At 62.9% G+C, this 224,824-nt stretch carries 222 protein-coding genes, 1 tRNA gene and 6 pseudogenes (2 of these 229 only partly in view); 111 read left to right on the top strand and 118 right to left on the bottom strand.

Features of this window, described 5'->3' with window-relative positions; genetic code table 11:
- The 5 genes from HGP13_RS13830 to HGP13_RS13810 all read left to right on the top strand — a co-directional run.
- On the top strand, nt 1-529 hold the 3' portion of the coding sequence (locus tag HGP13_RS13830; RefSeq protein WP_172226076.1) for a LacI family DNA-binding transcriptional regulator. 527 nt of this gene lie to the left of the window's left edge; the window shows 529 of its 1,056 coding nt (coding positions 528-1,056); its start codon lies off the left edge, out of view; it ends in the stop codon at nt 527-529.
- 64 nt (nt 530-593) lie between these two features.
- Complete coding sequence (locus HGP13_RS13825) at nt 594-1,841, top strand: sugar ABC transporter substrate-binding protein (RefSeq protein WP_172226074.1); 1,248 nt, start codon at nt 594-596, stop codon at nt 1,839-1,841.
- A gap of 314 nt (nt 1,842-2,155) precedes the next feature.
- On the top strand, nt 2,156-3,082 hold the full coding sequence (locus tag HGP13_RS13820; protein ID WP_172226072.1) for a sugar ABC transporter permease: 927 nt from the start codon (nt 2,156-2,158) through the stop codon (nt 3,080-3,082).
- Nucleotides 3,082-3,939 carry a carbohydrate ABC transporter permease gene (locus HGP13_RS13815; protein ID WP_172226070.1) on the top strand — a complete coding sequence of 286 codons (858 nt, stop codon included), beginning with the start codon at nt 3,082-3,084 and terminating at the stop codon, nt 3,937-3,939. The genes HGP13_RS13820 and HGP13_RS13815 overlap by 1 nt, the downstream gene beginning before the upstream one ends.
- A gap of 21 nt (nt 3,940-3,960) precedes the next feature.
- A complete protein-coding gene (locus HGP13_RS13810) occupies nt 3,961-5,934 on the top strand; it encodes a glycoside hydrolase family 127 protein (protein ID WP_172226068.1) in 1,974 nt (657 codons plus the stop codon).
- A 25-nt stretch (nt 5,935-5,959) separates the two neighbouring features.
- On the opposite strand, the gene HGP13_RS13805 is transcribed toward HGP13_RS13810, so the two are convergent.
- The 12 genes from HGP13_RS13805 to HGP13_RS13750 all read right to left on the bottom strand — a co-directional run bounded on the left by HGP13_RS13805 (nt 5,960) and on the right by HGP13_RS13750 (nt 13,072).
- Nucleotides 5,960-7,051, bottom strand: coding sequence for an acyltransferase family protein (locus tag HGP13_RS13805; protein ID WP_172226066.1), 1,092 nt, complete (start codon nt 7,049-7,051; stop codon nt 5,960-5,962).
- Between the two features lie 102 nt (nt 7,052-7,153).
- A complete protein-coding gene (locus HGP13_RS13800) occupies nt 7,154-7,546 on the bottom strand; it encodes a DUF1801 domain-containing protein (RefSeq protein ID WP_172226064.1) in 393 nt (130 codons plus the stop codon).
- The gene (locus tag HGP13_RS13795; protein WP_172226062.1) at nt 7,543-7,749 is read right to left on the bottom strand and encodes a hypothetical protein; all 207 of its coding nucleotides are present in this window, start codon (nt 7,747-7,749) and stop codon (nt 7,543-7,545) included. The genes HGP13_RS13800 and HGP13_RS13795 overlap by 4 nt, the downstream gene beginning before the upstream one ends.
- Nucleotides 7,750-7,787: 38 nt before the next feature.
- Nucleotides 7,788-8,180: a VOC family protein gene (locus HGP13_RS13790; protein ID WP_172226060.1), complete on the bottom strand. Its 393-nt coding sequence runs from the start codon at nt 8,178-8,180 to the stop codon at nt 7,788-7,790.
- A 76-nt stretch (nt 8,181-8,256) separates the two neighbouring features.
- Entirely contained in the window at nt 8,257-8,688 is a 432-nt protein-coding gene (locus HGP13_RS13785) for an SRPBCC domain-containing protein (RefSeq protein ID WP_172226058.1), read from the bottom strand.
- Nucleotides 8,685-9,008, bottom strand: coding sequence for a metalloregulator ArsR/SmtB family transcription factor (locus tag HGP13_RS13780; protein WP_172226056.1), 324 nt, complete (start codon nt 9,006-9,008; stop codon nt 8,685-8,687). The genes HGP13_RS13785 and HGP13_RS13780 overlap by 4 nt, the downstream gene beginning before the upstream one ends.
- A 99-nt stretch (nt 9,009-9,107) precedes the next feature.
- The gene (locus HGP13_RS13775) at nt 9,108-9,833 is read right to left on the bottom strand and encodes a gamma-glutamylcyclotransferase (RefSeq protein ID WP_172226055.1); all 726 of its coding nucleotides are present in this window, start codon (nt 9,831-9,833) and stop codon (nt 9,108-9,110) included.
- Between the two features lie 122 nt (nt 9,834-9,955).
- Entirely contained in the window at nt 9,956-10,990 is a 1,035-nt protein-coding gene (locus tag HGP13_RS13770; protein WP_172226053.1) for a hypothetical protein, read from the bottom strand.
- Nucleotides 10,990-11,958, bottom strand: a complete 969-nt coding sequence (locus HGP13_RS13765) for a hypothetical protein (protein ID WP_172226052.1) — start codon at nt 11,956-11,958, stop codon at nt 10,990-10,992. The genes HGP13_RS13770 and HGP13_RS13765 overlap by 1 nt, the downstream gene beginning before the upstream one ends.
- A 168-nt stretch (nt 11,959-12,126) precedes the next feature.
- Nucleotides 12,127-12,279 carry a hypothetical protein gene (locus HGP13_RS13760; RefSeq protein ID WP_172226050.1) on the bottom strand — a complete coding sequence of 51 codons (153 nt, stop codon included), beginning with the start codon at nt 12,277-12,279 and terminating at the stop codon, nt 12,127-12,129.
- 361 nt (nt 12,280-12,640) lie between these two features.
- A complete protein-coding gene (locus HGP13_RS13755) occupies nt 12,641-12,832 on the bottom strand; it encodes a hypothetical protein (RefSeq protein ID WP_246707362.1) in 192 nt (63 codons plus the stop codon).
- Between the two features lie 96 nt (nt 12,833-12,928).
- Complete coding sequence (locus HGP13_RS13750; protein ID WP_172226048.1) at nt 12,929-13,072, bottom strand: hypothetical protein; 144 nt, start codon at nt 13,070-13,072, stop codon at nt 12,929-12,931.
- A 400-nt stretch (nt 13,073-13,472) separates the two neighbouring features.
- Here HGP13_RS13750 and HGP13_RS13745 point away from each other — a divergent pair, with 400 nt between their 5' ends.
- Nucleotides 13,473-15,731 (top strand): PAS domain S-box protein, encoded by a 2,259-nt coding sequence (locus tag HGP13_RS13745; RefSeq protein WP_172226046.1) that lies wholly within the window; start codon nt 13,473-13,475, stop codon nt 15,729-15,731.
- 16 nt (nt 15,732-15,747) lie between these two features.
- The gene (locus tag HGP13_RS13740) at nt 15,748-16,116 is read left to right on the top strand and encodes a response regulator (RefSeq protein ID WP_172226044.1); all 369 of its coding nucleotides are present in this window, start codon (nt 15,748-15,750) and stop codon (nt 16,114-16,116) included.
- A gap of 81 nt (nt 16,117-16,197) precedes the next feature.
- Here HGP13_RS13740 and HGP13_RS13735 read toward each other — a convergent pair whose 3' ends face one another.
- From HGP13_RS13735 to HGP13_RS13720, 4 genes are all read right to left on the bottom strand, one after another.
- The gene (locus HGP13_RS13735) at nt 16,198-16,938 is read right to left on the bottom strand and encodes a sigma-70 family RNA polymerase sigma factor (protein WP_246707361.1); all 741 of its coding nucleotides are present in this window, start codon (nt 16,936-16,938) and stop codon (nt 16,198-16,200) included.
- Nucleotides 16,826-17,626 (bottom strand): SDR family oxidoreductase, encoded by an 801-nt coding sequence (locus HGP13_RS13730; protein WP_246707360.1) that lies wholly within the window; start codon nt 17,624-17,626, stop codon nt 16,826-16,828. Before HGP13_RS13730 ends, HGP13_RS13735 begins: the two co-directional genes overlap by 113 nt.
- A 190-nt stretch (nt 17,627-17,816) precedes the next feature.
- Nucleotides 17,817-18,092: a hypothetical protein gene (locus HGP13_RS37865; RefSeq protein WP_246707359.1), complete on the bottom strand. Its 276-nt coding sequence runs from the start codon at nt 18,090-18,092 to the stop codon at nt 17,817-17,819.
- An 84-nt stretch (nt 18,093-18,176) separates the two neighbouring features.
- Nucleotides 18,177-18,590, bottom strand: a complete 414-nt coding sequence (locus HGP13_RS13720; protein WP_172226038.1) for a DOPA 4,5-dioxygenase family protein — start codon at nt 18,588-18,590, stop codon at nt 18,177-18,179.
- A gap of 391 nt (nt 18,591-18,981) precedes the next feature.
- Here HGP13_RS13720 and HGP13_RS13715 point away from each other — a divergent pair, with 391 nt between their 5' ends.
- From HGP13_RS13715 to HGP13_RS13655, 13 genes are all read left to right on the top strand, one after another.
- Entirely contained in the window at nt 18,982-19,443 is a 462-nt protein-coding gene (locus tag HGP13_RS13715) for a hypothetical protein (RefSeq protein WP_172226035.1), read from the top strand.
- An 86-nt stretch (nt 19,444-19,529) separates the two neighbouring features.
- Nucleotides 19,530-20,363 carry an SPFH domain-containing protein gene (locus HGP13_RS13710; RefSeq protein ID WP_027059738.1) on the top strand — a complete coding sequence of 278 codons (834 nt, stop codon included), beginning with the start codon at nt 19,530-19,532 and terminating at the stop codon, nt 20,361-20,363.
- Nucleotides 20,364-20,447: 84 nt separating this feature from the next.
- On the top strand, nt 20,448-21,149 hold the full coding sequence (locus HGP13_RS13705) for a hypothetical protein (RefSeq protein ID WP_172226032.1): 702 nt from the start codon (nt 20,448-20,450) through the stop codon (nt 21,147-21,149).
- Nucleotides 21,150-21,250: 101 nt separating this feature from the next.
- Nucleotides 21,251-21,787: a hypothetical protein gene (locus HGP13_RS13700; RefSeq protein ID WP_172226029.1), complete on the top strand. Its 537-nt coding sequence runs from the start codon at nt 21,251-21,253 to the stop codon at nt 21,785-21,787.
- A 171-nt stretch (nt 21,788-21,958) separates the two neighbouring features.
- Nucleotides 21,959-22,186, top strand: coding sequence for a hypothetical protein (locus tag HGP13_RS13695; RefSeq protein ID WP_246707358.1), 228 nt, complete (start codon nt 21,959-21,961; stop codon nt 22,184-22,186).
- Between the two features lie 367 nt (nt 22,187-22,553).
- Entirely contained in the window at nt 22,554-23,378 is an 825-nt protein-coding gene (locus HGP13_RS13690; RefSeq protein ID WP_246707357.1) for a hypothetical protein, read from the top strand.
- 7 nt (nt 23,379-23,385) lie between these two features.
- Nucleotides 23,386-26,451 (top strand): OmpA family protein, encoded by a 3,066-nt coding sequence (locus HGP13_RS13685; protein ID WP_172226026.1) that lies wholly within the window; start codon nt 23,386-23,388, stop codon nt 26,449-26,451.
- A 13-nt stretch (nt 26,452-26,464) separates the two neighbouring features.
- Entirely contained in the window at nt 26,465-26,959 is a 495-nt protein-coding gene (locus tag HGP13_RS13680) for a Rab family GTPase (RefSeq protein WP_172226023.1), read from the top strand.
- A gap of 3 nt (nt 26,960-26,962) precedes the next feature.
- Nucleotides 26,963-28,033, top strand: coding sequence for an adenylate/guanylate cyclase domain-containing protein (locus HGP13_RS13675; protein WP_172226020.1), 1,071 nt, complete (start codon nt 26,963-26,965; stop codon nt 28,031-28,033).
- Between the two features lie 217 nt (nt 28,034-28,250).
- A complete protein-coding gene (locus tag HGP13_RS13670; protein ID WP_172223789.1) occupies nt 28,251-28,604 on the top strand; it encodes a transposase in 354 nt (117 codons plus the stop codon).
- Nucleotides 28,601-28,948, top strand: coding sequence for an IS66 family insertion sequence element accessory protein TnpB (gene tnpB / locus HGP13_RS13665; protein ID WP_006201720.1), 348 nt, complete (start codon nt 28,601-28,603; stop codon nt 28,946-28,948). The genes HGP13_RS13670 and tnpB overlap by 4 nt, the downstream gene beginning before the upstream one ends.
- A 66-nt stretch (nt 28,949-29,014) precedes the next feature.
- Nucleotides 29,015-30,691, top strand: a complete 1,677-nt coding sequence (locus HGP13_RS13660) for an IS66 family transposase (protein WP_172223785.1) — start codon at nt 29,015-29,017, stop codon at nt 30,689-30,691.
- Nucleotides 30,643-30,927: a hypothetical protein gene (locus HGP13_RS13655; RefSeq protein WP_348647072.1), complete on the top strand. Its 285-nt coding sequence runs from the start codon at nt 30,643-30,645 to the stop codon at nt 30,925-30,927. Before HGP13_RS13660 ends, HGP13_RS13655 begins: the two co-directional genes overlap by 49 nt.
- 184 nt (nt 30,928-31,111) lie before the next feature.
- On the opposite strand, the gene HGP13_RS13650 is transcribed toward HGP13_RS13655, so the two are convergent.
- Complete coding sequence (locus HGP13_RS13650) at nt 31,112-32,509, bottom strand: YcaO-like family protein (protein ID WP_172226017.1); 1,398 nt, start codon at nt 32,507-32,509, stop codon at nt 31,112-31,114.
- Between the two features lie 88 nt (nt 32,510-32,597).
- Here HGP13_RS13650 and HGP13_RS13645 point away from each other — a divergent pair, with 88 nt between their 5' ends.
- Nucleotides 32,598-34,586 (top strand): hypothetical protein, encoded by a 1,989-nt coding sequence (locus HGP13_RS13645; protein WP_172226014.1) that lies wholly within the window; start codon nt 32,598-32,600, stop codon nt 34,584-34,586.
- Nucleotides 34,587-34,618: 32 nt separating this feature from the next.
- Here HGP13_RS13645 and HGP13_RS13640 read toward each other — a convergent pair whose 3' ends face one another.
- The 4 genes from HGP13_RS13640 to HGP13_RS13625 all read right to left on the bottom strand — a co-directional run bounded on the left by HGP13_RS13640 (nt 34,619) and on the right by HGP13_RS13625 (nt 38,330).
- Nucleotides 34,619-35,002: a hypothetical protein gene (locus HGP13_RS13640; RefSeq protein WP_172226011.1), complete on the bottom strand. Its 384-nt coding sequence runs from the start codon at nt 35,000-35,002 to the stop codon at nt 34,619-34,621.
- A gap of 67 nt (nt 35,003-35,069) precedes the next feature.
- Nucleotides 35,070-36,734, bottom strand: coding sequence for a peroxidase family protein (locus tag HGP13_RS13635; protein WP_172226008.1), 1,665 nt, complete (start codon nt 36,732-36,734; stop codon nt 35,070-35,072).
- A gap of 134 nt (nt 36,735-36,868) precedes the next feature.
- Nucleotides 36,869-37,744 (bottom strand): DMT family transporter, encoded by an 876-nt coding sequence (locus HGP13_RS13630; protein WP_246707356.1) that lies wholly within the window; start codon nt 37,742-37,744, stop codon nt 36,869-36,871.
- Nucleotides 37,745-37,889: 145 nt separating this feature from the next.
- Complete coding sequence (locus HGP13_RS13625) at nt 37,890-38,330, bottom strand: hypothetical protein (protein ID WP_172226005.1); 441 nt, start codon at nt 38,328-38,330, stop codon at nt 37,890-37,892.
- Between the two features lie 81 nt (nt 38,331-38,411).
- On the opposite strand from HGP13_RS13625, the gene HGP13_RS13620 reads away from it, so the two are divergent.
- From HGP13_RS13620 to HGP13_RS13595, 6 genes are all read left to right on the top strand, one after another.
- Nucleotides 38,412-39,068, top strand: coding sequence for a hypothetical protein (locus tag HGP13_RS13620; RefSeq protein ID WP_172226002.1), 657 nt, complete (start codon nt 38,412-38,414; stop codon nt 39,066-39,068).
- A gap of 93 nt (nt 39,069-39,161) precedes the next feature.
- Nucleotides 39,162-39,605, top strand: coding sequence for a hypothetical protein (locus HGP13_RS13615; RefSeq protein ID WP_172225998.1), 444 nt, complete (start codon nt 39,162-39,164; stop codon nt 39,603-39,605).
- A 146-nt stretch (nt 39,606-39,751) separates the two neighbouring features.
- Complete coding sequence (locus tag HGP13_RS13610; RefSeq protein ID WP_172225994.1) at nt 39,752-40,717, top strand: ornithine cyclodeaminase family protein; 966 nt, start codon at nt 39,752-39,754, stop codon at nt 40,715-40,717.
- A 572-nt stretch (nt 40,718-41,289) separates the two neighbouring features.
- Nucleotides 41,290-41,853, top strand: a complete 564-nt coding sequence (locus HGP13_RS13605; RefSeq protein WP_172225991.1) for a 7-cyano-7-deazaguanine synthase — start codon at nt 41,290-41,292, stop codon at nt 41,851-41,853.
- Entirely contained in the window at nt 41,847-42,746 is a 900-nt protein-coding gene (locus HGP13_RS13600; protein ID WP_210266360.1) for a hypothetical protein, read from the top strand. The genes HGP13_RS13605 and HGP13_RS13600 overlap by 7 nt, the downstream gene beginning before the upstream one ends.
- A gap of 59 nt (nt 42,747-42,805) precedes the next feature.
- Nucleotides 42,806-44,122 (top strand): IS701 family transposase, encoded by a 1,317-nt coding sequence (locus HGP13_RS13595; protein WP_172221580.1) that lies wholly within the window; start codon nt 42,806-42,808, stop codon nt 44,120-44,122.
- Between the two features lie 31 nt (nt 44,123-44,153).
- Here HGP13_RS13595 and HGP13_RS13590 read toward each other — a convergent pair.
- A protein-coding gene (locus tag HGP13_RS13590) for an IS5 family transposase (protein WP_172225988.1) occupies nt 44,154-44,914 on the bottom strand; the annotation gives its coding sequence in 2 pieces (ribosomal slippage) (nt 44,154-44,581 and nt 44,581-44,914; 762 coding nt in all).
- A gap of 187 nt (nt 44,915-45,101) precedes the next feature.
- On the opposite strand from HGP13_RS13590, the gene HGP13_RS13585 reads away from it, so the two are divergent.
- Both HGP13_RS13585 and HGP13_RS13580 read left to right on the top strand, forming a co-directional pair.
- Nucleotides 45,102-46,043 carry a CBASS oligonucleotide cyclase gene (locus HGP13_RS13585; protein WP_172225983.1) on the top strand — a complete coding sequence of 314 codons (942 nt, stop codon included), beginning with the start codon at nt 45,102-45,104 and terminating at the stop codon, nt 46,041-46,043.
- The gene (locus HGP13_RS13580) at nt 46,040-46,618 is read left to right on the top strand and encodes a hypothetical protein (protein WP_172225980.1); all 579 of its coding nucleotides are present in this window, start codon (nt 46,040-46,042) and stop codon (nt 46,616-46,618) included. Before HGP13_RS13585 ends, HGP13_RS13580 begins: the two co-directional genes overlap by 4 nt.
- A 742-nt stretch (nt 46,619-47,360) precedes the next feature.
- Here the strand turns inward: HGP13_RS13580 and HGP13_RS13575 are convergent.
- The 4 genes from HGP13_RS13575 to HGP13_RS13560 are packed head-to-tail and all read right to left on the bottom strand — an operon-like array spanning nt 47,361 to nt 51,225.
- Nucleotides 47,361-47,606, bottom strand: coding sequence for a MoaD/ThiS family protein (locus HGP13_RS13575; RefSeq protein ID WP_172225977.1), 246 nt, complete (start codon nt 47,604-47,606; stop codon nt 47,361-47,363).
- 18 nt (nt 47,607-47,624) lie between these two features.
- Nucleotides 47,625-49,886 carry a xanthine dehydrogenase family protein molybdopterin-binding subunit gene (locus HGP13_RS13570; RefSeq protein ID WP_172225975.1) on the bottom strand — a complete coding sequence of 754 codons (2,262 nt, stop codon included), beginning with the start codon at nt 49,884-49,886 and terminating at the stop codon, nt 47,625-47,627.
- A 2-nt stretch (nt 49,887-49,888) separates the two neighbouring features.
- Entirely contained in the window at nt 49,889-50,365 is a 477-nt protein-coding gene (locus tag HGP13_RS13565; RefSeq protein ID WP_172225972.1) for a (2Fe-2S)-binding protein, read from the bottom strand.
- Nucleotides 50,365-51,225, bottom strand: coding sequence for a xanthine dehydrogenase family protein subunit M (locus HGP13_RS13560; RefSeq protein WP_172225969.1), 861 nt, complete (start codon nt 51,223-51,225; stop codon nt 50,365-50,367). Before HGP13_RS13560 ends, HGP13_RS13565 begins: the two co-directional genes overlap by 1 nt.
- Before the next feature lie 299 nt (nt 51,226-51,524).
- On the opposite strand from HGP13_RS13560, the gene HGP13_RS13555 reads away from it, so the two are divergent.
- On the top strand, nt 51,525-51,968 hold the full coding sequence (locus tag HGP13_RS13555; protein ID WP_172225966.1) for an SRPBCC family protein: 444 nt from the start codon (nt 51,525-51,527) through the stop codon (nt 51,966-51,968).
- Nucleotides 51,969-52,150: 182 nt separating this feature from the next.
- Nucleotides 52,151-53,299: an amidohydrolase gene (locus HGP13_RS13550; RefSeq protein WP_172225963.1), complete on the top strand. Its 1,149-nt coding sequence runs from the start codon at nt 52,151-52,153 to the stop codon at nt 53,297-53,299.
- Between the two features lie 42 nt (nt 53,300-53,341).
- Here HGP13_RS13550 and HGP13_RS13545 read toward each other — a convergent pair whose 3' ends face one another.
- On the bottom strand, nt 53,342-55,309 hold the full coding sequence (locus HGP13_RS13545) for an EAL domain-containing protein (RefSeq protein WP_246707451.1): 1,968 nt from the start codon (nt 55,307-55,309) through the stop codon (nt 53,342-53,344).
- A gap of 364 nt (nt 55,310-55,673) precedes the next feature.
- Between HGP13_RS13545 and HGP13_RS13540 the strand changes: the two genes are divergently transcribed.
- A complete protein-coding gene (locus HGP13_RS13540; protein WP_246707450.1) occupies nt 55,674-56,663 on the top strand; it encodes a class I SAM-dependent methyltransferase in 990 nt (329 codons plus the stop codon).
- A gap of 245 nt (nt 56,664-56,908) precedes the next feature.
- Here the strand turns inward: HGP13_RS13540 and HGP13_RS13535 are convergent, their stop codons facing one another.
- A complete protein-coding gene (locus tag HGP13_RS13535) occupies nt 56,909-60,112 on the bottom strand; it encodes a multidrug efflux RND transporter permease subunit (RefSeq protein ID WP_172225957.1) in 3,204 nt (1,067 codons plus the stop codon).
- Nucleotides 60,109-61,215, bottom strand: a complete 1,107-nt coding sequence (locus HGP13_RS13530; RefSeq protein ID WP_172234693.1) for an efflux RND transporter periplasmic adaptor subunit — start codon at nt 61,213-61,215, stop codon at nt 60,109-60,111. Before HGP13_RS13530 ends, HGP13_RS13535 begins: the two co-directional genes overlap by 4 nt.
- Before the next feature lie 807 nt (nt 61,216-62,022).
- Here HGP13_RS13530 and HGP13_RS13525 point away from each other — a divergent pair.
- The 3 genes from HGP13_RS13525 (at nt 62,023) to HGP13_RS13515 (ending at nt 63,638) form a co-directional block, all read left to right on the top strand.
- Nucleotides 62,023-62,253 carry a hypothetical protein gene (locus tag HGP13_RS13525; protein ID WP_172225954.1) on the top strand — a complete coding sequence of 77 codons (231 nt, stop codon included), beginning with the start codon at nt 62,023-62,025 and terminating at the stop codon, nt 62,251-62,253.
- Nucleotides 62,254-62,413: 160 nt separating this feature from the next.
- Nucleotides 62,414-62,668, top strand: a complete 255-nt coding sequence (locus HGP13_RS13520; protein ID WP_348647136.1) for a GMC oxidoreductase — start codon at nt 62,414-62,416, stop codon at nt 62,666-62,668.
- Between the two features lie 16 nt (nt 62,669-62,684).
- Nucleotides 62,685-63,638, top strand: coding sequence for a PfkB family carbohydrate kinase (locus HGP13_RS13515; protein WP_246707355.1), 954 nt, complete (start codon nt 62,685-62,687; stop codon nt 63,636-63,638).
- 127 nt (nt 63,639-63,765) lie between these two features.
- Here the strand turns inward: HGP13_RS13515 and HGP13_RS13510 are convergent, their stop codons facing one another.
- On the bottom strand, nt 63,766-63,960 hold the full coding sequence (locus HGP13_RS13510) for a hypothetical protein (RefSeq protein ID WP_172225951.1): 195 nt from the start codon (nt 63,958-63,960) through the stop codon (nt 63,766-63,768).
- On the opposite strand from HGP13_RS13510, the gene HGP13_RS13505 reads away from it, so the two are divergent.
- Nucleotides 63,959-65,185 (top strand): alpha-D-ribose 1-methylphosphonate 5-triphosphate diphosphatase, encoded by a 1,227-nt coding sequence (locus HGP13_RS13505; protein WP_172225948.1) that lies wholly within the window; start codon nt 63,959-63,961, stop codon nt 65,183-65,185. The genes HGP13_RS13510 and HGP13_RS13505 overlap by 2 nt on opposite strands.
- A 73-nt stretch (nt 65,186-65,258) precedes the next feature.
- Here HGP13_RS13505 and HGP13_RS13500 read toward each other — a convergent pair whose 3' ends face one another.
- Both HGP13_RS13500 and HGP13_RS13495 read right to left on the bottom strand, forming a co-directional pair.
- On the bottom strand, nt 65,259-65,459 hold the full coding sequence (locus tag HGP13_RS13500) for a hypothetical protein (protein WP_172225945.1): 201 nt from the start codon (nt 65,457-65,459) through the stop codon (nt 65,259-65,261).
- A 79-nt stretch (nt 65,460-65,538) separates the two neighbouring features.
- Nucleotides 65,539-65,778, bottom strand: coding sequence for a hypothetical protein (locus HGP13_RS13495; RefSeq protein WP_172225943.1), 240 nt, complete (start codon nt 65,776-65,778; stop codon nt 65,539-65,541).
- Between the two features lie 386 nt (nt 65,779-66,164).
- On the opposite strand from HGP13_RS13495, the gene HGP13_RS13490 reads away from it, so the two are divergent.
- A complete protein-coding gene (locus HGP13_RS13490; RefSeq protein ID WP_172225940.1) occupies nt 66,165-68,189 on the top strand; it encodes an amidase in 2,025 nt (674 codons plus the stop codon).
- A 152-nt stretch (nt 68,190-68,341) separates the two neighbouring features.
- Here HGP13_RS13490 and HGP13_RS13485 read toward each other — a convergent pair whose 3' ends face one another.
- Together HGP13_RS13485 and HGP13_RS13480 are read right to left on the bottom strand one after the other, a co-directional pair.
- Nucleotides 68,342-68,989 carry a ThuA domain-containing protein gene (locus HGP13_RS13485; protein ID WP_172225937.1) on the bottom strand — a complete coding sequence of 216 codons (648 nt, stop codon included), beginning with the start codon at nt 68,987-68,989 and terminating at the stop codon, nt 68,342-68,344.
- Nucleotides 68,990-69,042: 53 nt separating this feature from the next.
- Nucleotides 69,043-70,065, bottom strand: a complete 1,023-nt coding sequence (locus HGP13_RS13480) for an LLM class flavin-dependent oxidoreductase (protein WP_172225934.1) — start codon at nt 70,063-70,065, stop codon at nt 69,043-69,045.
- Between the two features lie 104 nt (nt 70,066-70,169).
- On the opposite strand from HGP13_RS13480, the gene HGP13_RS13475 reads away from it, so the two are divergent.
- On the top strand, nt 70,170-71,267 hold the full coding sequence (locus HGP13_RS13475; protein WP_172225931.1) for a CaiB/BaiF CoA-transferase family protein: 1,098 nt from the start codon (nt 70,170-70,172) through the stop codon (nt 71,265-71,267).
- Between the two features lie 124 nt (nt 71,268-71,391).
- Here the strand turns inward: HGP13_RS13475 and HGP13_RS37860 are convergent.
- The 5 genes and pseudogenes from HGP13_RS37860 to HGP13_RS13455 all read right to left on the bottom strand — a co-directional run bounded on the left by HGP13_RS37860 (nt 71,392) and on the right by HGP13_RS13455 (nt 75,494).
- Nucleotides 71,392-71,599 (bottom strand): annotated as a pseudogene (locus HGP13_RS37860) (hypothetical protein).
- Nucleotides 71,562-73,058, bottom strand: a complete 1,497-nt coding sequence (locus HGP13_RS13470) for an aldehyde dehydrogenase family protein (protein ID WP_172225928.1) — start codon at nt 73,056-73,058, stop codon at nt 71,562-71,564. The pseudogene HGP13_RS37860 and the gene HGP13_RS13470 overlap by 38 nt, the downstream one beginning before the upstream one ends.
- A gap of 10 nt (nt 73,059-73,068) precedes the next feature.
- The gene (locus tag HGP13_RS13465) at nt 73,069-73,995 is read right to left on the bottom strand and encodes an intradiol ring-cleavage dioxygenase (protein ID WP_246707354.1); all 927 of its coding nucleotides are present in this window, start codon (nt 73,993-73,995) and stop codon (nt 73,069-73,071) included.
- Nucleotides 73,996-74,024: 29 nt separating this feature from the next.
- The gene (locus tag HGP13_RS13460; protein ID WP_172225925.1) at nt 74,025-75,086 is read right to left on the bottom strand and encodes a maleylacetate reductase; all 1,062 of its coding nucleotides are present in this window, start codon (nt 75,084-75,086) and stop codon (nt 74,025-74,027) included.
- A gap of 117 nt (nt 75,087-75,203) precedes the next feature.
- Complete coding sequence (locus HGP13_RS13455) at nt 75,204-75,494, bottom strand: YciI family protein (RefSeq protein WP_210266359.1); 291 nt, start codon at nt 75,492-75,494, stop codon at nt 75,204-75,206.
- A gap of 254 nt (nt 75,495-75,748) precedes the next feature.
- Between HGP13_RS13455 and HGP13_RS13450 the strand changes: the two genes are divergently transcribed.
- Complete coding sequence (locus HGP13_RS13450) at nt 75,749-77,851, top strand: FAD-dependent oxidoreductase (protein WP_172225922.1); 2,103 nt, start codon at nt 75,749-75,751, stop codon at nt 77,849-77,851.
- A gap of 8 nt (nt 77,852-77,859) precedes the next feature.
- Complete coding sequence (locus HGP13_RS13445) at nt 77,860-79,398, top strand: trimethylamine methyltransferase family protein (RefSeq protein WP_172225919.1); 1,539 nt, start codon at nt 77,860-77,862, stop codon at nt 79,396-79,398.
- 2 nt (nt 79,399-79,400) lie between these two features.
- Here HGP13_RS13445 and HGP13_RS13440 read toward each other — a convergent pair whose 3' ends face one another.
- The 9 genes from HGP13_RS13440 to HGP13_RS13400 all read right to left on the bottom strand — a co-directional run bounded on the left by HGP13_RS13440 (nt 79,401) and on the right by HGP13_RS13400 (nt 90,036).
- A complete protein-coding gene (locus HGP13_RS13440; RefSeq protein ID WP_172225916.1) occupies nt 79,401-80,081 on the bottom strand; it encodes a TetR family transcriptional regulator C-terminal domain-containing protein in 681 nt (226 codons plus the stop codon).
- 46 nt (nt 80,082-80,127) lie between these two features.
- The gene (locus tag HGP13_RS13435; RefSeq protein WP_172225913.1) at nt 80,128-81,690 is read right to left on the bottom strand and encodes an ABC transporter substrate-binding protein; all 1,563 of its coding nucleotides are present in this window, start codon (nt 81,688-81,690) and stop codon (nt 80,128-80,130) included.
- A 1-nt stretch (nt 81,691) separates the two neighbouring features.
- A complete protein-coding gene (locus tag HGP13_RS13430) occupies nt 81,692-82,720 on the bottom strand; it encodes an ABC transporter ATP-binding protein (protein WP_172225911.1) in 1,029 nt (342 codons plus the stop codon).
- On the bottom strand, nt 82,717-83,682 hold the full coding sequence (locus HGP13_RS13425) for an ABC transporter ATP-binding protein (RefSeq protein WP_172225908.1): 966 nt from the start codon (nt 83,680-83,682) through the stop codon (nt 82,717-82,719). Before HGP13_RS13425 ends, HGP13_RS13430 begins: the two co-directional genes overlap by 4 nt.
- The gene (locus HGP13_RS13420; protein ID WP_172225905.1) at nt 83,679-84,566 is read right to left on the bottom strand and encodes an ABC transporter permease; all 888 of its coding nucleotides are present in this window, start codon (nt 84,564-84,566) and stop codon (nt 83,679-83,681) included. Before HGP13_RS13420 ends, HGP13_RS13425 begins: the two co-directional genes overlap by 4 nt.
- Nucleotides 84,550-85,500: an ABC transporter permease gene (locus HGP13_RS13415; protein WP_172225902.1), complete on the bottom strand. Its 951-nt coding sequence runs from the start codon at nt 85,498-85,500 to the stop codon at nt 84,550-84,552. Before HGP13_RS13415 ends, HGP13_RS13420 begins: the two co-directional genes overlap by 17 nt.
- Nucleotides 85,501-85,516: 16 nt before the next feature.
- Nucleotides 85,517-87,526: a CocE/NonD family hydrolase gene (locus HGP13_RS13410; protein ID WP_172225899.1), complete on the bottom strand. Its 2,010-nt coding sequence runs from the start codon at nt 87,524-87,526 to the stop codon at nt 85,517-85,519.
- Between the two features lie 255 nt (nt 87,527-87,781).
- Nucleotides 87,782-89,059, bottom strand: a complete 1,278-nt coding sequence (locus tag HGP13_RS13405) for a D-tagatose-bisphosphate aldolase, class II, non-catalytic subunit (protein ID WP_172225896.1) — start codon at nt 89,057-89,059, stop codon at nt 87,782-87,784.
- Nucleotides 89,056-90,036 carry a sugar kinase gene (locus HGP13_RS13400; RefSeq protein WP_172225893.1) on the bottom strand — a complete coding sequence of 327 codons (981 nt, stop codon included), beginning with the start codon at nt 90,034-90,036 and terminating at the stop codon, nt 89,056-89,058. Before HGP13_RS13400 ends, HGP13_RS13405 begins: the two co-directional genes overlap by 4 nt.
- Nucleotides 90,037-90,337: 301 nt before the next feature.
- On the opposite strand from HGP13_RS13400, the gene HGP13_RS13395 reads away from it, so the two are divergent.
- From HGP13_RS13395 to HGP13_RS13380, 4 genes are all read left to right on the top strand, one after another.
- Complete coding sequence (locus HGP13_RS13395; RefSeq protein ID WP_172225891.1) at nt 90,338-91,657, top strand: sugar ABC transporter substrate-binding protein; 1,320 nt, start codon at nt 90,338-90,340, stop codon at nt 91,655-91,657.
- Between the two features lie 328 nt (nt 91,658-91,985).
- Nucleotides 91,986-92,756 carry an L-iditol 2-dehydrogenase gene (locus HGP13_RS13390; protein ID WP_172225888.1) on the top strand — a complete coding sequence of 257 codons (771 nt, stop codon included), beginning with the start codon at nt 91,986-91,988 and terminating at the stop codon, nt 92,754-92,756.
- Nucleotides 92,757-92,796: 40 nt separating this feature from the next.
- A complete protein-coding gene (locus HGP13_RS13385) occupies nt 92,797-93,810 on the top strand; it encodes a zinc-dependent alcohol dehydrogenase family protein (protein ID WP_172225885.1) in 1,014 nt (337 codons plus the stop codon).
- Between the two features lie 148 nt (nt 93,811-93,958).
- Nucleotides 93,959-94,963, top strand: a complete 1,005-nt coding sequence (locus HGP13_RS13380; protein WP_246707449.1) for a LacI family DNA-binding transcriptional regulator — start codon at nt 93,959-93,961, stop codon at nt 94,961-94,963.
- Between the two features lie 189 nt (nt 94,964-95,152).
- Here HGP13_RS13380 and HGP13_RS13375 read toward each other — a convergent pair whose 3' ends face one another.
- The 5 genes from HGP13_RS13375 to HGP13_RS13350 all read right to left on the bottom strand — a co-directional run bounded on the left by HGP13_RS13375 (nt 95,153) and on the right by HGP13_RS13350 (nt 99,038).
- A complete protein-coding gene (locus tag HGP13_RS13375; protein ID WP_172225878.1) occupies nt 95,153-96,220 on the bottom strand; it encodes an alkene reductase in 1,068 nt (355 codons plus the stop codon).
- 42 nt (nt 96,221-96,262) lie between these two features.
- Entirely contained in the window at nt 96,263-96,739 is a 477-nt protein-coding gene (locus HGP13_RS13370; protein WP_172225875.1) for an AtaL-like protein, read from the bottom strand.
- Nucleotides 96,740-96,776: 37 nt separating this feature from the next.
- Nucleotides 96,777-97,640 (bottom strand): NmrA/HSCARG family protein, encoded by an 864-nt coding sequence (locus HGP13_RS13365; protein WP_172225872.1) that lies wholly within the window; start codon nt 97,638-97,640, stop codon nt 96,777-96,779.
- 40 nt (nt 97,641-97,680) lie between these two features.
- Nucleotides 97,681-98,001, bottom strand: a complete 321-nt coding sequence (locus HGP13_RS38740) for a hypothetical protein (protein ID WP_172225870.1) — start codon at nt 97,999-98,001, stop codon at nt 97,681-97,683.
- A gap of 368 nt (nt 98,002-98,369) precedes the next feature.
- Nucleotides 98,370-99,038, bottom strand: coding sequence for an SDR family oxidoreductase (locus HGP13_RS13350; protein ID WP_172225866.1), 669 nt, complete (start codon nt 99,036-99,038; stop codon nt 98,370-98,372).
- Between the two features lie 121 nt (nt 99,039-99,159).
- Here HGP13_RS13350 and HGP13_RS13345 point away from each other — a divergent pair, with 121 nt between their 5' ends.
- The 11 genes from HGP13_RS13345 to HGP13_RS13295 all read left to right on the top strand — a co-directional run bounded on the left by HGP13_RS13345 (nt 99,160) and on the right by HGP13_RS13295 (nt 113,585).
- The gene (locus HGP13_RS13345; RefSeq protein ID WP_172225864.1) at nt 99,160-100,050 is read left to right on the top strand and encodes a LysR substrate-binding domain-containing protein; all 891 of its coding nucleotides are present in this window, start codon (nt 99,160-99,162) and stop codon (nt 100,048-100,050) included.
- A gap of 529 nt (nt 100,051-100,579) precedes the next feature.
- Complete coding sequence (locus tag HGP13_RS13340) at nt 100,580-101,602, top strand: ABC transporter substrate-binding protein (protein ID WP_172225862.1); 1,023 nt, start codon at nt 100,580-100,582, stop codon at nt 101,600-101,602.
- A 74-nt stretch (nt 101,603-101,676) separates the two neighbouring features.
- The gene (locus tag HGP13_RS13335) at nt 101,677-104,160 is read left to right on the top strand and encodes an ATP-binding cassette domain-containing protein (RefSeq protein ID WP_172225860.1); all 2,484 of its coding nucleotides are present in this window, start codon (nt 101,677-101,679) and stop codon (nt 104,158-104,160) included.
- Nucleotides 104,157-105,182, top strand: coding sequence for an ABC transporter permease (locus HGP13_RS13330; protein ID WP_172225858.1), 1,026 nt, complete (start codon nt 104,157-104,159; stop codon nt 105,180-105,182). Before HGP13_RS13335 ends, HGP13_RS13330 begins: the two co-directional genes overlap by 4 nt.
- 110 nt (nt 105,183-105,292) lie before the next feature.
- Complete coding sequence (locus tag HGP13_RS13325) at nt 105,293-106,120, top strand: phosphogluconate dehydrogenase C-terminal domain-containing protein (RefSeq protein WP_172225856.1); 828 nt, start codon at nt 105,293-105,295, stop codon at nt 106,118-106,120.
- 319 nt (nt 106,121-106,439) lie between these two features.
- Complete coding sequence (locus HGP13_RS13320) at nt 106,440-107,381, top strand: D-ribose ABC transporter substrate-binding protein (RefSeq protein WP_172225854.1); 942 nt, start codon at nt 106,440-106,442, stop codon at nt 107,379-107,381.
- 77 nt (nt 107,382-107,458) lie between these two features.
- Complete coding sequence (locus tag HGP13_RS13315) at nt 107,459-108,103, top strand: DUF2291 family protein (RefSeq protein WP_172225851.1); 645 nt, start codon at nt 107,459-107,461, stop codon at nt 108,101-108,103.
- Complete coding sequence (locus tag HGP13_RS13310) at nt 108,100-109,620, top strand: sugar ABC transporter ATP-binding protein (RefSeq protein ID WP_172225848.1); 1,521 nt, start codon at nt 108,100-108,102, stop codon at nt 109,618-109,620. The genes HGP13_RS13315 and HGP13_RS13310 overlap by 4 nt, the downstream gene beginning before the upstream one ends.
- Nucleotides 109,621-109,648: 28 nt before the next feature.
- The gene (locus HGP13_RS13305) at nt 109,649-110,713 is read left to right on the top strand and encodes an ABC transporter permease (protein ID WP_172225845.1); all 1,065 of its coding nucleotides are present in this window, start codon (nt 109,649-109,651) and stop codon (nt 110,711-110,713) included.
- A 2-nt stretch (nt 110,714-110,715) separates the two neighbouring features.
- Nucleotides 110,716-111,750, top strand: a complete 1,035-nt coding sequence (locus HGP13_RS13300) for a Gfo/Idh/MocA family oxidoreductase (RefSeq protein WP_172225842.1) — start codon at nt 110,716-110,718, stop codon at nt 111,748-111,750.
- The gene (locus HGP13_RS13295; protein ID WP_172225840.1) at nt 111,747-113,585 is read left to right on the top strand and encodes a hypothetical protein; all 1,839 of its coding nucleotides are present in this window, start codon (nt 111,747-111,749) and stop codon (nt 113,583-113,585) included. Before HGP13_RS13300 ends, HGP13_RS13295 begins: the two co-directional genes overlap by 4 nt.
- Nucleotides 113,586-113,588: 3 nt before the next feature.
- Here HGP13_RS13295 and HGP13_RS13290 read toward each other — a convergent pair whose 3' ends face one another.
- Nucleotides 113,589-114,302 carry a transcriptional regulator NanR gene (locus HGP13_RS13290; RefSeq protein ID WP_091585189.1) on the bottom strand — a complete coding sequence of 238 codons (714 nt, stop codon included), beginning with the start codon at nt 114,300-114,302 and terminating at the stop codon, nt 113,589-113,591.
- 185 nt (nt 114,303-114,487) lie between these two features.
- On the opposite strand from HGP13_RS13290, the gene oiaX reads away from it, so the two are divergent.
- A complete protein-coding gene (oiaX, locus tag HGP13_RS13285; RefSeq protein WP_172225837.1) occupies nt 114,488-115,738 on the top strand; it encodes a 3-oxo-isoapionate-4-phosphate decarboxylase OiaX in 1,251 nt (416 codons plus the stop codon).
- 4 nt (nt 115,739-115,742) lie between these two features.
- Nucleotides 115,743-117,077 carry a four-carbon acid sugar kinase family protein gene (locus HGP13_RS13280; protein ID WP_172225834.1) on the top strand — a complete coding sequence of 445 codons (1,335 nt, stop codon included), beginning with the start codon at nt 115,743-115,745 and terminating at the stop codon, nt 117,075-117,077.
- Nucleotides 117,078-117,139: 62 nt separating this feature from the next.
- On the opposite strand, the gene HGP13_RS13275 is transcribed toward HGP13_RS13280, so the two are convergent.
- The 4 genes and pseudogenes from HGP13_RS13275 to HGP13_RS13260 form a co-directional block, all read right to left on the bottom strand.
- Nucleotides 117,140-117,685, bottom strand: coding sequence for a S26 family signal peptidase (locus HGP13_RS13275; RefSeq protein ID WP_172225831.1), 546 nt, complete (start codon nt 117,683-117,685; stop codon nt 117,140-117,142).
- Complete coding sequence (locus HGP13_RS13270; RefSeq protein ID WP_172225828.1) at nt 117,682-118,173, bottom strand: DUF2840 domain-containing protein; 492 nt, start codon at nt 118,171-118,173, stop codon at nt 117,682-117,684. The genes HGP13_RS13275 and HGP13_RS13270 overlap by 4 nt, the downstream gene beginning before the upstream one ends.
- Nucleotides 118,170-118,751 (bottom strand): annotated as a pseudogene (locus tag HGP13_RS13265) (replication initiator protein A); the annotation flags it as partial. The gene HGP13_RS13270 and the pseudogene HGP13_RS13265, both read right to left, overlap by 4 nt.
- 292 nt (nt 118,752-119,043) lie before the next feature.
- Complete coding sequence (locus HGP13_RS13260; protein ID WP_172225825.1) at nt 119,044-120,006, bottom strand: ArdC family protein; 963 nt, start codon at nt 120,004-120,006, stop codon at nt 119,044-119,046.
- 512 nt (nt 120,007-120,518) lie between these two features.
- On the opposite strand from HGP13_RS13260, the gene HGP13_RS13255 reads away from it, so the two are divergent.
- Both HGP13_RS13255 and HGP13_RS38735 read left to right on the top strand, forming a co-directional pair.
- On the top strand, nt 120,519-120,767 hold the full coding sequence (locus HGP13_RS13255) for a hypothetical protein (protein ID WP_023767076.1): 249 nt from the start codon (nt 120,519-120,521) through the stop codon (nt 120,765-120,767).
- A 12-nt stretch (nt 120,768-120,779) separates the two neighbouring features.
- A pseudogene (locus HGP13_RS38735) lies at nt 120,780-121,772 on the top strand (tyrosine-type recombinase/integrase); the annotation flags it as partial.
- Between the two features lie 191 nt (nt 121,773-121,963).
- Here HGP13_RS38735 and HGP13_RS13245 read toward each other — a convergent pair.
- Nucleotides 121,964-122,039 (bottom strand) — tRNA-Ile (locus tag HGP13_RS13245).
- 134 nt (nt 122,040-122,173) lie between these two features.
- Between HGP13_RS13245 and HGP13_RS13240 the strand changes: the two genes are divergently transcribed.
- Nucleotides 122,174-122,887: an SIMPL domain-containing protein gene (locus tag HGP13_RS13240; RefSeq protein ID WP_172225821.1), complete on the top strand. Its 714-nt coding sequence runs from the start codon at nt 122,174-122,176 to the stop codon at nt 122,885-122,887.
- A 238-nt stretch (nt 122,888-123,125) separates the two neighbouring features.
- Here the strand turns inward: HGP13_RS13240 and HGP13_RS13235 are convergent, their stop codons facing one another.
- The 3 genes from HGP13_RS13235 to HGP13_RS37850 form a co-directional block, all read right to left on the bottom strand.
- Nucleotides 123,126-123,506, bottom strand: a complete 381-nt coding sequence (locus HGP13_RS13235) for a hypothetical protein (RefSeq protein ID WP_172225818.1) — start codon at nt 123,504-123,506, stop codon at nt 123,126-123,128.
- A gap of 141 nt (nt 123,507-123,647) precedes the next feature.
- Nucleotides 123,648-124,094 (bottom strand): YcgN family cysteine cluster protein, encoded by a 447-nt coding sequence (locus HGP13_RS13230; protein WP_172225815.1) that lies wholly within the window; start codon nt 124,092-124,094, stop codon nt 123,648-123,650.
- A 314-nt stretch (nt 124,095-124,408) separates the two neighbouring features.
- Nucleotides 124,409-125,638, bottom strand: coding sequence for a hypothetical protein (locus HGP13_RS37850; protein WP_246707353.1), 1,230 nt, complete (start codon nt 125,636-125,638; stop codon nt 124,409-124,411).
- Between the two features lie 24 nt (nt 125,639-125,662).
- Between HGP13_RS37850 and HGP13_RS37845 the strand changes: the two genes are divergently transcribed.
- Together HGP13_RS37845 and HGP13_RS13220 are read left to right on the top strand one after the other, a co-directional pair.
- Nucleotides 125,663-126,595, top strand: a complete 933-nt coding sequence (locus tag HGP13_RS37845) for an OmpA family protein (protein WP_246707352.1) — start codon at nt 125,663-125,665, stop codon at nt 126,593-126,595.
- 329 nt (nt 126,596-126,924) lie between these two features.
- Nucleotides 126,925-127,443, top strand: a complete 519-nt coding sequence (locus tag HGP13_RS13220) for a TIGR00645 family protein (protein ID WP_172225809.1) — start codon at nt 126,925-126,927, stop codon at nt 127,441-127,443.
- Between the two features lie 166 nt (nt 127,444-127,609).
- Here HGP13_RS13220 and HGP13_RS13215 read toward each other — a convergent pair whose 3' ends face one another.
- The 3 genes from HGP13_RS13215 to HGP13_RS13205 all read right to left on the bottom strand — a co-directional run bounded on the left by HGP13_RS13215 (nt 127,610) and on the right by HGP13_RS13205 (nt 130,179).
- Complete coding sequence (locus tag HGP13_RS13215) at nt 127,610-128,476, bottom strand: NAD(P)-dependent oxidoreductase (protein WP_172225807.1); 867 nt, start codon at nt 128,474-128,476, stop codon at nt 127,610-127,612.
- Between the two features lie 102 nt (nt 128,477-128,578).
- Nucleotides 128,579-129,298 (bottom strand): helix-turn-helix transcriptional regulator, encoded by a 720-nt coding sequence (locus HGP13_RS13210; RefSeq protein WP_172225804.1) that lies wholly within the window; start codon nt 129,296-129,298, stop codon nt 128,579-128,581.
- Between the two features lie 8 nt (nt 129,299-129,306).
- Entirely contained in the window at nt 129,307-130,179 is an 873-nt protein-coding gene (locus tag HGP13_RS13205; RefSeq protein WP_172225801.1) for a S1C family serine protease, read from the bottom strand.
- Between the two features lie 168 nt (nt 130,180-130,347).
- Here HGP13_RS13205 and HGP13_RS13200 point away from each other — a divergent pair, with 168 nt between their 5' ends.
- On the top strand, nt 130,348-131,298 hold the full coding sequence (locus HGP13_RS13200) for a trypsin-like peptidase domain-containing protein (RefSeq protein WP_172225798.1): 951 nt from the start codon (nt 130,348-130,350) through the stop codon (nt 131,296-131,298).
- A 9-nt stretch (nt 131,299-131,307) separates the two neighbouring features.
- Here HGP13_RS13200 and HGP13_RS13195 read toward each other — a convergent pair whose 3' ends face one another.
- Complete coding sequence (locus tag HGP13_RS13195) at nt 131,308-131,733, bottom strand: VOC family protein (protein ID WP_172225795.1); 426 nt, start codon at nt 131,731-131,733, stop codon at nt 131,308-131,310.
- Nucleotides 131,734-131,799: 66 nt separating this feature from the next.
- Here HGP13_RS13195 and HGP13_RS13190 point away from each other — a divergent pair, with 66 nt between their 5' ends.
- Nucleotides 131,800-132,426, top strand: a complete 627-nt coding sequence (locus HGP13_RS13190; protein WP_172225792.1) for a TetR/AcrR family transcriptional regulator — start codon at nt 131,800-131,802, stop codon at nt 132,424-132,426.
- Here the strand turns inward: HGP13_RS13190 and HGP13_RS13185 are convergent.
- Nucleotides 132,359-133,318: a LysR family transcriptional regulator gene (locus HGP13_RS13185; RefSeq protein ID WP_172225789.1), complete on the bottom strand. Its 960-nt coding sequence runs from the start codon at nt 133,316-133,318 to the stop codon at nt 132,359-132,361. The two genes, HGP13_RS13190 and HGP13_RS13185, sit on opposite strands and share 68 nt — an antisense overlap.
- Before the next feature lie 110 nt (nt 133,319-133,428).
- Between HGP13_RS13185 and HGP13_RS13180 the strand changes: the two genes are divergently transcribed.
- Entirely contained in the window at nt 133,429-134,061 is a 633-nt protein-coding gene (locus tag HGP13_RS13180; protein ID WP_172225786.1) for an FMN-dependent NADH-azoreductase, read from the top strand.
- A gap of 54 nt (nt 134,062-134,115) precedes the next feature.
- Here HGP13_RS13180 and HGP13_RS13175 read toward each other — a convergent pair whose 3' ends face one another.
- A complete protein-coding gene (locus tag HGP13_RS13175; RefSeq protein ID WP_172225783.1) occupies nt 134,116-134,415 on the bottom strand; it encodes an AzlD family protein in 300 nt (99 codons plus the stop codon).
- Nucleotides 134,412-135,152: an AzlC family ABC transporter permease gene (locus HGP13_RS13170; RefSeq protein WP_172225780.1), complete on the bottom strand. Its 741-nt coding sequence runs from the start codon at nt 135,150-135,152 to the stop codon at nt 134,412-134,414. The genes HGP13_RS13175 and HGP13_RS13170 overlap by 4 nt, the downstream gene beginning before the upstream one ends.
- A gap of 172 nt (nt 135,153-135,324) precedes the next feature.
- On the opposite strand from HGP13_RS13170, the gene HGP13_RS13165 reads away from it, so the two are divergent.
- Nucleotides 135,325-135,783: an Lrp/AsnC family transcriptional regulator gene (locus HGP13_RS13165; RefSeq protein WP_172225777.1), complete on the top strand. Its 459-nt coding sequence runs from the start codon at nt 135,325-135,327 to the stop codon at nt 135,781-135,783.
- 60 nt (nt 135,784-135,843) lie between these two features.
- Here the strand turns inward: HGP13_RS13165 and HGP13_RS13160 are convergent, their stop codons facing one another.
- Complete coding sequence (locus HGP13_RS13160; protein ID WP_172225774.1) at nt 135,844-137,313, bottom strand: PLP-dependent aminotransferase family protein; 1,470 nt, start codon at nt 137,311-137,313, stop codon at nt 135,844-135,846.
- A 97-nt stretch (nt 137,314-137,410) separates the two neighbouring features.
- Here HGP13_RS13160 and HGP13_RS13155 point away from each other — a divergent pair, with 97 nt between their 5' ends.
- The 5 genes from HGP13_RS13155 to HGP13_RS13135 all read left to right on the top strand — a co-directional run bounded on the left by HGP13_RS13155 (nt 137,411) and on the right by HGP13_RS13135 (nt 142,548).
- Entirely contained in the window at nt 137,411-138,523 is a 1,113-nt protein-coding gene (locus tag HGP13_RS13155) for a Gfo/Idh/MocA family oxidoreductase (protein ID WP_172225771.1), read from the top strand.
- A complete protein-coding gene (gene iolE, locus HGP13_RS13150; RefSeq protein ID WP_172225768.1) occupies nt 138,520-139,419 on the top strand; it encodes a myo-inosose-2 dehydratase in 900 nt (299 codons plus the stop codon). The genes HGP13_RS13155 and iolE overlap by 4 nt, the downstream gene beginning before the upstream one ends.
- 113 nt (nt 139,420-139,532) lie before the next feature.
- Entirely contained in the window at nt 139,533-140,489 is a 957-nt protein-coding gene (locus tag HGP13_RS13145) for a sugar ABC transporter substrate-binding protein (RefSeq protein WP_172225765.1), read from the top strand.
- Between the two features lie 155 nt (nt 140,490-140,644).
- Nucleotides 140,645-141,742 carry an ABC transporter permease gene (locus HGP13_RS13140; protein WP_172225762.1) on the top strand — a complete coding sequence of 366 codons (1,098 nt, stop codon included), beginning with the start codon at nt 140,645-140,647 and terminating at the stop codon, nt 141,740-141,742.
- The gene (locus HGP13_RS13135) at nt 141,742-142,548 is read left to right on the top strand and encodes an ATP-binding cassette domain-containing protein (protein ID WP_172225759.1); all 807 of its coding nucleotides are present in this window, start codon (nt 141,742-141,744) and stop codon (nt 142,546-142,548) included. Before HGP13_RS13140 ends, HGP13_RS13135 begins: the two co-directional genes overlap by 1 nt.
- Before the next feature lie 119 nt (nt 142,549-142,667).
- On the opposite strand, the gene HGP13_RS13130 is transcribed toward HGP13_RS13135, so the two are convergent.
- A complete protein-coding gene (locus HGP13_RS13130) occupies nt 142,668-143,207 on the bottom strand; it encodes a sigma-70 family RNA polymerase sigma factor (RefSeq protein ID WP_172234689.1) in 540 nt (179 codons plus the stop codon).
- 50 nt (nt 143,208-143,257) lie between these two features.
- A complete protein-coding gene (locus HGP13_RS13125) occupies nt 143,258-144,127 on the bottom strand; it encodes a hypothetical protein (protein WP_210266358.1) in 870 nt (289 codons plus the stop codon).
- A 322-nt stretch (nt 144,128-144,449) separates the two neighbouring features.
- Between HGP13_RS13125 and HGP13_RS13120 the strand changes: the two genes are divergently transcribed.
- Both HGP13_RS13120 and HGP13_RS13115 read left to right on the top strand, forming a co-directional pair.
- The gene (locus HGP13_RS13120) at nt 144,450-145,001 is read left to right on the top strand and encodes a sigma-70 family RNA polymerase sigma factor (protein WP_246707351.1); all 552 of its coding nucleotides are present in this window, start codon (nt 144,450-144,452) and stop codon (nt 144,999-145,001) included.
- On the top strand, nt 144,998-145,618 hold the full coding sequence (locus HGP13_RS13115) for a ChrR family anti-sigma-E factor (protein WP_172225756.1): 621 nt from the start codon (nt 144,998-145,000) through the stop codon (nt 145,616-145,618). The genes HGP13_RS13120 and HGP13_RS13115 overlap by 4 nt, the downstream gene beginning before the upstream one ends.
- Nucleotides 145,619-145,703: 85 nt before the next feature.
- On the opposite strand, the gene HGP13_RS38730 is transcribed toward HGP13_RS13115, so the two are convergent.
- From HGP13_RS38730 to HGP13_RS13095, 5 genes are all read right to left on the bottom strand, one after another.
- Nucleotides 145,704-146,255 carry an FAD-binding domain-containing protein gene (locus HGP13_RS38730; protein WP_348647144.1) on the bottom strand — a complete coding sequence of 184 codons (552 nt, stop codon included), beginning with the start codon at nt 146,253-146,255 and terminating at the stop codon, nt 145,704-145,706.
- Nucleotides 146,159-147,133: a deoxyribodipyrimidine photo-lyase gene (locus HGP13_RS13110; protein ID WP_348647135.1), complete on the bottom strand. Its 975-nt coding sequence runs from the start codon at nt 147,131-147,133 to the stop codon at nt 146,159-146,161. The genes HGP13_RS38730 and HGP13_RS13110 overlap by 97 nt, the downstream gene beginning before the upstream one ends.
- A 184-nt stretch (nt 147,134-147,317) precedes the next feature.
- Nucleotides 147,318-149,756, bottom strand: coding sequence for an FAD-dependent oxidoreductase (locus HGP13_RS13105; RefSeq protein WP_172225753.1), 2,439 nt, complete (start codon nt 149,754-149,756; stop codon nt 147,318-147,320).
- A 131-nt stretch (nt 149,757-149,887) separates the two neighbouring features.
- Nucleotides 149,888-150,184, bottom strand: a complete 297-nt coding sequence (locus tag HGP13_RS13100; protein WP_172225750.1) for an HlyU family transcriptional regulator — start codon at nt 150,182-150,184, stop codon at nt 149,888-149,890.
- Nucleotides 150,185-150,231: 47 nt separating this feature from the next.
- On the bottom strand, nt 150,232-150,873 hold the full coding sequence (locus tag HGP13_RS13095; protein WP_172225748.1) for a TetR/AcrR family transcriptional regulator: 642 nt from the start codon (nt 150,871-150,873) through the stop codon (nt 150,232-150,234).
- A gap of 207 nt (nt 150,874-151,080) precedes the next feature.
- Here HGP13_RS13095 and HGP13_RS37840 point away from each other — a divergent pair, with 207 nt between their 5' ends.
- From HGP13_RS37840 to HGP13_RS13085, 3 genes are read left to right on the top strand one after another with little or no spacing between them, the layout of a single operon-like run.
- Nucleotides 151,081-151,467 carry a PspA/IM30 family protein gene (locus HGP13_RS37840; RefSeq protein WP_246707350.1) on the top strand — a complete coding sequence of 129 codons (387 nt, stop codon included), beginning with the start codon at nt 151,081-151,083 and terminating at the stop codon, nt 151,465-151,467.
- Entirely contained in the window at nt 151,410-151,736 is a 327-nt protein-coding gene (locus HGP13_RS37835; protein ID WP_246707349.1) for a hypothetical protein, read from the top strand. The genes HGP13_RS37840 and HGP13_RS37835 overlap by 58 nt, the downstream gene beginning before the upstream one ends.
- Before the next feature lie 60 nt (nt 151,737-151,796).
- Nucleotides 151,797-152,057 carry a YiaA/YiaB family inner membrane protein gene (locus HGP13_RS13085; protein WP_027030482.1) on the top strand — a complete coding sequence of 87 codons (261 nt, stop codon included), beginning with the start codon at nt 151,797-151,799 and terminating at the stop codon, nt 152,055-152,057.
- 76 nt (nt 152,058-152,133) lie between these two features.
- On the opposite strand, the gene HGP13_RS13080 is transcribed toward HGP13_RS13085, so the two are convergent.
- The 5 genes and pseudogenes from HGP13_RS13080 to HGP13_RS13060 all read right to left on the bottom strand — a co-directional run bounded on the left by HGP13_RS13080 (nt 152,134) and on the right by HGP13_RS13060 (nt 155,128).
- On the bottom strand, nt 152,134-152,826 hold the full coding sequence (locus HGP13_RS13080; protein ID WP_172225746.1) for a PadR family transcriptional regulator: 693 nt from the start codon (nt 152,824-152,826) through the stop codon (nt 152,134-152,136).
- A 146-nt stretch (nt 152,827-152,972) separates the two neighbouring features.
- The gene (locus HGP13_RS13075; RefSeq protein WP_172225744.1) at nt 152,973-153,359 is read right to left on the bottom strand and encodes a DCC1-like thiol-disulfide oxidoreductase family protein; all 387 of its coding nucleotides are present in this window, start codon (nt 153,357-153,359) and stop codon (nt 152,973-152,975) included.
- 13 nt (nt 153,360-153,372) lie between these two features.
- Nucleotides 153,373-154,437 (bottom strand): DMT family transporter, encoded by a 1,065-nt coding sequence (locus HGP13_RS13070; RefSeq protein WP_172225742.1) that lies wholly within the window; start codon nt 154,435-154,437, stop codon nt 153,373-153,375.
- A 26-nt stretch (nt 154,438-154,463) separates the two neighbouring features.
- Nucleotides 154,464-154,727 carry a DUF333 domain-containing protein gene (locus HGP13_RS13065; protein ID WP_172225740.1) on the bottom strand — a complete coding sequence of 88 codons (264 nt, stop codon included), beginning with the start codon at nt 154,725-154,727 and terminating at the stop codon, nt 154,464-154,466.
- 108 nt (nt 154,728-154,835) lie between these two features.
- Nucleotides 154,836-155,128: pseudogene (locus tag HGP13_RS13060) on the bottom strand (GYD domain-containing protein).
- Nucleotides 155,129-155,408: 280 nt separating this feature from the next.
- On the opposite strand from HGP13_RS13060, the gene HGP13_RS13055 reads away from it, so the two are divergent.
- The gene (locus HGP13_RS13055; RefSeq protein ID WP_172225738.1) at nt 155,409-156,464 is read left to right on the top strand and encodes a TauD/TfdA family dioxygenase; all 1,056 of its coding nucleotides are present in this window, start codon (nt 155,409-155,411) and stop codon (nt 156,462-156,464) included.
- Nucleotides 156,465-156,539: 75 nt separating this feature from the next.
- On the opposite strand, the gene rpoD is transcribed toward HGP13_RS13055, so the two are convergent.
- From rpoD to HGP13_RS13040, 3 genes are all read right to left on the bottom strand, one after another.
- Nucleotides 156,540-158,564 (bottom strand): RNA polymerase sigma factor RpoD, encoded by a 2,025-nt coding sequence (gene rpoD, locus HGP13_RS13050; protein WP_172225736.1) that lies wholly within the window; start codon nt 158,562-158,564, stop codon nt 156,540-156,542.
- Between the two features lie 438 nt (nt 158,565-159,002).
- Nucleotides 159,003-160,940, bottom strand: coding sequence for a DNA primase (dnaG, locus tag HGP13_RS13045; protein ID WP_172225734.1), 1,938 nt, complete (start codon nt 160,938-160,940; stop codon nt 159,003-159,005).
- 141 nt (nt 160,941-161,081) lie between these two features.
- A complete protein-coding gene (locus HGP13_RS13040) occupies nt 161,082-161,459 on the bottom strand; it encodes an RcnB family protein (protein ID WP_172225731.1) in 378 nt (125 codons plus the stop codon).
- Nucleotides 161,460-161,644: 185 nt separating this feature from the next.
- On the opposite strand from HGP13_RS13040, the gene HGP13_RS13035 reads away from it, so the two are divergent.
- The 4 genes from HGP13_RS13035 to HGP13_RS13020 all read left to right on the top strand — a co-directional run bounded on the left by HGP13_RS13035 (nt 161,645) and on the right by HGP13_RS13020 (nt 165,102).
- Entirely contained in the window at nt 161,645-161,851 is a 207-nt protein-coding gene (locus HGP13_RS13035; protein WP_172225728.1) for a hypothetical protein, read from the top strand.
- The gene (locus HGP13_RS13030) at nt 161,848-163,512 is read left to right on the top strand and encodes a Na/Pi cotransporter family protein (protein ID WP_172225725.1); all 1,665 of its coding nucleotides are present in this window, start codon (nt 161,848-161,850) and stop codon (nt 163,510-163,512) included. Before HGP13_RS13035 ends, HGP13_RS13030 begins: the two co-directional genes overlap by 4 nt.
- A gap of 98 nt (nt 163,513-163,610) precedes the next feature.
- Nucleotides 163,611-163,820 carry a DUF2061 domain-containing protein gene (locus tag HGP13_RS13025; RefSeq protein WP_096449072.1) on the top strand — a complete coding sequence of 70 codons (210 nt, stop codon included), beginning with the start codon at nt 163,611-163,613 and terminating at the stop codon, nt 163,818-163,820.
- 97 nt (nt 163,821-163,917) lie between these two features.
- Nucleotides 163,918-165,102 carry an MFS transporter gene (locus HGP13_RS13020; protein ID WP_172225722.1) on the top strand — a complete coding sequence of 395 codons (1,185 nt, stop codon included), beginning with the start codon at nt 163,918-163,920 and terminating at the stop codon, nt 165,100-165,102.
- 4 nt (nt 165,103-165,106) lie between these two features.
- Here HGP13_RS13020 and HGP13_RS13015 read toward each other — a convergent pair whose 3' ends face one another.
- Nucleotides 165,107-166,003, bottom strand: a complete 897-nt coding sequence (locus HGP13_RS13015; RefSeq protein WP_172225719.1) for a LysR family transcriptional regulator — start codon at nt 166,001-166,003, stop codon at nt 165,107-165,109.
- Between the two features lie 94 nt (nt 166,004-166,097).
- Between HGP13_RS13015 and HGP13_RS13010 the strand changes: the two genes are divergently transcribed.
- Nucleotides 166,098-166,928 (top strand): SDR family oxidoreductase, encoded by an 831-nt coding sequence (locus tag HGP13_RS13010; RefSeq protein WP_172225716.1) that lies wholly within the window; start codon nt 166,098-166,100, stop codon nt 166,926-166,928.
- Between the two features lie 32 nt (nt 166,929-166,960).
- On the opposite strand, the gene HGP13_RS13005 is transcribed toward HGP13_RS13010, so the two are convergent.
- Entirely contained in the window at nt 166,961-169,195 is a 2,235-nt protein-coding gene (locus HGP13_RS13005; protein ID WP_172225713.1) for a heavy metal translocating P-type ATPase, read from the bottom strand.
- 113 nt (nt 169,196-169,308) lie between these two features.
- Between HGP13_RS13005 and HGP13_RS13000 the strand changes: the two genes are divergently transcribed.
- Entirely contained in the window at nt 169,309-169,725 is a 417-nt protein-coding gene (locus HGP13_RS13000; protein ID WP_172225710.1) for a helix-turn-helix domain-containing protein, read from the top strand.
- A 15-nt stretch (nt 169,726-169,740) separates the two neighbouring features.
- Here the strand turns inward: HGP13_RS13000 and HGP13_RS12995 are convergent, their stop codons facing one another.
- Nucleotides 169,741-170,298, bottom strand: a complete 558-nt coding sequence (locus HGP13_RS12995; protein ID WP_172225707.1) for a GNAT family N-acetyltransferase — start codon at nt 170,296-170,298, stop codon at nt 169,741-169,743.
- 180 nt (nt 170,299-170,478) lie between these two features.
- Between HGP13_RS12995 and HGP13_RS12990 the strand changes: the two genes are divergently transcribed.
- Nucleotides 170,479-171,477 (top strand): hypothetical protein, encoded by a 999-nt coding sequence (locus HGP13_RS12990; protein ID WP_172225702.1) that lies wholly within the window; start codon nt 170,479-170,481, stop codon nt 171,475-171,477.
- An 8-nt stretch (nt 171,478-171,485) separates the two neighbouring features.
- Here the strand turns inward: HGP13_RS12990 and HGP13_RS12985 are convergent, their stop codons facing one another.
- The gene (locus HGP13_RS12985; protein ID WP_172225699.1) at nt 171,486-171,935 is read right to left on the bottom strand and encodes a GatB/YqeY domain-containing protein; all 450 of its coding nucleotides are present in this window, start codon (nt 171,933-171,935) and stop codon (nt 171,486-171,488) included.
- Nucleotides 171,936-172,202: 267 nt separating this feature from the next.
- Here HGP13_RS12985 and carA point away from each other — a divergent pair, with 267 nt between their 5' ends.
- The 3 genes from carA to HGP13_RS12970 all read left to right on the top strand — a co-directional run bounded on the left by carA (nt 172,203) and on the right by HGP13_RS12970 (nt 174,124).
- Nucleotides 172,203-173,408: a glutamine-hydrolyzing carbamoyl-phosphate synthase small subunit gene (gene carA, locus HGP13_RS12980; protein WP_172225696.1), complete on the top strand. Its 1,206-nt coding sequence runs from the start codon at nt 172,203-172,205 to the stop codon at nt 173,406-173,408.
- 69 nt (nt 173,409-173,477) lie between these two features.
- Nucleotides 173,478-173,729, top strand: a complete 252-nt coding sequence (locus tag HGP13_RS12975) for a type II toxin-antitoxin system RelE/ParE family toxin (protein ID WP_172225693.1) — start codon at nt 173,478-173,480, stop codon at nt 173,727-173,729.
- Nucleotides 173,730-173,740: 11 nt separating this feature from the next.
- A complete protein-coding gene (locus tag HGP13_RS12970) occupies nt 173,741-174,124 on the top strand; it encodes a helix-turn-helix transcriptional regulator (protein ID WP_172225690.1) in 384 nt (127 codons plus the stop codon).
- 9 nt (nt 174,125-174,133) lie between these two features.
- Here the strand turns inward: HGP13_RS12970 and HGP13_RS12965 are convergent, their stop codons facing one another.
- The 3 genes from HGP13_RS12965 to HGP13_RS12955 form a co-directional block, all read right to left on the bottom strand.
- On the bottom strand, nt 174,134-175,054 hold the full coding sequence (locus HGP13_RS12965; protein WP_172225687.1) for an aldo/keto reductase: 921 nt from the start codon (nt 175,052-175,054) through the stop codon (nt 174,134-174,136).
- An 8-nt stretch (nt 175,055-175,062) separates the two neighbouring features.
- The gene (locus HGP13_RS12960; protein ID WP_172225684.1) at nt 175,063-176,328 is read right to left on the bottom strand and encodes a TCR/Tet family MFS transporter; all 1,266 of its coding nucleotides are present in this window, start codon (nt 176,326-176,328) and stop codon (nt 175,063-175,065) included.
- A gap of 157 nt (nt 176,329-176,485) precedes the next feature.
- Entirely contained in the window at nt 176,486-177,412 is a 927-nt protein-coding gene (locus HGP13_RS12955; RefSeq protein WP_172225681.1) for a neutral zinc metallopeptidase, read from the bottom strand.
- A gap of 185 nt (nt 177,413-177,597) precedes the next feature.
- Between HGP13_RS12955 and HGP13_RS12950 the strand changes: the two genes are divergently transcribed.
- A complete protein-coding gene (locus HGP13_RS12950; protein WP_172225678.1) occupies nt 177,598-179,673 on the top strand; it encodes a hypothetical protein in 2,076 nt (691 codons plus the stop codon).
- Between the two features lie 75 nt (nt 179,674-179,748).
- Here the strand turns inward: HGP13_RS12950 and HGP13_RS12945 are convergent, their stop codons facing one another.
- Complete coding sequence (locus HGP13_RS12945; RefSeq protein WP_019860505.1) at nt 179,749-179,937, bottom strand: hypothetical protein; 189 nt, start codon at nt 179,935-179,937, stop codon at nt 179,749-179,751.
- Between the two features lie 91 nt (nt 179,938-180,028).
- Nucleotides 180,029-180,481 (bottom strand): manganese-binding transcriptional regulator MntR, encoded by a 453-nt coding sequence (mntR, locus tag HGP13_RS12940; RefSeq protein ID WP_172225675.1) that lies wholly within the window; start codon nt 180,479-180,481, stop codon nt 180,029-180,031.
- Nucleotides 180,482-180,715: 234 nt separating this feature from the next.
- On the opposite strand from mntR, the gene HGP13_RS12935 reads away from it, so the two are divergent.
- The 6 genes and pseudogenes from HGP13_RS12935 to HGP13_RS12910 form a co-directional block, all read left to right on the top strand.
- A complete protein-coding gene (locus HGP13_RS12935) occupies nt 180,716-182,080 on the top strand; it encodes an Nramp family divalent metal transporter (RefSeq protein WP_172225672.1) in 1,365 nt (454 codons plus the stop codon).
- Between the two features lie 53 nt (nt 182,081-182,133).
- Nucleotides 182,134-182,978: pseudogene (locus HGP13_RS12930) on the top strand (protein-L-isoaspartate O-methyltransferase).
- Between the two features lie 118 nt (nt 182,979-183,096).
- Nucleotides 183,097-183,747, top strand: a complete 651-nt coding sequence (locus HGP13_RS12925) for a dihydrofolate reductase family protein (RefSeq protein WP_172225669.1) — start codon at nt 183,097-183,099, stop codon at nt 183,745-183,747.
- 306 nt (nt 183,748-184,053) lie between these two features.
- A complete protein-coding gene (locus HGP13_RS12920) occupies nt 184,054-184,404 on the top strand; it encodes a transposase (protein WP_172225012.1) in 351 nt (116 codons plus the stop codon).
- On the top strand, nt 184,353-185,201 hold the full coding sequence (locus HGP13_RS12915; RefSeq protein ID WP_172234687.1) for an IS3 family transposase: 849 nt from the start codon (nt 184,353-184,355) through the stop codon (nt 185,199-185,201). The genes HGP13_RS12920 and HGP13_RS12915 overlap by 52 nt, the downstream gene beginning before the upstream one ends.
- A gap of 14 nt (nt 185,202-185,215) precedes the next feature.
- A pseudogene (locus tag HGP13_RS12910) lies at nt 185,216-185,491 on the top strand (LysE family translocator); the annotation flags it as partial.
- 219 nt (nt 185,492-185,710) lie between these two features.
- On the opposite strand, the gene HGP13_RS12905 reads toward HGP13_RS12910, so the two are convergent.
- Nucleotides 185,711-186,505, bottom strand: coding sequence for an SDR family oxidoreductase (locus HGP13_RS12905; protein WP_172225666.1), 795 nt, complete (start codon nt 186,503-186,505; stop codon nt 185,711-185,713).
- Between the two features lie 186 nt (nt 186,506-186,691).
- Here HGP13_RS12905 and HGP13_RS12900 point away from each other — a divergent pair, with 186 nt between their 5' ends.
- Nucleotides 186,692-187,156 (top strand): MarR family winged helix-turn-helix transcriptional regulator, encoded by a 465-nt coding sequence (locus HGP13_RS12900; protein ID WP_172225663.1) that lies wholly within the window; start codon nt 186,692-186,694, stop codon nt 187,154-187,156.
- 33 nt (nt 187,157-187,189) lie between these two features.
- On the opposite strand, the gene HGP13_RS12895 is transcribed toward HGP13_RS12900, so the two are convergent.
- Nucleotides 187,190-188,368, bottom strand: a complete 1,179-nt coding sequence (locus HGP13_RS12895; RefSeq protein WP_172225660.1) for an MFS transporter — start codon at nt 188,366-188,368, stop codon at nt 187,190-187,192.
- A 205-nt stretch (nt 188,369-188,573) separates the two neighbouring features.
- Here HGP13_RS12895 and HGP13_RS12890 point away from each other — a divergent pair, with 205 nt between their 5' ends.
- The 5 genes from HGP13_RS12890 (at nt 188,574) to HGP13_RS12870 (ending at nt 196,632) form a co-directional block, all read left to right on the top strand.
- Nucleotides 188,574-188,930 (top strand): helix-turn-helix transcriptional regulator, encoded by a 357-nt coding sequence (locus HGP13_RS12890; RefSeq protein ID WP_172225657.1) that lies wholly within the window; start codon nt 188,574-188,576, stop codon nt 188,928-188,930.
- 56 nt (nt 188,931-188,986) lie between these two features.
- Nucleotides 188,987-189,745, top strand: a complete 759-nt coding sequence (locus HGP13_RS12885) for a metallophosphoesterase family protein (RefSeq protein ID WP_172225653.1) — start codon at nt 188,987-188,989, stop codon at nt 189,743-189,745.
- 143 nt (nt 189,746-189,888) lie between these two features.
- A complete protein-coding gene (locus HGP13_RS12880) occupies nt 189,889-190,800 on the top strand; it encodes an SH3 domain-containing protein (protein ID WP_246707348.1) in 912 nt (303 codons plus the stop codon).
- A gap of 278 nt (nt 190,801-191,078) precedes the next feature.
- Nucleotides 191,079-194,582, top strand: a complete 3,504-nt coding sequence (gene carB / locus HGP13_RS12875; protein ID WP_172225649.1) for a carbamoyl-phosphate synthase large subunit — start codon at nt 191,079-191,081, stop codon at nt 194,580-194,582.
- 304 nt (nt 194,583-194,886) lie between these two features.
- On the top strand, nt 194,887-196,632 hold the full coding sequence (locus tag HGP13_RS12870) for a DUF4236 domain-containing protein (RefSeq protein ID WP_172225630.1): 1,746 nt from the start codon (nt 194,887-194,889) through the stop codon (nt 196,630-196,632).
- Nucleotides 196,633-196,661: 29 nt separating this feature from the next.
- Here the strand turns inward: HGP13_RS12870 and HGP13_RS12865 are convergent, their stop codons facing one another.
- The 5 genes from HGP13_RS12865 to HGP13_RS12845 all read right to left on the bottom strand — a co-directional run bounded on the left by HGP13_RS12865 (nt 196,662) and on the right by HGP13_RS12845 (nt 199,754).
- Nucleotides 196,662-197,054, bottom strand: coding sequence for a RidA family protein (locus tag HGP13_RS12865; protein WP_172225627.1), 393 nt, complete (start codon nt 197,052-197,054; stop codon nt 196,662-196,664).
- A 313-nt stretch (nt 197,055-197,367) separates the two neighbouring features.
- Nucleotides 197,368-197,832 carry a cupin domain-containing protein gene (locus HGP13_RS12860; protein WP_172225624.1) on the bottom strand — a complete coding sequence of 155 codons (465 nt, stop codon included), beginning with the start codon at nt 197,830-197,832 and terminating at the stop codon, nt 197,368-197,370.
- A 162-nt stretch (nt 197,833-197,994) separates the two neighbouring features.
- Nucleotides 197,995-198,366, bottom strand: coding sequence for an endonuclease domain-containing protein (locus tag HGP13_RS12855; protein WP_172234685.1), 372 nt, complete (start codon nt 198,364-198,366; stop codon nt 197,995-197,997).
- A 108-nt stretch (nt 198,367-198,474) separates the two neighbouring features.
- The gene (locus HGP13_RS12850) at nt 198,475-199,212 is read right to left on the bottom strand and encodes a DUF899 family protein (protein WP_172225621.1); all 738 of its coding nucleotides are present in this window, start codon (nt 199,210-199,212) and stop codon (nt 198,475-198,477) included.
- Between the two features lie 131 nt (nt 199,213-199,343).
- Nucleotides 199,344-199,754, bottom strand: coding sequence for a lysozyme inhibitor LprI family protein (locus HGP13_RS12845; RefSeq protein WP_172225618.1), 411 nt, complete (start codon nt 199,752-199,754; stop codon nt 199,344-199,346).
- Between the two features lie 163 nt (nt 199,755-199,917).
- On the opposite strand from HGP13_RS12845, the gene HGP13_RS12840 reads away from it, so the two are divergent.
- A complete protein-coding gene (locus HGP13_RS12840; RefSeq protein WP_172225615.1) occupies nt 199,918-200,253 on the top strand; it encodes a hypothetical protein in 336 nt (111 codons plus the stop codon).
- 24 nt (nt 200,254-200,277) lie between these two features.
- Here the strand turns inward: HGP13_RS12840 and HGP13_RS12835 are convergent, their stop codons facing one another.
- Both HGP13_RS12835 and HGP13_RS12830 read right to left on the bottom strand, forming a co-directional pair.
- Entirely contained in the window at nt 200,278-200,766 is a 489-nt protein-coding gene (locus tag HGP13_RS12835; protein WP_172225612.1) for a GNAT family N-acetyltransferase, read from the bottom strand.
- 5 nt (nt 200,767-200,771) lie between these two features.
- Entirely contained in the window at nt 200,772-201,713 is a 942-nt protein-coding gene (locus HGP13_RS12830; RefSeq protein WP_172225610.1) for a lytic transglycosylase domain-containing protein, read from the bottom strand.
- A gap of 180 nt (nt 201,714-201,893) precedes the next feature.
- Between HGP13_RS12830 and HGP13_RS12825 the strand changes: the two genes are divergently transcribed.
- On the top strand, nt 201,894-202,463 hold the full coding sequence (locus tag HGP13_RS12825; protein WP_172225607.1) for a methylated-DNA--[protein]-cysteine S-methyltransferase: 570 nt from the start codon (nt 201,894-201,896) through the stop codon (nt 202,461-202,463).
- A gap of 116 nt (nt 202,464-202,579) precedes the next feature.
- Here the strand turns inward: HGP13_RS12825 and HGP13_RS12820 are convergent, their stop codons facing one another.
- Nucleotides 202,580-203,482, bottom strand: coding sequence for an MBL fold metallo-hydrolase (locus HGP13_RS12820; protein WP_172225604.1), 903 nt, complete (start codon nt 203,480-203,482; stop codon nt 202,580-202,582).
- A gap of 194 nt (nt 203,483-203,676) precedes the next feature.
- Between HGP13_RS12820 and HGP13_RS12815 the strand changes: the two genes are divergently transcribed.
- The gene (locus HGP13_RS12815) at nt 203,677-204,567 is read left to right on the top strand and encodes a LysR family transcriptional regulator (protein WP_172225601.1); all 891 of its coding nucleotides are present in this window, start codon (nt 203,677-203,679) and stop codon (nt 204,565-204,567) included.
- A 70-nt stretch (nt 204,568-204,637) separates the two neighbouring features.
- Here HGP13_RS12815 and HGP13_RS12810 read toward each other — a convergent pair whose 3' ends face one another.
- Nucleotides 204,638-204,967: a hypothetical protein gene (locus HGP13_RS12810; RefSeq protein ID WP_172225598.1), complete on the bottom strand. Its 330-nt coding sequence runs from the start codon at nt 204,965-204,967 to the stop codon at nt 204,638-204,640.
- Nucleotides 204,968-205,242: 275 nt separating this feature from the next.
- Between HGP13_RS12810 and HGP13_RS12805 the strand changes: the two genes are divergently transcribed.
- The gene (locus HGP13_RS12805; protein ID WP_010910991.1) at nt 205,243-205,455 is read left to right on the top strand and encodes a cold-shock protein; all 213 of its coding nucleotides are present in this window, start codon (nt 205,243-205,245) and stop codon (nt 205,453-205,455) included.
- 400 nt (nt 205,456-205,855) lie between these two features.
- On the opposite strand, the gene HGP13_RS12800 is transcribed toward HGP13_RS12805, so the two are convergent.
- The 3 genes from HGP13_RS12800 to HGP13_RS12790 all read right to left on the bottom strand — a co-directional run bounded on the left by HGP13_RS12800 (nt 205,856) and on the right by HGP13_RS12790 (nt 208,304).
- Nucleotides 205,856-206,464, bottom strand: a complete 609-nt coding sequence (locus tag HGP13_RS12800) for a glutathione S-transferase family protein (RefSeq protein WP_172225595.1) — start codon at nt 206,462-206,464, stop codon at nt 205,856-205,858.
- Nucleotides 206,465-206,547: 83 nt separating this feature from the next.
- Entirely contained in the window at nt 206,548-207,417 is an 870-nt protein-coding gene (locus HGP13_RS12795) for an EAL domain-containing protein (protein ID WP_172225592.1), read from the bottom strand.
- Nucleotides 207,414-208,304 (bottom strand): EAL domain-containing protein, encoded by an 891-nt coding sequence (locus HGP13_RS12790; protein ID WP_172225589.1) that lies wholly within the window; start codon nt 208,302-208,304, stop codon nt 207,414-207,416. Before HGP13_RS12790 ends, HGP13_RS12795 begins: the two co-directional genes overlap by 4 nt.
- 209 nt (nt 208,305-208,513) lie before the next feature.
- On the opposite strand from HGP13_RS12790, the gene HGP13_RS12785 reads away from it, so the two are divergent.
- On the top strand, nt 208,514-209,716 hold the full coding sequence (locus HGP13_RS12785) for a pyridoxal phosphate-dependent aminotransferase (RefSeq protein WP_172234684.1): 1,203 nt from the start codon (nt 208,514-208,516) through the stop codon (nt 209,714-209,716).
- A gap of 65 nt (nt 209,717-209,781) precedes the next feature.
- On the opposite strand, the gene HGP13_RS12780 is transcribed toward HGP13_RS12785, so the two are convergent.
- Together HGP13_RS12780 and HGP13_RS12775 are read right to left on the bottom strand one after the other, a co-directional pair.
- Entirely contained in the window at nt 209,782-211,299 is a 1,518-nt protein-coding gene (locus HGP13_RS12780; RefSeq protein WP_172225586.1) for an MFS transporter, read from the bottom strand.
- Nucleotides 211,300-211,323: 24 nt separating this feature from the next.
- On the bottom strand, nt 211,324-211,719 hold the full coding sequence (locus HGP13_RS12775; protein ID WP_172225583.1) for a cupin domain-containing protein: 396 nt from the start codon (nt 211,717-211,719) through the stop codon (nt 211,324-211,326).
- A gap of 350 nt (nt 211,720-212,069) precedes the next feature.
- Between HGP13_RS12775 and HGP13_RS12770 the strand changes: the two genes are divergently transcribed.
- Nucleotides 212,070-214,121: an elongation factor G gene (locus HGP13_RS12770; RefSeq protein WP_172225580.1), complete on the top strand. Its 2,052-nt coding sequence runs from the start codon at nt 212,070-212,072 to the stop codon at nt 214,119-214,121.
- Between the two features lie 727 nt (nt 214,122-214,848).
- Nucleotides 214,849-215,337 carry an isoprenylcysteine carboxylmethyltransferase family protein gene (locus tag HGP13_RS12765; RefSeq protein ID WP_172225577.1) on the top strand — a complete coding sequence of 163 codons (489 nt, stop codon included), beginning with the start codon at nt 214,849-214,851 and terminating at the stop codon, nt 215,335-215,337.
- Between the two features lie 48 nt (nt 215,338-215,385).
- Here HGP13_RS12765 and HGP13_RS12760 read toward each other — a convergent pair whose 3' ends face one another.
- Together HGP13_RS12760 and trxB are read right to left on the bottom strand one after the other, a co-directional pair.
- Nucleotides 215,386-216,282, bottom strand: a complete 897-nt coding sequence (locus HGP13_RS12760; protein ID WP_172225574.1) for a LysR family transcriptional regulator — start codon at nt 216,280-216,282, stop codon at nt 215,386-215,388.
- Nucleotides 216,283-216,370: 88 nt separating this feature from the next.
- Complete coding sequence (gene trxB / locus HGP13_RS12755; protein WP_095201790.1) at nt 216,371-217,345, bottom strand: thioredoxin-disulfide reductase; 975 nt, start codon at nt 217,343-217,345, stop codon at nt 216,371-216,373.
- A 252-nt stretch (nt 217,346-217,597) separates the two neighbouring features.
- Here trxB and HGP13_RS12750 point away from each other — a divergent pair, with 252 nt between their 5' ends.
- Nucleotides 217,598-218,077, top strand: a complete 480-nt coding sequence (locus HGP13_RS12750) for an Lrp/AsnC family transcriptional regulator (protein WP_172225571.1) — start codon at nt 217,598-217,600, stop codon at nt 218,075-218,077.
- Between the two features lie 238 nt (nt 218,078-218,315).
- Entirely contained in the window at nt 218,316-219,110 is a 795-nt protein-coding gene (locus tag HGP13_RS12745; protein WP_172225568.1) for a glycosyltransferase family 2 protein, read from the top strand.
- 15 nt (nt 219,111-219,125) lie between these two features.
- Here HGP13_RS12745 and gmhB read toward each other — a convergent pair whose 3' ends face one another.
- From gmhB to HGP13_RS12715, 6 genes are all read right to left on the bottom strand, one after another.
- Nucleotides 219,126-219,773 carry a D-glycero-beta-D-manno-heptose 1,7-bisphosphate 7-phosphatase gene (gmhB, locus tag HGP13_RS12740; protein WP_172225564.1) on the bottom strand — a complete coding sequence of 216 codons (648 nt, stop codon included), beginning with the start codon at nt 219,771-219,773 and terminating at the stop codon, nt 219,126-219,128.
- Entirely contained in the window at nt 219,766-220,338 is a 573-nt protein-coding gene (locus HGP13_RS12735; RefSeq protein ID WP_172225561.1) for an SIS domain-containing protein, read from the bottom strand. Before HGP13_RS12735 ends, gmhB begins: the two co-directional genes overlap by 8 nt.
- A gap of 7 nt (nt 220,339-220,345) precedes the next feature.
- Nucleotides 220,346-221,836, bottom strand: coding sequence for a D-glycero-beta-D-manno-heptose-7-phosphate kinase (gene rfaE1 / locus HGP13_RS12730; RefSeq protein ID WP_172225558.1), 1,491 nt, complete (start codon nt 221,834-221,836; stop codon nt 220,346-220,348).
- Between the two features lie 139 nt (nt 221,837-221,975).
- Complete coding sequence (locus HGP13_RS12725; protein WP_172225555.1) at nt 221,976-222,608, bottom strand: LysE family translocator; 633 nt, start codon at nt 222,606-222,608, stop codon at nt 221,976-221,978.
- 36 nt (nt 222,609-222,644) lie between these two features.
- Nucleotides 222,645-223,085 carry a hypothetical protein gene (locus HGP13_RS12720; protein WP_246707347.1) on the bottom strand — a complete coding sequence of 147 codons (441 nt, stop codon included), beginning with the start codon at nt 223,083-223,085 and terminating at the stop codon, nt 222,645-222,647.
- Nucleotides 223,051-223,287 carry a type II toxin-antitoxin system Phd/YefM family antitoxin gene (locus HGP13_RS12715; protein ID WP_172225551.1) on the bottom strand — a complete coding sequence of 79 codons (237 nt, stop codon included), beginning with the start codon at nt 223,285-223,287 and terminating at the stop codon, nt 223,051-223,053. Before HGP13_RS12715 ends, HGP13_RS12720 begins: the two co-directional genes overlap by 35 nt.
- Nucleotides 223,288-223,432: 145 nt before the next feature.
- Here HGP13_RS12715 and rfaD point away from each other — a divergent pair, with 145 nt between their 5' ends.
- Together rfaD and waaF are read left to right on the top strand one after the other, a co-directional pair.
- Nucleotides 223,433-224,383, top strand: coding sequence for an ADP-glyceromanno-heptose 6-epimerase (gene rfaD / locus HGP13_RS12710; RefSeq protein WP_172225549.1), 951 nt, complete (start codon nt 223,433-223,435; stop codon nt 224,381-224,383).
- On the top strand, nt 224,356-224,824 hold the start of the coding sequence (gene waaF / locus HGP13_RS12705; protein WP_172225547.1) for a lipopolysaccharide heptosyltransferase II. Its footprint extends 539 nt past the window's final position; 469 of the gene's 1,008 nt are visible here — the first part of the coding sequence; it begins with the start codon at nt 224,356-224,358; its stop codon lies beyond the right edge, outside the window. The genes rfaD and waaF overlap by 28 nt, the downstream gene beginning before the upstream one ends.

Genomic DNA, 224,824 nt, shown 5'->3' with positions numbered 1-224,824 from the left:
GGCGGTCGAGCATTTCTGCCGGCTCGGCCGCAGGCGCATCGCCCATGTCAGCGGGCCGGCGAGCTTTGCCGTGGTGCACGCCCGCGCCGAGGCCTATCGCGACGTGCTCGCCGAAAACGGGCTGCCGGTGACCGAGCCGCTGCTCGGCTCCTGGTCGGAAGCCTGGGGCCATGAGGCGGTGGCGCAATTGTTCGACGGCCCAAAACTGCCCAACGGAAAGCACGAAAGGCCGGACGCCGTCTTCTGCGGCAATGACCAGATCGCGCGCGGCGTCATCGATGCGTTGCGCGAGCGAGGTTTGAGCGTGCCCAATGATGTCGGCGTCATCGGCTTCGACAATTGGGAGATCGTCGCCGAAGCGACCCGCCCGCCGTTGACCTCGGTCGACATGAACCTCGTCGCCCTCGGGCGCGAGGCGGGCCTGACCCTGCTTTCACTGGTCGGTGGCCAGCCCGCCGCGCCGGGCATTCGAAAACTGCCGTGCCGGCTGGTGGTACGGCATTCCTGCGGCCATCCGCTGGATGGCTGAAAACGAAAGCGCCGCGTGATCGGCGCCAAGCCGCGCACAGCGGCCAACCTTGGAGGAGGAGAAGATGAGGAACCTGATTGCCAAACTGGCCCTGACCGCTGCCGTGCTGGGCAGTGGCCTCGGCGCTGCCGCCGCCGACACCGCCAACATCTGGGTGCGCGCCGACGGCTCGAATTTCATGCCGAAGATCGTCGACGCCTATAACAAGGCGCACAAGGACCAGATCAAGCTCGACATCATCCCCAATGCCGAGATCATTCCGAAATACGGCGCTGCCGCCGCCGGCGGCACGGCGCCCGATGCGCTGTCGCTCGACCTGATCTACACGCCCTCCTTCGCTGCCTCCGGCCAGTTGGAGGACATCACCGACTGGGCGAAGTCCCTGCCCTATTTCGCCAGCCTGTCGCCGGCGCATGTCAAGACCGGCACCTACAAGGACCACATTTACGGCCTGCCCTTCTCGGCCGATGCCTCGGTGCTGATCTGGAACAAGAAGCTGTTCAAGCAGGCCGGCCTCGACCCCGAAAAAGGCCCGACCAACTGGGCCGAGATCGCCGCCGACGCCGAAAAGGTCAACGCGCTCGGCGGCAACATCAAGGGCTTCTACTTCTCCGGCAATTGCGGCGGCTGCAACATCTTCACATTCACGCCGCTGATCTGGGCCTCGGGCGGCGATATCCTCTCGGAAGACGGCTCGAAAGCGACGCTGGACAGCCCGCAATTGCGCGGCGCCATCGACCTCTACCGCTCGATGGTCAAGAAGGACCTGGTGCCGGCAGGCGCGCAGACCGACACCGGCGCCAATTTCTTTGCCGCCTTTGCCGCCGGCAATATCGGCATCTCGCCATCAGGTGCCTTCGCCATCGGCGCGCTCAACACGCAATACCCGAATGTCGATTACGGCGTCACTTTCCTGCCGGGCAAGGATGGCGGCTGGTCGTCCTTTGCCGGCGGCGACAATTTCGTCGTCACCAAGGGCACCAAGAAGCTCGCTGTGGTGAAGGAGTTTCTGGACTTCGCCTATTCGCTCGAGGGCCAGACCATCCTGGCGAAATATGGCAGCCTGCCGGTGCGCGGCGACATCGCCAAGGATGCGCTGAAAGATCTCGACCCGCGCTACCAGATCGCCGCCGAGGCCATGGCCAAGGGCAAGACGCCCTACTCGGTGGTGTTCAACGATCTGATCAACTCCGCCAACGGCCCGTGGACGCAGATGATCAACGAAGTCTTCTTCGGCGACGATGTCGACGGCGCAATAGCGAACGCACAGGAGACCATGCAGTCGATCATCGACCAGGCGCCGCAGAAGTAAGCGGCCTCCTGCCGGCCCCCCCCCCGCCCCCCGGGGGGGGGGCCCGGGCAATTCTGCATCGCCAACGGCAAGGCTATCGCGTTGAGAACATTCACTTGTATTGGAAGTTCGGGGCGGCGCAGGGTTCGCTCCACCTTCTCCCCTTGTGGGAGAAGGTGGCCTCGCGCAGCGAGGTCGGATGAGGGGTGCTCCAGCTTGGCAACAAGTTCGAAATCGCCGCTGCCTCATTCCTTGGCGCACCCCTCATCCGTCTCGGCGCTGCGCGCCGATCCACCTTCTCCCACAAGGGGAGAAGGAAAGGCGAGCGCCCAGCCATGACCACCATCACACCCACCGCCGCCCCACCCCGGGCCAGAAGACTCGTCGGCGCCGGGCGGCGGCAGTGGATCGGCCTGCTCTATGTCGCACCGGCGGTGGCGCTGGTCATGGTGTTCTTCGTCATCCCGCTCGGCATGACGGCGTGGATGTCGCTGCACAACTGGCCGCTGATGGGCGAGCATTCCTTCATCGGCCTCGACAATTACTGGGCGATCCTGCGCGACACCAGGTTCTGGAACGCGCTCAGATTCACCGGCTACTACACGGTGATCGTCACCATCGCGATCTTCGCCATCGCCTTTCCCCTGGCGATCTTCATCGAAAAACCGCGGCCGTTGACCAACCTCTACCGCACCGCCTTCTTCATGCCGGCGGTGGTCGGCTTTGCCTCGGCGAGCCTGCTCTGGTCATGGCTCTTGAACGTCGATTCCGGCCTGTTCAGCCCGGCCGCCTACGAGCTTGGCCTGATCGAGAAGAAGTTCAACCTGCTTGCCACCTTCCAGCCGGCCTTCTGGTCGATCATCGCCATGGTGGTTTGGAAGGTCGCCGGCTTCACCATGATCATCCTGATGACCGGCCTGCAATCGATCCCGCAGGATTTGCAGGAGGCCGCCGTCATCGACGGCGCCGGCCCGTTCGCCAGGTTCCGGGCAATCACCCTGCCGCTGATGCGGCGCACGCTCGCGCTGGCGCTGATCCTGTCGGTGGCCGGCTCGATCCTTGCCTTCGACCAGTTCTACATCATCCTGCGCGGCGGCCCGCGCAACCAGACGCTGACGGCGGTCTACTGGATCTTCAACCAGTCCTTCGTCTCGTTCAAGCTCGGCCATGGCGCCGCACTCTCCATGGTGCTGCTGGTCATCCTGGTGGCGCTCAGCCTCGTCCAGCTATGGCTGCTGCGCAAGCCGGAAGGTATCGACTGATGGCGCAGGCGGTATCAGCCCGAGGCAAGCTCGCCACCCGCTTGGCCCGGCACTCCACCGGCATCATCGCCTCGGTGCTGTTCGTGGCGCCGATCGTGTGGACGGTGCTGTCGGCCTTCAAGCCGGCGGCCGAAGCGCGCCTGCCGCCGCTGCCGCCATGGCCGACCACAGGCTTCTCGCTCGAGAACTACGCCACGCTCAACTCCTTCGGCGACGGGCTGTGGGCCTCGGCACAGAACAGCATCTATGTCTCTGTCATGACCGTCATTTTGTCGGTCATCGTCAGCGTGCTCGCCGGCTATGGCTTTTCGCGCTTCCGCTTTCCGTTCAAGGAACTGTTCTTCGTCCTCATCCTGTCGACGATCATGATCCCGTTCCAGTCGATCCTGACGCCGATCTTCCTGGTGCTGACCAAGCTTGGCCTGCACAACACGCTGACCGGCCTGGTCGGCGTCTATGTGACGCTGCAATTGCCGTTCTCGATCTTCATGATGCGCAACGCCTTCGACGCAGTGCCGCGCGAGATCGAGGAAGCCGCCCGCATGGACGGCGCCAGCAACCTCACCATGCTTTTGAAGGTGATGCTGCCGCTGGTCTGGCCAGGCGTCGTCACCATCGCCCTGTTTGCCTTTCTCGGCGCCTGGAACGAGTTCCTCGCCGCCCTGGTGCTGATGACCGACCAGTCGAAATTCACGCTGCCGGTGATGATGACAGCCCTTCAGTCGGGCCGCTTCGGCGCCATCGACTGGGGCGCCGTGCAGGCAGGCGTCACCGTGATGATGGTGCCCTGCCTGATCCTGTTCCTGGCTTTGCAGCGCTTCTACATCCGCGGCCTGATGGCCGGGGCCATCAAATAACAGATCGAATGGAGTGAGTTCATGACCGCATCGCCCAAAACCGGAAACCCAAAGCTCGCCTTCCGCCCGCTGCCGGTGCCGCAGGTCGACGTCCACGGCTTCTGGGGCGACCGCGCCGACGCGGTCGCCGCGCGCACCGCCGACATCCTCTACGAGCGCTGTGTCGAAGCGCGTATGCTGGAGCAGATCGACCCGGACCGCCCCTCGCCCGGTGTCGTTATTCCCTTCCACTCGCCCTCGCCCGATGAAGCCGACCGCCAGGGCGCCGAATTTACCGGTTCGACGGTGACGACGCAGATGTTCTGGGATTCCGATCTCGGCAAGACGATCGAGACCGCGGCCTATTCGCTCTACCGGCGCAAGAACCCCGAGCTTGAAAAGAAGATCGATGCCGTCATCGACATGTACGGCAAGCTGCAGCAGGAAGACGGCTATCTCTCCAGCTGGTACCAGCGCATCCAGCCCGGCAAGCGCTGGACAAACCTGCGCGACTGCCACGAGCTCTATTGCGCTGGCCACCTGATCGAGGGCGCCGTCGCCTACTACCAGGCGACCGGCAAGCGCAAGCTGCTCGATATCATGTGCCGCTATGCCGACCACATCGCTTCGGTGCTGGGACCGGAGCCCGGCAAGAAGAAGGGCTATTGCGGCCATGAGGAGATCGAGCTGGCGCTGGTCAAGCTGGCCCGGGTGACCGGCGAGACGAAATACATGGAGCTGGCGAAATACTTCATCGACCAGCGCGGCCAGCAGCCGCATTACTTCGACGAGGAAGCCCGCGCCCGCGGCGCCGACCCGAAGGCCTATCATTTCAAGACCTACGAATACAACCAGTCGCACAGGCCGGTGCGCGAGCAGGACAAGGTCGTCGGCCATGCGGTCAGGGCCATGTACCTCTATTCAGGCATGGCCGACATCGCCACCGAATATGGCGACGACACGCTGCGCGTGGCGCTTGACCGGCTGTGGGACGACCTCACCACCAAGAACCTCTACATCACCGGCGGGCTCGGGCCGTCGGCGCACAATGAGGGTTTTACCAGCGACTACGACCTGCCCAATGAGAGCGCCTATGCCGAGACCTGCGCGGCCGTCGGCCTGGTGTTCTGGGCTAGCCGCATGCTCGGCATGGGGCCGAACGCCCGCTATGCCGACATGATGGAGCGCGCGCTCTACAATGGCTCGATCTCGGGCCTGTCGCTCGACGGCTCGCTGTTCTTCTACGAGAACCCGCTGGAGAGCCGAGGCCGGCACAACAGATGGAAATGGCACCGCTGCCCCTGCTGCCCGCCCAATGTCGGGCGCATGGTCGCCTCGATCGGCAGCTATTTCTACAGCTTGGCCGACGACGCGCTCGCGGTCCACCTCTACGGCGACTCCACCGCCCGCTTCGACATTGGCGGCACTCCCGTCAGCCTTTCCCAAGCGAGCCACTATCCCTGGGATGGCGCCGTGGAGATCACCGTTGAACCGCAAGCGCCGGTGGAATTCACGCTGCATCTGCGCATCCCGGCATGGAGCAGCAGCGCCACGCTTCACATCAATGGCGAGGCGGTCGACCTCGATGACGTGACCAGTGACGGCTATGCCGCCATCCGGCGCAGCTGGCAAAAGGGCGACCGCGTCCGGCTCGACCTCGAAATGCCGATCGAGCGGCTCTACGCCAACCCCGAGGTCCGGCAAGATGCCGGCCGCGTCGCGCTATCACGCGGCCCGCTGATCTACTGCGTCGAGGCGACGGACAATGACAGCCGGCTGCATCGCCTGACACTGCCGCGCACCGCAGGCATAGAGGCGCATGAGGCCCCCGAACTGCTGGGCGGCGTGGTGACGCTTTCAGCCACGGCACGGGCCGATGCCGGCGACGGCTGGCAGGACGGGCTCTATCGCTCCGAGCCGCCAGCCCGTGTCGAGACGCGCCTGACCGCCATCCCCTATTTCGCCTGGGACAATCGCGAGCCCGGCGAGATGCTGGTGTGGCTGCGGGACGGCTGAGGACGGCGGCCTCTTGCGAGCTCGACTATGTCCGGCCCGATTGCGCGCCAGCAGGCAGCGCCGATTTCGGCGCCGCTTGCGGCGCGCTGTTATCGATATGCGCCCAGGCCGGCCGTTCGAACAGGAACATGCCGAAGCCCACGCGTTGGATGATGAGGTAGAGCACCACCGGGCTGATGATCGAGACCAGCAGCACCGCCAGGCTGAGCATGCCGGTGTTGGTCAAAAGGCCGCTGGCCAGCGCCGCGCCACGGAAGAGCGACATCGGGATGGTGAAGGCGACATAGACGACCAGCGAATGTTCCCCCAGCCAGCGCAGCCATTCCATGCTGGCGAATGTGCAGAGGAAGCCGCCAAGCACGCACAGCGCCACGGCGCCTGCGACGGCCAAGGTGAGATGCAGCGGCGGCCATGCCGCCAGCCCCATCTGCATGCCGACCGGCTGCATGGCATAGCCCGGCGAATAGACGAGGAGGCCATTGACAACAGCCCACAAAGCCAGGCCGGCGACGGCCAGCATCGGGCGGGGTTGCGTCCATTCGACGAGGCGGAACACCAACGGAGCCAGCACGAAGCCAAGGTAGAAAAACACGAAATAGGCCGCGAATTGTTCAAGCGCGTAGCTGTCGGGATGCGGCGCCCACATCTGCAGGGCGGCGGCGGGCGCAATGACGATCCAGGCCGGCACGCGATACTGCCGCAGAAGTTTGGCGACAAGGCCGAACACCGCCAGCATGTAGATGAACCACAGCACGCCATAGGGCTGGACGACGGCCATTGCGAGGTCGTGCAGCATGCCGCTGGGATCCCGGCTGAAGATGCCGATTTTCAGCCCGATCGAGATGATCGCCCACAGCACGTAGAAATAGAGATAGTGGACGACGCGCCGGTCGATATAGCGCCGCCACGGCCGGTCGATCACCTGCGACAGGAACAGGCCCGAGATCAAGAAGAATTCCGGCATGCGAAACGGCGTCGCGAAGCCGATGACATAGTGGAGGAAACCGACGCCGCCCGTGTACTCACCGGTGTTGTAGGCCGAGTACATCATGACCACGAGGATGATCGAGAGACCTTTGGCCGTGTCCACCCACGGCATGCGCATCGGGCTGTTCATGGCGAATCCATCCGGGGCCGGCCAACCATCATCCGGCGATATCTAGCACCAGCAAGCTTCCCAGATCGTAAACACGGCTGTCTTCGCGGGGTGGTGGCAGTGCTAGCGTTTGGCCTTGGATGTGTTCAGCGCCACCGCAGCCCGCACCAGCGCCTTCAGTCCAGCCTCATCGATATCAGCGCCCTGTTGGAAATCGATGGCGCGCCGCGTATTCCCTTCGAGGCTGGAGTTGAACAGGCGCGAGGGATCGGGCAGCGCAGCACCTTTGGCGAAGGTCAGCTTGACGACGCTCTTGTAGGTCTCGCCGGTGCAGATCATGCCGTCATGCTCCCACACCGGCACGCCGCGCCATTTCCACGTCTCGACCACATCGGGATCGGCTTGATGAATGAGCGCACGCAAGCGGCCAAGCATTTCGCCGCGCCAGTCGCCAAGTTCCTTGATCCTGCCGTCGATCAGGTCGGAGGGAGATTTGCTGTCCTGCGATCCGGTCATGCTGTTTCTCTCTTCGCAACACAGGGCAATACGAACATGTAAAGGCCGCTGAACAATAGCAGGAAAAGCGGCGGCAGTGGCGAATAGACCACCCAGGCCGGCGGTTGCCCAAACGCCATGGTGGCGAAATTGGCGACGACGGTTGCCGTGAAGATGATCGACAGCCAGCGATGCGCTTGCCTGATCCATTTGCTCCAGTCCAAAATTACCTCCCTTAAAAGACTGCGTGAAATTCGGCGCGCTAGCAGCGCGCCAGCTGGGTGATCTGGATGAGATTGCCGCATCCATCGTTCAGCTTGGCGATGGTCGAGCCGGTCACCTCGGTCGGCGCCATGCTGAACGTGCCGCCATTGGCCGTGATGCGCTCATGGTCGCCCTTGATGTCGTCGGTGAAGAACATCACCGCCGGCTGGCCCTGCTCGAACATCGCCATCTGGTAGGCCCTGGCCGCCGGATTGTCGTTGAGCGCCAGCTGCAGCTCGGTGCCTTCGGGTTCGTCCGGCGAGGTGACCGTCAGCCAGCGGAACGGGCCGTTGCTGAAATCGGCCTTCTTGGCCAGGCCGAGCACACCGGTGTAGAAGGCAAGCGCCTTTTCCTGGTCATCGACATGGATGCTGGTCAGTTTGATCTTCATCGTCTTTCTCCATAGGTTTTGCTGGCGGCAAGCCGCCCGGTGAAGTCAGCTGTGGTTTTCGATCGGCCGGCGGAACTCAGTCTGTCCGGTCGAGAAGCTGCTCCAGCTTCTCGAAGAATTGCGGCCAGCCGGTTCTGGCGCCGCCATAGGCCCGCCGCTGATCGGGCCGGAAGCCGGATTGCTCCATGCGCAGATGGGTTCCGGTTGATGTCGGGGTCAGCGTGAAGGTCACCACGCTCCTGAGATCAAAGGCCGGATCCGGATGCGCGAGGTTCCAGGTGTAGGACAGCGTCTTGTTCGGCTCGACGGCCAGCACCTCGCAGTCGAGCACGCCACCCCAATCCGCGCTGATGTTGAAGCGGTGGCCGACATCAGGCTTGAAATCATTCTTCATCAGCCACTCCTCGATCAGATGCGGTTGCGTCAGCGCGCGCCAGAGTTTTTCAGGCGGATGGGAAATCTGCCGCTCGACGACGACAGTGCGGGTTTCCTGGGCACTATCGTTCACTGGTCCATCCTTTTGAGCAAATCCTCGAGATCGTCGAACCGGCTCTCCCAGAACCCGGCCATCTCACGTGTCCAGTCCATCAGCGGCGCCAGCGCACCGAGCTGCGCGCTGTAATGCGTCTGGCGGCCCTCATGGCGGTCGCGCACCAGCCCGGCCTGCTTGAGCAAGCCGAGATGCTTCGACACCGCCGGCTGCGAGACGCCGGACTGGCTCGTCAACGCCCCCACCGTCTGCTCCCCCTGGCGGCACAGCCGTTCGAAGATCGCCCGCCTGGTCGGGTCGGCGAGCGTCCTGAAGAGCGTGTCATGAGCGTCCGGCATGTCAGATCGATAACCCGTTGGCTATTGGTTGACGTATAACCACGGGGATATATGTTCGTCAAGCGGGGATTTGGAACGCCCGAAAATACGGTCAGGTCGCTAGGTGGCAGAAAGGGTGCGGCCAATCTCCCGCGCCACCAGTTCCTGCAACTGCCACAGATTGCGGTCGCGAATGCCGCAGGCGTCGAGATGGCGGATCGTCTCGAACAGATATTGCGCGCCCGACCCCCAGTGACCGACAGCCCTGGCCAACGTCGCCGCCACCGCCTGCTTGTCCAGCTTGCCGGCATAGCGCGGATTGGCCGGGTCGACGACGAAGCCGAGCGCCTGGCCCGCCCCGCTCTCGCTGCTGACCCGCAGCCAGCGCGGCACGTTGACGGCGGGCAGGATCGTCATCTCGCGGCGCAGCAGCACTTCGAGATTTTCGGCAACCGGCTCGGCGATCTCGAACACCATGCCCTGGCACTGGCCGCCGCGGTCGAGCGCCATCATCAGCCCGGGCTGCTCAAACGTGCCGCGAAAGCGCTGTACGGTGAAACAGAACGACCGGTGCCAGCCCCGCGCTACCGCCCTCTCGCCACCCCTCACCTCGCCGGCCGGCTTCCACAGCAGCGAGCCATAGGCGAACAGTCTCAGCGGCCCCGCCGGCGCGCTGGCCAGGATCTCGTCGCGAAACCGCGCATAGTCGGCGTCGGTCATGTGGACCATGCCCGGCGTCGGTCCGGCATCCTCGACCACACGCATGGTCCGCGCCACCAACGCCTCGGTCAGCGCCATCGTTGGTTTGAGCGGAGTCCCCAACGCCGCGGAAATGGCCTTACTCATCCTGCGCCCCCAGCTTTGCCGCCATGTTGCCGAAGGTTGGGGGATTCTCAAGGGCGACCGACGTAAGTCCACCGATCGATGCCGGCGTAGTGCATACTGCAGCGGGCTCTTTGGCGTCCGCCCTAGTGCGGAGGACGCCGGACCGCGTCGTCGCAGCCGTCTATATAGGGGTGGACCGACCACCGGGACCCTGGCTTTGCCTGCTGCTCCTTAGTGAGCGGATCCTGGGACTGCGCGTAGCCATCCTGGTATCCTCGAATGATCCCGTCGATATCGGGCGGCCAGTCGCCGTCCCACGGGCCTCCCAGAATCTGGGCCTGCTGGACCGGGTGCAGTTCGTTGTGGCCTTCATGGAAGCTGTCATGGATGTGGCCGGCGTCATAAACCCAGCGGCCTGTAACACCCAGGATCGTCGCTCCGGTTCCATCGCCCTTGTTGGTTTCGATGCTGGGCAGGCCGGCGTCGCTCGGACTGGCCGTGTCCGAACTGCTGAAAGCCGCGCCAAACAGCGCGGCAAGCAAGGCAAGAAATGCCAGGATATAGGCTACGACCACGCCGATGCCCGACATGCATATCGCCAGCGCCGCCAGCGCCGCGATCAGCGCGAGGATGTTGACGGTCTGGAGATCGTGGATCGACGCGCCCTCGAACTCCACATGCAGCGCCTCGGACGTTACCCCGGTCGCCTTGTCAACTGCCTGATTGCCTGTGAACAGCAACCCTTTGGAGGAGGTGGTGGTGGTTTCGGCCATCAGGTGGCCGAACGGAACGCTGTTGTCCGCATCGGCCTGGCTGACGCCCACCGGGTTGTTCGGCAGCAAAAGGTTGAGGCTGTAGTCCGAGTCCAGGCTTCCGGGCCAGGTCTTCTCCGAGGGCGGCTCGATGCTTATGACCATGCCCACGATGCTGACCGGGCTCTTGTCGCCGAGGCACACCAGCCGGTTGTTGAGCCACCAGTCGCAATAGGCGAGAATCCAGACAATCCCGGTCACCACCAGGGCGATCGGCAGGCACCATGGCTCGCCCATGGCGATCAGCACCACGGCCATCGCGGCCGCGAGTATGCCGCTGGTGATGGCCGCGCTGATATACTGGTTGACCGAGATGACCTTGTCGGCGGTCGTGCACGTGGTCCAGGATTTGTCGTCGGTGGCCATCATGCCTCCACGCTGCTGAGGACGGTCAGGGTGACGCCGCCGCTGGCGCGGTCACCCTCGTCGAACGCATTCACATTGAGGGGTTGCCGGCCGGTCCAGCCAGCCGGCGGCGTGGCGATCGCCGTGACCGTCACCTGTTCGCCCGGTGTGAGCGACGGCTGATCGGGTGTAATCTCGACCTTCCAGCCGGGTGGCAGCGGATGAGCCGACGGCAAGTGCGCCGCGAGCCGCTGCTTTTGCTCCGCCTTTTCGGCTTCCTCGGTCGGTCGCCGCTCATCGCGGCAGGGGCTGAGCGGCGGGATGGTGTAGGCGTCGACGGTGAACCGGTACCGGTGCGGCCGGCGTGTGGCGTTGCGCAGCTCGAACTGGAAGGTCACCGGCGACTGCGCCAGTCCGACATCGGTGTTCTTCTGTCCAAGATTGTTGGCGAAATTGGCGTCATCGGCCGGGTCGAGCAAAGCCTGCAGACAGTAGTGCCCGGCCTCATGCGGCGTATGCCAGTCGAAGGAGACGAACCCGGGCTGACTGGCCGATCCGATCACGCCGACGGAAACCGGCCTGGTGTCTATCGGATGCGACACCGTTCCCATGCCAAACGACAGATAGGACAGATGAACCGGCATCTTGACGACGACGGCGTCCATCGAGGCGTTCCAGACGCGGACGCGCACCTCGTAGTCGGTGTCCGCCTGCAACTTGCCGGCGGGAACGGGCACGCCACCCCTGCGCACTTCGATGTCGGGATTGTCCCAGGTAACCGCGAGACCAAGGCCGATCAAATAGTACTGGTCGTAGATCAGCGGGTCGGGCCGGCAAAATGCAGGGTGGTCGATCGGCACGCAATGCGCCCGGGACCCCTTCTGGTCAACCCGGCGGTCGCCTCCCAACCGCCAGCGGCGGCAGAAACGCTGGGCCATCTCGATCAGCGCCGGAATCCAGGCGGAGAACAGCGCTCGCAGGACTGCCACTAATCCACGCATCGACTCCCTCTCTGAAGCTAACGCAGGGCAGCGACCTGATCAGCAACGGGATTCGCGCGGCAACAGCGCTCGGGACTGATCAACGACTGATGCCGCCTGGAACTCTGATCTGACTGTTAAAACGGAGCTTGGACGGTAGTGCTGGCTATGCCTTGGCTACTTACGCGCGAACAGGCCGCGCGCGAACTGTATGATGCGCTTGTGGAACACAAGCGCCAATACTGCGACGACGGCAAGTATATAGAGAGCTTCCGTCGATCCGTCGCCGCCGTCAGGTGAGATACCAAACCACTGCTCGATGAAATCCATGTACAGATTCCCTCCGCGCAAACTTGCGATCGAAATCCAAGATAGCTCTTCGGCTTGCCCCAATGTCAAGCAGTGATTTGATTGTCGCCAGAAATGAATCCGATCAAGAACCGTACGGCAGTATCACCTGTAGCCTCGCAAATTAAGTTGAAAATCTTTCTGAGATTTTTCCAAGAACTACGCCGGCTTATTGACGCAAGAATAAAAGAAAACTCTCTATCCCGATCATTTTTAGATCATTTCCCAACCGTGCCCAAACATGATGCGGTCGGTGGTGGAGCCGCCAGCCCGGCGTCGATCCCGGCTTTCCTGAGCAATCCTCACCCGGCCTACGACACCAGCTGCACCTTGAGCCGATCAATCAGCCATCGCGGAACAATTCGATCGGCCGGCTCTGCCGCCCGGCCGGCGGGCGGTGCGGCAGCCAGGCGCGGACTTGCGGTTTGAAATCGCGGCAGTCGATAACCTCCACAGCGTCGCGCCAGCGGCTGTCGGCGAAGACGCCCGGCGTGACGATGCCGATGCGCGCGACGCTTCGCCGAAACAGCTGCACGGTGCTGGCACCGTAGCGCGCTTTCAGCTGTTCGCCGAAACAGAAAAAGCCGGATCTCGCGTGGCATCCGGCCCGTCCGAACGTCTGCGCCGAAACCTATATGCCGAAAAACTGTCGCCCGATCATATATCCCAGCGCCGCCACGATGAGCGGGAACAGCGCCGGCGCAGCCTTGCTGAAGAAGGAACTTTTTGTGTCCTTGGGCGGCATATAGCGTGCGTTGCCGAGATTCTTGGTCATTGCGTACCCCGCGCCAAACCATCAGTTTCGCGCATGTCGTTATCCCAAAACCGCTAGGCAGTTTAGGCCGACATGCATTAGAAGAAGCTTATTAACAGCATGGCCGAATTAACGACTTGAAAAGAAATTCGATCGAATAGCCAACCATTGCGTGGCCAAGCCCGGTATCCAAAGGAAAATTCCCGAGCATTTGGAACCGATCGGCCTGTCCCGGGTTGTGGACGTCGGGGCATGCATGATCACAATTCATCGAATGCGGGAAAGTTCGGCAGCGCCAGTATCGCGAAGCCATCTGGGCTGTGCCGGCTAATGGTGGACGATCGTCGATGGCGCACGGCGCCTGACACGTAGCAACGACCAGACGAAACTTGAACAAACGCCGACCGATCCACGAGACGCCATGCCAGCAACCAATGCAATAGAGGACCGTCGTCACGCCTTCCTCGCCGGCGGCGGAGAGCTCGGCTGCCTGATCGCGACATTCGACTGGGCCTCAACCTCGATCGGGCCGATCGAGGTCTGGCCGCAGAGCCTGAAGACAGCAGTGTCGCTGATCCTGCGCTCCAACGTGCCGATCGTCATGTTGTGGGGCGAAGACGGCGTCATGATCTACAATGACGGCTATTCGGAATTCGCAGGCGGCCGCCATCCACAATTGCTCGGCTCGAAAGTGCGCGAAGGCTGGCCCGAGGTGGCCGACTTCAACGACAACATCATGAAGGTCTGCCTCGGTGGCGGCACGCTTGCCTACCGTGAGCAGGTGCTGACGCTGAACCGCACCGGCAAGCCCGAGCAGGTCTGGCTCGATCTCGACTATTCACCGGTGCTCGACGAAAGCGGCGAACCGGCCGGCGTCATAGCCATCGTCATCGAGACGACCGCCAAGGTAGCCGCCGAGCGCTGGCGCGCCGGCGAGCGCGACCGCCAGCGCCAGATGTTCGAACAGGCGCCGGGCTTCATGGCTATGATGTCTGGCCCGCAGCATGTGTTCGAGTTGACCAATGCCGCCTACATGCAGTTGGTCGGCCACCGCGACGTGATCGGCTTGCCCGTCCGCCAGGCCTTGCCCGAGGTCGAAGGCCAAGGCTTCTTCGAACTGCTCGATCAGGTGTTCACCTCCGGTGAGGCATTCATCGGCTATGCCCTGAAGGCAGAGTTGCAGCGAACGCCCGGCGCACCGACGGAAGAGCGTTTCATCGACCTCGTCTATCAGCCGGTGCGCAATCCTGCGGGCGACGTATTCGGCATCTTCGTCCAGGGTGTAGACGTCACCGACCGCCTGCTGGCCGAACAGGCGCTGCGCCAGAGCGAGATGCAGTTCCGCACCTTCGCCGAGGCGATGCCCAACCACGTCTGGACGGCGACGCCGGATGGGCTGCTCGACTGGTTCAATCCGCGCGTCTACGATTATTCCGGCGCGAAGCCCGGCGAGCTTGACGGTCAAGGCTGGGCCGACATCGTGCATCCCGACGACATCGTCGCGGCCGCGGAAAAGTGGCAACAGACGGCTGCCGCCGGCACCTTCTACGAGACGGAGTTCCGGCTGCGCCGGCATGACGGCATCTATCGCTGGTTCATTGCGCGCGCCGTCCCTATCCGCGATGCCGACGGCGTCATCCTGCGCTGGATCGGCACCAACACCGATATCGACGACCAGAAGCAGGCGGCGCAGGCCCTCTTGCAGAGCGAGCGCCGCTTGCAGCTGTCGCAGAATGCAGCCGGCATTGCAGCCCTCGAACTCGACATCGCCAGCGGAACCGTGGTCGGCTCCGAGGGTTTTTGGGGTCTCTGGGGGCTGTCGCCGCGCGACAGCGTGCACATCAGTGTGCTGGAAAACATCGTCATTCCCGACGACAAGAACGTCCGCTCCAACCAGGAAACGCGTGAGAAGGGCACCGCAGTGCCTGCCGTGGAATACCGCATCCGGCGGCCCGACACCGGCGAATTGCGCTGGCTGTCGCGCCACATCGATTTCGTCCATGACGAGACCGGCAAGCCGGTCAAGATGTTCGGCGTCATGCAGGATGTCACCGACCGGCGCGAGGCACAGGCGCGTCAGGAACTGCTGACCCACGAGCTCGAACATCGCATCAAGAACATCCTGGCGATGGTCGCGGCCATCGCTTCGCAAACGCTGCGCAACACCGACATCGCCACCGCGAGCGCCACCTTCAACGAGCGCCTGCGCGCGCTCGCCAACGCCCATGACATCCTGAACAAGACCCGCTGGACCAGCGCCTCGATCCGCGAGGTGGTCGACAACACCATCGCCACCTTCCCGCTCGAACAGATTTCGATTTCCGGCCCGGCGCTGCCGATCAATCCCAAGATGGCGCTGACGCTGGCGCTCGCGGTCAACGAGCTGGCCACCAACGCGCTGAAATATGGCGCCCTGTCCATACCGGAAGGCAAGGTGTCGATTGAATGGTCGCTGCAGCCATCGGCCGAGGCACCGGGCGAAAAGCGGCTGCTCTGGCGCTGGCGCGAAAGCGGCGGCCCGCCGGTGACGCCCCCCAGCCGGCGCGGCTTCGGCCGATTCCTGATCGAACGCGTCTTCGGCACCGATTTCGGCGGCTCGGTGCGGATCGACTACCACCCCGACGGCGTCGAATGCGTGTTGAACGCACCGGCGCCCCAATTGCCGACAGCACCTTACTGACACCATAGGGCGTGCCATGATCACTCAGACCCTCGCCACTGTCCTTGTCGTCGAAGACGAAGCCTTCCTGCTGTTCGCCATCGCCGATGAATTGCGCGAGGCGGGATACGATGTGCTGGAGGCGAGCAATGCCGACCAGGCGATCCGTATACTGGAGAGCCGGCAGGACATCGCCATCCTGTTCACCGACATCGACATGCCCGGCTCCATGGACGGCCTGCGCCTGTCCGCCGCCGTGCGCGACCGCTGGCCGCCGGTCAAGATCATCATCACCTCGGGCAAGCGCCAGCCGGCGGCGGACGCGATGCCAAGCGGCGGCGTCTTCCTGCCCAAGCCCTATGCCCCGGAAGCTGTTGCGGCAACCATCCAGGGGTTGCTCGGTTAGGACTAAGTCCAGGGAACCTTTAAAACGGCTTTATGGCAATTGGCGTAACGTGTTGCCGGCCGCGCTCAAGGAAATCAGACGTTAGTCCCGCGCCCGCAAGACCTGGATGTCCCTTGCCAGCGCCAGCCCCGCATCATCGGCGACATAGCCGACATAGCGATAGTCGCGGATGAAGCTGATCCGCCCGTCCCGCCACTCCAGCCACATGAAGTGAATTGGCTTCGGGGCGTTCCGGCTTTCGAACACCGCGATCACCTCGCGGCCCTCGACCCAGGCCGGCCTAAGCCACAGCCCCTCGCTCTTGGCATAGATCGTGAAGAATGTCCCGACGTCGGCGGCCCCCGAGCGCGCCGGGTGCATGGACTGCTGAAGCCTGACGTCATCGGCAAGCAGTGCGCGCAGGCCATCCCAATCGCGCTGGTTGAACAGGCTGATGTAGCGGACCACGGCGGCCGAGGCGATGCGTGCATCGGGAAGCGCGTCGGCCCTGGCGTTGATCTCCCGAAGCCGGGCACGGCCGCGCGCCAGATGCGCCTTCACCGCATCGACGGAAATGCCAAGCAGGGCGGCGATCTCGGCCAGCGGCTCGTCGAGCACGTCTTTCAGGATGACGGCGCTGCGCTGCAATACTGGAAGTTCGGCAAATCGCGACACAGCGGTTTCGATCGCCTCCCTGCGCATCAACGTCTCCACCGGATCGGCCTTGGTCTCATCGGCGATTGCGAACGCCGCCTCGATGGGCTCGGCGACACGGATCGCGCGGCTGCGCAACAGGTCTAGCGCGCCGTTGTGGGCGATGCGAAACAGCCAGGACTTGAGCATATTGCGGGTCCTCCAGCACGGAAACCACCCTGTCGCCGAATGCGCGGGGTGGCATCGGCGCGCCGAAGCGGGTGATGAATTCTTCCGGCGTGATGCCCATCGAGCCTGCATAGGCGCCGGCCGCCACATCCCCGGTCCCCGTTCCGAGGATTATCTGTCGCGGCAGGATCGCCTGGAAGCGGATGCCTAGCCCCTTCTCCTGCGCCACGCCATTGGCATATTTGGCCATGAACCAAAGCATACGCTTGGAGCCGCCATAACCGCCAGACATCTGCGACCCGGCGACGGCGGCGCCGCTCGACCCGACCAGCACCCGGCTGCCCGGCTTCAGCGGCAGGTTCAGCGCCGCCTGCAGCCAGTAGAGCCCGGCCTTGACGTCGGTTTCCCAGGCAACGGAGAAATCCTCCCACTTCAACTGGTCCAGCCGCCCCATCCGGGGCGTCGCGCCAGCGTTGAGCACGACGATATCAGGGCGGACCTCGCCCAGAATGCGATAAGCTGCATCCTCGTCCGTGACGTCAGCGGCAATGGTGGCGACCCCGAGCCGAACCCCAAGCGCCTCCAGCGCCTCCGCGCCGCGCGCAACGACAGTCACGCTGGCGCCCTGTTCGACCAACGCTTCCACCAATCCGAGACCAAGCCCCCGTCTGCCACCGGTGACCACGATTTTCTTGTCCTTGAGGCTCATCGACCCTGCTCCATTGCTTCACTGTAGCTAAGACGTTTGAGCATTGGGAAAAGAGTCAGCCATGCGGCGAGGCCGGCGCATGACGCGATGCCGAGCAGCGGACCTGCGTGCGCGCCGGCACCATTGCGAGGCTGCGCCGATCAAACTTTTCGACTGACCGCGGCCTATTTGTCGCTGTTCTCAAACGCCCCTATCCGGTGGCCATCGCCAGCGAGATGATCGCGGCCGAATTGAACACCACCACCCACCATTTCCCACCGGTCAGGAACCCATAGCCGTCGGCGATCGCCAGCCCCCAGTCGGCCGATGGCGGCTGGATGCCGAGGCCGAGGAAGCCGACCCAGCGGATCAGGTCCGGAACGGTGACGATGGTCGAGCCGTGAAAACAGCCGCCGAGGATCGGATCGTCCTTATAGGGCTCGTGGAAGGCGGCAGTGCGGGCGCCCGGCACGCCGTCGAGGAACATCGTCGGCGCGCCGCTGGCCGGGTCACGGCCGATCGAGCCGCCACTCAGGCCAGCGACGGCATCCGCCTCATTGGCGCGGAACCCCTACGCCGGCAGCGACGGTTCGGTGTTGACCTCCAGCGCCTCTTCCGCCTCGTGATCGTCCGGAAGCGTGTCGCCATGCACGCCCAGCGGCCGGCCGATCCAGACCGGGTCGACCAGATGGTCGCGCTTGGGGTTGCTCGTGTTCGGGTGGATGAGGATGCTCAAGCCGCCATGGTTCAGCATCAGCCACGGAACGAGCGAACCGAAAATCTCCTTGGCGAAGGAGACCTGGTACATGGGCTGGTCATGCGGGCCGACTTGCCGGTCGTGCCAATTGCCCAGGCGCACGCGGAACCGCTCGCCGATGCGAAGACGCAGCCATTCGGCACGCTGCCGCTCGGTTTGCCCGTCGAAGTAGATATGGGCGTGATAGCTGGCGATCTCCGCCAGCGGCCGCGGACTGTCTTCGCTCATCTCGATGCCCTCCCCGCAACGTGTCCGGCCATTGAGCCCAAGAACGCGGACTTAAGCAAGGCCACCCAACCATCCAGAGGGTCGCGCCCCTGCCGCGATGACCAGCAATGGCTGGCACCACCATAGCTCGCGATATTGTGTATGGCTGGCATTTGAGACTTCCCTTATCAACGACGCAGCTTTTGCATGGCTCCCGGACAGCCCCGTCCGAGAAGAAATTTTTGTCGCGTCAACTGGAGGGAAGTCGACAGGCACCGCCATTGATCCGCCGGGAAGCGGAAGACTGGCCATTCGCGCCTGAGGACGAGAGCGTGCGGCGCCAAAGGCGCGCTGAACGGGAGGCGTCCACCATCTCTGCAATCAACGCGGACCACTGAACGGGGCTGGTCGAATGTCGTTCTTTGTCTTTGCACTCATCTTCGGATTCATCCTCTGGCGGCAGCTGGGCAAGAGCCGGCGCCCGGAAAAAGCCGTTCAGCCAGGCGCTTCGCCGCGCGCCGCCATCACCGACGACGACAAAGTCGAAGACATCGCCACCGATGTCGCCGGGCTGGTCTCGAGCTTCCTTGGCCAGAACAGCAAGGACCTGATCGAGCAAGTCGTCAGCCGGGCCATCCAGGACTCCAGGATCGGAACCGGCCGCGCCGAGGCCATTGAGCCGATCGTGCGCGCTGTCTCGTCCGCCCGACCGTCGGCGCGTGAAAAGCAGCGGACAAAATACCTGCTCGATAGCGATGGCGGCTACCGCCAGCGCACCGACCGCACCGCACGGCTGCAGCAACAATTCAGCGGCAAAGGCCTCTGTTCGCCGCTTAATTCAGGGCCGGCGAAAGCACGACAAAAAAAGCGCTGAGCGAGCCAAACGGGTCCGCCTAGCCGCAAGTCAACAGGCATCAGGCACGCGCTGGGCGTGCCGGTACATCAGGAGGGGAATTCGACATGGCAATCACCAGACAGGTCATCACGTCGCTGCAGCGCGACGGCACAGACGCGCTCGGCACCAGGACCGTGGCGATGAAGATCGTCGACGAGAGCATCGTCTCAGGCTCGCTGCTGACGGTGGAGAGCAACCATTTCTGCATCCTGAAGTCGCGCGGCGCGGTGCTCAACGTCTACGAGACCGGCCAATACGCGCTGCAGACGCCGGACAAGCCGCTGGTCGGATCGATCGTGCAAGGCTTCTTCGGCGGCTCCTCGCCCTGGGTCTACGAGGTCATCTACATCAACCGTTCAAAACTGCTGGTACGCAATGAGGGCATCGCCACCTCGGCCGAGATGGCCGAGATGTCCTATGTCGTCGACTACTACATCCACATCGACAGCAAGGAAGAGGCGCTCGACCTCATCACCCACATGCCGTTCGCGGGCGCCGTGATCGACACCAAGGAAATCGCCGACTATGCCGGACCGGCCATCGAGCAGGCGATCAACCAGATCATCCAGGTCACCAAGATGGAGAACATCAACGAGCGCATCAGCGACGTGCGCGAGGCGGTGAAGCTGCACCTCACCGATTTCCTAAAGGTCTACGGCATCATGCTGAACGATCTGAAGGTGCTGATCACGCCGCGCGACGAGCGCATGCGCGAGCTGATCTCGCTGCAGGCGATCGGCCTCAGCCCCATCGAGGCGGTGCGCTATTATCTGGCGCTGCGCATGGCCGACAAGGGCCTGGTGTCGGCGCCCAACGCCGCGGCCGGCCTGCCCTTCAACATCGGTGGCCAGCCGACGGGCTTCTATCCCCTGGGCGACGAGGTGGGCGCGACAAGATGAGCCATCTCAAGGCGATTACCCACCTCGTCGCCGGAGAAATCCGGCCTGCCGTTCCCATTTTGGACAGCGAGGGCCATTAATATTATGACCGACATCAATGCAAAATCTTGCGGCAAGTATCACACAAGACAGAAAATGCTCGCAGGTGGTAATAACAATATCGACATAGAGGACTACGAACGAGAACTTGGATTTCTCCGATTGCCGGGGATGCCGCAGCTAAGCCAATATGAGAATAAGCAAAGATACATATTTGCGTACTATTTGCGCATGATGATGATCATGTCGATAGTATCTCTATTCGTGTCTTTTATGGTATGCATAGCAATTTTCTTTGCAAGCGATAAATACATTTCAAGCCTATATAACAGCAGCGCATATTTTTTAAAAATCTGGCCTTGGAGCGAATCCATGCAGTGGCAACTTGGATTTGCCGGACGCATGCCGGAGCCAGATCAAAGAAAATTTGTCGTCGCCTGCAGCACGACAAGCGGGACATGGTTGATCTGGTTGTCATACGTCGCATTTTCTGGACTCTTTAACGGCAATAGGCGCAGCTTTTTCGATGGCAAAAGGATTTTCATGTTTGCTGTTATTGCAGCCATTGCATGGCTATGCGCCTCACAGGATTTATTTAATAACCCTTCTATCGGACCTTCTTTATTCGATACGTTGCCGCAATTGTTGGTGAAAATGACATTGATAATATCATTTGCTTATTGGTCTTTGGGACTTTTCATTTTTTTGTTTCTAGCAAAAATTAGAAGCTCAACATCCAAGCTTTAAATACGGAGCAACCAATTTCTTTATTTTGGCTTCTGTCAAGCGAAAGGGATGCTAAGCGTGATGGGCGATATCAAAGGAAATCTTGCGATGGGAGCGACAACATGAGCCGCTTCTACGAGGCCGGGCCGCTCGCCAAGGTCGGGATCAACCTGTTCTACGGCTATGGCTACAATTTCTACCGCCAGGAAAATCAGCTGCGCGCCGACGACCAGCGCGTGCGCGAGATGGCCTGCTCGCTGCTCGGTCGCGCCCGGGCAGCCGTCGACGAAGCCGAGGCCCGCTACCGCCGCGAGAACATCCAGCCGCCGACGCGGGCCAACCCGTTCCCCGACGCGACGATCGTCGCCAACGCCCAGGCGCTCGAGCGCCTGGGCCGCGAGGTCGGCGCCCTCGAAGGCCTGATCCGCCACCAGCCGGTGCCGGAAAACGACCGCATGACCCAGCGCTACCGCCAGGAAGCGGCCACGCTCGCGGCGCTGGCGGAAAAGGACGCGGTGCTGGTCGGCCAGGCGGAGCTGCTGCGGTCGATGCTGGAAGGTGCGGCGGGGGATGCAATGATGGCGGGCAAGCGGGAGATCGAGGTGGGGATTGCGGCGATCACGGCGACGCTAAGGGAGCGGCAGACGTTTTTGCTGTGAGGTGAGCCTAGCGCGTTCGCGGTGGCCATTGCCTGCGCACCTTCGCTTGACGGCCCCACGCCATAGAGCAAGCACTGCTCGACCCATGCCGCAGTGGAACGATAGGCGGTCATGCGGCACCCGGTTCGCCGTTATCAGGGAACGATTTCGCCTACCATGTGTTAGACACTGATGGACACCATGGAACCCCACGGACGCGGGTTGGCGGCCGATATTTTGACGTTGGAAGTTGCTAATGCCAGGGAGCGCATCAACCGGGCTGAGTTCGCGCTTGAACGCTCCCAGGAAATGCTGGCCGAGAATCTCGCACTGCGCAGCAGGATGCGGCGTTTGGTCGAGGCCACAGACCGCTTGGTGAAGATCGGTCGCCGCAGCGATAAAGAAGATCGCGCGGGTTAATCAGGCCGACGTCTCGTTCGTCGCCATCCTCGGGCCAGCCGCACCAGTATTCCCTTTGAATGCATTCGCCACCAGCACAACATGGGCCCGCTGTTTTCTTCCGAGGCAGCGGGCTTTCCTTGTACACCTAACAAACCGCCCGTTTAGGTGTCACCCGACCCGCCATCGGCACAGGGCGCGGGCCGGCCGAACCTGGCTGTCTTCCACGCCCTCCCAGCCTCCCGCTTGAGCGTTGGACCTCGGTCCCTGAGCCTGCATGGTTTGCGGGGACGACGCGGAATCGCCATCCGCGAGTGCGCGCAACACCCGCAGCGTTGCCGTGTGGTTGGTGAAGCGGTTGTTATCGAGCTTGATCGGGTCGCCTGCCTTGAGCGCGAAACTGCGGCGACGCAGCGCTCGGCTGCATCAGGAATCGACTCAAGTCAAGACGATACCGGCTTGCGAGCCGGGTATTTTGCTGACATGCTCGCTTTCTTATATATGGGGTTTTGCACTGTGGCAGGTGTTCAAATGGAAGGGCAAAAGCATGGCAAAGGAATCTTCGAATTCCGTTTCTTCAGAAAAGAAGGCGGACGGAAATCTTATAGGTAACGCAGACGGAAACGGGCTGAACTTCATGGGGGTCCAGGCTCGCGAAAACGGGGGCTCCGGCGACCCTGTAGGTGTCGACAAGATACGTGATCTGCTGTTCGGCAACCAGATGCAGGACTATGACCGCCGCTTTTCCAAGCTTGAAGAACGGGTCTTGCAGCGCTTCAAGGATGTCGAATCCGAGGCTAAGCGCAATCTCGACATGTACGAGTCAAATGCAAAGAAGCAGGTTGATTCGCTTGCGGGGCAATTGCGGAACGAAAAAGATTCACGAGCCGACGCCGACAAAGAGATTGATCGGAATCTTCGCGAGCAAAATCAGGCACTTGAAAAGCAGGTGCGCGCGTTGTCGGATCAATTGAGCGCGCTTGAGCGCGACGTTGCCGACCGGATAAATCGAAACGATCATTTACTGCGTGAGGAAATCAAGCAGAAGAATGAAGGCGTTCAGATGCTGATAGAGAAAATGTTTGCCGATCTCAGCAACGTCAAGACCGACCGAAATCTTTTGGCCGGCCTGTTTGTCGAGGTTGCAAAATGTCTGAATCAGGATCCCGTCGGCAGCAAGAGCAACTCGGACCGTAGCTGGAAAGTGAGTTGATGGGACCTTGACGTCAACCGTCGACCCAATCAGCCTTCCGCAAAGAACAGCCTCGAACGATACAGAGATTGATCGCGAGGCTCTGGCTCGTCTTTTGATAGAAATTGCCCGGAACGTTGATCCGGATTACCGAGCGCGTTTCGACGGAGTTCCAACCGCCGATCCTCGCATGGAAACGCTGCGCCAGTTGCTGGTCAGCCGCGAAATTTCAGAGCTTTCACGGGTTACGCATCTGCTGGACGAACCGGAGCAGCTCGCGGCAGCCGTGGGCGACGTTCTTCCCAGTGCGGCCGCACGCGCGCCTCATGCGCAACTCGGCGAGGCCCTTGCGCCAGCTGTCGAAAGGGCTGTGCAACGGTCAATCCAGAAGAGCCCGCGCACGCTGACGGATATATTATACCCGGTGTTTCTGCCGGCAATTCGCAAGTCGATCGGGGAAAAGATCGACCAAACCTTTCAGTCGCTGAATGAAACTTTAAGACATATATTTACCTGGCATGGGCTCAAGTGGAGACTTGAAGCTTGGAGAAGCGGTTCCAGTTTCTCTGAAGTTGTTCTGAAGCATTCTCTTATCTATCGTGTAGAACATGTCTTTCTCATTAGCCGCAATTCCGGACTTTTGATAGCGCATGTAGCTGCTGATAATGCAACGAGCGAGGATCCTCAGCTCATTTCGTCGATGCTTAGCGCAATTCAAGATTTTGTGAAGGACTCATTTAACGAGAAAGAACAGAGCAGTCTGGACACTATCCGTTTTGGCGACCTTCGTCTCTGGTCAGAAGTCGGGCAGTTTGCGACCTTGGTTTCGGTAATCCGAGGAAATCCGCCAGAGGAATTACATGAAATAGTTCGCGATGTATTGCTTCGTATCCATGAGGTGTCCTCCCGGGTTTTAGAGGAGTTTGACGGCGACAGTTCGCAGCTGGCCGGTGTAGAGGCGCAGTTGCAGACATGCGTTGAACTGAAGCAGGAGGAATCGAACCAGGGATTTCCGTGGCTGGTGGCGACCGCGGCCCTGCTGCTTTTGATTCTGGCCGGCGGCTGGTTCTTTCTTTCCTGGCAATCCGGGCAGCGCTGGCAGGCCTATGTGTCGCAACTGGAGACCCAGCCGGGCATCATCGTTGCCGAGCAAAAGGTACGTTATGGCCAATTCTACATTGCCGGCCTGAGAGACCCGCTTGCCGCCGATCCGCAGTCGCTGTTGTCTGGAACGCAGGTCGATCCCGCCCGCGTTCATTCGCAGTGGAAATTCTATCAGAGCCTTGAGCCGGAGTTCGTGTTGAAGCGGCTGACGGCGTCGCTGGCTCCGCCGGACACAGTACGACTTTCGATCGCCAATGATCGTATCGTTGCCGAAGGCGAGGCTCCTGCCACGTGGATCAACCAGGCGCAGGCCGCCGCCCGGCAGCTTTCGGCAGGCGGGCCGGTATTCGATATCTCCAGGGTCCGTGATGTAAGCCTCGAAGAACGCGAGGCGGATCGCTGGCAGGCCTATGTGTCGCGACTGGGTACCCAGCCGGGCATCATCGTTGCAGAACAGAAGATACGCGACGGCCAATTCTATGTTGCCGGCCTGAGAGACCCGCTTGCCGCCGACCCGCAGTCGCTGTTGTCTGGAACACAGGTCGATCCCGCCCGCGTTCATTCGCAGTGGCGGTTCTATCAGAGCCTTGAGCCGGAGTTCGTGTTGAAGCGGCTGACGGCGTCGCTGGCTCCGCCGGACACAGTACGACTTTCGATCGCCAATGATCGCATCGTTGCCGAAGGCGAGGCTCCTGCCACGTGGATCAACCGGGCGCAGGCCGCCGCCCAGCAGCTTTCGGCAGGCGGGCCGGTATTCGATATCTCCAGGGTCCGCGATGTAAGCCTCGAAGAACGCGAGGCGGATCGCTGGCAGGCCTATGTGTCGCGACTGGGGACCCAGCCGGGCATCATCGTTGCAGAACAGAAGATACGCGACGGCCAATTCTATATTGCCGGCCTGAGAGACCCGCTTGCCGCCGACCCGCAGTCGCTATTGTCTGGAACGCAGGTCGATCCCGCCCGGGTTCATTCGCAGTGGCGGTTCTATCAGAGCCTTGAGCCGGAGTTCGTGTTGAAGCGGCTGACGGCGTCGCTGTATCCGCCGGATACAGTACGACTTTCGATCGCCAATGATCGCATCGTTGCCGAGGGCGAGGCTCCCGACACCTGGATAGATCGGGCGCGCGCAGCGGCCCGACAGCTTTCGGCAGGCGGACCGGAATTCGACATCTCCAAGGTTCGCGATGTGAGCCCCGAAGCACGCGCGGCGGAGCATTGGCAGTATTATGTCTCGCGACTTGAGGCCCAACCGGGAATCATCGTCGCCCAGCAAACGGAGAGGGGCGGACATTTCTACATTTCCGGCCTGAGAGACCCGCTTGCCGCCGACCCGCAAGTTCTGCTGCACGGAACGCAGGTTGATCCTGCGCGCGTTCATTCACAATGGCAATTCTATCAGAGCCTTGATCCGAAGTTCGTGGTGAAGCGGCTGGAGGCTTCGCTGACCCCGCCGAAATCGGTTCTGCTTTCGATCATCCAGGGTCGCATCGTTGTCGCGGGTGAGGCTCCCGCCAACTGGATCAGCCGGGCGCGGGCTGCCGCCGAACAACTTTCGGCGGACGGAGTGGTTCTGGATGTTTCGCAACTGCATGAGCTGGACCTTGCAGAACTCAATCATTTGAGAGACGCCATCCAGACGACCGATATTTTCTTCTCTTCCGGCAAAGTTGTGCCGGGACCGGAGCAGATGCCGGTTCTCGACAGGTTGGCGGATCAAATAAAGGAATTCGCCCAAAAAGCCCGCGAGTCAGGCGTAACGGCGCGGTTCATGTTGACCGGCCATTCGGACGGCACGGGCCGTGAGACGGCCAACGCGTCGATCAGCGCCGCCCGCGCGGAGACAGTTCGTGCGCTTCTCAACAAGCGCGGCGTCGCTCCGGAACTGCTGCTGGTTCGGGGCGCGGGCACCTTTGAGCCGGCTGTGCCAGAAAATAGTCAAACAGGTAGCTCAACCAATCGCCGGGTTTCGGTTACGGTAAACCTGGACTAGGGCGGAGCCCAAGATGTTGCAAAAAAAGATCTGCATGCTGGGCGGGTTCTCTGTCGGCAAGACGAGCCTGGTCCGCAGGTTTGTGCAAAGCATCTTTTCAGAAACCTACCTGACCACGGTGGGCGTGAAAATCGACAAGAAGAGTGTCGCACTACCGGACAAAACCGTGGATCTGATTTTGTGGGATTTGGCCGGCGAAGATGATATCGGCTCATTCCGCGTCAGCCATGTGCGAGGTGCGACAGGGCTCGTGCTTGTCGTCGATGGAACCCGCGCCGCCACTCTTGTCGCCGCACTCACGCTGCGCGAGCGGGTCGAGGCCGAATTCGGTGCCATGCCGTTTGTATTGCTGTTCAACAAATCCGATCTGGCCGATAAGTGGGTGATACCGGATGGTGAGATTGACGAACTGAGGCAACGTGGATGGCAAATCTATCTGACAAGTGCGCTTACGGGTGAACATGTCGATGATGCGTTTCGTCAACTTGCTTCGATGGTTACCAAATAGACCATGCATAGATTGCCAAAAGAAGTCGAAAACTGGACTTACAATCTATTCTACAACGAGCGTTCTATCGCATATGTGAAAATCGACGCCCAGCTTTGCATAGCTGGGAAGGGCGGTAACGTTAAACATTACGGGCTCTCATCGCTTCGCATCGGCAAGCCAGTTACCGCTCAGCTTGAATTCATGGAAGGTTTGCTGCCTTGCCCCGAGCTTCCATATCATATGCCTATGGTCGAACTGCCCAGCGGGCGTGTCGCGGATCTTCATCTTTTTGCTGACGATGACTGCGTGTGGCTGCTCTTTCTCGACGTCACTGCCGAACGAGACAATAAGCAGCGGCTTCAACAGAAGGCTTATGAAATGACGCTCCTGCAAGAGAGGGAGCGTCAACTCAACGAGAAATTACAATCGATGAACGAGGCGTTGAGGGAGAGCCAAGAGGGATTGCAGCGTGAATACCAGCGCGCCGAAACCCTGCTCCTCAACATTCTTCCGGCGTCGATCGCGGAGCGGTTGAAGTCAGACGAACAAATTGCCGACAACCACGCAGAGGTAAGTGTGCTTTTTGCCGACATCGTCGGTTTTACGGAAAGAGCGCGGAGCGTCGGAGCCGTGACAACGCTCGCTATTTTAAATTACTTCTTCAAGGCGGCGGATCGGCTGTCGGACCAATATGGCTGCGAAAAGATCAAGACAATCGGCGACTGCGTGATGGTGGTCGCCGGCATGCCCGCCGCGCGATCCGATCATGCAGAAGCCCTCGCGCGCTATGCACTTGAGCTGCGGGAGGCGGTTCGGCACGAACGCTTCGCCGGAGAACGGCTAAGGCTCAGAATTGGAATTAACTCGGGACCAATCGTCGCGGGCGTCATAGGCAAAAAGCGGTTTGCCTACGACCTGTGGGGCGAGACCGTTAATCTCGCCGCACGTATTCAAACGTCCGCGGAGCCCGATGAAATCCGTATTTCGGATGCAACCCGCAGACTGCTTGGGCCAAATTTTGCTTGTGACCCACTCGCGGAAACAGAACTGCGTGGTACAGGCAGAGTGCGAATGTGGCGCCTCCCGGCTTGATTTGCCGCTTGGCGGTGCGACACGCACTGCATCTTGTGGCCTGTCCGTTGACCTGGCATTCACATCGAACGCGTGCGCTCATTAGAGCGTTTCACCGTTTCACGGAAACGGCGAACCGCTCTGTACGCCTCCGGCGAAGGCCGCCTTGCGCGAGCATGGCACGGTAGCGAGGCTGCGCTCTTAAGGTCGTCCTTACGAGCGAAGTTAGCAGCACAGCATGAGCCATGTGACGTTATTGACCGGACCGGAGCGTCGTCGTCGTTGGCGTGAAGAGGATCAGTTCCGGATACTGGCCGCGGCATTCGCGCCCGGGGCCACGGTGGCAGCGGTAGCGCGTCAGTACGATGTCGCGACCAGCCTGATCTATAAGTGGCGCCGAACGCTGAGAGCCCGCGAGACAGGCTTTGCGGAAGTTGTCGTGGTTCCCGATGAGCCTGTCGCCGCTTCGGTGCCGGCGGCGGCCCCAGCGGTGATCGAGCTGGAGATCGCCGGCAAGGTGCGGCTGCGGATTCCGCTGACCACACCGCCGACACTCGCGGCGGCGATGGTGAAGGCGCTGGGCGTTTCATGATCCCGGTTCCGAGCCAGGTGCGGATCTGGTTGGCGGTCGGCCGGACCGATATGCGTCGCGGAATGCAAGGCCTCGCTCTGCAGGTCCAGGAGACGTTGGGCCGGGATCCGCATGCCGGGGATCTTTATGTCTTCCGAGGCCGCAGCGGCAATCTGATCAAGATTATCTGGCATGATGGGCTCGGCATGTCGCTGTATGCAAAACGGCTCGAAAAGGGCCGGTTCCTATGGCCGTCGCCGGCGGACGGCACGGTTTCCATATCACCGGCGCAGCTCGCCTACATGCTCGACGGGATCGATTGGCGCAACCCGCGCCACACGTTCCGCCCCCAGCGCGCGGGCTGAGTTTTTCTTTGAGTTTGCGCCATTTTCCGCGAGTCAGCGGACGCGTTTTATGATTCACTCCAGGACATGGTTGCCACCGCCCTGGATGCTGTTCCGGACGATATCGGTGCGCTGAGAGCAGCGCTGACCGCGGCGCTGGCCAGAGCCGAAGACGAGACCGCGCGCGCTACGCTGATCGAGGCCGAACTGGCGGTCGCCAGGGCCAAGGCATCGGATGATGCGGCGCTGATCGCACATCAGGGTCTGACGATCCGCAAGTTGCAGCGGGCGCTGCATGGTCAGAGTTCTGAACGCTCAGCCCGCCTGCACGACCAGATGGAGCTCACCTTCGAGGAACTCGAGAGCACGGCGACGGAAGACGAGATCGCCGCCGAACAGGCGGCGGCCCGGACCACTGAGGTGGCACCTTATGTGCGCAAACGACCGGCGCGCCAGCCATTTCCAGAGCATCTGCCGCGCGAACGCGTGGTTGAGCCGGCGCCGACCGCTTGCCACTGCTGCGGCGGTCATCGGCTGCGCAGGCTGGGTGAGGATATCACCGAGACGCTGGAGGTGGTGCCGCGGCAATGGAAGGTGATCCAACACGTGCGGGAGAAGTTCACCTGCCGCGACTGTGAGGCGATCAGCCAGGCACCGGCGCCGTTCCACGCCACCCCGCGCGGCTGGGCTGGCCCCGGCCTGCTGGCGATGATCCTGTTCGAGAAGTTCGGCCAGCATCAGCCGCTCAACCGCCAGGCTGAACGCTATGCCCGCGAAGGCGTGCCGCTCAGCCTGTCGACGCTCGCCGACCAGGTCGGCGCCGGCGCCGCGGTGCTGATGCCGCTGTTCAAGCGGCTCGAAGCCCATGTGCTGGCCGCTTCACGTCTGCACGGCGACGACACGACGGTGCCGGTCCTGGCCAAGGGCAAGACCGATACCGGCCGATTATGGACCTATGTGCGCGATGACCGGCCGTTCGGCGGCGCCGATCCGCCGGCGGTGGTGTTCTACTATTCCCGCGATCGCCGAGGCGAACATCCCGAGGCGCATCTCGCCGGCTGGAGCGGCATTCTGCAGGCCGACGCCTATGGCGGTTATGGTGATCTCTATGCGACGGGCCGTCAGCCGGCGCCTATTCTGGAAGCCAGCTGCTGGGCCCACAGCCGGCGCAAAGTGTTCGAGCTGGCCGATATCGAAGCGGCGGCGCGCAAGAAGGCGCACGGCGAGAAGCCCAACCTGGTCTATCCGCTAGCGGTTGAAGCCGTGAAGCGCATCGATGCCCTGTTCGATATCGAGCGCGCGATCAACGGCCTGTCGCCAGGCCAACGCCACGCCGTGCGCAAAGAGCGGAGCGCGCCGCTGGTCACCGAGCTCGAGCGCTGGATGATCGAGACGCGCGACAAGCTCTCGCGCGGACACGATCTGACCAAGGCCTTCAACTACATGCTGCGTCGCTGGTCGTCCTTCACCCGGTTCCTCGACGATGGGCGGATTTGCCTATCCAACAATGCAGCCGAGCGAGCCCTGCGCGGCATCGCTCTCGGCAGAAAGTCCTGGCTGTTCTGCGGTTCCGATCGCGGCGGACAGCGCGCTGCCGTTCTCTACAGCCTGATCGTCAGCGCCAAGTTGAATGACGTCGACCCTCAGGCCTGGCTCGCCGATATCCTGGCGCGCATCGCAGCCCACCCAGCACAGCGGATCGATGATTTGCTGCCATGGAATTGGAGATCTGCAAAATTGCGGACCCAACCAGCGGCGGCCTGATCATGCAGCGCAATAAGGTGCATCACGTCTACACCGTCGAACGTGTCGCCAGGGACCTCGGAGTCAGCGAAGCGCTCATCCAGGACCTGACCCTCGGTCTCGAGCCCGAGGACGGCGTCATCTGGGTGTACGGCGCCAACGATGACGACGGGATCTTGGCCTTCACCGATGAAGGCATCGAGGAAGTCAAACTCCTCCTCGAAGAATATCATCGCGTCTCCCCATCGAAAGCTTGACCCAGCACCACGGTGCTCAGGTGCTCAAGCCGCCGGATACGCACGTCTGCGGTCTTCACCGGACGGGTACACCGCTCTAACTCTTTGTTTTGAAGCAATTCCAGGCGGAAAACCGCTCACACTTTTCCTGGAATTGCTCTAGAGCGAGCGCTGTACGAAATTCGATAGCTGCAGCGTGTAACGATTAGATCAAAAGTTTCCTGGCCTGCGAGAGGCCGCTGATTGTTCTGCTCGAAACAACTGCGATGGAAGGTGCAGTGTTTCGGCGGCAGCCCCAGCGCACCTTGAAGTGGGATAATCCCTCGCAGATCGCCTTTGCCACGGGGATACCAATCTCGGATCGCGAAAGGTCTGCGAACCAGACCCGCTGTCCACACACTTCGTCGATTTCATCCAGCAGGTCGTCCACGTCTCCCGTGTCGGCGTTGTCGAGCCCAGCGGCCGGCTCGCCGATGGCGAAACGGAAGTTGCGCACGTCGGCGAAACGCTTCCAACGGGTCATCCGGCAGTCGCCATCGCCAGCCGTTGCATTCCAAGGTCGTTCAATTCGTTCGGCATGGGCCTCCATGGTAGCCTCGGATTGCACCAATTCCAGAAACGCGGACCTGGCGGCATTCACCAAACGGAAGCCGGCTCCGAAGCCAACCGCCATGCCCTCGCCGCTGTCTTCGCAGCTGATCGCCGCTACCACGATGGCCGTCCGGAAGGACGATATGTCCAGAAGCCACAGCCTTCGTCCCGTGGCGCGCCGATGCTGCTGGATATGAGACGCCAAGCCCTGGTCATTAAGCTGCGCGACATCCAGCCGCGTTCTCAAGGATCCTCGGTGCCACCAGATGCCGGTGGCGTCTCGCTCTACGAGTTCAAGCAAGGCGCGAGTCCTCGCATCGGCCCGCGTCGTGCCTGCCGCGCAGCCATTGGAGTCGACGTTCAAGCTTGCATCGTCATATGCGACATCGCCTAAGCGGCCGTAGCAAAGAAATGCCGGACAGAGCGCTGTCGTGTCGTCATGGAAGCTTTGAACGTGCACCCATAGCCCAGGACTGCCCAAGTGATCCGCCGAAGGGATTGTATCCCAACCGTGCCATGCTCTGTTGAGCCGGGCGCGATTGTTGATCTGCTCCTGCGAGAAGCCCAGCACATCAACCGCATCGATCCTCATCCCATCCACTGGACAGGCGATGTGTGCTGACGCCGTGACGTCGTCGGCTCTGCAGGCCCAACTGGAAATCTCCGCAGCCTCTCCCAGGCAAGCCAACACGGCCCCGGCAGCATCGAAGCCTTTGCCACTTGCTGTAATTCGTTCCTCACTGCCTTCGAAGGGAGCAATATTGGACATTGCCAGGAACCCGCCTGGTACATCGAACACTTCAACGCCAATGTCGTAGCGGGTAGCGAAGCGCAAAAGCGGCATGCCATTGCCAGGCGCGGCAGAAAGGGTCGCAGCCAGATTCGCCAACACATCAAGATCATGGGCACGCGACCGGCGGCGCTCGGTGATTCCGTCTTGGATCAGCGTCAACAACTGGTCCCGCTGCGGCAGCGATGCGAGCTTTATCCAATGCGGCCCTTGCAACAGCAACTTGGCTCTTCCAATATTTTAGCGTCTGCTGTTTACGTGGGGTAAGCGGTCTCCACCATGGACCGAAACGAGACGATAGCCGGCGGAGTTGACAATTTCCACAGACGGTCTGGCGATTAGGCTAATCGGCGGTTTCGAGCTTCGCAAGGGCGCGGAGACCCTGTCGTTGGGCAAGCGGAAGGCCTGCGCTATCCTCGCCTATCTTTTGCTGAGCGGCAGGTCACGCGAGACGCGCGGGCGACTGGCGGCATTGCTTTGGAGCGAACAGGACGAGGAACATGCACGCGGATCGCTGCGCCAGTGCATCAAGGACCTCAGACGCTTGGCAACCGAAACCAGGCTCAATTTCCTCACGGTGGACAAACTCGTCCTTGGGATCGATCCGACCTCGATACGTTCCGACATGGATGAGCTCGAGCGGGCGCTTGACGACCGCAATTATGACCGTGCCCTGCTGTTGTTGGGCAAAGCCAGGGATGGACTTTGCGCCGGTTTGGATGACTGCGATCCCGTCTTCGACAATTGGTTGAGAATGCAGTCGACCATGATGACCGACAGGCTGGTCACACGGCTCGCAGCCTGGCTGGCGGCCGAGACGGACCCAAGACAGCGCAAATCCATCGCGGCGTGTATCCTGCAACTCGATCCGTTTTTTGATGATGCCGTGGTGGAGACCATCCGGCGCGTCTGTCAGGAAAGCGGCTACGCCCGCGCCCGGGCCTTCTTCGAGCGCTATGCGGCCGAACTGAAAGCGGACATGGATCTGCGACCACCAGGTGAGATACTGCGCCTCGTGGAGGCGCTGAAACCGGGCAAGGGCGAAGAGAAGCAGGCAACTGGCCCCGGCCTTGTGCAAAGCGAGCACGACAGCCGCATCCCGGGAAAGCCGATGATCGCCATCATCATTGCCAGGCGCGAAGCGGAGAACGAACATCTGCAATTTGCCCTGGCGACTGAGCTTTTGGCTTCGATATCTCGCTTCAGGCATTGGACAGCTCTGTCGACGGAGTTGCAAACGAGCCGGATCTCGTTCGAGGACGTGCGCGTGGCCGCGGGTGAAAACGTGGATATTGGCGTGCTCATCCGCCTGATCGACGCAGACGTGCCAGCCGTCTTCGAGATCAGCTGCTATGACTTCCTGCAAGGCGGGGAAGCCTTCAGGCTGACTGTTCCTTCTGATCCGTCGTCCTGGCGCTCGGCCTTCAACGAGGTCTGCGCGCGTTTTTCCGCGCGCCTGCAGATCGCGTTGTCCAGTGCCAGGCTGCACCGCATATCGCAGACCTCACCAAACCATTTTTCAGCCTATGATTGCTGGCTGGACGGCCAGCGCCTTTCGATCATGTGGCGCAAGGACACCGAAGAGGCCGCCATCGCCCGCTACGAGGAAGCTATCCGGCTTGATCCCGATCTGTCCTGCGCCTATTCCAGCCTCGCAGCGGTGCTCAACTCGCGCTGGATCGTTGTTCCGGGAGCGCCTTCAATCCAGCAGGACCTCACGCGCGCATTCGAGCTGGCCAAGCGTTCGGTCTTGCTCGATCCATTCGACCACCGCAATCAGGTAAATCTGGCCTGGAGCCACCTCCTGGCTCGACGCTGGGATCTTGCGGATTTCCACTTCAGCCTGGCGCATGAGCAGAATGCCGGCAATCCCGCGACGCTGATCGCCTATGCCCTGGCAAGTTCGTTCATGGGATATCACGAGCGGGCACTTGAGCTTTCGAAACGATGTTTCGAACTCAACCCGATGCCCGATGCGCACTATCATGGCTACCAGGCGACCATTGCCTTTTTGGCCGGCGATCTTGAGGGGTGCGTGGACGCCGCCGCCAAGTGCGATCAGCTGTTCGCTGACATCCATGGCTGGTCGGCAGCAGCCCTCGCTCTGCTGAAACGCAATCGCGAGGCCGGGGACGAGTTCAGGCGTTTCCTGCGCAACCTCTCCGCGGCATGGCAAGGCCAAGGTAGGCCTGATCGCGCGCTCGCTGTCGATTGGTTCAGTACCGCGTTTCCCATTCGCCATCCGGCCGACCAGGTGAAGCTGGCACGCGGTATCGAACTGGCAGCGCAGTCGGGCTGAAGCAATAATCCTGAGTTACGCCGCGCCGGGCGCTACTTGCAGCGCGACATGACATAGTCGCCGAGGCGGCTGTAATAGGCACGCAAACGGTTCTGCTTGATCTGGTCGGGCGGGCCGGCGTTCGGATCGGTCTTGTAATGATCGGGAAATGTGTAGTCCTCGCCGGGTCCATCCGCCGGCGCAATGGTGGCGATCGTTTGCTCGACGTCGCCGGTGAAGGGAAAGGCGATGTTCGCGATCAGGTCTTCGTCGAAGTATGCGTTGATGGTGATCTCCTCCCAGGTTTTGTCCCTGGGGGTCATAAACCCACGCAACAGAGCCTTCATCGCCTGCTGATCTTTATTTCTGAAGATCGCTTGTTTGGCCGGATCCTTGATCAGATCCCGGATGAATTCGCCAAGCGCCTCGAACTCCACATCCTTGAACTTCACCATGCCCACTTCCCCCTGTTAGACCAGATTGAACACTGTAGCGCCGCCGCTATCAGCGCTGATTGTTGATCAGGCCGCCAAGCACTTCGTCCGGTACCTTCGCAGTATCATTGAGATCGAGCAGTCCTGCCAGCGTTTTCGGCTCCACGTCCGGGATGAGCCTGCCAGAAGAGAGATTCGTATCGGCGGCCTTGAACAGTGCGGATGCGATCGTGGCGGCCACGACATAGGAGCCAACCGGGCCAAGATGGCTGCCGTCATTGCCAAGAACGGACGCCTCCTGGATGATGTAGTAAGAGAGAGGTGTTTGGCTCAGGAACTGCGGGTAACGTTGCAAGGCGGCCTGAAGGCGGCCGGCATTGTAGATGTAGCGTTTGGCGCAGGCCGCCGTGGGCAGCATGTCATTGCCCGTCAGGACCGGCACATCGATGCCGTTGTCACCCAGGGCGCTCTTCACCGCCCCGGCCACGTCCTGACCGGACGGCAAACCCAGGTCATAACAGCGCCAGCAATCCATGAAGGCGACCGGCCGGATTGTGCCGTTCAATTCCGAACTCAGGCCGGCAATCGTCAGTTCTTTCGACAGGAATGGTCCTATGCGCCTGGCACTTTGAGCTTTCGACGGGGGGTGCGCCGAGGCAAACCGGCTCCAGTCGACGATCCAGTTCTCCGGTATCGGTATCTCCCCACCCGGGCGCAGGCTGGAGAAGGACAGCATTCTGCGCAAATTGGCTGGGTCTTCGGCCGACCTGTCGTTCACGACATAGAATTGCCGCACCATGGCGTGGGCAAAACGCGACGCCCCGAAAGTGAATTCCAAGGGCAGCGCATTGAACGTCTCAAGCGCCGAGACTCCCGTGCCTTGAAAATCGTCGCTGGCGAAAAAATGATCCCATATGTCGGGAGCCAGGACCTTTCTCAGATAGTCGTTGATGACCACGGTACGATAAACCGAGGTCAGGTAGACCCTGGCACGCCTGTAGGCTTCGGCTGGATTGGACGTGCCGCTGCCAAGCAGCAGGTCCACGATCCTGTTGTGGATGCACATCAGGGTGCACAGCAGTTGCGAGAGGACAAGATTGTCGTCGTTTCGTGGGTCCGCCACCAGCGGCCGATATGGCGACCGCCGACCCTCGACACTGATGAACTTGCCCGACATGTCGATGCGCGGCAAATCGCGCCCCGGCACCGTCTTGCGATCGACCGGAAGCATACTGTCCTTCATGCAAGGCAAGCCGATCGGAAACCGGCAGGCCGTCAAATCCGCTCCATCGGGAACATCGTAGAGATGGGCGTCGACGATGGGCCCCCTTCCATAGAGCCCCGAAAGATCAAGACCTTGCGAGGACGCGTTCTTCAAATGATGTGTTTTGCCTGTCGGCTTGGGCAACCCGAATATCTGGCTGAAGACGATGTCGTGGAAAACGAACTGGCCGAAATAGGTAAAGCCGGCCGGTGTCGGGCTGAGGTCACCGTCCTCGAGGCCATCGCTCGGGCCAACCATTTCCGTCGTGATGTCCAACAAAGCCGCCTTGGTGCGGTCGATGGCGCTCTCGTCTTCGGTTGCCGCAAACAAGGCGATCGGCATGTCCGCCAGGGACGGGAATAGCCTGATGCCTTGCAAGGTGGGCTTGTCGTTGAGCCCGTCATCTGAACTCTGGTTTGACCGGTTCGGAACGTTAGCGGCTTCGAAGGAGGACGTTTCGCCGTGGAGCATCGAAGTAAACCTCGTTTTCCAGATGATGAATGCGGCCAGGCCAGTAGCTTGGCATGAATTGGGAAGTAGAAACAGACTTGCCCGTCGTGGTGGGAATGGCGCCGCTCCAGAGCGGCCCGACATTGCCGAAGCAATCATGGCACTGACGGATCGAGCTTTGGACCCGCCGAGACAGCGGCGAAAAGCACACAGGAGAGAATGACGCCCGCACCCAGAAACCCGTCGGGAGAAAGCCGTTCACCGAGCAGGGCAGCGGCGGAAATAGCGGCGAATACGCCTTCTCCGCTGCAGATCACCGCCGCATGGGAGGATGTGGTGTAGCGCTGTGCGGAAGTCTGCAGGTAAAAGCCGACGGCGGTCGAGAACACGCCGAGCATGATAAGTTCGGGCCACGCTGACACAATTGCGGGAAACGTCATCGTGCCCTGCAGCGCGAAAGGCAGCGTGGCAACGGCCGTGCCCACGAACTGCGCGGCCGCTGTCGCGAAGGGATGGCCATGCGCCTGCACATGGCGCCCGAGCTCGACCGTCCACACCGCAAAGCAGATTGCGGACAGGATGGCGAACGCGTCGCCAGCGGTTGCCGAACCATCGAAGCCGCCCGCCAGGAGGGTCGATCCCACGACCGTCAGAATTGCGACGAACAGGATCAGTGCACTTGGACGCTCCCTCATGATCAGCCATGCGGCGATCGGCGTGATGACGGTGGAAGCGCTGATGAGGAGGCTCGAATTCGTCACCGTCGTGCTGACATAGGACAGTTGCTGGACCACGCAGCCGAGGGCAAAGAGCAGGACCACTCTCGTCACACTTGGAAGCCAGCCGGTGTTGGCCAGGGGGGCACGCTCCCGCACCGCGAACGGCAACGTCACCAGTGCGGCGATCACGCTGGTCAGGAAAACAACCGCCATCGGATCGAGGTGGGCCAGTATGGTCTTGTGGAACACATTGCCCACTCCCCAAATGACCGCGGCAAGCATCAGCAGGGAATTTGCCTTGAATCTGGACATGACTGATCGCATCGCCGCAGCGGGCAATGGCTCCAAAGGTTTGTGATCGGGTTTGAAAGTGGTGACCAGGGTCGACCGACCCCGCCGTCGTCGAGGTGAATGGTGTTGCCCGGAAGGATGCGCCTGTTGCTGCCCGGCTCGTGAGCTATCCGGAGCCGGCACTCGATACATGTGATCTGCGCAAGACAGGGATGGTGGGCAGCAGGACGGGCTTTGGCGGTTCGTTGTGCTCGAAACCGATGCTGCGCTGGAGAAGCGGAAGAATGGCCTCCGGCGTCGCCGAAACCATCTGCGGGCACCGAGTTGACGAGTTCATGAAGCCAGCTTCGTGGGTTATGGCGGCCGGCGCGCCTGCCCAGGGACGTTGGTTGAAATCGTCGGATACGAGCATCCGCGCCGTAATCCCCGGACAGAGACCAATGAGGTTTCCGATGTTGTAGGCGCCGCCTGGGCCGGACATTCGATCCGTCAATGCCCTGCGCAAAGCTGGCAGGTGCATCTGTGGGACGATCAAAGAAGATGCTCGATCACGAGCCGAATTTTTGCCTGCAGCCGCGTTCAGCGATTTGTCGATGTTGAGCGTCATCTCGGGTTCCTCCTTAATGACGCCTGCTTTGCGGCCCTCTGCGTGATCCGATCGTGAATTGCGCCACCATGCGGCCGAGCCTTGGCAGTTCACGTTGTCACCCCGGCAGATGACGCTTGGTCGCCTCGTCTTGCGACAGCGACGCCGGCGTGGGTTGGAAAAGGCTTCCGATCGGCGTTCACCGGGATGCGAAGCCAGGAGCAGGCCAATTTTCAGTTCACAGTGAATTCACGCTGGATTGTCCAACACATCGTCACTGCAAGGCTTTCCAGACATCTGTCAGAGCGGGCGGCCGAGCGGTTGACAATGAACCTCAACGCAAACGTAGAAGGAATTCGATCCATGCTCAGCACCTTGACGAAAACACTCGCCGCGGCCTCGACAATTGCCGTTCTGATGATCCCACTGGTGGCACCCAGTACAGCCTACGCCAACAGCACTACCGTGCCGCGCAAATGCATCAACGGCGTTTGCGGCTCGGTGAAATACTATGGCGGCAAGGTGCGCATCTCGCTGTCCAGCAAACTCTCGAGGACCACCCATTTCAATTTCAAGACCAATCCTGGGGATCAGATCGAAGTCGGCAACGGCTATTCGTTCGACAGGGAGCCGGGAGACAGTGGCACCTACAGTGCTCAGGCCTGCGACCGCGGCGGCTTCGGCGCTCGGTCGACCTGCACCAAATGGGCAACCTTCGACTGGAACAGCGGCGCGCAGGAACAAGAAGAGGAACAGTGATCGTTCCCCTTCACCGCAAACCTGTTGCTGATGGCATAGTTTGCCGTGTCAGCGGATTAGGCGACGGTAAACGATGCGTCGGGTTTCCAGAGTTTGCGGCATAACCTGATCTTCCGGTTTCCAATCCGGCGCACCTCGGCGGATCTGGGGTGCGCCCGGGCGGCCGTCGACGAGGCCGAGGCCCGCTACCGCCGCGAGAACATCCAGCCGCCGACGCGGGCCAACCCCTTCCCCGATGCGACAGTCGTCGCCAACGCCCAGGCGCTCGAGCGCCTGGGCCGCGAGGTCGGCGCGCTGGAAGGCCTGATCCGCCACCAGCCGGAAAACGACCGCATGGCCCAGCGCTACCGCCAGGAAGCGGGCACGCTGGCTGCGCTGGCGGAGAAGGATGCGGTGCTGGTCGGCCAGGCGGAGCTGCTGCGGTCGATGCTGGAGGGGGTCGCGGCGGATGCGATGCTGGCCGGCAAGCGCGAGATCGAGGTGGGGATTGCCGCGATCACGGCGACGTTGCGGGAGAGGCAGACGTTTTTGCTGTGAGGTGAGCGATGAAAGCGACAGGCGGCTCGCCAATCCTCCCTTCCGCCGGGGATGAGCCGCCTCCACGAACCACTCGCCGGCTTCGCCAAGGCTTTCGGGCCCACGCACATCGTGTAGTCTGACGGTTTCCTTGGGAACATGACAAGATGAACACCCAGTCCCCGGCCGCCGAGACCCTGCCCTATCTGTCGTCGGCGGTTCTCGATCGCCTGGCGATCTCCACGCCCGACATAGTCGACGAGATCGAACGCCAGATCGTCGGCCAGCGGCGCGGCGAAGTCTGGTGCGCGCCGAAGGCCGCCGTGTGGCCGGGCGACGACCGCTATTTCATGGCCACGCTCGGCGTCGCCTCGGTGCCATCAGTGCTCGCCACCAAGTCGCTGGTGGTGAACCCCCGCAACGCCCAGCGCGGACTGGCCACGATCAATTCGCTGATCACGCTGCTCGATGCCGAGACAGGCCTGCCGCTCGCCCTGGTCGACGGCAATTGGGTGACGGCCAAGCGCACGGCGGGCCTCAGCGCCGTCGCCGCCAGGCGCATGGCCAGCAGCGATGCGTCCTCCGTCGCCTTCATCGGCTGCGGGGTGCAATCGCGTGGCCATTTAGAGGCCTTCGCCAACCTTTTTCCCTTGCGCGAAATCCGCGCCTTCGGTCGCGGCAAGAGCAATCGCGACGCGCTTTGCGAAATGGCACGGTCGCGTGGCCTCGAAGCCATCCGCAGCGACACGGCAAGGGCCGCGCTGGAGGGTGCCGACATCGTGGTGACGACCGTGACCCTGGTGCCCGAACCCGAACCGTTCCTCGACGCCAACTGGCTGAAACCGGGAAGCTTCACCGCCATCACCGACCTCGCACTGCCCTGGCTGCCCGCAACGATGCGCCGCTTCGACCGCATCGTCGTCGACGATCTGGAGCAGGAGAAGCAGATGCCCAAACCGATGGTCGACCCCGCGCTGGTCGCCGGCGACCTGACGGGCCTTGTCTGCGGCGATTTTGCCGGGCGGCAGAGCCCGGACGAGGCCACGGCGTTCGTGTTTCGGGGCATGGCCGTGGGCGACCTCGCAGTGGCCGGGCTGGCGTTTATGCGCGCGCAGGCGGCGGGGGTGGTGTAGGGCAAGGCTGGCGCTGAAGCCCTGATCCGCCACCAGCCGGAAGACGACCGCATGGCCCAGCGCCAGGAAGCGGGCACGCTTGCGGCCTTGGCGGCGAAGGATGCGGTGCTGGTCGGCCAGGCGGAGCTGCTGCGGTCTATGCTGGAAGGTGTGGCTGGCGGGTAAGCGCGAGATCGAGGTGGGGATTGCCGCGATCACGGCGCCGTTGCGGGAGCGGCAGACGTTTTTGCTGTGGGGAATGGTTGTCACGCCCCTATTTATTGGGCCGTCGAGACCCAACGGCAGCGTGCCAAATAGCCACCTCGGTGCATCGCAAAACGCTTCCGCGTGAGCCTCGGCAATTGGCAAGACCGCAAGGTCGGCCTGCGCGGGCAGCCCATAGGTGTCGATCAGAAGTACACAAATAAACTCGAAAAGATGGAAATCTCGAGTACTGACTCCTGAGTCGGACGCTGCATTTTCAAAAATGCCTTTCCAGAAAAACGGATACTAAAGCAGCCATGGCTTGCCAATCTTGATCAAATAATTGACAATATGCATCGTGATTTGATCTTGGACGGGGGCGGCCAAGCATGTCGGGGCGCGAGCACAGATCGGCCACCGTGCTTTTGAGTGGCGGTCTCGATTCATCTGCCTGTGCGTACTTCCTTCAGACCAATGGTTTTGAAGTAAGTGGGCTATTCATTGACCACGGGCAGGCCGCTGCTTCCCGTGAGGCGGCTGCCAGCGCAGCCATAGCGGCGCGACTCTCAATCCAACTAATGTCACATCGGGTGTCAAATGGAGGACGACTAGGTGCTGGCGAGTTAATTGGCCGAAACGCTATGCTGATATTTAACGCTTTATTTCTAACTCGAGGGCAAGAAGATATTATTGCAATCGGAGCTCATGCAGGCGTAACTTATTTTGACTGCACCGAACGGTTTATATTTCAAACCCGAACACTGGTTGAGGAAATTACCGACGGTAAGGTTTCGGTCGCAGCTCCTTTTATTTCTTGGACAAAGAGAGATGTTTTTGATTTTTACCTATCCAGCGGGCTACCGATTGAATTAACTTACAGTTGCGAGACCGGAAGTGATCCCGTGTGCGGTATCTGCGCCTCGTGTTTAGATAGAAAGAAACTGGGATGCTAGCACAGCGTCGCTCTCTAAAGCTTAATGGCAAAGAGATTGAGAGAACACCGCTGTTGATCCCGTCATTCTCAAGCAAAGGCTTTCCAGACGTCCAAAAAATTATCGAGTATAGTTCGGAGATAATTGAAGGATCCACCCTGGTAAGCGCCTACGACCTCCATTACAAAAAAATTAATCCCCCTTTTGATTTTGCGTCACTGATCTTTTTGGACAGTGGTGGCTATGAAGCTTCGAAGGACACGGAATTATCAGACTTCGGCGAGCGGGACCATTTTCCGAAAGAGTGGACCCCTGAGATGCATGAGGCGCAGCTGAAACGATGGCAGCCCAGCGTGCCAAGTGTCATCATAAGCTATGACCACCCTAAGGCGCGGTTGCCAATTGATCAGCAGATCGACCGAGCAAAGAAGATGGCGCCGGGGCGCAGCGATTTGATGCGCGAGATTCTATTAAAACCAGAGACCGAGGCTCAAAACCTCCTTCAAATCGAGAACATCGTCACCGCGGTCCATGGATTGGCCGGGTTCGACGCGATTGGCGTTACTGAAAAGGAGATTGGGAACTCGATTTTGGCTCGGATGCAAAACATTGCAAGGTTGCGGAAGGCGCTCAGCGAGGCTGGGATCAGGGTACCGATACATGTGTTTGGAAGCCTCGACACCGTTACAACGCCTCTCTATTTCTTGGCTGGCGCGGATATTTTTGACGGGTTAACTTGGCTGCGATTTGCTTTTCATGAAGGCCATACCCTTTACAAACAAAACTATGGCGCCTTGAATCTCGGGGTAAAGACCCCGGCTCATGTAATAGATGGCCGATGTTGGAATAATAATTATTATTATATGACCGAACTAGCATTACTTTGGCATTTTTTTGGTTCTGGGAGCGTTTGAGGATTCCCAAGAGCGGTTTTGCGTGATTCATGAGAGGTCGGCTGTTGGAGGGGCCGGCCATGAACAGGGATTGGCAAGTCGATCTGGAGCAGTGGCTTGAGCCGTTCGTCTCGGCGTTGAGGCACAAGACGCGTGCGCGGATGTGTCCGGCCTATATTGCTGGGCTGATTGGCCTTGGGGATCGCAAGAGCATCCAACCGATGGCGGCGCGCGACGCAGGCGTCAACTATGACCAGCTGCACCACTTCATCGCGAGCGGCGTGTGGGATGCTGGGCCGCTGGAGAAGGTGCTACTTGCGGAGGCCGACAGACAAGTTGGCGGGAACGATGCATGGCTGATCGTGGACGACACAGCGCTCCCCAAGAAGGGGCGCCACTCGGTCGGCGTCGCGCCGCAATATGCCTCGGCGCTTGGTAAGAACGCCAACTGCCAGACGCTGGTGTCGCTGACGCTGGCCTCTAGCGAAGTGCCGGTCATGGTGGGACTGCGGCTGTTTCTGCCCGAGAGCTGGACTTCCGATCCCGCCCGGCTCGACCGTGCCGGTGTGCCCGAGGACCATCGTGCCTACAGGACCAAGCCCGAAATCGCGCTGGCCGAGATCGACCGGGCTCGCGCAGCCGGCCTACGCTTTGGCTGCGTGCTCGCCGATGCCGGATATGGCTTGAGCGCCCCCTTCCGGCAGGCGCTCACCGAGCGCGGCCTTACCTGGGCCGTCGGCATCCCGTTCAAGCAGAAGGTCTATCCCGCCGACGTGGCAATGATCTTTCCCGTTGCCGGACGCGGCCGTCCGCGCCAGCGGCATATCCCCGATGTGAAGTCGATGACCGCGAAGGCGATGCTGGAGACAGCCCCATGGCGCGCGGTCAGTTGGCGGCGTGGCACCAAAGGCCGCCTCTCGGCGCGCTTCGCCGCTGTCCGTGTCCGGGTTGCAGATGGCCCACCCCAGCGCATCCGCGACATGGGCGCTCAGCATCTGCCCGGCGAGGAGGTCTGGGTGATCGGCGAGCACCGCTCGACCGGCGAGCGCAAATACTACCTCTCCAACTTGCCCGCCGACACCCCGCTCAAGCAGATCGCAGGCGCCATCAAGGCGCGCTGGGTCTGCGAACAGGCGCATCAGCAGCTCAAGGAGGAACTTGGCCTCGACCACTTCGAAGGGCGCTCATGGACCGGCCTGCACCGGCACGCGCTGATGACGATGATCGCCTACGCCTTCCTGCAATCTCGCCGCCTCAAACAAGCGGGAGGGGGAAAAAAGAATCGTTGGCCCGCCGCCCCAACCGAGCCTACCCGCCGTCAGGCAAGCCATCCTCACCGCGCTAGCGCAGCCGCCCCCAATCCGTTGTCCCCACTGCCGCAGAGCCCTCTCCGCTAACAATCTGCCAAAGTAGTGCTAGGCTCAGGACTCATTGATTGAGCCAGAAGATGACGGTGGCTGCGATGCAGATTGCAGACATGAAGGTGTGCGCACAGCGGTCATAGCGGGTGTGGATGCGCCGCCAATCCTTGAGCCTGCCGAACATATTCTCAATCTTGTGACGCTGGCGATAGAGTGCGATGTCGTGGGGGATCGTCACCTTTCGGTTGACCTTTGACGGGATGCAGGCGGTGATCTTGCGCTCTGCGAGAGCGGCGCGGAACCAGTCGGCGTCATAGCCCCTGTCTGCGAGCAAGGCTTTGGCCCTGGGCAAAGCGTCGATCATGAGGGCAGCGCCTTTGTAGTCGCTCATCTGGCCCTCGCTCAGCAGCATCACCAGCGGTCTGCCTTTGCCGTCGCAGACGGCATGTAGCTTCGAGTTCAGGCCGCCTTTGGTACGTCCGATACGTCGGGGAACATCCCCTTTTTGAGCAGACTTGCTGCAGTCCGGTGGGCTTTCAGGTGGGTCGCATCGATCATCAGATGGTCGGGCTTCCCGCCCTTCGCCGCGAGTGCCGCGAAAATCTTGTTGAACACGCCCAGCCTGCTCCAGCGAATGAAGCGATTGTAGATCGTTTTTGGTGGGCCGTACTCCGCTGGCGCGTCGCGCCACCGCAAGCCGTTCCTGATCACGAAGATGATCCCACTGATGACCCGACGATCATCGACACGAGGCACCCCATGGGACAGCGGAAAATATGGCTCGATGCGGCGCATCTGCGCTTCCGACAACCAGATCAAATCACCCATGGCAGCGTCTCCTTGCGCCGCCATTGAATCAACTGATCAATATCCCCGCAAGCGATTTAATAGGTCCTGAGCCTAGAGTTACAGATGAGGCGATTTTTAAACGGAGGAGATTTCAGCTCGTTTAAATTTCACCGTGAATTATTCCAAGCAGCATCGGAAAGTGTGAAAGAAGCGGTGGGAGATTGAGATGGGAGGCAGTGGTGGTGGCGGGCCTTTCGTACATCGGACACCCGAGAACTTGCGAAACGTTGTGCGAAAATCTGAGGACGAAACGACGGTTGCAGCATTTGGAGCTGAACTGTCTCGAATGCTCGGCGACTTACTAGGCAGCTTTAACAGCCGCGATTTGCATTTGACCAATTCGCGCCTCGACGAAGTCAAGAACGCCTTGCAGGGCGCAACCGAGGCTTCATTCGACCAGCTCTTTGGCGGCTCGGTAGCCAAACATACCTATGTGGATGGTCTAAGCGATATCGATTCTTTGATCTTAATTAATGGTTCAGGCCTTGAGAGGAAAAGCCCGCAAGAGGTCCTGGAGCGGATGGACGATATCATTAGAAATCATCTGGGGAGTCATGCGGCCGTCGATCACGGGAGGATGGCTGTCACCGTGACCTTTCGCGATGGCATGGTAATCCAACTTCTGCCCGCGATAAAAACGGATGACAGTCATCTTCGCGTGCCGTCTTCCAGGCGTGACGACTGGTCCAAAATCAATCCGATAGCCTTTCAAGAAGCATTAACACGTCGGAACCAGGAATGCGGCAGCAAACTTGTCCCGACGATAAAGTTAGCAAAGGCGATAAATGGCCAATTGCCAGAGGGGCAGCGACTTAGCGGTTATCATATTGAAGCTTTAGCAATTGCCGCATTTAAAAATTACAAAGGTGAATTGACCACATCCAAAATGCTCCCCGCTTTTTTTGAACATGCGCGCGAGTTGGTGCTATCCCCGGTCAGGGACAGCACTGGGCAATCCGTACACGTCGATGAGCACCTTGGCCCACCAAACAATGAAACCCGTCTCGCACTTAGCCACGTCTTGGGGCGAATAGCCCGGCGAATGAGAAATGCATCGGCAGCCGGCTCTACCCCTCAATGGCGTGCGATATTCGGGCTTGATCAATGAACTCCAGCAAAGGCTTGAGGGAAGAACTCGAGCGCATAAGGCGTGTCAGCGACATGTTGTGTACCGGCCATGCGAACCTGCGTGATCACTATGCAGGAATGGCGTTCGCATTGGATCTTGCAATTTTAGCATTGACGACTTGGCTAGCAGCCCTAGCCTTCGTAGCGCCCACGATCAACGTCTCTTTGACGCCGTTTGGGATGGATGTCCAAGTTTGGGTGGGACTTCTATCCGTTGGAGCGCTCTTCCTTGCGATCGTCCAATTGAAAACCGACTGGAAGGCCCGTTCCGAGGCCCACAGGCGAACCTTGGACATTTATTCCGAGGTCAAACGGGAAGCAGGATATCTCCTCGCGGCCGACGAGGTGGATGAGGAAACTTGCCGAAGAGTGCTTGCCCGCTATGACACCGCGTCTGCAGCTGGTGTCGAAATACCCGAACGCCTATTTCTTGGGCAAAAGCGCAGACATATGATGAAGGTCGCAGTCAGCAAGCATCTTGACGCCCACCCTGGGGCATCAATCGTTTTGACGCGGGTAAGATTCTGGTTTCGAGACAACTTTGGGCGGGATTGACATATGCCAGATGTTTCAAGGGCATTGCAGTTGTACGCGCGAGCCGTGGAGTATGTCGGATCTGCGGGCTTGCAGCAGGAAGTGGCTTGGCAGCGAAATACTGATGTAATGTCGGTGAACGAGCCTACATTTTTGCGAGAGGCTGCTTGGGTTGTGCTCTGCTCTGGCTTTCGAGAGGCCGTTGTTCGGCGCGTATTCGACAATATCTCACTATGCTTTTGCGACTGGGAGTCTGCCCATGCAATCGTCGATTCGTACCCCTACTGCTATATCTCGGCTCAGGCTGCCTTCCGCAACAAATCTAAGCTTTCAGCAATTGTTCAGATTGCACGTATAGTAGACAGGTTGGGGTTCTGTTCACTAAAAGCGTCCCTAATTTCAGATCCCATATCGACGTTAGGCCGGCTCCCCTACATCGGGCCAGTTACGGTTTGGCATCTTGCAAAAAACCTAGGGATCAACACCCAAAAACCAGATCGCCATCTAGTTCGAATTTCCAGGCAATTCGGATTTAGCGATGCGGAACATTTTTGTGCGACTATCGCTGAGGCTAACGATGAGCCTATCAAGGTTATCGACCTCGTTGTCTGGCGATACTTAGCGGACAATGGTGCTCGAGCTTTTGTTTGAAAACGTCACGATCGTAGGCCTTGATGCCTGCGGGTAGGCCGTTGGTCATGACGGCGTTGCGTATAATCGTCAGTCACAAAGCGACCTGCGTCAGACCCCTCACCCCTCATATCTACCCCCCAGCCAGCCGCGGCAGCAGAAAAATCTCCGCCCCCTCCGGCAGCTCCTTGCTCCACGTATCGCGATAAATCACCCCGTCGATCGCGACCGCAATCCCGCGATCGATCCACGGCTCGAAGCCGGGATACTGTTCAGCCAGTTTCCTGAACAGCTCCCTGATGTCCTTGGCCTCGACCTCGACCTTGCTCTTGCCACCGGCGAGCTGGCCGAGCGCGCCCCAAAGGGTGACTTCGACCATTCGCCTGAGCTCCCTCCCCTAGCCCCGTTCCGCCTCGATCGCCGCCAGGATGCGTGGCGGCGACATCGGGATGTGGGTCATGCGCACGCCCGCCGCGTTCGACACTGCGTTGGCGATCGCCGCCAGCGGCGGCACGATCGAGGTTTCGCCGACGCCGCGCACGCCATAGGGGTGGTTGGGGTTGGGGATTTCCAGGATCTGCGTGTCGATCATCGGCAGGTCGGAGCACACCGGGATGCGGTAGTCGAGGAAGCCGGCGTTCTGCAGCCTGCCGTCCTTGCCGTAAATATACTCCTCGTTGAGCGCCCAGCCGATGCCTTGCGCCGCACCGCCCTGGTACTGGCCCTCGACATAGGTCGGGTGCACCGCCTTGCCGGCATCCTGCACCACCGTGTAGCGGATCACCCTGGTCGAGCCGGTCTCGGGGTCGACCTCGATGTCGCAGATATGGGTGGCGAAGGAGACGCCGGCACCGTCGGCGACGAGCTCGCTGTGGCCGGCGATCGGCCCGCCGGTCTTGCCGGATTGCAGCGCGATCTCCTTCAGCGACAGCTTGCCGAGATTGCCATGCTTGTCGCCCTTGGCGACCGCGTGGCCCTTTTCCCAGACCACGTCGTCAACGTCGATGTCCCACATCTGCGCTGCGCGCTCGCGCAGGATTTTGATCGCGTTGCGGGCGGCCGAGATGGTCGCCATGGAGGAGGAGAAGGTGCCGCGGCTGCCGTCGGTCATGTCGTTATAGCCGAGGGAAGACGTGTCGGCGACGACCGCCTTGAGCTGGGCATAGTCGATGCCGAGTTCCTCCGCCGCCACCAGCGACAGCGAGGCGCGGGAACCGCCCACGTCCACCGTGCCGACGGCGAGCGACACCGAGCCGTCCATGCCGATGTTGAGATCCACGCAGGTCTGGCCGCCGAAGTTGAACCAGAAGCCGCAGGCCATGCCCCTGCCCTGGTTCTTGCCGAGCTTGGCCTTCATGTGCGGATGGTTCTTCACCGCCTCCAGCGTCGGGCCGATGCCGATCGGGCCGTAGACCGGGCCGTAGGACGAGCGTGTGCCTTCCTGCGCGGCATTCTTGATGCGGAAGTCGACCGGATCCATGCCGATCTCCTTGGCGAGCTCGTCGATGGCGCTTTCCACCGCGAAGGCCGCCATTGGCGCCGAGGGCGCGCGATAGGCCGCCGTCTTCGGCCGGTTGACCAGCACTTCGTAGCCGACCGTCTTGACGTTATCGAGCTTGTAGCAGGCGAATGCCGTCATGGCGCCGATCTCGGCCCAGGAGCCGGCATAGGGGCCGGCGCTGTAGCGCAGCGTCGCTTCGGCGGCGGTGATGGTGCCATCCTTGCGGGCGCCGATCTTGACGTCGATCGAGGTGGCGCTGGTCGGGCCGGAGGCGCGGAACACCTCGTCGCGGGTCATCACCAGCTTCACCGGGCGTCCGGCCTTGCGCGACAGGGCAAGCGCCACCGGCTCGGCCCAGACATGGGTCTTGCCACCAAAGCCGCCGCCGATCTCGGACGAGGTGACGCGCAGCTTCGAGGCTTCCATGCCAAGCAGCTGGGCGCAATGCTGGCGGTAGACGAAATGGCCCTGCGTGCAGACCCAGAGGTCGGCGGTACCGTCGGACGAGACGCTCGCCACGCAGGCATGCGGCTCGATATAGCCCTGGTGCGTCTGCTCGGTCTTGAAGGAGCGCTCGACGATGAAGTCGGCGTGGCCAAAGCCCTGGTGGACATCGCCATGGCCGAACTGGCTGCGCTTGGTGACGTTGGAGGGTTTTACCGGCTTTTCCTCGAGGCCCTCGGTGAAGATCGTGTCGTTGATCAGCGGGGCGTGGTGCTCCATCGCCAGGTCGACATCGGTGACATGCGGCAACAGCTCGTAGTCGACCTCGATCAGCTTCAGCGCTTGCCGCGCCGTGCGGGCGTCGACGGCCGCGACCGCGGCCACCGCATGGCCGTCATAGAGCGCCTTGGTGCGCGCCATGCAATTGTCGAGGACGTCGTACATGGCGGCATCGCCGTCGGTGAGGTCAGGCAGGTCTTTCGCCGTGATCACCGCCTTCACGCCGGCAAGCTTTTCGGCCTTCGAGATGTCGATCTTGCGGATGATGGCGTGCGCATGCGGGCTGCGCAGCACGCGGCCGACCAGCTGGCCGGCCATGTTGAAGTCGGCGCCGTAGCGGGCGCGGCCCGTCACCTTGTCGACGCCGTCGGGACGGACGGGGCGTGTGCCGACGGATGTGAATTTACGCCCGGAAAAACGCGGATCGAAATTCATCTTCAGGCTCCCTTCATCACATGTGCCGCGTCCTGGACGGCGCGCACGATCTTGTCATAGCCGGTGCAGCGGCAGAGGTTCCCGGCGAGACCAAAGCGAATCTCCTCCTCGGTCGGGTCGGGGTTTTTCGCCAAGAGGTCCTTGGCCGCGATCAGAAAACCCGGCGTGCAGATGCCGCATTGCAGCGCTGCGTGCTCGAGGAATTTCTGCTGCAGCGTGTGCAGCTGGTCGCCATGCGCCATGCCTTCGACGGTCTCGATGCGCCGGCCTTCGGCCTCGGCGCCCAGCACCAGGCACGAGCAGACCAGCCGGTCGTCGAGGATGATCGAGCAGGCGCCGCAATCGCCGGTGCCGCAGCCTTCCTTGGCGCCGGTCAGCCCGAGGCGGTCGCGCAGCACGTCGAGCAGCGTCTCGTCAGGCTGGCAGAGATATTCTGTTATGTCGCCGTTGATTGTGGTCGAGACTGCTATGCCAGCCATCATTTGCCTCCTGCACGTGCGTAGGCGGTCGTTGCGGCTCTCTTGGCCAGCACACCCGCAACCTTCCTTCTGAAATCGATGGTGCCGCGCTTGTCGTCGATGGGGCGGCAGGCCCCGGCGCAGACTTTTGCCAGCCGCTCGAGGGCGGCTTCGTCGAGCTTCCTGCCGATGAGCGCCTCGGCGGCCTCCTCGACCAGCAGCACGGTGGGGGCCGCCGCACCCAGCGCCACGCGGGCGGCTGTGACGACACCAGCGCCATCGATCGTCAGATTGACGCCGGCGCTGACCACGGCGATGTCCATCTCTGTGCGCGGAATGAACCTGAGATAGGCATCGCCCGAATGCGGCGCGCGTTTGTTGAGCAGGATCGCCTCGATGATCTCGCCTTTGACGAGCGAGGTTTTGCCCGGTGCGACCGGCACTGCCTCCACGGCAATCGTGCGCTTGCCCGAGGGGCCCGCGATCACCGCCCGCGCGCCAGCCGCCACCAATGCCGGCACGCTGTCGGCCGCCGGCGAGGCGTTGCAGAGATTGCCCACGATGGTGCAGCGTCCCTGCACCTGCTTGGAGCCGATCAGCTTGGCTGCCTCGACGACGCCCGGCCATGCCTTCTTCAGGGCAACGTTCTCGCCCAGCACGGCGCAGGGGACAGTGGCACCGATGCTGAAGCCCTCGGCTGTTTCGCGGATCTCGCTGAGACCGGCGATCGACTTGATGTCGATGATCAGGTCGGGTTCGACAAAACCACCCTTCATCCTCACCAGCAGGTCGCTGCCTCCGGCCAGAATGGCTGCTATGCCGGCCGATCCGGCCAATTGGCCAACGGCATCTTCGATTGAAAGCGGACGTATGTAGCGCATCGTCTCCCCTTGGATATGGCAATCTGAGCGACCGTTATAAACAATCGCCTCATAATGGCTATCCGGTTCGTCATTTGCGACGATTGGTCCAGCCGCGGAAAATCGAGTCCCAAAGCGACCTGAACCGCCCTACGCAGTGCATATCGCCCAGAACTGCGCCGCGGTTTTGCGACAACGACACGCACGGAGATAAAACAGCCTTGCGGCGGGGTTCCCGAAAAAATTTGAAACCCTATGTCGGGCGGGTCAAGCCCCGTTCGTCCTTGGGACATCGAACAGGCATCATGAAAGGACAGGATATGCCCGGTACCGTACGTTTGCACCGTGTTGTCACCACCAGCCCGGAAAAGGTCTATCGCGCCTTCGTCGAAGCCGACGCGCTGGCCAAGTGGCTGCCGCCGAACGGCTTCACCTGCACGGTCGATCACCTCGAGGCCAAGGTCGGCGGCACGTTCAAGATGTCGTTCCGCAACTTCACCACCGGCGGCAGCCATGCCTTCGGCGGCGAGTATCTCGAACTCGTTCCCGGCGAGCGCCTGCGTTACACCGACAGGTTCGACGACCCCAATTTATCAGGCGAGATCCAGGTGACCGTGATCCTGAAGAAAGTCTCGGTCGGCACCGAAATCGACATCACCCAGGCCGGCATCCCCGACGTGATCCCGGTCGAGGCCTGCTATCTCGGCTGGCAGGAGTCGCTGAGAAACCTGGCAAAGCTGGTCGAGCCCGAGATCAACCAATAAGCAATCTGGGACAGTGCGCAGCGATATCCGCCGCTGCGCACTGTCCCGGGGTCATGGCTCGCCGAAGCCATGGAAATTGGACTGTGGCGGGTACAGCCGTTTATCGCTAGCAATTCCATATCGATTTCCTACGCAACCGGGCGACCGGGCGTATGGCGAGAAATCCAGTGGAGGCGCAAAGCATGACCCTGACCAATCGCGACATTGTCGAGATCACCGAGTGGCGGCGCAAGCTGCACCAGCAGCCGGAAATCTCTAACGAGGAGGAGAAGACGGCAAAAGAGGTCGTCTCCTTCCTCGCCGACACGGCGCCGGACAGAGTGCTGACCGGCTTGGGCGGGCACGGCGTGGCTGCGGTCTATGACAGCGGCAAGGCCGGACCGACCGTGCTGTTCCGCTCGGAACTCGACGCGCTGCCGATCGAGGAGCTGTCAGGCGTGCCGCATGCCTCGCAGGTGCCGGGCAAGTCGCATATGTGCGGCCATGATGGGCACACCGCGATCCTGGCCGCCCTTGGCCGCCAGCTCGGCCGCGAGCGACCAGCCAGCGGTCGCGTCGTGCTGATGTTCCAGCCGGCGGAAGAAACCGGCAATGGCGCGGCCGGCGTCGTCGCCGATCCGCGCTACGGCGAGATCGCGCCCGACTTCGCCTTCTCTTTGCACAATTTGCCCGGCGTGCCGTTCGGCGAGGTCAGGCTCAAGCCCGGCGTGGTCAATTGCGCCTCGCGCGGCATGCGCATCGTGCTCGAGGGCAAGACCGCGCATTCCTCCATGCCCGAGACCGGCATCTCGCCCATGCCGGCGATCTCAGAGCTGATGCCGGCACTGCCTGCGCTCGGCCGCGCCACCTTCGCCGACGACGATTTCTCCATGGTCACCGTCACCCATGCCGAAATGGGCGAAGCCGTGTTCGGCATCGCGCCCGCGCATGGAGAGGTGTGGGCGACGCTGCGCACCCGCCGCGACGAGCGCATGGCCGACCTCTGCGCCGCCGCCGAAGCCCTGGTCAAGGAGATCGCTGCCCGGCATCGCCTTTCCGCCCGCTGGGATTACCACGAGATCTTCGTCGCCAGCGTCAACGCGCCGGACGCGGTGGAACACCTGCAGCGCGCGCTCGATGAAGAAGGTGTCGTGCACGGGCAAGAAGCCCTGCCGATGCGTGCCTCGGAAGATTTCGGCCTGTTCGGCCATGGTGCGAAGTCGGCGATGTTTTTCCTCGGCGCCGGCGAGCGCCACCCAGCGCTCCACAATCCGGACTATGATTTTCCCGACGATTTGATCCCGATCGGCTCGAAGATCTTCATGCGCACGGCCCGCAATCTGCTGGGGTGAGTCCGTCTGCCAGCAAAGGCCGCCTCAAACCCGAAAACCGCGTCAGCCCACCGATCTGAGGAATGGGCGTTTTTGTACGCCCCGTTTGGCCAGGTAATTCGCCGCGGGAACGGGTCGGCCGACGCGAAAACCCTGGATCTTGTCGATGCCGAACTTGCGCATGAGCGCGATCTGCTCGTCGGTTTCCACGCCCTCGACCAGGATCTGGTGGCCGCGATTGCGCACCAGGGCAATGATGTCCTGTAGCATCGCCATGCCTTTCGGCGTGCCGCAATCGTGTAGGAACGAGCGGTCGATCTTCACCGTATCGAAATCGATCAGGCGCAGCCACGACAGGCCGGCAAAGCCGGTGCCGAAATCGTCGAGCCAGATCTTGATGCCGAGCAGCTTCAGGTCGCTGATGCAGCGCAGGATGTCCGAGTGCATCTCCATTTCGAGGCCTTCGGTGATTTCGAAGGCCAGCCTGTTGCCGGTCACGCCCATCTCGCCCAGAATGGTCGCGACGGAAGTGGCGAAGCCAGGCGTTTTGAGCTGGATCGGCGAGACGTTGACGCTGACGAGACTGACGTGATCGTCCGCCAGCAGCTCGGCACACACCGTCCTTATGGCCCAGCGCCCGAGCTCCAGGATGGCGCCGGTGCGTTCCGCGACGGGAATGAACAGGCTCGGCGGAACCAGGGTGCCGTCTAGCATCTTGAGACGCATCAGCGCCTCTACCGCCTCGACCCGGCCCGATACGACGTCCTGGATGGGCTGGTAGACCAGTGAAACGAGGCCTTGGGCGATCGCGATCTTCAGCAGGGCCGCAAGGTTCTCGCTCTCGTCGCTGCTTTGCGGATCGGTCGGGTCGAACAGCCGGGCACAATTCCGGCCGCTGGCTTTCGCCAGATAAAGGGCGCGATCAGCCTCGTGGATGATCTTCTCCAGCTTGGCACCGGCCTGCGTCCTGGTAAACGCCGCGCCGACACTTGCCGTCACGATCGAGATACCGTCCCGCCGCAGCTCATGCGTAAGCGCCAGGTTCTCCACTGTCCGGCAAATGGCTTCCGCGAGTTCCACGACCTGGTCTTTTTTGTCCATGCGGGCCAGAACGATGAATTCCTCACCGCCATAGCGCCCGATCGAGCCATTATAGTTCTTGATGAGATCGCTAAGGGCATTGGCGACATGGATCAGGCAACGGTCACCTTCCTGGTGGCCGTAGCAGTCGTTGAACTTCTTGAAGAAGTCGACGTCGATGAGGATGGCCGCGAAACCGGTGCCAAGCTTTTGCCAGTCGCTCCAATAGTCGCGCAGCTTCTCGTCGATCGCCCGCCGGTTTTCGAGGCCTGTGAGCGGGTCCGTCCGCGACAGTCTCAGCAAGGCTTTGCCGCGTTCGGTGGCCTCCTTGTGCTGTATCTTGGCTTCCAGGGCGTTCAGGAAGACGTTGTAGCGCTCTTCGTTCAGCTTCCAATTCACATAGGAGGTGAATACGAAACACGAAACGTAGAAAATTCCCAATACAATCTTGTATGTTAGCGTAGACGGCACGAAATAGTTAACGATATACAATACGCACAAGATTATTGCGGAAGTTACGATAGATAAATTGAACCGGAATGTGAAGAAAAGATTGGCACCCATCATAAAAATAGTGCCGAATACCATATAGTAAGACACCGCTTCCTTATCTGAAGCCAAAACCGTCGGACACAACCAACCAACATAGCCAAAGATAATGGCCGCAGCGCAAGTCATGTCCAGCCAGTCTGCTCCGACGCCCCGGCGAAGCTGCACTTCCAAAGTCAACAGCGCGGTCAGTCCGACCGCGAAGCGTGCCGTGATCGCATAGGCCGCCACATCCGGGATCAGCAGCAGATCCGTTGCCGAAAACAAAACATAAATGGCAACGGCTATCCACAGCCCCGGTCTGGCTTCCGTTCTCCGCTTCGCCTGGACCTCTCTCCGATAAAGGATGCGGAGTTCGTCCGGCCCCAACTCCTGGCGCGGGTCGTGCGGCGTCACATCCACCGTATCGGCTAACCTGGATGACAGGCTTTCGTTCGCCACAAATCCCGGCTGAAGGGGATTGCGCGCTCCGAACTCTTTTCCAGCTCCAGCCCCCACGCAGACCGACTCCCTGGGACGCGACACGACTAGCCGCGCAATCAAATGCAATGGCTCCAGACAAGTTTGCGTTAACTCGAAACCGGAATCCGCCCGACGAGATGTCTAATGAGTTGAGATGGTTAGCGGGAAATTAATCATACCGATAGAATGCCTCCGAACTGCCGTTGGCAAAAGGAGCATTCTACGCAATAAGTTAACTGACTGTTAACTATGGAGCGATGCGGTGGAAACTGTCTTTGATGGCAAAAGTCTGATTACTGCCGACATGATCGCCCATAACCTGCGTCGCAAGCCTCAGCATCATGGTGAAGCGTTCGAAACCGCCCGCGCAGAGCTTGCGCTCATCCTCAACGCAACACAGCAGCAAATCGAACAACAAAAGGACCCCGCTGAGATCATTCGTCGTCTGACGTCGTACCTCGGTGCCACGCGTTCCAAGGTTCATCCAGAGGTTTGGCAAGCGTTGATACCGGTGGTGCAGAACCACCCGGTCCTTGAGTACTTCCTCGAGGATCCGCTGACGCACTGGTCCTTCACCAAGCCCAGGGGCTATTCCGGCGACGCGCAGTTGCTCGACTACATATATTGCGATCCGCACGTGGCCGAAAGTGTGGCAAACGCGTCGGAGATCGGCAAGGCGCTCTATCGTCATACCAAGGATGTTCCGTCGTCCGTCGCAGCGCGGGAACGGCGCGATCTCCTGACACGATATGTCGATGAGACCGCAGCCAAGAACGGACCCGAAACCGAAGTCCTGGCGATCGCGGCCGGGCATTTGCGGGAAGCCAATCGTTCCGTCGCCCTCGCCGAGGGCCGTCTTAAGCGCTGGGTGGCGCTCGACCAGGATCCGCAGAGCGTCGGACTGATCGCGCGCGACTTCCAGGGCACCGCGGTCGAGGCAATCGACGGCTCGGTGCGGACCGTGCTGACCAAGGGCCACAAACTCGGCAAGTTCGACCTCATCTATGCCTCAGGCCTCTACGACTACCTCCAGCACAACGTCGCCGTGAAACTCACCAAGACCTGCCTGCAGATGCTGAAGCCGAACGGCACATTCCTGTTTGCGAACTACGCCGAGGGCAGTTCTGGCGCCGGCTATTGGGAAACGTTCATGGACTGGGTGCTGCTGCTGCGCACGGAGGTCGACATGTGGAACATCGTCAACGCCAGCGTCGACCGCAACGCCGTCGAGGCAAAGGTGTTCTTCGGCGAGAACCGCAACGTGCTGTACGCGGTGATCGAGAAGCGCGGGTAGCGGGCGGCGCGCGGATACCCGGCGAGCGACCCAGGTGAATTGTTGACTGTGTTTGGTCCAAAGGTGACGTCCGTCGCCTTTGGGCGAATGGCTGCTTTGCGCCGTTGGGTTCAAGCGTATAGTCGTAACGGCAGCGACACCAGCCGTCGAGGTTGGGCCGACATTAGTTCGGACAATCGCCAACCTCGCCTTCGACAGGAAGGAAGAAGCGGCGCCGTTCGCGCGGTCGCGGCGAATTCGTAACCCTACTCGGCGGCCGCCTCCGATGGCGCCTCGGCCGGCCCCGAAGGCTCCGCCTCGGCATGGGGCTTGCGCCGTGAAAACAGCGACCTGAGCGTAACGTAGAACACCGGCGTCAGGAACAGGCCGACGAAGGTGACGCCGAGCATGCCGGAGAACACCGCGGTGCCGAGCGACTGGCGCATTTCTGCACCCGGGCCTGTTGCGATCATCAGCGGCACGACGCCGAGGATGAACGCGAAGGCGGTCATCAGGATCGGCCGCAGCCTGAGCCGGCAGGCTTCGACGGCAGCCTCGGCGACCGACAGGCCCCGTTCCTGCGCCTGCCGCGCGAATTCGACGATCAGGATCGCGTTCTTGGCGGCAAGCCCGATCAGCACGATGAGGCCGATCTGCACGAGGATGTTGTTGTCCAGCCCTCGCAAAGACACGCCGAGCAACGCCGCGAGCACGCCGAGCGGCACCACCAGCACAATGGCGAACGGCAGCACCCAGCTTTCATATTGCGCCGCCAGCGCCAGGAACACGAACAGCACCGACAGTCCGAAGATATAGACAGCGGCATTGCCGGTATTGCGCTCCTGATAGGCGAGCTCGGTCCATTCATAGGAGGTACCGGCCGGCAGCGTCTTTGCCGTGATCCCCTCCATCAATGCCAGCGCGTCGCCGGTGGAAACGCCGGGCGCGGCGTTGCCCTGCAGCGGCACCGAGACGTACATGTTGTAGCGCTGGACCAGCGCCGGGCCGGTGACGTCGCGAATCTCGATCAACGTGCCGAGCGGAACCAGCGCGCCGGTCGCCGAGCGCACCTTCAGTTTCAAGATGTCGGCGCGATCGAGGCGGAACGCCTGGTCGGCCTGCGCCCGCACCTGGTAGACGCGCCCGAAAGCGTTGAAGTCGTTGACGTAGGCGGTGCCCAAATTGATCGACAGCGTCTCGAAGATGTTGGGGATCGGCACGTTCAGGATGCGCGCCTTGTCGCGATCGATCGCCAGGAAGAATTGCGGGCTCGACGCGGAGAACGTGGTGAACACGCCGGTCAGCCCCGGCGTCTTGTTGGCCTTGCCGGCGATTTCGTAGGCAAGCGCCAGGATCTGCCGCATGTCGGCGCTGTTGCGCTCCTGGATCTGCAGCTTGAAGCCGCCGGCATTGCCGACGCCGCGGATCGGCGGCGGCGGCAGTGCGATAATGAAGGCTTCCTTGATGCTTTGCAGGCTGCCGAACAGATTGCCGATGACCTGGGTCGCCGACTGGCCGGCTTTCAGTCGCTCGTCAAACGGCTTGAACCTGGCGAAGATCACGCCCTGGTTGCTGGCGTTGGTGAAGGTCGCGCCGGAGAAGCCGGCGAAGGCGACTGCGTAGTCGACGCCTGGCGTTTTCTGGATGATCTGCGACGCCTGCTGGATGACCGCATCGGTCCGCGACAGCGAGGCGCCGTCCGGCAACTGGACGACGACGATCGCATAGCCCTGGTCGAGCGACGGAATGAAACCGCGCGGCACTGCCTGCACCATGTAGACCGTGGCGCAGATGAGGGCCGCGAAAACGGTCAGCATGGCGGCGATCGCTATCCACGAGCCGACCAGCACGCGGATGATGCTCGAATACCAATGGGCGACCCTGTCGAAGCCGCGATTGAAGCCGTCGGCGAGCGCCCGTCCGAACCGCGCCACGAAAAAGCGCGGCGGCGCCGCCGCGGCCCGGTGCGGCTTGAACAGCAGTGCGGCCAGCGCCGGCGAAAGCGTCAGCGAATTGAATGCCGAAATCGCCGTCGACACCGCGATGGTGATCGCAAACTGCAGGTAGAACTGCCCGGAAATGCCGGGGACGAAGGCTGTCGGTACGAACACGGCTATCAGCACCAGCGAGATCGCGATGATCGCCGTTCCGACTTCGTTCATGGTCAGGTGCGACGCCGGATTGGGCGCCAGCCCTCCGGCAATATTGCGCTCGACATTTTCGACCACGACGATCGCATCGTCGACGACGATGCCGATCGCCAGCACGAGGCCGAACAGCGTCAGCATGTTGAGTGAGAAGCCGGCGGCGTAAAGCACCGCCAGCGTGCCGATCAGCGACACGGGGATCGCCACGATCGGCACGATCGCCATGCGCCACGATTGCAGGAAGACGATGATGACGATGATGACCAGCAACATCGCCTCTAGGATCGTCTTGTAGACCTCGTGGATCGACTCGGCGACGAACTCGGTTGGATTGTAGACGATGTCGTAGCTCAACCCCTTCGGGAAGTCGCGGGAAAGCTCCTTCATCTTGTCCTGGATCTCGGCTGCTGCGGCGAGCGCATTGGTGCCCGGCCGCTGGAAGATGGCGAGCGCCACAGCCGGTTTGCCGTTGAGATAGGAGTTGGTGACGTAATCCTTGGCGCCGAGTTCGATGCGCGCCACGTCCTGCAGCGAGATCAGTCGGCCGTCGTCGGTCGATTTGACGATCACGTATCGGAAGTCGCGTGCGTCGTTGAAGCGGCCTTGCGTGGTGACCGTGTACTGGAACGCCGTGCCGGTGTTGGTCGGCGGCGCGCCGATCGAGCCGCCCGACACCTGGACGTTCTGGTCGCGCAGCGCCTGCACCACATCGCCCGAGGTCATCCCCAGAGCGGACAGTTTTTCCGGATCGAGCCAGATGCGCAGCGAATATTCGCGTTCGCCGAAGATGATGAGGTCGCCGACGCCGTCTAACCTGAGCAGTATGTCGCGCACCCGCGAGCGGGCGTAGTTCGAGACGTAGAGCTGGTCGTAGGTATTGTCGGGCGACAGCATGTGCACGACCATCATCAGGTCGGGCGAGCTCTTGGTGGTGGTGATGCCGAGGCGGCGGACTTCTTCGGGCAGGCGCGGCTCGGCGACCGACACGCGGTTCTGCACTAGCACCTGCGCCTGGTCGAGATTGGTGCCCAGCTTGAAGGTGACGGTCAGCGCCATCGCCCCGTCGCCCGACGAATAGGACGACATGTAGAGCATGCCCTCGACGCCGTTGATCTCCTGCTCGATCGGCGTTGCCACCGTCGCTGCGACCGTCTCGGCGTCGGCGCCCGGATACTGCGCGCGAATGACGATGGTCGGCGGCGCGATCTCCGGATATTGCGCGACCGGCAACTGGGTATAAGCAATCCCGCCGAGGATCAGCAGGACGATCGAAACGACCGATGCGAAGATCGGACGGTCGACGAAGAAATGTGCGAACCTCATTGCGGCAACCCGGCGGTCTCGGCCTTGGGCGGCAACGTCACCATCTCGACCTTCACCTTGGTGCCGGGCCTGGCGTGCATCAGCCCGTTGACGATGATCGTCTCGTTGCCGGTCAGGCCCCCGCGGATCACCCGGTAGCCGTCGAGAAGCGGGCCGGTGCGCACGGGCTTCGCCGACACCATCCCGGCCTCATCCACCAGGAACACGATGCGGCGATCCTGATCGGCGCCGATCGCCTCGTCGGGCACCAGCACGCCGCTATGCGGCAGCGACCCCGGCACGTTGATGCGCCCGAACATGCCTGGCTGGAGAATGCCGTCGGCGTTGGGAAACCTTGCACGCACCCGCATGGTGCCGGTCGCGTTGTCGATCCGGTTCTCGGCAAAATCGAGCTTGCCTTTGAATACCGCCTCCGCGCGGTCGGCGACGCGAACCACCACATCGAGCCCGCCGGCGCCTTCCTGCATGCTGCCGCCACGCGCCTTTGCGTCGCGGGCGTAGCTGAAATACAGGCGCTCATCGACGTCGAAATAGAAGTCGATCGGATCGCGCGTAACGATGGTCGTCAGCAAGGTGGAATCCGGCTGCACGAGGTTGCCGACCGACACCAGCCGGCGATCGATGCGGCCGGACAAGGGCGCCTTGATCTCGGTGAATTCCATGTTCAGGCTGGCCGTCGTCAGCGCTGCCGTCGCGCCCTGCATCTGCGCCTGCGCCGAAAGGTATTCCCGCCGGCGGTCGTCGACCGTCGCGGTTGAGATATTGCCGGTCTTGGCGAGTTCGTCGGCGCGATCCAGCTGCATCTTGGAGAATTCGAGCAGACTCTTGGCGACGTCCACTTGCGACTTGGCGGCATCATAAGCCGCCTGGTACGGACGCTGGTCGATGGTGAAGAGCAGGTCGCCCTTGTTGACCAGTGCGCCGTCCTGGAAGCTGACCTTGTCCAGATAGCCGCTGACGCGCGAACGGATGGCGACCTGATCGACGGCTTCGAAGCGCCCGACGAACTCGTCGTCTTCGACGATTTCACGGACCACCGGCTTGGCCGCCGTCACCACCGGTAGCTGCTGGTCCTGCGCAAACGCAGTGCTGCTGAAAGCCATGCCGAGCAGGAATGCCGCCGACACGGCGGCGCGGGCAAGCCAGCCGGCCGATCGACAGGGTCGCCCGCCCGCGTCGCGATGCAACTGCCCATTCGCTGGGGTGTCCATCTGCGTCCTCGCTCGCTGGACCCGGAGGTCGGTTGATCCGCTTCTACGCTCAGGCTTTTTTCGTCGAGATCCGAGCACTGCAGTGTTGTGCACGGCGACATGATCATTTTCCATATAGGCTGAAATGTCCATCCTGTGGCTACCTCGCCAGCGGGCTAGGGTTAGTCGCAATTTAAAGATTCAGGATTCCTTTGACACACACCGTCAAGCCAAACTCGCCACGCTCGTCACCCGCCTTCAGCCACACCCCTGATGACCGATTGGTAGGAGCGTATCACGGCTGAACGCGTCAAGAGGCAGGTGCTGGCGCAAGGCGGCCGACGCGTCGCCGCAGTTGTTTTCCGGCAACGGCAAGCGACGTCGTTGCGGCCAGGGTAATGATCCGGCACCACGATCCGCGCCAGATCAAACACCGGGTACCTCACGGAGGCGCCTAGGATAGGCGCTGCCGGCGAAGGCTGCGACTTGACCTCCAGCACGTCGATGCCGTTGGCCGGCGCCACCATCTCGTCGTCGCGCACGGCAATCGGCACCAACCCGTAGCCAGCCCGTAGCGCGAGCGCATCAAGATGCGGACGCCACCCGGATGGATTGCCGCTCGAAAATCCGGGCGCTGCGCACTGACGCTCCCATCGGTATCGCGGAGCCGCGAATCTATGCTAAGCCGCCGCCCAATCAATCAACCAAAGGACGACAGCTGTGAGCGAACTGACCGTGGCCGAGGCGACCGAGAATATCTATGCCTCGCTCCGAGCGGACAATGCCGACCTCGACGCCCATATCGCGGCGCTTAAGGCAGCGCTGACACGAGAGGGGATAAAACAGGCGGTGTTCGATCCGACCAAGTTGGCGCAGGGCAACCGCTCGGGCCGCAAGTTGATGCAGGCTTATTTTCGCCAGCGCGGCGTGAGCGTGAGTTTTTCGGAGTAGCCCCGCGCGGGCGGTCTAGCGCACCCCCTTTGGGAGGCCGTCCGGTGTTTTGCCTACTGGGAGCCGGGACTCCGCCGCAAATCCTGCTGCTGCACGAGTTGAGTCACTCGCTCGACAGTGGATATCGCGAGATGCAGCGGCGATAAGGCTGAGCTAATCCATGCATGAGCAGTGGTCCGACGAGGCAATAACAGACCACATCCGCGAGCACGCCAAGACCGTCTATCACCCCTGCGGCACCTGCCGGATGGGCAGCGATGACGACGCCGTGGTCGATCCTCGACTGCGCGTGCGCGGCGTCCCACGCCTGCGCATTTGCGATGCCTCGATCATGCCTAGGCTCAAAAGCGGCAACACCAACGCCGCGGTGATCATGGTCGCCGATCGCTGCGCCGATTTCATTCTGGCCGGTTAGCCAGGCTTCTCAGCCCTTGGCGTTCGCCGCCTGTGCCGGCACGTTGAGCAGCCTGCTGTCCGTGGTACAGGTCCTGGTGCTATGCCTGCTCGCGCAGCGCATCATCGTCGATGCGCTGCGCCTGGGCGAAAAGCAGAAGGCGAAAAAAGCAGGGACCATGAGCACAGTCATCGTTGTCGGCCATGTCAACTACGACCAGGTCTGGTCGCTGTCCTCGCCCCTCGCCTCGGGCGCGCGCATCGTCTATTCCAACCGCAGCGTCAGGATCGGCGGCGGCGGCTTTCACACCGGCACCCAGCTGGCGAGGCTCGGCAACCGTGTCCGGCTCGTCGGCAATCTGATGGACGACGACCATGGCCGGGCAGCGCTCGCCAAATTGCAGGCGAGCGGCATCGATACCGGCTACGTCACCCTATGGGCCGGCGAAACCCGGTTCACCGAAATCCTGCTGGAACCGAACGGCGAGCGCACCATTTTGAACCCCGGCGGCCAGATGCGCCCGCCCTACGCCGCGCCCGAACCAGTCACCGGCGATGCCGCCTACCTCAATGCCCTGGTGCTCGATGCCGGCCTCGTCACCTCGCTGAAGACCATTCCTCTGGTGATCTCGCAATTTCCGCTGCGCAGCGCCTCGCCGCGCCCGGCCGACATCGTCATCGGATCGCGCGCCGACTTTCCCGGCGAGGACACGCCTGCGATCTGGGAGCGAGCGACAGCCATCGCCGGGCCTCGCCTGAAGACACTGGTGCTGACCGACGGAATGCGCCCGATCTCGCTCTATGACGGCAAGGTGCTGAACCACGTCACGCCGTTGAAGCAGGTTTCCGTGCCCGACACGATCGGCGCCGGCGACTGTTTCACCGGGGTCTTCCTGCACGGCCTGCTGCGGGGGCTCAGCCTTGAGCTTTCTGCCGAACAGGCCAGCCAGCAAACCGCCGAATGGCTGTCGGAACGATCGCGTAGCGACTGAGGCGAGCGCTCAAGAGCAATTCCAGGAAAAGTGTGAACGGTTTTCCGTCCGGAATTGCGTCAAAACAAAGAGTTGGAGCGGTTCGCCGTTTCCATGAAACGGTGAACCGCTCCGGGGAGGCCCGCTTTCATGAAAATGTCATAAAAATCAAATGGAAACCGGCATTCGAGTGAACTAGAAAACATCGCAATGTCTCGGACAGATCGCGACCGATGCGGCGGCAAGCCGGCGCATCGTGATTCCAGTTTTTCATCACCCCGACGATGTCGCCGGCCTTGTCGACCGCGACCTTGAAACCGCTTCCTTGCAAGAGACCTGACATGTGGCTGAGTGAATTCGAAATTGTCCTGCGCGACCGCGTCATCCCGAACGGCGCGATCAAGATCGAGAACGGCCGGATCGCCGAAATCCGCGACAAGCCTGTCGAGCACGCCGACATCGAGGGGGGCGGCCGCCTGCTGCTGCCCGGCTTCATCGACATGCATGGCGATATGGTGGAGAGGGAAGTCGAGCCGCGCATCGGCGTCCACGTGCCGATGCCGATCGGCATTGCCGAACTCGACAAGAAGCTCGCCTCCTGCGGGGTCACCACCGCCTATGCCGCGCTTTCCTTCATTGGCGCCAGCGTCACCAGCGGCGTGCTGCGCTCGGAAGATCATACGACCGCGATCATCGACACCATTGCCGGCATGAAGGACGACCTTTTGGTCGATCACCGCATCCATGCCCGCTTCGAAGTGACCTTCACGCCGGCAATTCCCAAGCTGCAGAAGCTGATGGATGACGGCAGGCTGCATTTGATCTCGCTGATGGACCACACGCCCGGCCAGGGACAGTACCGCGACGTCGAACTCTACATCGCCCGCATCGCCAAGGAGCGCGGCATGTCCGTCGCGGACGCATCCGAGGTCGTCGGCAAGCGCATGGCCGGCCGTAACGGCCAGGGTGATGTGTTGAACGCCCTACAGGATCTGTCGGCGCGTGCGCAAGCCGCCGGTATCGTGCTTTCCTCGCACGACGACGACACGCTGGAAAAGGTGGAACTGGTCCACGGCCTGGGTGCCGCGCTCTCAGAATTCCCGGTGACCCTGGAAGCTGCACAGGAAGCCCGCAGGCTGGGCATGCATACCGCCATGGGCGCGCCAAACGCGCTACGCGGCGAATCCTATTCCGGCAATCTTTCCGCCCGCCAGGCCTATGAGGCCGGGCTGCTCGACATGCTGGCCAGCGACTACCATCCGGCCTCGATCCTGCCGGCCGTTCTCGGTCTGGCGGAACTGCGGGGCGATGGCCTGGCGGCGGCGGCGGCACTGACAAGCGCCAACCCGGCCCACGCCCTGGGGCTCACCGATCGCGGCGCCATCGAGCCCGGGCTTCTGGCTGATCTTGTGGCGGCCGACCGCCATCCCGTGCCACGCGTCCGCGCCACCTTCCGCGCCGGTCGCATGATCTATGGCGACGGCACGCTGAGCCTGTCGGGGAAAGTAGAGCGCCTTGCCCCCGCCCTGGCTGAACGGCTGCCGACTGCCTCCCGCGAAAGCGCGTAGCGCTTTCCGTTGGGAATTGCGTCAAAACCAGGGAGTTAGATCGGTTCATCGTTTCCGTGAAACGGCGATCTGCTTAGACGTCGAGCGCGACCATCATGCCGCGCATCTCGGCCATTTCCAGCAGCATGTCCTGCAGGGTTTCGACGGCTATCGTCGCACCGGTTATGGCCAGCAGCTCGGTGATACTCTCTCTCATGGAAATGACCGCCATTCCGGTTTTCTCGGAAAGCAGCCGTCCGATGGCCGCTCGGATCAGAGCATTCTGGTCAGGCATGATTCCCCTTTCATGCTGGATAACGATACGCGTTTTTCTCCAGCGGTAGGCTTTTTGCGCAACTTCTGCGAGCCTTGGCTTACGCTTGCAAGCCGTTTTGATGTGTCGGATCTGTATTATTTGTCTGACAGTTGCTCAGCGATGACAGCGGCGGCGGCGCCCACGGCTTGCCGCCCACTTCGGTGGCCAAACACAGGGGCAGCGGCACTTCTTGCCGGTAAAGCCCGATAAGCGTCCTGCCTTCCACCATTGCCGGCAACTCCGTTTCGAAAATGAAACATGTGCCCGGCGGCTCGTTCAGGATCTGAAAGTGGTCCAATGCAAACCCCGTATTCCTCCCTGGAAAAACATTAACGCAAACCGCCCGCCAGAAGTTGCAACGGGTGATGCTTTTTTTGTCGCCATGGAACGGGTGTGCCACTGGCGACGGCCGACATCCGTGCGATGTCATGCGGCGGAACCGTGAAAATCACATCCCCGAAGGCACATACCGCTGACCGGCCTGGCCGGCTCGCGGCGCGACCTGGCGCTGATCGCGCAGATCATCGAGCGCATGAAACAGACCTGCGCAGACGCCTGAGCCGCGCCTGGGGGGCGGCCACGGCAACATTCCGGCAAAGGCTGACGACGACCGCGCGATTGACCCTTGCCGAAGCTGGCGAGCTCGCTCATCCAAGGTGTCGAAACAACAGCCTGGAACCAGTGATGACCGATGCCAGCCTTCATCTCGTCGAAGCGACGATCGACCAACTGCGCCGCGGGCTGGACGACGGCCTCGTCACCAGCGTCGAACTGGTCGCGGCCTATCTCAGGCGCATCGCGCATTTCGATCGCCACGGCATCAGCCTCAACGCCGTCCCGGTGCTCAATCCCGGCATGTTCGAGGAGGCCGCCGCTTCCGATCAGCGGCGCCGAGCTGGCGCCCTGCTCGGGCCGCTCGACGGCATCCCCTACACCGCCAAGGACAGCTATAAGGTCAAAGGCCTGACGGTCGCCGCCGGCTCGCCGGCCTTCGAGCATCTCGTCGCCAATGAGGACGCCTTCACCATCGCCCGGCTGCGCGCCGGCGGTGCCGTGCTGATCGGCCTCACCAACATGCCGCCCATGGCCAATGGCGGCATGCAGCGCGGCGTCTATGGCCGCGCCGAAAGCCCCTACAATGCCGACTATCTGACCGCAGCCTTTGCATCCGGTTCCTCGAACGGCTCCGGCACGGCGACAGCGGCCAGCTTCTGTGCCTTCGGGCTCGGCGAGGAAACCTGGTCGTCCGGCCGCGCGCCGGCCACCAACAATGCTCTGGTCGCTTACACGCCGTCGCGCGGCGTCATTTCCGTGCGCGGCAACTGGCCGCTGGTGCCGACCATGGATGTCGTGGTGCCGCACACGCGGACCATGCACGACATGCTCGAACTGCTCGATGTGATCGTTGCCGATGATCCCGAAACGCGAGGCGATTTCTGGCGCGCGCAGCCCTGGGTCACGTTGCCAAAAAGCTCAGAGATACGGCCCCCACGTTATCGCGATCTCGCGTTTGCGGGTTCCCTGAAGGGCAAGCGGCTCGGCGTGCCCAGAATGTATATCGGCAGAGACACCGACGCCGACCGGCCGATCGAAACCCGTGCCTCCGTGCTTGCCCTGTGGGAGCAGGCGGCGGCCGATCTCAGAGGGCTTGGCGCCGAAGTGGTGGAGGTGGATTTCCCCGTCGTCTCCAACTGCGAGCGTGACCGCCCCGGCGCGCGCACCATGGCCGAGCGCGGTCTGGTGCCGAAAGAGTTCGCCGACCGCGAACTCTGGGATCTCTGCATCTGGGGCTGGGACGACTTTTTGGGCGCCAATGCCGACCCTGCTCTGCCCGATCTCGCCTCGGTCGATGGCCCGAAAATCTTCCCGCAGCCGCCAGGCACGCTGCCCGACCGCTATGAGGGCGGCTTCGACCTGGCGGAGTATGTCGAACGCGCGAAATCCGGCGTCACACCCTTCAGGGATATTCCGACGATTGAAGAGGGTGTGAAAGGGCTGGAATCGACAAGGCGGATCGATTTCGAGGACTGGCTCGACGCCAATGGGCTCGACGCCGTGGTGCTGCCCGCCGCCGCCGATGTCGGGCCGGCCGATGCCGACATCAACGAGGCGTCGGCGGCGCTCGCCTGGCGCAACGGCACCTGGGTGGCCAACGGCAATCTGGTCTGGCGCCATTTCGGCATCCCGACCGTCACCGTGCCGATGGGCACCATGGCCGACATCGGCATGCCGGTCGGCCTGACCTTCGCCGGCAAGGCCTATGACGACGAAAGGCTGCTGCGCATGGCCGGCGACTACGAACGCGCCACACAGCGCCGCACTCGCCCGCCGCGCACGCCTGAACTGGTGGATGATGTGTTTTCAGGTCGGTCAAGCCAGGCTGGCAATGGCAAGTCGGCACCGCTGGCAATCGCGCTTGCCGCCGAGACGCGGGCTTCCGGCGATCAGGACGAGATCACCATCACGCTCGACCTGCCCGGCGGCGCAGAGGCGCAGAACGCCAGCATCAAGGTTCATATCAACGGAGAGGCCGTCGAAATGCAGCGAAGCGGCGCGCGCGTCAGCGGGGGCGCCCTCGTTCCGGCCGCTGAACATAGGCGGTTCCACAGCGTCTGGCGCGTTTCGTATGGCTCGATCGTGACGGCGGTGGTACGGCTGGAGAATGGATGTACGGCCGGTGCCTATGTGGTTACGGGTGGGATTGGGTGAGATTGCGGCCTCCCTCCTTTCGTCATCAACTCTGAGGAATGGTGGCCATCGCGGCAGTCATGCGGAAGATCGTCGTCACCCTGAACGCTAGGCTCAGAGACGCCACCATTCCTCAGAGTTGATGACGAAGTCGTGGGAAGCCGCCCTCGCTGCTACCCCCTCGCCGCCCAAAGCAAACCGCGCTCCACAATCAGCGCCATCTCGGGCACCGCGAACTCATCCGCCGTGTGCCCAAGCGAACTGTAAAAGACCCTGCCCGCGCCATACCGCCGCTTCCAGACCACTGGCATGACGACCCCGCCAATACCGGGGAAATGCGCGTCGGTGAAAGTCGTCGTCGCCAGCACCTCGTTGCTCGGGTCGACATGCATGTAATACTGCTCAGACCGGTAGGCGAAGTCGCTGACACCTCTGGTGATCGGGTCGTCCGGTTGTGTGATCACCACGCGATAGTCGATGATGTTGCCGGGATGCGCGACCCATTGGCCGCCGGTCATGAACTGATAGTCGGGCTCGTTGCGAAAACTGTCGCCCATCGTGCCGTGGAAGCCGCCGAGCCCGCTTCCCTCGCGAACCGCATGCGTCAGGTTCTGCAGCTCGGCCTTTTCGATCGTCGACATGGTGATGACAGGCACGATGAGATCGAAGGACGACAACTCCGGATCGGCGAACAGCGCCGTGCCTTCACCCAGCGTGACATCAAGCCCGTTGCGCTCAAGCAGCTTGCGGATGACATTGGCGCTGCGCTCGGGCGTGTGGCCTTCCCAGCCGCCCCAGGCAATCAGGGCCTTCTTCGCCATACCGTGACCCTCCTGAATCGCCCGCCGCGATCGATGGTTACACGGCGCCGCCGTCAGCGCCAGCCCAGCGCCGGCGCGACATGGGTCAGGATCGCCTCGATGACATGGGCGTTATAGTCGACGCCGAGCTGGTTGGGCACGGTGAGCAGCAGCGTGTCGGCCTCGGCGATCGCCTCGTCTTGAGCCAGCTCCTTGATCAGCACGTCCGGCTCGGCTGCGTAGCTGCGGCCGAAGATCGCGCGCGTATTCTCCTCGATGAAGCCGATCTGGTCGCGGCTCTCGTTACCACGGCCGAAATAGGCACGGTCGCGGTCGTCGACCAACGCGAAGATGCTGCGGCTGACCGACACGCGCGGCTCACGCTTGTGGCCGGCCGCCTTCCAGGCCTCGCGATAGATGCGGATCTGCTCGGCCTGCTGGATGTGGAAAGGCTTGCCGCTCTCGTCGAATTTGAGCGTCGAGCTCTGCAAATTCATGCCGAGCTTGGCCGCCCATTCCGAGGTCGCGTTGGTGGCGGCGCCCCACCAGATGCGCTCGCGCAGGCCTTCCGAATGCGGCTCCAGCCTGAGCAGGCCGGGCGGGTTGGGGAACATCGGCCGCGGATTGGGTTGGGCAAAGCCTTCGCCGCGCAGCGTGTCGAGGAAAACCTCGGCATGATGCCGCGCCATGTCGGCGTCGCTTTTGCCTTCCTGCGGCTGGTAGCCGAAATAGCGCCAGCCATCGATCACCTGCTCGGGCGAGCCACGGCTGATGCCAAGTTGCAGGCGCCCGCCGGCGATGATGTCGGCGGCCCCCGCATCCTCGGCCATGTAGAGCGGGTTCTCGTAGCGCATGTCGATGACCGCCGTGCCGATCTCGATGCGGCTGGTCTTGGCGCCGACGGCCGCCAAAAGCGGGAATGGCGAGGCGAGCTGGCGGGCAAAATGATGCACGCGGAAATAGGCGCCATCCGCGCCGAGCTGCTCGGCCGCGATAGCGAGATCGATGGACTGCAGCAACGCGTCCGAAGCGGAGCGCACTTGCGATTGCGACGAGGGCGTCCAGTGCCCGAATGACAGGAAACCGATTTTTTTCATCGCCCTCAAGTATATGCGCGCGGCACGTGCTTCAATGCCAAAAGAGCGGGGTTACACACCGTCGCCTTATGCATACCCAGGGATCGAACGCTGTGGAGGGTGGAATGCTGAAGGGGACCTGCATCGTCGAGGTCGAGGCGCTGGGGCCGGCGCCCTTCGCCGGCATGCTGCTCGCCGATCTCGGCGCCGATGTCATCGTCGTGCACCGCAAGCAGGCGCCCGTGCCGGGCCTCCCCGAACGCTCGCTGCTCGATCGCGGCAAGCGCTCCATCGCGCTCGACCTTAGGGATGCCGACGACGTGGCCGTGCTGATGCGCCTCATCGCCACCGCGGACGGGCTGATCGAAGGGTTTCGGCCAGGCGTCATGGAGCGTCTCGGGCTCGGTCCGGATGCCTGCCGCGCGGCCAACAAGCGGCTGGTCTACGGCCGCATGACCGGCTGGGGTCAGGACGGTCCGCTCGCCCACACCGCCGGACACGACCTGAACTATATCGGCGTGTCGGGCGCGCTCTGGTACGCCTCCTTGCCGGGCGAGCCGCCCATGGCGCCGCCGACGCTGGTCGGCGACATAGGCGGCGGCGCGCTCTATCTGGTGATCGGCATGCTCGCCGGCATCATCAACGCGCGTGCAAGCGGTGAAGGCACCGTGGTCGACGCGGCGATCGTCGACGGCTCGGCCCACATGATGAACCTGTTGATGGTGCTCGGCCAAATCGGCGGCCTCTCGGCCGAGCGGGGCACCAGCCTTCTCGACGGGCCGCATTGGTGCCGTGTCTACCGCACATCCGATAGCGGTTTCATCAGCGTCCAGTGCATCGAGCCTAAATTCTATGCGCTCTTCCTCGACCGCCTTGGCCTTGCCGCCGATCCGCAATTCGCCAACCAATTCGATCGCGATCTCTGGCCGCGGCTCGGCAGCCGGCTGGCGGCGATCTTTGCCGCCAAAACCCGCGACGAGTGGACCCGCCTATTCGAGGGCTCGGACGCTTGCGTCGCCCCCGTGCTCAATCCACGGCAGGCGGCACTGCATCCACACATGGCCGCGCGCGGCTCGTGGCTGACGGTGGACGGCATCTTGCAGGCTGCCGCGGCTCCACGCTTTTCCGGATGGGCGCAAAGGATGCCTGCGAAAAGTCCGGCACGCGACGAACATGGCGCGGAGATTCGCGACGAACTGGCGGATCCACAAGCAAGCCATTGAAATTGTATAGTTATCTGCTTTGGAAATCACCATCGGCTCCCGGAAATTTGCCGACACCGGCATGCGGTCGATTCGGACCGCAGCGCGCCGACCTCATTCCCTGGACGAGTGCCGCAAGTCGCCGCTATTTCCCGCAATGGTGGTCGTTGATCTTGTTTATCGCATTCGCGTCCGGCCCCACCCGGTTGTAGGAACAGGCGCCTGCCGCCGTCGTGAACATAATAGCGCGGACCGCCGAACAGGAAGCCGAAGAGGTCGTCCTAGGCGGGAACGTAGGCCGGCCTCACCTGAACATCAGTCGGTCTGGATCCAGACCGACTTCGTCTCCAGATATTCGTGCAGATGCTCGATGCCGCCCTCGCGACCGTAGCCGGACATCTTCATGCCGCCGAACGGCACCGCCGGATCGATGGCATGGTACATGTTGACCCAGACGGAGCCCGCCTTGATGCGGCGCGCCAGCTTGTGCGCGGTGCCCAGATGCGTTGTGAAGATGCCGGCCGCCAGGCCATAAGGTGTCGCATTGGCGCGCGCCACCGCCTCGTCGAGCGTGTCGAACGGCATCGCCGAAATCACCGGGCCAAAAATCTCTTCCCGCGCGATGGTCATCTTGTCCGACACCGCGCCGAAGACGGTCGGCGCGATGAAGTTGCCGCCGTCATAAAGTGCACCCGTCAGCCGTGATCCCCCAGTGACCAGTTCCGCGCCTTCGTCGCTGCCGGCCTTGATGTAGCCCTCCACCTTGCCGGCCTGCCTGGCATTGATCAGTGGTCCGATTTCGGTCTCCGCCTCGATGCCATGGCCGATGCGCAATTTGCCGGCGAATTCGGCGACCCGGCGCACGAACTCGTCGTGGATTTCGCGCGCCACGAACAGGCGCGAGCCGGCGATGCAGATCTGGCCCGAATGCACGAACACCGCCATCGCCGCGACCGGAACCGCCTTGTCGATGTCGGCGTCGCGGCAGACGATAACAGGCGACTTGCCGCCAAGCTCGAGCGAAACGCGCTTGAGGTTGGTCACGCCCGCCCGCGCGATCGCTTGCCCGGTAAGCGTCGAGCCGGTGAAGACGATCTTGTTGACGTCGGGATGTTCGGCGAGCCGCGCGCCGGCCTCGGCGCCAGTGCCGGTGACGATGTTGACGACGCCATCAGGCACGCCCGCTTCCTGCATCAGACGCGCGATCAGCAGCGGCGTCAGCGAGGCATCCTCCGACGGCTTCAGCACGACGGTGCAGCCGGTGGCGAGTGCCGGCGCAATCTTCCAGATCGAGGCAGCGGTCGGCGCATTCCAGGGAATGATCGCCCCGACGACGCCGACCGGCTCACGGCGGGTGAAACTGACGATCTCACCCGGAATGGAATTGTCGATCGCCTCGCCATGCAGCGCCGTCGCCATGCCGGCATAGAAACGCAGCATGCCGATGACTCGGCGCCGGTTGGCCAGCGTGCGCGTGATCGGCAGGCCCATGTCGAGCGTGTCGGAAACGCTAAGCTCTTCCCAATGCGCCTCGAACAGATCAGCGATCCGCAAAAGCACGCATTGCCGCTCATAGGGCGAGGATTTCGACCACGGCCCTTCGAAGGCAGCGCGCGCGGCGGCCACCGCCGCATCGACATCGGCCGCCGCGCCGCGTGGCACGGTGGCTAGCACCTCGCCCGTCGCCGGGTTGAGCGCCCGCATCACCTCGCCGGACTGCGCCGCGACCCATTTGCCGCCGATGAACATCGGCCGGAATTCGCCGTGATAAAGGGTCGTGGCCTTCGCCCTCGGATCGAAGCTCAGCGTCATCTCGTCCTCCTCACAAATCTCGGGCCGCGTCCGCCGATTTGCGCGCCAGCACGAAATCCCAATTCACCGCCCAGTACGGAGATGTGAAACCTAGCTCCGCCGCGCTGGTCGGGTCGGTGATCGCCTTGAAATCCGCGACCAGTGAATCCTTCACGCCAAAGACCGCGTCTTCGGCGAGATACTGGCAATCGGGCGTGAAGATATGGGTGATGACCGGGTCATAGCCCGGTGCGCTGATGATGAAATGGATATGGGCGGCCCGGTTGGGATGGCGTCCGAGTGCGCCGAGCATCTTGCCCACGGGGCCGTCTCCCGGGATCGGGTAGTAGCGCGGTTTGACGGCCCGGTACCAGTAGTCGCCGTTCTCGCCGCTGGTGAACACGCCGCGCAGGTTCCAGTCCGGCTGCAGCCCTTTCTGCTGGACGTCGTAGAAGCCGTCGTCATTGGTCTGCCAGACGTCGATCAGCGCACCCGCCACCGGTTTGCCTTCGGTGTCCACCACGCGTCCGCGCACCACCAGCGGCTCACCCTTCCCGTCCAGGCAGATATTCGCGCCGTGCTCGTAGCGCGGCGCCTGCGGCACGTAGAACGGTCCCAGGATGGTGTTTTCCGTCGCACCGTTCGGCCGCCGGTGATTGATGGCGTCGACCAGCATCGACACGCCAAGCGTGTCGGACAAAAGGATGAATTCCTGCCGCCAGTCCGAACACATCTGGCCGACTTCGGTCAGGAAGGTGATGCCCTTGAGCCATTCCTCATGCGTGGGCTCGATTTCCTTGATGGCGGCGTGCAGATGCTTGACCAGCACGCTCATCACCTCGCGCAGGCGCGGATCGACGTCGGGCCCCATGCGCGCATTGACGACATCGACCGAGGTTTCCTCCTCGAAATATGGATATTTCGGCGGCCCAGCGCGCCTGGCCTCGACTTTGCCCAAGATGATCCTCCTCCAGATGTCGCCGCGCCTCAGGGGCGCGGCCGTTGCCCGGCATAGGCCCGGGCGATCAGGCCCTTGATCGCTTCGCGCTCCAGCGGGCGCGGGTTCCAGTAAGGGTTGGACAGCGCCCTGTCCGTCGCAAGCTCGATGCCGCTTTGCGGCATGCCGATGTCGGCAAGCGCGCGGCGTGCGCCGACCCTTCTGGCGAGATCGTAGAGCGCCATGGCCGGGTCGTCCGTGCCGAGCACCTCTGCAAGCTTGCGCATCACATCGGGCACCGCCGGCGCGTTGTAGGCAAGCGCATGCGGAAGCACGATCGCATGCGTTTCGGCATGCGGCAGGTCGAAGCTGCCGCCGAGCGTGTGGCAAAGCTTGTGATGCAGCGCCATGCCCACCGAGCCGAGGCAGATGCCGCAAAGCCAGGCGCCGTACAGCGCCTTCGCGCGCGCTTCCCGGTCCCCGGGATCGACAGCGATGGCTGGCAGAGCGGCGGCAAGCGCGCCGATCGCTTCTGTCGCCATCAGGCTGATCACCGGGTTGCGCTCGCGTGCATAAAGCGCCTCGACCGCATGCGCGATCGCATTGAGCCCGCTGGTGCCGGACATGGCAGCGGGCAGCGACAGAGTAAGGTCGATATCGTAGATCACCACCTCCGGCAGCACCTTCGGGCTCGATTGGGTAACTTTCACCCCATCCCTGGTCTCGCCGAGGATCGGCGTCATTTCCGAGCCGGCATAGGTGGTCGGCACCACGATCTGCGGCAGGTCGGTACGTAGCGCAATGGCCTTGGCCAGGCCCGTGGTCGAGCCGCCGCCCACGGCAACGAGCCCGTCGGCCTTGAGGTCCAGGATGACGCGCAGCGCGTCCTCGGTGATCTCCACCGGCGTGTGCATCGTTGCGCGCGCGTAGGCGCCGGCGGCGCGGCAGCCGAGCTGTTCGACAAGGCGTCGCGCTTCCAGCTCCTGCGGCGGTGTTGCCAGCACGGCGACCCGTTTCAAACCCAGCCGATCGAGTTCCGCGGGCAGCTGCTTGATGGTGCCGGATCCGAAAATGACACGAGCCGGCTGGGCGTTATAGACGAAGGATTCCATGAATTCGCCTCGAGCCTAGAGCAATTCCAGGAAAAATGTGAAACGGTTTTCCCACAGGAATTGCGTCAAAACAAATAGTTAGAGCAGTTCGCCGTTTCCGTGAAACGGTGAATTGCTCTAGCTCCGGTTGTCGACGCGCATCAGGAACGGATTGATGCTGACCGACTGCCAGACATTGGCCGCGTTGAAGGGATCGGCGGCATTGAATGCCCTGACATCCTCGATCTTTTCGGCGGAAAACACAAAGAGCGAGCCGATCATCGTTTCGCCGTCCCCGGCGACCAGCGGACCCGAGATGACGGTCTTGACCTGTCCCTGGGCAAGATGCGCCTTGTGCGCGTCATAATTGGCCAGGCGCCTGGGCAGGGCGTCGGCATAGTCCAGGCAGTGGACGGCAAACAGTGTCACGATATTCCTCCCAAAGTGCCCGGCAGCCCGTTGCCAGCGATCTGAACGCAGCGCTTCCCCAAAGGGGTCGAGCGGCCTTCGAGACTGGCGAGGAACGACAGGCGAGCAGAAGCTAGCCCGAAATATGGCTGACCGGTTTCAATATCTGTCCAATTTGGACAAATACGATCGTGTTGTGAACACCATTGCGTTCTGCAGTATCAGTGAATATGCTTGTTGTACGATCGTTCAACAAGCGTATTTGCGAAGCCCCGATGACCTGCAATCCCCGCTACGAAATCCTGTTCGAGCCGATGCGGATCGGGCCGGTCACCGCGCCGAACCGCTTCTATCAGGTTCCGCATGCGAGCGGCATGACCAACGCGCTCCCACGTGTGCGCGCAGCCTTTCGCGAGGCCAAGGCCGAAGGCGGTTGGGGCGTGATCTGCACCGGCGCCTGTTCGATCGATCCGAGCTCGGACGACGCACCGCTGCCTTTCGCCACGCTGTGGGACGACAATGACATCCGCGCCCATGCGCTGATGACGGAGGCCGTGCACCGCCATGGCTCGCTGGCCGGCGTGGAATTGTGGCATGGCGGCGCGTCGGTGATGAACCGGACCAGCCGGCTGCCGCCACTGTCGCCGTCGGGAATTCCATGGATGGCCACCCATGTTGGCTTCATGGGCAATTTGCGGCCGAAGACCATGGACAAGGCCGACATCCGCGAGGTGCTGAGATGCCAGGCCGAAGCGGCGCGCAAGGCGCGCACGGCCGGCTTCGATGTCGTCTATGTCTATGCCGGCATGGGTTATCTCGGCTACGAATTCCTGCTGCCGGAATACAATCATCGCGTCGACGAATATGGCGGATCGATCGAGAACCGCGTGCGCTTCGTGCGCGAGATGATCGAGGTCACCAAGGAGGCCGTCGGCAAGGATTGCGGCGTCGCCTTGCGCGTCAGCATCGAGGAACTGCGCGGCCGGCCCGGCCGCAACCAGCCTTCCGAGGCGCATGAGCTGATCGAACTTTTGGCCGACCTGCCCGACCTGTTCGACGTCAAGATGGATTCCAGCCCGACCGACTGCTCGGCGTCGCGCTTCACCGGCGAAGGCAGTCATGAGCCGGTGATCGATTTCGTCAAATCGCTGACCAAAAAGCCGGTGGTCGGCGTCGGCCGCTTCACTTCGCCCGACACGATGGTGTCTCAGATCAAACGCGGCGTGCTCGACTTCATCGGCGGCGCCCGGCCCTCGATCGCCGATCCCTTCCTGCCGGCCAAGATCCGCGAGGGTCGCGAGGCCGAAATCCGCGAATGCATCGGCTGCAACATCTGCATTTCGAGCTGGCATGACGGCGTACCGGTGCGCTGCACGCAGAACCCGACCGCCGGCGAGGAATGGCGGCGCGGCTGGCATCCCGAACGCGTCGAGCGCACTGATGCGCCAGAACGCATCCTGATCGTCGGCGGCGGGCCGGCCGGGCTGGAATGCGCGCTGACGCTCGGCCGCCGCGGCCATGAGGTAACGCTTGCCGACTCCGGCCGCAGCTTCGGCGGGCGGCTGGCCTTCGAAAAGACCCTGCCCGGCCTGTCGGCCTGGAACCGCGTCGTCGACTACCGCCTTGGGCGTCTCGGCGAAATGAGCAATGTCTCGCTCTACCCCGAGAGTACGTTGGGCGTGGACGAGATCATCGATCTGGCGCCCGACCGCGTGGTGCTGGCCACCGGCGCGCGCTGGACCAACATGCTCTATTCCTCGATGGAGATTCCGGTCGGCCGGCTCGACCACCCGGAAGTGTTCACCCCCGACGACATCGCCGCCGGCCGGCTTCCGCAAGGGCCAACACTCGTCTTCGATTTCGATAATTACTACATGGGCGGCGTGCTGACCGAGCATCTTGCCGCGCAAGGCATTCCGGTCAGCTACGTCACCCCCGCCGGCCAGGCGTCGGCCTGGACGATCATGACCAATGAGCTGCCGCTGGTGCATCGCGCGCTGGCGCGGCGCAAGGTGCCGGTGACGACGCTGCATCTCCTGAAATCCTTCGACGGTGAGACCGCGACGCTGGCGCATCTGTTCACCGGCGAGGAGAGCAACATTGCCTGCCGCTCGGTGCTGATCGTCGGGCTGCGCTTGCCGCGCAACGAGCTGTACGAGGCGCTGACGGAACGCGCGGAGGCGCTCACCGCCGCCGGCATCAAAAGTGTCGACCGCATCGGCGATGCGCTGGCGCCCGGCGCCATCGCCCATGCCGTGCACAGCGGCCACAAGCTTGCGCAAGAGATCGGTGCAGAAATCCGCGTGAAGCCCTACCGCCGCGACACGCCGATCGTCGATGCGGTGGCGGATTTCGATATGCGCACAGCTGCTGAATAGGAGAGGTTATGGAGCGTATCGCTGCACGTCGCAGGCCCGGCCGTCCGCAACGCGAGATCAGCGGCATCGAGCAGCGGCCGTGGAAGCAGCTGACACGTCCCTATGCGCCGATCGAGATCCTGTCGGCCGACCAGGTCCAGACGATCCACGAAATGGGTCTCACCATCCTCGAGGAGATTGGAATGCGCGTGCTGCAGCCGCGGGCGCGGCAGTTCTATCGCGCGGCCGGCTGCGATGTCGACGAAGGCGAGATGCGCGTGCGCTTCGACCGCGCCATGGTGATGGAACGCGTCGCCATGGCGCCGTCATCCTTCGAATTGCGCGCCCGCAATCCGGAAAAGAACATCAAGGTCGGCGGACGGCACTGCATCCTGTCTTCGGTCGGTGGGCCGGCCTATGTCATGGACAATGATCGCGGACGCCGTCCCGGCACCTATGCCGAGATGTGCGATTATTTGAAGCTGATCCAGTCGTTCAACGTGCTGCATCAGGAAGGCGGCGGGCCGTTCGAGCCGCTCGACCTGCACCAGAACACGCGCCATCTCGACCTCTACTATGCCGAGATCACCTTGCTCGACAAGAACTGGCAGCCGCAAACCCTTGGCCAGGGTCGCGCCATCGACGCGCTGGAAATGGTGGCGATTTCGCTGGGCACCAAGCGCGAGAACCTGGTCCGCGAGATGCCTGTCTTCACCGGCATCATCAACACCAACTCGCCGCTGCAGCTCGACGAGCCGATGGCGGAGGGGTTGATCACATTGGCCGAGCATGGCCAGGTCAATGTCATCACGCCGTTCACGCTGGCCGGCGCGATGAGCCCGGTGACGCTGGCCGGCGCACTCTCGCAGCAGCATGCCGAAGCGCTGGCCGGCATCGTGCTGACCCAGATCGTGCGGCCCGGCGTGCCGGTGATGTATGGCGGCTTCACGTCCAATGTCGACATGAAGACCGGCGCGCCGGCCTTCGGCACACCCGAATACACGCAGGCCGCGCAGATTACCGGGCAGCTGTGCCGGCTGATCGGCGTGCCGTTCCGCTCCAGCAATGTCACCGCTGCCAATTCGGTCGACGCACAGGCCGCCTATGAGAGTGCCATGTCGTTGTGGGGCTGCCTGATGGGCGGCGCCAACCTGGTGCTGCACGCTGCAGGCTGGCTCGGCGGTGGGCTGACCGCATCGTTCGAGAAACTGGTCATCGATGCCGAGATGCTGCAGATGATGTCGGCCTATTTCGACCCGCCGGTGGTCGACATCGACACGCTGGCGCTGGAAGCGGTGCGAGAGGTCGGCCCGGCCGGACATTTCTTCGGCGCGGCACACACGATGCAACGCTACGAGCGCGCCTTCTATTCGCCGATGGTGTCCAACTGGGACAATTACGACACCTGGATGGAGCGCGGCCAGATCACCGCGCGCGAGCGCGCCAATGTCGTGTGGAAGCGCATGGTCGCCGAATACGAACAGCCGCCGATCGACCCCGGCATCGACGAGGCGCTGCGCGACTATATGGAGCGGCGGAAACGCGAGGGTGGTTCGCCGCTGAATTGAGGTTAGGGCTCGCGCAACGGCCCCACCTGCCCCTCAAGCATCTCGAACCCCGCCGCCTCCGCCCCCTGCGGCGTCACCACGCTTTCATCAAGACACCATTCAAGCCACAGCCCGTCGACCAGCGCGATGAAATTGCGCGCCAGCGCGGGCGCGTCGACTTGCCTGCCGCGCGGCACCGCGACCGCGGCGATGTCCTCCGCGAGTTCCGCCCGGTAGGCGTCGTAGAGTTCGCGGTGCGCGGCCTTGAGGCGTGGGTTGACGGCGATTTCGCCCCACAGCGACAGCCAGATCAGCAGGTTCTCGCGGCTGAAATATTCCGGCGAAAAATTGGAGTGCACCAGGGCGGCAAGTGCTGCCTGCGGCGACCAATCGGAAGTCTCGGCGCGGCGGCGCTTGGCCTCGGCGATCTGGTTGTTGACACTGGCGTAGAGGGAGGATTTGTAGACCTCCACCAGCAGCCCGTCGAGGCTTTCGAAATGGTGGTTGATGAGGCCGCGCGAGACGCCGGCCTCCTTGCAGATGCGGTCGATGGTGAAGGCACCGATGCCGCCGACGGACAGGCAGCGCGTCGCCGCCTCGATCAGCATGGAGCGGCGCACATCGGCCTGCTCGCGGCTGAAGCGCGGCGGAGCCTTCTTCGCGCCGCGCTTCCTTTTTGCACCGTCTGGTTGGGCTTCCGTCATGAACCCCAGCTAATCGATTATGCCCTTCCTGTCCATGAAAGCACGTTCATGCCTTCTTCTTGAACAGCAACGGATTGGGGTGGCCGTCCGGATAGATGACCGGGTCGAAAGCGGTCTTGTGGATGGCGACCAGCGGCTGGTGGCAGATGAAGACGAAACCGCCGGACTGCTCCATCAAATCCTCCATGCGGTTCGACAGGACGATGCGCTTGGCCTCGTCGCTTTCGGCCACCAGTTGCTGGTAGCTGGTTTCGAATTCGGCGCTGTCGAAGCCGGACCAGTTGTAGGCGCCGATCTGGTCGGGACGGAACCACACCAGGTTTTCCGACGGATCGATGCCGCCGGCGAAATCCATCAGCGCCAGGTCGATGTTCTTGTAGCCATCGCCTTGCGTCTTGTCGCCGACGCCCCAGAAGGCCGCCTCATCGTAAGGCTGGATCTCGACCTTGATGCCGACCTGCTCAAGGCTCGCCTGGATGATCTGCGCGGTCGCGGTGCGGATGGAATCGTTCATCACCGTCAGGGTCAATGAGAGGTCGCTGACGCCGGCCTCTTTGAGCAGCGCGGCGGACTTCTCATAGTCCGGTGCAGCGATCAGGTTGCTGGCGCGCGCGAATTTGGTGCCGGGCTGGACGACACCGGTCGAGCGCTTGGTGAGGTCATCATAGACGCCGGTCAGGACCTGCCCGACATCGACGCCATACTGCACCGCCTGGCGGACCTTCAGATCCTTGAGCCGTGGGCTCAGCATGTTGATGGTCAGCCAGACATAACGGGTCGATTGCGCCTCGATGAGGGTCGTGTCGGCGGGTGGGCTGGCCTTGACCGCCTTGGTCGCTGAAATGGCGATCTTGGTGTAGTCGAAAGCATCGGCCTCGTAGGCGAGCTGGGCTGCCTGATCGTCCGACACGACATAGATTTCGACCTTGCCGAAATCCGGCTTCGGTCCCGGCCAGTCCGGATTGGCCGTCAGTGTCACCTTCTGCTTCTGCTGCCAGTCCGAGAAGAGATAGGGTCCGCAGGTTGCCGGCGGCTGCGTGGTGAATTTGCCGCCCGCCTTCTCGGTGCCGGCACGGCTGATGATGTGGCCGCCATAGTAAGGCAGGCTGGTGACGAAGATCGGCTGATAGGGTTCCTTCAGATGGATGATGCCGGACCTGGCATCGACAACCTCGACACGGTCGAGTTTTTCGAACTGATAGGCCCAGGGCGATGCCAGCGCCTTGTCGGCGATCCGCTCGAACGAGAATTTCACGTCGTCAGCGGTGACCGCGCCGAAACCACCAGACCATTTCAGCCCGTCGATCAGGGTGAAGGCGATGGTCTTGGGGTCTCTCTGTTCGAGCTTTTCCGCGCCCCACAGCGACCATGGCGAGCCTTTCCGGATGTCGCCGAAATGGTTGAGCGAGACATAGATGCCGCGCATCATGACATCCTCGATGCCGCCATTCATGAAGGCAGGATCGAGGCACTGCAGATCGCCCTCCATGCGGATGCGTAACGTGTCGCCGGCGGCCGACCAGGCAAAGTTGGGTTTTATCGCCAGGCCGGCGCCGAGTGCGCCGGCCGCTTTCAGGAATGCACGTCTGTCCATGGTCCATTCTGTCATGTCAGTTTCCCCTTTGGTTTGCGGAAGCGCGTGAAAAGGCTTCCCGTTCTTGCCCGCCTGTCTCCAGCGGGAAATGGCAGCGCACCATCCGGTCGGCGCCCATCGGCCGATAGGCCGGCGCCTCGGTCTTGCAGCGCTTGCGCGCGATCGGACAGCGCGTGTGGAACTCGCAGCCCGAAGGCCGCCGGAACACACTCGGAATCTCGCCGGTGACGGCGGGGGTCTGGCTGCGCCGGCGCGGGTCTGGGATCGGTTCCGACTGGATCAGCGTCGCAGTGTACGGATGCATCGGCGCGGAAAAGACGTCCTGCGTTGGACCTGTCTCGACCAGCCGGCCGAGATACATGATAGCCAGCCGGTCGCTGACATGGCGGATCATCGCCAGGTTGTGGGTGACGATCATGGCGGCGAAACCGAGTTCGCGCTTGAGCTCGCCGATCAGGTTGAGCACGTCGCCTTGCACCGACACATCGAGGCCGGCGGTCGGCTCGTCGGCGAGCAGCAGATGCGGCTTCATCGCCAGCGCGCGCGCAACGCCGACGCGGCGCGCCTGCCCGCCCGACAGCTCGTGCGGAAAGCGATCGACGAAGGATGCCGGCAAGCCGACCAGCGCCAGCAGCGCCTTGGCCGCGGCGCGCCGGTCCGGCATCGGCACGCCCTGAATGATCTGCGGTTCGGTGAGCAGCGTGCCGATGCGCAAGCGCGGGCTGAGCGAGGCGACCGGGTCCTGGAACATCATCGCCGAGCGCCGCCGCATGGCGCGGAAATCGGCAGCTGTCGCCACGTCCCTGCCCTCGAAGACGATGCGGCCGGCGGCCGCCCTAATAAGGCCCAGGATGGTGCGCGCCAGCGTCGTCTTGCCGGAGCCGGATTCACCGACCAGCCCAAGCGTCTCGCCCCGCATTAGCGACAGCGTCACGCCGTCGATGACGTTGAAGCCCGGCAGCGGGAACGGATTGACCAGCCGGCTAAGCAAGCCACCCCTGGTGAAGCTAACAGAAAGGTCTTCCACGGCGAGCAGCGGACTCATGATGTCACCGCATGGCAGCGCGCGACATGGGCCGCGCCGAGTTTCACCAGTGGCGGCGCCATGGAACCGCACGGCGCGAAGGTCCGGTCGCAGCGCGGGGCGTAGACGCATCCCGACGGCGGTTGGGTCAGGCTGGGCAGCGAGCCCGGAATGGTCGGCAGCCTGTCCAGCCGTTCGTGGAAACGGGCAGGATCGCAGGCGAGCAGAGCTTGCGTATAGGGATGGCGCGCGTCATGGAAGATCGCGTCGACTTCGCCGCCCTCGACCACCTCGCCGGCATACATCACATAGACGCGGTCACAGAGTTCGGCGATGACGCCGAGATGGTGCGAGACGACGATGATGATGCCGTTAAACTCGCGCCGCAGTTCACGCAGCAGATGGATGATCTGCGCCTCCATGGTGACATCGAGCGCCGTCGTCGGCTCATCGGCGATGAGCAGGCCAGGATCGGTCAGCAGGGCGGCGGCGATGGCGACGCGCTGGCGCATGCCGCCGGACAGTTCGTGCGGATAGCTCTGCATCCGCCGTTCGGCGTCGGCAATGCCGACTCGGCCAAGCATGGCGGCTATGCGCGCCCGCTTCTGCGCGCGACCGAGATCCTTGCGGTGATGCTGGAAGTCGACAAGCTGGTCGCCGATGGTCAGCACCGGATTGAACGCCGTCATCGGATCCTGGCTGACCAGCGCGATCTCGTCGCCGCGCAGCAGGCGCTGATGGTGCGCGTCGAGCTTCGCCAGGTCGACACCGTTATAGTGGATCGATCCGTCAACGCGGGCGTTCGCCGGCAATAGATTGGCCAAAGCGGTGACCAGCGTGGACTTGCCGCAGCCGCTCTCGCCGACAATGCCGATGACTTCGCCAGGATGCGCCTCGATATCGACATGGCGCAAGGCGTGCACCGAGCCATGCGGCGTCTCGTAGCGGACACTGAGATCGCTGGCGGCGAGCGAGCCGGTCATGCCGGCCTCCGCAATTGCAGACGCGGATCGAGATAGTCGCGCAGCCCCTCGCCAAGGAAGGTGAAGCCGAGCGTCGCCAGCACCAGCGGCAGCCCGCCGAAGATGACCATGAAGGGTGCGGAACGGATCGAGGTGTAGCCGTCATAGAGGATCGAGCCCCAGGACGGCGTCGGCGGTCGCACACCAAGGCCAAGGAGGCTCAAACCGGCCTCGACCATGATGACGACCGGAATGTCCATTGACAGAAGGATGATTAGCGGGCCGACCACATTCGGCAACAGGTGGATGAAGATGATGCGCGCGGCACTGGCATCGATCAGGCGCTCGGCGAGGATGTAGTCGCTGTTTTTCAGCGCCAGTGTCTGCGCTCGGATCAGCCTTGCGTAACTCGGGAACGAGGTCGCCGCGATGACGATGATCAGCGTCCCGGTGCCGGCGCCGAGCACGGTGATGATGGCGAGCGCGAACATGATCATCGGCAGCGAGTTCAGGCTGTCGAACGTCAGCACCAGGATGGCATCGAGCCAGCGCGGGCCGTAGCCGGCGATCAGCCCGAGCATCAGTCCGATGGCACCGGCAATCGCCACCGACACCATGGCGATGGTGAGTGCGGTACGCGCGCCATAGATGACGCGCGACAGCAGATCGCGGCCGAGATGATCGGTGCCGAACCAATGCTCGACCGATGGCGGCTGCAGCTTGTGCAGCACGTCAATCTTGACCGGCGAATTAGGTGCCAGAAACGGCGCGAAGATGGCGGTGACGAGGAAGCCTGTGACCAGGATCAGCGCCACGCAGGTGAACGGATCGGCAAGCAGCGCGCGCAGCAGCGGAAACCGTTGTCGGTCCGGAACGGACAACGAGGCATCAGCCACGGAAGACATCGCGCACCCTCGGATCGAGCCGCGCGATCAAAAGGTCGGCGGCTATGGTGATGGAGACATAGATGGCGGTCATGATCAGCACCGTGCCCATGACGACCGGATAGTTGCGGGTGTTGACGGCGTCGGTGATCAGCTTGCCGATGCCTGGCCGGGCGAACACCGCCTCGACGAAGACGGCGCTGGACAGGATGCTGCCGAGGCCGACGGCGACCAGCGAAATGGTCGGGATGATGGCGATGCGCAGCGCGTATTTGGAGACGATCTTCCACTCGGGCAAACCAAACGAGCGCGCGGTGCGGATGTGCGGTTCGCCCATCACCTCCATCATCGAGGCGCGCACCATGCGGGCGATATAACCGATCCAGCCGAGCGCTATTGCCCCGGCCGGCATCACCAGCGCCTTGGCCTGGCTGACGAAGTCGCCGGCCTCGCCGGCGCCGATGGCCGGCAGCCAGCGCAGCGTGACGGCAAACAGAAGCAGCGAATAGATGGCGACGACGAAGGACGGCACGGCGATGACGCCAACCGAGAGCACGCCGATGACCGCATCGGCCGCCGTGCCGCGCCGCATCACCGACAGGCAGCCGAGCGGCACGCCGATGAGAAGTGCTACGGTAAGCGCCGTCAGTCCGAGGATCAGCGTATTGGGCAGCGCCTCCAGCACCAGTGTGGACACGGGCCGGTTCGACCAGACGTCGTAGCCGAGATTGCCGGTGAGCGCGTTGCGGAAGAATTCTATGATCTGCCACCAGACCGGCTGGTCGAGCCCCATGCGCTCGATCAGCAGCCGCTTCAGCTCCGGCGTGGCACGCGGACCGAGCGCTACGGTTGCCGGATCACCCGGCACCAGGAAGACGGCCGCGTACATGGCAATCATGACAAGGACGAGTATCAGGAGGCCGAGACCGATGCGCTTCACTGCATATGCGAGCATGGCCTCCTCCCCTCCCTCAGGCGAATTCGCGCCTGATGCGCCGGCTTGCCGAGGCGCTGTGGACGAGCGTCCCCCGTTCTCGCGCCTCGAGCCGCCAACTCAAATTGAAATGGGTTTCGTCCGCTGTCAGCTCAGTCACGGCGATCGCTTCGGTGTCGGCCTCGCCGCTGGCAATCGCCCAGCGATATTCGGTGACGAGTTTCGCCGATAGCGGATCGTCACTACTGATGCTCATCGTGTCGCTGTTGGCCGAGGAGACGGTGATGGCGCGATCGTCATAGCGCCGGCGACCATGGTCCGAGGTCAGCGCGATGGTCTGCACGCCAGAGCCGACATCGTCGGTGACGATGCGGCGATCAAAACCCTCGTCCAATGTCGTTGTCGGAAACGGCGGCGCGGTTTCGGCAGGCTCGAAGCGGACGTCGCGGTCGCGAGCCGACGGCGGGCGCACAGGAAGCATGACCGTGCTGTCGCCGCTCAAGACCGACAGCGTCGACAAATGCGGCTGCGGCCAAAGGATCGGCCAGTGCTGGTTGGCCAGCGCCAGCCGGATGCGATGTCCCTTGGGCACAATGCGGGCGAAATCGTTGAGCTTCAGCTTGACGCGGAAAGGCGTCCCAACCGGACACGGCGCCGGATGCTCATGGCTCTCGCGATGGCTGAGGTTGAGCACGCCGTAGGTCATCAGCGCTGACGTGCCATCGGGATAGACATCGCAGAGCCGGGCCGCGAGATTGACATGCGGCTGGTCGACAGTGACGAGCAGGTCCAGTTCAGGCGCGCCGAGCAATGTGATGTCTTCGTCGAGCGCGGCTGTGTCGAAGCAAAGCGCCATGCCGTCCTCGCGGCGCTGGTCGATGGGCATGTCCGGACAGGAGCCGCCATAGCCGCCCCAGCGGCCACAGTCGCGGCCGGCGGTGCCGGGCGAGCAAACGGAAAGTGTCGGTCCCGGCGCCGGTTCGCTGCTCAACCCGGCGGCATTCAGATGCAGAGCGCGGCGCTCGACGCGCGGCGACGGCCACTGATCCTCGGCAGCCCAGCTGCCGGCATGATCGGGCAGGTAAAAAGGTTGCGGCCGTTCTTCGCCGGTGACCCAGACACGGTAGAGCGGCTCGTCCATGATGCCGGTGTCTTCGCCGCAGAGCCAGTGGCGCCACCAGCGCAGCGCCTCCTGCAGATAGCCGATCAACGGACCCGGCGCGCCGCGGCAGGGATAGGCATGCGACCACGGACCGACAATGCCGAGCTTCGGTCCCGGCAGATGCTCGAGCAGGCGCGGCACGAAGTTCGAATAGCTGTCCTCCCAGCCGCAGACGGCCATGACGGCGCATTCGATCGCGGAATGATCCTCGCAGACGGAACCCTGCCGCCAATAATCGTCGCGGCGCTGGTGCGCGAGCCACACTTCCGAGAGCGAACTCGTCGCCGCAAGGCGGCTCAGCCACATGGCGCGCCAGGCGTCGCCGACGATCTGCGGGTCGGGCGCCATCGCCTTCTTCACCAGCATGAAGTTCGACCACATCTCCTGCTCGGTGAGCAGCGCGCCGCCCATATAGTGGATGTCGTCGGCGTAGCGGTCGTCGGTAGCGCAGTTGGCGATGATAGCCTTCAAGGCCGGCGGCCGGCGCGCCGCGACCTGCAGCGCGTTGAACCCGCCCCAGGAAATGCCGGTCATGCCGACATTGCCATTGCACCAGGGCTGAGCCGCGAGATGGGCGATGATTTCGCAGGCGTCTTGCTGCTCGCGCGGCAGATATTCGTCGGCCAGGTCGCCGTCGGAATCGCCGCTGCCGCGAATGTCTATACGGGCGCAAGCAATGCCGTGCCCGGCGAGCCAGGGATGGATGTCGATGTCACGCGCCACGGTGCCGTCACGGCGGCGATAGGGCACCATCTCGATGATAATAGGCACCTTGTCCACGGTGCGCGGACGCCACAGCGTCGCGGCAATGCGGGTGCCGTCGGCCAGCGTGATCCACAGCGGATCGACGGTTTCGACGGCAAAGGGAAACTCGGTTCGTACCACGGCAGGTACCCGCAAATGCTCTTGTTGAACGTTCGTACAACAAGAGCTTTTGCGGCGCAATCCCGCTTCGTCTTTTTGACGCTGAATGCGAACCGTTCTTCGGCGGCCGTGACGCGCCGTTAGACTTTCCGGTCGAATGGAAGCCTATGTAAAGATGGAGGCGCCGCGTCATTGGATGCGGTCCCCGGCACGAGGATCATCTCGGTTCCGGCGCAGTCGAGGCGGATGCGCCTCTCCAGCGACGTTGCAACGGGTTCAGACGGTGCGGCAAGCTGCGTCGTAGTCGGCCAGCACCTGGCCGATCGCCGCGTGAAGAATGGCCTCGGGATTGCCGGCCGGTCCAAGCCCGGACGGCAGCGTCGGCAGGAATTGCCGCATCAGCGTTTCGGGAATGGCAACGCCGGCAAGCGCCTCACGCAGGCGGCCGACGGCAACGCTGGCCGTTGGGTTGCTCCAATAATAGCGAATGCGGTCGCTGTAGCTGTAGTGCCGCTGCAGATAACGATCGGCTTCATTGCCGTGATAATGGCCGTGCCAATGGCCGGGAGCGGCCAGCATCACGCGTTCCATCGTGCGGGCAAGCGACCTGTCGCCATAGTCCGCGATCATTTCGGACGCGATCAGGTCGAGCCCGTAAAGCGCCTCGCGCAGCGCAAAGGTCAGGCCTGGACCCACTTTAAGGATCGGAAAGCCGTTGCCGACAAGGGCGGTCAGCGCCGCGCGGCTCTGGTAGTCGGTGGAATGCGCCTCGTAGACGAGGGACGGTTCCTCGTCGAGCAAACCGGTCAGCGGCTTCGATGCCTCGGGTCTGTAGGCGGCGACGTTCTGGCTGCCGAACTCGACGCCCGGCTGCACCACCACGGCGATGACGCGGCCAAATGCTTCCGACAGCCCTTCCCGGGCAAAGATCTCGCGATGAACCTCAATGGTGCGCCGCGCCGCCGCCGCCTCGGTGGGCTTCAGGTCGCTGATCGTGTGATCGACGCCGCCCGGAGCAGGAACCTCGGTGCCGATGATGTAGACCGGCAAGGCGCCACCCATGTCGCGGGCCGCCTTTTCGGCTGCCTTGGCCAGCCGCGCGGCCCGTGTCGCGATGGCCTCGTCGTCGAGGGCCGCCGGCTCGCCGGCACAACCCATCGACGCGTCGAGATGGATCTTGCTGAAGCCGGCCCAGACATAGGCGGTGACCATGGCTTCGGCCTTGCTCATCGCCTGTGCTGCCGGCTCCGTGCGCCACGGGTTCGGTCCCAGATGATCGCCGCCAAAGATGATGCGCCGGGGATCGAGCCCTTCCTTGCTGGCGATCTCATGCACGAAGGCGATGAACAGGTCCGGGGTCATCCCGGTGTAGCCGCCGAACTGGTTGACCTGATTGCAGGTCGCCTCGATCAGCAGGCTGCTTTCCTTGTCCCTGACGGCGCGCCGGATGGCCGTCTGGATCACCAGCGGATGGGCCGAGCAGATCGAGGTGATGCCGTAGGGCGACCCGTTTCTGTGCGCGGTGGCGAGGCCTGCGAGCGGGTTGGTCGTCATGTCGCCCTCTGCGTCCCGGCGACGAAGCTGTCCAGCACATCGAAGCCGGCGGTGCCTTCCATGGGCCCGCGCCGCGTGACATTGCGGGCGCCGGCGGCATTGGCATAAAACAGCGCCTTGGCCGGCTCCATGCCCTTGCGTCGGCAGGTGAGATAGGTCGCGCCGAAACAGTCGCCGGCGCCGGTCGGGGCGACTTCGTCGACCCGAAAGCCGGCACAATCGATCCTGGCGCCGTCGGCGCCGAACCAGGACGAGCCGGCGGCCCCACGCTTCAGCACGATCTCGCCGACACCCCTGGCAAACAACGCCTTCACCGCCTGGCATTCGTCATCGACCCCGGCGGCGGCAAGCAGCTCGTCGCCGGAGGGCAACAACAGATCGGCATCGTCGACCAGCGCTGAGAATTGCGCGCCGTCGGCGCCGTCGATCAGCTCCTTGCGCATATTCGGATCGAAAGAGGTCGAGCCACCACGAGCCCGCACCGATTTCAAGGCATAGGCGACGATCTCCTTCAGCCCGGCCACCGACAAGGTCGAGCCCATGACATGCAGATGGCCGGCCCTGTCCGCCAGCTCGCGCGCCGCGTCGGTGAGACGGATCTGCCCGGCGGCGGATTCGGCGATGTTGTAGACGAAATCCCGGCCGCCGTCGGGCCTGTAGCGCACGAACGCGCTTCCCGTGGGGTAGCGGTCGCTGACCGAGACGGCCGAGACGTCGACGCCGTCGCGTCTCAGCCTATCCAGGTTGATCGTTCCAAAATCGTCGCGGCCGACGCAGCCGATGAGCCCGGCGCCGCCGTCCAGTCTTGCCACCTGATCGATGAAGATGGCCGGCGCGCCGCTGGGGAATGGCCCGACCAGCGTCAGCGGTTCGAGAAAACCCAGGCCGGGGTCCGTCGCCATGATCTCGACCAGGATTTCGCCGGCGGTAATCGTCGGCCCCGCGGCTTCGGAGGCGATCTCCCTTCGGCGGCTCATTGCTGCAATTCCTTCTCCCCCAGCCGGACGCCGGTCATGGCGCACCGACTGCACGATAGTGCCTGTCCGCAGCCGAGGTAAATCGGAGTGAGGTTGAAGTCAACAAAAACTATACGCATGACCATTTAGTTTGCGCCGCATGCGGTCTTCCTTGTCACGTTGAATGACGAGCCATCGCATGCAGAGCGCAGGCACAGGGCCAGAATCCGTCTACGATGCACTTGACTCGGCTTTTCCGTAGCGCAATAAAATGTATACGCATGTCCACTTACACATGCGCATTCGTAAAGGAGGAGACGAAATGCCTATCGGTAAGCGTATCGGAATTCTTGGCCTGTCGGCCGCCGTTTCGGCACTGGCGGCAAGTGCTGCCCTGTCCGAGGAGATCACGGTTGCGACAGTCAACAATGGCGACATGATCATCATGCAGAAGCTGTCGCCCGAATGGGAGAAGGCGACAGGAAACAAGGTAAACTGGGTGGTGCTCGAGGAAAACGTGCTGCGCGAGCGGGTCACCACCGACATCGCCACCAAGGGCGGCCAGTTCGACGTGATGACGATCGGCGGCTATGAGACGCCGATCTGGGGCAAGAGCGGCTGGCTGACATCGCTCAACGATCTCGGCGACGACTACGATTATGACGACCTGATCGCGCCGGTACGCAGCGGCCTGACGGTCGACGGCAAGCTCTATGCCGTGCCCTTCTACGCCGAAAGCTCGTTCACACTCTACCGCAAGGATCTGTTCGACGCCGCCGGCCTCAAGATGCCGGAGCAGCCGACCTATGACCAGATCACGGAATTCGCCGACAAGCTCACCGACAAGTCGAAGGAGCAATACGGCCTGTGCCTGCGCGGCAAGCCGGGCTGGGGCGAGAACATGGCCTTCGTCGGCACGCTGGTGAACACCTTCGGCGGCCGCTGGTTCGATATGGACTGGAAGCCGCAGCTCAATTCGGATGAGTGGAAGAAGGCGATCGGCTGGTATGTCGACACGATGAAGAAGGATGGACCTCCGGGAATAAGCTCCAACGGCTTCAACGAGAACCAGACCTTGTTCGCCTCCGGCCATTGCGCCATGTGGATCGACGCCACGTCCGCCGCGGGTCGCGTCTATGATCCCAAGCAAAGCAAGGTCGCCGACAAGGTTGCCTTCGCCAAGGCGCCGGTGGCGGTCACGCCAAACGGTTCGGCCTGGGGCTGGGCATGGAGCCTCGCCATCCCGACCTCGACCAAAAAGGCGGATGTGGCCAAATCCTTCGTCAAATGGGCGACCTCGAAAGCCTATGTTCAGCGCGTCGGCGAGACCGAAGGCTGGGTCGCGGCACCTCCGGGAACGCGCAAGTCGACCTATGCCAGCGCCGACTACCAGAAGGCGGCGCCCTTCGCCGCGACGGTCCTTGCCGCGATCGAATCCGCCGACCCGACCAAGCAGACCAAGGATCCGGTTCCCTACACCGGCATCCAGTTCGTCGCCATCCCCGAATTCCAGGGCATTGGAACTGATGTCGGCCAGGCGATTGCCGCTGCGGTGACCGGTCAGCAGTCGGTCGATGATGCGCTCAACGGCGCCCAGACCGCCGTGGAGAAGACGATGACGGAAGCGGGCTACATCAAATAGGTGGGCTCGAGCCACACGACCTAGACCAGGGGGCGGAATGTGCGCCGCCTCCTGGCGATCCCGGCCCGCCATACCTCCCGTTGCAGCGGGCCGGGAGGATGCACGGATCCGCCGAGGCAACTCCAGGAAAATTGCGGTGCGGTTTTCCCCGGAATTGTGTGAGCAATCGGCAGGTCCGTGCGTTCCTCGCAGCAATCTGGCGAAAAGCGTGTAACGGTTTTCCCACAGGAATTGCCTGAGAAGACGCCGCCACGCATCCGCCGGCAGGCGCCAAATATCGTTTCGACCAAATGTCGTTTCTAACAGTCGCGAAAGGCTGGAACCGAATATGAAACTGAAGAGCAAGACGGCCCTGATCACCGGCGGCGCGCGCGGCATTGGCCTCGGCTTCGCGCAAGCTTTCGTGCGCGAAGGCGCCAACGTGGTGATTGCCGATATCGATATCGACCGCGCGACGCGGGCCGCCGCCGCGATCGGCTCGGCGGCCAGCGCCGTCAAACTCGATGTCACCGACCTCGATGCGATCGAGAAGGTGGCGGCGGAAGTCGACCGCACGTCCGGCGGCATCGATATCCTTGTCAACAACGCCGCCATCTTCGACATGGCACCGATCACCGACATCACCGAAGCGAGCTACGACAAGGTCTTCGACATCAATCTCAAGGGGCCGCTGTTCATGATGAAGGCGGTGGCCAATCTGATGATCAAGCGCGGTCGCGGCGGCAAGATCATCAACATGGCAAGCCAGGCCGGCCGCCGCGGCGAGGCGCTGGTGACGCTTTATTGCGCCTCCAAGGCAGCGATCATCTCGGCCACGCAGTCGGCGGCACTAGCGCTGGTCAAGCATGGCATCAACGTCAACGCCATCGCGCCCGGCGTCGTCGACGGCGAACACTGGGAGGTCGTCGACGCTCACTTCGCCCGCTGGGAGGGCCTGAATCCCGGTGAGAAGAAGGCGGCGGTGGCCAAGTCCGTGCCGATCGGCCGCTTCGCCAACCCCGAGGATATTGCCGGGCTTGCAGTGTTCCTCGCCTCGTCCGACAGCGACTACATCTTGGCGCAAACCTATAATGTCGATGGCGGCAACTGGATGAGCTGACGCGCGCCAAGCCTTAGCTGCCAGGACAAGGGAGACTGCAATGAAGGCCATCCGATTTACCGCTGCGGGCGTCGCCGGCATGGCGGATCTGGAGTTGCCAAAGGTCAAGCCTGGACACGCTTTGGTGCGCGTCCGCGCCGCCGGCCTTTGCCATACCGACATCGAGGTGCTGCATGGCCGCTACGGCGAAGGTGCGTTTCCCCTGGTCCCCGGCCACGAATATGCCGGCACGGTCGAGGCGGTCGTCGACGATGTCACCACCGTCAAGCCGGGCGACAGGGTTGCCGTCGATCCCAACATACCGTGCGGCCACTGCGCCGCCTGCCGGAAAGGCCTGACCAATCTGTGCGCCAGCCTGAAGGCCTACGGCGTCACCGAAAATGGCGGCTTCGCCGAATTCAGCGTGGTTGCCGTCGACCATCTGCATGGCATCGGCGATCTTGCCTTCGATACGGCGGCCCTTGCCGAGCCGCTCGCCTGTGTCCTCAACGGGCTCGGTGCCGCAGGCGTCGAGGCCGGCAAGAGCATACCCGGCAATGCGCTGGTCTTCGGCGCCGGGCCGATCGGCCTGCTTCTGGCGCTGTCGCTCAGGGCCAAGGGCGTGGCAAGCGTGGCGGTCGCCGACATCAGCGAACAGCGCCTGGCCTTCGCCGAGGCGCTCGGGCTGGAACCGTTGATGTCCGGATCGCAGGCACTGTCGGCGCGGGCGCGCGGCTTCGATTTCGTCGCCGACGCCACCGGCGTCGCCAAGGTGGTCGAAGGCATGATCGGCTTCACCGCCGATGGCGGCACGGCACTGGTCTTCGGCGTCTGCGCGCCCGATGCCAGGATCTCGGTCGCGCCGTTCGAAATCTTCCGCCGGCAGATCAAGCTGGCCGGTTCGCATTCGTTGAACCGCAACATCCCGCAGGCGCTCGATATCCTCAAACGCGACGACGGCACGATGGCGCGGCTTGTCAGCCATCAGTTGCCGCTGTCGCAATTGCTGCCGTTCTTTGCCAAGAGCAGCGGCGACCCAACGACGATGAAGGTGCAGTTCTCCGCGCAAGCCTAGACCGGGCCATGCGGCTTCCGCTTGCTGGCCGATCGTTTGCGCACCCGGGAGAAAAACCCTCCGGCTTTGCGCAAATAGGTGACTCAAGTAGAAGGTCGAGACGGCGGGTTCAAACAGGGGGCCATGGATGGCGAAGACGATAAGAACGATGGAGGATTTTTCCGCCTTTGTCGGTCTGTCCCGCACGACGGTTTCCAAATATTTCAACGATCCCGGTTCGGTGAGGCAAAACACCCGCAGCGCGATCGAGGCCGCGCTGAAGAAGTCCGACTTCCGACCGAGCATGTTCGCCGTCAATCTCAATCGCCGCCGCAGCAACATACTGGGCGTCATCATCCCGAATTCGACGGATCCGTTCTACATGGCGCTGACGCGCCGCATCGAGACGATCGCCAATGAAGCCGGCTTCCTGGCGTTCGTGCTCTCCTCCGACGGTCGCCCCGAAATGGAAGACCAGGCGATCCAGACCTTCCGATCGATGAACATCGCCGGCGCCATCATCGCGCCGCTCGGCGTGCAGTCGCACCACAGGATCCTGGCCGAACTCGGATCGAGCATCCCGCTGATCTATGTCGACTCGCCGCTTGATGAGACCTCCTCGTTCGTCGGCACCGACAACAGGCAGAGCTTCAGGCTCATCGTCGACTATCTCTGCAGGTCTGGCGAGCCCCCCTGCTACTTCGCCATGCCGCTCGTCAACAACAACGCCTCGGCACGCCAGGACGCCTATGTCGAGGCCATGCAGCAGTTCAAGATGGCGCCAGAAATCGTGCCCGTCGCCGACATCAGATCATGGGATTTCGAAAAATTCGGCTTTGACGAAGCGCTTCGCATCCTGCAGGCGCAAGGGTTCCCGACGAAGACGGTGCTTTGCGCCAACGACCGTGTTGCCTTCGGCGTGATCGGCGCCGCGTTCCAGCTCGGCCTGAAGGTCGGCCATGGCGCGGATTGCGACCTGCGGGTTGCCGGACACGACGACCATCCATTGTCGCGCTACGCCTGCCCTCCGATCACGACGGTCGCGCAGAACTACAACGAGATCGGTCGAATGGCCATCGAGCTGCTGCTGGCGCGGCTGGATGAAAAGGCGGCGAAACGCGAAAGCGGGCGCATTCTGCTCAACGCCGAACTGATGCTGCGAAGCTCGGCCTGAATTTGCACGGAATGCGCACCGGGCGCCCGGTCTGGTGAAATCAACCGCATGGTGATCTCCAGAGGGCGCCGGCGCTCTGAGGCGGAGAGCTTTCCCAGATGATTTCAGCCAGCCGGCATTGTGGGCCCGGAGGGCGTATTAAAATCGTTGCGGACGCGGGCGAGTTTGCGTCTCGCCCGCGTCGTGAAATCAGGCGGGATAAAGAGCGGGATAGTCGATGTAGCCTTCAGCCCCGCCCCCGGCATAGAACAGTGCCGGCCGCGGCTCGTTCAATGGCGCGCCCTCTTTGAGACGTGTGACCAGATCCGGGTTCGCAAGCGCCATGGCGCCTAGAGCTTCCATGTCGGCAACCCCGGCGGCAACATCGGCCCCGACCTGCTCGCGCGAGCGGCCCGGCCGATTGACGATCAAGACCCCGCCGAAAGCCTCCCGGATGTCCGCCAAGAGCGCTTCATTGCCGATATGGAGGATATGCAGATAGGCAATCCCGATCTTATGAAACTCGGCCGCCAGGTAACGGTAGAGATCGTCGTTCGCGTTGCCTTCGGCGATGCTGCCCGTAGGTAGTCCCGGCGACAGCCGGATCGCCGTCTTGTCGGCTCCGACCGCATCGACGATCGCTTGAACCACCTCAATCGCGAACCGTGCGCGGTTCTCAAGAGAACCACCGAATTCGTCGGTGCGCTTGTTCGCGTTCGGCGCAAGAAACTGGTGCACCAGATACCCGTTCGCGCCGTGAACTTCGACGCCGTCGGCCCCCGCTTCGATCGAGCGCTTGGCGGCGTTTGCGAAATCGGCGATGGTCTGCCGAACTTCAGCGGTTGTGAGCTCGCGCGGTTCCGGAACCGGCAGCATGCCTTTAACCGTGAACATGTTTTCACCGGAGGCAATCGCCGAAGGCGCAACAGGCTGGCGATGGTGCGGCGTGTTTTCCGGATGGGATCTGCGGCCGACATGCATGAGCTGGATGAACAGACGACCGCCCGCCTCATGGACGGCGTCGGCAACTTTCCGCCACCCTGCCACGTGATTGTCGTTGTAGATCCCGGGCGTGGCCAGATACCCCTGCCCGTCTTCGGACGGCTGGGTGCCCTCGGTGATCAGAAGACCCATCGTGGCGCGCTGTGCGTAATACTCGGGAGCCAGATCACCGGGTGTTCCGTCAGGCTTAGCCCGGCTTCGGGTCATCGGCGCCATGGCGAGGCGATGCGGCAGTTGCAGGTTGCCGAGTTTGAAAGTGGACCAGACATAGGTCATGTGTTTTCTCGTGGTTGTTGGATTTGTTGAGGGGGCTGAGGATCAGAGTCTGCCTGCGGCAAGCAGCTCGCGGGTGCGTTTCAGCGTCGACAGCAGGGCGGATTTGTAACCCTTCTCCTCGCTATCGAACTGCGTCTGCTCAGCCTGCTCCTCGGGGCCATTCGGCTCCTTGCCGCGAAGACCGATGTAGCAATAGAACTTGAGCTGCAGCTCGCCGGCATCATCCTCGAACAGCTCGTTGATGATCGCGCCTTCGCGTGGGCCGGTCGCCTGCAAGAAGGTGATCTTGCCTTGCGGCTCAAGGGTGATGATTTCGCGGAGCTCGGCGCCGGCGATCGTGGCTTCGCGCACGAAGTGGGTCGCGCTCTCTTCCACGACGTCGCAGCGCGTGCAGAGGCCGGGCGGGAGGAACAGGCGCGCGTCACGCGCCTTCAGCTCAAGGCCCTTCCAGACCTGTTCGCGCGTGAGTGTGGTCTCGCCGGCGGGGTTCACCGGAACGGTTGCGGTTGAGTAGACCATAGTCTGTTCCTTGATTGGGCGTTGTGGACAGCAGCGCTCAGGCAGCGATCTGAGCGGCGTAGTCGCGGTACGAGCGCAGCGGGCGGCCCAGCAGAGTGGTCAGCCGATCGACATCGCCGGCGTCCGGGACCATGCCGTCGGTCAAGAAGCGCTCGGCCATCAGCCGCATGTCGAGCGCCATCCAGCTCGGCATGAACTGTCGCAGGTTCTGCTCAAATCCCGCGGTGTCATCGCCGGGGTAGGCGATCGGGCGGCCGAGGACGTCCGTCCAGATCGCCGCGGCATCGGCGCCCGTCAGCGTATCCGGGCCGACCAGGTTGATGCGGTTGAGCGGGAGCGGCGTGGACGACCGCTCGCGGCGGATAAGCTCGATCGCAGCGATCTCGCCAACGTCGCGGGCGTCGATCATGGCAAGGCCCTTGCTGCCGATCGGCATGGGGTAGATGCCGTAGGCGGTGATCACGTCCTTGACGGTGATGTCGTTGTCCATGAAGTAGGCCGGGCGCAGGATGGTGGCGTTGAGGCCCATCTGCTCGATCATCCGCTCGACGCCGAACTTGCCCGCGAAGTGCGGCACGTTCACGTAGATGTCGCTGTGGATCACCGAGAGATAGACAATCCGCTCGATGCCGCCTTCGCGAGCAACGGCCAAGGCGACGAGCGCCTGGGTATATTCGTCGGCCACTACCCCGTTCAGCAGGAACAGCGTGGACACGCCCGAGAAGGCGCTACGCAGCGCGTCGACGTCGAGCAGGTCGCCTTGGGCGACTTCGACGCCGGCCGGGAAATTGGCCTTGGACGGGTCGCGAACCAGAACGCGCACGTCGGCGCCACGGTTCACTAGTTGTTCGACAACGTTGCGGCCTACATTGCCGGTCGCGCCAGTTACGAGGATGGTCATAGAGGCTACTCCTGGTTGGTTGTTTAAGTCTGGTAACAATCTAACGGCCCAAATTCATACCCAATAGATGACAGATATAGACGTACCGTCTCACTGGTGGAACGATAGGAGCCTTGGTCGGAGGAATGAAGCGGCAGCGTCGAGTGCTGCGGATCCGGCTTCCGGGATGGCAAGAATTGGCAGGGAACATGGCGACCAGGGTAGCGTCCGTGCGCCCGCTGATACCGATGACGTCGCTCACGAGATCTCCGGCGAAAGCGGAGACGTCGAAACGCTGCATGTCATTCGACTGACAGGTCCGCCGATGGACGGTCGCTACGACATCGACACGCTCCAGCATTGTTTCGAGCTTCGCGGACATCGCAGGATCTTCGCCTCGAGCGTAGCCGTCAGATCCGCAATGGCGCCAGCGGCCGCGGACGCGCTCACTCGAGAAGTGGCTTCATAGGTTGCACCGGTCCGCTCGGCTCACCGCCAACGATCCCAAAGCAATAGATCGCATGGTGCTGAACAGGGCTGGGATCGCCGCTACGGCGAGATATATGGCCGCGCCTGAGATCGAGGCCGGCAATCTCGTTCGCGTTCTGCCCGACTGGAGCGGTCCAGCCGTCGATGTCAGTCTAGCCTGTCGGCAAGGAACGCAGCCCGGCTGCACGAGCCCTCGTCGACTTTATGCGCCAACGGGTTGCCGGCAACCGCCGCTGGTTTGACGATGGGGCGTGACGGGCTTCACCACGTAATCAGTGGCGAACGATGCCGCCAGGCGTCGCTATGCACCTGGTCGAGGACAAATTTCGCAACGTCTTCCCGCGAGATGGTCCCGCCATGGAGGCCGGACAGATCGGTTAGAGTGCGGACATTGCCGCGTCCCGCCTTTTTGTTCAAAACGGATGGCCGGATGATAGTCCAATCGAGATCGGACTCACGGATGACGGCTTCCTGCCGGTTCTTGTCCGCATAGACGTTGCGCAGGAGCAGCGGGAAAATCACGTTATCGAACAGGAACCCGCCATGGCCGGCGCTGTCGCCCGCGCCCATCCCGGTGATGGTGATCAGGCGCGAGATGCGTTCCGTCTTCATTGCCTTGACGAGCGCGCGGGTCGCGGTCGAGAGCAGCGTCACCTGCTTGAACGGGCTGGCCGGAGTGCCCAGGGCACTGATGACGGCATCCTGCCCGCTGACGGCCTGGCGTAGGGTCTTCTCATCGCGGGCGTCGCCGACAACAAGCCGAACGCCCTTCATCTCCGCCGCTTTTTTGGGGGATCGGACCAGTGCCGTCACCTCATATCCGAGTGCCAATGCCTGGCTGACGATGAGACGGCCAGTCGGCCCCGTCGCCCCCAAAACCAATATTTTGGTCTGCGGGGCGTGGGGTTTGTCGTTTGTGGACTTGGTCATGGCTTTGTTCCTCGTTGGGTGAGACGTTTGCAGTTGGGTAGGTTGTTGTCGTGAATATGAGTGGTTCACAGACGATGCGATAGACGCTAATATTGGACACAACGTCCCATTGGTGGAACAGATGGATTTGCTGGCTCTCGCGGATTTCGTGCTCGTGGCCCGCCACGGCGGCTTCGGCCGTGCAGCACGGGCCGCCACTCGCCCCAAGGCGACTTTGTCGCGACGGGTGGCAGAACTTGAGGCTGGCCTGGGATTGCGACTTGTCGAGCGTGGCGCGCGGACACTCAAACTGACCGAGGAAGGGCGGGCGCTCTACGAACGGGCAGGCCATTTGCTGACCGAACTGGACGAAACCGCTGCAGCGATTGCCTCGGGCGGACAGAAGCCGCGAGGCAAACTGCGGATAAGTGCACCATTGCTTTTTTCTCAAACCGCAATGGGCAAGATCGCCGCCGGTTTTGCGCTGAAGTACCCGGAAGTCCGGCTTGAGGTCTCCACGGAAGACCGCGCTGTGGATATGATCGAGGAGGGGTTTGATCTGGTGATCCGAGTAAACCCGAATCCGGATGAGACCCTTGTCGGGCGGGCGTTCCTGCACGATCGACTGGTGGTCGCCGCTAGCCCGGGTCTCGCCCGGCCGACGGGGAACACGACAGCGCTCGCCGTCGTACGATCGGCGAGCGATCGACTGACCTGGCAAGTGATGACCGCCACCGGCCCGACCCAAATTATGATCGAGCCCGTTCTGGCGCTAACATCCCTTGTCATGGTCCGGGACGCGGTGCGAGCCGGCGTTGGCGCCGGCCGCCTACCTTTGTCGCTCGTGAGCCACGATCTCGCAGACGGCACGCTGGTAGAATGGGGCGAGGTCGACGGACCTGACATTGTCCTTTGGACGCTCTACCCGTCCAAGCGGCTCCTGAGCGCTCGGGTGTCAGCGTTTCTGAACTATCTCAAGGAGGCCTTCCCAATGGGGACGCCTGACGAACTGGCGGCTTATATCGGCAAATAAGGTGAGAGCAGTGTTTGTGCCCGGAAACGACCGTTTTCCGCACGACCGGCGGCTATTGGGTATATCCGATCCGACAAATCACCTCCTTCCTTCCCGACTTCAAGGGGCCATCCGAGATTGTTCGTCACGTGGGCAAGTGGGTGAGAATAAAGCGGTCGTGACATGGCACGTCGTCATTTCAGTTCACCAAGTAAGTCCGGCTCCTTTCAGACGGCTAGAAACAGCCCTTGATCGGCACGAAAGCGACTGGCAGCTCCGCGATTTCGGGATGGCGATAGCGGACGGTTCGCATGGAGGCTTGGAAGTCTCGACCTAACCCTCGGGGTCCGGGGCTGTCGGAACCAGACGACATGCCAATTCAACGGGATTGGTGGGCCCACGCTTGCTCAGCCGGCGACCCGCGTAGCCAGCAAAGCGCTTGCCTATTTGGTATGCTGGTATAATATGTACCTGACATAGCGTGTCCCAACGGGTTGCGCTTTGCTCAAGTGTGGCAGCCAAGCCGATCGTGTTTTTGGGAGGAAATACCATGAGATTTGCAACTGTGGCGGCGCTCGCCGGCGCTGCGATGGTGGGCGCTACGGTGATGCCGGCAATGGCGTCTTCGGACGCGCCGGTCATCGCGCTCGCCAACGCCTATTACGGCAACACCTGGCGGCATCAGATGGTGGAAGCATTCGAAGCCTCGGCCAAGGAAGCCAAGGCCGCCGGGCAGATCGCCGATTATATCGTCATGAACGGCGACGGCTCCGTCGCGCAGCAGAATAGCCAGATCGCAGAACTGATCCTCAAGAAGGTCGACGTGCTCGCTGTCGACGCCGCCTCGGAAACAGCGGTCAACGGCATCATCGAAAAAGCCTGCAAGGCCGGCATCATCGTCATCTCCTTCGATTCTGTGGCCTCGGCGCCCTGCAACTACCAGCTTAATTTCGACTTCAAGGGCTACAAGGCCACCCAGGCCGAAGCGGTCTTCAAGATGCTCGGCGGCAAGGGCAACGTCCTGCAGGTGCGCGGCGTCAAGGGCTCGGCGCCCGACAACGACATGTTCAACGCGCAGCAGTCGGTGTTGGCGAAGTACCCTGACATCAAGGTGGTTGCTACCGTCTATGGCCAGGCGACCGCCTCGGTGGCGCAGGCGGCGATCGCCAACGTGCTGCCCTCGCTGCCGCATGTCGACGCCGTGCTCGGCCAGGGTGGCAGCGACGACGTCGGCATTGCGCAGGCCTTCGTCCAATATGGCGGCGACTACGCCGGCAAGATGCCGATCATCGAGGGCGGCGGCGGCACCGACTTCGTCAAATGGTGGGCTGACGAGAATGCCAAGAATGGCTACCAGACCGTGTCGATGAACACCACGCCGGGCATCGGCGGCGCCGCCTTCTGGCTCGGCCTGTCGCTGCTGAAGGGCGCCAAGGCGCCCAAGCTGATGATCATGCCGGTGGCTACGGTCGATGCCAGCAACCTCAAGGACTATGCGAAGCTGCCGGGCGGCCAGATCATCAGTCCGAGCTACTCGCTGGACTGGGTGAAGCAGAACCTGCTGAGCAAGTAACACCACCAGCTCTACCGATCGGGCGCCGCCGCAAGGCTGCGCCCGACGCTGGCGATCGAAGAAACGGAGGACGAATGTCCCAGCTTGCCGTTGCCGAACAGGACAGCGCCGCAGCCGCGGCGCGCGCCGCCCCTATCCGGCCAAGCGTCGTCACGCTCACCGGAATAACCAAGAGTTTTGGACCGACCCTCGCCAATGCCGGAATCGACCTCTCCGTCGCCGCCGGCTGCGTGATCGGGCTGGTCGGCGGCAACGGCGCGGGAAAATCGACGTTGATGCGCATCCTGTGCGGCGCGATGTGGCCAACGCTGGGCTCCATTTCCTTCGCCGGCGAGGAGCTTGACTTCAGCGACTACGGCACCGGCGAAGCGCAGCGGCGCGGCATCCGCATGGTGCATCAGGAGCTGTCGCTCTGCGCCAACCTGTCGGTCGCCGAGAACTTCTTTCTGGAAACCCCCGGCGACGCGGCCAGCCGGCCCGGCTGGCGCGCGCTCTATCGGGCTCGCGCTCGCGAGGCGCTGGACGCGGTTTTCCCCGGCAACGCCATCGATGCCGACGCCGAGGTCGGCCACCTCTCCATTGCCGAACGGCAGATGGTCGAGATCGCCCGCGCCGCGGCGACGCCCGGCGTCAAGCTGATCGTGCTCGACGAGCCGACATCCTCGCTCGATCTCGACCGCTCGAAACAGTTGCGCGCCTTCGTCCGTGAACGGGCACAGGCCGGGCTTGCCTTCATCTTCATCAGCCACAAGCTGCAGGAGATCATCGACATCGCCGCCGAGATCGTGGTGCTGCGCAACGGACGCACCGCATGGCGGGGCCACGTCGCGGACGCCTCGATCGGCAAGTTGGTGCAGTTGATGGGCGGCGATGCCAATCCGGTGCATCAGCACGCCGTCGCCGCTGCCTCGGCCCAGGACGTGCTGGTGCGGCTCTCCGGCGCGCTGACGGCAGAGCTCGGCCACGACATCGACATTGTGCGCGGCGAGATCGTCGGGCTGGCGGGCCTCGAAGGGAGCGGCCAGAAGGAGCTGCTGCACGCCATCTTCAGGCCCGACCGCAAGCAGAGCGCGGCGGTCACGAGACATGCGCAGGCCAGCTTCATCGCCGGAGACCGGCAGAAGGAAGGCGTGTTCCCGCTGTGGAGCGTGCTTGGAAACATCAGCATCGGCGCACTGGCCCGCCGCCCGGCACTCAGCCTGGTTTCCGATCGCGGCAACCGCGACACGGCCGCCGGCGCGGCCAGCAAGTTGCGGCTCGACGAAAGGCGCTTCGGTTCCAATGTCACCGAGCTCAGCGGCGGCAACCAGCAGAAGGCGCTGGTTGCCCGCGCGCTCGTCGCCGACACGCCGATCATCCTGCTCGATGATCCGACGCGCGGCGTCGACATCGCCACCAAGCAGGATTTCTACCGGCTCTGTAACGACATCGCGCGCAGCGGACGGACACTTGTCTGGCACACGACCGAGGACGCCGAACTGCTGGCCTGCGACCGCGTGCTGGTCTTTGCCGGCGGGCGTATCGTGCGGGAACTCTCAGGCGAAGCGATCACCGAATCGGCCGTTGTCGGCGCCTCTTTCACCCAGCCGACGGACAGGCTGGCCGGCGCCGGCCACAAGGATGCCGCCGCAGCCGGACTCGGCCGCAAGCTGGTCAATGCAGCGCCGTTCATCGGCCTTGCCGCCGTGCTCGCCGTGATGATCTCGGCCAATCCCGCCGTCGCCTCGATCTTCGGCCTCGATCTGCTGCTGATGCCGGCACTGTCGCTGGTGCTGGTGACGGCGGCGCAGATGTTCATCGTCGGCGGCAGCGAAATCGATCTCGGCGTCGGCGCCTTCGCCGGCCTGGTCAGCGTGCTCAGCGCCACGCTGCTCTACGATCAGCCATACCTTGGCGCGCTGGCGCTTTTGGCCGCGGTCGTTGCCTATGCCGGTCTCGGTGGCCTTATCCAGGCGCGAAAAATCCCGGCCATCGTCGTCACGCTCGGCGCGTCCTTCATCTGGGTGGGGCTGGGCTATGCGCTGCAGCCGACGCCGGGCGGCGCCAGTCCGGAATGGCTGACGGCGCTGTTCGGCTGGTCGCTCGACTTCCTGCCAACATCGATCATCCTCATCGCGGCGGTCGCCCTGGTGGTGTTGGTGATCGACCGGCTGCCGCTTGGCGTGGTGCTGCGCGGCTTCGGCAACAACCCCGTCGCCATGATCCGCTCGGGATGGTCGCCGACGCGCTATGCCCTGGTGCGGTATCTGATCGCCGGGCTGTTCGCGGCGGCCGCCGGCCTGTCGCTGACGGCGATCAACACGGCGAGCGACATCAATTCCGGCAATTCGTTCACGCTGCTCAGCGTCGCCGCCGTGGTGATGGGCGGCTGCTCGCTGCTCGGCGGCATCGTCTCGCCGGTCGGCGCCATCGCCGGCGCGGTGACGCTGTCGCTGATCGGCGCGCTGCTTGGAACGCTCAATGTCAGCAGCGACTTCAACGCCGCGACGCAAGGCCTGATCCTGATCGCGCTCTTGACACTGCGCAGCCTGACCGCCGACCGCAGGAGCGAACAATGAACGCGCTGTCCGCCTTCACGTTCTGGGCGCAGAGGAACCGCTGGATCTGGGCGGCGATCGGCGTGCTCCTGCTCTGGCTGGTGCTTTCGGTGGTCACCAACCGCTTCAGCCTCTCCAGCCTGTCGGGCATCATCTTGTCGGCCTCGTTCCTGACGGTCGTCGGCATCGGCCAGATGCTCGTGGTGACGACGGGGCGCGGCAACATCGACCTCTCCGTCGCTTCGGTGATCACGCTCAGCGCCTTCGTCGCGCTGCTCACCATCAAGGGCCAGGATGCCAACCTTGCGATTGGCGTCGCCGCTGCCCTCCTGCTCGGCCTCGCGGTCGGGCTGCTCAATTCACTGCTCGTCGTCGGCCTCGGTATTCCGGCGATCATCGCGACGCTCGCGACCGGCTATGTGCTGGCGACCGCGACGCTGCTGTCGAACAAGGCAATTTCCGGCTTTGCCGTCAGCCCGGCGCTGAAGGGTCTGGCGACGGGCCGCATTTCGGGTGTTCCGATCATGGCCATCATTGCCATTCTTGGCGTGATGGCCGCCTCCTTCGTGCTGCGCTACACTGTGTTCGGGCAGCTGCTGTCGGCGGTCGGCCAGAACCGCGCGGCCGCCCGGCTCGCCGCCATCAACAACGGCCGGGTGATCGCCGCGGCCTTCATCATCTCGTCGGTGCTGGCCTCGCTCGATGGCCTGCTGCTCGGCGCCTATATCGGCGGCGCCTTCCTCGAAATGGGCCAGCCCTACCTCCTGCAGTCGATCGCCGCGGTGGTGCTCGGCGGAACGCTGATCTTCGGCGGCGCGGCAACCGCTGTCGGCACCCTGTTCGCCAGCATCCTTTTGATCCTGATCGTCACCACGATGCAGATCATCGGCCTGCCTCCGGGCGTCCAGGACATCGTGCAAGGCATCGTCGTCATCTTCGTTCTCGCGCTTGCCGGACGACAGGCTATGACGCGGCGAGCACCGGTCGAGCCGGCACGCGGCGGCGACGATTCTGCGCTGCCGGCCGGAGACCAGCCGGCATGAGACTGTCAGCGGGGCACTGTTCAAATCGCCAAATCATGGTAGAGTGATTATACCAGTTAATAACATGACGATCGGCGCGGCCATCGTTTGAGATCGGGAGTAACGGATACATGACGACGATTGCGCTGTTCGGGGCTGGCGGGAAAATGGGCTACCGCCTGTCGACCAATTTTCGCGGATCGCCCTACACGATACGCCATGTCGAGGTCAGCGAAGCCGGTCGCGAGCGGCTGAAGTCGGGCCTGGGCTTTGACACGGTCAGCGCCGACGCCGCACTCGACGGCGCCGATGTCGTGATCCTTGCCGTTCCCGACACGCATATCGGCAAGGTGGCGGCGAGCATCGAAAGCAAGCTGGCGCCAGGCACGATGGTGGTGGTGCTCGACGCGGCGGCACCCTTTGCCGGGCATCTGCCTGATCGTCCCGATCTTACCTATTTCGTCACCCATCCCTGCCATCCGCCGATCTTCAACGACGAGACCGACATGGCCGCCAAGAAGGACTTTTTCGGCGGCGTCAAAGCCAAGCAGCATTTCGTCAGCGCGCTGATGCAAGGGCCGGAGGAGGACTACGCCAAGGGCGAGAAGATCGCCCAGATCATCTGGGCACCGGTGATGCGCTCGCACCGCGTCACGGTCGAGCACATGGCGCTGCTCGAGCCTGGCCTTTCGGAGACGGTGTGCGCTTCGCTGCTCGTCGTCATGAAGGAAGCCCTCGAAGAGGTCGTGGCGCGTGGCGTCGACCGGCAGGCCGCACTCGATTTCCTGCTCGGCCATATGAATGTGCTCGGGGCCGTCATCTTCGGCGAGACCAAGGGCGTGTTCTCCGATGCCTGCAACAAGGCCATCGAATTCGGCAAGCCGGTGCTGATGCGCGACGACTGGAAGCGGGTCTTCGAACCGGAAGAGATCGCCGCCAGCATCCAGCGCATCACTTGAAGCGGCTCCGTCTTCCCTCCTCTCGTTGGGGGAGAGGAAAGAAACGCCGAACGCTCAGATACAGATCACCTGAATTAGTGATTGACTCATCATACCAGTTGGCTAAGCTGGTTTGGCACTCGGATTGATCATTCTCCGTTGGGAGTTGACGTCGAGACGAGCGGAGGATGGCGAGGAACGGGGAGCGAAAATCGGCTCGGCTGGAAAGTCGCAAGCGGCTTGCCTGACCGAGCGCGTGCTGCCCGCACTGCCTGATGAATTCAAATGCAGACAATGGCCTCGGTTGGTCGAGGCGATGTCTTTTCAACGGGAGGACTTCATGAAACTCACTCGCAGAATGACGCTTGCGGCTTTCGCCGGCGTATTGGCATTTGGTACGGCGGCGCCGGCCTTCGCGGCTGACCTGATCGCGATCATCACCCCCTCGCACGACAATCCGTTCTTCAAGGCGGAAGCCGTCGGCGCCGAGGCAAAGGCCAAGGAACTCGGCTATGAGGCGCTGGTGCTCGTCCATGACGACGACGCCAACAAGCAGTCGCAACTGATCGACACGGCGATCGGCCGTGGCGCCAAGGCGATCATCCTCGACAATGCCGGCGCCGACGCCACCGTCGCCGCCGTGCAGAAGGCCAAGGATGCCGGCATCCCCTCCTTCCTGATCGACCGCGAGATCAACGCCACCGGCGTCGCCGTGGCGCAGATCGTCTCCAACAATTACCAGGGCGCCCAGCTCGGCGCGCAGGAGTTCGTCAAGCTGATGGGCGAGAAGGGCAATTTCGTCGAGCTGGTCGGCAAGGAATCCGATACCAATGCCGGCATCCGCTCCAAGGGCTATCATGATGTCATCAACGACTATCCGGACCTGAAGATGGTGGCGCAGCAGTCGGCCAACTGGAGCCAGACCGAGGCCTATTCCAAGATGGAATCGATCCTGCAGGCCAATCCCGACATCAAGGGCGTGATCTCAGGCAACGACACGATGGCAATGGGCGCCTATGCGGCGCTCGCCGCTGCGAACCGCAAGGATGTCATCGTCGTCGGCTTCGACGGCTCCAACGACGTGCGTGACTCCATCACCTCGGGCGGCATCAAGGCGACGGTGCTGCAGCCGGCCTATGCCCAGGCGCAGATGGCGGTCGAACAGGCCAACGACTTCATCAAGAATAAGAAGTCGCCCGAGAAGGAAAAGCAGTTGATGGACTGCGTACTCGTCAATGGCGACAACGCCGCCAAGCTGGAAACCTTCGCGCTGAAGAACTGAGCCGGCGCAATGCAATCCGCGAGGGGCGAACCTAGAGTTCGTCCCTCGTCTCCATTTCCCTGGGATGCTTGACCGCGATGCCGAAGAAATTGACCTGGCTGACCCTTGTCGCGCTCGCCGGCCTTAGCCTCAGCGCCTGCAAGATCCTGCCGACGCCCTCCGCGCAAGACGGCGCCAATGCGTCCGGCTTCAACCCGGACAAGATGATCGAGGATATCTGGGTGGCGAAGGTCATCTCCTACCTGCAGAAAAAGGCCGGGCCGTTCGCCGAGGTCCATGCACTGGCAAAGACAGATCAGGCTGCAGCCGGCGTCAAATACGGCAATCCCAATAAACAGACGAATTCGCCGTGGACCTTCGCGGTCCGCGTCGAGGGCAAGATCATCGCCGCCAACACGCAGTCGCGCGCGGCAACGATCGATATCGACGTCGACGGCGACGGCAAGGCGGACGCGCGCGTCCAGATCGGGCCGGCGATACGCGGAACCGCACTGCGCGACAGCCTCGACTTCGTCCAGTTCAACGACTTCACCAACCAGATCGACTTCGCCCAGTTCGGCAAGGCGTTCAATGCCTATGCCGACAAGACCGTGCTGTCCAAACTGCCACGCGAGGCGCTGGAAGGACGCGCCGCCAAGGTGCTCGGCGCCTACACGATCGAAGGCGGCCAGGACCTGCCATTGGTGACCCCGGCGGAGGCCGAGATCGGGCCGAAGCCATGAGCACGGCGGCCGGTCACGACATCATCCTGAAGCTGGAAGACGTCTCGAAAGTCTATGCCGGCACCGTCGCGGTCAAGCAGGCCAATTTCGAGGTGCGCAAAGGCGCGGTCAATGTGCTGGTTGGCGAAAACGGCGCCGGCAAATCGACGCTGATGAAGATCATCGCCGGCGTCGAGCAGCCGACAGCCGGCCGCATCCTCCTCGACGGCAACGAGGTCTCCTTCTCCTCCTCGGGTGACGCAGTGAACCGTGGCATCGGCATGGTGTTCCAGGAGTTGAACCTGTTCGGCAACATGACGGTTGCCGAGAACATTTTTGCTACGCGCGAGATCACCAACCGGTTCCGCAAGATCGACCGCAAGGAGCAGGAGCGGCGGGCCGGCGAATTCCTCGATCGGCTCGAAGCCGGTATCCGGCCGGACATGCTGGTCGAGGATCTGCGCATCGGCCAGCAACAACTGGTCGAGATCGCCAAGGCCGTCTCGCTCGACGCGCGCATCCTGATCATGGACGAGCCGACCTCGGCGCTGAGTGCGGCGGAAGTCGAGATCCTGTTCAAGGTGATCGCCGACCTCAAGGCGCGCGGCGTCGCCATCGTCTACATCTCGCACCGGCTGGAGGAGCTGATCCGCATCGGCGACTACATCACCGTGTTGCGCGACGGCCGCATCACCGGCCAGGAGGAGATGAAAAACGTCGACACGCAGTGGATCGTTCGGCAGATGATCGGCTCCGACGCCAAGGATTTCGCCAAGGCTGACGGCCATGTCCCGGGCGAGGAGATATTCCGCGCCGAGGACATCTGCCTGCCGCGCGCGACTGGCGGGCTGGCGGTCGATCATGTTTCGCTGTCGCTGCGCGCCGGCGAGATCCTCGGTATCTATGGCCTGATGGGCGCCGGACGCAGCGAATTGTTCGACTGCATCATGGGCCGCCACGGCCAAGCCACCGGCGCGATCTTCATCGCCGGCAAGGAGGTGCGTGAGCGCGACACGACGCGGCGCATCCGGCGCGGCCTGGCGCTGATCCCCGAAGATCGCCAGCGCGAAGGGCTGGTGTCGATCCTCTCCGTCGCCAGCAACCTGACATTGGCCAGCCTGTCGCGCTTCGTCACCCTGTTCCACATCCGAGGCAGTGCCGAACGGCAGGCGGTGACGCAAATGGTGCGGGAGCTGGCGATCAAGGTCGCTGACCCGGCGCAGGAAGTCTCGTCGCTGTCCGGCGGCAACCAGCAGAAGGTGGTGATCGGCAAGGCGCTGCTCACCGGGCCGAAGGTGCTGTTGATGGACGAGCCCAGCCGCGGCATCGATGTCGGCGCCAAGGCCGACGTCTTCCGCACCATGCGCAGACTGTCCCGCGACGGATTGGGGATTCTCTTTGCGACTTCCGATCTCGACGAGGTCATGGCCCTGTCCGACCGCATCGCGGTGATGAGCAATGGAAAACTGACCGGCATGTTCGATCGCGCCGAGGCGACGGAGGCAGCCCTCGTCGCGGCCTCGGCATTTGGCCACTGACCGGTCCCGCATACGGAGACTGATGCCCATGACTGACATTCCGGCCAAGGCGGCTGCCCCCTCCGCTTCCAGCGGCTCCTCGTTGCTGACGCTGATGAAGCTCCGAACCTTCATCGCGCTGATCGCCGTGCTGGTGTTCTTCTCCATCGCGGCGCCGAACTTCCTGTCGGCGGCGAACCTGATCCTGATGGCCAAACATGTGGCGCTCAACGCCTTCCTCGCCATGGGTATGACCTTCGTCATCATCACCGGCGGCATCGACCTGTCGGTCGGCTCGATCGTCGGCCTGTGCGGCATGGTGGCCGGCTATCTTGTGCTCAACGGCATCGACCTGCAGATCGGCTACACCATCTATTTCAACGTCTTCGAGATCGCGCTGATCACGCTGGCGGTCGGCATAGCGATCGGCGCCGTCAACGGATTGCTGATCACCAGGCTGAACGTCGCGCCGTTCATCGCCACGCTCGGCGTGCTCTATGTCGCGCGCGGACTGGCGCTGCTGTCGTCGGATGGCCGCACCTTCCCCAACCTGGTCGGCAAGCCGGAGCTCGGCACGACCGGCTTCGGCTTCCTCGGCGCCGGCCGGTTGCTCGGCCTGCCGGTAGCGATCTGGATCCTGATCGTGGTGGCGCTGGCGGCGGCCTATCTCGCCAAATACACGCCGCTCGGCCGCCGTATCTTCGCGGTCGGCGGCAACGAACGGGCGTCGCGAATTTCGGGCGTCCGTGTCAACATGGTGAAGATGTTCGTCTACATGTTCTCCGGTTTCTGCGCGGCGATCGTCGGCCTGATCATCTCGTCCGAGCTGATGGCCTCGCATCCGGCGACGGGCGAGAGCTTCGAGCTTAACGCCATCGCGGCGGCGGTGCTTGGCGGCACCTCGATGTCGGGCGGTCGCGGCACGATCGGCGGCACCATCGTCGGCGCCTTCGTCATCGGCATTCTTTCGGACGGGCTGGTGATGATGGGGGTGAGCTCGTTCTGGCAAATGGTGATCAAGGGCCTGGTCATCATCGTCGCCGTGGTTGTCGACCAGGCACAGCGCCGGCTTCAGCAGCGCGTCACCCTGATGCAGATGGCAAAGGCGGGTTGATCATGACGGGACTGCGGGGAGCACTGATCGGTTGCGGCTTCTTTGCCGTCAACCAGATGCATGCCTGGCGCGACATGGAGGGCGCCTCGATCGTCGCCATCTGCGACCGCGACCCGGAACGGCTGCGGATCGTCGGCGACCAGTTCGGTATCGCCCGGCGCTATACCGACGCCGCAGAACTCCTTACCGGTGAACGTCTGGATTTCGTCGATATCGCCACCACCGTGCCTAGCCATCGAGCGCTGGTTGAGCTGGCGGCGCGGCACCGTGTCCCGGTGATCTGCCAGAAGCCGTTCGCGCCGACGCTGGCCGACGCCCAGGCGATGGTCGCGGCCTGCGCCGAGGCCGGCGTGCCGCTGATGGTGCATGAGAATTTCCGCTGGCAGTCGCCTATCCAGGCGGTGCGCGCCGTGCTCGACAGCGGCGAGATCGGCACGCCCTTCTTCGGGCGCATCTCCTTCCGCTCCGCCTATGACGTGTTTTCCGGCCAGCCCTATCTGGCGACGGGAAAGCGCTTCATCATCGAGGATCTCGGCATCCATATCCTCGACATTGCGCGTTTCCTGCTGGGCGACGTCTCGACCCTCACCGCCCGCACCGCTCGCATCAATCCGGCCATCGTCGGCGAGGATGTCGCCACCATGCTGATGGATCACAAGAGCGGCGCCATTTCGGTGGTCGATTGCAGCTATGCGACGCGGCTTGCCGTCGAGCCGTTTCCCGAAACGCTGATCGAGATCGACGGCAGCGACGGGACCCTGCGGCTGGCGCAGGGATACCAGCTCACCGTCACCGGCAAGGGCGGCACAACGGTCACCGACATCTCGCCGCCGCTTCTGCCCTGGGCATCGCGGCCATGGCACAACATCCAGGAAAGCGTGCTGGCGATCCAGCAGCACTGGGTCGACTGCCTGGCGAAGGGAACCGAGCCTGCGACCTCGGGCGCCGACAACCTCAAGACCTTCGCGCTGGTCGAGGCGGCCTATGCCGGTGCGGCGAGCCGCGAACCGGTGCAGATCGACGACCTGCTGAAATGACGGCGGATCGCTTTCTCCTTTGCGGCACACGTGCGGCAGAGGCCGAACCAGTCCGGCTCAGCGCCGGCCCGCTCAGCGCCGACTTCGTCAACGGCAATCTGCGCACCGTCCGCCATGGCGGCATCGAAGTGCTGCGTGCCATCGCCTATATCGTGCGCGACCGCGACTGGGGCACCTACGAGCCTGAACTGACCGACCTGGTCATCGACCAGGGCGCTGACGCCTTCTCGGTCAGCTATTCGGCAAGCTGCGCGGGGCCGGACGCAAGCCGGCTCGGCTTCCGCGCCACCATCAAAGGCACTGCCAGCGGCGAACTGGTCTTCGATGTCAGCGCCCTTCCCGAAAGCGATTTCGAAACCAATCGCTGCGGCTTCTGCGTCCTGCATCCGATCGCCGGCCTCGCTGGAAGCCCGGTGACGGTCGAGCATACGGACGGCAGCGTGGTGGCGACCAAGCTTCCGCTGCTGATCGACCCCTGGCAGCCTTTCAAGGATCTGCGCGCGATCACGCATGAAGTGCGTCCCGGCGTCAGCGCCGAATGCCGGATGGAAGGCGACACATTCGAAATGGAAGACCAGCGCAACTGGTCCGACGCCTCCTACAAGACCTATGTGCGGCCGCTGGCATTGCCATGGCCCTATGTGCTGCCAGGCGGCGAGCCCAATCGCCAGACGATCAGCCTGCGCATCACCGGTGAAGGCAAAACGCCGGCTGCCGCCGTGGTCGGCGAACCTGTTCGCGTTGAACTCGGCGAACCCGGTCCGGCACTGCCAGATGTCGGCGTGGTCATCTATCCGGACGATATCGAGACGGCGCTGGCGAACCTGCCGCTGCTGTCGACGCTTGGCCCGCAACAGCTGCTGTTTCACTACGATCCGACGCGCGGCCACGGGCTCGACGCCTTGCGCTCTTTTGCCCGGCTCGCTGCAGCCTACCCGGCGCGGACGACGCTTGAATGCGTCGTTGCCGGCGGGGGCGACCTCGAAGCTGAACTTTCAGCCGTCCCCGGCATGGTGCGCCAGGCAGGGCTGAAACTCTCGGCTATCGCTGTCTCGCCTTCGGTCGACCGGCAGTCGACGCCGCCGGGCAGCACGTGGCCTGAATGCCCGTCGCTCGAAGACGTCTATGCCGCCTCGCGGCGAGCCTTCCCCGACATTTGCCTCGGCGGCGGCATGTTCAGCTACTTCACCGAGCTCAACCGCAAGCGCGTGCCAGCGGACCTGCTCGACTTCATCACCCATTGCACCTGCCCGATCGTGCACGCCGCCGACGATCTCAGCCTCATGCAGTCGCTGGAGGCGTTGCCGTTCATCATCCAGTCGGCACGGGCGATCTTCGGGACAAAACCCTACCGCATCGGCCCGTCGACGATTGCCATGCGCCAGAACCCCTATGGCGGCGCGACCAAGCCCAATCCGCATGGCCATCGCATTGCCATGGCCGACCGCGATCCTCGCCATGCCGGCCTGTTCGCGGCCGCATGGACGATCGGCTATGCCGCGCGCGTCGCACCGGGCGGGCTGGAACTGCTGATCCTCTCCGGCTTCGCAGGGCCCTTTGGCGTGCTCGCGACATCCGGGGAACCCGTCGCGGAAGGATCACCCCGGCCGATCTTTCAGGCCATCATGGGGCTTTGCGAAATGGCCGGCCTCGCACATGTTGCGGCGAAAACCAGCGACGAGACCAAGGTGCTGGCGCTGGCCGGGCGCCCTGCCTCGGGCAAGACAGTCATGTGGCTGGCGAACCTGACCGCGAACGACGTGCCGGTCGACCTTTCAGCGCTTGGCCGAGGCCATCTCGTGATGACGCCTTACGCGATCACTCGGGTCGGCTGAACGTTACTTCTCGGAGTTCATCACATAGAGGGCGCGCGAACGTTCGAGATGCTTGATCATCGCCTTCTCGGCGCCGTCGGCATCCTTCTTCTCGATGCGGCCGATGATCTCTTCGTGCTCGGTCAGCGTGAACTGTTCCTTGCCGGTCCAGATCAGCATTTCGGTGTGATATTCCTTAAGCCAGCCAAGCATGGCCTCGCTGACGGCGACATAGATCGGGTTACCGGAGATCGCCGCGATCTGGGTATGGAATTTCATGTCGGCCGAGATGAAGGCTTCCGAGTCGCCGCGAAAGCCGCGCTGTTCGGCAACGGTGGCCCTGAGCCGCTGCACGTCTTCGGCGGTGGCCTTCTCGGCGGCTTCCCGGACCATGCCGCGCTCGAAGAAGATGCGCGCGGTCTTCAGGTGCTCCAGCGTGTCCTTCGATGACGACAGGATGATCTTGGCCGCGCCATCGACCTGCTTGATGATCGACTTGGCGGTCAGCTGCAGCACCTTGGCGCGTTCGCCATGGGAGATGGCGACGAGGCCCATATTGCTCAGCGCCTGCATCGCCTCGCGGATCGCCGGCCGGCCGACCTCGAAACGCTCCATCAATTCGCGCTCCGAGGGCATGTCGTCGCCCGGCATCAATTCTCCGCTGGTGATCAGGCGCTTCAGCCGCAAGAAGACCTCGTCGGAAAGCTTGCGCCGCACAATCGGTTCCGAACGGTTCATCGTCGCGAATCACTCCCTTGGCCCGGCCCTATCTAACACTGCCGCCACAATTCCCGGAAATTGCCGTCGGTCGACCCGCCCGAAACTTCCAGCCGGATATGTCTTGCAATACTTATGTACTCATTATACCAGATTTCGAGCATCGGTGAATCTTTTTCGAACGCCTGGGCTTGAGACAGCGGACCATGATCACCCTCACCTATCGCATCGAAACGTCTGAAGGCATCGAGGCGCTGGCGGCCAAGATCGCCAGCGACCAGTCGACCGGCACCTTCGTGGCTTTGCCCGGCGAGACCGAGGAACTGAAGGCCAGGGTGGCGGCGCGCGTGCTGGCGATCCGGCATCTGCCTGATGCCGAGCAGCCGTCCATTCCCGAGGCCGGCTCGGGACCTTTCAAGCGCGCCGATGCCGACATCGCATTTCCGTTCGATGCGATCGGCACCGATCTTTCGGCGCTGATGACCATCGCCATCGGCGGCACCTATTCGATCAAGGGCCTGTCGGGCATCCGCATCGTCGACATGAAGCTGCCGCAACAATTCAAGGGCGCTCATCCAGGCCCGCAATTCGGTGTGGCCGGCAGCCGCAGGCTGACCGGCGTCGAGGGCCGACCCATCATCGGCACCATCGTCAAGCCGGCGCTGGGCTTGCGGCCACCCGAGACGGCCGCGATGGTGGCAGAACTGATCGCCGCCGGCGTCGATTTCATCAAGGACGATGAGAAGCTGATGAGCCCGGCCTATTCGCCCTTGGCGGAACGGGTCAAGGCGATCATGCCACTCATCCTCGACCACGAGCAGAAGACCGGCAAGAAGGTCATGTATGCTTTCGGCATCTCGCATGCCGACCCGGACGAGATGATGCGCAACCACGATCTGGTGGCGAAGGCCGGCGGCAATTGCGCGGTGGTCAACATCAACTCCATCGGCTTCGGCGGCATGGCCTACTTAAGAAAACGCTCCAGCTTGGTGCTGCACGCCCATCGCAATGGCTGGGACATTCTCACCCGTCACCCCGGCCTCGGCATGGATTTCAAGGTCTGGCAGCAGTTCTGGCGATTGCTCGGTGTCGACCAGTTCCAGATCAACGGCATCGCCTCGAAATACTGGGAGTCGGATGCATCCTTCATCGAATCCTTCAAGGCAGTGACGACGCCGATCTTTTCACCTGATGATTGCGCGCTGCCGGTCGCAGGTTCCGGCCAGTGGGGCGGACAGGCGCCCGAGACCTACGAACGAACCGGCCGGACGGTCGACCTGCTCTATCTCTGCGGCGGCGGCATAGTCAGCCATCCGGACGGGCCAGGCGCCGGCGTGCGCGCCGTCCAGCAAGCCTGGCAAGCGGCGGTCGACGGCATCCCGTTGGCGAACTTCGCCCTGAACCACCCCGAACTGGCACGGTCGATCGAAAAGTTCGGCGACGGCAAGGCGGCCTGAAGTCATGCAGAGCCTGCTGCTCAGCTATTATGGCGACGACCTCACCGGCTCGACCGACGTCATGGAAGCGCTGGAGCTCGGCGGCGTGCCGACGGTGCTGTTCATGAGGCAGCCGGACGAGGCTCTGCTTGCGCAGTTCAAGCATTGCCAGGCGGTCGGATTGGCCGGCACCAGCCGCAGCGAGACGCCGCACTGGATGGACACGCATCTGCGCGACGCCTTCGCCTGGCTGAACACGCTGAAAGCCGAAATCTGCCACTACAAGGTCTGTTCGACCTTCGATTCCAGCCCGACGATCGGCAGCATCGGGCGGGCGATCGAGATTGGCCGCGAGGTCTTCAAACAGGATAGCGTGCCGCTGCTGCTCGGCGCGCCGGAGCTCAAGCGCTACACCGCCTTCGGCCATCTGTTCGCGGCCTATCGCGACCAATATTTCCGCATCGACCGCCATCCGGTGATGAGCCACCACCCGACGACGCCGATGGATGAATCGGACCTGCTGATCCATCTGTCGCGGCAGACGGATCTCACGTCGGGGTTGATCGACCTTGCGACTCTGCAGTCGAAGCAGCGGTCGCAGGCATTCGATCGCTTCGTGGACAATGGCACGGCCATCGTGCTTGTGGACGTCGACAGCCGGGAGACCCAGGCCCTTGCGGGCAAAGAGATCTGGCGCATGCGAAAGCCGGGCGGCTCTTTTGTCGCCGGCTCGTCCGGCATCGAGTATGCGTTGCTGGCCGAATGGGCGTCGAATGACATCGTCGGCGCCGGACCAGGCTTCACGCCGCCGGGCGCCGCCGACCGGATCGCCGTCGTGTCGGGCAGTTGCTCGCCAACCACCGAACGACAGATCCGCCATGCCCTGAGCGACGGCTTCGACGGCATTGAGGTCGATCCTGTCGAACTGGTTTCGGAGGCTTCGGAGCAGGCGATCACGCGTGCGGCGGCAAGCGGCCGCGCCAGCCTGCAAGCCGGACGAAGCGTCATCCTCTACACCGCGCTTGGCCCTGCAGCCGACAGGGGTGTGGAAATCGACCGGCAGGAAGGCGCCCGCCACAAGCTTGGCCGCGGCCTTGGGGCGCTGCTGCGCCAATTGACTGACGAGCAGAGCTTGCGGCGCGTGGTCGTTGCCGGCGGTGACACGTCAAGCCATGCGCTGGGACAGATGGGCGTCGATGCGCTGACGGTTAGGATGCCGCTGCCCGCCTCGCCTGGTTCCCCCCTTTGCGTTGCTCATTCGCACGTCAAAGCGATTGACGGGCTGGAGGTTGCGCTGAAGGGCGGGCAGGTAGGAACCGACCGCTATTTCTCGTCCATCCGTGACGGTCTTCGCAGTTGACTGTGGCGTTGGGTTGGTAAACTGCGAACCTGAGAGAAAACATGCACCGGTCCATTAGTGCTTCAACTTGCACCCGAAGCACCGAGCGAAAACATGTCTGCTTGAAAGTGGACCGGCAGCGGCAGCGCTGCCCCGACGATCGAGCTCGCCGGGAACGGGCCGAAATAGCGGCCGTCGAGACTGTCCCCGACCTTCCGGTTCATGACGAAGATTTCGGCGGCGGCGATGATGCGGCAGCCCTGCCATTTAGGCAGCGGGCGCCCCTTGCGGTCGCGCTCCAGTGCAGCACCCACCGCAAGCCCGTTCACCGTGATGACGCGACTGAGGCGGCAGACTTGCTGCCCAGGAAGTCCCTCGATGTGCTTCAGCATCGGCACGCCGAGCGGAAGGTAGCCGCGCTTGGCGGCGAACCGGGCGACCTTGTCTGGCGGTTCGATGACGGCGAGCGCGCCAGCCGTTGGTACGGCCATTTTCCTGATCGCATAGAGCCCAAGCGGCGCGCTGGCCGATGCATTCCACAGCAGCAGCGGCGGCATCTTCACCACAGCCGGAGCGACCGTCGCGACGACGGCCGCAAGCGCTGCGGCTATGCAGTCGGCGCGGCTCATGTTGTCACCCGCTTGCGCAACAGAAAGGCCCGATGCTGCTCGAGCGAATAGGCACGCGGCGTTGCGCCGGCAATGAGACGGTTGTGGGTCTGACGCCAATAGTCCGGTGCGGCTTCCACCGGATCGAGACCGATCGCTTCGATCGCATCGATCACTTGGAGAACCCGCTCAACCTTGTCCCAGCCTGCGATCTTGAGCAGGATCTCGCCGCCTGGCCGGATGTAAGGCAGCGTCTGATAAGGTTCAGCGGGCAACACCGCGCGCACGATGTCGATGCGCGAAACGACGGTGCCAAAGTCATTCGCCGCCCAGCGCATGAACGCAAAAACATTGCCCGGCGCAAATCCGACGACGCGGCGCCGCTTGTCGATGATCGTCTCATGGGCAGCACGTCCGAAGCGGATGCGATGCTCGATCCGCTTCTCGATCCAGATCAGCTCGACCGTCGTGAGGTCGCCGCGGGGCGTCGATGGGGTAGACGACGTCATGTGTCGTCTCCCTGGCGCCGCCCAACGCACCGCCGCTTCTGCTCCCCACCGCCAGTCCGCGGCTTGCGCGCAAGACTGTTAGATTGAGAGTTAGACTCTAAGTTAAGAGCGCGATTTTCCGTTGCGGGCTCGTCCCTTAAGGCCGATCGCGGTTCCCGAAAGCACGAGGATGCGGTTCCCGATGGCACGATAGTTCGGGTTCCCGATGGCACGATCCCGTCAACAGGCGCGGGCGCCGGTTCGAACGCCAGCAGCACACGGCCGCTGGCTTCGACTTCCGTGAACAGCAGATATCCCGGCAAGGGTTGGCGGCGCACGATGTCACGCAGCTCGAAGGCGAAGCGCTTGAGCGGCGACAGGCTGCCGGACTTTTGATGCAGATGCCGGATGTCGAAACGCCAGCCAGCGCGCTGGCGTCCGCCATGCTTGCGAACCAGCCGATAGAGCCACCGATCCAGCCCGCCGGTCAGCCCGAAATAGGCCCGGTCGATGGTCAGAATCAGCGCGTCATCCTTGATGCGACGCACATTGGACTGGCCGAGCACCAGCTTGTTGAAAGGGATATCGCGCGAGGACGATAGCGTGATCTTTTGGACGGCAGTGGTCATTGAACTTCTCCGCGACGGGCCGCCGAGAGCCTCTCTCTCAGCCTTGAGCCCGTCACAAGACCCCTCCAACCCTCTCCCTCTCCTTGCCTGCACGATCCGACACACCGTTGATCGACAGCCGGGCGTACACGCTGAAGGCATGTCGGCCTGAACCTTGTCTCCACATGAACCGATTGTTGAAGCGGATCGACGAAGTGCGGCTGGCACCTGATGGCTATGCCGATCGGCGGGACGGCGCATGCGCTGTTCGAGCCAGCGAAGGTCATGCCGCGCATCTATCGTTGCCTGCGTCCAGCCCGACGGATGCTTCGGCCTCCACCGGCAGGTGGCCGAGAAGCCAGTCGGCCGCCTTGCTGGCCTGGCTGGCGGCACGGACGATGGCGCGATTGTCCTCGCGCAGAACCTCTAGCCATGAGCCGATATAGTCCGCATGCCGAACCGTGGGGACGATGCCCAGGGCTGCGCAGCAGAACGCCGCGTTGATTTCTGCCACGAGCTCTTCGAACGCATACTTCCTGGAGGCGGTAGAGCCGGATAATTTGCGGTCCAGGCGTGAACTGTGGCCGGTTGCATGACCGAGCTCATGCAAGGCTGTCCGATGCCAATTGATCGGCTCGAAGTAAGCTTGGGGCGGAGGCACCTGTATGTAATCGTGGGCCGGCGCGTAGAACGCCCTGTCGCCGCCAATATGGAAGTCGATACCGGTGGCCTTGATCAGCGCCTCGACCCGCGGTTCAATCGGGCTTGCCACCGACAGGGGGGCCGAGGCTGTGACTTCGTCAGGTAGCCCTTCACATTGCTGGATGTTGAAAACGGTGAAGCGCTTGAGGAACGGGATGGCTTGAGCATCCTCGCCCGTTTCGCGAGCGCGCTTCTTCTCGTGATCCGGGACAAAACGATCGGCGTAAACGACCGTTGTCCCGCGCTCGCCTCTACGAACATTCCCGCCGAGCGCGAAAGCCTGTCGATAGGTTATCCAACTCTGCATTGGGAACCCGCGTTCAACGACAGCGCCCCAGAGGATCAGCACGTTGATCCCGCTATACGCGCGGTGCGTGCTGGCATTTTTCGGCAGGGAAAGCGATGCGTTTGCGGCGGAAGTCCCCCATGGCTGAACCCAGGGAAAACGACCCGCTTCCAGCTCGGCAATTATCTTGCCGGTGATCTCGTCGTAGAGGTTCGAGCGGTCGGCGACGGGATGAGTTCGATTGGTCCGGACAGACATCGCGGTTCTCCGCGACGGGCGCCGAAGGCCTCTCCTTCCGCTTTCAACCCGTCGCGAAAAACCCGCCCCATCCTCTAACTCTCCGTCGGGAGAGCCCCTGCTCTCCCGACCAAATGAAAAACGGCGTACAAAGCGGAAGCACCGAAATGTCCGTCATTGCGACCAAGTCAGTTCGGTGCTGGAGCACGTTCGTGGCCCTGAGACCGGTTCAACAGGGCGGCCGAAGGAGCATCAGCATAGCGCCGCCGCCAGGCGGGATGCGGGACCGACCGCCCCCGGCGAAGGGCGCCGGATCGAAAACGATCGGTGTCGGTGTCGGCCGTCGCTGCGTTTCCGACGGTCAATTCCCAGTACGCCCACTCGGCGATGAGCAACCATCCCATTTATACGCCCTGACCGCAATTCGCCGCACAGTTTGATCGGATCCCTTCCGGCTGTGGCTGATACAATCCAGATCTTGATCTCTGAATGGAAGCCCGCTCACAAGGACGGGCGCATTTGGCAGCGCGATCATGAAAAGCGACACCCTTTCCTATCCTCCTCGGGGTCTCTCACGCGAAGAAGCGGCCCGATATGTTGGCGTGGGCATAACCAAATTCGACCAGATGGTTGCTGACCGCCGCATGCCGAAGCCGAAGAAAGTTGACGGCCGCGTGATTTGGGATCGCCTTAAACTCGAAGCGGCGTTTGCCGAACTACCTGGAGACGATGATGAGAATATCGTCGACTTCCTGTTGCAAGGGAATCACCGCAGGGAATAGATTCATTCTGCCATGACCGACAAATATCCCGGCCTGTCCTCCTACACCGATCGCCATGGAAAACTACGCTGGCGCTATCGGACGAAGGAGCGTTTGGTCAGTCTGCCTGCTCCCAATCAGCCGGGATTCAAGGACGCGTACCAGGCAGCGGTCGAAGGCCGGAAAGTCCCCAAGGCCCCCGTCGTCCAAATGCCCGGAGCCGCCCTGCCAGGCACATTTGGAGCGGCCTTTCAACGGTTGAAGATCTCGGTCAAGTGGCTGTCACTTGACGAAGCTAGCAAACGCAAGAACAAGCGGCTGATTGAAGAATTTCTAGAACTGCGGGTGGTCCCAGATCACCCACTGATCTGGCGCGACGTACCGGTTAAGAACCTTAGACGTATCCATATTGAAGAGCTTCTTGGCCGCTTCATCGCCACACCCCATAAGGCCAAGCACCTGCTGGTGGGCATACGCAAGCTGGTCTATGTCGCACTGCGGCAAGATTGGATTGAAATCGACCCCACCGCGGCAGTCGAGTGGCGGCCCGCCTATGTTGGTTGGAAAGCATGGTCGCGCGAGGCGATGGCGCAATTTGAAAACCGTTGGCAGCTCGGCACGGCGGCACGCACTTGCTACGGACTGGCGCTTTGGCTGGGCAACCGCCGCGGCGACGTAGCAGGCCTGCGCTGGGATCAGAGGGTCACCCGCCGTGTCTTCATCGATGGCGTCGAGCGTCACTTCGACGGGTTTGATATCGTTCAGGGCAAGAACAAGGGACGAACGGGCGGCAAGCGGCTTTTCGTGCCGATCACACCGATGCTGTCCGAGATCCTGGATGCGGCTGACAGGCGCGGCGAGACCGTCTTGGTCAACGCCTATGGGGAGCCCTTCTCCGCCAAGTCCTTGACTGGAATGATGGCGCATTGGTGCAAGCTTGCCGGTCTTCCGAAGGGCCTTACCCTGCATGGTTTGAGGAAATCCCTCGGTGTTTATCTGGCGGAGGCCGAGGCCTCCACCAGGCAGATGATGGACGTCCTCGGTCACGACGATATCGATCATGCGGAGCTCTATTCGCGCGAGGCATCGCAGGTACGGCTGGCGGTCCAGGGGATGGATCGAGTCGTGCGGCTGGTCACGCGCAAGCCGATGCTTGGCGAACCTGTTGGCGAACCTCGTGGCGAACCACCCTATAACACATTGATAAATAACGATAATGGTGGGCCCGGAGGGACTCGAACCCCCAACCAAGCGGTTATGAGCCGCCGGCTCTAACCATTGAGCTACAGGCCCCACGCGGGCTGGATTAATGTTTTTCGCTTCGCGGCACAAGGCTTTCCCGCCAGGCTTTCGCGGATCGCCCAAATCAACCCATAATCGCGCTCTACGCGACCCTTGCGACTGGATCGCAGACCAAGGAGATTTTCATGACCAAACATCTTTTGCCCCTCGCGCTCGCCGCTGCAATCGCTTTTCCGGCGATGGCTGGAGCCGCCGATTCGCCGACGCCCGCCCGCATCATTGTTTCGGGTGAAGGCGAAGCGACCGTCCCTCCGGACCTCGCATTGCTGTCGCTCAGCGTGATGCGCGAGGCCAAGACGGCGCGCGCGGCGCTCGACGCCAACAACGACGCCATGGCCGCCGTGATCGCGGCGATGAAGGCGGCCGGCATCAAGGATCGCGACCTGCAGACGGCAGGCATCCAGATCAACCCGCGCTACAACTACACCAACAAGCCCGATGGCAGCCAGGACGCCGAGCTTGTCGCCTACCAGGTGACCAACACGCTTGCGGTGCGGGTGCGCGACATCGACAAGACGGGCGAGATACTCGACAAGGCTGTCTCGCTCGGCGTCAATCAGGGTGGTGGCATCTCCTTCACCAACGACAGCCCGGAGGCGACCATCGACGCGGCCCGCAAGAAAGCGGTGGCCAACGCAATCGCCAAGGCCAAGACGCTTGCGGAAGCCGCCGGCGTGAGCATTGGCCGGGTGCTGGAGATCTCCGACCAGAACATCGCCCCGCCGCCGATGGCGATCAACGCCAAGGCCTTCGACGCCGCCGCCGGCGCGGCAGTGCCGACGCAAGCCGGCGAGAACGCCTACAACGTCCAGGTCACCGTCACCTTCGAACTGAAGTAAGGCTCGGATGATGCGTGGTCGACCCTTTGCTCGGCCACGCATAACTCCTTCGGCAAATGCCGGGCATGAAAAACCCCGCAGGATCGCTCCCGCGGGGTTTTTGTTGAGCCGCACCCGTCCGATGGGACGGGGGCTCCGATACTCCAGACCGACCTTCGCAGAAGGTCCTGTCTCCAGACTGACCCTCTTAGGGGTCATGTCTACAGGCTCATCTCCGCTGAAGATGATGCCGCAAACCTCAGCGGTAGATGACCGGGCAACCGCGCTCATTGGCGAACACGATGACGACGCGGTCGCCATCCTGGCGGCCCATGACCTTGACCGTGCGGCGGTTGACGTCGACGATGCGGGCGCGGTAAAGGCCCATGCGCTCGGCCTTGTCGAGGGCGCGGTCCGGCGAACAGCCGCGCCGCCAGCCATCACCACGTCCGTCGCGCCAGTCGTCGCGACGCTCGTCACGGCGGTGGCGATAGCCGTCATCGCCGGCATAGACGCCGAAGCGCGGATCCTGGTTGTTGCCGAAGCCGAGATAGAGGCTGTCGGCGTGGGCGGGAATGGCCGCCAGCGTGCCGAGGCCGACCAGCGCCGAAAGGGCTGCCGTCTTGATCTTGTTGTACATTGTTCTCTCTCCTTGTTGCGGGCTTGCGCCCGTCCTCGTGAAACCGATGCAGGGAGAATGCACCTGCCTGCCTGAACTGTTTACGAACCCGCCGTTCATCTGCGGTTCATGTCGCGGATGGGCAATGGTGTAACGCTGGCCTTACGGCTCGTCGTCCAGCATATAATCAAAATAATCCTCAGGCTCGGCCAGCTCGGTCTCGCTCGCCTTGACCCGGCCGCGCATCGAGATGCCGGCCTCGTGCACGGTCTCGGCGCTGCCCGACACCAGCCGATGCCACCAATAGAGGTCGCGGCCCTCGGCCACCAGCCGGTACGCGCAGGTGCTGGGCAGCCAGCTGATGGTGCGCACATTCTGCGGCGTCAGCCCGACGCAATCGGGGACGCGCGCCAGCCGGTTGGCGTAGTCGGAGCAGCGGCAGGTCTGCCCATCGAACAACCGGCAGCCGACGCTGGTCCAGTAAATCTCGCCGGTATCCTCGTCCTCGAGCTTCGACAGGCAGCATTTGCCACAGCCGTCGCAAAGCGATTCCCATTCGGCCGGGCTCATCGCTTCCAGCGTCTTTGTTTTCCAGAATGGCGTTTCCATCCTGGGGATGTGGCCCCGGCCGCCGCCGAGGTCAAGCGCGGCAACTGTTGAAACGGGCCGCAACCCGGCCGAAAGACACGAAGTTGCCTTCAAAAGGCCGGCCAATCGCCCCGTACGGCATCTATCCCAAGCAAACTGGAACCAATCGGGCTAAGAACGGTTTCGGCAAGGATGGGACCCCACAAGGAGAGTTTTCGATGAAACGCCAACCACGGATTCTGGCAGGCACCGCACTTGGCCTGTTGATGGCATCCGCGCCGTTGGGCGCGTACCCGCTGCAAGGCAATGCCGCATTCGGCCCAGCCCAGCGCACGTCAGCCCCGTTCACTTTGGCGCAAGCCGCTTGCGCCGAGGGCGAATCGGCCGAAGCCTGCGCGCAGAAGCAAGGGAAGAGAAAGCAGGAGCAGCCCGCCCAGGCGGAGCAACCAGCACAAGGTGAGCAGCAGCCGCGCAAGAAGCGTGACCAGCAGCCGCAGACTGAACAGGCGCCTGCAGAGCAACCTGCGCAAGGCGAGCAGCAGCCGCGCAAGAAGCACAACCAACAGCAGCAAACGGAGCAGGCGCCAGCCGGCGAAGCCGCTCCCGCAACCGACCAGCAGCAGCCGCGCAGGAAGAAGCGCGATCAGCAGCAGCAGACCGAGCAGGCACCAGCCGGCGAAGCCGCCCCCGCAACCGACCAGCAGCAGCCGCGCAAGAAAAAGCGCGATCAGCAGCAGCAGATCGAGCAGGCGCCAGCCGGCGAAGCCGCTCCTGCAACCGACCAGCAGCAGCCGCGCAAGAAAAAGCGCGACCAGCAGCAGCAGACCGAGCAGGCGCCAGCAGGCGAAGCCGCTCCCGCAACCGACCAGCAGCAGCCGCGCAAGAAAAAGCGCGACCAGCAGCAGCAGACCGAGCAGGCGCCAGCAGGAGGGGTCCCGGCTGGCCAGGCTGCACCCGCCAACGACAACCAGCCGGTCAAGCCGGGCAAGAAACACAAGCAGGACCAGCAGAAAGCGGCGCCTGCTGAGCAAACCCCGACGGTAACGCCGGAAGCCGCGCCGACGCCGAAGGAAGCTCCTGCCGGCGAAGCAACGACGCCGAAGGTTGAACCCGCTCCTGCCGGCGAACAGCCGCCGGTCCAGGGCGAACAGCCCCAGGACAAGACAAAGAAGCACGGCAAGAAGCCGGTGGGTGAACAGCCCGCGAATGGCAACCAACCGGCCACGGGCGAGCAGCCGCAGACAGGCAAGCAGCCCGCGACAGGTGAACAGCCTGCCAATGACCAGAAGCCGGCTACCGGTGAACAGCCTGCCAATGGCGGCAAGGCAGCACCCGTCCAGGGCGAAGCACCCGCGGACAAGAACGCGGCCCCCCTCCTCGACAGCCAGAAGGACGCCGAGCGCAAAGGCGGCGGCCGCAAGCATGGCGACAAGAACGGCCAGCAGAATGGCGAGCAGCAGGGTGGCCAGAATGCCCAGCAGGGCGGCGATCAAGGCCAGAAGCCTGCGGTCGCTCCTGTCGATCAGGGTCCACCGCCAGCCGACGACAAGGCCGCCCAGCAGCAAATAAAGCCTGAAAAGCTCGTCCCGGTGACCGAGGAAAAAGGCAAGCGCCTCGATCGCGCACCTGACGAGAACATCCGCGACCGCCGCCGCCCCAAGGGCGTCGACGTGCTCAAGGAGATCGGCGACCGCGTCATCATCCAGCTCGGCGGCCAGACGATCGTCCAGAGCAATGACGGACCGCGCATGAACCGCGGCGCCAAGGATGTCTATTACGAGGATCTGCCGCAGGGCCGCACCCGCGAGACCGTAGAGCGCGGCAACGGCGTCCAGATCGTCACCATCCGCAACCGTTACGGCGACGTCATCCGGCGCTCGCGCATCACGCCCGATGGCCGCGAATATGTGCTCAGCTATGTCGACGAGCAGGACTATCAGGATGAGGGCGACTGGCGCGATCCCGGCGACGACCTGCCGCCAATGCGGCTGACCATTCCGCGCCGTGACTACATCCTCAATTCCGAGGACGTCGAGAGCCCGGACGACTACTACACCTTCCTCGACCAGCCTCCGGTCGAGAGGGTCCAGCGTCTCTACTCGATCGACGAGGTCAAGCGTTCGGCACGCGTGCGCGACATCGCACGCCGCGTCGACCTCGACACGCTGAACTTCGAATTCGGCTCGTCCTCTATCTCCGACACCGAAGTGCAGAAGCTCCAGGGTGTCGCCGACGCCATGGAGAAGCTGCTGAAGAAGAACCCGGCCGAGACCTTCCTGATCGAGGGCCACACCGACGCCGTCGGCACGCCGGAGGCAAATCTTGCTCTGTCGGACCGCCGCGCCGAAGCGGTCGCCGAAGCGCTGACCAATGCGTTCGGCATCCCGCCTGAGAACCTGACGACGCAGGGCTATGGTGAGGAGTATCTGAAGGTGAACACCTCGGCACCCAACCGCGAGAACCGGCGTGTCGCGATCCGCCGCATCACCTCGCTGGTGGCGCCTGTCGCCAGCAACAATTGACTTGGCTTTCCAGGGGCTTGAAGTGGCTTCTGGAATCAAGTCGGCAAGCAAGTCCCATCCCGGTCAACCGGGGTGGGACGCAGTGCGGACCACAAGCGCTCGGTCAACAAGATTTGTACGGGCATTAGAGCCGGCTCATTGAATCGCGGGCTCGCGCACCCCAGATTTTGGTCTGGGCGTTCCCTGCCCCATCCCGACTCCAGCGGGATGCATTGAGCCCCGCCGGCCCCCTCCGGCGGGGTTTTTGCTGCCCAATTTATCTTGCAAACGGGAGCAGCGTGGACGAAATACGGTCCACTCCGAATATGAGAACCAAGCGGAACCAGCCTATGAAGCGTCTCGAACTCGCCATCGAATCGATCATCCTCGCCTCGCGCTGGCTGCTGGTCGTCTTCTATCTCGGGCTGGGCGTGGCGCTGGCCATCTATGCACTTTCCTTCGGCAAGAAGCTCTACGAGTTCGTCACCGTGGCCTTCACGCTCGGCGACACCGACACCATCCTGAAGATGCTCGGCCTTATCGATGCGGCCTTGGTCGCGTCGCTGGTGGTGATGGTCATCATCTCGGGCTACGAAAACTTCGTCAGCCGTTTCGACGACCAGGATGGCGGCGGCGTGCACTGGCTGGGCACGATCGATGTCGGTTCGCTGAAGGTCAAGGTCGCCTCGACCATCGTCGCCATCTCGTCCATCCACCTCCTGCAGGTGTTCCTGAACTCGTCCTCCTACACGACCGAACAGCTGATGTGGTTGACCATCATCCACCTTGCCTTCGTCGTCTCGGCGCTGATGCTGGCCTATATCGACCGGCTGATGGGCCTGAGCAAAGGCAAGAAGGGTGAGGAATGAAGCAGCTTTTCTTCCCCCGTCACTATACGGGGAGGTGAGAAGCGTCCCGCCAAAGGCGGGTCAATCGACAATGATTTGTCAATTGAAGCGACGAACGCTCGGAGCCATAGCGAAGCGCTGTGCCGGCAGGCGGATGAGGGGCAGCGCCGGCAGGGCGTGATTCCCGTCAGTAAATGCTTTTGACCTTCGTATCAGAATTGGCAAACACCTCGTCGGGCACGAAAAAGTCGCCGGCCAGCGGCCCGGTCGCGCCTGGTGAATAGACCGAAAAGTCGCTGACGCCCTCGGCGCGCAGCACTTCCTCGTCGATGTAGAAATTGCCTGTTGTTTCGCGCGACGGCCGCATGAAGATGGCATGCGCGGCATCGGCCATGATGTCGGGCGAGCGGCTCATTGCTGCAACGGTGGCGCCGCCCAGAAGGTTGCGCACCGCCGCCGTGTCGATCGTCGAGATCGGCCACAGCGAATTGACCGCGATGCCGTCCTTGGCGAACTCCGCGCTCATGCCCAGCGTGCACATCGACATGCCGAACTTGGCCATGGTGTAGGCGACATGGTTCTTGAACCATTTGGCCTTCATGTCGAGCGGCGGCGCCAGATTCAGGATGTGAGGATTTTGCGCCAACTTCAGGTGCGGAATGCACATTTTGGAGACCAGGAAGGTGCCACGCGTGTTGATCTGATGCATCAGGTCGTAGCGCTTCATGTCGGTCTCCAGCGTGCCGGTGAGCTGGATGGCGCTGGCATTGTTGACACAGATGTCGATGCCGCCGAATTTTTCAACCGTCTTGCCGACAGCCTCGGCGACCTGCGCCTCCTCGCGGATGTCGCACAGCATGGGCAGCGCCTTGCCGCCGGCCTTTTCGATCTCTTCAGCGGCGGTGTAGATCGTGCCCGGCAGCTTCGGATGCGGCTCGGCGGTCTTGGCGGCGATCGTCACATTGGCGCCGTCGCGTGCTGCCCGCAGCGCGATCGCCAGACCGATGCCGCGCGACCCGCCGGAGATGAACAGCGTCTTTCCCTTGAGCGACATTTCCTTGCGCCTCCCTCGCAGCATGGCAGGCGCGAACCTTTGCGCGGCAGGCGACCATAGCGCAAGGCCCGAGACGTCAGGATGTGGGTTACGCAGCGTAGGCTAAACCAACACCAGCCCCTGCCGCATTGCAATCGCAATGGCGTCGGTGCGGTTGGCGGCCCCCAGCTTGATCAGGATCGCGGCGACGTGGAATTTCGCCGTGTGCACGGAAATATTGAGCCGCCGCGCAATCACCTTGTTGGGCGCGCCTTCGGCCAGCAGCGCCAGCACTTCCGCCTCGCGCGGTGACAGCGCGGGCCGGGCGGCGGAGCCGTCATCGAGCGGCTCCTCGCCGAACAGCCCACTGTGGCTTCCAGCCCCATTGGCCGCCTCACCGCGATCGAAATCGCCATGGCGATCCCCTTCGCTGGACACCCGGTAGCCGGCCGCCGCCAATCTGACGGCGGCCGCGATCAAAGTTGCATCCGCGGTGAGCGGCAGCACGGCGAACACCTGGCCTTCTGGCCGGATAGCGCGCCCGGAGAGCAGAACCTGTGGGGGCGGAGTATGGCCAGCCCTCACCCGATCGACCCAGGCCGTGCTGTTGGCAACAGCGTCATCGATGACCGCGACATCGGCGACCCCGCCGCCGGCCACGACCGGAAGCAGATCGTCCGCCATGGCAAGCGAGGCCGACAAGCGCTCGGCGCGCGCGGCGTCGCGCAGTGCGATCAGCACCACAAGCTGGCGTTCGCCGCCGGCCACGTCCGGCCCAACCACGTCTGGGCCAACCACGTCCGGCCCAACCACGTCTAGCCTTGTCAGCGTGTCGCTTTCCATCGATCCTCTCAGCTCAGCGGCTTCTCGCCGATGGTCAACGCAACATCGCGCTGTTCGCCGCCGCGCACCACGCCAAGGGTTACAGAGACGCCCGCACTGTCCGGCCCGAGCCTGCGGATCAGGTCGCGCGGACCATGCACCGCCTCGCCGTTCCACGCCACGATGATATCGCCCAGCGACAGGCCAGCGGCCTTGGCCGGGCCGTTGTCGTCGAGGCTCATCACCATCGCACCGCGCGCGTCACGGTCACGCACCGGATGCAGGCCGGCGCCGAGATAGCCGCGCGCGACATGGCCCTTTTCGCGCAGCGTCGCCACCGCCCGCTCGATCGTCTCATAGGGCATGACCAGCGCCCGGCCACGCGGTCCGAACAACAGCATGCCGATCAGCGCGCCGGTGGCATCGAGCACCGGACCGCCCTCGAAGCGGCCGCCCGCGCCGACGGCGAGATTGATGCGCCGGTCGATGGTGCCGCCGCGCATCGAGCGCCAGGCCGGGCCGACTTCGCCGACCGAGCCCGACACAGCCAGCGCCGAGCCCCGGCTGTTGCCGATGGCGATGGCGATATTGCCTGGCCGTACCGCATCAGCCTTGGCAAGGACAGGCGCGGTGCCCGCATCCGCGGGCTTCAGCAAGGCGACACCCGTCGAAGGATCGCGGCCGACCAGCTCGGCTTTCGCCGTCTCGCCCGAAGCCAGCGTCAGTTCGATCTCCTCGCCGGCCTCGACAGCCTCCTCGGCGGTGACGAAATAGCCGTCGCCCCAATGGAAGGCGCTTGCCGTGCGATGGTGATGCGTGGCGAAGCTCGCCGTTGCCGGCGCCGCTTGTGCCGCGAGATCGGCGATCGCTTGCGAAAATGCATTCAGATTGAAGTCGCTCATGAATATCTCCTGGGTTTTCTCATGCCCCAGATATCGCTCGGCAGCGCGCCCGCAGGTACTCGCCTGACGGCTAGTTGCTGGTTTGACTGGCCATCTGGTCAGGTCGCGGCGGTTCCGGCCGCTCCGCACATATAGTCATCATTACGCCCGAAAACACGGAGCCTGATCATGGCCCTCGCCGCCGCCAAGTTAGAACCCGACGATACATTGCTCGACGCCTATTCGATGACGGTGGCCGATGCCGTCGACCGCATCGGTCCCGCCGTCTGCCGCATCGAGCGTATTGGCGGCCAGGGCGGCCATGGGTCAGGATTCGTCATCGCACCGGACGGGCTGGTCGTCACCAATTTCCATGTCGTCGGTGAAGCCAAGACGGTCCGCGTCTCGATGCCGGACGGCGCCTCCAGCGAGGGCCGCGTGCTCGGCCGCGATCCCGACACAGACATTGCACTGGTGCGCGCCGACGGCAGTTTTGCCGATGTCGCGCCACTGGGCGATTCCAAGCGGCTGCGGCGCGGCCAGATCGCCATCGCCATCGGCAATCCGCTCGGCTTCGAATGGACGGTGACCTCTGGCGTGGTGTCGGCGCTCGGCCGCTCGATGCGCGCCTCGACTGGGCGGCTGATCGACGACGTCATCCAGACCGATGCGGCGCTCAACCCCGGCAATTCCGGCGGGCCGCTGGTGTCGTCGGCCGGCGAGGTCATCGGTGTCAACACCGCCATGATCCATGGCGCGCAAGGCATCGCCTTCGCCGTCGCCTCCAATACCGCCAATTTCGTCATTTCGGAAATCATCCGCTTCGGCCGCGTGCGCCGCGCCTTCATCGGCGTTTCGGCCGACACCACCAATCTGCCGCGCCGCGCCGCCCTTCTGTCGCAGGTGTCGACCAGCACCGCGGTGCGGCTGCGCAGCGTCGAGAAGGAAGGCCCGGCTGCCAATGCCGGCTTGAAGGAAGGCGACATCATCGCGGCAATAGATGGCCGCCCGGTCACCGGTGTCGACGACCTCGTGCGCATGCTCGACGCCGAGCGCATCGGCCGCGAAACGCTGTGCACGGTGGTGCGTCGCACTGGCGTCAGCCAGGTGACGGTGACGCCGTTGGCAAGGGCGAGCTGAGGTTTCTATTCAGACCCCTGCAACACCCTCCGCATACTGCGCCAGAAACGCCTCGCTGGGCGGGATCGGCTTGATGACATCGATCAGCACGCCGTTGGGATCCCTGGTGATGAAATGGCGCTGGCCGAAGGGCTCGTCGCGCAGCGTTCGCAGCACCGGCAGGCCGGCGGCAAGGATCCGCTCATAGACCGCGTCGGGATCGCGGACCTCGAAATTGATCAGCAGGCCCGACGTGCGCCCCCGCCCCTCTTGCGGGATTGTCTCGTGGTCGCCCTGGACGATGCCGAGATTGACGCGCTTGTTGTCGACCGACTGCAGGTGCACGTACCAGTCGCTTTCAAACAGCGGCTGGAAGCCGAAATGCCTGACGTAGAATGCGGCCGTGCCGGCGACGTCGCCGGTCATCAGCACCGGGTAATAGCTCGTGGTCTTCATCTTTCTTTCTCCCTGGGCATAGCATACAGTCTGTATGTAAATTGAATTAACATACAGGCTGCATGTATGCAACAGGACTCCGCGCGCCGTTCCAACCGCGACCGCACCGAGGCGACGCGCGCCGACCTGATCGCGGCGGCGCGAAAACTGTTCACGCAAAAATCCTATGCCGAGACCGGCACGCCGGAGATCGTCACTGCGGCCGGCGTGACGCGCGGCGCGCTCTATCACCATTTTGCCGACAAGCAGGCGCTGTTTGCCGCCGTGGTCGAGCAGGAGGCGCAGGCGGTGGCGGAAGAGATCGACCGCGCTTCGCCACCCTCGCTCGAAGCCCGCGATGCGCTCATCGCCGGCTCCGACGCCTATCTCGCCGCCATGCGCGCGCCCGGCCGCACGCGGCTGTTGCTGCTTGATGGCCCTGCCGTGCTTGGCCGCGCCGCCATGGATGCGATCGACAACCGCCACGGCAGCCGCTCGCTGCGCGAGGGCCTAGTCGCGGCGATGCGCGCCAATAGGATGACGAGGTTGCCGGCGGAAGCGCTCACCGCGCTGCTAGCCTCCGCCTTCGACCGCGCCGCACTCGCCATCGAGGCCGGCGCCTCGGCCGAGGACTATCGCGCAGTGCTCATGGCGCTGATAGATGGGCTGTCTCCGGCTCTTCCTCAGGCACGTCGCCCGGCTCGAACTCGTTGAAGCAGCCGAGCCCGCGCTTGAACCGTTCGATCAGCCAGGCCGCCGCCGGCTTCGGGGTGCTGTCGTTACGGTACATGGCAAACATCGGCGAGCGCACCTCGCTAAAAGGTTCGAGGTCGAGTTCCACCAGGCGGCCAGTGGCCAGGTCGTCTGATATCAGCCAGCGCGGCAGCCCGCCCCAGCCCAGCCCCTCGCGCATCAGAATATGCTTGGTGCGGACGTCCGTCAGCCGCCAGGTGCGGTAGGCGAAGACGCCGAAGTCGCGTCCCTTGGTGCGTTCGGATTGGTCGGTGACGACAAGCTGGGTGTGCTCGCGCGCATCCTCGATCGCCACCGGTTTCGGCAGCAGCGCCAGCGGGTGGGTGGGCGCGGCAGCCAGCACGATCGACATGAAGCCGATGCGCACGAGGTGAATGTCGTTGACCTCACCCAGCAGGCCGCCAATGCCGAGATCGGCCTGCCCGCTCACGACATGATCGGGAATCAGGCCGAGCGTACCGATATGCAGGCGCAGCATCACGGTCGGAAACTGTGCCTCGAACGCCTTCAGCACCCGCACCAGCACCGGCGAGGGCAATGCTGAGTCGACCGACAGCGCGACCTCGGCCTCCAGCCCCTGATGATGACCGTCGACGCGCGAGCGGATGCGCTGCAGCACGCCGATCATGCGCCTTGCATCTTCCAGCATCGCCCGGCCGATCTCGGTCAGCTGCGGCTCGCGCGTGCCTTCGCGTTCGAACAGTTTCAGGCCAAGCTGCGCCTCGAGATTGGCGATGCCGTAGCTGATGACGGACTGCGCCCGGTTGAGCTTGCGGCCGGCGGCCGAGAAGCTGCCTGTATCGGCAACGGCGACAAATATCTGAAGCTGGTCGAGGGTCGGGTTAGGCTGCATCAGCGTATCTATTTTATAGATGGATCGTATAGAGAATATACCAGTTTATCTGATGGATCGATAGCCCCATATGTGGCGGGACAATTCAATTCCCACTGGAGAGACCCGCTATGTCCATTCTTCTCGTAACTTCGAGCCCACGCGGCGCTGCCTCGCACTCGACCCGCATCGCCACCGAATTCGCCGAAAAGCTCGTCGCCGCCGATCCGTCGAACACGCTCGTCGTGCGTGACCTCGTCGCCAACCCGCTGCCGCATATCGATGCGGACTATTCCACCGGCATCTACACGCCGGCTGAAGCCCGCACCCCGCGCCAGGCTGAGGTTGTCGGCGTCTCCGACGCCGTGCTCGACGAACTGTTCGCCGCCGACACGGTGATCCTCGCCACCGGCTTCATCAACTTCAACATCTCCTCGACGCTGAAGTCGTGGGTCGATCACATCGCCCGCTCCGGCAAGAGCTTCGCCTATGGCGAAAGCGGCCCCAAGGGCCTCGTCACCGGCAAGAAGGTTTACATCGTGCTGGCTTCGGGCGGCATCTATTCCGAAGGCGCGGCCGTGCAGTTCGATCACGCCATCCCCTATCTGCGCGGCGTGCTCGGCTTCCTCGGCATGACCGATGTCGACGTCATCCGCATCGAAGGCGTTGGCATGGGCCCTGACGCGGTGGCCGCCGCGCTCGCCAAGGCGACCGCCAAGGTCGACGCCGTGGTGGCCAGCCAGCAGGTCGCTGCGGCTGCGTAAGGCTCTCGATCATCTGAACTGAAAGGCAGGCGCCTGACGCCTGCCTTTTTCGTTTCAGCCGAGGAAATGCCTGAGCAAGCCTGCCGAAGCGATTCCGATCAAAACGGTCGGCAGCATGGACAGCCGTGTCGCGGCAACGAAGGTGATGGCCAGCGCCAAGAGATCGGCCGGATGTCTCGACACGAAGGCCGGCGCGATGACCGAGATCAGCACGCAGCCCGGCGCCGCCTCCATCACCGCCGTGGCACGCGCGCTGAGCACGCGGTTGCGCAGCACCACATAGCCGCCGATCCGGGTGAGATAGGTGACCCCTGCCATCAGTACGATGGTGAGAAGGGTTGTCGGATCGATCATGCGTCACCTGCCATCAGCCAGGCAGCCGCGAGCCCCGACACCGCGCCCGCCGCGACATACCAGGCGCCGGGAACGAAGAGACAGACAAGGGCGGCGACCCCCAGGCTGACCAGCCAGGGCCGCGCCGCCGCCACCCCCTTCCACATGCCGCGCATCAGCACCAGGAAGACGGCCGGAAACGCCATGTCGAAACCGTAGTGCTGGACATCGCCGAGCATCGGGCCAAGCAGCGCGCCCGCCGCCGTAAAACCCACCCAGGCCAGGTACATCGCCAGTGCCGCGCCCATATAGTAGCGCAGGCTGAAGGCAGGGGTGATGCCGGCGCTGGCGCGCTGCTTGGCGTCGGCCAGGCCGAGCGCCCAGCTTTCGTCGCAGAGGAAGAACAGTGCCGGAAACACCTTGCGCTGCGGCAAATGCCCCAGGAATGGCGCAAGGGCTGCCCCCATCAGGAAGTGACGGCTGTTGACCAGAAAGGTGATGGCGACGATGAGCGCGATGTGCGGCGGCGACGTCCAGAGTTGGATGGCCGCGAACTCCGAACCGCCGGCAAAATTCAATCCGGTCATCAGAGGCAGTTCGACGGCGCTGAGACCTTTCTGCGTTGCCTGCGCGCCTAGCACCAGCGCATAGGGGATGGTGCCGAGCAGGACCGGCAAGCACGAGGTGACCCCGCGCCGGAACTCCGAACCCGATCCGCCGTCGATCGCCTCGGGCAATGTTGCTTCAGAAACGCTCATGATTTTCCACAGGCTGGCCTCGTGGCCACCGTTTCCGGTTAGGCTTCAGATGGTGATGGTGTCGACGCAACCATATAAAGTTGGCCTCGCAATTTGGTAGCGAAGATTGTTGTATTTGCCGCTATTTTGGCATCCAATGCCGCAATACGTTGAAAAGATGGAATTCAGCACCATGAAGCTTGACGACATCGACAGGCGCATCCTGCGGGCGCTGCAGCGCGACGGCCGCATGGCCAACAACGATCTGGCCAACGAGGTCGGCCTGTCGGCCTCGCCTTGCCTGCGGCGCGTGAAGCTTTTGGAGGAAGCCGGCGTCATCGACCGCTATGTCGCCGTGCTCAATCCGGCCAGCATAGGCAAGGGCCTCACCTTCTTCACCCGGATCTGGCTGAAGACGCAGGACGAGGACACGATCGAGCACTTCGCCACCGAAGTGGCCAAGCTGCCGCAAGTGATGGAATGCTATCTGATGCTCGGCGACTGCGATGCCATGGTGCGCGTGGTGGCGGCCGATATCAACGACTATCGCCGCTTCCAGTCGGAGCATCTGAGCCGCATCAAGGGTGTCCAGAACGTCAAGACCGATGTGCCCAGCTGGACGATCAAATACACGTCGGAACTGCCGATCTGAGGTGACGGCAAACGGTCCATCCCTGACAGCACGCTTCACGACAACGAATGATCCCGGGATTTATCCGGGATCGTTCGTGCGGGAAAAATGGCTTTGCAGTACGGCGCGAAACTTCTGCATCGTCTTCTCAGTCGTCTGCGCATCGGCGGCCGCAAAGCCCATGACGAGACCGTTCTGCTCCGTGCCGTGACGGTACTGGATCGACAGCGCCGAGACGTTGATGCCCTGCTGGAGCGCCGCCTCGGCAACCGCCCTGTCGCTGCATCTTCCGCGGAAAATGCCGACGACCTGGATGCCGGATTCGGTGGCATGGAATTCCAGCCATTCTCCGAGATGCCGTTGCGCGCTTTCCAGGAAGAACTGCCGCCTCTCCGCATAGAGACGCCGCATGCGCCTGAGATGGCGGGTGAAGTGCCCCTCATTCATGAAATCCGCCAGTGCTGCCTGGGTCAGCAGGGGAGCGAACTGGCCGCTCACGCTCAGCGCCGAGACGATCGTATGGTCTATCGCCTTGGGCGCCACCATGAAGCCGAGGCGCATGGCCGGGAACAGGATCTTGGCGAAGGTCCCGACATAGACCACACGGTCTGACGCGCCGATGCCTTGCAGTGCCGGAATCGGCTGTCCCTGAAAACGGTATTCGCCATCATAGTCATCCTCGATGATCCACGAACGCCAGGTCTCGGCCATGTGCAGCAGATTGAGCCGCTGCTCCATCGGCATGGTGATGCCGAGCGGGTGATGGCAGGAGGGCGTCACGAAGATCATGCGCGGAATGACAGGCGGCGGATCAAGGTTCCAGCCGGTATTGCTGACGCGCAGCGGCGCCAGTTTCGCCCCGGCCGAGACAAAGGCCGACCCGGCGCCGTAATAGCCCGGCTCCTCCATCCACACCGTGTCGCCGTCATCGATCAGCAGCCGGGCCAGGAGGTCGAACGCCGACTGCGCGCCATTGGTGACGACGATCTGCTCAGGCGTACATTTCACGCCGCGCGAGGCGGTGAGATAACGCGCTATCGCCTCGCAAAGCGGTGGATAGCCTTTGACGTGATAGGTGCCGAAAAGATCGATATGCGCGAATTTTGCGCGGCGGCTGAGCAGTTTCGACCAGGTGTTGAACGGAAAATTGTCCGGGTCCGGCATGCCGGGATGAAAGGCCAGCATGCCAGGCCGGCCATGATGATAGGGTTGGGCAAGCATCGTCTGCCCGCGCCGAGATATCGGATTGGCGTCTTCGACCAATACATCTTCCGCCGCCACTGAACGGGTCGGCAGGTCCATCACCACGGAGGGTCTGCGTGGCCGTATGGCGAGATACCCCTCCAGCGCCAGCTGGTCGCAAGCGGCAATCACCGTGTTGCGACCAACATTCAGATCCCGCGCCATGACCCGTGTCGAGGGCAGTGCGTGGCCGCTCGGCAGCACGCGCCGTTCGATCAGGCCCCGCAACTGGACATAGAGCTGCCGGTGCAGATTGGCACGACTGTCGCGATCGAGCGCAATGCCGTCGACGGGAAAACTGGTCTTCATCTGGTTCCCAAAAATCAATCGGATCTGGCTCTCACAATGGAACCAAAGCAGTCTTAGGCTCAAGAAAAAAGCGTTCGAGTTCAGATGGGGCTGGCCGATGCAGTGCATAAGGGTGGGCGTGATCGGTGCGGGCGGTGTCGCTCAGGTCGAGCACATCCCGAACCTGCTCAAGCTGCACCGGCAGTTCAAGATCGGTGGCCTCTACGACCCTTCGCGAAAAGTCCGCGCCTTTGTCGGCGAAGAATTCGGCCTTGAAACATTCGCCGATCTCGACGCGCTGCTCGCCATGCCGCTTGACGCCGTGGTCATCGCCTCGCCGGATGCGCTGCACCGCGAACAAAGCCTCGCGGCATTCGCCAGGGGCCTGCACGTCTTCTGCGAAAAGCCGCTTTGCTACAGTGCCGGCGACATCGACGAATTGATCGCCGCCAGGGATCGCGCCGGAAAGGTACTCCAGGTCGGCTATATGAAGCGTTTCGACCCGAGCTACGAGGCCGCACTGAAAATGCTGCCCGGCACGGCGCACACACTTCGCTACATTTCGGTCGAGGTCAACGATCCCGATGCCTGGCCCTTCATCCGGCACGCCTCCACTTGCCGGGGTGACGACGTCGCGGCGGGGTTGATTGCCTCGACCGAAGCCAGGCAGCACGAGCAGGTGGCGCGCGCGGTGCCGGGGCTGGACGATCCCGACGCCTTTCGCGGCTTTGTCGGCGCCTATTGTTCGTCGATCGTGCATGACGTCAACGCTGTCCATGGCTTGCTCGATGCGCTCGGTGTCGCCGATGGTGAAATCGTCGGCGCCTCGCTCTTCGCCAAAGGCGAAGGCGGCCAAGGTTCCGTGCGGCTGCTCGGCGGCCAGGCGCTGTGGAACATGGTCCACATCGCCACTCCGGCGCTGCCCGATTATCGCGAGCGCATCACGCTCTACTTCGACGACGCTTCGCTCGAGCTGGAATTCCCCTCGCCCTATCTCAACCACCAGCCGACGCGGCTGACGCTGCGCACCGGCGACGGCCATACGCTTTCCGGCCGCGACATCCGCAGTGGCTACGAAGAGGCATTCGTCGAGGAGCTCAAAGGGTTCTGGTCGGCGATCGTCGAAGGCTCAGCCGTGCGCAATACCGCCGAGCATGCCCGCCGCGATATGACGCTGCTGGCCGGCCTCGCCCGCCATCACCTTGCCCAGCAATCAGGAGTTCGCCCGTGAAGGTTCGTATCGGCATCAATCCGATCACCTGGTCCAACGACGACGTGCCGGAACTCGGCGGCGATACGCCGCTTGAAGTCTGTCTCAGCGAAACCAGGCAGGCCGGTTATGCCGGCACTGAACTTGGCGGCAAGTTTCCGCGCCGGTCGGCTGAACTGAAGCCGATCATGCAGCGCTATGGCCTTGCCGTGATTTCCGGCTGGTATGACGGCCGTTGCGACGAGAAGGACGTCAATGCGGAGATGGATGCGATCATGCCGCATCTCCAGCTCTTGAAGGATATGGGCTCGACCCATGTCGTCTATGCCGACACCTCGCGCGGGCGCCACAACGCCATCTGGGGGCCGATCTCGCAGCGCCCGGCACTGAGTGCGGAAGAATGGCCGGCCTATGGGCGCAAGCTGACGGCGCTCGCAGAGCGGATGGCGGATTTCGGCGTGCGCATGGCCTTTCACCATCATATGGGGACCATCGTCGAGACCGATGCTGAGGTCGGCCTGCTGATGCGCCACACCGGCGAAGCGGTCGGCCTGCTCTACGACACCGGCCACTCCATATTTTCGGGCGGCGACCCGCTGGCCCTGATCAAGGCCCAGGTCAAGCGCGTCGTGCATGTGCATTGCAAGGACGCCCGCGAGGCCGTGCTCGAGCGTGCCCGCGCCGAGGACATGAGTTTCATGGGTGCGGTCATGGAAGGGATCTTCACCGTCCCCGGCGACGGTTCTATCGACTACCCCACTATTTTGCGCGTGCTGGCCGACCATGGCTACAGCGGCTGGCTGGTCGTCGAGGCCGAGCAGGATCCCAGCAAGGCCAATCCGCTGACCTATGCGACAATGGGATTCCAGAACCTGTCGCGCATGGCGCGGCAAGCCGGATTTGACGTCATTGAATGATCGAGGCCGCCATGCGGCCTCCGGGGAACCAGTGCTGATGAATGAGACTGGAATGAAGGGGCAACTGGACCGCCGACCGTAATTGCGGCGGCGGAAAACAAACAGGAGGTTCTATGTTTTCGCTTGCGAAATTAGCAAAGCCTGCGCTCGGCCTGCTGGCCGGCTTCACGATGATGGCGGCGGCCACGACCCTTGCGGCCGCCGACGAAACGCGGGTGGTGTTCGTCACCCACGGCCAGAGCGGCGACCCCTACTGGTCGGTCGTCAAGAACGGCATGGACGATGCCGCCAAGACGCTCGGTGTCAAGGCCGAATATCTGGCGCCCGAAACCTTCGACATGGCCAAGATGGGGCAGATGATCGACGCCATCGCGGCCTCGAAGCCCGACGGCATGGTCGTCTCGATCCCCGATGCGGCGGCCCTCTCAACTCCAGTCAAGAACGCCGTCGCCGCCGGCATCCCGGTGATCGTCATCGATTCCGGCGGCTCGAAGCTCACCCATGACCTTGGCGGCCTGCTGTTCATGGGGCAGGATGAATTCCAGGCGGGCGTCATGGCGGGCGAGCGCATCAAGGTGCTCGGCCTCACCAAGGCGGTCTGCGCCAACCATGAGGTCGGCAATTCGAGCCTCGACGACCGCTGCGCCGGCTTTGCCAAGGGTCTGGGCGTCGACGTTCCGGTGATGAACGGCGTCATCGACCCGACCGAAATGAAGAACCGCGTGATCGCCTACATGACCGCTCATGCCGATACACAGTTCATCCTCGCCGTCGGCGCCCGCGGCGCCGAACCGACGCTGGCCGCGCTTGACGAGTTGGGCCTCGCGGGCAAGGTGAAGACCGGCACGTTCGATCTTTCGCCGACGATCCTGCAGGCCGTTGTCGCAGGCAAGATGGAGTGGGGCATCGACGCCCAGCAATATGCCATGGGCTACATCCCGGTCGCGATGTTCGATCTCTGGAAGAAGTACAAGATCATGCCGATCGCCGACTATCCGACGGGTCCCGGCTTCGTCACCAAGGACACCGCAGCCTCGGTCATCGAGCTGTCGAAACTCGGCAAGCGCTAATACTTGCGGCCGGGGTCCGGCCCCGGCCGCTTCACTCAAGCAATTCCAGGAAAAGTGTTTACGGTTTTCCGTCCGGAATTGCGTCAAGCAAGGAGATAGAGCCGTTCGGCGTTTCCGTGAAACGATGAACGGCTCTAGGTGAGGATCACGCAGCAATGGTTTCAGAGATTCGCGACGAGCGGGTCCGGTCCGTCTCACGCCTGAGCCGCCTGTTGAGCAGGCCGGAACTTGGCGCGGCTGCCGGCACCGTTCTGGTCTTCGTCTTCTTCGCCATCACGGCGGGGGGCACGGGACTGTTCAGTGCCAAGGGCATCATCAACTTCCTCGAAGTCTCGGCCCAGCTTGGCATTCTCGCCGCCCCCGTGGCCCTGCTGATGATCGCCGGCGAGTTCGACCTGTCGGTCGGCTCGATGATCGGCTTTGCCGGCATCCTCATCGCTATCCCTGCCGTGTTCTGGGGCTGGCCGATCTGGCTTTCGCTGCTGTTCACCTTCGCCGTCTGCGGCGGCATCGGCGCGCTCAACGGGCTGGCCGTCGTCAGGACCGGACTGCCCTCCTTCATCGTGACGCTCGGCAGCCTGTTCATGCTGCGCGGCCTCACCCTTGGCCTGACACGCGGCATATCAGGGCGGACCCAGGTGTCGGGCGTGCACGAACTGGCGCAGAACGATCCGCTCAACAGCCTGTTCTCCGGACAGGTGTTTTCCGGCCTGATCGCCTGGCTTTCGAACATCGGCCTGATTGGCAAACGGGCCGACGGCCTGCCCTCGATCTCGGGCATTCCGGTATCGATCGTGTGGTGGATCGTGCTGACCCTGGCCTGCACCTGGCTGTTGACGCGCAGCCGCTTCGGCAACTGGATCTTCGCCGCCGGCGGCGAAGCCAATGCCGCGCGCAATCTCGGCGTGCCGGTGGCGCGCACCAAGATCACGCTGTTCGTCATGACGGCACTCGCGGCTGCCCTGTTCGCGGCGATCCAGGTGCTGGTCACCGGCTCGGCCGACACGCTGCGCGGCACGCAGAAGGAGTTCGAGGCCATCATTGCCGTCGTCATCGGCGGCACGCTGCTCACCGGCGGCTACGGATCGGCGATCGGCGCCATGTTCGGCGCCCTGATCTTCGGCGTCGTGCAGATGGGAATTTTCTACACCGGCATCGACACCGACTGGTTCAAGCTGTTCATGGGCGCCATGATGGTCATCGCGGTGCTGTTCAACAGCTATGTGCGCAACCGTGCCATGAGGAGCCGGTGATGGCCGAGCCCTATGTCGAACTGAAGTCCGTCAGCAAGTATTTCGGCTCGGTCGTGGCACTCAAGGACGTGTCCTTCGATGTCTGCCCCGGCGAGGTGCATTGCCTGCTCGGCGACAATGGCGCCGGCAAATCGACGCTGATCAAGACGCTGTCGGGCGTCTACACGCCGGACGAAGGCGAAATCCGCGTGCAGGGCAAGCCGACACGCTTTGCCTCGCCCGCCGATACGCGCGACAGCGGCATTGCAACCGTCTACCAGGACCTGGCGCTTGTGCCGCTGATGAGCGTGGCGCGCAACTTCTTCCTCGGGCGCGAGCCGATGCGCAAGTTCGGGCCGATCAGCCAGTTCGATGCCGATTTCGCCAACCGCACCGCCTATGACGAGATGTCGGCGATGGGCATCCAGCTGCGCGATCCCGAACAGCCGGTCGGCACGCTGTCGGGCGGCGAACGCCAATGCCTGGCGATTGCGCGTGCGGTCTATTTCGGCGCCAAGGTGCTGATCCTGGACGAGCCGACATCGGCGCTGGGCGTCCACCAGGCATCCGTGGTGCTGAAGCTCATCGTGCAGTCCAAGGCACGCGGCATCGGCGTCATCTTCATCTCCCACAACGTTCACCACGCCTATGTCGTCGGCGACCGCTTCACGCTCCTGAAGCGCGGCAGAAGCACCGGCACCTACGCCAAGGGCGAAATCACCCGAGATCAGCTGCTCAATCTGATGGCGGGCGGCAAGGAACTGGTGGATCTGGAACAGGAACTGGCAAAGTCGGCCAGGAGTGTTTCGAACTCAGGCTCGGCGTAGGAGCGGACGAACAACGAAGCTGAATGCCGACTTTTTGGCCACAGCCGGAGCTTCAGCATGTCCACCCAAACAACGATCTCCTTAAGACAGCCAAGCTCGCCCTGGCTCCATTCTTAAAGTCATTCCTCAAAGCTCGCCCGTAGTTTGATCAGGCTATGCCGAAGCCAGGTTCGCATTGTGTTGAGCGGCACGTTGTGACGCTTTGCAAGCTCTGCGTAGGAGACGCCCTCCTGATACGCGCCCCTGACCGCTGCGGCTTTGTCCTTGCTCAAGCTGTCGATGCATCGGGCAACACTGGCCTGCTGGTCGCTTTCAATCAGCAATTCCTCGCCCCACGGGGTCGTGTCGGCTATATCGCTCGCCGCCGCCAGGTCGACAGCTGGAGGGCGGCGCGCTCTGATAAGATCGATCGAATGATTACGGGCAACCGCTACAAGCCAGGAGATAGGGCTGAGGTCCGAGGCCGCATATCGATCAGCCTTGGTCCATATCTTTACGTAGACTTCTTGCAGCGCTTCCTCGGCTTCCCCTTTGTCTCCCAAAATACGCAGGCATACACCGAACAATTTCGCGCACGTATGCTTGTAGAGTAGATCGAACGCAGCCCGATCACGCATGCTCGTTCGCAAGATGAGCTTAGTTATTTCGTCTCGAGTCAGCATGACGCCGCCCTCCTCCCAAGAGGCTCCTGTCCTCCAGCCACTTCGACCTACGCGCCTTCGACAGGATGAGAGGGGACGTCGCGACTAACCCGATGCTCTTGTTGATCAATATCGGCCTTGCGCGCCCGACCGTGTCCCCAGCAAGCGTCGCTCGGAGCAACCGACGCTGGCAGTTGGTCTACCGATGAACGCCAGCGGTGATCGATTTTCTCCAGCGCGGCTTCATCGAAATCCGACGCGTGTTCCCAGTATCTGCCATGTTCAACAAAATACCCGAGTTCAGCCTCGAGTGTGTCGGCGGTCTCGATGGAAATCGGATCGACGGCGCCTTCAAGCATCGCCTTGAGCGCTTTGATCCGAACCGAGGTAAGTCGCTCGATAAACCGCAGGGTCACCCGCGGTATGGCGAGACGACTTTCAGGAAGATTTGAAAGGTTCAGACAGACTGTTCCGTAACGCAGGGCTTTGGCGAAGAGCCTTCCAGACTTCGCCTCCAAGTCCCTCAATGTCACGTCGTCGCGCAGCGGGTCAGCTGTTCCAACGCCATAGAAATGCGTCGGCGCGTTTTTGGGATAAATCATATCGCAACCCAGGAACGCCATCACATCCGGCTTGAGGGCCTTCAGAGCCCAATAGGCAGCGGTGAAGGCCATTGTGCCGCCCGCATACACAAACCCACCGAATGCGTTCTGGGCAGGGACGAAGGCATTCGACTTTATGATCGAAGCCATTCCGGAACGTTCATCGCTCGGCAGGCGGTCATCGGGAAAATCGTCAGGGTGGATCAGGTAGTCCCAGTCAGGCCGCACGCGCCAGGCATTGTTTATGACGACAATCGAGGAAAACGCCGCTCTGGGCCAATCTCCGCATCGAACCGCATCTGGTGCGCTGCCGACGATCAAGACAACATTTGGCATGTCCAGGCTCTTCCGTTTGCACTCTTGACCAGTGTGCGCCAACTGGCGTCGGCCGACACCTTCTGGCGATCACCACGCATACTTGCCTTCTGATGGGCTACCATCGGAGCACAGGGTTCTGATTATCTCTGTTTCAATACGGTTGCCGTACCGAAATGGATCACAACTCGCTGAAAAACGGATGGCTGGCCGAACAAAAGTGATCTGAAAGTCAGAAGCGGATGAAATCAGTGATCCAAAAGACTGCGTGGTGCGTAATGGAGTCGAGAAACTCATAACGCTGCCTTGCCAGCCGGAGCAGGATAGAGCGTATAGCAGAACGATGGTGGAATTCGATCCAGCCCGGCTGATCAGGCGTGTCGCGGCAAGTCAGGATCGCGACGCGTTCGCGGAACTGTTCGAACATTATGCGCCGCGCATCAAGGCGATGATGATACGGCGCGGCGCAAGTCGTGACCGTGCAGAGGATCTGGCACAGGAAACATTGATCAAACTTTGGCGCAAGGCTGCACAATATGATCCCGAGCGAGCGACTGCGTCGGCTTGGGTTTATGCGATCGCCCGCAATATCAGCGTCGATGAGAGTCGCCGCGAAGGCCGCGCCACTACATGGGCCGAGGAAGATGGCATGCTGGAAGAGCAAGACAATGACGAGCCTGAGAGTCAACTGCTCGTCGCCGAGCGTGAGGCGTATGTCAGATCGTCGATAGTAGCACTGCCGGATGAACAGTTGCGCGTCATTCGCCTCTCATTCTTCGATGGCCTTGCACACGCCGAAATCGCAAATCTCCTCGGCATCCCGCTGGGCACCGTCAAGTCGCGGATCAGGCTTGCCTTGCAAAGGTTGAGAGACAGAGTTGGTGAGCTGAAATGACTGAGGCCATTGCCCATCATCCGACCGACGAGACCCTCGCGGCCTTTGCTTCCGGCACGCTTGATGAAGCGCGCGGGCTTGTCGTTTCGATGCATCTGTCCTTGTGTGCCGCCTGCAGCCGCAAGGAGGGCGGGTACGAGGCGATCGGTGGCGAGCTTCTTGAACAGGCAACACCCGTGTCATTGGAGCCAGGTGCGCTGCGCAACGTGTTGCGCCTGATCGAGAAGAACTCCGCTGCCCCTGACAAGATGCCCGAAGAACCACTTGGCCGCTACCAGCTTGGGCCATGGCGTTGGGTCGGGCCGGGTGTGCGCCAACGTTCGGTGTCGGTGCCTGAAGTCTCGAATATCAAGGTGTTCATGCTGAAGGCGGCGCCAGGAACCAAGCTGCCACACCACAAGCATACCGGATACGAATGGACATGCGTGCTTGAAGGCGCATTCGAACACCAGTTCGGCCGCTATGGCCCTGGCGACTTCGACGAGGCCGACGAGACGATGGAGCACAAGCCGACCGTATGTGACGGCGACCCTTGCATCTGTATCGTAGCACTCCAGGGCAATATCGTGCTTCAAAGCCGGCTTGGCCGCATCATACAGCCACTGCTCAGGCTTTAGCGAGCGCTGCCCATGCCCCGCTCTGCTGGACGTTGCCGCGACCTATTCCTCGCCTCGAATAATGATGGATGGTTCGCGACTGATCCTAATTGCTTCGTGTCTCGCGGTAGGCGGCCAGCGCGCGCTCCCTGGCGTCTGAATGGTTCACGATTGGCGAAGGGTAATTCTCGCCGATGGTGATTCCGCACTCCTTCAGAACTGAAGCGGGAGCTTCCCATGGGCGGTGCACATACCGGTCGGGCAGCTTTGCCAGTTCCGGGACATAGCGCCGGACGTAACTGCCATCCGCATCGAATTTCTCACCCTGAAGTATCGGGTTGAAAATCCGGAAATAAGGAGCGGCGTCGGCGCCTGATCCGGCCACCCACTGCCAGCTGGCCGGATTGTTGGCAGCGTCCGCATCCACCAACGTATCCCAGAACCATTCCTCGCCATCGCGCCAGTCGATGAGAAGGTCTTTGACAAGGAACGACGCCGCGATCATGCGGACCCGATTGTGCATCCACCCGGTCTGCCAGAGTTCACGCATTCCGGCGTCCACTATGGGATAGCCAGTTCGCCCGGACTGCCACGCCCTGAGCGCCGCCGGCGCGCTTCTCCAATCGAATGCATCGAACTCGGACCGAAAATTTTCGATTTGCAGCTTTGGCCGATTGAAAAGCAGATGAATGAGAACTCCCGCCAAGCGAGTTCCTTACGGAAGGTCTGTGCGCCTTCACCGCGCCTGCGCCGCAAGGCCGCCATTATCTGGAACGGTGTGATTTCGCCGTGCGCGAGATGCGGTGACAACCCCGAGGTCCCTTGGACACCGGGCACGTTCCGACTATCGGTATAATTGCCGAGCCGATCATCGAGAAAAGTCGCCAACCGGTCTGCCGCGCCTTGTTCACCGGGCTGCCATCGTTCGGCAAGGCCGGACGACCAATCAGGGCTTTTGGGTAGAAGCTTGAACTCATCGAGCTTGTTTGAGGTCAGCTTGCCCTGCCACGCGACAATCGAGGTCGGCACGTCAAACGGATCTCGAAATTCGTCTTCCGCAAGCCGGTTGTAGAAGGGCGTGAACACTTTGTAGAAGTCGCCCGATCGCGTCATGAGCCGAGACGGCTCGTGCAGCAGGAAGCCGTCGAAGCTTTCTGCCTGAAACCTCTCTGCGCGTAACTCGGACTTCAGCGCCGTGTCGGCGGCGATGCTCACGGGAGTATATCGCCGGTTCCAGAAGACGGAGTCAGCACCAGTAGTCCTTGCTGTCTCCGCGACGATTTCTTTCGTCGCCCCCTGCCGGATGGCGAGCGGTGCTCCCAGTAGCCCGAGCGAATTTCCCAGCGCTGAAAGCGAATGGTGAAGCCACCAGCGGCTGGCGGCGCCTGCCGGACGCGCATCCTGTTGCCCTTCGTCAAGAATGAACAGCGGCACAACGGGTTTGCCTGTGGCGCTGGCGGCCGCGAGCGCACCGTTATCCGACACCCGCAGATCGTTTCGGAAGAGGACGATGATTGGCGCCGGGGTGATGGTCATTGCGATCCGTTGCTACTGAGAATTCAAATTATCCTAGCGATTGATTTTGCCAACAAGTTACACGAGAGCCGCCACGGCGCCCGGTGGCGACAATACCATATCTAAGCCAGGAACTTCGATCTTGCCCTGGTTCCGGGAAAGCTTTGCGGCACCGGGAACAGCAACACCTGATACCAGATGCGCCTTACATCCGCGCCCTGGCCGAGCTGGGATCGTAGGGCGAATCCGCGATGACTTCAGCGGTCTTCCATTCCCCCAGGATGGCCACGTCGAGCTTCGTGCCGGGCTTGCTGAGACGTTCGGGCAGCAGCGCCAGCGCCACATCATGTCCGAGCGTGTAGCCATAGCCGCCCGATGTGATGCGCCCGACCAGCTCGCCGCCGATGTAAAGGCCCTCGCTGGCAAGCGTGCTGGCGCCGTCGGTCTCTATCCTGAGCGTCACCGACCGGCGCTGGTCGTTTTTGTCCCTGTATTTCAGCACCGCATCGCGCCCGACGAAATCGCCCTTGTCGAGGCGGATGAAGCGTTCGAGCCCGCTCTCCAGCGCGTTGAGCTCCGGGTTCATGTCGCGGTACATGGCGCGGTAGGATTTCTCCAGGCGCAGCGATTCCAGCGCATGCAGGCCGACGAGCCGCAGGCCGTGCTTCTCGCCCTCCCTCAGGATCGCGTCTAGCAATTGCCGCTGGTAGGCTATTGGGTGATAGAGTTCCCATCCGAGTTCGCCTTCATAGTTGACGCGCAGCAGCCGCACGTCGCTGGCAAGCGCCACGCTACCGGTCTTCACGCCGAACCAGGGAAAGGCCCCGTTCGACAGGTCGATCTCGGTGAGGGGCTGGAGCACGTCGCGCGCCTTCGGCCCGACGACCGTGAAGCAGCCACGCTCGTTGGTGACGTTCTTCAGGCCGACGCTGCCATCGGCCGGAAGCAGTTTTGAGAGATCGTCGAAATTCCAGCGTTCGGCGCGCGGCGTCGAGATGAGATAGAAATTGTCTTCACCAAGGCGCGCCACCATATATTCCGACTGCACGCCGCCTCCCGCCGCGAGGTGATGCGCAAGCACAGCCCGGCCGGTCGCCGGCAAGCGGTTGGCGAGGATCCTGTCGAGCCAGATAGCCGCGCCTAGCCCCGACACTTCGAACTTGGTCATCGGCGTCATCTCGACCAGGCCGACGGCGTTGCGCACGGCCTGCACTTCCTCGCCGACGAACACGCCCTTGGCGGTCCAGCGCCAGCTATACTGGTCCTTGGCCTCGACACCCCTGGGCGCGAACCAGTTGGGCATCTCCCAGCCGTTGAGAACGCCCCAGACCGCACCGAGCTCGGTCAGCCGTGCGTAGGATGGCGCGGTCTTCTGCGGTCGGGCGGCGGGCATGTCCTGTCCCGGGTATTTCTGCTCCGCATGCGTGCCCCAGGCCTCGCGGACCTTCTCGCGCGTCCAGGCCTTGTTGGCGTAGTCGCCGAAGCGGCGTGGGTCGAGATCGGAGGTGTCGAGGCTGTTGCCGCCCTCGACGATCCGCTCCGACAGGTAATAGCCGATCGTGCCGCCCCACAGTATGCCGCCCGGCACGCCCTCGGCCAGCCACACATTGGGCAGGCCCCAGGCCGGCCCCATCAGGGGAAGCTCGTCCGCCGTCATCTGGAAAGGACCGCGGACATTGGCCTTGATCCCGGCGCGTCCCAGCGCCGGCACAAGCTGCGTTGCCTGCTCCCAATTCCACGACACGGCCTCGAAATCCTCTTCGACGAGATCGGCTCCGAACCAGGCGGGAACGCCGTCCTCGGCGAACAGCTTGAGGTGTTCGGTCCGCTCGTAGGGGCCGAACATGAAGCCGTCGCCCTCCTCGCGCAGATAACCCTCGAAACCCTCGTCGCGCAGGATCGGCATTTCGGGACGTCCCGCACGCTTGCGCTCCACGATCTCCGGCACCGGCTCGGTGATCCAGTACTGGTGCAGGATCGGGATGGCGGGGATGTCGAGGCCGAGCAGCGCGCCGGTCTGGCGCGCGTAATTGCCGGTTGCGCAGACCACATGCTCGGAAATGATGTCGCCCTTGCTGGTCTGGACCCGCCATTCGCCGGCAGCGGTCCGCTGAAAGCCGGTGACCTCGGTGTTCAGGTAGATCTTGGCGCCCAGATCCCGCGCGCCCTTGGCCATGGCATGGGTCACGTCGGCCGGAGCGATATGGCCGTCATCGGGATGATAAAGCGCGCCCAGCATATGCTTGTTGTCGAGAAGCGGGCACAGCGCCCTCGCCTCCGCCGGCGACAGCAAATGCGCCCGCATGCCCTGGACGTCGGCGACGCTCATATAGCTCTTGTACTCGTCGAGCCGGTCCCTGGAATTGGCGATGCGCAACTGGCCGCATTTGTGCCATCCGACAGGCTGCCCGGTTTCGGCCTCGAGCCCCTCATAGATCTCGATGGTCTTGTTGATCATCCGGCCGATATTAATGTTGCGGGCATAGGATGGGACCAGGCCCGCCGCATGCCAGGTCGAGCCGGCCGTCAACTGCGTGCGTTCGAGCAGTGCGACGTCGGTCCAGCCGCGCTTTGCCAGACCGTAAAGGATGCCCGCACCAACGCACCCGCCGCCAACAACGACCACCCGCGCATGTGTCTGCATCGACCCACCAAATCCCAGTCATTTCCACTGTGCAGCGTCGAAGCTACAGGCGAGGAAAGGCCGTGTAACGTCTTCAAAAACTAAGGATGATGATAAGCTGGATTTATGCAGGCAGCGCCCGGCCCAGCGCCCTACCCGAAAATCCGCTCGCCCTGCTCATCGACCAGCTGCATGCCCTTCTTGATCGAGATGTCGACGGCGTCGTCGAGGCCGGCGAAGCGGTCGGCGCGGATGAATTTGTGTTCCTTCATCACGCCGTCGATCTCCTTGGAGACGACGCCGCAGGTCTGGTACTGGCCTTCGGCCTTGTAGGGTGTGGCGCTGATCAGGAAACCCTTGTGCTCGACCTGCTTGACGGGTGCCGCACTTTTGGGCTCGGCCGCCTCACCGCCGCCGCCACCGCCGAAAAGACGTTTCAGAAAAGACATCGCTCAAATCTCCTTGTTCGCCCTGCAAACCGCGGTCCGTTCGCGATTCATGACGTTTTCGTCCCAGCATGCGCGAATGTGCCGTCGCGTTCCAGCCCCCTGATGAAGACGGCGACCAGCAGTTCGATCTGCTGGTCGATCTCGTCGGCCTGCCGGCGCACTGATCTGGCCGCATAACCGCTGGTGACGATGCCATGCACGCTTGACCACAGCGTGCGCGCGGCGATGCGGCGCGTATCGTCGTCGAGGTCGAAGTCGCCGCCGGCGAGCACCTGGGCGATGATCTCGAACAGTTGGTCGAGCCGCGCCTCATATGCATCCGGCTCGCTCAGCGTCGGGCGCCGCCTGTTGAAGGCGAGCAACGCCGGCCAACTGCCCGGATGCGCCTCGACGAAGCGGACATAGGCGCCGGCCAGCGCCAGCAGGCGCTGGCGCACATCGGTGATGCCGCGTTTGCCGAGATCGGCCATCGCCGCCGCTCCTGCCGCCCCCAGCCGGTCGAGCAGCCGCATGTTGACGGCACGGTGGACCCCGTCGAGATCGGAAAACAGATTGTAGACCGAGCCCACCGAGATGCCCGCCTGCTCGGCGATGGTCCTCGCCTTCAGATTGCCCATGCCGCCCTCGTTGAGCAGCACCTCGGCAATCGCCAGCACCCGCTCCCCTGTTTCTTCCCTGTCCAGTGCCATGCTTGTCCTTGTAGATGCCCGAGCCTCGGCCCAGGCTGCAAGTGTTTCGAACCACGATCGTCCTTTCGTTTACCATAGAAGGGATTTTGTGAACAGCGTTCAAAAACCTCTTGAACAATGTTCATTTCCTGTTATGTTGGCGTTGTGAACATTGTTCACAACAACAATTCGCAGGGAGAAGAAACCATGCTTAGCCTGATCAGAACATTGCTCGACGGCGCCAGCGCACGGGCCGAGGACGGCCTCAAGGATCGCTTCGCCATCGACCTTCTGGCGCAGCGGATCCGCGACGCCGAGGCGGGTCTTGCCGCCGCCAAGCAGACGCTTGCTTCGCTGATTGTTCGTCAGCGTGCCGAGCAGGCCGGGCTCGACCAGATCGAGCGCCGCCACGCCGATTTGGAAAGCCGCACCATCAGCGCGCTGGCCGCCGGCAATAACGGGCTTGCAGAAAGCGGAGCCGCGGCCGTCGCCGAACTGAGAATGAACGCGAAGTCCGCCGCGCCACCGTGCAGAGCCTCGGCGAAAAGACGTTACGGATGCGCGTTTCGGTGGAGCGGGCGCATCGCCGCATCATCGACCTCAACCAGGGCATGATCTCGGCCCGGGCCATCGATGCCGAGCGCAAGGCGCAGTCACGCCTCGTCAGGTCGATCGGCAATTCGGGAAACCTCAACGACGCCGAGGAACTCCTGGCCCGCATCAAGGGAGCCAGCGACCCGTTCGAGGAGGCCGGTATCCTCGACGAGATCGACGGCGAGTTGCGTCACGAAAAGATCCGCGACCGCCTTGCCGACGCCGGTCACGGCCCGGCGGTGAAGGTCCGCGCCAAGGACGTGCTCGAGCGCCTGAAGACCATCAACTGAAAACCAGCCTTGCAGACCTGATCTCATCAAACCCAACCATCAAATCAACGGAGACCTCCAATGAACGCCAATCAGACCTACATCATGTTCAACACCGCTTCGGTCGGTGCCGCCTATTTCATGCTCGGCCTGTCGCTGTGGCTGGCGCCGGTCGACCTGGCGACCAAGGGTTACTGGGCGATGGGCATCCTGCTGCTCACCGGCAGCCTGGTGAACCTGGTCAAGTACCGCACCGACGAGCGCCTGTCGTCCGAGATGACCGCCAAGATCGAAAAGGCGCGCAACGAAAAGCTGATCAGCGAGTATGTCGGCAAGGAATGATGCCATCCGCATCATCGCCAACAAAAAAGCCCGGGTCTCCCCGGGCTTTTTTGCGTACCGCGAAGTGTCGCCCGCCTCAGCGGTGCGTCAGCGCTTCCAGTGCTTCGGCGGCGGCTTCGAGGATGGCGATCGCCTCGGCCTGCTTGTCGGCCGAGGCATCGACTATCTCGCCCAGCGCCGCGCGCAGGCGGTGGCGAACGGCGCGGAATTCGTCGCGCGTTTCCGAACGCTCGCCACGGCCACCACGCCGTTCCTCGCCATCATCGTTCCAGCCGAACCAGTCGCGCGCCTTGGCCATCTTGCGGCCGAAGCGCTCGAGGTGTTCGAGCACGCCGTCGATCATCTCGCGATTGTCGGCAAGATGCGCCTCCCCGGCCTCGGTGATGGAAAACACCTTCTTGTTGCCTTCGCTCGACGAGACGGCATAGCCGGCCTCTTCCAGGAAGGTCAGCGTCGGGTAGACGACGCCCGGGCTCGGGCTGTAGATGCCGCTGGTGCGCTCTTCCAGCGCCTTGATGATGTCGTAGCCATGGCGCGGCGCTTCGGCCAGCAGCGACAGCGTGATCAGCTTGAGGTCGCCGTCGGCCAGCATGCGGCCGGCGCGAAACATGTCGCCAGGGCCACCGCGTCCGCCGCCGCGACCGCCATGGCCGAATGGGCCGAAGCCGCCACCCCCTCTGCCACCGAATTTGCCACCGAATTTGCCGGCCATATGCATGAACATGCGCTCACCGAAATGACCGCGCCCGAAATGATTGTCTTTGTGCATTGATTGCTCCTTGAGTTCTATCTTACGATATATCTTAATTAGGCGCACGCTCCCGCAGAGTCAAGATATATCTTACGATGTATCTGAGTGCGGCGCCAGCCCGGTCGATCTCCGGTCCGGGCATTCCATTCAATGAGATGAATTCACTACCACCGCCCCTTGCGGCGGTTCCAGGCGTAGAGCAGATCGGCGAAACGATCGTAGGCAAAGCGCGTCAGCGGCAAGGCAACCGGATTGCCGAAAAGCGTGGCCAGCCAGCCCTCGCCCGGCGTTGCCGCCCACACGGCGATGGCAACGTCGGCGCCGACCAGCAAGCGGCCATTCGCATCGGCGGCGTGCAGCCGGCGGCGGATGTCCTCCAGCGAGGCGCCGTGTCCGGCAAGCGCTGCCGGCTCCAGATTGATGTCACGAAATTCTATCCGTCCGGCCCTGACTGCTTCGATCAGCCGCCGCTTCTGCCGGCTGATACCCGCATCGCAGACAGGGCACCGCGTATTGTACCAGACGGTCAGTTCAGGCTTGGGCTTGAGCATGATCCTGGCATGATCAGCCGTGGCTATGCCGGTGATGCAGGTCGGGATAGTGCGGATGCCGGTGGCGCATCGGCGCGTGCCGGTGCCAGTGCGAATGCGGCTCGCTCACCGGCCCGTCATGATCGTGCTGGTGGTGTTCGTCATGCACATGGCTGTGCTCGTGTTCCAGTTCCTCATGGTCGTGTTCATGCTCATGGCGCTCCGACAGGTGCAGCCACAGGCCGAAGCCCATCAAAAGCCCCGCGATCGCCAGCTTGAGGGTGACGGCATCGCCCAGCATGACGATGGCCAGCAGCGCACCAATAAACGGCGCCAACGAATAATAGGCGCCGGTCCGCGCGGTGCCGAGATGGCGCAACGCCACGATGAACATCACCAGGCTGACGCCGATGCCGAAGAAGCCGACGGCGGCGGTCGCCGCCACGATTGACGCCGGAGGAAACGAAGCCCCGGCGGCAAGCGCCAGCCCGACATTGACGACACCCGCCACCAACCCCTTGAGCATGGCGATCACCACCGGATCGGTGGCCGAGATCTTGCGGGTGAAATTGTTGTCCAGCCCCCAAGCCAGGCAAGCCCCGGCGACCAGCATGGCGCCAAGGTTGAAGGCGACACCGCCGCCTTGCCACGACAGCAGAACGGCGCCGGCAAGGATGGCGAAGGCGCCCACAAGCAGGCGCCGGTCGACATTCTCGCGGTAGACGAGCCAGGCGATCGCCATTGTCGCCAACCCTTCGAGATTGAGCAGCAGCGCCGAGTTGGACGCGGTGTTGAACGTAAGGCCGAACATCAACTGCACCGGCGCGACGATGCCGCCCATGCCGATTGCCAGCGCCAGCCACGGAATATCCCTTGGAGCCAGTTGCGCCTCGCCGGCGGCGGCCTGCTTGCCGCGAAGCAGGCGATAGAAAGCGAGGCCGATACCGGCGCCGAGATAGAGCAGGCCGGCCAGCATGAAGGGGTTCACGGCCTCAAGCAGCAGCTTGGAAAGTGGCGGCGTCGCGCCGAACAGGACAGCCGAGCCAAGGGCGAGCGGTACACCGGGCCAGAGATGCGAATGGGAATGCGGCTCGGACATCATCTCACCCTATGATCGCGCGCACGTCACTTGCCGCGCATGGCCGCCTTCGGCCCGATGCATTTGTTATCGCGAAACAGCGCCCACTCCTCGCACAGGCGCCCTTTGGGCAGCCGGCAAAAACCGTATTCGTTGCCGGTTCTGTCCTTCCTGATCACAAGGCGCCCGCCGATCTCGCCGCAATGGACGGATGCCGGGTTGGCCATGCCGACCGGTTTTTGCGCGCCGGCGGCAAGCGGCATCGACGATACCAAGGCAAGGCCGATAACCAATATCGAGACGTTCTTCATCGCAATCTCCCCTCGCCGCATTCTATCACGGCCGGTCGTCCCGTCCTGCGGCAAAGCGCCGTCAGGCCGCTATGCGACCATCGACTCCCAAAAAACCAGCCGGGTGCTTCACCCAAGCGACGAGATGATCTCGCGGTAGGCGAATTCCGGGAAGCCTTCAGCGTCCGTAACTTGAGGTTTCCGCTCGCGGCCAGCATCAGCGCGAAGCGCGCCAGCACCGCATCGTCTGGCGCCTCGACCACCGCCACCATGTCGAACTCGCCCATGGTCAGGTAGAACGCCTTGAACGATCCTCCCATCTCGCCCAGCTGCTTCCTGGCGGCGTCGAGGCGCTTGGGCGAATCGCGCACGTTCTTCGCGCCCTGCTCGGTCCAGTTCATCAGCATGATGTAGGTCGTCATGGTACGCCTCCTTCCGGAGCCACGGAGCACGGCGGCTTCGCCGGGGCGGGCATCCGGGTTGTCGCCCAGAAAATGCATCCGACGCGAAATTATCCTCCTGCGACGAACGTCCCGCAAGGACGCATCGACGCCTTCATGTGGGGGCGTGAGGCGACGGTCGCCGCCGACCAGGGAAAGCTGGTTTATAAACCTGCCTGATTGCGGCAATCTCCGGAGTGGCCGTCCGTCCGGGGAGTCCCCCGGACAATGTCCGAGACCAATCCGGCCGCCGGAGAGCTTCATGCGCGAGACAACAGACCTGCCGCCGGAACGGATCGACATTCCTGTCGCGTGGATCGGCGAGGACATGGCGAGGCATCCCGGGAATTGGCTGGTCGACTTGGATTCCCGGGACATCGTCGAGCTGGAAGCGACGGCAACCGGTTTTCTCGCCCGCTCACAGGATATCGGCAGCCTGACCAAGGCCGATTTCCCCTTGCCCCGGCTTGCCGGCCATCTTGCCGCCCTTCGCGGAAAACTGATCGAAGGCATTGGCTTCGAGGTGCTGCGCGGCCTCCCGGTCGAAAGATATTCGGCGCAAATGGCGGCAACGATCTTCTGCGGGATCGGCGCGCATCTGGGAAGCGCACGGTCGCAGAATGCCCAGGGCCATATGCTCGGCCATGTCCGCGACATCGGCGCCGACGCCAGGGACGCCACGACGCGCATCTACCAGACGGCGGAGCGCCAGACGTTCCACACCGATTCCGCCGATGTCGTCGGCCTGCTCTGCCTAATGGATGCCATGCAAGGCGGCGAGTCCCTGCTGGTCAGCACGGTGACGATCTACAACGAGATGAGCAAAAGGCGGCCCGATCTGGTCCGCCTGCTGTTTGATCCGATCGCCACCGACCGGCGCGGCGAGATACCGGAAGGCGAAAAACCCTATTTCGAAATCCCGGTCCTCAACTGGCATGCCGGATTGCTGACCGGCATCTATCAGCGCCAGTACATCGACAGCGCCCAGCGCTTCCCGGATGCGATGCGGCTGAGCGCCGCCCATGTCGAAGCGTTGGATCTCTTCGACAGTCTCGCCAATGATGTCAGGTTGAACCTGTCGATGCGACTGCGGCCGGGCGACATGCAGTTCGTCTACAATCATTCGCTGCTGCACGACCGCATGGGTTTTCGCGATTGGCCGGCGCCCGACAAGCGGCGCCACATGCTGCGCCTGTGGTTGTCGATTCCCGGCGACCGCCCGCTGCCCGAATGCTTCAAGCAGCGTTATGGCTCGATCGAGATCGGCGACCGGGGCGGCATCATCGTCAAGGGAACGCGGCTGAACGTGCCGCTGTAGGAGCAATTTTTCCGCTTGAAACGAAAAGGGCGCCAATCGGGCGCCCTCAATTCTTCGCAGCGTATAAAGCTCAACTCAGCTGTCGAGGAAGCTGCGCAGCTTTCGCGACCGGCTCGGGTGCTTGAGCTTGCGCAGCGCCTTGGCTTCGATCTGGCGGATACGCTCGCGGGTGACCGAGAACTGCTGGCCGACTTCTTCCAGCGTGTGGTCGGTGTTCATGCCGATGCCGAAGCGCATGCGCAACACGCGCTCCTCGCGAGGCGTCAACGAGGCCAGAACCCGCGTCGTGGTCTCGCGCAGATTGGCCTGGATCGCCGCGTCGATCGGCAGGATCGCCATCTTGTCCTCGATGAAATCGCCCAGATGCGAATCCTCCTCGTCGCCAACCGGCGTTTCGAGCGAGATCGGCTCCTTGGCGATCTTCAACACCTTGCGCACTTTTTCGAGCGGCATGGCGAGTTTTTCGGCCAGTTCTTCCGGCGTCGGCTCGCGGCCGATCTCGTGCAGCATCTGGCGCGAGGTGCGCACGATCTTGTTGATCGTCTCGATCATGTGCACCGGGATGCGGATGGTGCGCGCCTGGTCGGCGATCGATCGCGTGATCGCCTGCCGGATCCACCATGTCGCGTAGGTCGAGAACTTGTAGCCGCGGCGGTATTCGAATTTGTCGACCGCTTTCATCAGGCCGATATTGCCTTCCTGGATCAGATCGAGGAACTGCAGGCCGCGATTGGTGTACTTCTTGGCGATCGAGATGACGAGGCGCAGATTGGCCTCGACCATTTCCTTCTTGGCGATTGCGGCTTCGCGCTCTCCCTTCTGCACCTGGTTGACGATCTTGCGGAATTCCAGGATCGAGATCGCCGTTTCGGTGGCAAGGTGCTGGATCTCGGCGCGCAGCTCCTTGATCGCGTCCTTCTCGTTCTTGGTGAATTCCTTCCAGCCGCGCGAGGTCAGATTGGCGATCGAGCGTATCCAGTTGGGGTCGAGCTCCGAGCCCTGATATTCCTTCAGGAACTCCTCGCGACGCACGCCATAGCTTTCGGCGAGCCGCAACAGCTTGCCTTCGTTCTGCACCAGGCGCTTGTTGATGTCGTAGAGCTGCTCGACCAGCGCCTCGATGCGCGCGGTGTTGAGCGATAGCGACTTCACCGCCTTGATCAGCTGGTCCTTCAGCTCCTTCAGCCGGCGGTCCTGGCTGGGCGACAGCGTGCCGGCGGCGGCCAGACGGTTCTCGACCTGCTGGTCCTGCAGCTTGCGCAGCTTCTTGTAGGTGTCGGCGATGACGTCGAGCGTCTCCATCACCTGCGGGCGGAGTTCCGCTTCCATCGCCGCCAGCGACAGGCTGGCCTCGTCCTCGTCTTCCTCGTCGTCGTCGCCGATGCCGCGCGTGTCGGCGCCGACATTGGTGATGTCTTCTTCCTCGTCGCGGCCGCGGCGCGTCTTTTCCTCGACCTTGGGGGCTTCCTCGATGCGCTCGACCACCGGCGCCTGCTTGGCCTCGGGGCCGGCATAGGTGGCTTCGAGATCGATGATCTCGCGCAGCAGGATCTTTGATTCGTTGAGCTCGTCGCGCCAGATGATGATGGCCTGGAAGGTCAGCGGGCTTTCGCACAGGCCCGCGATCATCGTCTCGCGGCCGGCCTCGATGCGCTTGGCTATGGCGATTTCGCCCTCGCGCGACAACAGCTCCACCGAACCCATCTCGCGCAGATACATGCGCACCGGATCGTCGGTACGGTCGGTCGGCTCTTTCTTGGTGGTGGTGGCAGCGACCGCCGTGCCGGTCTGTTCGGCCAGTTCGTTGGCGTCTTCCTCGGCGTCCGCCGCGGTGTCGCCGGCCTCGGCCTCTTCGCCCTGCTCGTCATCCTCGACGACATTGATGCCCATGTCGGACAGCATCGCCATCGTGTCCTCGATCTGCTCGGAGGTCACTTCCTCGGAAGGCAGCACCGAATTCAGCTCGTCCATCGTGACATAGCCGCGCTTCTTGGCGGCCTTGATCATCTTCTTGACAGCATCATCGGAAAGGTCGAGCAGAGGGCCATCGGTGGCGCCCTCGCGTTCGGTCTCGACCTCTTCCTTTTCCTTAGTCGCCATAATTTTTTTCTTCTCCTAGCGGCCGGGCATCGGGGCCGCGTAAGCTGTCGGACCAGTCAAATCGGATAGGCTCGTCCTGAAAACGCGCTTCACCGGGCCACTAACCGCATCATCTCTTTGTTTGGTGCATGTCGTTGCCCCAAAACCGGTTTTCCCTCTTGGGCAAACCACTCTTGGGCGACATGCATTAAGTCCAGATTAACCCTGATATCTGTGGCAGGCTGCCTGCCTGTCCAGTCACCAGTATCTCACATCGCTCATTTCCCGTCGGCGCGGGTGCGGGTTAACGTTTCGAATCGTCCTGATTCCGCCATTCTGTCAGAAGGTCAAGCGCCTCTCGCATGATTCGCATGAAAAAAGCGAATCAATTACCCGACTTAGCGCGCCCTGCCCCCTGGGGAAGCCTGGCCACGCTCTCATTCCTGTATTCAGCTGCACTTAGGCTCGCCCAGCCCTGCCCGACGAAACGCCGAATCCTTCGATCAGCGCTTCCGTCGCCTGTACATCCTGAAATTGCGCCTGAATTTCGATCAGATGGCGGAAGTTTTCGTCCGAGGGATCTGCTTCGAGCGCCGCTTCCGCCTGTTTCAGTTCCTTATGTAAGGTGCGCGCGCTGCGCTGCAAGTGCAGCGCCTGGTTCAGAGCGTCGCGCGCATCGTCCAGCGCGGCCGTCTCCAGCGCCGGCCATTGCCGCGCCCGCTTGATCAGTTCGACGGCGCGCCCCCAGATCTCGGCACAGCCGGCGCGCTCGATCGTCGTCACCACCGCGTGGCGGTCATTGGCCATGTCATGCGCCATCGCGTCGAGGATGGCGGCGTGCAGCCGCTGCAGGTCGGAATTGGCGAGGTCGAGAAATTCGACATGGGCGAAATTCTCGTCGATCAGCGCTGGATGGTTGACCAGAGCCACGATGATCGTCGCCTCGCGCACCGACATTCCCTCGCTGCCGCGCTTGACCAGCGCCGATTGGCCGAGGCTTTCGGTGATCGCCATGCGGCCGCCGCCAGGCTTGGCGAATTGTCCGCCGGGTGCTGGTGGCGTCTTGCCCTGCCCCGGTTTCCAGTCCTGGCGGTTCTGCCGCGCATCGCGCTGCGAGCCGAAGAAGCTCTTTTCACGCTCGCGCATTTCCTGCTGGTAGTGATAGCGCGTGCTTTCGTCGCGGATGCGGCTGACGAGTTCCCGCAGCGTCTTTCCCAATTCCGCCCGCCGCTCCGGCGTGTCGAAGACACCGCCCGCCGTCTCGCGCATCCACAACAGGTCCACCAGCGGCCGCGCATCGGCAAGCACGGCGCGGAAAGCGTCCGGCCCCTCGGCCTTGACGAGGTCGTCGGGATCCTTGCCCTCCGGCAGCAGCGCGAAGCGCGCCGAGCGCCCGGCCTGCACCGATGGCAGCGCCAGATCGGCGGCGCGCCATGCCGCCTTCAGCCCGGCCTTGTCGCCGTCGAAGCACAGCATCGGCTCGCCCGCCATGCGCCACAACAGTTCCAGCTGGTTTTCGGTGAGCGCGGTACCGAGTGGCGCCACGACATTCTCGAAACCCGCCTGCGCCAGTGCGATCACGTCCATGTAGCCTTCGACGGCAATGACCGTACCGCCCTTGGCGAGCGCCTTGCGGGCGCGGGCGAAATTGTAGAGCACATTGCCCTTGTGGAAGAGCTCGGTGTCGGGCGAGTTCATGTATTTGGCCAGCGCATCGGGCGCCAGCGCGCGGCCGCCAAAGGCGATGATCTTGCCGCGCGAATCCGGGATCGGGAACATGATGCGGTCGCGGAACCAGTCATAGGAGACCGGGATATCGTCGCCATGACGCACCAGCCCGCACGCCTCGATATCGGCTTTCGGCACGCCTTTTGCCGCCAGATGCTCTTTCAGCGCGTTACGGCTGTCGGGCGCGAAGCCAAGCCGGAATGACTGCTGTGTCGCCGGCGTCAGCCCACGATCCCTGAGATAGGCGCGGGCCTTCGCGCCTTCCGGTCCTTGCAGCCGTTCCTGGAAGAAAGCAGTCGCCATTTCCATGACATCGGTCAGGCTGGCGCGTTCCTGCTCGCGCCGTTCCTCGCGCTCGTCGCGCACCGGCATCGGCACGCCGGCCATGTCGGCGATCTTCTCGACCGCCTCGGGAAAACTCAATCCTTCAAGTTCGGTGAGGAACTTGAAATGGTCGCCCGAGACCGAGCAGCCGAAACAGTGGTAACGCCCCTTCTTGTCCTCGCAATGGAAGGACGGGCTCTTCTCGCCATGGAACGGGCAACAGGCCCAATAGTCGCCTCGCGACGTATTGGTCTTCTTGCGATCCCACGCGACGCGCTGGCCGATGACCTGTGAAATCGGCACGCGGTCGCGGATCTCGTCGAGAAAGCCGGGCGGAAAGCGCATTGAGGGAACTCGTTTCCCCACCATATAATCATGCCAGCGAAATCCGACGACCCCCAATATGGGCCATACCCGGTTTCCACAGGGCAAAAAGAAAGGCGGCCGTCGCTGGCCGCCTTCCTCCTTTAGGCCTGCGGGGGAGGCTTAGTGCGCGGCGATCGCGCCGAAGATGATTCCGGAGAGGATGCTGACCAGCACATAGTCGTGGCCGACTCGGATCCATTCCTGACCGGGGCCGGGGCGACGCAGACCGTAGCGGCCATAGTCGCGGACTGGCTGATGCTGGCGCCAGCCGGAATATTTCTGGCCATGGCGCCAGTTGTTCCGCTTCACGACGACCTTCTTCTGGACGCGCTTCTGGATGACGCGCTTCTTCTCGTCACGATGGGTGGGCTTCTGCCAGTCGACCTTGGTGTAATTCGACTGCGGCGCGGCCGGTGCGTTCATCGGCGCGGCCTGGCCGGTGAGCGACGTGGCGGCGAGCATCGAGACGGCGAGAATAGAAAGAACAATGCGTTTCATGAGAAGTCTCCTTCGTTGTCGATGCCAGAGGAATAGCGGTCGGGGGATGAACTGAAACTGAACAGAAGCATTACAATTGTGTAATGAAATCTTTGGCTTAGTTCGAAGATTTGAACATCGTCGCAAAGTTGACGACGCAATGTGTGGCGACCGCATCCGATCCGCCATGGTGCCGGGGACCGGCTATGCAACCATTCGCGCATCCGTCCATTTTCCGACACGCCCTGTCGCGCTGCGACGGCCCCTTGAAATCGACAAAATTTTATTATTCGGCTAAACTATTCCAGTCATTATCGGTCACTGCCATGAACATGATTCGCATCAGCCTTTTCCCCTTCGACCGCTGTGCCGTTCGCACCGCGCTGGCCTTGCGTTTGCAGGCAGCGAAATGAGCGGCTCCGTCGTCCTTCTGCATCTGGCCGGCGCCGTCGCGCTGATGCTGTTTGCCACCCGCATGGTGAAGACCGGCGTCGAGCGCGCCTATGGCGACGTGCTGCGCCACAGGCTGCGCGCCACCATGCGCAATCCGATCATGGCGGTGCTGGCCGGAACGGGCCTGGCCATTGCGCTGCAGAGTTCCACGGCAGTCACGCTGTTGGTCGGCTCCTTCGCCGGTTCCGGCATCGTCTCGGGTGCGGCCGGCCAATTGGCGGTGCGCGGCGCCGAGATCGGCTCGGCGCTGGTGGTCAAGCTCTTGACTTTCGACCTCACGCTCCTGGTGCCGCTCTGCCTGATCACCGGCACGGTGATGTTCATGGCCACCGAGCGACGCGACTGGCGCCAGACCGGCCGCATTCTGGTCGGTATCGGCCTGCTGATCCTGTCGCTGGAAATGATCGGCCAGGCCTCCGAGCCGCTGCGCAACAGCCAGCTGATGCCGGTCATCATCAATTACTTCTCCAGCGATTCCATCACCGCCTATCTCCTGGCGGCGCTGATCACCTGGCTGTTCCAGTCGAGCATCGCGGCGGTACTGCTGATGGCGACGCTCGCCGGCCGCGGCCTGATCAGCCCGGAACTCGGCGTCGTCCTCATCCTCGGCGTCAATCTCGGTTCCTCGATCATCGCGCCGATGCTTACCCGCTCGGCCGGACCCGCCGTGCGCGTCGTGCCGATCGGCAATCTGCTGATGCGCGGGCTTGGGTCACTGGTCATGCTGATCCTGTTCATGATTGTCCGCCCGCATGTCGGCTTCCTCGGCGCGACGGCGGCGGACCAGATCGTCAACGCCCATATCCTGTTCAACGTCATCATCCTGCTCGCAGGCCTGCCGCTGGCCGGCTTCGTCTACCGCGCCTCGGAAAAGATCGTGGCATTGGGCACCAAGCCCGTCCCGGCCGCCTCGCTCGACATTGTAGAGTTGTCCGCGCTCAACGAGAGCGCGCTCGATGTGCCGAGCCAGGCGCTGGGCAACGCAACGCGCGAGGTGGTGCGGGTTTGTGAAACCGTCGAGATCATGCTGAAGCGCATCATGGAACTCTACGAGAGCGCCGACGCCGACAAGATCAAGGCGCTGGCGGCCCTCGACGACCGTGTCGACCGCAAGCACGCGGCGATCAAACTCTATCTCGCCAAGCTCACCAAGAACCAGCTGACCGAAGACGAGGCGCTGCGCTGCCAGGAGCTGATTGGCGCCTGCATCAAGCTCGAGCAGGTCGGCGACATCATCGTGCGCAACATGCTGGTGCATGTGAAGAAGAAGTTCGAACGCGGCCTGGAATTCACCGACGAGGGCTGGAGCGAATTGTGCGCCTTCCACAGCTCGGTGCTGGCCAATGCAAGACTTGCCTTCAACGTGCTGGTCTCGCGCGACCCCGAAACGGCTCGCCAGCTGGTGCTGGAGAAGGACCAGTTGCGCGACCGCGAGAAGGAAACCAGCGCCAGCCATTTCCTGCGGCTGCGCGAAGGCACCGCCAGGAGCGTCGAGACCAGCTCCATCCACCTCGACACCATCCGCGATCTGAAGCAGATCAACTCGCTGCTGGCGTCGATGGCCTATCCGGTACTGGAAGAGCGCGGCCTACTGACGGGCTCGAGGCTGAAGGCGAGCTAAGTCGCCTCACCGCGCCTCGCTTCGACGGCAAAATACCTTTGCACCGCTTCCGCCGGTCAGGGTAAAGATCGATTGGCCCAGGCTTTCGGAGGAAATCGATGGACACCCATTCGCGCAGTTTCGCCAAGGCGCTGTCCTGGCGCGTGACCGGCACCATCGACACACTGATCATTTCCCTGGTCGTGACAGGAAGCGTCAAGCTCGCCGCGGCCATCGGCATAACCGAGGTCTTCACCAAGTCCCTGCTCTACTATTTCCACGAGCGGGCGTGGTTGAAGATACCCTATGGCCGCAAGACTCCTGCCTGAAGCCGTCGGTCAAGAAAACCTAAACTCGCGACAAAAATTTCTGGATTGCCCAAACCGCCCATCCGTGGTTTGAGGCCGTTCCAGCCAAGGCTTGCCCATGTCGCTTCCACTTATCGCCCTGTTCATCGCAGCTTTTGCTTTCGGCACCACAGAATTCGTCATTGCCGGCGTGCTGCCACAAGTGGCGGAGGGGCTTGGCGTCTCGGTTCCCTCGGCCGGCTATCTCGTCTCCGGCTATGCCTGCGGCATTGCGATCGGCGGCCCGTTGCTGGCGCTCGCAACCAAATCCTTGCCGCGCAAGACCTTGCTGCTCGGCCTCGCCGTCGCCTTCACCATCGGCCAGGCGACTTGCGCGCTGGCGCCTGACTTCACCTCGATGCTGGTGTTGCGCATTGCCGTCGCGGTAGCGCACGGCGCCTATTTCGGCGTTGCCATGGTGGTTGCCGTCGGCCTCGTTGCCGAGGACAAACGCGGCATGGCGGTGGCGGTCATCCTGTCCGGCCTCACCGTCTCCAACGTCATCGGCGTGCCGGCCGGCACCGCCATCGGCAACATCTGGGGATGGCGTGCGACCTTCTGGGTGATGTGCGCGCTCGGCGTCGCGGCAACACTCGCGATGACCGCCCTTCTGCCGCGCACCACCGGATACCAGGCCAAGCCCGCCGGCCTCGCTCGGGAGGTCCGCGTCCTGGCGCGCCAGCAGGTCTGGACTTCGCTGATCCTGATGCTGATGCTGATGCTCGGCCAGTTCTGCCTGTTCACCTACATCACCCCGACTTTGCTGGAGGTCACCGGGCTCGACGAGAACCTGGTGCCCTGGGTGCTGCTGCTCAACGGCGTCGGCGCCACGCTTGGCGTCTTCCTCGGCGGCAAGCTGTCCGACTGGAAGCTGATGCCGTCGCTGATCACCATGCTTGGCCTACAGGCGGTGACGCTGGCGGTCATCTACGCCGTCAGTCCCTATCCCCTGCCGATGGTCGTCGCGATCGTCATCTGGGGCGGCCTCAACTTCGCCATCGGCACGCCGATCCAGACCCGCATCCTGGCGTGGACGGCGGACGCCTCCAACCTCGCCTCCTCGCTGATCCCGTCCGGCTTCAATGTCGGCATCGCGCTGGCGGCGTCGCTGGGCGCCGCCATGCTCAATGCCGGCTACGGCTATCGCAGCCTGCCGGTGGTCGGCGCTATCGCCATGCTGGTCGCCGTAGTGGTGGCAGTCGTCTCCCAGATCTGGGAAGCGCGCAGCAGCGCCACGCCACCGCTGACGGCCCCCGCCGAGTAGCGGCTCAGCCCTTCGTCTCCTTCAGCACATCGATGAAGGCGCGCAGGGCCGGCGGCACCAGCCGGTGGCCTGGATAATAGAGGAACAGGCCGGGAATGGGCGGACACCAATCGTCCAGCACCACGACGAGCGCTCCCCGATCGAGATAGGGCTTGGCGGATTTGTCCGAGATATAAGCGATACCCATGCCGCTGGCGGCAGCCTCAGCCATCAACTCCATATTGTCGAGCGTCAGGGCGCCTTGGACATCGATGGCGATTTCCTGGCCATGCTTCTCGAACTCCCAACGATAAGGTTTGCCGCTCGGCAGGCGGAACCGGATGCAGGTTTGATCCCGCAGATCATCCGGCACTTTCGGGACCGGATAGCCGGCGAGATAGGTCGGCGATGCGACGGCGATGAACCGTGTCGGCCCGCCGAAGCGCACCGCGACCATATCCCGGGGCACCGCCTCGCCCAGACGGATGCCGGCATCAAAGCCCTCGGCGACGATATCGACCAACTTTCCGTCGGTGACGAGATCGAGCGAAACCTGGGGGTAGCGCTGAAGAAAGGCCGGCACCGCCGATCGAAGCAGCAAGCGGGCCGCGATCTCGCTGGTGTTTATCCGAAGTGTCCCTGACGCAAGACCGCGGAAATCATCGACCTCGGCCAGTGCCGCATCGATATCCGACAAAAGCGGCCGCAAGCGCGCGACGAGCCGCTCTCCTGCCTCTGTCGGTGCAACGCTGCGGGTTGTGCGGTTGAGCAGGCGCACGCCCATGCCTCGCTCCAGCGTCCGCATCATGTGGCTGAGGGTCGAGGGCGAAAGGCCGAGCTCGTCGGCCGCTTTGCGGAAGCTGCGATGCGAGACAATCGCGGCGAGCGCGGTCAATTCCGGAAGTCCAGGCTTAGCATTCATGGGAAATTTTCATCAAGCTATATGAAATTGAACGGATAGTATCATGAGTTGGATGGCGTAGTCTGGTCGAAGTCAGCAATGAAAGGACATTCCCATGAACAAGACATGGTTCATCACCGGTACCTCATCCGGTTTCGGTCGACTTCTGACGGAAAGGCTTCTGGCCCGTGGCGACCGTGTCGCCGCGACGGTGCGGAAGCCGCAGGCGCTCACCGATTTGAAGGCACAACATGGCGATCGCCTCTGGATCGCTTCGCTTGAAATGACCGACAGCAATGCCATCCGGGCAGCGATCGACAAGGCCTTTGACGATCTGGGGCAGATCGACGTCATTGTCAGCAATGCCGGCTACGGCCTGTTCGGTGCGGCGGAAGAGTTGGACGATAGCCAGATTCGCGACCTGATCGACACAAACCTCATCGGCTCTATCCAGTTGATCCGGACAGCACTGCCGCATCTGAGGAAACAGGGCGGCGGCCGGATACTGCAAGTCTCCTCGGAGGGCGGACAGATGGCCTATCCCGGCTTCAGCCTCTATCACGCCACCAAATGGGGCATCGAAGGCTTTGTCGAATCCGTTCGGCAGGAGGTCGCGCCATTCGGCATCGGTCTGACGCTCGTCGAACCGGGCCCGACGCAGACCAACTTCGGCGCCAGCCTGATCAGTTCCGAGCCGGCCGACACCTACAAAGACACGCCGGTCGGCGAGCTACGCCGGGCTTTTTCCGAGGCCTCCTTCGACATCAAGGGCGACCCCAACAAGATGGTCGAAGCGATGATCGCCTCGGTGGAACAGGAGCCCGCGCCAAGACGATTGACCTTCGGCGCCGCCGCCTACACCTCGATCCACGGCGCGCTTACGGGCAGGCTCAGGGAGTTGGAAAACCAGAAGGAGGCAGCACTCGCGATGGATATCGACCCCTGACGGCAAGTGACCGGCGTCCGCCGAAGACCGCCTCACCCGCGCCAGCGCAAGAGGCGCATGGCGTTGGCTGTCACCAGCACGGTGGCGCCGGTGTCGGCCAGGATGGCCGGCCATAGGCCGGTGATGCCTAGAATGGTGGTGACCAGGAACACCGCCTTCAGCCCGAGCGCCACGGTGATGTTCTGGCCGATATTGGCCATCACCGCCCGCGACAGCCGCACCATGCGGGCAACGTCCATGACCCTGCCATGTAGGATCGCCGCATCGGCCGTCTCCAGCGCCACATCGGTGCCACCGCCCATGGCGATGCCGATGTCGGCGGCGGCCAGCGCCGGCGCGTCGTTGATGCCGTCGCCGACCTTTGCCACTGTCAGCCCTTCGCGTTGCAATTCGACGACGATGCGCTGCTTGTCTTGCGGCAGCAGTTCCGCCCGCGCCTCGATGCCGAGCGAAGCGGCGATTGCCTCGGCCGTGCGGCGGTTGTCGCCGGTCAGCATCACCGTGTGGATGCCCTCTGCCTTGAGTGCCGTGATGCCCGCCGCCGCGTCCGGCCGTGGCTCGTCGCGCATGGCGATCAGCCCGGCCACCACGCCATCGGCGACCAGCACTGAAACGGTCTTGCCCTGGCCGTTAAGGCTGTCGATGGCAAGGCGCTGCGCTTGCGTCATCTGTGCACGCTCGCCCGCCGCCGGGCCGGAACCCAGGAAGACGGCGACGCCGCCGACGCTGCCCTCGACGCCCTTGCCGGAGATCGCCTTGGCCGCCAAAGCCGGCGGCACCGGCGCCTTGTCGACCTTGGCCCTGTCCAGGATCGCCAGCGCCAGCGGATGGCTGGAGCCCTGTTCGAGCGCCGCCGCCAGCGCCAGCACGGAGCGCTCATCGCGGCCATAGGCGGCGATGTCGGTGACGACTGGTTTGCCCGCGGTCAGCGTGCCGGTCTTGTCGAAGGCCACCGCCGTGATCCGGCGAAAGCCTTCCAGCACCGCACCGCCCTTCATCAGCAACCCGCGTCGCGCGCCGGTCGCCAACCCCGCGGCGATCGCGGCGGGCGTCGAGATAACCAGCGCGCAGGGGCAACCAATCAGCAGGATCGCCAGGCCCTTGTAGATCCATTCGTTCCAGTTGCCGCCAGCGACCAGCGGCGGCAGCAACGCCACCAGCGCGCCAACGACCAGCACGCCGGGCGTATAGGTGCGCGAAAAGCGATCGATGAAGCGCTCGGTCGGCGCCTTGGCCTCCTGCGCCTCCTCCACCAGCCGCACGACGCGGGCGATGGTATTGTCCGAGGCGGCCGCGGTCACCCGCACCTTGAGCACGCCATCGCTGTTGATCGTGCCGGCGAAGACGGGCTCGCCAACGCTCTTGCGCTTCGGCGTGCTCTCGCCGGTCACCGGCGCCTCGTCGATCTCGCTCGACCCTTCCACAATCTCGCCATCGGCCGGGATGCGGTCGCCCGGCCGCACCACGATGATATCGCCGACGCCGAGGTCTTCGGCGGGAACTTCAACCGTGCCGCCTCCCCGATCGACCAGCGCTGTCTTCGGCACCAGATCGGCCAGGCGCTGGATGCTCGCCCGAGCCCGGCCGGCGGCGACACCTTCCAGAAGCTCACCGATCAGGAACAGCACCACCACGGCAGCCGCTTCCTCCGTGGCGCCGATAATCACCGCACCCACAGCGGCGATGGTCATCAGCGTCTCGATCGAAAACGGCGTGCCGGCCAGTGCCGCCATCAGCGCGCGCCGCGCGATCGGCACCAGGCCGACCAACAATGCAGCCAGGAAAACCCAGCGCTCGGCCGCGGGAAAAACATGACCAATGCCGTAAGCAGCGACAAGCGCCGCGGCACAAGCCAGCGTCAGCGCCGCACGGCGGCTGCGCCACCACGCCTGCCCCGGCTCGGCGTGGGTGTGGAGATGAGATGACCCTGCGGCCTCTCCGTCTCCATGATCATGGCCCGCGTGGTCCTGGCCTCCATGGTCATGGCCTTTGTGGTCATGATCGGTATGGTCCTGCACCCCGGCTACTGGCCCGTCGACCCTGGCTTCGGCCTTGACGATGCCGTAGCCCAGCCGCGCCACTTGCCGCAGCACCTTGTCATCATTGAGCCGACCGCCATGACTGACGGTCATCGAGGCGCCGGTCACCGAAACCGAGACATCGGCGACGCCGTCGAGGCGGCGCACCGCCGTATCGATCTTGGCCGCGCAGGAAGCGCAGTCCATGCCGCCGATCTTGAACCGCGTCTGCTTCAGAGGAGCCATCATCACTTCACCTGTCTGCCTTTTTTGCCCCCGCGACGTGCCGCCGCGATGGTCTTGAATGCTGATGTCAGGCACTGTAATTGCTCTAGTCACTAGAGCTTCAAGAGGCAAAATGCATGTTTTCGATCGGTGATCTCTCCCGCCGCACCGGGGTCAAGGTGCCCACCATCCGCTACTACGAGCAGATGGGCCTGGTCGCCGCACCCGAGCGCTCGGAAGGCAACCAGCGCCGCTATTCTAGGCAAGAGCTGGAACGGCTGGCCTTCATCCGCCACGCTCGCGACCTCGGCTTCGCCGTCGAAGACATCCGCGCGCTGATCGAATTGAGCGGCCATCCCGAGCAGCCTTGCGGCCATGCCGACAAGATTGCCGGGGAGCAGCTAATTTCGGTTCGCGAAAAGATCGCCCAGCTGAAGCTGCTGGAAACCGAGTTGGAACGTATCGCCTCCTGCTGCGACGGCAAGACGGTCGGCGACTGCTACGTCATCCGCGCGCTGTCGGACCACGCGTTGTGTACCGACGAGCACGGGTGAGTAGGCCTCTCGCCCCTACAGCTCGATCCGGAACCGCAAGCTCTCCACGCCGCCATAGGCCGCGTCCTCGAAGAAGCGCTCGACGAGCTTGCCGCCATTGGCCAGGATCACCTTGTGCGATGCCGGATTGCCCGGCTTCGCGGTAACCTCGACATAGGGCAGGCCAACGGCCCTCGCCTCGTCCAGCATCAGTCGCAAGGCCTCGGTCGCGTAGCCGCGACGGCGCTTCCACGGCACCACCGCATAGCCGATATGGCCAAGCACATGCGACGGCAGGTCCCCCGTGCCCTTCTGCCAGCGGAAGCCGATCGAGCCCACTGCCTCGCCGTCCCAGATCCAGCGCCGGAATCCCGGCAGGCGCGGCACTTGTGTGCCGTCGGGCAAGGTGATCGGGCCACCCCTGGCCTCGGGATCATCGAGGCTGGCGAGAAAGGCCACCGGATCCTGCTCTATCGCCGCGAGCTGCTCGCGCGTTGCATCAAGGAGCCGAACATTGTCCGGCGACCAGCCGCGCTCGAGCGCGGCCTTGTAGGACGGCAGATGTTCAAGTGCTGGTTTGACGATCTCGACCATGGTCCATGCTCCCTGGCCGCAGGCATAACCGTGGCCGGCAGAAGGCTCAAGCCGGTGCCGTCCGGAAGTGAACTTCGCTAAACAAGATGTGTCTCGCCGATTGATGCGAGAGATCTTATGATTGGCCGCGAGTGGCAACACTTGCAAGATTCGCAAGGTTTCGACAGGAGAATTGATCCGGTGCGGTTGAGATCTGCCCCTCTGGGTGTCGTCATCACCCTCAGCCTTCTTGTCGTCGCCATAGCGCTGACGGCGACGGTACGATCCTTCGCCGCGCCCTCCGGCGTCCCGGCCTGGCTGCAGGCCCATGTCGGCGACAGCGATGGCCAGATCTCACAAGTGGTACTGGAGCGAGCGCGCGCGCTCTACCTGAAAAACGTGGCGCAAGGCGCGGTCAGGAACCCCTGCTATTTCGCCATGGATGCGACACGTCCAGGCGATCTCGGCAATGGCGTGCTCGGGCGCCGCTACTATGTCGTCTGCGAGGCCAGCCAGTCGTTTCGCGCCATCGCATCGGGTCACGGGGCCGGCAAGAACCTGAAAGGCACGGTCGATTTTTCAAACGGCAGGCGGTGCTCCAAGAACTTCGGCAATGCCATGGATTCGGAACTGACGGCCGGTGGCGCCTACATGACCCGCGAGACGAAGACGTCGTTCAAGGGTTTTTACCGCACCGGCGCCAAGCAGGACGCCGCCTTCCTGCGCACATTCATCCAGTTCGACGGCCAAGGCGAAGCCGCCAATGCCAGGCAGCGCGTGATCGGCGGCCACGCGGCGCAGGTGTTGCGGGCCATGTGCATGCGCAAAAGTCCCAACAGCTCCTATGCCGACCATGATGGCCTGGTGCCGTTCGGCAAGCTGGTGGACTATGCCGGCGGCCGCAGCAATGGCTGCACCAGCTGGTCGCCGGCGGATGCCCAGCAGATCATCTCGATGGTCAAGGACAACCCGACGACGCTCTACATCTATCCGGAATCGCATGACATCGCCGCCGTCGCGCAGGCGGCAAAAAACCATTCGCTAGCTGGCACCAACCTCTATTGGAACGCATCCTGCCTGAAGGAAATCGGCGCGCCGAAATTCTGGCCGCGCAAAAGCCTCGAGCCGATGATCGCCCAGTACAAGAAGGATCATCCCGCAGCACCCGCGCAGCCGCTGCCGATGTGCAAGGAGCCGTAACGCGCGCCCTACTGCAGCAGGCCCTTGACGATGCCGCTTGCCTTGCCGAAATCCATCTGGCCGGCATATTTCTGCTTCAGCGCGGCAATCACCTTGCCCATGTCCTTCTGGCTGGCAGCACCCGTCGCCGCGATCGCTTCGCGTGCGGCAGCCGCAATGGCTGCGTCGTCAAGCTGGGTCGGCAGGAAGCCGCGGATGATCTCCATCTCGCCGCGCTCCTGCGCCGCCAATTCCGGCCGCTTGCCGTCTTCGAAGGCCTTGGCCGATTCCTCGCGCTGCTTCACCATCTTGGCCAGGATCTGCAGGATCTCCTCGTCGCTGGCGGGGTCCTTGGCCGAACTGCGATTGGCGATGTCGCGATCATGAATGGCGGCCTGGATCAGCCGCAATGTCGGCAGCCGGTGCTTGTCCTGCGCCTTCATCGCGCTCTTCAGGGATTCGGCGATTTTCGCGCGCATGGTACTTTCTCCTTCGAACGGCGCGGACAATAACCGTGGCGAACTCGCAAAGCAAATCTCATCAAGCCACTGATATTGTTCAACGAAATAAAACATCATGGTTTTGGCGCGGCATCATTGACCGCTCTGGCCCCTTCCCCTATGTACTCGGCCTTGCATAAGACAATGAATTGACGTGCGCGGGCTCGAGAGATCGTTGCCGCGCCGGAAGCTGCGCAGATGGCTCGCGGGGCCACTCGAAGCGCGCAGCCTGATAGGAGTGCCGCCATGGCCGAGATGACCGCCCCCTGGGCAACCGAAAAGCCGACCGCCCTGCTGGTGCTGGCTGACGGCACCGTCATCGAAGGTCGCGGCCTGGGCGCCACCGGCTCCGCCGTCGCCGAAGTCTGCTTCAACACCGCGCTCACCGGCTACCAGGAGATCCTCACCGACCCGTCCTATGCCGGCCAGATTGTCACCTTCACCTTCCCGCACATCGGCAATATCGGCACCAATGGCGAGGACATCGAAGACCTCAACCCGGCCGCACGCGCCGGCACCGTCGGTGCCGTGTTCAAGGCCGACGTCACCAACCCGTCCAACTACCGTGCCGTCGGTGGTCTCGACCAGTGGCTGAAGAAGCGCGGCATCGTCGCGCTGTCGGGCATCGACACCCGCGCGCTCACCGCGCTGATCCGCGAAAAGGGCATGCCCAACGCCGTCATCGCGCATGCGCCCGACGGCGTCTTCGACCTCGACGATTTGAAGCAGCGCGCCGCCGCATGGTCCGGCCTGATCGGGCTCGACCTCGCCAAGGAAGTCACGTCGGGCCAGTCTTCCGTGTGGCGCGAGACGCCCTGGGTATGGAACGAAGGTTTTGGCGAACAGGCCGAGCCGTCCATGCACGTCGTGGCCATAGACTACGGCGTCAAGCGCAACATCTTGCGCCTGCTTGCCGGTCTCGGCGCCAAGGTCACCGTGGTTCCGGCTAACACTGGTTCGGAAGAAATCCTCGCCATGCAGCCGGACGGCATCTTCCTCTCCAATGGCCCCGGCGACCCGGAAGCCACCGGCGACTATGCCGTGCCGGTCATCCGGGATCTGCTGAAGACCGACATTCCGGTGTTCGGCATCTGCCTCGGCCACCAGATGCTGGCGCTGGCGCTCGGCGGTAGGACCGCCAAGATGCACCAGGGCCATCACGGCGCCAACCATCCGGTCAAGGATCACACCACCGGCAAGGTCGAGATCGTCTCGATGAACCACGGCTTCGCCGTCGATGCCGACTCGCTGCCCGAGGGCGTCGAGGAAACCCATGTCTCGCTGTTCGACGGCTCGAACTGCGGCATCGCGCTGACCGGCCGCCCGGTGTTCTCGGTCCAGCATCATCCGGAAGCCTCCCCCGGCCCGCAGGACTCGCACTATCTGTTCCGCCGCTTCGTCAACCTGATCCGCGAAAAGCGCGGCGAGGAATTGCTGGCGGAAAGGGCCTGATCCTGCAAGATTGGCGATTTGCGATAATATCGCTTAACTCTTAGCGATAAATCTGCGATATTGCTCTTCGTGAAGACGATCATCCTTTCGGTATCGGCGGCTCGCGATCTCGACAACCTGCCCGCCGATATTCGCGAGCAAGTCTCCGAAGGTTTGATCGCTTACGCCGTCACCGGCAGTGGAGATGTAAAGCGTCTTTCCGGCAGGGACGGCTACAGGCTGCGGATCGGCCGCTACCGCGTCATATTCGATGAAGATCGCGCCACCATCCTTGCGATCTACATCGGCAAGCGTGAGACGACGACTTACAGTCGGCCATAGGACAGGACATCATGAACGCCCCGCAAATCATAAAGACCTCAACCGGCGAAGAACTGGTCGTCATCCCAAAGGCTGATTACGAGGCATTGCTGCATGCCGCCGAAGAAGCCCTCGAAGACGCCGCGGATGTAGCGATCTACGACGAACGGAAGGCTGAACTCGAAACCGAGAAGGCCCTGCCCGCTGACGTAACCGTGGATATCTTGCGAGGTTCCAGCCGCCTAAAGGCGCTCCGCAACTGGCGCAAACTGACACAAGCAAAATTGGCCAGTGCGATCGGTGTCAGCCAGGGCTTCCTGTCGGACCTCGAATCCAATCGCCGCAAGCCATCGGCACAGACCAGCGCGATGCTGGCAAAGACGTTGGATGTCCCTGCCGAGTGGATTGAATCCTAATCCCTGAACTTAGGCCACCGGCCGCCCTTCGCTGGCCTCCAGTATGGCGAACCATTGCTGGCGATCGAGCACGATGTCGAGCGCCTTGACCATGGCCGCCAGCCTTTCCGGCTTCATTGAGCCCAGCACCGGCACCAGCCGGGCCGGATGACGCAGCAGCCAGGCGATGGCGACGGTGGCGAGATCGCCGGCGCCGATTTCGGCGGCCACCGCCGCGAGCGCTGCCCGTACCCGAGCTTCCCGGCTTTCCTTGCCGGTGAACAGCGAGCCGCCGCCAAGCGGCGACCAGATCATCGGCGCGTAGGCCAGACGCTGCGCGTGGTCGAGACTGCCGTCGGTCAGCGCCGACGTCTTGAGCACCGACATCTCGATCTGGTTGGTGGCGAGCGCAAACGGCAGCCGCGAGGCCAGCAGATCGAACTGCGACGGCGTGAAATTGGAAACACCGACCGCCCTCACCTTGCCTGATTTGACCAGTCCAGCCAGTGCCGCCGCCGTCTTATCGGCATCCATCAGCGGGTCCGGCCGATGCAGCAGCAACAGATCGAGATAGTCGGTGCCGAGATTGGTGAGCGAGCGGTCGACCGAGGCCGCGATATGGGCAGCGCTGGTGTCATAGTGCTTCAGCCGGTTTTGCGGCCGGTTGGCCGAGGCCAGCATGATGTCGCATTTCGAGATCAGTTCGATCCCCTCGCGCTTGCCCTTCCAGTGTGACAGCCCGGCGCCGAATGCCGCCTCCACCTCGTAATTCCCGTAGATGTCGGCATGGTCGAAACTGGTCTGGCCGAGGTCGACGGCCGTGCCGATCAGCCGGGCGACCTGATCTGCATCCGGGCGGGCGCCGCCGTCGAGGAGACGCCAGGCACCGAAGACCAGCCGCGACAGCGACACCCCGTCCCTGGTCAGCGCGATGCGGCTGTCATTGCTCATTTCTGCGCTCATATCTGCGCCCCATCTTCTGCGACGTCGGAGGTGACGGTCCTGACCGTCGCCGGCCTCGCCACCTTGGTGACGAAGACGATAACCGCCAGCAACAGGAAACACGCACCGACCAGATAGGGCGCGCCGCCGAAGGTCACCGGCGCGCTTGGTCCGGTGAACCAGGAAAAGATCGCGGTGTAGAGCAGCGGCGTGATGATCGAGGTGATCGAGAAGATCGAGGTCATCGCGCCCTGCAGTTCGCCTTGTGCCGAAGGGGGAGCCTTGGCGGCGGCGAGGCTTCTCAGCGGCGGATCGGCCAGCGCTTCCAGGCAGCCGACGACGATCACCGCATAGACCATCCATCCCTGCGAGGCGAAGGCGTAGCCAAAGGCGCTCGCCGCCGTGAAAGTCAGGCCGATGACCGCCGTCCTCCACTCGCCGAGCCTCGGGATGACGCGCGGCAGCACCGTGCCCATGACGATCGCGCCGCACAGGCCGAAGGCGCCGAGCGAGAAGCCGATCTGCTGCTCGCTCCAGCCATAGCGGTAGTTGGAAACGAACGACCACACCGCCGGATACATCATGTGCCCGAGCGTCATCAGGAAGAAGACGAGCCCGATCCAGCCGATACCTTCGAACTGGCGCATCTGCAGCAGCGTGCCGACCGGGTTGGCGCGTTTCCACTCGAAGCGGCGGCGATGCTTTTCATCGAGCGTTTCGGGCAGGAAGAACATCGCGATCAGGAAGTTCACGAAGGCGAGGCCGGCGGCGAAAAAGAACGGCACGCGCGGTCCGAACGTGCCGAGCAATCCGCCCAGCACCGGCCCGATGACGAAGCCGACGCCGAAGGCGATGCCGAGCAGGCCGAAATTCTTCGCCCGGTTCTCGTCGTTCGAGATGTCGGCGATGAAGGCCGACGTCGTCGAATAGCTAGCGCCCGAAATGCCGGCCAGCACACGGCCGATGAACAGCATCGGATAGGACCAGGCGATGGCGCAGATCAGATTGTCGATGGAGAAGGTCAGCACCGAGGCAAGCAGGATCGGCCGCCGTCCGAACCGGTCGCTCAGGCCGCCCATGATCGGCGCGAAGAAGAACTGCATGGCCGCATAGACGAAGAACAGCCAGCCGCCCTCGATCGCCGCTTCACTGATGCCAACGCCGGTCAATTCCCTGAGAAAAGCCGGCAGCACCGGCATGATCATGCCGAAGCCGATAATGTCGAGCAGCAGCGTGGTGAAGACGAGCGCCAGGCCCCGCCTGGCGGTTTTGGGGTCGATCATGATGGGTCAATCTCCTCCGGCCGCCCTTGGCGCGCAGGCGGACGCACCTTATAGGCGAACCCGCAAAAAGGAACAATGCGAGAACAGGCAGGAATCGTCGATACTGACTCTCCCTGACGGCGACTTCGTCGTCAGGCCTGCGCGGTGAGGCGAGTGCTCAAAGCGCGCCTGTCATCGTGTTGCAATCCGACAGCTTGCCGCTCTTGTAGCCGCGCGCCAGCCAGGTCTGCCGCTGCTGCGAGGTGCCGTGGTTGAAGCTTTCCGGCACGACATAGCCCTGCATCTTCTTTTGCAGCGTGTCGTCGCCGATCTGCTTGGCGGCGTTCAGCGCGCTTTCGATGTCGCCTTGCTCCAATATGCCCTTCTGCGCGGTGAAATGCGCCCACACGCCGGCGAAGCAGTCGGCCTGCAACTCTATGCGCACCGACAGCTGGTTGGCATCGGCTTCGCTCATGCCTTGCCGCATCTGGTTGAACTTGCCCATGATGCCGGTCAGGTTCTGCACGTGATGGCCGACCTCATGCGCAATGACATAGGCGCGGGCGAATTCACCGGAAGCGCCGAACTGCTGGTCGAGCTGCTGGAAGAAGGTCATGTCGAGGTAGACCTTGTGGTCGCCGGGGCAATAGAAAGGTCCGGCCGACGAGGAAGCAGCGCCGCAGGCAGAGCGGATTTGCCCACTGAACAGCACCAGCTTCGGGTTCTCGTAGGTCAGGCCTTGCGACTTGAAGATGCCGGTCCAGGTGTCCTCGGTGTCGGCGAGCACGGTCGCGACGAACTGCTTCATCTCGTCATTGGCGGGCGTACCCGCGCCGCTGCCCTGGCCGCCGCCGTTGTCGGTGACCTGGCCACTCCCGCCCGGCAGCAGGCTACCGTCGCCGCCGCCCAGGATCGCCGAGGGATCGAAGCCGAAATACCAGCCTGCGATCACCACCAGGATGACGAGGAGGATACTGCCGCCGCCACCGGTCCGGCCACCGATGGGAAGTTGGAACCCGCCGCCACCGCCACCGATCCCACCGCCGCCGCTGTCGCTGCGGTCGTCCTCGATATTGTCACTCTGACGACGGCCTCTCCAGAGCATGGCAACTCCCCGTGATGCAAACTTCCTCGTTGCTCCGGCTTGCCGGCTCAACCCAACAAACAATTATCCCAATGGTTGCGCCAAGTCACAGTATTTTTCGTCACTGAGGCGACGCCGGCGTGATGGCCTCAGCGCACTGGCCGAGACCGGCCAAGGCCTGTAGCATCGCCGCAAGCAAAGGGGGCGTGAGGCTGAAGACGGTCGGTCAATTCCTGTCGTTGTTCGCGGCGCTGCTCTGCCTTGGCTTGCCAAGCGCCGGCGCGGTGACGCTCGATTCCAGCGTTGCTGTCACCGATCCCGCCACCTTGCAGGCGCTGGAGCGCGGCGGCCTGTCGATCAGCCGCCTGCTCGGCCCAGCACTCGGCCTCACCCGCGACGTCGACAATCGCGGCCTGTTTTCCGTGCCGGCGCTGGCCACGGTGCGCGACACGGTCAAGCAGGAGATATCAGATGAGCCTAAGACCAGCCCCGACCCCTATGTCGCCGCCATGGCCAGGTCGAGCGACATCAGCCAGAAATTCAATCCGAAATACATCGACGATGACGGCTCGACGCTGGACCTGACCGGCGTCGTCAACCGCATGGATCGCGGCTATCTCGGCCACACCGAATGCGGCGAGATCCGGCTGATCTACCGCTTCCACTATTCGGTCGCCGAAAAACCGGCCAAGGGCAAGGTGGCGCAGCGCATCTCCTCGCGCCTGCCGCTGACCATGAGCCTGGTCTTCAACGCCAAGCCCGGGCGGGCTCAGGCGCGCGCCTCGAAGGACCTGCCAAGCGCCACCGATGTGTCCTGCGCCGAAATCGCCCAGCGCTGGCTTGCCGCCGGCCAAAAAGACCTGCCGCCCGAACAGCTTGCCGGATGGCTGCGCTCTGACGACGGGCCGCTGTCCGGCGCCATGCTCAATTCCTCGCAGATCATGCGGCTCGAACTCAACATGCAGGTGCTGCGCCTATCGGCCTCGACCCGGCGCGATTTCGGCGGCCATGCCGAATATCTCCTGAAAATCTTCAAGTGGAACCCGGCGACGTCGAGCTTCTATGAATCGAAGATGGAGAACCAGATCGACCGGGCGACGGTTCTGGCCGACGTCAAGTCCTTCGCCAAATGGCTGCTCACCGACCGCAACATCTATGATCTCGACCATGGTCGGTTGGTCATCGACGAAAAGTTCCTGGCCGAGAGCGCAGTCTCTGTTGCACCCGGCGGCCTGAGCCGCTCGCAGAACAACATCGCCTATGGGCTGGTCGACGATGCCGATATCGACAAGGCGCTGAAGGATTACGTCGCACGGGGCAACACGCTCGCCACCATCAAATCGGTCGCCGGCTTCGATCTGCGGCTGAACGAAATGAGCTGCACCGGCTGCCACCAGACGCATGGCATTGCCGGCTTTCACTACACCGGCGCCGATCCGGCCAGCGAACCGCGCCGCAACGCCGTCTTCGTGCCGGGCTCGGCCGTCTTCTTCGCCGACCTGCCGCGCCGCCGCGCCATCGTCGAGCAATTCGCCGCCGGCGGCCATCCCGATTTCACCAGAGGTTTCGCCGCCCGTCCCGACCAGAAATATGCCGAGGCGCTGAAGGGCACCGACCTCTACAATGGCTGGGGCTCGATCTGTTATCGCGGTGACGATGCAAGCTTTAAGGACTGGACCTGTGGCGCCGGCCTGCGCTGCGCGGGTGTCCACGAAAGCGCCATCCATCCGGGCTTCGGCACCTGCGTCAGCGAGAAGGGCACCGCGGTCGGCGACCCCGTCGAATTCGGCGAGATCAAGATGTCGACATGGGGCAACGACCAGTATTGCCGCCTCTCGCCGGCCACCGCCAAGGCCTGCGCCATCGACCCCGCGCGGGACAAGAAACCATTGGTCAAGCTCGCCGGGTATGGCGCGGCGCGCCAGCGCTACGACAACCCCGAACAGAAGACCGGCGGCTTTCCCGGCGGCATGCTGCGCAAGGCGACCTGCGACAAGCTGCCCGACGAGGCAACCTGCGGGCGCCTCGCCAAGACCGGCTTCAACGACTGCATCGCCTCGGGCAAGGACCACAAATTCTGCACCAAGGAATTCACCAAGACCGCCGGCCTGCGCGCCTGCGACAAGGCGCACCCCTGCCGCGAGGATTATATCTGCACCGCAGGCTATGACGATTTGCCAGAAGCGAAGCCTGGCGAGGGCACCTGCATCCCGCCCTATTTCATCTTCCAGTTCCGCGTCGACGGCCACCCCAGAAGCTGGGTGCAGGATGTCCGCGAGTGAGCATGCCTTGATCGTTGCATCCAGGCGCATCGCTGCAGGCGGCTTGCGCCGATAAGCGCTGATATCGGCCTGGCCTCAGCTTTTCTGCTTGGCGCCGGCGCTCTTGCCGTCGGAGCTTTTCGAGCGCTCCTCGAAGCGTGCGGCACCCTTCTTCAGGGGATGACCGGTCTCAGCCTCGGTCTTGCGCTCGTCCTTCGCCGCGGCCTGCTTCAAGCCCTTGGCTGCCTGCTTGCCCTTTGCGGTCGGTGCCTGTTCGACGCCCATTGCTTCCTCCCTTGGCGCGACAATCGCGCACTGTCAGGAGCAACGTGCGTAAGGTGCGGCGGTTCCACTTATCGGAGAACGGTAGGGCGCCTTAGCGCGGCGCCGTCATCGCCTTGCGAAAAGCGTCCAGTGTCTCGGCGCTGACATGGTGCTCGATGCCCTCGGCATCGATGCGCGCCGTTTCCGGGCTGACGCCGAGCGAGCGCAAGAAGGCTTCCACCGTCTGGTGGCGGATGCGGCTTTCCTCGGCGACCTTGCGGCCGGCCTCGGTCAGGAACACCCCGCGATAAGGCTTTCTCGAGACCAGTCCGTCGGCGCAGAGCCGCGTCAGCATCTTGGCCACCGTCGGCTGGGCGACGCCGAGCCGTGCGGCGATGTCTACCTGGCGCGCCTCGTTGCCGTCCTCGATCAGGTCGGCGATCAGCTCGACATAATCCTCGACCAGCGCGCTGCGGCGCGCTTGGCGCTGCTGCCGGAAGCCTTCCGAATGGACATCGGCGTCGGGCAGTGGCTCACGCGGGACCGGTCTGTTCTTCAGCGCCAATGCGCGCTCCTCCTCGGGAGTTTGGCCGTCGGCGCTTTTATAGCACGGGCTCTGATTCTTCAGGCCGTTTATTTGCATTCCCCCACAGGCGCAACCGGCGTTTCCGATTAGCCCTTTCGCACCCAAGTCCGCATGTCCGATAAAAAGCACAAACAATGAAATATAGCCTATTGCATAATGTTGAGCCATGGCATAGCTTGCGGAGATCTCCCAGAAGTCGCGGAAAGCCTTTCCATGTCTGAAGCAGAAGCCACAGCCCCCCGATCCTCATGGCGGTTCGCCGGGCGGGACGAGGACGATCAGCCCAGCCTGCGCGAAGTCAATTCGACCATCGCGGTGCCGAGTTCCGGCGTCTGGTTCCGCCGGCTGTTCGCTTTCATGGGGCCGGGCTACATGGTTTCGGTCGGTTACATGGACCCCGGCAACTGGGCGACCGACCTCGCCGGCGGCGCCCAGTTCGGCTACACGCTTTTGTTCATCATCATGCTGTCCAACCTGATGGCGATCCTCTTGCAGGCGCTCGCCGCCCGCCTCGGCATCGCCACCGGCCGCGACCTCGCCCAGGCCTGCCGCGCCTACTATCCCCGCCCGGTCAATTTCGTGCTGTGGATCGCCTGCGAACTCGCCATCATCGCCTGCGACCTCGCCGAAGTCATCGGCACCGCGATCGCCTTGAAGCTTCTGTTCGGCATTCCGCTGATCGGCGGCGCCATGCTCACCGCGCTCGACGCCTTCCTCGTGCTGCTCCTGATGAACAAGGGGTTCCGCTATCTCGAAGCCTTCGTCATTGCGCTTTTGATCATCATCTTCACCTGCTTTGCCATCCAGATCTTCGTCGCCGCCCCGCCGGCCGGCACGATCCTGCACGCCATGTTCGTGCCGTCCCCCGAGATCGTCACCAACCCGGCAATGCTCTACATCGCCATCGGCATCATCGGCGCCACGGTCATGCCGCACAATCTCTATCTGCACTCCTCGATCGTTCAGACCCGTGCCTATGAGCGCACCGAAAAGGGCAAGCGCGACGCCATCAAATGGGCGACGACGGACTCCACCATCGCCCTGATGTTGGCGCTGTTCGTCAACGCCGCCATCCTGATCGTCTCGGCGGTCGCCTTCCACAACACCGGCCACCAGGACGTCGCCGAGATCGAAGACGCCTTCAAGCTTCTGTCGCCGCTGCTGGGCCTCAGCATCGCCTCCATCCTGTTCGCCGTGGCGCTGCTGGCGTCGGGCCTGAACTCGACGGTGACGGCGACACTCGCCGGCCAGATCGTCATGGAAGGCTTCCTGCGCCTGCGCATCCCCAACTGGGCGCGCCGCCTTTTGACCCGCGGCCTCGCCATCATCCCGGTGGTGGTCGTCACCGCGCTCTATGGCGAGAAAGGCACCGGCCAGTTGCTCGTGTTCAGCCAGGTGGTCCTGTCGATGCAGCTGCCCTTCGCAGTGGTGCCGCTGGTGCAGTTCGTCTCCGACAAGAAGAAGATGGGCAACCTCGCCATTCCGCGTGGTGTGGCAGCCCTCGCCTGGGTGGTCGCGGCGATCATCCTAGTGCTCAACTTCAAGCTGCTCTACGACACGCTGTTCGGGGTCGGCTGAAGTTCCATCCGATCGCGAGACAAACCGCCAAATCGCGCTATCATCCTGGCGTCATGAGCAACATTGAAGACATCAGGAGATTCTACGCCCGGCTGATGGCGGCTAATGCCGCCTCATCCGACCCACGCCTGGAGGAGGTGTTCGCCAGCGTGCCGCGCGAGGCCTTTCTCGGCCCCGGACCGTGGACGATCGTCGCCGGCAACGGCAAGATCACGACGCCGAGCGCCGACCCGGCCCATGTCTACCAGAACACGTGCTGGTGGCGCTCGATGCCGACAAGGGCATCAACAATGGCGAGCCGTTCCTGCACGCCATGTGGATCGGGAAACTGGCACCAAAACCCGGCGAGATCGTCACGCATATCGGCGCCGGCACCGGCTACTACACCGCCTTGCTGGCGAGGCTGGTTTCGCCTGATGGCACCGTCACCGCCTTCGAGTTCGACGACAGGCTGGCCGCGCTGGCGCGCAAGAATCTCGAAGCCTATGGCAATGCGACCGTCGTCCATGGCGATGCCGTGACCACGCCCTTGCCGGCATCCGACATCATCTATGTCAACGCCGGCGTCGTCGCCCCACCGGCTGCATGGCTGAAGGCGCTGCGCCCCGGCGGCCGCATGATCTTCCCCTGGCGCCCGGCCGAGCGCGTCCCGCTGGCAGTGATGGTGACCCGTACCGAAAAGGGCTTCGCCTGCGATCCGTTCATGCGCTCCTGGTTCATCCCCTGCTTCGGTGCCTCGGTTGCCGATCTTGCGGCAAAGATCCCGACGCGAGAGCAGGCGACGCACAGCCGCTCGATCTGGCTGACAAGCGACAAGGCGCCGGACGGCACCGCCACGGCCATCTTCGGCGACGTCTGGTTCTCGTCGAAAAAACTTGGCGCCAAACCCGGCAGTTGACGCATCGATGGCCGGATCAGCTCAAAATTTCTCAGGCCCCTGTCGGGATGGTCTTGGGCCGGCCGTCCTTGGGCCATAGTCCGGCCGCGACGGCGTGGATGGAACCAGGGAGAAGACCATGAGAAAAATCATCGCCGCCACCTTCGTCAGCCTCGATGGCGTCATGCAGGCACCGGGCGGGCCGGAAGAGGATCCGGTCGGCGGCTTCAGGTTCGGCGGCTGGACCTTCCATTACTTCGACGAGATAGCGGGCGCGGCAATGGAGGAACTGTTCTCCAAACCCTTCGACCTGCTGCTCGGCCGCAAAACCTACGACATCTTCGCCGCCTACTGGCCCTATCAGAAAGATCCGATCGCCGATGCCTTCAACCCCGCGACCAAATATGTGGCGACGCATCGGCCGGATTCGCTGACATGGCAGAACACGCAATCGCTTGGGCCTGATATCGTCGCGACGGTGCGCCGCCTCAGCCAAGAGGATGGACCCGACCTGCTCGTCCAGGGATCGGGCAATCTGATCCAGACCTTGCTCGCCAACGGGCTGATCGACGAGATCAGGCTGATGATCTTCCCGCTGTTGCTGGGCAAGGGCAAGCGGCTATTCAGCAACAGCGCAATGCCGGCAGCCTTCAAGCTTGCCAAGTCGCAGACATCAAGCACCGGCGTCATCGTGGCGACCTATGAACGCGCGGGTGAAATCAAGGTCGGCTCGTTCGCGCAGGAGACACCGTCGGATGCCGAGATAGAGCGGCGGAAGAACTGGAAGTAGCGGGGACGGCCTTGGCACCTTTCCTCTCCCTCCGGAGGGGGGAGAGGTGGCGCTGCGAAGCAGCGACGGAGTGGGGGAAGCCATTCGCCAAATGCATCGCCGTAAGACAGGCAGAACCAGGCGGGCAAGACCCGGGCCAGCGGTAATCAGGTGGAAAAAGATCGACCCCCACTCCGTCGAGCTTCGCTCTGTCCAGCCGATAGATGGGTAACAGTTTGAACCGGATACTGGAGTGCGCCCCTCGGGCCGGACAGATTGAACAAGCGGAATTGACTTGGAAGCCGGGCTTTCGAAGGATGGAAGCCCATGGTGACTTATCGCACGCACAGCATCGAGTTCAAACGTCAAGTAGTGCAGGAGTACCTCTCCGGCGAGACGCTGCATGGTCTCGCCAAGCGGCACACACTGCCGCGCAACCTGATCCGCATCTGGGTCCAGAAATACGAGGCCGGCTCCTTCGACGAGGACGTGGCGGCGGCTGACACGATGCAGACCTATGAGGCGCGGATCGCAGCGCTGGAGCGGCTGGTAGGCCGACAAGCCTTGGAAATCGAGTTTCTAAAGGGGGCTCTGAAAAGCGCACCACGTCCCAGAAGCGGCACTACATCCGTAATCACCGGCCCGGTGGTGTCTCCATCGCTGAAGGATGCCGGCTGATGGGGATCGCGCGATCAACCTACTACGATCAGCCCGAAACCGCCGTGGATGACACAGCGCTCGTCGAGACGATGGGTGAGATCTCCGACAGCTTCGAAGCTTACGGCTATCGCCGCATGCAGGCGGCGCTGCGGCAGCGCGGCATCGTCGTCAACCACAAGAAGGTCAGACGGTTGATGCGCGAGCATGATCTGCAGCCCAGGATTAGGCGGCGCTTCATCGCCACTACGGACAGCGATCACGAGTTGCCGATCTTCCCGAACTTGGCGAAGAACGTGACACCCGACGGCCCGAACCAGCTCTGGGTGAGCGACATAACCTACGTGACGATTACGGTAGGCTTCGTCTACGTCGCTGTCATTTTGGATGCCTGGTCACGCAAGGTCGTTGGTTACGCCATCGGCCGATCGATCGACGCGCGCTTGACCGTTGCAGCATTGAAGGCGGCAATCGAACGACGAAAGCCACCGCCGGGCTGCGTCCATCACTCGGATCGAGGCTCGCAATATGCCGCACTCCTCTACCGCAATCTTCTCGCCGAGCACGATCTTATTGGATCAATGGGCCGGCGCGGCAATCCCTACGACAATGCGAAAGCGGAAAGCTTCATGAAGACGATGAAGGTCGAAGCCGTCTATCCGATGGCCTACGAAACCTTCGCCGACGTCGCTGAGGACCTTCCCCGCTTCATCGATGAGGCTTACAACACCCGCCGATTGCACTCAGCGCTCGGCTATCTCAGCCCACAACAGTTCGAGGACCAACACGCCCGGCAGATGGTCAAAACTGCGGCTTGATCCTGTCCGGCCCGGGGGGCGCACTCCACCAGTGGATGAACCCCAAGGGCTGGGCAATGGGGCTGGGCGCGGCGGCTTCGTTCGCCGCCCTTGGCGACGGGCCGGGGCAGCTTGCCTTGCTGCTCGGCTCGACCTTCGGCCTCACCGCCGCCATCTCGCTGTCCATCTGGTGCGTCGCCGGCATGGTGCTGGCCCGGCTGCTCAAGACCGAATGGCAATGGCGCGCGCTCAACATCGTGCTGGCGCTGGTGCTGGCCGCCTCGATCATCCCGATGTGGCGGTCGGCTTAGGGCGCGGACCTAGCAGGACTTGGGTTCCTCGCCCCCGCCATAGCGGGGGAGAGGGGGCTGGCGCCAGCGGCTGGAAAGGATTCCTTGAGGTTCGTTCACAGACAGGCTTGAGGTCCGTTCACATTCAGGATTGCGCCAGTCCCTCTCTCCGTCTCGGCTTCGCCGAGCCACCTCTCCCCCCACTCCGTGGGGGCGAGGAACCCCAAGCATGGATGGCCCTCAAGCCGCGTAACGCGCCGCCGGCTTGTCGGCGTGCAGGCTGCCGTAGAAGGCCTGGCGCGCACCGAGGAACGTGTCCAGCTTGGCCGCGTCGACAAGCGCTGGCACTGTGACGGCTTCGCCCCTGGCCAGGCCGACAAGGGCGGCATCGACCATGTCGTCCGCCGTCATGATGATTTCCTTTGGAAGCTGGTCGATATCGCTGCCGGCAAGTTCCCAGAAATCAGTCCGCGTCGCGCCCGGCAGCACCACTTGCACCTTCACGCCGGTACCGGCGACCTCGCGATGCAGCGCTTCGGTGAAGTTGACGACATAGGCCTTGGTGCCGCTGTAGATGCCGCCGAACGAGGTGTCATAGGCAAGCACCGAGGCGATGTTGACGATGGCGCCGCGGTTGCGCGCCAGAAGCCCCGGCAGCACGGCACGGGTCAGGCGGGTGAGCGCCACGACATTGACCTTGATCATGCGCTCGGCCACATCCGCATCCGCCGTTGCAACGACCTGCGCACCGCCAAGACCGGCATTGTTGACGAGCAGCGTCACGCTGTCGTCGGCTGCTATCACCCGCTCGACACGGCGCACATCATCGTCGTTGGAGAGATCGGCTGTGATGAAGCTGACCTTGCGGTCATAGGCGTAGCGCAGCTTCTCGGCCAATTCCTCGAGCCGGTCGGCGCGTCGCGCCACCAGAACCAGATCATAACCCTGCCCTGCCAGCCGGTCCGCATAAACCGCGCCGATGCCCGATGAAGCGCCGGTGACGACGGCCGTGCCCTTGTTTGTCTGTCCACTCATTGTCCTGTTCCTTCTGTTGCTGACTGGCGAGACAGGCCGATATCCCTCGGTCCCGCCGCCTAATATCCAATTAGTGGCATATGCCACTTTCCGGGAAATAGGTATATGCCACTATCTTGTCAACGGAGGCGGCAGAAACTATTTCTGCGGCAGGCCGGCGGACACTTTTGCCGGCGAGGAGTCGTGATGACCAAGACTGCGATGCCGGGATTTAGCCCTTGCAACAATGCAACGTTGCGGCGCGCTGCGCGCAAGCTCGGCCGCTTCTATGACGATGTGATCTCGCCTTCGGGCCTGAAGGGCACGCAATTCGGCCTGCTGTACCAGATTCAGGTCAGCGACGAGCCGGCGATGGGCACGATAGCCGAGGCGATGGTCATGGATCTGTCGGCGCTCGGCCACACGCTGAAGCCGCTGATCCGTGACGGCTTTGTCGAAGCCTTCGCCGACAAGGACGATCGCCGCGTCAAGCGGGTGCGGCTGACACCCCAAGGCGTCGCCAAGCTCGAGGAGGCAACGAAATTATGGAGCATTGCCCAGCAGCGCTTCGAGGCTATGGTCGGCGAGCAACGGGCCGCCGACCTGCGCGCCATGCTGGATGAAGTCGCCGCACTGGACTACGAGGCGCCGGCGGCCGCTCTTCCAGGCTGAACGAGCGGCCGCCAGTCATATCTGCAGGAAGTTCTACTCCGCTGGCATCGCCAGCGGCCGCGCCAGCATCCGCCCGGCCAGCACGATGCCGAGCCCGATCAAAGGGAAGGCAGCGGCGACCAGGCCGAGATCAGCCGGCACGCCGTAGCGCAGCACGCCACCGCCAACCACCGCACCCAGCGCGACGCCGAGATAGAGCGCCGAGCCGTTTAGCGACAGCACGATCGGCGCGGCATCGGGCGCCAGCTTGATGATGCGGCTGGCCTGCGCCGGCGGGAACGCCCAGCCGACAATGCCCCACGGCACCATCATCGCCATCAGCGCCGGGCCGGCAATGTGCTGCGGCAGGAAGGTCGGGATGACCGACAGTATCACCAGCATGGCCGCGCTCAGCGTCAGCGACCAGCCGACGGTGCGGGTGGCGCCGAAACGATCGGCCGCCTGGCCGCCGGCAATGTTGCCGATGACGGCGCCGACGCCAAAGGCGAGCAGCATGCCCGGCAGCGCGATCTCGCTCAGCCCGCCACTCTCGATGGCCAGCGGCGCGACATAGGCAAAGACGGTGAAGGCGCCGGTCAGCGCCAGCAAAGTGGTCAACAGGATCGGCATCACGCCGGGCCGCATCGCCGCCGCCAGGCGCCGCTTCAGCGGCAGCTTGGTGCCGACGATGCCGCGCGGCAGCCGGTACCACAGGATCGCGCCGGCGAGCGCGCCAAGCCCGGCAATGGCATAGAAGGTGCCGCGCCAGCCGGCAAAGGCCGCGACCAGCGCGCCGAGCGGCGCGCCGACCGCGACCGCCACCGTTGTGCCGCCGACGACGACGGCAATGGCACGCGCCCGGTGATGGTCATCGACCAACGCCACCGCCGTGCCCTGCGCGGTCGCCGCGAACAGGCCCGACGACAGCGCCATGATAATGCGAGCGATCAGAAGCACTTCGAAGGAGGAACTCATCGCTGCCACGACATTGCCGATGACGAAGAACACCAGCGTCCACAGGATGACGCGGCGCCGGTCCCATTCGCCGGTCAGCGTCGCCAGGATCGGCGTGCCGACCGCATAGGCGAGTGCAAAGGCGGTGATCAGCGTGCCGGCGAGTGGAATCGAGATGCCGGCATCCCTTGCGATGTCGGGCAGAAGGCTGGAGATGACGAAGCCTTCGGTCGAAATCGCAAACGATCCGAGCGCAAGCCAGAATATCCGCTTGTCCATGACATGTGTCCTTAGTTCAAAAGTTATTGAACAATTGGACATAGCAGGGCATGATGTCAATGAAGCCCGGGCAAAATAGCTGAACCTTCCTGACAGCCCTGTGTCAGCACGGTCAGCCAAAACGGTATCGAGAGGGGAACAGCGTGCACGGGCGAAGGAGGATCGACGCGTTGAAATCGGCCCGAACTGTGCTTAGGTTCCAGCCATGACGTTACCTCATCCCAATACGGACCAGATCAGCCTGCCCATCGTGCTCGGCGTGCTCGGCGACCCGACGCGGCTCGCCATCGTGCGCTACCTTGCCAGCAAGGAAGGCGTGCCGCTGAACTGCAGCCAGTTCCTCGATCTCGGCTCCAAGACCAATCTCAGCTACCATCTCGCCAAATTGCGCGAGGCCGGCGTCACCCGCGCCGAAGTGGTCGGCACCAACCGCATGATCACGCTGCGCCGCGCCGACCTCGACGCCCGCTTCCCCGGCCTGCTCGACAGCGTCATCGCCGCGGCTGGTGACGACCCTGCTTTGCCGGCGGTCGGCGGCCACGACCTCGAAGCGCTGGGCTGACTTCGCAGGACTTGGGTAGCCGTTCCGACCAGTCATTCATCATCCACGGAGCCCGCATGCACATAGCCGTCCTCGCCGATATCCATGGCAACGTCCTGGCGCTCGACGCCGTGCTCGAGGACTTGGCGCGGCGCGGCGGCGCTGACCTCACCGTCAATCTCGGCGACAGCGTTTCCGGCCCGCTGTGGCCGCGCGAGACGTTTGAGCGGCTGGAAGCGCTGAACCTGCCGACGGTGCGCGGCAACCACGACCGCCGCGTCGCCGCCGATCCGGCCGACGAGACCATGTGGGCTTCGGACGTCTATGCGCAGGAACGGTTGACCGAGGCGCAGCGCGCGGTGCTGTTTGCCCAGCCGCTGACGCTGGAGATCGCGGCCGGTATTGTCGCCTTCCATGCCCGCCCCGACCATGACGAAAAGTATCTGCTCGACGCGGTCGTCGATGGCCAGCTGGTGCGCGCGCCACTGGCGGCGATCCGGCGGCGGCTGAAGGCGCTCGACCCGGCCTGCCGCATTGCGCTGTGCGGCCACAGCCATCGCGCGGAGTTGGTCCGCATCCCCGGTGGTCCCGTCATCTTCAATCCGGGCAGCATCGGCTGCCCCGCCTATGACGATGACACCCCGCCGGCGCATGTTTCCGAACAGGGTTCGCCGCATGCGCGCTACGGCATCGTCACCTTGGGTGGCGAGGGCCAGCACGACCGCTTCGAGGCGATCGCCGTCGACTACGACCACGAGGCGGCGGCGCGACAAGCCGAGCAGGCGGGTCGGTCGGAATGGGCGCATGCGCTCAGGACTGGCTTCATGCCAGGCTGAACTTGTTGATGCCGGGCTGAACGCTTCACATTCGGGCTGAAAAAGGCGTGAACATCTCGCTTGTAGACACGGCGCCGCGCCGTCGCTTATAAAACCGGCTTCGCGTGCGGCAGCGTTTTCGGGTTCTGGCGGTGCCTTTGGTAATGCAATTGATCGCCGACAGCCAAGTGATGAGGCGCCGCCTGCGGACAATTCTCTACGCGCTGATCGCCGCTCCGTCGTTGCTGACGGCGTTTGCGGCAGCTTTCCCTGCCCATGCCGAAGACACGCCCTTCATCTCCATCGTCAGCGGGTTGGCCCCCGACGACTTGCTCAATGTCCGCGCCAAGCCCTCGCCGATCGGTAAGACCGAGGCCCGCATCGCCAATGGTGCGAGCGTCACCAACCTTGGCTGCAACGACGTTGACGGACATCAATGGTGCAAGATTGTCTCGGACAATCCGAAAGCCACCGGCTGGACGCCGGCGCGTTATCTCGTTCCCGTCAATCCGGCACACGTGCCAGACACCGACCAGCCGACGGGAGTTCAGGCCGCGACGCCTGCCGACCCCAGCCTACCGGCGCCCGACCTGACGGCGCGGCTCGGCGATGTGGCCCATCCGGCCGCTCCTGAAACGCCGGCGAAATCCGCCGCCGACACCGCAATGCAGGATGCCTATGGCCTGGCACTGGCGGCGGCCGCAACCCCGTCGACCGGAGACGACCCCGCGGCCCCCGCCCAGGACGCCACCGTCGACACGCAGACCGTCGCCGACCTGCCGCCGCAGCCCGCAGCTCTTGCCCCGGGCAACGTGGAGGTCCCCTGCGCGCGCTATGTCGGCCAGCCTATGGAGCGCTGCGCGGCGACCGTCGTCCGCAAGGGCGCCGACAAGGCCGACGTGACCGTAACCTGGCCCGACGGCGGCAGCCGCGTCATCTCATTCGACGCCGGCCTCCCGGCCAGTTCGGACGGACAAAGCGAATTCCGCTTCACCCGCGAGGGCAGCCTGAACATGATCCGCATCGGCGCTTCCGAACGCTTCGAGATCACGGACACGGTGGCGTTTGGGAACTAGGAGGCAGGGGAGTAAGGCAGTACGGCAATGGGGCAATATGTTTTATGCGCGCTCGAGCCTCCCCCTACTGCCCTACTACCCTACTACCCTACTACCCTACTACCCTACTACCCTACTACCCTACTGCCCGCTGCCTAATCCCTCATTTTCGGGGTTACATCCGCCAAAACTCTTCCCTATAAGGCCCTCCTAGCCTGATACCAGAATCGCGAGCACAACCGGCCGGGTCTTCCCGTCCCGGTTTTTTGTGCAAGCCGCCCGCCAAACGGAACTTCGCCATGCCAAGACGCACCGATATCAAGTCGATCCTGATCATCGGGGCCGGCCCCATCGTCATCGGCCAGGCCTGCGAGTTCGACTATTCCGGCACCCAGGCCTGCAAGGCGCTGAAGGAAGAGGGTTTCCGCGTCATCCTGGTCAATTCCAACCCGGCCACCATCATGACCGACCCGGAACTGGCCGACGCCACCTATATCGAGCCGATCACGCCCGAGGTCGTCGCCAAGATCATCGCCAAGGAGCGGCCCGACGCGCTGCTGCCGACCATGGGCGGCCAGACCGCGCTGAACACGGCCTTGTCGCTGCGCCGCATGGGCGTGCTCGACCGCTACAATGTCGAGATGATCGGCGCCGACGCCACGGCCATCGACAAGGCCGAGGACCGCGCGCTGTTTCGCGAGGCGATGAAGAAGATAGGCCTGGAAACGCCGAAATCGATGCTGGCCAACGCCACCGACGTCAAGAACACCGACCGCAAGACGCATGAGGCCGAGCGCGCCGCCGTCAAGGCCGAAGCGCCCGCCGATCTCGACGCCGCGCTCGACGCGCTGGAAACCCGCTGGAACCTCGGCGAAGGCGACCGCAAGCAGCGCTACATCAGCCACGGCATGGCGATCGCCGCGCAAGCGCTCGATCATGTCGGCCTGCCGGCCATCATCCGCCCGTCCTTCACCATGGGCGGCACCGGCGGCGGCATCGCCTACAACAGGGCCGAATTCTACGACATCGTCCAGTCCGGCCTCGACGCCTCGCCGACCACCGAAGTGCTGATCGAGGAGAGCGTGCTCGGCTGGAAGGAGTATGAGATGGAGGTCGTCCGCGACAAGGCGGACAATTGCATCATCGTCTGCTCGATCGAGAACATCGACCCGATGGGCGTCCACACCGGTGACTCGATCACCGTCGCCCCTGCCCTGACGCTCACCGACAAAGAATACCAGATGATGCGCAACGCCTCGATCGCGGTGCTGCGCGAGATCGGCGTCGAGACCGGCGGCTCCAACGTGCAGTTCGCCGTCAACCCGGCCGACGGCCGCCTCGTCGTCATTGAGATGAACCCGCGCGTTTCTCGCAGCTCCGCGCTCGCGTCGAAGGCGACCGGTTTCCCGATCGCCAAGATCGCGGCCAAGCTTGCCGTCGGCTACACGTTGGACGAGTTGGAGAACGACATCACCGGCGGCGCCACGCCCGCTTCGTTCGAGCCGAGCATCGATTACGTCGTCACCAAAATCCCGCGCTTTGCCTTCGAGAAATTCCCTGGCGCCGAGCCGGTGCTGACAACCGCCATGAAGTCGGTCGGCGAAGTCATGGCCATCGGCCGCACTTTTCAGGAATCGCTGCAGAAGGCCTTGCGTGGTCTCGAGACCGGCCTCACAGGCCTCGACGAAATCGAAATCCCCGGCCTCGGCCACGGCACTGTCGCGGCAAACCACGCCGACGACCGCAACGCCATCCGTGCCGCACTCGGCACGCCGACGCCGGACCGGCTGCGCATGGTGGCGCAGGCGATCCGCATGGGCACGTCGCTGGAAGACGTGCATTCCATGTGCAAGATCGACCCTTGGTTCCTCGAACAGATCGCCGGTATCGTCGCCATGGAAGCCCGCATCCGCGAGCACGGCATTCCGCAGGATGCGGTCAATCTGCGCATGCTGAAGGCGATGGGTTTCTCCGATGCCCGCCTCGCGTCGCTGACGAAGACCGACGCCGAAGTGATTCAGAAGATTCGCGAAAAGCTCGACGTTCATCCGGTTTATAAACGCATCGACACTTGCGCGGCCGAGTTCGCCTCGCCCACCGCCTACATGTACTCGACCTATGAAGTGCCGTTCGCGGGGGCGCTCGCCAACGAAGCGCAGGTCTCGTCGCGCAAGAAGGTCGTCATCCTCGGCGGCGGGCCGAACCGCATCGGCCAGGGCATCGAGTTCGACTATTGCTGTTGCCATGCCGCCTTCGCGCTGCGCGACGCCGGCTACGAAGCGATCATGATCAACTGCAACCCCGAGACCGTGTCGACCGACTACGACACCTCGGACCGGCTCTATTTCGAACCGTTGACGGCCGAAGACGTGCTGGAGATCCTGCGCGCCGAGCAGGCCTCGGGCGAACTGGTCGGCGTCATCGTCCAGTTCGGCGGCCAGACGCCGCTGAAGCTGGCGGATGCGCTGGAGAAGGCCGGCATTCCGATCCTCGGCACCTCGCCCGACATGATCGATCTCGCCGAAGACCGCGACCGTTTCCAGAAGCTCCTGCACAAGCTCAACCTCAGCCAGCCGAAGAACGGCATCGCCTATTCGGTCGAGCAGGCCCGCCTCGTCGCCGGCGAACTCGGCTTCCCCTTGGTGGTGCGCCCGTCCTATGTGCTCGGCGGCCGCGCCATGCAGATCATCCATGATGAGGGCATGCTGCAATCCTATCTGCTCGACACGGTGCCCGGCCTGGTGCCGGAGGACATCAAGCAGAAATACCCCAACGACAAGACCGGCCAGATCAACACGCTCTTGGGCAAGAACCCGCTACTGTTCGACACCTATCTCTCCGGCGCCATCGAGGTCGATGTCGACTGCCTCTGCGACGGCAAGGCGACCTTCGTCTCCGGCATCCTGGAACACATCGAGGAGGCCGGCATCCATTCGGGCGACAGTGCCTGCTCGCTCCCCGTTCACTCGCTGCCTTCGGAACTGGTCGACGAGCTGGAGCGCCAGACGGCGGCCCTTGCCCGCGCGCTCAATGTCGGCGGGTTGATGAACGTGCAGTATGCGATCAAGGACGGCACGGTCTATGTGCTGGAGGTCAACCCGCGGGCGTCGCGCACCGTGCCCTTCGTCGCCAAGACCATCGGCCGTCCGATCGCGAAAATCGCCGCCCGCATCATGGCCGGCGAGACGCTGGAAGACGCCTTCGCCCATTACGGCGCCATGCCCGACCCCAGGAATCCCGGCCACATAGCCGTCAAGGAAGCCGTCTTCCCCTTCGCCCGCTTCCCCGGCGTCGACATCCTGCTCGGCCCGGAAATGCGCTCCACCGGCGAAGTCATGGGCCTCGACCGCGACTTCGCGCTGGCCTTCGCCAAGAGCCAACTGGGCGCCGGCGTCGACCTGCCACGCTCCGGCACGCTGTTCGTCTCGGTACGCGACGAGGACAAGAAGGGCATCCTGCCGGCAGTGAAACGCCTGGCCGGCCTCGGCTTCAAGGTGCTGGCCACATCAGGCACCGCCCGCTTCCTCGCCGAAAACGGCGTCGACGCGCAAAAGATCAACAAGGTGCTGGAAGGCCGCCCACACATCGAAGACGCCATCCGCAACCGCCAGGTCCAGATCGTCTTCAACACCACGGACGGCCAGAAGGCGGTGTCGGATTCGAAATCGCTGCGCAGGGCGACGCTGATGCAGAAGGTGCCGTATTACACGACGCTGTCTGGGGCTGCGGCTGTGGCCGAGGCAATCGCGGCGCTGAAGGCGGGGAGCCTGGAGGTCAGGCCGCTGCAGGAGTATTTTGCTTAGGCGATTAGCTGATCTCCCCACTTGTGGGGAGATGGCCGGCAGGCCAAAGAGGGCGCTGTTCCCCGACGCTGCGATCTTGTCAAAATCCGTGCAGCACCAATTCTGAGAGTTTCATGCACGACACCCATCGGGTGCAGGGGTCGCGCCCTACGTAAGAGGCTTCAGGCCGTTGTAGCAGCATTTCGGGGTGCGAAATTCGGCTGCTCGCCCAAAAATAATTAAAAGATTTGATATGAAGAAGGCTTGAATCTTAGTGACTGCCTTGCGCTAATACTGCTTAACCGCCAACGCAACACTTAAGGTCATGTCCTTTCGTTTCCAGAGACGAGTCAGCATTTTCCCGGGAGTTAGACTTAACTTCAGCGGCGGAGGTGTAAGCACGACAATCGGCGTAAGGGGCGCCGGTGTAACTTTCGGCAAACACGGCACATTCCTAAACTTGGGCATACCGGGATCGGGAATCTCGCTCAGAACCCGAATAGATAAGCCGACGTCACCTAATAATTTTCAGCCGGGGCGGGCCTCTCAGCCCACTGCCCCCGAAATGCTGCCAACACCGTTGAGCCCTCTTTATCGTCCCTTGCTCCCCGGTGAAGGTGAAATTGCAAGCGCACCAGTTTCATCGCTAACCAGCCCCGGCCTTGCGGATCTGAAAAAGCTTATAAACGAAGCTGACGCTCTAAGAAAACGGCTCGAGCAGGAACTGGCCGACGCCGAAAAGAAGCGAAAAAGGGCCGAGATTCGCCTCAATCGATCGCTTTGGCTCATCGCACGTCTATTTAATTGGCGTCGGATTCCACACCTACAGGCCAAAGTACTTGAGGAGAGAAACAACGTCGATAAACTGGAAGCGAGTTTAAACGACGTAATTGTGAATCTCGAGTTCGATTTCGATCAAAATATGATCGAAAAATATCAGAGAGATTTCGAATCTGATTTTCGGAAGGCCACGCAGTCTGCAAAGATATGGGATGTGACAGCATCATATTTTGCCGATAAATTTAAGCAGAGAACCGTCGCAAATCACATGGTCGAGAGAAAGACCATCAATTTTGGATTCGGTAATTCCGAGATAGTCAATTCGCCCGTTTCTCCCATGCGCCTGGGAAACGCAAATGGCGAAGACATCCTCATATATCCCGCATTTGTTCTTATGCGCGACCAGACAGGAGATTTTGCTCTCATAGATTTGATGGAAACATCTCTGACATTTTCGGGAGTCGCGTTTCATGAAGAAGAAGTTGTTCCGGCCGATGCCAATGTGATTGGAAAAACTTGGAAGTATGCAAATAAAGATGGATCTCCGGACCGGCGATTCAACAACAATTTTCCCATACCTATTGTCAGATGTGGAGAACTGAGGTTAACCGGAAAGCAGGGGCTGAACGAAGCCTTTCAGCTTAGCAATGCATCCAGCGCCAACGCTCTCGCATCTTCTTTTGCAAATTGGCAGAAGATTTTATCTAGCGGACCGATCACATCAGGCCCAAAGGCCACTCCGACTGGGAGCGCGGAGGAATCATTCAGCGATGAAAGGAACCCACGGGAATGGGGCGAAATAAGGCATCGCGGTAGATCAATATATCTGGCTTTCGATCTTATTTTTATTTTTTTCTCTATTCTTTTGATTGTACATCTCTTTTCCGGAACCTCTACATCTGGAATGCCAACAGATTTTCCGAAAGGGGTCGAGAGGCAAGAGATCAAGCCGACAATAAATGAATCGCCTCCTGCGCGCCCAGAGCCCATCGCCCCTTCCAACATTCGAAAGATTCAACCGCCTGAACTAGACGTTCACGCCCAGAATCCACCCAAAGACTCTACAGGAGAGGAACCTCAACCAAGCCATAAACCCACTGAGCATCCGGCAAGAGTGAAAGTAGATTTCGCAAATGTTCGGTCAAGTCCGTCCACCAAAAGTGAGGTCATACTACGATTGCCAAAGGGCGCAATTTTAAATGTCATAGGGAAGACCAACGATTGGTATCAGGTGAAGCTCGATACCGGCACTGGTTGGATGAACTCTGTCACTCTGGATGTTGACAAGTAGAGGGCAAGGGCAACGGTCCACAACTCCGCTCACGCCACGGCGACACATTCAATCTCAATATCAAACTCCATCGGCCAGGACGCCACCGGCACAAAACTCCGCGCCGGCGGGTTGGTCGCAAAATACTTGGCATAGACCCGGTTGATGGCGTTGTAGAAGCCGGAATTGACGGCGTAGATGCGGACCATCACCACGTTGTCCAGCGAGGTGCCGGCCGCTTCCAGGCAATGTTTCAGCGCCTTCAGCGACGCCTCGGTCTGCGTTTCGATATCGCCGCGCACCATCTCGCCGGTCACCATGTCCACCGGCGGCGTCGCCGAGATGAACACGAAGCCGTTGGCCCTTACCGCTGTCGAGCAGGGCAGGCCGAGAGAGCGAACCTTGGCCGACATGACCGGTACTTCGATGACTTCTTTTTTCATGGTGATGCTCCCTTGGTTGCGGGGAGCTTATCGCGGCACTGGCGGAACGCCAGCGCCGTTCTTCCCTTCTCCCCTTGTGGGGTGAGCAGCCGGTTCGCGAAGCGAATTCGTCGTGCCAGTGGCACGATGAAAGGCCGGCGAACGCCGGGACGCTGCGGAGCAGCGGGGACCCGGCAGGTGGATTGGCCACCCCCGGCCCTTCGCATGGCTCAGGGCGTTCGAAGCTCGAAAAGCCAAGCAATTGGCTTTTCGTTCGCTGCGCGAACCGCTTCTCACCCCACAGGGGGAGAAGGAAGGCCCGCGCCTCGCCCGCTCACCCTTGCCCCGGATACGGCGTGCCATCCTTATGCAGAAACCGCCCATCCGAATTCGGGCTCATCATGTCGATGTCGGAGCAAGTGATGACATCGTCCGGATTGCGCGAGCCGACTTCCAGGTAGCGCGCCGTGACCGTCGACCGGTTGATCATGTGGTGGCCGTTGCCGCTGTTCTTGGCGAAGGCAGCACTATCGCCCGCCTTGAGCAGCGTCTCGCCGCCATCCTCGACCAGCGTCAACTCGCCTTCCAGCACATAGACGAGTTCGTCCTCATGGCTGTGCCAGTGGCGCTGGCTCGACCAGGCGCCGGGCGGGAGCGTCATGAGGTTGACGCCGAAATCGGTGAGCCCGCCGGCATCGCCGAGGCGCCGGCGGGTGCGGGTGGCGCAAGGGGCGTCGAAGGGTGCGGGGTAGCCGGAGCCTTTGCGGATGGGGACGGCGGAGAGGTCGATCTTGGGCATGGGTGCTCCCTTGCGTTGGTGACGGCAGTCTAGCGCCCTTCCCTTCTCCCCTTGTGGGAGAAGGTGGCCGAGCGAAGCTCGGTCGGATGAGGGGTGCTCCAGCTTGGCGATACGCCCTATTCAAAGCCACCCACCACGCCGGAAGACGGGAAGGCACCGCCATCACCGCCACGGTTGCAAACTTGTGTCCCGAACATAGGCGATGATGGTGTCACAGACTGAATCCAGTTCTCGCAACACATCATCATTCCAGAAGCGTAGTACACGGAAACCCCGGAGTTTCAGTTCGGCGTCCCGCTCACGATCGTGGGTTGAATCCGCATGCTGGCTACCGTCTATCTCAACGATCAGCATTGCCTCCGCACAAAGAAAGTCGGCAATGAAGCGTCCAATCGGCACTTGGCGGCGGAACTTGATCCGATCCAGTTTTCGACCGCGCAACTCATGCCAAAGCTTGTCCTCTGCTTCGGTCGGCTCGTGGCGTAAGGTTCTGGCAAAACGCCTTCTGTCTGGTAGGACGGGTTGGTGTGGCATTGCGAGACAATAGGTAAAGTTGGCGTTCACCGGAACACCCCTCATCCGACCTCGCTTCGCGAGGCCACCTTCTCCCACAAGGGGAGAAGGGAGAGCGGACCTGCCCCTCTAATGGCAACACCCATACTGCAGCTGCTCCCTCCAATCCGGCCGCCCTTCCGGCGTAAAATCCATCAGGTTCCACAGGATCTCGCAGGTGCCGATGGCGCGCGGGTCCTGCCCGGGGTCGGTCGGCGCGAAGCCGAGTTCGGACGACCAGAAATGCCTGATACCGTCACCATCGCGATGGAACACCGACAGCAGCGGCATCTGCGCGCCGTCGGCATCCTCGGCATTGTAGTCGCGCTTGAAGCTGTTGGCGGCCGACGACACCAGCCGCATGTGCTTCCAGCCACGATCCCGGCTGAGCGTGACCACGTTTTCGAGCGCGGTTTTCGCCACCACCGCAAAATTGAAGCCGGCGGCTTCGAGATGGCCGACGGCGCCGTCGAGCTGGTCGAGCAATGCCGTGCAGGACGGGCATGGCTGGTCCGACCTGGCGAGCCTGGCGGTGCCGCCGCTCACCGCCACATCGCGCGTCTCCTGCGGATGGCGTGGAAACATCATCTGGTAGAGGATGAGCGAATCCTTGCCCGGCGCAAACAGTTCCGACAACTTAATCTTCGCCGGCTTGCAGTCGGCATCGAGCGCATCGAAGACATAATCCTGGCGGATCAGCCCGCCCGGCGGCAGCGCGCGTCGCGCCTCGGCCACGGCTTCCATGGCGCGGCGCAGCTCGATTTCCTTCTTCAGCAGTCTTTCGCGCGCGGTGCGGTATCTGGCGGATTCGTTGGGGAAGGTGATCATGATCGGCTCCCTTAAGTCGTCGCGCCTGCATTCCGGCGCCGTTGCTCTGCGACCCAAGGACGTTTGGCGGCGACCGGCCCCGACATTTTTGCGGACGAAGGATCCCGCTTCCCCGCGAGAGCATACGGCAGCTACGGCGCCGCCGGCACCGGGCAATCCAGCACGCCTTCCTCGCAGTGGAGATAGTTCTGAAAATCCTTCAGCCTGAGGTTGGTGAGACCCGCCTGGCAATTGGCCACCACCATCGGACGCACGCTGCCGGCGGTTTCGGGCGGGCCGCCCTGGAAGTTGCATTCGGCATCGCGGAAGGCGACCCAGGCACGCTGTGCGTCGACCAGCAGTTTTTTCGACGCCGCATTGTCCTTCAGCCTGTCCGTGATCTGCTTGTAGGCGTTGTTGAGCTTCTTGTCGGCCGCGTCGAAATCCTTGCCGGCGCATGCGTCGAGTGTGGCCTGATCCGACGCGTTGGCGCAGTCGTCGGCCCGGGCCACGCCAGCAAGCAGCGGAGCGGCAAGGATCAGGGTGGAGAGTAGAAGCCGCATCGTGTTTCCTCCGGTTTCAGTCGAGACAAAGCTTAACCGTCAAGCCGCCGCCGGCATGATGTCGCCTTTCGCCTTGGTGGACAGTTTCTTTCGTCTGTCGGAACCCGTCCACCTTTCCTGCATTGCTCCCATCGGCTAGGGCAAGCTGATAGGGGGAAAAGAAATGCACGATGACGAGATCGACCTGCGCTGCCCGCAAGTGGTGGCCGACAATGCCGCCAGGGGCTTGAGGCTGCGCCAGCAGTTCGGCCGGGGTGGCACGGAGATCGGTGTGGCGCGGGCGACCGAATTGAAGAACCGCGAGAAGCTCGCACCGTCCACCATCCGCCGCATGGTCAGCTATTTCGCCCGCCACGAGGTCGACAAACGCGGGAAAAACTACGGCAATGAGGCAAACCCGTCAGCCGGCCACATCGCCTGGCTGCTATGGGGTGGTGATGAAGGCCGTGCCTGGGCGCTGGAGCTCAAGCAGAAGATCGGCAACGCACCGGATATCTGAGCGCGCGGGCGTGCCGACCGCTCCTCAACTATGCCAATCTACCTCGAACATGCCGAGCCGTTGGTAGAGCCGCACCGCGGCGGCGTTTTCGACCGTGTTGGTCTTGAGGTCGACATGGGCGGCGCCCCGTTCACGAAAACTGGCGAAGGCATGCCACATCAGCGCCTCGCCAATGCCCTTGCCGCGCGCCTCGGGATGAACGGCGAGATCTTTGACGAAGGCCGAGGCCCAACAAAGTGCTGCCGCCGCCAGCCGGCCCTTGGCGTCGATGACCAGGAAGCACAGCGCCGGGTCGAATTCGGGATCACCTGAGATGCGCGGCCACCATTCGTCGAACGGGCCATCGGTGCCGTCGTCGAACACCTCGCTCAACAGCGCATGCAGTGGCGGCGCGTCACCCGGCTCGAAGCTGCGCATGGTAAAACCATCCGGCCAGTGCGCTGCAACCAGCGTCTCGTCGAGTATCTTGCGCAGCCGGATGTCGTTCAGGGCCGGCGGGCGCGGTTCGGGCATCGCGCTCAGGCGTCGGGCTGCAGGCGGTGCCGCTTGCGGTCGGTGCCGAGGCCGGTCGCCTCGAGCAGGCCCTTGCGCTTGGCGTCGAAATAATAGCCGGTCTGATAGAGCCAGTCGGCCTTCTTGGCGTTGCCGTCGGCCACCAGCCAGGCGCCACGCAGATATTTGACCGCGTATTTCAAATTGGTCTCGGCGTCGAACAGGCCCTTGGCCGGCCCGTCATAGCCCATGCCCCGTGCCGTCGCGTGCTTGATCTGCATCAGACCCCAATGGCCATTGTTGTAGGCCTTGGGGTTGAAGGTGCTCTCGCGGTTGACGACATGGCGCACCAGATCGACCGGCACCTGGTAGAGGGCGGCGTATTTGACGATCAGCCGGTCGACGTCACCGCGCATGCCAGTGTGCTCTTCCGGAGCGGCAGGGCTGAGCGGCGCGGACGGAAACTGCACCAGGGCAGCCGGGTTCTGCGGCACGACATAGGCCACCTGCTGCACGCCGGGCAGTTTCTGGCCACTGCCGGCGACTGCCGGCACGATGAGCCCGGCGGTGGTGTATGTCTGCGCCGCCTTGACCGGCTGGCCCGCCTTGCTTGGCGGCGGCGCCTGCCCGGCATTGGCGGTCATCACGGCGGGCACGGCCGGTGCCGTCGGCGTCGCTCCGGCAAAGGCCGCGGTCGCGGCAACCGGCTGGGCGGCGGGATCAAGCGCTGGCGCGGCAGTCGGGCCAGGCGTCAGTTCGGCGGTCTGGACGGGGGCAATGCCCGAGGATTGCGGCAGCACCGAAACCGTTTCCGGCAGCGGAATGGTGAAGCCGGCATCGCTGCCGGCAACGGTCGCGGTTTCGGCCAAGGCAGGTGCTGCCTTCATCTGCGAGGTCGAGGTGCAGCCGCTGATGCCGGCCGCCGCCAGGATCACGCCGATCGCGATAAGGGTATGTTTTGCTGGCAAGCCGCGCACGGGTCCGGTTCGTCGGGTGTTAAGAAATCCCTTACACCAGCGATTCAGGGCGGGCAATCGGGGCCATCAGGTGGTTTTCGGGTGGCGGGACTCGGGCCGAACTGCCATATTGTTCCTGATATGTACTGGCACAAATGCCGGTTTTCGCCACTTTGCGGAAAGGAACGCAACATGGAAACGACAGCTTCGATCACAGCCGGCCACGCGGTGTTAGAAACAGTGATCGGTTTCATGGGCATCGCCTGGAGCGAAAAGGGCCTGATCCGGCTCTGCCTGCCCGAACGCAGCCGCGAATCCGTGGAACGGCGGCTGATGCGCCACGCCGGCGTTTCCGCGTCCACGGCACGGCCGCCATGGGTGGTCGAGCTGATTGCTTCGATCAAGGCTTATGCCGCGGGCGAGGATGTCGACTTCACCGGCGTGCCGGTCGATCTCGACGGCGTCGATGATTTCCGCCTCGCCATCTACGACGCGGCACGCAAACTCGGCTATGGGCAAACCACCACCTATGGCGAACTGGCCAAGCGCGCCGGCCAGCCCGGCCTGCCGCGCGAAACCGGCGCTGCCCTTGGCGCCAACCCGGTGCCGCTGGTCATCCCGTGCCACCGCATCCTGGCGGCCGGCGGCAAGATCGGCGGCTTCTCGGCGCCAGGCGGCTCGGTCACCAAGGAGAAGATGCTGGCCATGGAAGGCGTGCGCGTCGGCCCGCCGCCGCCGGCGCAGGTGTCTTTCGGGTTCTGAACCGCTGGCGCCGACGCTGCCCTTCCGCCTCCATGCGACGTCTGGGGAAAGAACGGCCGGAAGATTACGGCCGTTCTCCTTGGAGGCTGCGGATCAAGTCGAGGTTCGTCGCCAGGTCAGCCCCACTTCATCTCACCCTTGGCGACCTTGGAACCGATATCAAGGGCGACGCCCATGCCGAGGCCGGGGAAGCGGGCCTCCATGGCGGCCTTCAGCGCGGCGCCGTCGGCCGCCTTGCTCAGTTCTTCCTCGAAGGTGAGAAGATAGGACTTGGTGAATTCCACGGCCGAGGGACCGGTCGCGGCATCGGGGGCCATGTGGCCAGGCACCACGACGGCCGGATGGCGGGCGGCAATAGCCTCCAGCGTCTTGACCCAGGCGGCGCGGCTTTCCCTCGTCTGCGTGTCGGCGGTCCAGACATGAACGCCCGCGAAGATCATCACGCCACCGAAAACGGCATTGAGCGAGGGCACGAACAGGTACCGGCGATTGTCGAGTCCTTCTTCCGCATTGACGATCTCGATCGTCTCGCCGTCGACACTAAGCGTTGGGCCGTCGAATGCCTCGGGCAGAACGATGTCGGGCAGCGCCTGGGGGCCGTTTTCCTTCAATTGCGGACCCCAGACCGCGAGCTTTTTCTCCACACTGCCTTTGATGGCTTCGAGCGTGGCGGAAGCAGCAATCACCTTTGCCTCCGGGAAGGCTTCCCGCACCGGCTTCAGGCTGAAGTAGTAATCGGGATCGGACTGGCTGACATAGATGGTGGTCAGCTTCTTGCCGGTGGCCTTGATGGCCTCGGCGAGCGCCTTGCCGTCCGGATAGGTGAAGCCGCCGTCGATCAGCAGGGCCTCGCTTGGCCCGGACACCAGCACAGGCGCGCGGAAGAAGCCGTTCGGACCCGCCGGGAAGTGTTTCCAGCCAAGCGTGGTGCCGGCGGCTTGGCCGCGCTCGGTGGCGGCGAATACGGCGCTTGCGCCGAGGGCCAATGAGGTCTTCATGATCTGTCTCCTCGTGAACATGGAATAGCTCCTTTGACTGAAATGGGGGTCAGGCCGCGTGGCGTGGCCAGCTGTCCGAGAGGGAAGAGCGCAAGCCACGGTTGCGCCCCCGATGGAGAGAACAGCGCAGAGGTAACGCCCCTGGATTAATTGATAAATCTCATGTAATAATACAGACTGTATGCTATAAACTTACAATCAACTGACGGCGCCCTGTGGAACCGATCAACCTCAACCGCCTCGCCTATTTTGCTACGGTGATCGACGCAGGCTCGTTTACCCGGGCAGCCGAGCGGCTTGGCATCACGAAAGCCGTCGTCAGCCAACAGGTTGCCCGCCTTGAAGCCGAACTGCAGACCACGCTTCTCGTGCGCACGACGCGGAGGCTCGAGCCGACCGAAGCAGGCCGTCTTTTGCATGCACGTTGCGTCCTGATCCTGCGGGACGTTGAAGAGGCCGTCGCCGAGGTTGGCGAGGGCAACACCGAAGTCGCTGGCGTGCTGCGCGTTTCTGCGTCCAATGACTATGGCGCGATCGTGCTGGCCCCGATCGCCGCCCGCTTTCGGCAGAAATTTCCGGCCTGCGGCGTCGAACTGTTCATTTCCGATGCGATAATTGATTTGATCGGCAACAAGATAGACCTGTCCATCCGGGTCGGCTGGCTGGAAGACTCCAGCCAGCAGGCGCGACGCATCGGCACCTTCCGGCAAATCCTGGTCGCATCGCGGGATTTCGCCGCCGGGGTCAAGGTAGACGAACCGGAAGACCTTTCTTCCTTGCCGCTCGTTGCCAATTCCGTCCTTCGCAAGCCGTTCACCTGGAGCTTCAGCCGAGGCGATTTCGAGCGGCGCACCATCACCATGCGCGAGACGTTCTCCATCAACTCGACCCCGGCCGTCCTGGAAGCGACGCTCGCCGGTGGCGGACTGGCGGTTCTGCCGGACTATCTGGTCGTCGATTACCTATCGCAGGGCCGCCTCGTTCATATGCTCCCCGACTGGGCGCTACCCTCCGGCGGCATTCACGTGGTCTATCCGGCGGCGCGCTTTCGCCCGCAAAAAGTGACGCGGTTCGTGTCCATGCTCATGGAACACATCCAGGATTGAAAGCAATTTTGTCCCCAGAGGCGCAGTTGTTCGACTGAGCGAAGGCTTCCGGCTCCGGTTGATGAGTCCGCTAGTACTCATTGAAGAATCGCCGGCGGAAATGCCGGCCATTGTCCGGCCGCTTGCAGTTGTAGACCGGGCAGGATTTGGTGTCGGCGCTCGGCACATAGGCGCGCGCCCTCACCTCGCCCATGGTGCAGAACTGCTGGCTCTCTACATAACGGTCGTAGAGCGGCAGCCCCGGCACGCGCGTCGACTGGTAGCGCAGGATGACCGCGCCCTGCCGCGCGATCGTCGACTGCACCTTGCCGCAGCTCATATGCGTCGGGTCGTAGCGCGAGATCGCCTGCGCCTCGGCGGCCACCAGCGTCAGGCAGGCGGCAAGCACTATGGTTTTCATGGTCTCCTCCCTGATCCGCCGCCCCAGGGACAGCGATGTGCAGCAACGATTTCACCAGATTGGGGCGGCCGTTGGGCGGCTTCCGCATCACGGCTTTCTCACGCAGTCTTGTTTTTCGTGCGAAACCAGCCTATATCAGCCCCATTGATATTTCGGCCGATCGATCCGGGCCTCGCGATCTTCGCGTTTGCTGACGTCTATCTCCAAAATCTCGATGCACACCGGCTGGACATTGGTCTGGTCAAACTAAAGCAAATGTTGAAGGACTATCTAAAATGGCAACTGGAACGGTCAAGTGGTTCAACGCCACCAAGGGCTTCGGCTTCATCCAGCCTGACGCGGGCGGCGCGGACGTTTTCGTTCACATCTCCGCAGTCGAGCGTGCTGGACTGTCGACCCTGGTCGAAGGCCAGAAGATCAACTTCGAGATCGAGCAGGACCGCCGCACTGGCAAGTCGTCCGCTGGATCTCTGAGCAAGGCAGCCTGATTTTGCGAATGGCGCGCGCCGGGCGAGAGCCCGGGGCGTGCGGCAAGTCACGGATGTACTGACGGTCGCGCGAGAAGCGCGCCCGGAGCGGAAAGACCCGATACGCTGGAACAGCAGATAGCTGCCAGCCCGGACCGGACGCTCCCGATCAGGCTACCAAGGATGGGAAGGCGGGATTTATCCCGCCTTTTTGTTGTCTAGACCACAGCGTCCTTCTCCCCGTTCACGGGGAGAAGTGCCCGGTAGGGCGATGAGGGGCAGCGCTGGCATCTCAAGAGGAATGATCGCAGAGCCAGGCATAACAAAGGCTGGCGCCGCCCCTCATCTGGCTGCCGCCATCTTCTCCCCGTAAACGGGGCGAAGGACGCTGTGGCACCGCTTTCGCCAATCGCCGAAGTGGCTATCCTACCCAGCCGATCGGCACATGCCCCGGATCCGCCTCGACGCGGCCAAGCCAGGCGGCAACCGCCGGATAGGCGTCGAGCTGAAAACCGCCCTGCTTAGCCGTATGCGTATACGCATAGAGCGCGATGTCGGCGACGCTGAACGCGCCGCCGGCGAAGAAGGCGTTGTTTTCCAGATATGCGTTCATCACGCCGAGCGCCTTGTTGCCGCGCTCCAGCGTCACCGCCAGCCGCTCCGGCGTCGCATCCCCGGCGCGTTCGGGAAAGGTCAGCAGCGCCTTGCGCACGGCGATATAGGGTTCGTGGCTGTACTGCTCGAAGAACAGCCATTGATACGCGAGCCCGCGCTCATATTTGTCCGCCGGCAGGAAGCGCGTGCCTTCGGCAAGATAGAGCAGGATGGCGTTGGATTCGGCCAGCCGGCGGCCATCGTCGAGTTCGAGCAGTGGCACCATGGCGTTCGGGTTCTTGGCGACGAAATCGGCCTTCCGCGTGTCGCCGGTATGCGAACTCACCTCGACCGTGGTGAAGGCGAGGCCAAGCTTGGCCATCAGCAGGCGCGGCTTGTAGCAATTGCCGCTGTCGATCATGCTGTAAAGTATCATGGACGGTCCCCGGAGCGCTGCCTTCTGCGGGCGATTATCGCAGCGGCGGCGTCCTCAACCAATGATTTGTTTTGGCGCGACCATCAGCGCCGCTGATGCAAAGTCCTGGCAAAGAGGGGCACGACCTTGTTGTCGAAGCCCAGCAGCGCGTCGATCACCAGCGGCTCCTCGTTGAAGATGGTGCCGGCCAGCGCCGGCCGGGCCAGGAGAAAGCCCTGCAGCAGGTCGACGCCGGCTTCGAGCGCGACGCGCAGATGGACGGGTTGCTCGATGCCTTCGACCAGCACCCTGGCGCCGCGGTCGTGCAGGCTTGACACCAGCGGGCGGAAGAACCGTTCGGCGGCGGCGTGGCGGCAGAACTCGGCGAACCAGCCGCCATCGATCTTGACAATATCAGGCTTGAGCAGGCTCACCCGCTCCTCGGTCGAATGGCCGGTGCCGAAATCGTCTATGGCGATGCGGATACCATCGCGCCGCATTTCGCGCACCAGCCGGGCCAGAAGCGCGTCGTCTGCCGCCTGTTCGGTGATCTCGCAGACCAGCATTCCGGGGGCGAGGCCGAACTCGCCGAGATGCCGGCTCATCAGCCGGATCTCGGCCAGCGCCCGCCCGGAATGGTCGTTGATCATCGGATTGTAGTTGAAGAACAGATCGAGCCCGTCGACGCCGATATTGTGGAAATTCCGAAGATGCAGCACCCGGCACATGGTCTCGACAAACAGCCGGTCAGAAGCAGTGACGCTTTCAAAGAACGCCCGCGGCGAGCCTGCGCGGCCGGCACGGTGCGGCTCGATGAGACCCTCGACCGCCACCGCGTGCAGGCAACGCCCAAGCGGCGCAAAGATCGGCTGGTAGGCGCTGCGCAAGCGGTATTCGCCATGGACGCCATATTCGATGCCGATCTCATCGGCGAAGATCGCGTCGCCGACATTGCGCCGCCGCTCGAGCCTCATGGCGCGACCCGGCGCCCGAAGGCTTTTGCCGGCCGCGCCGCATGCTGTGTAGCCGGAGCCGCCGGTGCGGCGGTCACGGGGGCGGCTTCGGGCGCGGTTTTGCCGAAAACGCGAAAGCTGGTCGGCGCCAGCTCCGGCCGCGCCAGCACAAAACCCTGGACCATCGAAGCGCCGGACTTCTCGGCGAGCTCCAGTTGCCATCCCTCCTCAATACCTTCGAACACCGTGCGGATGCCTTGGTCCTCGAAGCTTTTCACCATGGTGGTCAACAGCGCGAAGCCGGCGCCGGATTCCATCAGTTGCGTGATCCAGTAGGCGTCGAACTTGACGATGTCGGGCTTCAACTCCTTGATGCGGTTGATGTCGGAATCGTCCGAGCCATAGTCATCGACCGCGATGCGGAAGCCGCTGCCCCTGAGCGCGGCGACAAAGCCATGCAGGGCCTCCTGCGATGCCGACTTCTGCTCGGTCACCTCGCACACGACGCGGCCGGGATCGATGCCGGCCTCGTGCAGCACCAGCCGCATTTCGCGCAAGGCATTCTCGGCGACGGACCGCTCGGTGAACACCGATGGATCGAAATTGACGAAGATCGACGCCTCCTGCGGCAGGCAGGCGCCGGCATTGAGCAGATGCAGCGTCCTGGTCAGCGCCTCGACATGCAGGCGGTCGGCGGCCGGACAGGTCGAGAAGAAGGCGATCGGCGATTGCGGCTCGCCGTCGCGGAACGGCCGGATCAGCCCTTCGAAGGCGGCAACCGACAGCTTGCCTTCCTTGAAGGCGAAGATCGGCTGGAAGGCACTTTGCAACGTGTAGATACCCCAGACACCGGTAGAGGTGCCGTCATCATGACGGATGATATGGGCAAGCCCGATGCTGCGCGACACGGTTCCTTCGCTCCGCAATTGGATTGCGATCCTGTCATGCAAGCCTCTACCGCCCGTTAATGAATTTAGTGTTGCCGATCACGCCGCATTGACCGCGGCGCCCCACCTGGCCCAGCCGACAAGGCTTGCACTGAGGGGAATGATGCGACATGAGAAGCGCCGCGGCCGCTCCTGGCCGCGCCGATCTTCTCAAGGAGAGAAAAAAGGTCATGGCCTTTCTTGCCGACACCCTTTCCCGCGTAAAGCCTTCCGCCACCATCGCGGTGACGCAGAAAGCCCGCGAGCTGAAAAATGCCGGCCGTGACATAATCGGCCTCGGCGCCGGCGAGCCGGATTTCGACACGCCCGACAACATCAAGAATGCGGCGATCGAAGCGATCCGTCGTGGCGAGACCAAGTACCCGCCGGTTTCGGGCATCGTGCCGCTGCGCGAGGCGATCGCCAAAAAATTCAAGCGCGAGAACAATCTCGACTACAAGCCCGAGCAGACCATTGTCGGCACCGGCGGTAAGCAGATCCTGTTCAACGCCTTCATGGCGACCCTGAACCCCGGCGACGAGGTCATCATCCCCCGCCCCTACTGGGTCAGCTACCCCGAAATGGTTGCGATCTGCGGCGGCACGTCGGTGTTCGCCGACACCTCGATCGAGAATGGTTTCAAGCTGACGGCCGAGGTTCTGGAAAGGGCGATCACGCCGAAGACCAAATGGCTGCTGATGAACTCGCCGTCGAACCCGTCGGGCGCCGCCTATACGGAAGCGGAGCTGCGCGCGCTGGCTGATGTGTTGCTCAAGCATCCGCATGTCTGGACGCTGACCGACGACATGTATGAGCATCTGACCTATGGCGACTTCGTCTTCAAGACCATCGCGGAGGTCGAGCCGAAGCTCTACGAGCGCACGCTGACCATGAACGGCGTCTCGAAAGCCTATGCCATGACCGGCTGGCGCATCGGCTATGCCGCCGGTCCCGTGCAGCTGATCAAGGCGATGGACATGATCCAGGGTCAGCAGACCTCGGGCGCCTGCACCATCGCGCAATGGGCTTCCGTCGAAGCGCTCAACGGCCCGCAGGACTTCATCGCCAGGAACAAGGCGATCTTCCAGGGGCGGCGCGACCTTGTCGTCTCGATGCTCAACCAGGCGCGCGGCATCTCTTGCCCGTCGCCGGAAGGCGCCTTCTATGTCTATCCGTCCTGCGCCCAGCTGATCGGCAAGAAGACCAAGGCCGGCAAGGTGATCGACACCGACGAGGCCTTCTGCTCGGAACTGCTCGAGGCCGAAGGTGTGGCGGTGGTGTTTGGCTCGGCCTTCGGCCTCGGCCCCAACTTCCGCATCTCCTACGCGACCTCGGAGACGTTGCTGGAGGAAGCCTGCACGCGCATCCAGCGTTTTACGGCATCGCTGACCTGATCATAGCAGCCTGAAATGCAAAAACCCGGCGTCATCGCCGGGTTTTTTGTTGGAGACGAAGCAGCTCACGCCTGCTGTTTGGCCTCCCTGGCCGAGCGCGCCTCGGCTGGCGCGAGTACAGCGATCAACAGTGCCGCGGTGACAAACGCGGCAATCGCCGCTGTCAGCATCGCGGCGTGGAAGCCGCCGGCATAGGCCGTCGCGAACAGTTCGTGCACGCCGCTTTCGCCCATTGCCGCGTCGGTGGCGAAATCATGCCGTGATATGGCGGCGTGGGCCACCGCTTCGGCATTGGGCACATCCGCATCGCTGAGATATCCAGTCAGCAGGCTGGTCGCCCGCATGCTCATCAGGGCGCCGAGCAGCGCGATGCCGATGGCAAGTCCGCTCTGGCGGGTGGCGTTGATGACCGCCGACACCATGCCCGAGCGCTCGCGTGGCGCATAGGACATGGCGGCAGCACTGCCGGTCGGGATCGCCAACGAATTGCCGAGGCCGCCAATCGCGAACAGAACGCAAAGCACCCAATAGGGTGTCGACGGTCCGGCCCAGCACATGCCGAGCATGGAAAGGCCGATCAGCACATAGCCCGCTGTCATTAGCGACGAATGGCCGTACCGGGCACTGAGCTTGCCGACAAAAGGCGACACCACCATCTGGACGATGAAGGCCGGCGCCATGCGCAGGCCGGTCTGCGTCGGCGACCAGCCTTGCACCTGCTGCAGGAACATCGAGAAGAAAAAGACGCTGGTGTAGGAGGTGAAGCCGAGTGCGAACGAGGCGACGTTGGCAACGGCAAAGCGCACGTCGCGGAACAGGCTGAGCGGCAGCATGGGCCGTGCCGTGCGTGCCTCGAAGCCGAGGAAGACCGCCAGGCCAACGACGCCGGCGACGATCGCCGTGACCGTCCTGGGGTCATTCCAGCCGGTCTCCCCGGCCGAGATCAGGCCGAAGGTCAGCGAGCCGAGCCACAGGATCGAAAGCGCCAGGCCGATAAGGTCGAGATGGGCATGTTCGGGATGCGCCGTCTCATCGATCGAAACAGCGCCGAGCACGATCGTAACCAGGCCAAGCGGCAGGTTGATCAGGAAGATGCTCTGCCAGCCGACCGTCTGCACCAGGATGCCGCCCAGCACCGGACCGACCAGCAGGGAAATGGCCGCGAACGAGGCCCAGCCGCCGATGACGCCGGCCCGCTCGCGCGGATCGGGGAAGGCCTGCGTCAGGATCGACAGCGCGCCCGGAATGAGCAGCGAGCCGGCAATGCCTTGCACCACCCGGCCGGCCAGCAGCGCCGTCAAATTGGGCGCGACCGCGCAGATCAGCGAGCCCGCCACGAAGATGCCGACCCCCGCCAGCCACGATCGCTTACGGCCATAGCGGTCGCCGATCAGGCCCGACGACAGCATGAAGGCGGACAGGCACAGCGTGTAGGCGTCGACCACCCATTGCAGGCCGCCGAAATCGGTCTGCAGCGCCTGCTGGATGGTCGGCAGCGCGACATTGACGATGCTGACATCGAGCAGAGCGACGAACGAGCCGAGATAGACGGCGGCAACGAGCGGCAGGCGGTTCTTCGGCATGATGATTTCTACAGGCGGCCAGGCTCAGCTGCCATACTGCTCGCCGGAAACCGCTTCCAGCCAGTCGGCATGGACGCCGTCGAGTGCCTCCTGCATGGCGATATGTGTCATTGCCGTCTTCGGCCCGGCACCATGCCAGTGCTTTTCGCCGGGCGCGAACCAGATGACGTCGCCGGCCCTGATCTCCTGGACCGGGCCACCCGATGTCTGGGCAAGCCCGGCGCCGGAGGTGACATAGAGTGTCTGGCCAAGCGGATGCGTGTGCCAGTGGGTGCGCGCGCCGGGCTCGAAACTGACCAGCGTCGCTCTCAGGCGCGCCGGCGCCTCCGCCTCTATGATCGGCGTCTGCAGAACCCGGCCGGTGAAGTATTTTTCCGGCGCTATGATGGTCGGCACGCTGCCGCAAGCAATGAACTTCATCGTCTGATCCTCGATTGTGTGGAAGTCGGTGCCAGGGGCCGTTGCGCTCCTGTTCCTTGACTGTGAGCGTCACCTTCCTCCGATATCGGGAACCGCGCAACCGCGCATCGGCCATGGTTCGCCTCGGCCAGCTGACACTGAGCGCCTGAGGACGCCGCAAGGGAGCGGAAATTCTATTTCCCTTGCCCTGCCGGCAAACAAGTGGGACGATGCCCTTGGGCAGGTGGCGACATGAAAAGAGCCCCTCCCGCGACGGTCGAACAGGCCGGCCGCCGCTCAGGACCGATTGACCACGCCTGAACCATGCATGCCAGTCGGTCCCTAGGGAAACGCCTGAGTGGAGGTCAGCCATGGGTACTCGCGCCGGAGGACGACGCACGGGACCGAAATGCATTGCCATAGTCGGTCCCTTTGCAAGCGGTAAGACGACACTTCTCGAAGCCATATTGGCCCGTACGGGCTCAATTCCCCGACAAAATCCCGTTTCATCGGGTAGCACCGTTTCAGACCATTCACCGGAGGCGCGCGCCCACGCCATGAGCGTCGAGGCGACCATCGCCACCACCGAATTCATGGGCGAGCAGATCACCTTCGTCGATTGTCCCGGCTCGATCGAATTCTCCTTCGAGGCCGAACCGGTGTTGGCCGCCTGCGATCTCGCGGTGGTCGTGGCCGAGGCCGACGAAAAGAAGATCCCTGCTTTGCAGCTCATCATGCGCAAGCTCGACGATCTCGGCGTGCCGCGCATCCTGTTCCTCAACAAGGTCGACAAGGCGATAGCAGGCGTGCGCGACACGCTGAAGATGCTGCAGCCGGCAAGCTCCGTGCCGCTCTTGCTGCGCCAGATTCCGCTGCGCAAGGACGGCGTCGTCATCGGCTCGATCGACCTGGCGCTGGAGCGCGCCTACATCTACCGCGAATATGCCGAAAGCGAGGTGGCTCAGATACCGGGTGACGACAAGGCGCGCGAATTGGAAGCGCGCTTTTCCATGCTGGAGACCCTGGCCGACCATGACGACCAGCTGATGGAACAGCTGCTGGAGGAGATCGAGCCGCCGAAGGATGCGATCTTCGACGACCTCGCCGCCGATCTGCGCGACGGCGCCGTGACGCCGGTGCTGATCGGCACGGCGGAAAAAGGCAATGGCGTGCTGCGCCTCTTGAAGGCGATCCGCCACGACGCACCAGACATCGAGGCGACCCGCAAACGGCTTGGCGCGGCCGATGGCAACGCTACGGTGGTGCAGGTGATGAAGACCATCCACACGCCGCATGGCGGCAAGCTGTCGGTGTCGCGCATCCTGTCCGGCCAGGTCACCGACGGTTCCGAACTCTGGCTGCCCGGCGGCGACACGGCCAAGGTTTCCGGCATCTACAAGATGCTCGGCAAGGACCAGTTCAAGCTCACCGCGGCCAAGGCCGGCGACACCGTGGCGCTGGGCAAGCTGGACGAGGTCAAGACTGGCCAGACGCTGACCTCGGCCAAGGGCGGCACCAAACAGCTGTTCGCATTCCAGCCGCCGCAGCCGGTCTTCGCCTTCGCGCTCAGGCCGAAGGAGCGCAAGGACGAGGTCAAGATGTCGGCCGCCATCCAGCGGCTGGCTGAGGAAGATCCCTCGCTCAGCCTGCGCCATAACCAGGACTCGGCCGAGACGGTGCTGTCTGGCCATGGCGAGATGCATCTGCGCGTCGTGCGCGAGCGGCTGGAGGGCAAGAACCAGATCCCGGTCGAAGGCCACGCGCCGGCCGTGCCCTACCGCGAGACGATCCGCAAACCGGTGCAGCAGCGCGGCCGCCACAAGAAACAGTCGGGCGGACATGGCCAGTTCGGCGATGTGGTGATCGAGATCAAGCCGCTGCCGCGCGGCTCCGGCTTCCAGTTCACCGATACCATCACCGGTGGCGTCGTGCCGAAGACGTACATCCAGTCGGTCGAGACTGGCGTGCGCGATTACCTGAAGACAGGCCCGCTCGGCTTCCCCGTCGTCGACGTCGCCGTCAACCTGTCGGACGGCTCCTACCATGCGGTCGATTCCTCCGACATGGCCTTCCAGATGGCGGCGAAGCTGGCGATGAAGGAAGGCATGGCTGCCTGCTCGCCGGTGCTGCTGGAGCCGGTGATGAAGGTCGAGATCGTCACGCCATCCGACGCGACCTCGAAGATCATCGCGCTGATCCCGCAACGGCGCGGCCAGATCCTCGGCTATGATGCGCGGCCCGACTGGCCGGGCTGGGATGTCGTCGAGGCGACCATGCCGCAGGCCGAGATCGGCGACCTGATCATCGAACTGCGCTCGGCGACGGCGGGCGTCGCCAGCTATCGCGCCGCCTTCGACCACATGGCCGAACTTACCGGCCGTCTCGCTGACGAAGCGATGAACGCCAACGGCAAGGCCGCGTAATTTCCATCCCGACATAACGCCCCCTCGAAAGTTCGAGGGGGCAAAACCAAAAACGACGCCCGGGGAGCCGGACGTCGTTTTGTTTGCGGACCGTTTTCTCGGGAGGGGAAACGGCAGGTCCGCCGCATGTGCAATGGCCGCGCCTTCGGCGGAAAAAGGTTCGGACGCGGTAGCCGCCTGAGCCCGGGCCGTCCGAGTGATGCCCCCATCTCCCGTCCGAACCACACCGCGTCCTATGCTTTACATAGCAGCGGAAGGCATCATTGTCATGTTACCAGAGGTTACATGACACTGTTACGCGGCAATTCTGGTGAAATTCTCAGCCGCCTAGGCAGGGTCCGGGCAACAAAAAAGCCGGATCAACGAAGATCCGGCTGAGTTTGATTGGAAGTGCCTGTTAAGGCTAACCTCCAGAGGGGAACACTCGAGGGCGCTAATGGGAGGAGAACGCGCCCAGGAGATGATCTATATATCTGCTCTTCATGCCCAAGAAACAAGCATCTATTTTGCAACACACGCATGCAAAAAGACATAGGCTGTGGTCTAACCCATTCCCGAAGCCCATAGGACCAGCAAGAATCGCCAAAAGCGAGCGCGCAAACGGGTCCTTGTCACTACAGAATCGCGAATTGCGACGGGTTTTCGCTTCGAAATGGCAAAACCGGGCAATGATGCGGAAGCAGGCAGCAGGCGTTCATTTCTAAGGCAATGAAGGGAGACGCAGCCAATGCGGACGTTTTCGGCGATTGCCGGCAGCGCTATTTTCCTGATTGCAGCACCGGGTGTGGTGGCTGGACTTGTCCCCTGGCTGCTCAGCGATCATTGGGGCTTGCCGTGGTCCACCGTGCCGGGCTTCGTCCTTGCCGGCGGCGCCCTCATCGTCGCAGCAGTCGCCGTGCTGCTGCATGCCTTCGCCCGCTTTGCGCTCGAGGGGTTGGGCACGCCGGCCCCCGTCGCGCCGACCGAGAAGCTCGTGATCGGCGGCATCTACCGCCACGTCCGCAATCCCATGTATGTCGCCGTGCTGTCGATCATCATCGGCCAGGCGCTGCTGTTCTCGAGCTGGACGCTTGTCGCCTATGCCGTCATCGGCGCTGTTGTGATGGGCTCTTTCGTCAGGCTCTACGAAGAGCCGACACTGGCCCGCCGTTACGGCGCCGACTACGAAATTTACCGCCGCAACGTCCCCGGCTGGCTGCCGCGCCTGACGCCCTAGCGGGGCGAATAGATCCCCCTACCAGCGCTGCCGATCATTCGCTTGGGCTTAAAATGACCAGCTTCTGGCTTTCGCGATAATGAAATCGCGAAACACGTGCAGCTTGGCCTGGTTCTTCATCGCGTCCGGATAAGCGAAATAGGTGTCGAAGGACGGCACCTCGGTTTCCGGCAAAAGCTGCACCAGGCCGGAATCCTTCGAGATCACATAGTCGGGCAGCATGGCGATGCCGGCGCCGCCCTGCACGGCGCGCTTGATCGACAATATGTCGTTGATCTGCAACGACGGCACGCGCTGGCCGCCCTCGAAATCGCCGACCGTCTCCAGCCAGTTCAACTCCGACAGATGCGACGGCACCGGCAGGCCGAAGGTGACGATGCGATGGTTTCTGAGCTCCGAGACCGAGGCCGGCTTGCCATGCTTGGCGACATAGGAAGGTGCTGCATAGAGGTGGAAATGCACGGTGAACAGGCGGCGCTGGATCAGGTCCGGCTGCTGCGGCTGGCGTAGCCGGATGGCGCAGTCGGCCTGGCGCATGGTGAGGTCGAGCTCCTCATTGGCGAGGATCAGTTGCAGGCTGATCTCCGGATAGAGCTCGATGAACTCCTGCACCCGTTCGGTCAGCCAGCCGGCGCCGAGACCGACAGTCGTCGTCACGCGAAGCACGCCGGAGGGCCGGTCCTTGGTCTCCGTCAGGCGCGACTTGATGGTCTCGAGCTTCATCAGCACGTCATGCGCCGTGCGGAACAGCATCTCACCCTGTTCGGTCAGCACCAGGCCGCGGGCATGGCGGTTGAACAGCGGAACGCCGACATCGTGCTCGAGCGCACTGACCTGCCGCGATATCGCCGATTGCGACAGGTGCAATGTCTCGGCCGCGTGTGTAAACGACCCCGCTTCCGCCGCAGCGTGAAACACGCGTAGCTTGTCCCAGTCCAACGCCATGATTCCCCTCGTTCTGTTGGCGTCTGAATGAAAAATCAGGCTTTTACACGGCGTTTCTAAGCCGTTTTTTTAACAGTTTGCGAGCGGCCTATTCCGCTGCTTCGCGATGCACTTCGATGCCGGCCAGATACTTTTCCGCCTCGAGCGCGGCCATGCAGCCGAGCCCCGCCGCCGTCACCGCCTGGCGGTAGATATCGTCGGTCACGTCGCCGGCGGCAAAGACGCCGGGCACGTCGGTGCGGGTCGAATCCGGCGCTGTCCACAGATAGCCATTCGGCTTCTGCTTCAGCTTGCCGGCGAACAGCTCGACCGCCGGCGCATGGCCGATCGCCACGAACACGCCGTCGACCTTGAGATGCGTTTCGGCACCGGTCACCGCGTGCTTGAGCTTCAGCCCTTCGACCGAGGGCGGCAACGGCGCCTTGCCGGGCCGGCCGGTGATCTCGTCGACGACCGTGTCCCAGATGACGCGGACATTGTCCTTCTTCAGCAGCCGCTCGCGCAGGATACGTTCGGCACGGAAGTCGCTGCGCCGGTGGATGACCGTGACGCTCTTGGCAAGATTCGAAAGGTAGAGCGCTTCCTCCACCGCCGAATTGCCGCCGCCGACCACCGCGACATCCTTGCCGCGATAGAAGAAACCGTCGCAGGTGGCGCAGGCGGAGACGCCGAAGCCCATGAAATCCTGCTCGGTCGGAATGCCCAGCCACTTCGCCTGCGCGCCGGTGGCTATGATCAGCGCGTCCGCGGTGTAGGTGGTGCCGGAATCGCCCTTGGCGCGGAACGGCCGCACGTTGAGATCGACCTCGGTGATGATGTCGTTGATGATATCGGTGCCGACATGCTCGGCCTGCTTGAGCATCTGTTCCATCAGCCACGGCCCCTGGATCGGGTCGGCGAAGCCGGGATAGTTTTCGACATCGGTGGTGATCATCAGCTGGCCGCCCTGCTGCAGGCCGGCGACCAGCATTGGCTTGAGCATGGCACGTGCGGCATAGACCGCCGCAGTGTAGCCGGCCGGGCCGGAACCGATGATAAGAACAGGCGCGTGCTTGGTGGTCATTTAGAGCCTCTACGGGGCAGACAATGCGGTGCCTTGGAGAAAGACGTGGAATTCGCGCTTAATGTAAGGGTTGCCAACCACGCCAGCAAGACGAAGGGGCCGTCGTCCCCGGAAAGCTTCGGCCCAAGCGGTTATTCGAACGATCGCCGCTTTCGTTACCGTTCAAAAATCGCGTTGATGAGGGCTGGCGCCGACACAAAAGTCGTTTAATTACAAAATCGCGACAGATTCTTGCGCCGAGATGAGACCGCCATGCCCCTGAAAGCCGACCTCGACGCCATCGACTGGAAGATCCTGCGCGAGTTGCAGGCGGATGGGCGCATGACCAATGTCGAGCTGTCGAACCGCGTCGGCATTTCGGCCCCACCCTGTCTGCGCCGGGTCAAGCGGCTGGAGGAAGCCGGCATCATCCGCGGCTATCGCGCGCTGCTCAACGCGCCTGCGCTCGGCCTCGATGTCGTCGCCTTCTGCCTGGTCGGCCTGCATCACCAGGCCGATGCCGAGCTGCGCACCTTTGCCGAGCGCACGCGCGGCTGGCCGATCGTGCGCGATGCCTGGATGGTCTCGGGCGAATCCGATTTCCTGCTGCACTGTGTGGCAAGCGACCTCGGCGCCTTCCAGACCTTCGTCATCGAGGAACTGACCTCGACGCCGAATGTCGACACGGTGCGCACCGCGCTCACCATCCGCCGGGTCAAGGATGAAGGCCTGGTCTCATTCGATCGCGCCTGAGGCCGGGCGTGTCCCTGTGCGTCTGGGCTGCTAATTCCTGACCTTCGCCACACCGGCGCCGCGATGATGTTTAACAGACGCTAATATACAAGGATGGTAGGTCAGCCGAACTGCGCAGCCCGATCGGTTTCTAAAGCAATTCCTGAAAAAATGTGTAACGCTTTTTCGCCCGGAGTTGCTTGAGGACCGATAGCGCAAGCAGCACGGTTCCGCGGGCGGCCCGCCATGGAAGGGGACCATGACTCGATTTGCAAGCCCAGTCTCGGCGCTTATCATCTGCGTCAACGAGGCCGACATGATCGGCCCGTGCTTGGAAAGCATCGACTTCTGCGCCGAGATCGTCATTGTCGATTCCGGCTCGACGGACGGCACCGTCGAATGCGTGGAAAGCTATATCGCCAAGGGCTACCCCATAAAGCTGCTGCACAATGAGTGGCCGGGGTTTCCGCGTCAGCGGCAATTCTCGCTCGACCATGCCACCCAGCCCTGGTGTCTTTCGATCGACCCCGACGAACGCGTCGACGACCAGCTGCGGCAGTCGATCGTGGCCATCACACAGGCGGCCGACGACGAGATCAGCGGATGGTACATCCGCCGCCGCGATTGGCTGAAGGGCTATGGCTATGCGCACCGCTGGGTGCTGCACAACAGGCTGATGCGGCTCTTCCGCAGGGAAGGCGCCACCATGGATCTTACCGCGCGGGTGCACGAAGCCTTCCACGTGCCGGGCGAGACCGGCACGATTGAAGAGGGTGTCCTGCTGCATCGCCGCGAAATATCGGTCGAGGAGGATCTCGCCCGGGCCAACGCCTATTCCGGCCTCAAGGCCGTCACGCTGGTCGAGAAGGGCAAGAAGCCGGGCCTGGGGCGGCTGGTGTTGTCGCCGTTCGGCAACTTCCTGAAATTCTACCTGGCTAAGCGCTACTTCCTGTGCGGCCGGCATGGCTTCGTCTACTCGATGTCGGTGATGATCTATTCCTTCGCCACCGAGGCCAAACTGTACGAAGCCTCGGAACGCAACGATCCCATGTGAGCCGTCAGGCCTGGATCAGGACCTGTTGTCCCGGCCGAGCGTTTCAACGGCTGCAAGCAGATAACCGAGGTCGCTGCTGTCCCGAAGGGATCTGATGGCGAAGCCGGGTTGAATCGCCGCCTCGCCGTCGACAAGCCAGCCCTGTGCCAGGCCGGCGCGCCGTCCCGCCTGCATGTCGGCCAGCTTGTCGCCGACGATCAAAGAGCGCTGGAGATCGAGATCAAGGCGTTTGCCCGCCTCGATCAGCATGCCCGGATTGGGCTTGCGCATCACATGATCGGCAACAGCGAACGGCCCGACACCCGCCTCGTGATAGGCGCAGGCAAGCACCATGTCGACGAACACGCCCTGATCGCCCAACAGCTCTAGCACGCGGCCATTCACTGCCGCAAAGACCCTCCAGTCGAAGTAACCGCGCGCGATGCCGGATTGGTTGGTGACCACGACGACCGGAATCCCGACCCTGTTGGCGGCCGCGATCGCCGGCAGGATCTGCGGCCTGAGCTCGATCTCGGCAGGGTCGCTGGGATAGTCGGTATCGACGTTGATGGTGCCGTCGCGGTCGAGGAACAGCGCCGGCAGATGCGCCGGAAAAACCCGGCTGCCGATCCGCTCGATCCACACACCTGGCTCGGTCAGCGGCGTCACCACCTTGTTAGCCATTGCTGAGGCGCGCTTCGACCACTTCGCAGAGATGATGGTAGAGGCAAAGATGCCCTTGCTGGATGATCGGCGTCGAGGTCGAGGGCACGTTGAGCAGGATATCGCACAAGGGCTTCAGCTTGCCGCCGGTGTCGCCGGTCAGGCCGATCACCGTCATATCCATCATCCGCGCCTGTTCTGCGGCGGCGAGAATGCTCGGCGAATTGCCGCTGGTCGAAATCGCCAGCAGCACGCCGCCGGCCGCGCCGTGCGCCTCGACCTGGCGCGAGAACACCGTGTCGAAGCCGTAATCATTGCCCCAGGCCGTCAGCACCCCGGCATTGGCCGTCAGCGCGAGGACATTGTAAGCCTTGCGCTCCTTGAGGAAGCGGCCGACCAGTTCAGTGGCGATGTGGATGGCATCGCTGGCCGAGCCGCCATTGCCGGCGATCAGCAAGGCTTTCCCGGATGAAAGCGCCGTCACCACAGTGCTCGCCGCCCGCTCCATCTCGCTGGTGAGATCCCGCTCGACCATGCCGGAAATCGCTGCCGCCGAGCGGACCAGATAGTCGTTCAGTTCAGACATCAAAACCTCAGTTTGTAGAGCCGGCGCGCAATTTTCCGATGGTGCCCGTGGTGCTCTTGCCGGCAACGAGATCGACCAGCACGACGCGCCCGCCGGCCTTCTGTACGATTTCGGCGCCGACCACGGTGTCGATTGTATAATCGGCGCCCTTGACCAGGATATCGGGCAGAAGCGCCTCTATCAGCGCCAGCGGCGTGTCTTCCTCGAACACGACGACCGCGTCGACCGAAGCCAGGGCCGCGAGCACGCAGGCGCGGTCATGCTGGTCGTTGACCGGGCGGCCCGGCCCTTTCAGCCGCCGCACCGAGGCATCGCAGTTGAGGCCGAGCACCAGCCGATCGCACTGGCTGCGCGCGGCGTGCAAGAGACTGACATGGCCAGCATGCAATATGTCGAAGCAGCCATTGGTGAAACCGACGGCCAGGCCCTCTTCCTTCCACGCCGCCACCATGCGCGCCGCCGATGGGGCATCGAGGATGGCATCCTTGTGGGCGGTCGGTCCGTGCGAACGGAACAGCGCGCCGGTAAGCTCCTCGACCGTCAGCCGCGCAGTGCCGCGTTTGCCGACCACGACGCCGCCGGCGGCATTGGCGATCGAGGCCGCCGCGACCGGATCGGCACCCGACGCGAGTGCCAGCGCAAACGTCGCGATCACCGTGTCGCCGGCGCCCGAGACATCGAACACTTCGCGCGCCTGGGTGGCGATGTGGCGCGCCTCGTCCGGGCCAACGACGCTCATGCCCTTTTCGCTGCGGGTGGCGACGACGAAGTCGAAGCCATGGGCTGATATCAACTCCCGCGCGGCCGCGACGATCTCGTCATCGGCGAACACCGCACGGCCGACGGCCTCGCCGAGTTCCTTGCGGTTAGGGGTGATAGCGGTCGCGCCGGCATAGCGCGCATAGTCGCGGCCCTTGGGATCGACCAGCACCGGCTTGCCCGCCTCGCGGCAGATGGCGATCAGTTCTGCCGCGACGCCGTCGAGCAGGATGCCCTTGCCGTAATCGGACAAGATGACGATGTCGGCGCCCGCAAGTGCGGCATGGAAATGCCGGATCAGTCCCGCCCGCTCCGCCTCGTCGAGCGGTTTGATCTCTTCCTCGTCGAAACGCAGCACCTGCTGGTTGAGCGCGCTGAAGCGGCTCTTCGACGAGGTCATGCGGCCACGCTGCTGCGAAAGCCCCACTGTCTCGGCGCCAAGTTCGCCAAGCATCCGCACCAGGCTGTCGCCGGCCGTGTCGGTGCCGATCACCGACACCGGAATGGCGCGCGCGCCAAGCGAGATGATGTTGGCCACGACATTGCCGGCGCCGCCCATGGCCGACGTCTCGCCGCGCCCGTGCAGCACCGGGATCGGCGCCTCCGGCGAAATCCGCTCGATGACGCCGTTGACGAAGCGGTCGAGGATGAGATCGCCGACCACCAGCACGGCGACGCCGCCAAAGCGCGCAATGGCACGGTGCAGGGGTTCGGGAGAAGGCGGATTGTGCTTGATCATGTCACTGGCAACGCGAGGGTAAGGCAAATCTCAATCGTGCTGAAAATTGTCAATTTACGGGCCGGATCGCTCATGCCTGCCGATATACTGCAAATCCACGCAGCGCAACGTCAGGCATGACCCGCGACTGTCCGAAGCGTCAGCTCTTCTGCAGGGCAACGTGGACGCCAAGCCCGACCAGCACCGCGCCGCCGGCCCGCTGCATCAGCCGCTGCGCCCGCCTCGAACGCCGCAGCCTGCCGATCACCAGGCCGGCGAGGAACACGCAAACGATGTCGGCCGAGGAGAACATCAAATTGACGATCGTTCCCAGCACCACGAATTGCAGCCAGACCGGAAGCGCCGCCGAGGCGTCGATGAACTGCGGCAGGAAGGCCATGAAGAAGATCGCCGTCTTGGGATTGAGCACCTCGACGGTGATGCTCTCGAAAAAGGCGCGGCGCGCCGATTTGCGCTCAAGAACGGGCAGCGCCATCTCACCTTCGACGCGCTTGCGAAACAGCGAGACGCCGAGCCAGATCAAATAGAGCGCGCCAACCAGCTTGACCGCCATGTAGAGCGTCGGCACGGCGTGGAACAGCACCGACAGGCCTGCAGCGGCGGCAAAGACATGCACATAGCCGCCGAGATGGATACCAAGTGCGGCCGTCAGCCCCGACCAGCGCCCGCGCGCCATGGTCTGGGCCGCGGCATAAAGCATCGCCGGACCGGGGATATAGGCGAAGATCGCCGTGGTGGCGAAAAACGCGATGAGCAGTTCGGTCGACGGCATTTTTGTCCCTTGTGGTCCTGCCCGGTTGCAGGCCGTTCAGTCAGCCCGCGGGATAGCTTTGGATTGGCCTGTGCGGACAACCGCGATGAAAGCCGACATGACTTTTTTGTGGAATGACGGACTGAATGCGCCGATACGCGCAGCTGGTTCGAAGTAGGCTGAAGATTCCAGGATATCGTGGTTGTATTCGTCGACTATGACCCAAAGGGGGATAGGGTCAAGCCCCGCGCGGCGGCTTTCTATTTCCGGAACGCCAACAGCGACGCGATCGCGGCCCGGCGGCGTAGAGGTGATTGCAAGGATGAAGAGGTTCGTGCCGCCGGCTTTCCCCGGAAGGACAGCCACGAAGGCGACAGGTCGTGTCTTACGGCCTTCGGTCTCGCCGCCTCCATGTTGGCGATACCATAGATATGGATATCGCCAGACGTCGGCGGCATTGGGTTTAATCACGATCCAACTCGGCAGCGTATTCTTCAAGCATCTCGACATGTTCGGATGGAGCGTCCTCCGCCGCGTAAGCGCGGCGGCTGTCATTGACGAAGCGAGCCTCGTAAGCCTCGATGCTCATCAGGACGTATCTCGGCTTGTTGTGACGGGTGATGGAGACGGGCTGCTGGCTGGCGGCCGCAAGGACGTCTCCGAGATTCTGTTTCAGATCGGTCGATGGATAATGTTTCATGGTACACTCTGTTTTTGGCCATAATAGACAAAATGGACAAAACAGACAAGCAAGAACATAGCGAGATAGCGGGAACACCTGCTTTGTCGACAGCCCGGCTGGCCTCCCTTATAAGGACTGGAATCGCAAGCAACCAGAGGCCTTCATGATCATCGTCACGGGCGGCGCCGGCATGATCGGCTCCAACATCGTCGCCGCGCTCAACGCCGAAGGCCATGACGACATTCTGGTCGTCGACAACCTCACCGACGGTCATAAGATCGCCAATCTCGCCGATCTCAGCATTGCCGATTATCTCGACAAGGACGATCTTCTGGCCCGCATCGAGGCCGGCTCGCTTGGCCGCATCGAAGCCGTCTTCCACCAGGGCGCCTGCTCGACCACCACCGAGTGGAACGGCAAGTTCATGATGGAGGTGAATTTTGCTTATTCGAAGCGGCTGCTGCATGCCTGCCAGGCACTGCGCGTGCCCTTCCTCTACGCCTCCTCGGCCTCCGTTTATGGTGGTGGATCCGAGTTTCGCGAAGAGCCGGCGCTCGAGCGGCCGCTCAACGTCTACGCCTATTCGAAGAAACTGTTCGACGACTATGTCAGGCGCACTGTCTTCGACACCGATCATTCGCAGGTCGCGGGCCTGCGCTATTTCAACGTCTATGGCCCGCGCGAGACGCACAAGGGCGCCATGGCCTCGGTCGCCTTCCATCTGTTCAATCAGGTCCAGCGCGGCGAAAATCCGAAACTGTTTGGCGCCTATGATGGCTTCGGCCCTGGCGAACAGAGCCGCGATTTCATCCATGTTGGTGATGTCGCCGACGTCAATCTGTGGCTGTGGAAGCGCGGCTCGAGCGGCATCTTCAATTGCGGCACCGGCCGCGCCCAGCCCTTCCGCGCCATCGCCGAAACGGTCATCGACACGCTGGGCAAGGGCGAGATCGAATTCATCCCCTTCCCCGACCACCTCAAGGGCAGCTACCAGAGCTTCACGCAAGCTGATATGTCCCGTTTGCGCGCGGCCGGTTACAACGGCCAGTTCCGGACAGTGGAAACCGGTGTCAGAGACTATGTCGAATGGCTGAAAGCCCAACGATCCTCGTGATCGGCCCACGCTGGGTGGGCGACATGGTGATGGCGCAGTGCCTGTTTTCGGCGCTGAAGGAACTCCATCCCAACGCCGCGATCGACGTGCTGGCGCCGGCCTGGGCGGCACCGCTGGTCAAGCGCATGCCCGAGATCCGCCAGCAGATCGACTTTCCGCTGAAACCCGGCGCGCTCGAATTCACCCATCGCCGTCGCTTCGGCCGCCTGCTGCGCGGCCGCTACGACATGGCCTATGTCCTGCCGGGCAGCTGGAAATCGGCGCTGATCCCGTTCTTTGCCCGCATTCCGCGCCGTTTCGGCCATCTGCGCGAGATGCGCTATGGCCTTTTGACCGACATCGTGCCGCTGCCGGATGCTGTGAAACGGCGCACCGCGCAGGCCTATTTCAGCCTCGCCAAGGGCGGCAGTTTCCGCGCGCCTCATTTGACCGTGGACGCTG

The organism is Mesorhizobium sp. NZP2077, from assembly GCF_013170805.1.
Lineage (GTDB): Bacteria > Pseudomonadota > Alphaproteobacteria > Rhizobiales > Rhizobiaceae > Mesorhizobium.
This window is presented reverse-complemented; position numbering and strand designations above follow the sequence as displayed.

Coding starts and splice junctions, on each gene's coding strand:
- HGP13_RS13825 (WP_172226074.1), top strand. CDS start 594: ATGAGGAACCTGATTGCCAAACTGGCCCTGACCGCTGCCGTGCTGGGC.
- HGP13_RS13820 (WP_172226072.1), top strand. CDS start 2,156: ATGACCACCATCACACCCACCGCCGCCCCACCCCGGGCCAGAAGACTC.
- HGP13_RS13815 (WP_172226070.1), top strand. CDS start 3,082: ATGGCGCAGGCGGTATCAGCCCGAGGCAAGCTCGCCACCCGCTTGGCC.
- HGP13_RS13810 (WP_172226068.1), top strand. CDS start 3,961: ATGACCGCATCGCCCAAAACCGGAAACCCAAAGCTCGCCTTCCGCCCG.
- HGP13_RS13805 (WP_172226066.1), bottom strand. CDS start 7,051: ATGAACAGCCCGATGCGCATGCCGTGGGTGGACACGGCCAAAGGTCTC.
- HGP13_RS13800 (WP_172226064.1), bottom strand. CDS start 7,546: ATGACCGGATCGCAGGACAGCAAATCTCCCTCCGACCTGATCGACGGC.
- HGP13_RS13790 (WP_172226060.1), bottom strand. CDS start 8,180: ATGAAGATCAAACTGACCAGCATCCATGTCGATGACCAGGAAAAGGCG.
- HGP13_RS13780 (WP_172226056.1), bottom strand. CDS start 9,008: ATGCCGGACGCTCATGACACGCTCTTCAGGACGCTCGCCGACCCGACC.
- HGP13_RS13775 (WP_172226055.1), bottom strand. CDS start 9,833: ATGAGTAAGGCCATTTCCGCGGCGTTGGGGACTCCGCTCAAACCAACG.
- HGP13_RS13770 (WP_172226053.1), bottom strand. CDS start 10,990: ATGGCCACCGACGACAAATCCTGGACCACGTGCACGACCGCCGACAAG.
- HGP13_RS13760 (WP_172226050.1), bottom strand. CDS start 12,279: ATGGATTTCATCGAGCAGTGGTTTGGTATCTCACCTGACGGCGGCGAC.
- HGP13_RS13750 (WP_172226048.1), bottom strand. CDS start 13,072: ATGACCAAGAATCTCGGCAACGCACGCTATATGCCGCCCAAGGACACA.
- HGP13_RS13745 (WP_172226046.1), top strand. CDS start 13,473: ATGCCAGCAACCAATGCAATAGAGGACCGTCGTCACGCCTTCCTCGCC.
- HGP13_RS13740 (WP_172226044.1), top strand. CDS start 15,748: ATGATCACTCAGACCCTCGCCACTGTCCTTGTCGTCGAAGACGAAGCC.
- HGP13_RS13735 (WP_246707361.1), bottom strand. CDS start 16,938: ATGCTCAAGTCCTGGCTGTTTCGCATCGCCCACAACGGCGCGCTAGAC.
- HGP13_RS13730 (WP_246707360.1), bottom strand. CDS start 17,626: ATGAGCCTCAAGGACAAGAAAATCGTGGTCACCGGTGGCAGACGGGGG.
- HGP13_RS37865 (WP_246707359.1), bottom strand. CDS start 18,092: ATGTTCCTCGACGGCGTGCCGGGCGCCCGCACTGCCGCCTTCCACGAG.
- HGP13_RS13720 (WP_172226038.1), bottom strand. CDS start 18,590: ATGAGCGAAGACAGTCCGCGGCCGCTGGCGGAGATCGCCAGCTATCAC.
- HGP13_RS13715 (WP_172226035.1), top strand. CDS start 18,982: ATGTCGTTCTTTGTCTTTGCACTCATCTTCGGATTCATCCTCTGGCGG.
- HGP13_RS13710 (WP_027059738.1), top strand. CDS start 19,530: ATGGCAATCACCAGACAGGTCATCACGTCGCTGCAGCGCGACGGCACA.
- HGP13_RS13705 (WP_172226032.1), top strand. CDS start 20,448: ATGACCGACATCAATGCAAAATCTTGCGGCAAGTATCACACAAGACAG.
- HGP13_RS13700 (WP_172226029.1), top strand. CDS start 21,251: ATGAGCCGCTTCTACGAGGCCGGGCCGCTCGCCAAGGTCGGGATCAAC.
- HGP13_RS13695 (WP_246707358.1), top strand. CDS start 21,959: ATGGACACCATGGAACCCCACGGACGCGGGTTGGCGGCCGATATTTTG.
- HGP13_RS13680 (WP_172226023.1), top strand. CDS start 26,465: ATGTTGCAAAAAAAGATCTGCATGCTGGGCGGGTTCTCTGTCGGCAAG.
- HGP13_RS13675 (WP_172226020.1), top strand. CDS start 26,963: ATGCATAGATTGCCAAAAGAAGTCGAAAACTGGACTTACAATCTATTC.
- HGP13_RS13670 (WP_172223789.1), top strand. CDS start 28,251: ATGAGCCATGTGACGTTATTGACCGGACCGGAGCGTCGTCGTCGTTGG.
- tnpB (WP_006201720.1), top strand. CDS start 28,601: ATGATCCCGGTTCCGAGCCAGGTGCGGATCTGGTTGGCGGTCGGCCGG.
- HGP13_RS13660 (WP_172223785.1), top strand. CDS start 29,015: ATGGTTGCCACCGCCCTGGATGCTGTTCCGGACGATATCGGTGCGCTG.
- HGP13_RS13655 (WP_348647072.1), top strand. CDS start 30,643: ATGGAATTGGAGATCTGCAAAATTGCGGACCCAACCAGCGGCGGCCTG.
- HGP13_RS13635 (WP_172226008.1), bottom strand. CDS start 36,734: ATGCTCCACGGCGAAACGTCCTCCTTCGAAGCCGCTAACGTTCCGAAC.
- HGP13_RS13630 (WP_246707356.1), bottom strand. CDS start 37,744: ATGTCCAGATTCAAGGCAAATTCCCTGCTGATGCTTGCCGCGGTCATT.
- HGP13_RS13625 (WP_172226005.1), bottom strand. CDS start 38,330: ATGACGCTCAACATCGACAAATCGCTGAACGCGGCTGCAGGCAAAAAT.
- HGP13_RS13610 (WP_172225994.1), top strand. CDS start 39,752: ATGAACACCCAGTCCCCGGCCGCCGAGACCCTGCCCTATCTGTCGTCG.
- HGP13_RS13605 (WP_172225991.1), top strand. CDS start 41,290: ATGTCGGGGCGCGAGCACAGATCGGCCACCGTGCTTTTGAGTGGCGGT.
- HGP13_RS13600 (WP_210266360.1), top strand. CDS start 41,847: ATGCTAGCACAGCGTCGCTCTCTAAAGCTTAATGGCAAAGAGATTGAG.
- HGP13_RS13595 (WP_172221580.1), top strand. CDS start 42,806: ATGAACAGGGATTGGCAAGTCGATCTGGAGCAGTGGCTTGAGCCGTTC.
- HGP13_RS13585 (WP_172225983.1), top strand. CDS start 45,102: ATGGGAGGCAGTGGTGGTGGCGGGCCTTTCGTACATCGGACACCCGAG.
- HGP13_RS13580 (WP_172225980.1), top strand. CDS start 46,040: ATGAACTCCAGCAAAGGCTTGAGGGAAGAACTCGAGCGCATAAGGCGT.
- HGP13_RS13575 (WP_172225977.1), bottom strand. CDS start 47,606: ATGGTCGAAGTCACCCTTTGGGGCGCGCTCGGCCAGCTCGCCGGTGGC.
- HGP13_RS13570 (WP_172225975.1), bottom strand. CDS start 49,886: ATGAATTTCGATCCGCGTTTTTCCGGGCGTAAATTCACATCCGTCGGC.
- HGP13_RS13565 (WP_172225972.1), bottom strand. CDS start 50,365: ATGGCTGGCATAGCAGTCTCGACCACAATCAACGGCGACATAACAGAA.
- HGP13_RS13560 (WP_172225969.1), bottom strand. CDS start 51,225: ATGCGCTACATACGTCCGCTTTCAATCGAAGATGCCGTTGGCCAATTG.
- HGP13_RS13555 (WP_172225966.1), top strand. CDS start 51,525: ATGCCCGGTACCGTACGTTTGCACCGTGTTGTCACCACCAGCCCGGAA.
- HGP13_RS13550 (WP_172225963.1), top strand. CDS start 52,151: ATGACCCTGACCAATCGCGACATTGTCGAGATCACCGAGTGGCGGCGC.
- HGP13_RS13540 (WP_246707450.1), top strand. CDS start 55,674: ATGATCGCCCATAACCTGCGTCGCAAGCCTCAGCATCATGGTGAAGCG.
- HGP13_RS13535 (WP_172225957.1), bottom strand. CDS start 60,112: ATGAGGTTCGCACATTTCTTCGTCGACCGTCCGATCTTCGCATCGGTC.
- HGP13_RS13530 (WP_172234693.1), bottom strand. CDS start 61,215: ATGGCTTTCAGCAGCACTGCGTTTGCGCAGGACCAGCAGCTACCGGTG.
- HGP13_RS13520 (WP_348647136.1), top strand. CDS start 62,414: ATGCATGAGCAGTGGTCCGACGAGGCAATAACAGACCACATCCGCGAG.
- HGP13_RS13505 (WP_172225948.1), top strand. CDS start 63,959: ATGTGGCTGAGTGAATTCGAAATTGTCCTGCGCGACCGCGTCATCCCG.
- HGP13_RS13510 (WP_172225951.1), bottom strand. CDS start 63,960: ATGTCAGGTCTCTTGCAAGGAAGCGGTTTCAAGGTCGCGGTCGACAAG.
- HGP13_RS13500 (WP_172225945.1), bottom strand. CDS start 65,459: ATGCCTGACCAGAATGCTCTGATCCGAGCGGCCATCGGACGGCTGCTT.
- HGP13_RS13490 (WP_172225940.1), top strand. CDS start 66,165: ATGACCGATGCCAGCCTTCATCTCGTCGAAGCGACGATCGACCAACTG.
- HGP13_RS13485 (WP_172225937.1), bottom strand. CDS start 68,989: ATGGCGAAGAAGGCCCTGATTGCCTGGGGCGGCTGGGAAGGCCACACG.
- HGP13_RS13480 (WP_172225934.1), bottom strand. CDS start 70,065: ATGAAAAAAATCGGTTTCCTGTCATTCGGGCACTGGACGCCCTCGTCG.
- HGP13_RS13475 (WP_172225931.1), top strand. CDS start 70,170: ATGCTGAAGGGGACCTGCATCGTCGAGGTCGAGGCGCTGGGGCCGGCG.
- HGP13_RS13470 (WP_172225928.1), bottom strand. CDS start 73,058: ATGACGCTGAGCTTCGATCCGAGGGCGAAGGCCACGACCCTTTATCAC.
- HGP13_RS13460 (WP_172225925.1), bottom strand. CDS start 75,086: ATGGAATCCTTCGTCTATAACGCCCAGCCGGCTCGTGTCATTTTCGGA.
- HGP13_RS13450 (WP_172225922.1), top strand. CDS start 75,749: ATGACCTGCAATCCCCGCTACGAAATCCTGTTCGAGCCGATGCGGATC.
- HGP13_RS13445 (WP_172225919.1), top strand. CDS start 77,860: ATGGAGCGTATCGCTGCACGTCGCAGGCCCGGCCGTCCGCAACGCGAG.
- HGP13_RS13440 (WP_172225916.1), bottom strand. CDS start 80,081: ATGACGGAAGCCCAACCAGACGGTGCAAAAAGGAAGCGCGGCGCGAAG.
- HGP13_RS13435 (WP_172225913.1), bottom strand. CDS start 81,690: ATGACAGAATGGACCATGGACAGACGTGCATTCCTGAAAGCGGCCGGC.
- HGP13_RS13430 (WP_172225911.1), bottom strand. CDS start 82,720: ATGAGTCCGCTGCTCGCCGTGGAAGACCTTTCTGTTAGCTTCACCAGG.
- HGP13_RS13425 (WP_172225908.1), bottom strand. CDS start 83,682: ATGACCGGCTCGCTCGCCGCCAGCGATCTCAGTGTCCGCTACGAGACG.
- HGP13_RS13420 (WP_172225905.1), bottom strand. CDS start 84,566: ATGTCTTCCGTGGCTGATGCCTCGTTGTCCGTTCCGGACCGACAACGG.
- HGP13_RS13415 (WP_172225902.1), bottom strand. CDS start 85,500: ATGCTCGCATATGCAGTGAAGCGCATCGGTCTCGGCCTCCTGATACTC.
- HGP13_RS13405 (WP_172225896.1), bottom strand. CDS start 89,059: ATGACGACCAACCCGCTCGCAGGCCTCGCCACCGCGCACAGAAACGGG.
- HGP13_RS13400 (WP_172225893.1), bottom strand. CDS start 90,036: ATGAGCCGCCGAAGGGAGATCGCCTCCGAAGCCGCGGGGCCGACGATT.
- HGP13_RS13395 (WP_172225891.1), top strand. CDS start 90,338: ATGCCTATCGGTAAGCGTATCGGAATTCTTGGCCTGTCGGCCGCCGTT.
- HGP13_RS13390 (WP_172225888.1), top strand. CDS start 91,986: ATGAAACTGAAGAGCAAGACGGCCCTGATCACCGGCGGCGCGCGCGGC.
- HGP13_RS13385 (WP_172225885.1), top strand. CDS start 92,797: ATGAAGGCCATCCGATTTACCGCTGCGGGCGTCGCCGGCATGGCGGAT.
- HGP13_RS13380 (WP_246707449.1), top strand. CDS start 93,959: ATGGAGGATTTTTCCGCCTTTGTCGGTCTGTCCCGCACGACGGTTTCC.
- HGP13_RS13375 (WP_172225878.1), bottom strand. CDS start 96,220: ATGACCTATGTCTGGTCCACTTTCAAACTCGGCAACCTGCAACTGCCG.
- HGP13_RS13370 (WP_172225875.1), bottom strand. CDS start 96,739: ATGGTCTACTCAACCGCAACCGTTCCGGTGAACCCCGCCGGCGAGACC.
- HGP13_RS13365 (WP_172225872.1), bottom strand. CDS start 97,640: ATGACCATCCTCGTAACTGGCGCGACCGGCAATGTAGGCCGCAACGTT.
- HGP13_RS38740 (WP_172225870.1), bottom strand. CDS start 98,001: ATGTCCGCGAAGCTCGAAACAATGCTGGAGCGTGTCGATGTCGTAGCG.
- HGP13_RS13350 (WP_172225866.1), bottom strand. CDS start 99,038: ATGACCAAGTCCACAAACGACAAACCCCACGCCCCGCAGACCAAAATA.
- HGP13_RS13345 (WP_172225864.1), top strand. CDS start 99,160: ATGGATTTGCTGGCTCTCGCGGATTTCGTGCTCGTGGCCCGCCACGGC.
- HGP13_RS13340 (WP_172225862.1), top strand. CDS start 100,580: ATGAGATTTGCAACTGTGGCGGCGCTCGCCGGCGCTGCGATGGTGGGC.
- HGP13_RS13335 (WP_172225860.1), top strand. CDS start 101,677: ATGTCCCAGCTTGCCGTTGCCGAACAGGACAGCGCCGCAGCCGCGGCG.
- HGP13_RS13330 (WP_172225858.1), top strand. CDS start 104,157: ATGAACGCGCTGTCCGCCTTCACGTTCTGGGCGCAGAGGAACCGCTGG.
- HGP13_RS13325 (WP_172225856.1), top strand. CDS start 105,293: ATGACGACGATTGCGCTGTTCGGGGCTGGCGGGAAAATGGGCTACCGC.
- HGP13_RS13320 (WP_172225854.1), top strand. CDS start 106,440: ATGAAACTCACTCGCAGAATGACGCTTGCGGCTTTCGCCGGCGTATTG.
- HGP13_RS13315 (WP_172225851.1), top strand. CDS start 107,459: ATGCCGAAGAAATTGACCTGGCTGACCCTTGTCGCGCTCGCCGGCCTT.
- HGP13_RS13310 (WP_172225848.1), top strand. CDS start 108,100: ATGAGCACGGCGGCCGGTCACGACATCATCCTGAAGCTGGAAGACGTC.
- HGP13_RS13305 (WP_172225845.1), top strand. CDS start 109,649: ATGACTGACATTCCGGCCAAGGCGGCTGCCCCCTCCGCTTCCAGCGGC.
- HGP13_RS13300 (WP_172225842.1), top strand. CDS start 110,716: ATGACGGGACTGCGGGGAGCACTGATCGGTTGCGGCTTCTTTGCCGTC.
- HGP13_RS13295 (WP_172225840.1), top strand. CDS start 111,747: ATGACGGCGGATCGCTTTCTCCTTTGCGGCACACGTGCGGCAGAGGCC.
- HGP13_RS13290 (WP_091585189.1), bottom strand. CDS start 114,302: ATGAACCGTTCGGAACCGATTGTGCGGCGCAAGCTTTCCGACGAGGTC.
- oiaX (WP_172225837.1), top strand. CDS start 114,488: ATGATCACCCTCACCTATCGCATCGAAACGTCTGAAGGCATCGAGGCG.
- HGP13_RS13280 (WP_172225834.1), top strand. CDS start 115,743: ATGCAGAGCCTGCTGCTCAGCTATTATGGCGACGACCTCACCGGCTCG.
- HGP13_RS13275 (WP_172225831.1), bottom strand. CDS start 117,685: ATGAGCCGCGCCGACTGCATAGCCGCAGCGCTTGCGGCCGTCGTCGCG.
- HGP13_RS13270 (WP_172225828.1), bottom strand. CDS start 118,173: ATGACGTCGTCTACCCCATCGACGCCCCGCGGCGACCTCACGACGGTC.
- HGP13_RS13260 (WP_172225825.1), bottom strand. CDS start 120,006: ATGTCTGTCCGGACCAATCGAACTCATCCCGTCGCCGACCGCTCGAAC.
- HGP13_RS13255 (WP_023767076.1), top strand. CDS start 120,519: ATGAAAAGCGACACCCTTTCCTATCCTCCTCGGGGTCTCTCACGCGAA.
- HGP13_RS13240 (WP_172225821.1), top strand. CDS start 122,174: ATGACCAAACATCTTTTGCCCCTCGCGCTCGCCGCTGCAATCGCTTTT.
- HGP13_RS13235 (WP_172225818.1), bottom strand. CDS start 123,506: ATGTACAACAAGATCAAGACGGCAGCCCTTTCGGCGCTGGTCGGCCTC.
- HGP13_RS13230 (WP_172225815.1), bottom strand. CDS start 124,094: ATGGAAACGCCATTCTGGAAAACAAAGACGCTGGAAGCGATGAGCCCG.
- HGP13_RS13220 (WP_172225809.1), top strand. CDS start 126,925: ATGAAGCGTCTCGAACTCGCCATCGAATCGATCATCCTCGCCTCGCGC.
- HGP13_RS13215 (WP_172225807.1), bottom strand. CDS start 128,476: ATGTCGCTCAAGGGAAAGACGCTGTTCATCTCCGGCGGGTCGCGCGGC.
- HGP13_RS13210 (WP_172225804.1), bottom strand. CDS start 129,298: ATGGAAAGCGACACGCTGACAAGGCTAGACGTGGTTGGGCCGGACGTG.
- HGP13_RS13205 (WP_172225801.1), bottom strand. CDS start 130,179: ATGAGCGACTTCAATCTGAATGCATTTTCGCAAGCGATCGCCGATCTC.
- HGP13_RS13200 (WP_172225798.1), top strand. CDS start 130,348: ATGGCCCTCGCCGCCGCCAAGTTAGAACCCGACGATACATTGCTCGAC.
- HGP13_RS13195 (WP_172225795.1), bottom strand. CDS start 131,733: ATGAAGACCACGAGCTATTACCCGGTGCTGATGACCGGCGACGTCGCC.
- HGP13_RS13190 (WP_172225792.1), top strand. CDS start 131,800: ATGCAACAGGACTCCGCGCGCCGTTCCAACCGCGACCGCACCGAGGCG.
- HGP13_RS13185 (WP_172225789.1), bottom strand. CDS start 133,318: ATGCAGCCTAACCCGACCCTCGACCAGCTTCAGATATTTGTCGCCGTT.
- HGP13_RS13180 (WP_172225786.1), top strand. CDS start 133,429: ATGTCCATTCTTCTCGTAACTTCGAGCCCACGCGGCGCTGCCTCGCAC.
- HGP13_RS13175 (WP_172225783.1), bottom strand. CDS start 134,415: ATGATCGATCCGACAACCCTTCTCACCATCGTACTGATGGCAGGGGTC.
- HGP13_RS13170 (WP_172225780.1), bottom strand. CDS start 135,152: ATGAGCGTTTCTGAAGCAACATTGCCCGAGGCGATCGACGGCGGATCG.
- HGP13_RS13165 (WP_172225777.1), top strand. CDS start 135,325: ATGAAGCTTGACGACATCGACAGGCGCATCCTGCGGGCGCTGCAGCGC.
- HGP13_RS13160 (WP_172225774.1), bottom strand. CDS start 137,313: ATGAAGACCAGTTTTCCCGTCGACGGCATTGCGCTCGATCGCGACAGT.
- HGP13_RS13155 (WP_172225771.1), top strand. CDS start 137,411: ATGCAGTGCATAAGGGTGGGCGTGATCGGTGCGGGCGGTGTCGCTCAG.
- HGP13_RS13145 (WP_172225765.1), top strand. CDS start 139,533: ATGTTTTCGCTTGCGAAATTAGCAAAGCCTGCGCTCGGCCTGCTGGCC.
- HGP13_RS13140 (WP_172225762.1), top strand. CDS start 140,645: ATGGTTTCAGAGATTCGCGACGAGCGGGTCCGGTCCGTCTCACGCCTG.
- HGP13_RS13135 (WP_172225759.1), top strand. CDS start 141,742: ATGGCCGAGCCCTATGTCGAACTGAAGTCCGTCAGCAAGTATTTCGGC.
- HGP13_RS13125 (WP_210266358.1), bottom strand. CDS start 144,127: ATGCCAAATGTTGTCTTGATCGTCGGCAGCGCACCAGATGCGGTTCGA.
- HGP13_RS13120 (WP_246707351.1), top strand. CDS start 144,450: ATGGTGGAATTCGATCCAGCCCGGCTGATCAGGCGTGTCGCGGCAAGT.
- HGP13_RS13115 (WP_172225756.1), top strand. CDS start 144,998: ATGACTGAGGCCATTGCCCATCATCCGACCGACGAGACCCTCGCGGCC.
- HGP13_RS13110 (WP_348647135.1), bottom strand. CDS start 147,133: ATGACCATCACCCCGGCGCCAATCATCGTCCTCTTCCGAAACGATCTG.
- HGP13_RS13105 (WP_172225753.1), bottom strand. CDS start 149,756: ATGCAGACACATGCGCGGGTGGTCGTTGTTGGCGGCGGGTGCGTTGGT.
- HGP13_RS13100 (WP_172225750.1), bottom strand. CDS start 150,184: ATGTCTTTTCTGAAACGTCTTTTCGGCGGTGGCGGCGGCGGTGAGGCG.
- HGP13_RS13095 (WP_172225748.1), bottom strand. CDS start 150,873: ATGGCACTGGACAGGGAAGAAACAGGGGAGCGGGTGCTGGCGATTGCC.
- HGP13_RS37835 (WP_246707349.1), top strand. CDS start 151,410: ATGCGCGTTTCGGTGGAGCGGGCGCATCGCCGCATCATCGACCTCAAC.
- HGP13_RS13085 (WP_027030482.1), top strand. CDS start 151,797: ATGAACGCCAATCAGACCTACATCATGTTCAACACCGCTTCGGTCGGT.
- HGP13_RS13080 (WP_172225746.1), bottom strand. CDS start 152,826: ATGCACAAAGACAATCATTTCGGGCGCGGTCATTTCGGTGAGCGCATG.
- HGP13_RS13075 (WP_172225744.1), bottom strand. CDS start 153,359: ATGCTCAAGCCCAAGCCTGAACTGACCGTCTGGTACAATACGCGGTGC.
- HGP13_RS13070 (WP_172225742.1), bottom strand. CDS start 154,437: ATGTCCGAGCCGCATTCCCATTCGCATCTCTGGCCCGGTGTACCGCTC.
- HGP13_RS13065 (WP_172225740.1), bottom strand. CDS start 154,727: ATGAAGAACGTCTCGATATTGGTTATCGGCCTTGCCTTGGTATCGTCG.
- HGP13_RS13055 (WP_172225738.1), top strand. CDS start 155,409: ATGCGCGAGACAACAGACCTGCCGCCGGAACGGATCGACATTCCTGTC.
- rpoD (WP_172225736.1), bottom strand. CDS start 158,564: ATGGCGACTAAGGAAAAGGAAGAGGTCGAGACCGAACGCGAGGGCGCC.
- dnaG (WP_172225734.1), bottom strand. CDS start 160,940: ATGCGCTTTCCGCCCGGCTTTCTCGACGAGATCCGCGACCGCGTGCCG.
- HGP13_RS13040 (WP_172225731.1), bottom strand. CDS start 161,459: ATGAAACGCATTGTTCTTTCTATTCTCGCCGTCTCGATGCTCGCCGCC.
- HGP13_RS13035 (WP_172225728.1), top strand. CDS start 161,645: ATGCAACCATTCGCGCATCCGTCCATTTTCCGACACGCCCTGTCGCGC.
- HGP13_RS13030 (WP_172225725.1), top strand. CDS start 161,848: ATGAGCGGCTCCGTCGTCCTTCTGCATCTGGCCGGCGCCGTCGCGCTG.
- HGP13_RS13025 (WP_096449072.1), top strand. CDS start 163,611: ATGGACACCCATTCGCGCAGTTTCGCCAAGGCGCTGTCCTGGCGCGTG.
- HGP13_RS13020 (WP_172225722.1), top strand. CDS start 163,918: ATGTCGCTTCCACTTATCGCCCTGTTCATCGCAGCTTTTGCTTTCGGC.
- HGP13_RS13015 (WP_172225719.1), bottom strand. CDS start 166,003: ATGAATGCTAAGCCTGGACTTCCGGAATTGACCGCGCTCGCCGCGATT.
- HGP13_RS13010 (WP_172225716.1), top strand. CDS start 166,098: ATGAACAAGACATGGTTCATCACCGGTACCTCATCCGGTTTCGGTCGA.
- HGP13_RS13005 (WP_172225713.1), bottom strand. CDS start 169,195: ATGATGGCTCCTCTGAAGCAGACGCGGTTCAAGATCGGCGGCATGGAC.
- HGP13_RS13000 (WP_172225710.1), top strand. CDS start 169,309: ATGTTTTCGATCGGTGATCTCTCCCGCCGCACCGGGGTCAAGGTGCCC.
- HGP13_RS12995 (WP_172225707.1), bottom strand. CDS start 170,298: ATGGTCGAGATCGTCAAACCAGCACTTGAACATCTGCCGTCCTACAAG.
- HGP13_RS12985 (WP_172225699.1), bottom strand. CDS start 171,935: ATGCGCGCGAAAATCGCCGAATCCCTGAAGAGCGCGATGAAGGCGCAG.
- carA (WP_172225696.1), top strand. CDS start 172,203: ATGGCCGAGATGACCGCCCCCTGGGCAACCGAAAAGCCGACCGCCCTG.
- HGP13_RS12970 (WP_172225690.1), top strand. CDS start 173,741: ATGAACGCCCCGCAAATCATAAAGACCTCAACCGGCGAAGAACTGGTC.
- HGP13_RS12965 (WP_172225687.1), bottom strand. CDS start 175,054: ATGAGCAATGACAGCCGCATCGCGCTGACCAGGGACGGGGTGTCGCTG.
- HGP13_RS12960 (WP_172225684.1), bottom strand. CDS start 176,328: ATGATCGACCCCAAAACCGCCAGGCGGGGCCTGGCGCTCGTCTTCACC.
- HGP13_RS12955 (WP_172225681.1), bottom strand. CDS start 177,412: ATGCTCTGGAGAGGCCGTCGTCAGAGTGACAATATCGAGGACGACCGC.
- HGP13_RS12945 (WP_019860505.1), bottom strand. CDS start 179,937: ATGGGCGTCGAACAGGCACCGACCGCAAAGGGCAAGCAGGCAGCCAAG.
- HGP13_RS12935 (WP_172225672.1), top strand. CDS start 180,716: ATGTCTGAAGCAGAAGCCACAGCCCCCCGATCCTCATGGCGGTTCGCC.
- HGP13_RS12925 (WP_172225669.1), top strand. CDS start 183,097: ATGAGAAAAATCATCGCCGCCACCTTCGTCAGCCTCGATGGCGTCATG.
- HGP13_RS12920 (WP_172225012.1), top strand. CDS start 184,054: ATGGTGACTTATCGCACGCACAGCATCGAGTTCAAACGTCAAGTAGTG.
- HGP13_RS12905 (WP_172225666.1), bottom strand. CDS start 186,505: ATGAGTGGACAGACAAACAAGGGCACGGCCGTCGTCACCGGCGCTTCA.
- HGP13_RS12900 (WP_172225663.1), top strand. CDS start 186,692: ATGACCAAGACTGCGATGCCGGGATTTAGCCCTTGCAACAATGCAACG.
- HGP13_RS12895 (WP_172225660.1), bottom strand. CDS start 188,368: ATGGACAAGCGGATATTCTGGCTTGCGCTCGGATCGTTTGCGATTTCG.
- HGP13_RS12890 (WP_172225657.1), top strand. CDS start 188,574: ATGACGTTACCTCATCCCAATACGGACCAGATCAGCCTGCCCATCGTG.
- HGP13_RS12885 (WP_172225653.1), top strand. CDS start 188,987: ATGCACATAGCCGTCCTCGCCGATATCCATGGCAACGTCCTGGCGCTC.
- HGP13_RS12880 (WP_246707348.1), top strand. CDS start 189,889: ATGCAATTGATCGCCGACAGCCAAGTGATGAGGCGCCGCCTGCGGACA.
- carB (WP_172225649.1), top strand. CDS start 191,079: ATGCCAAGACGCACCGATATCAAGTCGATCCTGATCATCGGGGCCGGC.
- HGP13_RS12870 (WP_172225630.1), top strand. CDS start 194,887: ATGTCCTTTCGTTTCCAGAGACGAGTCAGCATTTTCCCGGGAGTTAGA.
- HGP13_RS12865 (WP_172225627.1), bottom strand. CDS start 197,054: ATGAAAAAAGAAGTCATCGAAGTACCGGTCATGTCGGCCAAGGTTCGC.
- HGP13_RS12860 (WP_172225624.1), bottom strand. CDS start 197,832: ATGCCCAAGATCGACCTCTCCGCCGTCCCCATCCGCAAAGGCTCCGGC.
- HGP13_RS12855 (WP_172234685.1), bottom strand. CDS start 198,366: ATGCCACACCAACCCGTCCTACCAGACAGAAGGCGTTTTGCCAGAACC.
- HGP13_RS12850 (WP_172225621.1), bottom strand. CDS start 199,212: ATGATCACCTTCCCCAACGAATCCGCCAGATACCGCACCGCGCGCGAA.
- HGP13_RS12845 (WP_172225618.1), bottom strand. CDS start 199,754: ATGCGGCTTCTACTCTCCACCCTGATCCTTGCCGCTCCGCTGCTTGCT.
- HGP13_RS12840 (WP_172225615.1), top strand. CDS start 199,918: ATGCACGATGACGAGATCGACCTGCGCTGCCCGCAAGTGGTGGCCGAC.
- HGP13_RS12835 (WP_172225612.1), bottom strand. CDS start 200,766: ATGCCCGAACCGCGCCCGCCGGCCCTGAACGACATCCGGCTGCGCAAG.
- HGP13_RS12825 (WP_172225607.1), top strand. CDS start 201,894: ATGGAAACGACAGCTTCGATCACAGCCGGCCACGCGGTGTTAGAAACA.
- HGP13_RS12820 (WP_172225604.1), bottom strand. CDS start 203,482: ATGTTCACGAGGAGACAGATCATGAAGACCTCATTGGCCCTCGGCGCA.
- HGP13_RS12810 (WP_172225598.1), bottom strand. CDS start 204,967: ATGAAAACCATAGTGCTTGCCGCCTGCCTGACGCTGGTGGCCGCCGAG.
- HGP13_RS12805 (WP_010910991.1), top strand. CDS start 205,243: ATGGCAACTGGAACGGTCAAGTGGTTCAACGCCACCAAGGGCTTCGGC.
- HGP13_RS12800 (WP_172225595.1), bottom strand. CDS start 206,464: ATGATACTTTACAGCATGATCGACAGCGGCAATTGCTACAAGCCGCGC.
- HGP13_RS12795 (WP_172225592.1), bottom strand. CDS start 207,417: ATGAGGCTCGAGCGGCGGCGCAATGTCGGCGACGCGATCTTCGCCGAT.
- HGP13_RS12785 (WP_172234684.1), top strand. CDS start 208,514: ATGGCCTTTCTTGCCGACACCCTTTCCCGCGTAAAGCCTTCCGCCACC.
- HGP13_RS12780 (WP_172225586.1), bottom strand. CDS start 211,299: ATGCCGAAGAACCGCCTGCCGCTCGTTGCCGCCGTCTATCTCGGCTCG.
- HGP13_RS12775 (WP_172225583.1), bottom strand. CDS start 211,719: ATGAAGTTCATTGCTTGCGGCAGCGTGCCGACCATCATAGCGCCGGAA.
- HGP13_RS12770 (WP_172225580.1), top strand. CDS start 212,070: ATGGGTACTCGCGCCGGAGGACGACGCACGGGACCGAAATGCATTGCC.
- HGP13_RS12765 (WP_172225577.1), top strand. CDS start 214,849: ATGCGGACGTTTTCGGCGATTGCCGGCAGCGCTATTTTCCTGATTGCA.
- HGP13_RS12760 (WP_172225574.1), bottom strand. CDS start 216,282: ATGGCGTTGGACTGGGACAAGCTACGCGTGTTTCACGCTGCGGCGGAA.
- trxB (WP_095201790.1), bottom strand. CDS start 217,345: ATGACCACCAAGCACGCGCCTGTTCTTATCATCGGTTCCGGCCCGGCC.
- HGP13_RS12750 (WP_172225571.1), top strand. CDS start 217,598: ATGCCCCTGAAAGCCGACCTCGACGCCATCGACTGGAAGATCCTGCGC.
- HGP13_RS12745 (WP_172225568.1), top strand. CDS start 218,316: ATGACTCGATTTGCAAGCCCAGTCTCGGCGCTTATCATCTGCGTCAAC.
- gmhB (WP_172225564.1), bottom strand. CDS start 219,773: ATGGCTAACAAGGTGGTGACGCCGCTGACCGAGCCAGGTGTGTGGATC.
- HGP13_RS12735 (WP_172225561.1), bottom strand. CDS start 220,338: ATGTCTGAACTGAACGACTATCTGGTCCGCTCGGCGGCAGCGATTTCC.
- rfaE1 (WP_172225558.1), bottom strand. CDS start 221,836: ATGATCAAGCACAATCCGCCTTCTCCCGAACCCCTGCACCGTGCCATT.
- HGP13_RS12725 (WP_172225555.1), bottom strand. CDS start 222,608: ATGCCGTCGACCGAACTGCTCATCGCGTTTTTCGCCACCACGGCGATC.
- HGP13_RS12715 (WP_172225551.1), bottom strand. CDS start 223,287: ATGAAACATTATCCATCGACCGATCTGAAACAGAATCTCGGAGACGTC.
- rfaD (WP_172225549.1), top strand. CDS start 223,433: ATGATCATCGTCACGGGCGGCGCCGGCATGATCGGCTCCAACATCGTC.